This window comes from Marinobacter aromaticivorans (genome assembly GCF_002806975.1).
Lineage (GTDB): Bacteria > Pseudomonadota > Gammaproteobacteria > Pseudomonadales > Oleiphilaceae > Marinobacter > Marinobacter aromaticivorans.
In genome coordinates, this window is record NZ_NIHD01000006.1 from 1 (window position 1) to 230686 (window position 230686).

The 230686-nt window shown below is 54.6% G+C and carries 199 protein-coding genes, 2 tRNA genes and 1 other RNA gene (1 of these 202 cut by a window edge); 125 read left to right on the forward strand and 77 right to left on the reverse strand.

Going from position 1 to position 230686, the window contains the following annotated elements:
- Positions 1–272: 272 nt before the first annotated feature.
- The 9 genes from CDH48_RS10040 to CDH48_RS10080 all read left to right on the forward strand — a co-directional run bounded on the left by CDH48_RS10040 (position 273) and on the right by CDH48_RS10080 (position 10972).
- Positions 273–1652, forward strand: coding sequence for a phenylacetate--CoA ligase family protein (locus CDH48_RS10040; protein WP_100688611.1), 1380 nt, complete (start codon positions 273–275; stop codon positions 1650–1652).
- 138 nt (positions 1653–1790) lie between these two features.
- Positions 1791–3158: an AMP-binding protein gene (locus CDH48_RS10045; protein WP_100688612.1), complete on the forward strand. Its 1368-nt coding sequence runs from the start codon at positions 1791–1793 to the stop codon at positions 3156–3158.
- Between the two features lie 8 nt (positions 3159–3166).
- Positions 3167–4156 carry a glycosyltransferase gene (locus CDH48_RS10050; protein WP_157807817.1) on the forward strand — a complete coding sequence of 330 codons (990 nt, stop codon included), beginning with the start codon at positions 3167–3169 and terminating at the stop codon, positions 4154–4156.
- Positions 4157–4205: 49 nt separating this feature from the next.
- On the forward strand, positions 4206–5300 hold the full coding sequence (locus CDH48_RS10055) for a CapA family protein (RefSeq protein WP_100688614.1): 1095 nt from the start codon (positions 4206–4208) through the stop codon (positions 5298–5300).
- Between the two features lie 63 nt (positions 5301–5363).
- Positions 5364–6101 carry a 7-cyano-7-deazaguanine synthase gene (locus CDH48_RS10060; protein WP_100688615.1) on the forward strand — a complete coding sequence of 246 codons (738 nt, stop codon included), beginning with the start codon at positions 5364–5366 and terminating at the stop codon, positions 6099–6101.
- A gap of 49 nt (positions 6102–6150) precedes the next feature.
- A complete protein-coding gene (gene pth, locus CDH48_RS10065; protein ID WP_100688616.1) occupies positions 6151–8004 on the forward strand; it encodes an aminoacyl-tRNA hydrolase in 1854 nt (617 codons plus the stop codon).
- 1 nt (position 8005) lies between these two features.
- Positions 8006–8938, forward strand: coding sequence for a glycosyltransferase family 2 protein (locus tag CDH48_RS10070; protein ID WP_100688617.1), 933 nt, complete (start codon positions 8006–8008; stop codon positions 8936–8938).
- Entirely contained in the window at positions 8928–10046 is a 1119-nt protein-coding gene (locus CDH48_RS10075) for a glycosyltransferase family 4 protein (protein ID WP_100688618.1), read from the forward strand. Before CDH48_RS10070 ends, CDH48_RS10075 begins: the two co-directional genes overlap by 11 nt.
- A 47-nt stretch (positions 10047–10093) precedes the next feature.
- On the forward strand, positions 10094–10972 hold the full coding sequence (locus tag CDH48_RS10080; RefSeq protein WP_100688619.1) for a ParB N-terminal domain-containing protein: 879 nt from the start codon (positions 10094–10096) through the stop codon (positions 10970–10972).
- Positions 10973–10988: 16 nt separating this feature from the next.
- On the opposite strand, the gene CDH48_RS19095 is transcribed toward CDH48_RS10080, so the two are convergent.
- The 6 genes from CDH48_RS19095 to CDH48_RS10115 all read right to left on the reverse strand — a co-directional run bounded on the left by CDH48_RS19095 (position 10989) and on the right by CDH48_RS10115 (position 18629).
- A complete protein-coding gene (locus CDH48_RS19095) occupies positions 10989–12167 on the reverse strand; it encodes a hypothetical protein (RefSeq protein ID WP_157807818.1) in 1179 nt (392 codons plus the stop codon).
- 162 nt (positions 12168–12329) lie between these two features.
- Positions 12330–13631: a glycosyltransferase gene (locus CDH48_RS10095; RefSeq protein WP_188437734.1), complete on the reverse strand. Its 1302-nt coding sequence runs from the start codon at positions 13629–13631 to the stop codon at positions 12330–12332.
- A gap of 8 nt (positions 13632–13639) precedes the next feature.
- A complete protein-coding gene (locus CDH48_RS10100) occupies positions 13640–14527 on the reverse strand; it encodes a polysaccharide pyruvyl transferase family protein (RefSeq protein WP_100688623.1) in 888 nt (295 codons plus the stop codon).
- Positions 14528–14565: 38 nt separating this feature from the next.
- Positions 14566–16383: an ABC transporter ATP-binding protein gene (locus tag CDH48_RS10105; protein ID WP_100688624.1), complete on the reverse strand. Its 1818-nt coding sequence runs from the start codon at positions 16381–16383 to the stop codon at positions 14566–14568.
- A gap of 70 nt (positions 16384–16453) precedes the next feature.
- The gene (locus tag CDH48_RS10110; RefSeq protein WP_188437736.1) at positions 16454–17560 is read right to left on the reverse strand and encodes a glycosyltransferase family 4 protein; all 1107 of its coding nucleotides are present in this window, start codon (positions 17558–17560) and stop codon (positions 16454–16456) included.
- A 46-nt stretch (positions 17561–17606) separates the two neighbouring features.
- Positions 17607–18629, reverse strand: coding sequence for a polysaccharide deacetylase family protein (locus CDH48_RS10115; protein ID WP_100688818.1), 1023 nt, complete (start codon positions 18627–18629; stop codon positions 17607–17609).
- A gap of 193 nt (positions 18630–18822) precedes the next feature.
- Between CDH48_RS10115 and CDH48_RS10120 the strand changes: the two genes are divergently transcribed.
- Positions 18823–19968, forward strand: a complete 1146-nt coding sequence (locus CDH48_RS10120; protein ID WP_100688626.1) for a glycosyltransferase family 2 protein — start codon at positions 18823–18825, stop codon at positions 19966–19968.
- Between the two features lie 59 nt (positions 19969–20027).
- A complete protein-coding gene (locus CDH48_RS10125; RefSeq protein WP_188437738.1) occupies positions 20028–21167 on the forward strand; it encodes a DegT/DnrJ/EryC1/StrS family aminotransferase in 1140 nt (379 codons plus the stop codon).
- Positions 21168–21179: 12 nt separating this feature from the next.
- Here the strand turns inward: CDH48_RS10125 and CDH48_RS10130 are convergent, their stop codons facing one another.
- Positions 21180–22601, reverse strand: a complete 1422-nt coding sequence (locus CDH48_RS10130) for an exosortase/archaeosortase family protein (RefSeq protein ID WP_100688628.1) — start codon at positions 22599–22601, stop codon at positions 21180–21182.
- Between the two features lie 446 nt (positions 22602–23047).
- Here CDH48_RS10130 and CDH48_RS10140 point away from each other — a divergent pair, with 446 nt between their 5' ends.
- On the forward strand, positions 23048–23857 hold the full coding sequence (locus tag CDH48_RS10140; protein ID WP_100688819.1) for a THxN family PEP-CTERM protein: 810 nt from the start codon (positions 23048–23050) through the stop codon (positions 23855–23857).
- Between the two features lie 100 nt (positions 23858–23957).
- Here the strand turns inward: CDH48_RS10140 and CDH48_RS10145 are convergent, their stop codons facing one another.
- The 5 genes from CDH48_RS10145 to prsK form a co-directional block, all read right to left on the reverse strand.
- Positions 23958–24761 (reverse strand): PEP-CTERM/exosortase system-associated acyltransferase, encoded by an 804-nt coding sequence (locus CDH48_RS10145; protein ID WP_100688630.1) that lies wholly within the window; start codon positions 24759–24761, stop codon positions 23958–23960.
- 72 nt (positions 24762–24833) lie between these two features.
- A complete protein-coding gene (locus CDH48_RS10150; protein ID WP_100688820.1) occupies positions 24834–26459 on the reverse strand; it encodes an FAD-binding oxidoreductase in 1626 nt (541 codons plus the stop codon).
- 334 nt (positions 26460–26793) lie between these two features.
- The gene (locus CDH48_RS10155; RefSeq protein ID WP_227521040.1) at positions 26794–29430 is read right to left on the reverse strand and encodes a tetratricopeptide repeat protein; all 2637 of its coding nucleotides are present in this window, start codon (positions 29428–29430) and stop codon (positions 26794–26796) included.
- Between the two features lie 51 nt (positions 29431–29481).
- Positions 29482–30855, reverse strand: coding sequence for a PEP-CTERM-box response regulator transcription factor (gene prsR / locus CDH48_RS10160; protein WP_100688822.1), 1374 nt, complete (start codon positions 30853–30855; stop codon positions 29482–29484).
- A 102-nt stretch (positions 30856–30957) separates the two neighbouring features.
- On the reverse strand, positions 30958–32997 hold the full coding sequence (prsK, locus tag CDH48_RS10165) for an XrtA/PEP-CTERM system histidine kinase PrsK (protein ID WP_100688631.1): 2040 nt from the start codon (positions 32995–32997) through the stop codon (positions 30958–30960).
- 300 nt (positions 32998–33297) lie between these two features.
- Here prsK and CDH48_RS19410 point away from each other — a divergent pair, with 300 nt between their 5' ends.
- A complete protein-coding gene (locus tag CDH48_RS19410) occupies positions 33298–34014 on the forward strand; it encodes a PEP-CTERM sorting domain-containing protein (RefSeq protein WP_227521041.1) in 717 nt (238 codons plus the stop codon).
- Between the two features lie 150 nt (positions 34015–34164).
- Here CDH48_RS19410 and CDH48_RS10175 read toward each other — a convergent pair whose 3' ends face one another.
- Positions 34165–35085, reverse strand: coding sequence for a D-hexose-6-phosphate mutarotase (locus CDH48_RS10175; protein WP_100688632.1), 921 nt, complete (start codon positions 35083–35085; stop codon positions 34165–34167).
- A 193-nt stretch (positions 35086–35278) separates the two neighbouring features.
- On the opposite strand from CDH48_RS10175, the gene ffs reads away from it, so the two are divergent.
- The 17 genes from ffs to CDH48_RS10260 all read left to right on the forward strand — a co-directional run bounded on the left by ffs (position 35279) and on the right by CDH48_RS10260 (position 51790).
- An RNA gene (gene ffs, locus CDH48_RS10180) (signal recognition particle sRNA small type) lies at positions 35279–35375 on the forward strand.
- A gap of 117 nt (positions 35376–35492) precedes the next feature.
- A complete protein-coding gene (gene dnaX, locus CDH48_RS10185; RefSeq protein ID WP_100688633.1) occupies positions 35493–37181 on the forward strand; it encodes a DNA polymerase III subunit gamma/tau in 1689 nt (562 codons plus the stop codon).
- Positions 37182–37184: 3 nt separating this feature from the next.
- Positions 37185–37508: a YbaB/EbfC family nucleoid-associated protein gene (locus CDH48_RS10190; protein ID WP_100688634.1), complete on the forward strand. Its 324-nt coding sequence runs from the start codon at positions 37185–37187 to the stop codon at positions 37506–37508.
- Positions 37509–37550: 42 nt separating this feature from the next.
- Positions 37551–38153: a recombination mediator RecR gene (gene recR, locus CDH48_RS10195; protein WP_100688635.1), complete on the forward strand. Its 603-nt coding sequence runs from the start codon at positions 37551–37553 to the stop codon at positions 38151–38153.
- A gap of 43 nt (positions 38154–38196) precedes the next feature.
- Positions 38197–39360, forward strand: coding sequence for a ribonuclease D (gene rnd / locus CDH48_RS10200; RefSeq protein ID WP_100688636.1), 1164 nt, complete (start codon positions 38197–38199; stop codon positions 39358–39360).
- Entirely contained in the window at positions 39357–39650 is a 294-nt protein-coding gene (locus CDH48_RS10205) for a YcgL domain-containing protein (protein WP_100688637.1), read from the forward strand. Before rnd ends, CDH48_RS10205 begins: the two co-directional genes overlap by 4 nt.
- Positions 39647–40093 carry a YcgN family cysteine cluster protein gene (locus tag CDH48_RS10210; protein WP_100688638.1) on the forward strand — a complete coding sequence of 149 codons (447 nt, stop codon included), beginning with the start codon at positions 39647–39649 and terminating at the stop codon, positions 40091–40093. Before CDH48_RS10205 ends, CDH48_RS10210 begins: the two co-directional genes overlap by 4 nt.
- On the forward strand, positions 40093–40437 hold the full coding sequence (locus CDH48_RS10215; protein ID WP_100688639.1) for a hypothetical protein: 345 nt from the start codon (positions 40093–40095) through the stop codon (positions 40435–40437). Before CDH48_RS10210 ends, CDH48_RS10215 begins: the two co-directional genes overlap by 1 nt.
- A 53-nt stretch (positions 40438–40490) precedes the next feature.
- Positions 40491–42533, forward strand: a complete 2043-nt coding sequence (locus CDH48_RS10220; RefSeq protein ID WP_227521042.1) for a VWA domain-containing protein — start codon at positions 40491–40493, stop codon at positions 42531–42533.
- Positions 42530–43372, forward strand: a complete 843-nt coding sequence (locus CDH48_RS10225; RefSeq protein WP_100688641.1) for an AAA family ATPase — start codon at positions 42530–42532, stop codon at positions 43370–43372. Before CDH48_RS10220 ends, CDH48_RS10225 begins: the two co-directional genes overlap by 4 nt.
- A gap of 22 nt (positions 43373–43394) precedes the next feature.
- Positions 43395–44573: a vWA domain-containing protein gene (locus CDH48_RS10230; protein WP_100688642.1), complete on the forward strand. Its 1179-nt coding sequence runs from the start codon at positions 43395–43397 to the stop codon at positions 44571–44573.
- 345 nt (positions 44574–44918) lie between these two features.
- A complete protein-coding gene (locus tag CDH48_RS10235) occupies positions 44919–45491 on the forward strand; it encodes a hypothetical protein (RefSeq protein WP_227521043.1) in 573 nt (190 codons plus the stop codon).
- 6 nt (positions 45492–45497) lie between these two features.
- The gene (locus tag CDH48_RS10240) at positions 45498–46979 is read left to right on the forward strand and encodes a hypothetical protein (protein WP_100688643.1); all 1482 of its coding nucleotides are present in this window, start codon (positions 45498–45500) and stop codon (positions 46977–46979) included.
- The gene (locus CDH48_RS10245; protein WP_100688644.1) at positions 46976–49831 is read left to right on the forward strand and encodes a tetratricopeptide repeat protein; all 2856 of its coding nucleotides are present in this window, start codon (positions 46976–46978) and stop codon (positions 49829–49831) included. The genes CDH48_RS10240 and CDH48_RS10245 overlap by 4 nt, the downstream gene beginning before the upstream one ends.
- The gene (locus CDH48_RS10250) at positions 49821–50330 is read left to right on the forward strand and encodes a tetratricopeptide repeat protein (RefSeq protein ID WP_100688645.1); all 510 of its coding nucleotides are present in this window, start codon (positions 49821–49823) and stop codon (positions 50328–50330) included. The genes CDH48_RS10245 and CDH48_RS10250 overlap by 11 nt, the downstream gene beginning before the upstream one ends.
- Entirely contained in the window at positions 50331–50729 is a 399-nt protein-coding gene (locus CDH48_RS10255) for a hypothetical protein (protein WP_100688646.1), read from the forward strand.
- Positions 50726–51790, forward strand: a complete 1065-nt coding sequence (locus CDH48_RS10260) for an AgmX/PglI C-terminal domain-containing protein (RefSeq protein WP_227521044.1) — start codon at positions 50726–50728, stop codon at positions 51788–51790. Before CDH48_RS10255 ends, CDH48_RS10260 begins: the two co-directional genes overlap by 4 nt.
- Before the next feature lie 14 nt (positions 51791–51804).
- Here CDH48_RS10260 and CDH48_RS10265 read toward each other — a convergent pair whose 3' ends face one another.
- The gene (locus tag CDH48_RS10265; protein WP_100688647.1) at positions 51805–52290 is read right to left on the reverse strand and encodes a MaoC/PaaZ C-terminal domain-containing protein; all 486 of its coding nucleotides are present in this window, start codon (positions 52288–52290) and stop codon (positions 51805–51807) included.
- 185 nt (positions 52291–52475) lie between these two features.
- Here CDH48_RS10265 and CDH48_RS10270 point away from each other — a divergent pair, with 185 nt between their 5' ends.
- The 8 genes from CDH48_RS10270 (at position 52476) to dinG (ending at position 66350) form a co-directional block, all read left to right on the forward strand.
- Positions 52476–54155, forward strand: coding sequence for an AMP-binding protein (locus tag CDH48_RS10270; RefSeq protein ID WP_100688648.1), 1680 nt, complete (start codon positions 52476–52478; stop codon positions 54153–54155).
- A gap of 42 nt (positions 54156–54197) precedes the next feature.
- On the forward strand, positions 54198–58061 hold the full coding sequence (hrpA, locus tag CDH48_RS10275; RefSeq protein WP_100688649.1) for an ATP-dependent RNA helicase HrpA: 3864 nt from the start codon (positions 54198–54200) through the stop codon (positions 58059–58061).
- Between the two features lie 110 nt (positions 58062–58171).
- A complete protein-coding gene (locus tag CDH48_RS10280; protein WP_100688650.1) occupies positions 58172–59293 on the forward strand; it encodes a beta-ketoacyl-ACP synthase III in 1122 nt (373 codons plus the stop codon).
- Positions 59294–59421: 128 nt separating this feature from the next.
- Positions 59422–60144, forward strand: a complete 723-nt coding sequence (locus tag CDH48_RS10285; protein WP_379923745.1) for an MlaA family lipoprotein — start codon at positions 59422–59424, stop codon at positions 60142–60144.
- Positions 60145–60173: 29 nt separating this feature from the next.
- Positions 60174–61664: a DUF3336 domain-containing protein gene (locus CDH48_RS10290; RefSeq protein WP_100688652.1), complete on the forward strand. Its 1491-nt coding sequence runs from the start codon at positions 60174–60176 to the stop codon at positions 61662–61664.
- Between the two features lie 100 nt (positions 61665–61764).
- On the forward strand, positions 61765–63462 hold the full coding sequence (locus CDH48_RS10295; RefSeq protein ID WP_100688653.1) for an ExeA family protein: 1698 nt from the start codon (positions 61765–61767) through the stop codon (positions 63460–63462).
- Between the two features lie 3 nt (positions 63463–63465).
- Positions 63466–64221 carry a general secretion pathway protein GspB gene (locus tag CDH48_RS10300; RefSeq protein ID WP_100688654.1) on the forward strand — a complete coding sequence of 252 codons (756 nt, stop codon included), beginning with the start codon at positions 63466–63468 and terminating at the stop codon, positions 64219–64221.
- Positions 64221–66350 (forward strand): ATP-dependent DNA helicase DinG, encoded by a 2130-nt coding sequence (gene dinG, locus CDH48_RS10305; protein ID WP_100688655.1) that lies wholly within the window; start codon positions 64221–64223, stop codon positions 66348–66350. The genes CDH48_RS10300 and dinG overlap by 1 nt, the downstream gene beginning before the upstream one ends.
- Positions 66351–66606: 256 nt before the next feature.
- On the opposite strand, the gene CDH48_RS10310 is transcribed toward dinG, so the two are convergent.
- Complete coding sequence (locus tag CDH48_RS10310) at positions 66607–69372, reverse strand: LuxR C-terminal-related transcriptional regulator (protein WP_100688656.1); 2766 nt, start codon at positions 69370–69372, stop codon at positions 66607–66609.
- A 248-nt stretch (positions 69373–69620) separates the two neighbouring features.
- On the opposite strand from CDH48_RS10310, the gene cysB reads away from it, so the two are divergent.
- On the forward strand, positions 69621–70598 hold the full coding sequence (gene cysB / locus CDH48_RS10315; RefSeq protein WP_100688657.1) for an HTH-type transcriptional regulator CysB: 978 nt from the start codon (positions 69621–69623) through the stop codon (positions 70596–70598).
- Between the two features lie 29 nt (positions 70599–70627).
- Here the strand turns inward: cysB and CDH48_RS10320 are convergent, their stop codons facing one another.
- Complete coding sequence (locus CDH48_RS10320; protein ID WP_100688658.1) at positions 70628–71350, reverse strand: phosphoadenylyl-sulfate reductase; 723 nt, start codon at positions 71348–71350, stop codon at positions 70628–70630.
- A gap of 340 nt (positions 71351–71690) precedes the next feature.
- On the opposite strand from CDH48_RS10320, the gene CDH48_RS10325 reads away from it, so the two are divergent.
- On the forward strand, positions 71691–72335 hold the full coding sequence (locus CDH48_RS10325; RefSeq protein WP_100688659.1) for an OmpA family protein: 645 nt from the start codon (positions 71691–71693) through the stop codon (positions 72333–72335).
- A gap of 148 nt (positions 72336–72483) precedes the next feature.
- Positions 72484–73098 (forward strand): bifunctional phosphoserine phosphatase/homoserine phosphotransferase ThrH, encoded by a 615-nt coding sequence (thrH, locus tag CDH48_RS10330; protein ID WP_100688660.1) that lies wholly within the window; start codon positions 72484–72486, stop codon positions 73096–73098.
- A 51-nt stretch (positions 73099–73149) separates the two neighbouring features.
- Here the strand turns inward: thrH and pabB are convergent, their stop codons facing one another.
- Positions 73150–74586 (reverse strand): aminodeoxychorismate synthase component I, encoded by a 1437-nt coding sequence (gene pabB, locus CDH48_RS10335; RefSeq protein WP_100688661.1) that lies wholly within the window; start codon positions 74584–74586, stop codon positions 73150–73152.
- 180 nt (positions 74587–74766) lie between these two features.
- Between pabB and CDH48_RS10340 the strand changes: the two genes are divergently transcribed.
- Entirely contained in the window at positions 74767–75339 is a 573-nt protein-coding gene (locus CDH48_RS10340; RefSeq protein WP_100688662.1) for a hypothetical protein, read from the forward strand.
- A gap of 190 nt (positions 75340–75529) precedes the next feature.
- Positions 75530–76486 (forward strand): DUF6160 family protein, encoded by a 957-nt coding sequence (locus CDH48_RS10345; RefSeq protein ID WP_100688663.1) that lies wholly within the window; start codon positions 75530–75532, stop codon positions 76484–76486.
- Between the two features lie 142 nt (positions 76487–76628).
- Here CDH48_RS10345 and CDH48_RS10350 read toward each other — a convergent pair whose 3' ends face one another.
- Positions 76629–77306, reverse strand: coding sequence for a hypothetical protein (locus tag CDH48_RS10350; protein ID WP_227521046.1), 678 nt, complete (start codon positions 77304–77306; stop codon positions 76629–76631).
- 186 nt (positions 77307–77492) lie between these two features.
- Between CDH48_RS10350 and CDH48_RS10355 the strand changes: the two genes are divergently transcribed.
- The 10 genes from CDH48_RS10355 (at position 77493) to CDH48_RS10400 (ending at position 88692) form a co-directional block, all read left to right on the forward strand.
- On the forward strand, positions 77493–78530 hold the full coding sequence (locus CDH48_RS10355; protein WP_100688664.1) for a DUF58 domain-containing protein: 1038 nt from the start codon (positions 77493–77495) through the stop codon (positions 78528–78530).
- Positions 78527–80644, forward strand: a complete 2118-nt coding sequence (locus CDH48_RS10360) for a transglutaminase TgpA family protein (RefSeq protein ID WP_100688665.1) — start codon at positions 78527–78529, stop codon at positions 80642–80644. The genes CDH48_RS10355 and CDH48_RS10360 overlap by 4 nt, the downstream gene beginning before the upstream one ends.
- Positions 80637–81668, forward strand: coding sequence for a hypothetical protein (locus CDH48_RS10365; protein ID WP_100688666.1), 1032 nt, complete (start codon positions 80637–80639; stop codon positions 81666–81668). Before CDH48_RS10360 ends, CDH48_RS10365 begins: the two co-directional genes overlap by 8 nt.
- A 112-nt stretch (positions 81669–81780) precedes the next feature.
- Positions 81781–82131, forward strand: coding sequence for a PilZ domain-containing protein (locus CDH48_RS10370; protein ID WP_100688667.1), 351 nt, complete (start codon positions 81781–81783; stop codon positions 82129–82131).
- A gap of 14 nt (positions 82132–82145) precedes the next feature.
- Positions 82146–83138, forward strand: a complete 993-nt coding sequence (locus CDH48_RS10375; protein ID WP_100688668.1) for an alpha/beta fold hydrolase — start codon at positions 82146–82148, stop codon at positions 83136–83138.
- A gap of 43 nt (positions 83139–83181) precedes the next feature.
- Positions 83182–84045, forward strand: coding sequence for a DUF4892 domain-containing protein (locus CDH48_RS10380; protein ID WP_100688669.1), 864 nt, complete (start codon positions 83182–83184; stop codon positions 84043–84045).
- A 4-nt stretch (positions 84046–84049) separates the two neighbouring features.
- Positions 84050–85213 (forward strand): patatin-like phospholipase family protein, encoded by a 1164-nt coding sequence (locus CDH48_RS10385; protein ID WP_100688670.1) that lies wholly within the window; start codon positions 84050–84052, stop codon positions 85211–85213.
- 105 nt (positions 85214–85318) lie between these two features.
- The gene (gene prmB, locus CDH48_RS10390) at positions 85319–86221 is read left to right on the forward strand and encodes a 50S ribosomal protein L3 N(5)-glutamine methyltransferase (RefSeq protein WP_100688671.1); all 903 of its coding nucleotides are present in this window, start codon (positions 85319–85321) and stop codon (positions 86219–86221) included.
- A gap of 37 nt (positions 86222–86258) precedes the next feature.
- Entirely contained in the window at positions 86259–87353 is a 1095-nt protein-coding gene (gene aroC, locus CDH48_RS10395; RefSeq protein ID WP_100688672.1) for a chorismate synthase, read from the forward strand.
- Between the two features lie 175 nt (positions 87354–87528).
- A complete protein-coding gene (locus tag CDH48_RS10400; RefSeq protein ID WP_100688673.1) occupies positions 87529–88692 on the forward strand; it encodes an MFS transporter in 1164 nt (387 codons plus the stop codon).
- Here the strand turns inward: CDH48_RS10400 and CDH48_RS10405 are convergent.
- Positions 88665–89567 (reverse strand): LysR family transcriptional regulator, encoded by a 903-nt coding sequence (locus CDH48_RS10405; protein WP_100688674.1) that lies wholly within the window; start codon positions 89565–89567, stop codon positions 88665–88667. The genes CDH48_RS10400 and CDH48_RS10405 overlap by 28 nt on opposite strands.
- A gap of 153 nt (positions 89568–89720) precedes the next feature.
- On the opposite strand from CDH48_RS10405, the gene leuC reads away from it, so the two are divergent.
- The 20 genes from leuC to cobA all read left to right on the forward strand — a co-directional run bounded on the left by leuC (position 89721) and on the right by cobA (position 114790).
- Complete coding sequence (gene leuC / locus CDH48_RS10410) at positions 89721–91157, forward strand: 3-isopropylmalate dehydratase large subunit (RefSeq protein ID WP_100688675.1); 1437 nt, start codon at positions 89721–89723, stop codon at positions 91155–91157.
- Between the two features lie 3 nt (positions 91158–91160).
- Positions 91161–91808 carry a 3-isopropylmalate dehydratase small subunit gene (leuD, locus tag CDH48_RS10415; RefSeq protein WP_100688676.1) on the forward strand — a complete coding sequence of 216 codons (648 nt, stop codon included), beginning with the start codon at positions 91161–91163 and terminating at the stop codon, positions 91806–91808.
- Positions 91809–91899: 91 nt separating this feature from the next.
- Complete coding sequence (gene leuB / locus CDH48_RS10420) at positions 91900–92973, forward strand: 3-isopropylmalate dehydrogenase (protein ID WP_100688677.1); 1074 nt, start codon at positions 91900–91902, stop codon at positions 92971–92973.
- A 126-nt stretch (positions 92974–93099) separates the two neighbouring features.
- Entirely contained in the window at positions 93100–94215 is a 1116-nt protein-coding gene (gene asd / locus CDH48_RS10425; protein WP_100688678.1) for an aspartate-semialdehyde dehydrogenase, read from the forward strand.
- Between the two features lie 311 nt (positions 94216–94526).
- On the forward strand, positions 94527–97706 hold the full coding sequence (locus CDH48_RS10430) for a FimV/HubP family polar landmark protein (protein ID WP_100688679.1): 3180 nt from the start codon (positions 94527–94529) through the stop codon (positions 97704–97706).
- Positions 97707–97811: 105 nt separating this feature from the next.
- On the forward strand, positions 97812–98723 hold the full coding sequence (truA, locus tag CDH48_RS10435) for a tRNA pseudouridine(38-40) synthase TruA (protein ID WP_100688680.1): 912 nt from the start codon (positions 97812–97814) through the stop codon (positions 98721–98723).
- Positions 98720–99349: a phosphoribosylanthranilate isomerase gene (locus CDH48_RS10440; RefSeq protein WP_100688681.1), complete on the forward strand. Its 630-nt coding sequence runs from the start codon at positions 98720–98722 to the stop codon at positions 99347–99349. The genes truA and CDH48_RS10440 overlap by 4 nt, the downstream gene beginning before the upstream one ends.
- Entirely contained in the window at positions 99342–100550 is a 1209-nt protein-coding gene (gene trpB, locus CDH48_RS10445; protein ID WP_379923747.1) for a tryptophan synthase subunit beta, read from the forward strand. Before CDH48_RS10440 ends, trpB begins: the two co-directional genes overlap by 8 nt.
- A gap of 19 nt (positions 100551–100569) precedes the next feature.
- Complete coding sequence (gene trpA, locus CDH48_RS10450) at positions 100570–101382, forward strand: tryptophan synthase subunit alpha (protein WP_100688683.1); 813 nt, start codon at positions 100570–100572, stop codon at positions 101380–101382.
- Between the two features lie 45 nt (positions 101383–101427).
- Positions 101428–102354: an acetyl-CoA carboxylase, carboxyltransferase subunit beta gene (gene accD, locus CDH48_RS10455; RefSeq protein ID WP_100688684.1), complete on the forward strand. Its 927-nt coding sequence runs from the start codon at positions 101428–101430 to the stop codon at positions 102352–102354.
- Positions 102335–103639, forward strand: coding sequence for a bifunctional tetrahydrofolate synthase/dihydrofolate synthase (gene folC / locus CDH48_RS10460; protein WP_100688685.1), 1305 nt, complete (start codon positions 102335–102337; stop codon positions 103637–103639). Before accD ends, folC begins: the two co-directional genes overlap by 20 nt.
- Before the next feature lie 111 nt (positions 103640–103750).
- Complete coding sequence (locus CDH48_RS10465) at positions 103751–104443, forward strand: SPOR domain-containing protein (RefSeq protein ID WP_100688826.1); 693 nt, start codon at positions 103751–103753, stop codon at positions 104441–104443.
- Positions 104444–104534: 91 nt separating this feature from the next.
- On the forward strand, positions 104535–105071 hold the full coding sequence (locus CDH48_RS10470; RefSeq protein ID WP_100688686.1) for a CvpA family protein: 537 nt from the start codon (positions 104535–104537) through the stop codon (positions 105069–105071).
- A gap of 34 nt (positions 105072–105105) precedes the next feature.
- Positions 105106–106632 (forward strand): amidophosphoribosyltransferase, encoded by a 1527-nt coding sequence (gene purF / locus CDH48_RS10475; RefSeq protein ID WP_100688687.1) that lies wholly within the window; start codon positions 105106–105108, stop codon positions 106630–106632.
- 26 nt (positions 106633–106658) lie between these two features.
- On the forward strand, positions 106659–107894 hold the full coding sequence (locus CDH48_RS10480; RefSeq protein ID WP_100688688.1) for an O-succinylhomoserine sulfhydrylase: 1236 nt from the start codon (positions 106659–106661) through the stop codon (positions 107892–107894).
- A gap of 13 nt (positions 107895–107907) precedes the next feature.
- Complete coding sequence (locus CDH48_RS10485; RefSeq protein ID WP_100688689.1) at positions 107908–110511, forward strand: DNA translocase FtsK; 2604 nt, start codon at positions 107908–107910, stop codon at positions 110509–110511.
- A gap of 12 nt (positions 110512–110523) precedes the next feature.
- Positions 110524–111195, forward strand: a complete 672-nt coding sequence (lolA, locus tag CDH48_RS10490; protein WP_100688690.1) for an outer membrane lipoprotein chaperone LolA — start codon at positions 110524–110526, stop codon at positions 111193–111195.
- 6 nt (positions 111196–111201) lie between these two features.
- Positions 111202–112539, forward strand: coding sequence for a replication-associated recombination protein A (locus CDH48_RS10495; RefSeq protein ID WP_100688691.1), 1338 nt, complete (start codon positions 111202–111204; stop codon positions 112537–112539).
- Positions 112540–112649: 110 nt separating this feature from the next.
- On the forward strand, positions 112650–113924 hold the full coding sequence (gene serS / locus CDH48_RS10500) for a serine--tRNA ligase (RefSeq protein WP_100688692.1): 1275 nt from the start codon (positions 112650–112652) through the stop codon (positions 113922–113924).
- A gap of 8 nt (positions 113925–113932) precedes the next feature.
- Positions 113933–114790 (forward strand): uroporphyrinogen-III C-methyltransferase, encoded by an 858-nt coding sequence (gene cobA / locus CDH48_RS10505; protein ID WP_100688693.1) that lies wholly within the window; start codon positions 113933–113935, stop codon positions 114788–114790.
- Here cobA and CDH48_RS10510 read toward each other — a convergent pair whose 3' ends face one another.
- Positions 114791–115870 (reverse strand): 3-deoxy-7-phosphoheptulonate synthase, encoded by a 1080-nt coding sequence (locus tag CDH48_RS10510; protein ID WP_100688694.1) that lies wholly within the window; start codon positions 115868–115870, stop codon positions 114791–114793.
- 130 nt (positions 115871–116000) lie between these two features.
- On the opposite strand from CDH48_RS10510, the gene CDH48_RS10515 reads away from it, so the two are divergent.
- Complete coding sequence (locus CDH48_RS10515) at positions 116001–117824, forward strand: DUF1631 family protein (RefSeq protein ID WP_100688695.1); 1824 nt, start codon at positions 116001–116003, stop codon at positions 117822–117824.
- A 30-nt stretch (positions 117825–117854) separates the two neighbouring features.
- Complete coding sequence (locus CDH48_RS10520) at positions 117855–118268, forward strand: PilZ domain-containing protein (RefSeq protein ID WP_100688696.1); 414 nt, start codon at positions 117855–117857, stop codon at positions 118266–118268.
- 118 nt (positions 118269–118386) lie between these two features.
- On the opposite strand, the gene CDH48_RS10525 is transcribed toward CDH48_RS10520, so the two are convergent.
- From CDH48_RS10525 to gloB, 7 genes are all read right to left on the reverse strand, one after another.
- A complete protein-coding gene (locus CDH48_RS10525) occupies positions 118387–119187 on the reverse strand; it encodes an enoyl-ACP reductase FabI (RefSeq protein WP_100688697.1) in 801 nt (266 codons plus the stop codon).
- A 66-nt stretch (positions 119188–119253) separates the two neighbouring features.
- Entirely contained in the window at positions 119254–120870 is a 1617-nt protein-coding gene (locus CDH48_RS10530; protein ID WP_100688698.1) for an ABC transporter ATP-binding protein, read from the reverse strand.
- A gap of 12 nt (positions 120871–120882) precedes the next feature.
- Positions 120883–121908, reverse strand: a complete 1026-nt coding sequence (locus tag CDH48_RS10535) for an ABC transporter permease (RefSeq protein ID WP_100688699.1) — start codon at positions 121906–121908, stop codon at positions 120883–120885.
- Between the two features lies 1 nt (position 121909).
- Positions 121910–122995, reverse strand: coding sequence for a microcin C ABC transporter permease YejB (locus CDH48_RS10540; RefSeq protein WP_100688700.1), 1086 nt, complete (start codon positions 122993–122995; stop codon positions 121910–121912).
- 15 nt (positions 122996–123010) lie between these two features.
- A complete protein-coding gene (locus CDH48_RS10545; protein ID WP_100688701.1) occupies positions 123011–124855 on the reverse strand; it encodes an extracellular solute-binding protein in 1845 nt (614 codons plus the stop codon).
- Between the two features lie 122 nt (positions 124856–124977).
- Positions 124978–126699: a lytic transglycosylase gene (locus CDH48_RS10550; RefSeq protein ID WP_100688702.1), complete on the reverse strand. Its 1722-nt coding sequence runs from the start codon at positions 126697–126699 to the stop codon at positions 124978–124980.
- A gap of 153 nt (positions 126700–126852) precedes the next feature.
- Positions 126853–127647, reverse strand: a complete 795-nt coding sequence (gene gloB, locus CDH48_RS10555) for a hydroxyacylglutathione hydrolase (protein ID WP_100688703.1) — start codon at positions 127645–127647, stop codon at positions 126853–126855.
- A 123-nt stretch (positions 127648–127770) separates the two neighbouring features.
- On the opposite strand from gloB, the gene CDH48_RS10560 reads away from it, so the two are divergent.
- From CDH48_RS10560 to CDH48_RS10575, 4 genes are all read left to right on the forward strand, one after another.
- Complete coding sequence (locus CDH48_RS10560) at positions 127771–128562, forward strand: class I SAM-dependent methyltransferase (protein WP_100688704.1); 792 nt, start codon at positions 127771–127773, stop codon at positions 128560–128562.
- Positions 128563–128608: 46 nt separating this feature from the next.
- Positions 128609–129052 carry a ribonuclease HI gene (gene rnhA / locus CDH48_RS10565; protein WP_100688705.1) on the forward strand — a complete coding sequence of 148 codons (444 nt, stop codon included), beginning with the start codon at positions 128609–128611 and terminating at the stop codon, positions 129050–129052.
- Between the two features lie 32 nt (positions 129053–129084).
- Positions 129085–129795: a DNA polymerase III subunit epsilon gene (gene dnaQ, locus CDH48_RS10570; RefSeq protein ID WP_100688827.1), complete on the forward strand. Its 711-nt coding sequence runs from the start codon at positions 129085–129087 to the stop codon at positions 129793–129795.
- Positions 129796–130010: 215 nt separating this feature from the next.
- A complete protein-coding gene (locus CDH48_RS10575) occupies positions 130011–131717 on the forward strand; it encodes a chemotaxis protein (RefSeq protein ID WP_100688706.1) in 1707 nt (568 codons plus the stop codon).
- A 109-nt stretch (positions 131718–131826) separates the two neighbouring features.
- Here the strand turns inward: CDH48_RS10575 and CDH48_RS10580 are convergent, their stop codons facing one another.
- A complete protein-coding gene (locus CDH48_RS10580; RefSeq protein ID WP_100688707.1) occupies positions 131827–132141 on the reverse strand; it encodes an SCP2 sterol-binding domain-containing protein in 315 nt (104 codons plus the stop codon).
- Positions 132142–132368: 227 nt separating this feature from the next.
- Between CDH48_RS10580 and sohB the strand changes: the two genes are divergently transcribed.
- Positions 132369–133433 (forward strand): protease SohB, encoded by a 1065-nt coding sequence (gene sohB, locus CDH48_RS10585; protein ID WP_100688708.1) that lies wholly within the window; start codon positions 132369–132371, stop codon positions 133431–133433.
- 25 nt (positions 133434–133458) lie between these two features.
- Positions 133459–134454, forward strand: a complete 996-nt coding sequence (locus CDH48_RS10590; protein WP_100688709.1) for a YhdH/YhfP family quinone oxidoreductase — start codon at positions 133459–133461, stop codon at positions 134452–134454.
- A gap of 144 nt (positions 134455–134598) precedes the next feature.
- Here the strand turns inward: CDH48_RS10590 and CDH48_RS10595 are convergent, their stop codons facing one another.
- From CDH48_RS10595 to metH, 4 genes are all read right to left on the reverse strand, one after another.
- Positions 134599–135105, reverse strand: a complete 507-nt coding sequence (locus tag CDH48_RS10595; protein WP_100688710.1) for a DUF934 domain-containing protein — start codon at positions 135103–135105, stop codon at positions 134599–134601.
- Positions 135098–136750, reverse strand: coding sequence for a nitrite/sulfite reductase (locus tag CDH48_RS10600; protein ID WP_100688711.1), 1653 nt, complete (start codon positions 136748–136750; stop codon positions 135098–135100). Before CDH48_RS10600 ends, CDH48_RS10595 begins: the two co-directional genes overlap by 8 nt.
- Before the next feature lie 408 nt (positions 136751–137158).
- The gene (locus CDH48_RS10605; protein WP_100688712.1) at positions 137159–137395 is read right to left on the reverse strand and encodes a DUF2970 domain-containing protein; all 237 of its coding nucleotides are present in this window, start codon (positions 137393–137395) and stop codon (positions 137159–137161) included.
- 32 nt (positions 137396–137427) lie between these two features.
- Positions 137428–141126, reverse strand: coding sequence for a methionine synthase (metH, locus tag CDH48_RS10610; protein ID WP_100688713.1), 3699 nt, complete (start codon positions 141124–141126; stop codon positions 137428–137430).
- 263 nt (positions 141127–141389) lie between these two features.
- On the opposite strand from metH, the gene nfuA reads away from it, so the two are divergent.
- The 3 genes from nfuA to CDH48_RS10625 all read left to right on the forward strand — a co-directional run bounded on the left by nfuA (position 141390) and on the right by CDH48_RS10625 (position 143882).
- Positions 141390–141977, forward strand: a complete 588-nt coding sequence (nfuA, locus tag CDH48_RS10615) for a Fe-S biogenesis protein NfuA (RefSeq protein WP_100688714.1) — start codon at positions 141390–141392, stop codon at positions 141975–141977.
- A 199-nt stretch (positions 141978–142176) separates the two neighbouring features.
- Positions 142177–143376, forward strand: coding sequence for a hypothetical protein (locus CDH48_RS10620; RefSeq protein ID WP_188437742.1), 1200 nt, complete (start codon positions 142177–142179; stop codon positions 143374–143376).
- A gap of 86 nt (positions 143377–143462) precedes the next feature.
- On the forward strand, positions 143463–143882 hold the full coding sequence (locus tag CDH48_RS10625; RefSeq protein ID WP_227521049.1) for a hypothetical protein: 420 nt from the start codon (positions 143463–143465) through the stop codon (positions 143880–143882).
- Between the two features lie 44 nt (positions 143883–143926).
- Here CDH48_RS10625 and CDH48_RS10630 read toward each other — a convergent pair whose 3' ends face one another.
- From CDH48_RS10630 to CDH48_RS10650, 5 genes are all read right to left on the reverse strand, one after another.
- Positions 143927–144253, reverse strand: a complete 327-nt coding sequence (locus tag CDH48_RS10630) for a TusE/DsrC/DsvC family sulfur relay protein (protein ID WP_100688715.1) — start codon at positions 144251–144253, stop codon at positions 143927–143929.
- A 3-nt stretch (positions 144254–144256) separates the two neighbouring features.
- Complete coding sequence (tusB, locus tag CDH48_RS10635; RefSeq protein ID WP_100688716.1) at positions 144257–144538, reverse strand: sulfurtransferase complex subunit TusB; 282 nt, start codon at positions 144536–144538, stop codon at positions 144257–144259.
- A 53-nt stretch (positions 144539–144591) separates the two neighbouring features.
- Positions 144592–144939 carry a DsrE family protein gene (locus CDH48_RS10640; RefSeq protein WP_100688717.1) on the reverse strand — a complete coding sequence of 116 codons (348 nt, stop codon included), beginning with the start codon at positions 144937–144939 and terminating at the stop codon, positions 144592–144594.
- 2 nt (positions 144940–144941) lie between these two features.
- Positions 144942–145358, reverse strand: a complete 417-nt coding sequence (gene tusD / locus CDH48_RS10645) for a sulfurtransferase complex subunit TusD (protein ID WP_100688718.1) — start codon at positions 145356–145358, stop codon at positions 144942–144944.
- Positions 145359–145461: 103 nt separating this feature from the next.
- Positions 145462–146181 carry a Bax inhibitor-1/YccA family protein gene (locus tag CDH48_RS10650; protein WP_100688719.1) on the reverse strand — a complete coding sequence of 240 codons (720 nt, stop codon included), beginning with the start codon at positions 146179–146181 and terminating at the stop codon, positions 145462–145464.
- Between the two features lie 290 nt (positions 146182–146471).
- Between CDH48_RS10650 and CDH48_RS10660 the strand changes: the two genes are divergently transcribed.
- Together CDH48_RS10660 and CDH48_RS10665 are read left to right on the forward strand one after the other, a co-directional pair.
- A tRNA-Ser gene (locus CDH48_RS10660) sits at positions 146472–146562 on the forward strand.
- 196 nt (positions 146563–146758) lie between these two features.
- Positions 146759–146974 (forward strand): hypothetical protein, encoded by a 216-nt coding sequence (locus CDH48_RS10665; protein WP_100688721.1) that lies wholly within the window; start codon positions 146759–146761, stop codon positions 146972–146974.
- A 16-nt stretch (positions 146975–146990) separates the two neighbouring features.
- Here CDH48_RS10665 and hemH read toward each other — a convergent pair whose 3' ends face one another.
- Complete coding sequence (gene hemH, locus CDH48_RS10670; RefSeq protein ID WP_100688722.1) at positions 146991–148100, reverse strand: ferrochelatase; 1110 nt, start codon at positions 148098–148100, stop codon at positions 146991–146993.
- Between the two features lie 40 nt (positions 148101–148140).
- The gene (locus CDH48_RS10675; protein WP_100688723.1) at positions 148141–148569 is read right to left on the reverse strand and encodes a TIGR01244 family sulfur transferase; all 429 of its coding nucleotides are present in this window, start codon (positions 148567–148569) and stop codon (positions 148141–148143) included.
- Positions 148570–148938: 369 nt separating this feature from the next.
- On the opposite strand from CDH48_RS10675, the gene CDH48_RS10680 reads away from it, so the two are divergent.
- A complete protein-coding gene (locus CDH48_RS10680) occupies positions 148939–149355 on the forward strand; it encodes a phasin family protein (protein ID WP_100688724.1) in 417 nt (138 codons plus the stop codon).
- A 4-nt stretch (positions 149356–149359) separates the two neighbouring features.
- Here the strand turns inward: CDH48_RS10680 and CDH48_RS10685 are convergent, their stop codons facing one another.
- From CDH48_RS10685 to CDH48_RS10730, 10 genes are all read right to left on the reverse strand, one after another.
- A complete protein-coding gene (locus CDH48_RS10685) occupies positions 149360–149989 on the reverse strand; it encodes a TetR/AcrR family transcriptional regulator (RefSeq protein WP_100688725.1) in 630 nt (209 codons plus the stop codon).
- Between the two features lie 18 nt (positions 149990–150007).
- Complete coding sequence (gene xthA / locus CDH48_RS10690) at positions 150008–150820, reverse strand: exodeoxyribonuclease III (protein WP_100688726.1); 813 nt, start codon at positions 150818–150820, stop codon at positions 150008–150010.
- Between the two features lie 80 nt (positions 150821–150900).
- Positions 150901–151653 (reverse strand): hypothetical protein, encoded by a 753-nt coding sequence (locus CDH48_RS10695; protein WP_100688727.1) that lies wholly within the window; start codon positions 151651–151653, stop codon positions 150901–150903.
- The gene (locus tag CDH48_RS10700; protein WP_100688728.1) at positions 151653–152171 is read right to left on the reverse strand and encodes a DUF2878 domain-containing protein; all 519 of its coding nucleotides are present in this window, start codon (positions 152169–152171) and stop codon (positions 151653–151655) included. The genes CDH48_RS10695 and CDH48_RS10700 overlap by 1 nt, the downstream gene beginning before the upstream one ends.
- Positions 152168–153442, reverse strand: coding sequence for an SAM-dependent methyltransferase (locus CDH48_RS10705; protein WP_100688729.1), 1275 nt, complete (start codon positions 153440–153442; stop codon positions 152168–152170). The genes CDH48_RS10700 and CDH48_RS10705 overlap by 4 nt, the downstream gene beginning before the upstream one ends.
- Entirely contained in the window at positions 153430–154314 is an 885-nt protein-coding gene (locus CDH48_RS10710) for a DUF1365 domain-containing protein (RefSeq protein ID WP_100688730.1), read from the reverse strand. Before CDH48_RS10710 ends, CDH48_RS10705 begins: the two co-directional genes overlap by 13 nt.
- Before the next feature lie 2 nt (positions 154315–154316).
- Positions 154317–155582 carry an NAD(P)/FAD-dependent oxidoreductase gene (locus tag CDH48_RS10715; RefSeq protein WP_100688731.1) on the reverse strand — a complete coding sequence of 422 codons (1266 nt, stop codon included), beginning with the start codon at positions 155580–155582 and terminating at the stop codon, positions 154317–154319.
- 2 nt (positions 155583–155584) lie between these two features.
- A complete protein-coding gene (locus tag CDH48_RS10720; protein ID WP_100688732.1) occupies positions 155585–156379 on the reverse strand; it encodes an SDR family NAD(P)-dependent oxidoreductase in 795 nt (264 codons plus the stop codon).
- Positions 156376–156843 carry a nuclear transport factor 2 family protein gene (locus tag CDH48_RS10725; protein ID WP_100688733.1) on the reverse strand — a complete coding sequence of 156 codons (468 nt, stop codon included), beginning with the start codon at positions 156841–156843 and terminating at the stop codon, positions 156376–156378. The genes CDH48_RS10720 and CDH48_RS10725 overlap by 4 nt, the downstream gene beginning before the upstream one ends.
- The gene (locus CDH48_RS10730) at positions 156840–157796 is read right to left on the reverse strand and encodes an acyl-CoA desaturase (protein WP_100688829.1); all 957 of its coding nucleotides are present in this window, start codon (positions 157794–157796) and stop codon (positions 156840–156842) included. The genes CDH48_RS10725 and CDH48_RS10730 overlap by 4 nt, the downstream gene beginning before the upstream one ends.
- 119 nt (positions 157797–157915) lie before the next feature.
- Between CDH48_RS10730 and CDH48_RS10735 the strand changes: the two genes are divergently transcribed.
- Positions 157916–158953, forward strand: a complete 1038-nt coding sequence (locus tag CDH48_RS10735) for an NAD(P)/FAD-dependent oxidoreductase (RefSeq protein ID WP_100688734.1) — start codon at positions 157916–157918, stop codon at positions 158951–158953.
- Here CDH48_RS10735 and CDH48_RS10740 read toward each other — a convergent pair.
- On the reverse strand, positions 158950–160434 hold the full coding sequence (locus tag CDH48_RS10740; RefSeq protein WP_100688735.1) for an HD domain-containing protein: 1485 nt from the start codon (positions 160432–160434) through the stop codon (positions 158950–158952). The two genes, CDH48_RS10735 and CDH48_RS10740, sit on opposite strands and share 4 nt — an antisense overlap.
- 113 nt (positions 160435–160547) lie before the next feature.
- On the opposite strand from CDH48_RS10740, the gene CDH48_RS10745 reads away from it, so the two are divergent.
- The 6 genes from CDH48_RS10745 to CDH48_RS10770 all read left to right on the forward strand — a co-directional run bounded on the left by CDH48_RS10745 (position 160548) and on the right by CDH48_RS10770 (position 165177).
- Positions 160548–161768: a PP2C family protein-serine/threonine phosphatase gene (locus CDH48_RS10745; protein WP_100688736.1), complete on the forward strand. Its 1221-nt coding sequence runs from the start codon at positions 160548–160550 to the stop codon at positions 161766–161768.
- A 14-nt stretch (positions 161769–161782) separates the two neighbouring features.
- A complete protein-coding gene (locus CDH48_RS10750) occupies positions 161783–162274 on the forward strand; it encodes an STAS domain-containing protein (RefSeq protein WP_100688830.1) in 492 nt (163 codons plus the stop codon).
- Positions 162275–162362: 88 nt separating this feature from the next.
- The gene (locus CDH48_RS10755; RefSeq protein WP_100688737.1) at positions 162363–163430 is read left to right on the forward strand and encodes an NAD(P)H-dependent glycerol-3-phosphate dehydrogenase; all 1068 of its coding nucleotides are present in this window, start codon (positions 162363–162365) and stop codon (positions 163428–163430) included.
- A gap of 29 nt (positions 163431–163459) precedes the next feature.
- Positions 163460–163909 (forward strand): phosphohistidine phosphatase SixA, encoded by a 450-nt coding sequence (sixA, locus tag CDH48_RS10760; RefSeq protein ID WP_100688831.1) that lies wholly within the window; start codon positions 163460–163462, stop codon positions 163907–163909.
- 39 nt (positions 163910–163948) lie between these two features.
- Positions 163949–164515: a DUF1285 domain-containing protein gene (locus tag CDH48_RS10765; RefSeq protein ID WP_100688738.1), complete on the forward strand. Its 567-nt coding sequence runs from the start codon at positions 163949–163951 to the stop codon at positions 164513–164515.
- A 200-nt stretch (positions 164516–164715) separates the two neighbouring features.
- Positions 164716–165177: an FKBP-type peptidyl-prolyl cis-trans isomerase gene (locus CDH48_RS10770; RefSeq protein WP_100688739.1), complete on the forward strand. Its 462-nt coding sequence runs from the start codon at positions 164716–164718 to the stop codon at positions 165175–165177.
- A 189-nt stretch (positions 165178–165366) separates the two neighbouring features.
- Here CDH48_RS10770 and CDH48_RS10775 read toward each other — a convergent pair whose 3' ends face one another.
- Positions 165367–167019, reverse strand: coding sequence for an electron transfer flavoprotein-ubiquinone oxidoreductase (locus CDH48_RS10775; protein ID WP_100688832.1), 1653 nt, complete (start codon positions 167017–167019; stop codon positions 165367–165369).
- 529 nt (positions 167020–167548) lie between these two features.
- Here CDH48_RS10775 and CDH48_RS10780 point away from each other — a divergent pair.
- The 3 genes from CDH48_RS10780 to CDH48_RS10790 all read left to right on the forward strand — a co-directional run bounded on the left by CDH48_RS10780 (position 167549) and on the right by CDH48_RS10790 (position 170190).
- Positions 167549–168298 (forward strand): electron transfer flavoprotein subunit beta/FixA family protein, encoded by a 750-nt coding sequence (locus tag CDH48_RS10780; protein WP_100688740.1) that lies wholly within the window; start codon positions 167549–167551, stop codon positions 168296–168298.
- Complete coding sequence (locus tag CDH48_RS10785) at positions 168299–169240, forward strand: electron transfer flavoprotein subunit alpha/FixB family protein (protein ID WP_100688741.1); 942 nt, start codon at positions 168299–168301, stop codon at positions 169238–169240.
- Positions 169241–169347: 107 nt separating this feature from the next.
- A complete protein-coding gene (locus CDH48_RS10790) occupies positions 169348–170190 on the forward strand; it encodes a putative RNA methyltransferase (RefSeq protein WP_100688742.1) in 843 nt (280 codons plus the stop codon).
- A 13-nt stretch (positions 170191–170203) separates the two neighbouring features.
- Here CDH48_RS10790 and CDH48_RS10795 read toward each other — a convergent pair whose 3' ends face one another.
- Together CDH48_RS10795 and CDH48_RS10800 are read right to left on the reverse strand one after the other, a co-directional pair.
- Positions 170204–170587, reverse strand: a complete 384-nt coding sequence (locus tag CDH48_RS10795) for a hypothetical protein (protein ID WP_227521050.1) — start codon at positions 170585–170587, stop codon at positions 170204–170206.
- Between the two features lie 108 nt (positions 170588–170695).
- Complete coding sequence (locus CDH48_RS10800) at positions 170696–171037, reverse strand: hypothetical protein (RefSeq protein ID WP_100688743.1); 342 nt, start codon at positions 171035–171037, stop codon at positions 170696–170698.
- Positions 171038–171234: 197 nt separating this feature from the next.
- On the opposite strand from CDH48_RS10800, the gene CDH48_RS10805 reads away from it, so the two are divergent.
- Positions 171235–172476 (forward strand): saccharopine dehydrogenase family protein, encoded by a 1242-nt coding sequence (locus tag CDH48_RS10805; protein WP_100688744.1) that lies wholly within the window; start codon positions 171235–171237, stop codon positions 172474–172476.
- A gap of 10 nt (positions 172477–172486) precedes the next feature.
- On the opposite strand, the gene cydC is transcribed toward CDH48_RS10805, so the two are convergent.
- The 4 genes from cydC to CDH48_RS10825 are packed head-to-tail and all read right to left on the reverse strand — an operon-like array spanning position 172487 to position 178243.
- Positions 172487–174103, reverse strand: coding sequence for a thiol reductant ABC exporter subunit CydC (gene cydC, locus CDH48_RS10810; RefSeq protein ID WP_100688745.1), 1617 nt, complete (start codon positions 174101–174103; stop codon positions 172487–172489).
- A complete protein-coding gene (gene cydD / locus CDH48_RS10815; RefSeq protein ID WP_100688746.1) occupies positions 174096–175811 on the reverse strand; it encodes a thiol reductant ABC exporter subunit CydD in 1716 nt (571 codons plus the stop codon). The genes cydC and cydD overlap by 8 nt, the downstream gene beginning before the upstream one ends.
- Positions 175812–176813, reverse strand: a complete 1002-nt coding sequence (cydB, locus tag CDH48_RS10820; RefSeq protein WP_100688747.1) for a cytochrome d ubiquinol oxidase subunit II — start codon at positions 176811–176813, stop codon at positions 175812–175814.
- Between the two features lie 2 nt (positions 176814–176815).
- Positions 176816–178243 (reverse strand): cytochrome ubiquinol oxidase subunit I, encoded by a 1428-nt coding sequence (locus CDH48_RS10825; RefSeq protein ID WP_100688748.1) that lies wholly within the window; start codon positions 178241–178243, stop codon positions 176816–176818.
- Between the two features lie 183 nt (positions 178244–178426).
- Here CDH48_RS10825 and CDH48_RS10830 point away from each other — a divergent pair, with 183 nt between their 5' ends.
- The 4 genes from CDH48_RS10830 (at position 178427) to CDH48_RS10845 (ending at position 181060) form a co-directional block, all read left to right on the forward strand.
- Positions 178427–179050: a class I SAM-dependent methyltransferase gene (locus CDH48_RS10830; RefSeq protein ID WP_100688749.1), complete on the forward strand. Its 624-nt coding sequence runs from the start codon at positions 178427–178429 to the stop codon at positions 179048–179050.
- Between the two features lie 152 nt (positions 179051–179202).
- Complete coding sequence (locus CDH48_RS10835) at positions 179203–179853, forward strand: c-type cytochrome (protein ID WP_100688750.1); 651 nt, start codon at positions 179203–179205, stop codon at positions 179851–179853.
- A 13-nt stretch (positions 179854–179866) separates the two neighbouring features.
- Entirely contained in the window at positions 179867–180880 is a 1014-nt protein-coding gene (locus CDH48_RS10840) for a c-type cytochrome (RefSeq protein ID WP_100688751.1), read from the forward strand.
- A gap of 93 nt (positions 180881–180973) precedes the next feature.
- Positions 180974–181060: transfer RNA gene (locus CDH48_RS10845), tRNA-Leu, on the forward strand.
- Between the two features lie 19 nt (positions 181061–181079).
- Here the strand turns inward: CDH48_RS10845 and CDH48_RS19195 are convergent.
- Positions 181080–181223, reverse strand: a complete 144-nt coding sequence (locus CDH48_RS19195; protein WP_188437744.1) for a hypothetical protein — start codon at positions 181221–181223, stop codon at positions 181080–181082.
- Between the two features lie 173 nt (positions 181224–181396).
- Between CDH48_RS19195 and CDH48_RS10850 the strand changes: the two genes are divergently transcribed.
- Positions 181397–182179 (forward strand): enoyl-CoA hydratase, encoded by a 783-nt coding sequence (locus tag CDH48_RS10850; protein ID WP_100688752.1) that lies wholly within the window; start codon positions 181397–181399, stop codon positions 182177–182179.
- Here CDH48_RS10850 and CDH48_RS10855 read toward each other — a convergent pair.
- From CDH48_RS10855 to CDH48_RS10865, 3 genes are read right to left on the reverse strand one after another with little or no spacing between them, the layout of a single operon-like run.
- On the reverse strand, positions 182176–182676 hold the full coding sequence (locus CDH48_RS10855; protein WP_227521058.1) for a DUF192 domain-containing protein: 501 nt from the start codon (positions 182674–182676) through the stop codon (positions 182176–182178). The two genes, CDH48_RS10850 and CDH48_RS10855, sit on opposite strands and share 4 nt — an antisense overlap.
- Positions 182676–183437 (reverse strand): ABC transporter permease, encoded by a 762-nt coding sequence (locus tag CDH48_RS10860; RefSeq protein ID WP_100688753.1) that lies wholly within the window; start codon positions 183435–183437, stop codon positions 182676–182678. Before CDH48_RS10860 ends, CDH48_RS10855 begins: the two co-directional genes overlap by 1 nt.
- A 25-nt stretch (positions 183438–183462) precedes the next feature.
- Positions 183463–184383: an ABC transporter ATP-binding protein gene (locus tag CDH48_RS10865; protein ID WP_100688754.1), complete on the reverse strand. Its 921-nt coding sequence runs from the start codon at positions 184381–184383 to the stop codon at positions 183463–183465.
- Between the two features lie 147 nt (positions 184384–184530).
- Here CDH48_RS10865 and CDH48_RS10870 point away from each other — a divergent pair, with 147 nt between their 5' ends.
- The 4 genes from CDH48_RS10870 (at position 184531) to CDH48_RS10885 (ending at position 188303) form a co-directional block, all read left to right on the forward strand.
- On the forward strand, positions 184531–185004 hold the full coding sequence (locus tag CDH48_RS10870; RefSeq protein WP_100688755.1) for a hypothetical protein: 474 nt from the start codon (positions 184531–184533) through the stop codon (positions 185002–185004).
- Between the two features lie 27 nt (positions 185005–185031).
- Entirely contained in the window at positions 185032–185361 is a 330-nt protein-coding gene (locus CDH48_RS10875) for a hypothetical protein (RefSeq protein WP_227521051.1), read from the forward strand.
- A gap of 67 nt (positions 185362–185428) precedes the next feature.
- Entirely contained in the window at positions 185429–186859 is a 1431-nt protein-coding gene (gene cls, locus CDH48_RS10880) for a cardiolipin synthase (RefSeq protein WP_100688756.1), read from the forward strand.
- A gap of 34 nt (positions 186860–186893) precedes the next feature.
- Positions 186894–188303: a MipA/OmpV family protein gene (locus CDH48_RS10885; RefSeq protein WP_157807819.1), complete on the forward strand. Its 1410-nt coding sequence runs from the start codon at positions 186894–186896 to the stop codon at positions 188301–188303.
- Between the two features lie 30 nt (positions 188304–188333).
- Here CDH48_RS10885 and CDH48_RS10890 read toward each other — a convergent pair whose 3' ends face one another.
- From CDH48_RS10890 to CDH48_RS10900, 3 genes are read right to left on the reverse strand one after another with little or no spacing between them, the layout of a single operon-like run.
- The gene (locus tag CDH48_RS10890) at positions 188334–189800 is read right to left on the reverse strand and encodes a PhnE/PtxC family ABC transporter permease (RefSeq protein ID WP_100688758.1); all 1467 of its coding nucleotides are present in this window, start codon (positions 189798–189800) and stop codon (positions 188334–188336) included.
- A 16-nt stretch (positions 189801–189816) separates the two neighbouring features.
- Positions 189817–190467: an ATP-binding cassette domain-containing protein gene (locus tag CDH48_RS10895; protein WP_100688759.1), complete on the reverse strand. Its 651-nt coding sequence runs from the start codon at positions 190465–190467 to the stop codon at positions 189817–189819.
- The gene (locus tag CDH48_RS10900; protein WP_188437746.1) at positions 190467–191342 is read right to left on the reverse strand and encodes a putative selenate ABC transporter substrate-binding protein; all 876 of its coding nucleotides are present in this window, start codon (positions 191340–191342) and stop codon (positions 190467–190469) included. Before CDH48_RS10900 ends, CDH48_RS10895 begins: the two co-directional genes overlap by 1 nt.
- Before the next feature lie 154 nt (positions 191343–191496).
- On the opposite strand from CDH48_RS10900, the gene senB reads away from it, so the two are divergent.
- Positions 191497–192507 (forward strand): selenoneine biosynthesis selenosugar synthase SenB, encoded by a 1011-nt coding sequence (senB, locus tag CDH48_RS10905; RefSeq protein WP_100688760.1) that lies wholly within the window; start codon positions 191497–191499, stop codon positions 192505–192507.
- A 2-nt stretch (positions 192508–192509) separates the two neighbouring features.
- On the opposite strand, the gene selD is transcribed toward senB, so the two are convergent.
- The 5 genes from selD to CDH48_RS10930 all read right to left on the reverse strand — a co-directional run bounded on the left by selD (position 192510) and on the right by CDH48_RS10930 (position 198575).
- A complete protein-coding gene (selD, locus tag CDH48_RS10910; protein WP_100688761.1) occupies positions 192510–194786 on the reverse strand; it encodes a selenide, water dikinase SelD in 2277 nt (758 codons plus the stop codon).
- Positions 194786–195403 carry a helix-hairpin-helix domain-containing protein gene (locus CDH48_RS10915; RefSeq protein ID WP_100688762.1) on the reverse strand — a complete coding sequence of 206 codons (618 nt, stop codon included), beginning with the start codon at positions 195401–195403 and terminating at the stop codon, positions 194786–194788. Before CDH48_RS10915 ends, selD begins: the two co-directional genes overlap by 1 nt.
- Before the next feature lie 41 nt (positions 195404–195444).
- Entirely contained in the window at positions 195445–195843 is a 399-nt protein-coding gene (locus CDH48_RS10920; RefSeq protein ID WP_100688763.1) for a hypothetical protein, read from the reverse strand.
- A 116-nt stretch (positions 195844–195959) separates the two neighbouring features.
- Positions 195960–197480, reverse strand: a complete 1521-nt coding sequence (locus CDH48_RS10925; protein WP_100688764.1) for a bifunctional GNAT family N-acetyltransferase/carbon-nitrogen hydrolase family protein — start codon at positions 197478–197480, stop codon at positions 195960–195962.
- A 141-nt stretch (positions 197481–197621) separates the two neighbouring features.
- Entirely contained in the window at positions 197622–198575 is a 954-nt protein-coding gene (locus CDH48_RS10930) for a hypothetical protein (protein ID WP_227521052.1), read from the reverse strand.
- A gap of 277 nt (positions 198576–198852) precedes the next feature.
- Between CDH48_RS10930 and CDH48_RS10935 the strand changes: the two genes are divergently transcribed.
- A complete protein-coding gene (locus tag CDH48_RS10935) occupies positions 198853–199407 on the forward strand; it encodes a DUF4442 domain-containing protein (protein WP_100688765.1) in 555 nt (184 codons plus the stop codon).
- Between the two features lie 27 nt (positions 199408–199434).
- Here the strand turns inward: CDH48_RS10935 and recQ are convergent, their stop codons facing one another.
- Positions 199435–201297 carry a DNA helicase RecQ gene (recQ, locus tag CDH48_RS10940; protein WP_100688766.1) on the reverse strand — a complete coding sequence of 621 codons (1863 nt, stop codon included), beginning with the start codon at positions 201295–201297 and terminating at the stop codon, positions 199435–199437.
- A 223-nt stretch (positions 201298–201520) separates the two neighbouring features.
- Here recQ and CDH48_RS10945 point away from each other — a divergent pair, with 223 nt between their 5' ends.
- Together CDH48_RS10945 and CDH48_RS10950 are read left to right on the forward strand one after the other, a co-directional pair.
- A complete protein-coding gene (locus CDH48_RS10945; protein WP_100688767.1) occupies positions 201521–202726 on the forward strand; it encodes a 1-acyl-sn-glycerol-3-phosphate acyltransferase in 1206 nt (401 codons plus the stop codon).
- 34 nt (positions 202727–202760) lie between these two features.
- Positions 202761–203420, forward strand: coding sequence for an alpha/beta hydrolase (locus CDH48_RS10950; protein ID WP_100688768.1), 660 nt, complete (start codon positions 202761–202763; stop codon positions 203418–203420).
- A 20-nt stretch (positions 203421–203440) separates the two neighbouring features.
- On the opposite strand, the gene glgP (CDH48_RS10955) is transcribed toward CDH48_RS10950, so the two are convergent.
- Genes glgP (CDH48_RS10955) through glgB form a run of 3 tightly spaced genes read right to left on the reverse strand, consistent with a single transcriptional unit; the run spans position 203441 to position 209409 of the window.
- Positions 203441–206002, reverse strand: a complete 2562-nt coding sequence (glgP, locus tag CDH48_RS10955) for an alpha-glucan family phosphorylase (protein ID WP_227521053.1) — start codon at positions 206000–206002, stop codon at positions 203441–203443.
- Between the two features lie 36 nt (positions 206003–206038).
- The gene (gene glgA, locus CDH48_RS10960; RefSeq protein ID WP_100688770.1) at positions 206039–207499 is read right to left on the reverse strand and encodes a glycogen synthase GlgA; all 1461 of its coding nucleotides are present in this window, start codon (positions 207497–207499) and stop codon (positions 206039–206041) included.
- Positions 207496–209409: a 1,4-alpha-glucan branching protein GlgB gene (gene glgB, locus CDH48_RS10965; protein WP_100688771.1), complete on the reverse strand. Its 1914-nt coding sequence runs from the start codon at positions 209407–209409 to the stop codon at positions 207496–207498. The genes glgA and glgB overlap by 4 nt, the downstream gene beginning before the upstream one ends.
- 195 nt (positions 209410–209604) lie before the next feature.
- Here glgB and glgC point away from each other — a divergent pair, with 195 nt between their 5' ends.
- The 5 genes from glgC to glgP (CDH48_RS10990) all read left to right on the forward strand — a co-directional run bounded on the left by glgC (position 209605) and on the right by glgP (CDH48_RS10990) (position 217125).
- A complete protein-coding gene (gene glgC, locus CDH48_RS10970; protein WP_100688772.1) occupies positions 209605–210870 on the forward strand; it encodes a glucose-1-phosphate adenylyltransferase in 1266 nt (421 codons plus the stop codon).
- The gene (locus tag CDH48_RS10975) at positions 210860–212602 is read left to right on the forward strand and encodes a glycoside hydrolase family 57 protein (protein WP_100688773.1); all 1743 of its coding nucleotides are present in this window, start codon (positions 210860–210862) and stop codon (positions 212600–212602) included. The genes glgC and CDH48_RS10975 overlap by 11 nt, the downstream gene beginning before the upstream one ends.
- Positions 212599–214089: a 4-alpha-glucanotransferase gene (malQ, locus tag CDH48_RS10980; RefSeq protein ID WP_100688774.1), complete on the forward strand. Its 1491-nt coding sequence runs from the start codon at positions 212599–212601 to the stop codon at positions 214087–214089. Before CDH48_RS10975 ends, malQ begins: the two co-directional genes overlap by 4 nt.
- A 103-nt stretch (positions 214090–214192) precedes the next feature.
- Complete coding sequence (locus CDH48_RS10985) at positions 214193–214549, forward strand: PilZ domain-containing protein (protein ID WP_100688775.1); 357 nt, start codon at positions 214193–214195, stop codon at positions 214547–214549.
- Positions 214550–214584: 35 nt separating this feature from the next.
- Positions 214585–217125, forward strand: coding sequence for an alpha-glucan family phosphorylase (gene glgP, locus CDH48_RS10990; protein WP_100688776.1), 2541 nt, complete (start codon positions 214585–214587; stop codon positions 217123–217125).
- Here the strand turns inward: glgP (CDH48_RS10990) and CDH48_RS10995 are convergent.
- Positions 217122–218534, reverse strand: coding sequence for a TrkH family potassium uptake protein (locus CDH48_RS10995; protein WP_100688838.1), 1413 nt, complete (start codon positions 218532–218534; stop codon positions 217122–217124). The genes glgP (CDH48_RS10990) and CDH48_RS10995 overlap by 4 nt on opposite strands.
- 246 nt (positions 218535–218780) lie before the next feature.
- On the opposite strand from CDH48_RS10995, the gene CDH48_RS11000 reads away from it, so the two are divergent.
- Together CDH48_RS11000 and CDH48_RS11005 are read left to right on the forward strand one after the other, a co-directional pair.
- Entirely contained in the window at positions 218781–219356 is a 576-nt protein-coding gene (locus CDH48_RS11000) for an acyl carrier protein phosphodiesterase (protein WP_100688777.1), read from the forward strand.
- Complete coding sequence (locus tag CDH48_RS11005) at positions 219353–219970, forward strand: ATP-dependent zinc protease family protein (RefSeq protein ID WP_100688778.1); 618 nt, start codon at positions 219353–219355, stop codon at positions 219968–219970. The genes CDH48_RS11000 and CDH48_RS11005 overlap by 4 nt, the downstream gene beginning before the upstream one ends.
- Positions 219971–219976: 6 nt before the next feature.
- Here the strand turns inward: CDH48_RS11005 and CDH48_RS11010 are convergent, their stop codons facing one another.
- Complete coding sequence (locus CDH48_RS11010) at positions 219977–221353, reverse strand: aminotransferase-like domain-containing protein (RefSeq protein WP_198515491.1); 1377 nt, start codon at positions 221351–221353, stop codon at positions 219977–219979.
- 199 nt (positions 221354–221552) lie between these two features.
- On the opposite strand from CDH48_RS11010, the gene dctP reads away from it, so the two are divergent.
- From dctP to CDH48_RS11030, 4 genes are all read left to right on the forward strand, one after another.
- Positions 221553–222596, forward strand: coding sequence for a TRAP transporter substrate-binding protein DctP (gene dctP / locus CDH48_RS11015; protein WP_100688840.1), 1044 nt, complete (start codon positions 221553–221555; stop codon positions 222594–222596).
- Between the two features lie 112 nt (positions 222597–222708).
- Positions 222709–223185 (forward strand): TRAP transporter small permease subunit, encoded by a 477-nt coding sequence (locus tag CDH48_RS11020; RefSeq protein WP_198515492.1) that lies wholly within the window; start codon positions 222709–222711, stop codon positions 223183–223185.
- Entirely contained in the window at positions 223182–224504 is a 1323-nt protein-coding gene (locus CDH48_RS11025; protein WP_100688780.1) for a TRAP transporter large permease, read from the forward strand. The genes CDH48_RS11020 and CDH48_RS11025 overlap by 4 nt, the downstream gene beginning before the upstream one ends.
- A gap of 25 nt (positions 224505–224529) precedes the next feature.
- Complete coding sequence (locus CDH48_RS11030) at positions 224530–225801, forward strand: hydroxymethylglutaryl-CoA reductase, degradative (RefSeq protein ID WP_100688781.1); 1272 nt, start codon at positions 224530–224532, stop codon at positions 225799–225801.
- A 157-nt stretch (positions 225802–225958) separates the two neighbouring features.
- Here the strand turns inward: CDH48_RS11030 and CDH48_RS11035 are convergent, their stop codons facing one another.
- Positions 225959–226273, reverse strand: a complete 315-nt coding sequence (locus CDH48_RS11035) for a high-potential iron-sulfur protein (RefSeq protein WP_100688782.1) — start codon at positions 226271–226273, stop codon at positions 225959–225961.
- Between the two features lie 108 nt (positions 226274–226381).
- Positions 226382–227188 carry an alpha/beta fold hydrolase gene (locus CDH48_RS11040; protein WP_100688783.1) on the reverse strand — a complete coding sequence of 269 codons (807 nt, stop codon included), beginning with the start codon at positions 227186–227188 and terminating at the stop codon, positions 226382–226384.
- A 135-nt stretch (positions 227189–227323) separates the two neighbouring features.
- On the opposite strand from CDH48_RS11040, the gene CDH48_RS11045 reads away from it, so the two are divergent.
- From CDH48_RS11045 to CDH48_RS11055, 3 genes are all read left to right on the forward strand, one after another.
- Positions 227324–227953 carry a LysE family translocator gene (locus CDH48_RS11045; protein ID WP_100688784.1) on the forward strand — a complete coding sequence of 210 codons (630 nt, stop codon included), beginning with the start codon at positions 227324–227326 and terminating at the stop codon, positions 227951–227953.
- A 168-nt stretch (positions 227954–228121) separates the two neighbouring features.
- Entirely contained in the window at positions 228122–229576 is a 1455-nt protein-coding gene (locus CDH48_RS11050) for a malate:quinone oxidoreductase (protein ID WP_100688785.1), read from the forward strand.
- A gap of 37 nt (positions 229577–229613) precedes the next feature.
- Positions 229614–230686: the 5' portion of an isocitrate/isopropylmalate family dehydrogenase gene (locus CDH48_RS11055; protein ID WP_100688786.1), read on the forward strand. Its footprint extends 664 nt past the window's final position; only the first 1073 of its 1737 coding nucleotides appear in the window; the start codon lies at positions 229614–229616; the stop codon falls past the right edge of the window.

Here is a 230686-nt window from a genome sequence, read left to right on the forward strand (position 1 = left end):
CGGCGATAACTTTGCCAGCACTGCGACTTTACGTTCATCGGAATAACGAGGCACTATCAACACCTGAACCGCCCAACTGGTTAAAAATTAAGTAGTGCCAACTATCCTGCCAGAGGGGGTCACAACTCTTCTATTAATAGATATACTGTTCCGAAGGCGTGCCCTCTGAACCTGTGGAATCCTGCCAGCTTGGGCGTGGAGAACCGGGTCCGCGTTTTGCACGCAAATAGTTGTAACTGGACAATAAACTCCTCTGAACGGAAGCTCTAAGAATGGCTGGAATCCTGTCGATCTATCACTCACTGCCGCCGTTATTTCAAGACGTAGTGTTAAGTGTGTACGGACTTCAACTCCGCCATTTGAGATACGGAAGATCCTTCCGGGAGGAGCTTGAATGGTTAGAAGATGGCAAACCTGATCCTATGGCCGACCAAATGAGAAGATTGGGAGCTTTAATTAGTGCAGCGCTACAAACCTCACACTACAGAAAATTGCTTAACGACAAGTCTATACCTGTGTCGGAAATCAACCTAAATAACTTGTCAAGCGTGTTCCCGGTACTAGAAAAAGGCACGATAAAAAATAGACCGTCTGCCTTTCATAATCATAGCCTCAGTAAAACTAATACCGTTACTTTAAACACTAGTGGTACCTCGGGTACCCCGCTGAATGTACTCGCCACTAAGCAATCGGTAAGGCAAAACTACGCTTTTTTCAATTTATTCTTGCATTCAATTGGAGTTGATGAGTTCAATCGCAGCGCGACTTTTGCGGGCCGACTCATCGTGCCGGAGTCGACCAAAAAGCCACCCTATTGGCGTAAGAACTACGCAATGAATACACTTTTGTGCTCTTCTTACCATCTCAATGCAGGTACAATACCAATCTATATAAAAGCTCTCGAACGCTGGCAGCCTGTCTATATAGATAGCTATCCTTCAGCGATTTATGAAATCGCCTCATTTATCAATACCAATAAGACAAAACATGGCATCCAGCTGAAAGCGGTGGTTACCTCCTCTGAAACCTTAGGAGAGCATCAGAGAGAGGCTATCGAAGAAGCATTTCAGTGTCCCGTTTATGATCAGTATGGTTGTGCGGAAATGGCCGTAATGGCTTATCAACAGAAAGACGGGCGATATTTTATACCTCCACTATATTCGATTGCGGAGGTTTTGGATGATAATGACAAGCCTGTAAAACCCGGTGAATCTGGCCACCTCGTTTGCACTGGCCTGCTGAACCAGGCAATGCCACTTATACAGTACCGGATAGGCGATATAGTAAAGACTTCAAAAGAACAAATCGAAGGTTATCCCTTTATTACGTTCCTCGACTCTATAGAGGGCAGGAATGATGATGTAATTATCTCTAATTCCGGTTTTCGTGTAGGACGGCTAGACCCTGTTTTCAAAGGAGTAAAAGGGGTTTCCGAAACTCAAATTGTTCAAAAGTCCTTAACCTTGCTTGTGGTCAATATCGTCGTTTCAGATGAATACACGAAAGATACAGAAGATCAGATACGACGAGCCCTTCAGGCACGCCTCGGCGCAGCAATGGAGATCAAATTTGAATATTTTGAGCACATTCCAAAAGAAAAAAATGGAAAATTTAAGGCAGTAAGGTCAGAGCTAGGGCGCCATTTTCCATAAAGCTGCCGTATGTCTGAGCGCCGTTTTCAGCCAATAGACCGTAAATTAAGTTTACGAAATTGAGCGTAAAGACATCTGCGCATTACGTAATTGGACGTTCCTAGCCAGGTACAAAACTTATTTAAAGAAGTATCGAGTATGACCGAACTGTTTTCAGTTTACAGGAAATTGCCGCCAAAACTCCAAGATCTGGCGTTAAGCACATACGGTCTGCTATTGCGCCGGCTTCGATATGGAAAAGTCTTCCATCAAACCCTCGCAAGCCTGGAAGCTGGAAAGCTCAATCCTTTGCTGGATCAAAGTGAACGCTTGTCCGAGATGGTAGCGGTCGCACTGCAGCAGACGGAGCACTATGGAAAGTTGCGTGGCAGTCAGTCCTTAACCGAATCAGAAATAGGTGTGAGCAATTTTACGGGCTTTTTTCCCGTGCTAGAAAAATCTACGGTAAAAAGAAGCCTGTCCGCTTTTCATAGTAAAGGTTTCGGTAAAAACAGTACAACAACCTTAAGCACAAGTGGGACAACTGGTAACCCTCTGAATGTGCTCGCAAGCAAACAGGCCATACGTCAGAATTACGCGTTTTTCAATTTATTTTTGCGGTCAATCGGAGTTGATGAGTTCCAGCGCAGCGCAACCTTTGCGGGCCGGCTCATTGTGCCGGCGGGGAACAAGGCTCCGCCATATTGGCGCAAGAACTACGCGATGAATACACTGCTCTGTTCTTCTTACCATTTGAGCACGGAAACCATACCTTTTTACATCAAAGCGCTTGAGGAGTGGCAGCCTGTTTTTATAGATAGCTATCCTTCAGCGATTTATGAAATCGCCTCATTCATCAATGCAAAAAACATAGAGCATGGCATCCGGTTAAAAGCGGTAGTTACCTCCTCGGAAACCTTGGGAGACCATCAACGAACGGCGATCGAAAAGGCTTTCAAGTGCCCGGTGTTTGATCAGTATGGTTGTGCAGAAATGGCCGTGATGGCGTATCAGCAAAAAGACGGGCGATACTTCATACCGCCTCAGTATTCCATCGTGGAGGTTCTCGATGATAACGACAGGCCGGTTAAACCCGGTGAATCCGGCCATCTCGTCTGTACCGGATTGTTGAATAAGGCGATGCCACTTATACGGTATCGGATAGGTGATATCGTTAAAACTTCAGAAGCGCAACTGGAGGGTTATCCTTATATTTTATTTTTGGATTCGATAGAAGGACGAAACGACGACGTTGTTATCACCAGTAATGGCTCTCGAGTGGGTAGGCTTGGGCCGGTCTTTAAGGGCGTTCAAGGTATTTGCGAAGCTCAAATTGTTCAAAAAACGCGGACCTTGCTACAGGTTAATTTAGTGATTTCAAGTGACTATTCTGAAACGACAGAAAACCAGTTACGAAAGGCGCTTGAGGAACATGTGGGAGCATCGATGCAAATCAGTTTTAAATATCCCGATAAAATAATTCGGGAAAAGAATGGTAAATTCAAATTCGTAAAATCTGAACTATGAGCAGATCTATGCAGGACGCACAATTGCCGTACGTTTCAATTGTTATCCCCGTATTCAATGAAGAGCGCTATTTGCCTTCGTGCCTTATGTCGCTAATGGCGTTGAGGTATCCTAAGGATCGTTATGAAATCTTATTGGTTGATAATGGCTCTACGGACCGAACCCTTGAAATAGCTCGAACGTTCAACGAGGTTTCGATCCATGTGAATGAAGATGTGAAAGTAGGTGCGGTGCGGAATTATGGAGTACAGCAAGCAAAAGGCAGTGTCATCGTTTTTCTGGACTCTGACTGCGTTGTGAATCCCGAGTGGTTGACGGATGGTATTCGTAAGCTGACTGAAAACTCTGGCAGCGTAATAGGGGGCCAATATTTGTTGCGTGACGATCCCTCGTGGCTGGAAAAATATTGGATATTGGTATCTCCAAACCAGTCGGTAAGGGAAACCTCACTGTTGGGAGGCTGCATCTTCATTCCAAAAGAGGTTTTCCTAAATATTGGAGGGTTCGATGAGTCCTTGAACGCTGGCGAAGACAGCGACCTGACGGCACGGTTAAAAAGAGAGCACGTTAGTGTTGTAATTGACCCGTCTCTCAGCGTTATTCATCTTGGTAACCCCTCGCGTGTACCCTCTTTTATTGCAAGGCAGTTGTGGCATTCATCTGACTACATTAATGGATTACCACATACATTACGGGATAAGACCTTCCTGTTAACCCTGGCATTCATGGCGGGGGTGCTGTGCTTACTGGGGTCGATAATGTTTATGCCTGCAGCCAAACCAATGCTGGTAGTTTCTGCTATTCTCGTATTCGCTTGCCCCGCTGTTTTAAGTGCCAAGCGGATCATGAGGACGGGAGCCAGATATAAAAAACTTTTCGACTACGTCTCGATATACCTTGTTGACTGTTTATATTTGATTGGCCGGTCGTTGGGTGTCTTGTCTGGTATAAAAAATCTCCTCAGCTTTCGTCCAGGCGTGAAAGTTGGTCGCAGATGATAATAGAAATAATCAGTTTTTAACAGGTTATGAAGGACACGTGGGACTGATGGACCAGATTACGAAGCAAGAATTGAGAATCTCCGCAGTAGGCGACATCTCCATGGGCGACCACCCTGTTTGTGCAGGGCATGGTATGCGTGCGGCGTTCGAGCGCAAAAAGGATGATATTCTCAAGCAGGTTAAACCCTATCTGGAAACAGGCGATATTACCCTCGGTAACCTTGAAACCGTGGTATCCGACGCCGGCTTGAACCCGCGCTGGCTCCCGTCGTATGAGATGCGCGGTGATCCGGCCTCCCTGAAATACCTGAAAAATTCAGGAATTGACCTTCTGGGTGTTGCGAATAATCATGCTATGCAGCATGGCCTTGTTGCATTTCAGGATAGCCTGGTTCATTTGCAACGTTATGGATTTGGTGTCATCGGAGTCGACCAGAAACCAGGTCAGACAAAGCCCTACGTTTTCCAAAAGAGCGGTGTGGCGCACACTTTTTTTGCATTGTCTATGAGACCTGAGAAATGGCATGACGGTACCGTTCCATACAGCCTTCGTGATAACCACGAAAAAGTTCTGGCAGAAGTTACGGAACTGAAGAAGAATTGTGAGGGGTTCCTCGTGTGCTCGATCCACTGGGGGCTTGAGTTGCTTGATTATCCTGGTCCCGATGAAATCAGGCTGGGAAGGGCATTGATCGATGCGGGCGTGGATGTGGTGGTGGGTCATCATTCTCACCTTTTGTGGCCGATCGAACGGTATAAAAATGGCTTGATCTTTTATAGCCTCGGAAATTTTGTTTTTGACCTGTGGGCCAGGGATACAAAGCTGAGCGTGATTGCCGACATCTGCTTAAGAGAAGGCGAAGCCCCGGATTATTCGCTCATTCCTGTCGTAATAGGTGAAGACTTTACGGTAGCACCTGCAGATGCCACCGCAAGTCGTGAAATTCTCGCCCGGTTATCCGAAAATAGTCAGCCGGTAAATATGACGGCTGAAGAGTACGAACAGAATCACCAGGCTGCGGTAAAAATTGCGAAGCCGATTAAATATAAATATTTTTTACGGAATTTTTACAGGTATTCACCAGGCTTCTTTTTCCAGTCGTTGTTCAGGACGCTGCTGCGGCGTCTTTCAGGTGATTAGACTTTCGTTCCTGTAAGCCGAGCCTATTTCTGAATCAAGAATTATCACGGGTCATGGATTGATATGAGACACACGCCGGCAACAGTTCATCTTTTATGGACGGGTGGTTGGGATTCAACCTACAGGCTTCTATACCTTTTGAGGGAAGGCAAACAGGTTCAGCCACATTACATCATTGATCCACACAGGCCATCCTCGCGCCATGAGCTTCGGGCGATGGAGGCGATAAGCGAGTGCATTAACAAGGAAACCGAGAAGTTATCCGGAACCTTGCTACCCACGGAGATTTCAGAAAAAGCGGCGTCTGTGCGAAGCAATGAGATCGAGGAAGCCTACAATGCCATCATTAAAAAAATGTATATAGGCGACCAATACATGTGGTTAGCAGATTATTGCGAGACACGGGGCATTGAAGGAATGGAGCTAGGGGTAGAGAACATACCAGGGAACAATGTTACGAAAGCAGTTAATTTAGTTGAGTATCCCTATAGCAAAATATTCGGAAAGTTTCGCTTCCCTATACTCTCCACCAATAAGCTGGAAATGAAAGAGTGGTCCGAAGCTACCGGAACCTTGTCTATCATGGAATTGACCTGGTTCTGCCATAAGCCGACGGCAGGCGCGGAGCCATGTGGCAGATGCGGACCCTGCGAGGCGGCTATAAAGGAGGGCATGGGGTACAGGTTTCCTTTGACGTCACGGATTAGATATCAACTCAGAATTGTTCCAAGGCTTCGATCTTTCGCCAAGAAATTTCCAGGCTTTTATTACCTCTTGTACAGCCTGAAACACAGCAAATAACTCGCGATTTCAATACAATCCTGGCGTGTTTCAAAGGAGTGAGCGGTCAATGATCCGTCGTATTCGAGATGTGGCGAAAAACTATCTCTATAGGTGCCTACGTTACTGTGCACATCTCCTCCGGTTCTGGCTGGCGTTTATTTATAGCAAAAGACTAAAAAAAGTGAGCTTCGTGGGCATCACCGGTAGTGCCGGCAAAACCACGACCAAGGATATTTCCGCAAGCGTTCTTCGTACTTTGGGTGAGTGTTACAGCACTCCGAGCTCTGCGAATTATTCTGATGCCATTGCCAAGCTTTTGCTCAAGGTCAGCCCTCGCAACCGGTTCTGCGTTCTTGAGGTGTCGGGCGGTAATCCTGGCGAGCTGGACAGGCCACTCAGGTTGTTTACCCCAAACATAGCCGTACTGACGTTGGTTGCTCGCGATCATTTCAAAGCATTCAAGAGTTTAGAGGCTATTGCCGAAGAAAAAGGAAAGCTTGTCTCTGCTTTGCCTGCTGATGGAGTTGCGGTATTGAATATTGATGATCCGCTCGTCCGGGCCATCGGTGAAAGCTGTAATCGGAAGGTTATCTGGGTAGGGGAAGGCGACGGTGCGACCATAAGGCTCCGTTCAGCGAGATCTACATGGCCGGAGCCTCTTGTTCTTGAGATCGAATATGAAGGAGAACCCTACGAGGTAAGAACAGATTTTCACGGCAAGCATCTCGCTTTGTCGATACTTTCTGCTTTGGGCGTAGGGCTCGCTGCAGGCATACCGCTTACGACTGCCATATCTGCGGTCTCTGATGTGAGGCCTGCACAGGGGAGGATGCAGATCGTTTCGAATGATAATGGCGTAACTTTCTTGCGAGATGACTGGAAGGCACCCCATTGGTCGCTTTCAGCACCCCTTGAATTCATGAGCGAAGCCAAAGCGCAACGAAAAATTATTATTATCGGAACACTTTCCGACTATTCATTATCTGCATCCAAGCTGTATCCCAAGGTTGCCAGGCAGGCACTGAAAGTTGGTGATGTTGTTATCTTCGTCGGTCCCCACGCGCCGAGGGCGGCGAAAGCCAAGCGGGATACCAGCATTGATAACCTCCATACCTTTAGCGAAATTCGCGAGGCCTCGGCATTTTTGAACGCACTGCTCAAGGCGGGAGACCTTGTCCTGCTGAAAGGCTCCAATAAAGCGGATCACCTTGTAAGGCTCCTGTACAATACGCAAAAGCCAGTCAGTTGCTGGGCCACCCGGTGTGGAATCCAGAATTTTTGTGGAGACTGTCCCAGATTATACAGGCCGGTCTCGTTAAACACCGATGGAGCCCAGCCGCTGGAAGGTAAACTCTTTCGTGCAGGTACCGTACCTTTAATCGGAAGCGATTCAGGGCGAAAGGTGATCGTAGGCTTGGGTAATCCTGGCGCGAGCTTTGAAAACACGCCGCATAACGCCGGCTATCGGGTACTGGATCGGATGGCGGAGAGAGCGAAAGGCCGATGGGTCAGCTCGCCTGAAGGAATGGTGTGCGAGATTGAGGTCGGGGAAAACGCCGTGAGCCTGTTCAAACCCGGCACAAAAATCAATAACAGTGGCCCGCCAACGCGGCAGTATCTTGAGCGTATGGGATCTGGAATAAACAACTGCCTGATTGTTCATGATGAAATGGATTTAACGCTCGGCCAGGTTAAACTGAAACACGGCGGTGGCAACGCCGGACATAAAGGCCTACAGTCCCTGATTGCTTCGCTTGGTTCCCATGAGATTAAACGGTTAAGAATAGGAGTGAGGGGCCCGGGCAACGAGAAAACCGCGAAAAACTCAGTACTTCAGCCTTTTTCCCGATCTGATGAGAGTGCTCTGGAGTCCGGCGTAGATCTGGCAGTAGATACCTTGCTTCAATTTAAATGGAATTAATATGGCTTTTTTCTCCGTAGTGATACCCTCTTACAACCGGTCTGGCATGACAGTTGACGCCGTGAATTCAGTCCTTGGTCAGACTTTTCGGGATTATGAGATTATTGTCGTTGATGATGGCTCGACAGATGACACCGAAGAGGTGTTGACTGAGTTTGGTGACCTGATTACATACCACAAGCAAGTCAATTCCGGCGTAGCTGCTGCGCGAAATAAAGGAATTGCACTCTCAACTGGTCGGTATATCTGTTATCTGGATAGCGATGACATCTGGCACCCTGAGAAGCTTGCCATTTATAAAGCTGCGATAGACACTCATCCCGACTTGGCTTTCCTGTTCTCTGACTTTCACAAGCACGACATTAGGCTTCCGGAACCCTACACCCTGTCAAACTCCGATATGTTTCCCTATATTTACGATTTGGCGAAGAACCTGGAGGGAAAACTCTTTACCATCGAAGGGGAGGATCTGTTAAGGCTTCTGTTTAAGGGCTATCCGCTTTACCCCTCGACCTTCGCTATACGTCGCGACGTACACGATCACTTTCGGTGGGACCCAGGTATACTAAAATCTGAGGATTTTAATTTTGTCCTGAAAGTTTCAAGAAAATACGGTTTTTCCTATCTTAGTCAGAGCTTGACGACGGTACGTGTCCATGATTCAAACAAATCCGCTGATTTTCTCACAAAAAACCATGTGAATTTGTTTAGTATGAAGTTATACAGAGATCTGTATGTGAAAAAGGATCTCCGCTCCCTGTGTAACTTTTATATTTCTCAAAAACAGTTTGGAATGGGTAAAAGTTACTTGAGGAATGGGCTTATGAAACAGGGGCTTTCAAATCTGGTTCAGTCATTACTTTATAAAGAAAACCTGAAACGGTTGACCAAGCGCATTTTCAAAAAGCCTTCGGAGGAAGGACGTGGTTCGTAAACCAGGTGTATTGGCTGTAGGGAATTTTGATTCCAATACCGGTTATGCATGGAAGTTGATGGAGCGACTTTGGTGTGATCTGTCGGTTTTTTACGGGGCAAAAGACTACCAGACCTATGTTGTGTTTCCATCTGTTTCTGAAGTTCCGGGATGCTTGACTGAGCATAATTGCATAGTCGAACAGGAGGATTTTACGTCCCGATCATTACGCTCGATCATTCGCCAGGCAAGCTACATCAAAAAAAATTCTATTAAAGCCGTCTACCTGACCGATCAGGAAACAAAATCGTTTCGGTTTTTTATCTTCAGATTGTGTGGTGTCCGTGAAATTATCGTCCATGACCACACGCCTGGTGTGCGGACGCGCCCGGGTTATATCAAGAAGCTGCTTAAAGTCATTGCTAACAGGTTGCCCTTGTTTTCTTGCACTGCCTGCTTTGCGGTGAGCCCCTACGTGAAGCAACGCTTAATCGAGATTAATGGTGTGCCGCCTTCCAAGGTGTATTGCGTCACCAACGGAATCGAGATTTCGAACCTGAAGTCGAGTGCCCGGGAAGAGGGCGAAATTGTCAGAATCGTGACGGTTGCCAGGGCCTCTTATTATAAAGGTATTGATTTTGCGCTTCGGGTTATCCGGTCGCTGGTTTATGAGCACGGGTGTCGCAATATTCGGTATGAATTGTTTGGAGATGGGCCGGATCTTGAGGTTTTTAAAAATCTGGCAGCGGAACTTGAAGTTGAGCCTTTCATAGAGTTTCATGGTGCGGTGAACAACGTAGCCGAAAGGTTGGAGACATGCGATATTGCGTTCCACCCCTCTAAGGGGGAGGCGATGTCGCTGGCGATATTGGAATATATGCGGGCTGGACTTCCGGTGGTTGCGTCGGATAACCCATCGGTAAGTTCTACCCTGGAGCATGGCCAGGATTCGGTCATTTATCAGGAAGGTGACGTGGAAAGTTCTGCTAAGGCACTGCTCGGGCTGATTAAGTCTTCTGAGTACCGAAACAGGCTCGGTAAATGCGGTCAGGGAAGAGTGAAAAAGGAGTTCTCAACCGATGCAATGTTGCTTCGGTTTCGTCAAGCTATATCGAGTGTGGCTGATTAGATTCAACAAGCCGCCAAAGCCGAGTTGCCCCCATCCAAGGATTCTTGATGATCAGGAAATTTATCAAACGCCTTGTAAAGCCACTGTTTCAGTTTTTTGGCTTGGAGGTCACTAGCGCCGAATCCAAGCCAAAACCTCCCCCAATATACGATGACCTGGAAAAGGTTCTGACACTCAACAGAGTTGGAATTCGGGCATCATATGAGTGTCCGATTGATCAGTGCGTTATTCTGAGCGGATTTTCTTTTGCGGAAACCGGCTGGCACCCGTTTGTGGAAGCTTACCGTGACATAAACGCTCGCTCAGGTAAACCTCGATATCCAGGTTCTTTTCTCGAAAAGTACTACAGCACCTGGACACCTGAGAACTCCGCGGATGCTGTGGCAGGGTTCGCAAACGCGCCTGCAGCGCTGAAATCAATTGCGCCTTTTACACTCCACGCCCCTTGGATGGATGCGCGCCCCCTTGACCGCCAAGCGCTTATGGAGAGAATCATCGTTGATGAAAATACAGCTGCCGGGTGCCCGGAACTTGATGCTAGAGAGGGGTACGGGCTGCATGGACCTGTCTCTGAAAAAAAGGGTGAGATTGAGTTCCAGCGCCTTGTAAAGATATATGAAAGCATTAAAGCCTTTGGCTACGACAGGACCCAAGGTGAGGGGGATGTTACGGTTATTGGAATTGAATACAATGAAGAGTTTCGTTTTTGTGTGATGCATGGCCAACATCGCGCGGCTGCAGTGGCTGCCTTAGGGTTGAAAACAGTGCCAGTGAGTATCACGAAGGTGGTCCACTACACTGAAATTAGTCATTGGCCTCAGGTCTACCGTGGTTATTGGTCCCAGATTCAGGCTCAAAAGTTTATTGAACATTTGTTCACATTTGATTCAAGGATATGGGCTAGAGAAAAAGGCTTAATCCTATGAAAGCCGGGGCTCGCTCTCATTTATGTGCCAAATGCTTCAGCTTTCGCCAAACACGCTTCGAGGATCTGGTGATTGGCTCTATACGAAAGGTATGCTTGACACGCGAATATACGGGAAACGGATAATTGCGGTCCTTGGCATATTGCACTATCTCCTTAAGGAGAGGATCGTGACTTCCGAGCAATGTTGTAAAATAATCAATCCTTTTGCCCTTATAAGCATCAAGATCAAAACAAGAAGAATAATGTTCGAGATGGCCGCCAATTTCCAGCGTGGCGAGCGTTCTTAGACATTTCCAGCAGGTCGAGCAGTTTGTAAACCCACTAGCATTGTTAACATTAACGCAGATATCGAGCATCCTATGCGATTCAGGAGCTTCAACCACACGTAATGTTTTCTCAACTCGGGAGTACTCACTGCCAACAGAAAATGCATCAAGTGTATCAGTGGAAAGAAGTGGCAAAGTGATAGCATCGCTGTAACCCAGGCTATAAGTCGGTCCAATAAAAATTTCTGAATAGCCGTAGGCAGAAGCATACATGTAACGACCTATTCCTTCCTGTAACAAGAGGGCAACTGACACATTACGTAACGTGTGTGTTTGTTTATAGCCTAGTTGTTTGCTATAAAATGAATCCACATTCGAATTTATCATCAAAAATGGGAGCCCTAGCAAATTTGCCGCCGGTACAAGACGCTTATAACGTTCTTTAAATAAGCGTTCGCCACCACTTCCGTGGGAGCCAACATTGTTGAAAAGAAGATGTGTGATTCTAAATTGGTCTGTAATATCTGAGTGATGGTGGTCCGCAAGAATACAAAAAGAATCGATGCCGCCTGAAAATCCAGTTGCAACGCCTGGCGGTCTGTTGCGTTGGTCAGGGCACACCTCCTCCGGATAAATATTTACGCGCTGAAGTGACGGGATAATTCGTTGTAGCACGTTTTGTATTGGGCCTGAAAGGTTGTATATTAGTCTTTCGGAAACCACGCCGCTAATATAAATGTCTTCGCCGCTTGCCATGGCTGGCATAAGCAATGCGATCAAGGGCGCGTCAGATTTATTTGACAGGAGGTCAGCGCATGCCTCATGTAAACTGTACCAAAGGGTCTCATTTCCACTACTGGATTCCACTAAAACTCGATATTTTATTTGGTTTCCTTCTTGATATATGTCCGGCTTACCTATTCTCATGATTGCTATTCACCTAATAGATATTCTATATATAGATCACTGAGGTTTGCGATATGGGTTCTAGGCTTTATTGGTTGCGGTCTGTAGCAATTGAGCGCCTATTTAAAGTAAAACTTTATTTTAATTTACATTATAAAGATCAAAATATTTTAGGATTTATTATTAGCTTATAATCTTTAAGAGTGACTGGTTCTCTGACTCAAGGATTAATTCTTCATATATTTTAATCAAGTGTTTGTTCGTTATTTTTATGTTGTAATTTTCCGATATGAAAGCTCTAGCATTATATGAAAATTTGGCATAGACGGTAGAGTTTATAAGATCATATACGTAATTAATGCCTGACTCAGGATTCGAGCTAGATAGGTTAAATCCGGTAACGCCATGGACAATAGTATCAGCTGTCCCACCAAATCCGAGGCTTATTACCGGTAACCCACAAGCCTGAGCTTCAGCAGATACAATTCCTTGGGTTTCCATTCGCCCGGACGAATCTTTATAGGAGGTCATTAAAAAAATATGATGTTGTGGTAAAATTCTACAGATCTCTTCCTGGGTTAAGCTCCCCAGAAAATGAACATACCTATCTACATGAAGATTTTGGGCTAAGGTTTTTAGGTTGTCAATTTCCGGCCCGCTGCCAATAATTGTATAAGACGCATTGACACCTTTGGACCGCAATAAGTTTAAAAGCTCTATTCCAAATTTCTGATTTTTTAACTTTATTAGACGGCCAATAGTGATAAACTTAACATTACCTTTGCCGATATCTGGTCTTGAGGGCAATGGTTTGAATTTGTTTAGATCAACGCCGAGTGGAAGCTTAATTATTTTAAAATTTGGGCAGCCTAGGTCCACTAATTGCTGCTTCAGATAGTTACCATTAACTAAAAATAAGTCGCCATGCTTAAAAAGTCTGGAATAGAACTTTCTGACCTGAGTTAATTGGGAAGGTTCCGTATGCGCGTCATAACCGTGGAAACTTGTCACAATAGGGCATCTTACAACACCATTTAATTTTGCGTTAACAGCCTTGATGCCATTAGGTCCAAATTGTGCATGTATTAAATCTGGCTTATCAAGACTCAATAACGAGCTATAAGAAAAGAAGTTTCTGAAGTTAAGAGCATGAACTCCGAACCGGAACGGATTCAAAGATTTTGCAAGTGAGATAACTGCAGATTCTTGCTTGGCCAAAACAAAGGCTTGGACAATTCTTTTAAAAATACTGTCGGGTGCATGTTGTCGGACGTAAGTTGCCGAAAGCATTTTACTTATTTTTTCGTCATTCTCCAGTAATGGTCTATCGTTGTTATTTATATAATCGGCGTGAATGCTTACTCTAAAACCATTATCGATTGCATTCGAAATTTGACTTATTATAAATGTTTCTGAAATCGTAGGAAAACCATTGCATAAAAAACAAACTAGCTTAGAGTTTGATCTGCTTTCTGATGATTTCAAGTCGTTGTTCATGCGTTAAATTTTTTTTGAGATTTTATTTCAGTTCTAACGTTAAATGGGCACACTTCTAAAAGAGGCTTTACCAAGCCTTTGTGCTCCGGATTTTCAGCTGCAGTGACTAAGGCAATAAGATCCTGTAATGTGAACTTTTCATTGACAGTGTTTGCCTCAACTTTGTTTTGATACCTAAATGCTGAAAAATAATCCTGAAACTTAGTCCCATCACCCATCAGCGGTTCGCCGAATTCGATCCATGCGGAAGGAATGCCGTAAGCATGTGAAACAATCAATCCGTGCAGCGAACTAGAAACTGTCATTTCACATTCATTAATATTGTCAACCACTTTTTCAAGCGGTTGAGTAACGTCGATTATTACCGCACCGTCAATTATTCCGAACAGTTCTTTTGCTAACCGAAAGTTGATAAAATGGGGGATAATACCCATAGCGTATTTTTTCTTCTCGGTTTTACTCGGCGAATAAAACAAAGGCAGAAGTATTGCTGGATCACCATAAACCTCTGGACAATCGAAGCCCAGCTCATGAAACCTTTTTCTTGTGTGAGGTCCCCGGACAGCCAAAGTTTTCTTTGGTTTCTCAAAATTATCCTTTGCACTTATGATACCTGATCCCCACACAATAGCAGTATTCTGACTCTTCAGGTGGCGAAGGATACTGCCTGCTCCAAATACTGTGGTTGTAAATAAGCCTCTTCCTGGAGGGCAATATAATGGTTCATTGCCAGTCATTTTTTTATATAGGTATGGAGTAACCCAATCCCCAAAGTTTTTTGGCTCGTAGTGACTCCAATAGACATTGCGATTATTGGTCATTCCGGAACGTTGTTTGATGCGGGTGGCGAGCCTGACAACCTTGTCATAATAAAGAGGTATCAAAACAGTATTCCTTATAGATTTAATAAAGGATAACAAAATCACAGGTGGCCAGCTCTATCATCTAAATTACTTTTCATCATTGATCGAAATTTCTCATTGTTTTTTATGAGATTATTATAGGTTTCCACAGCGTTAATTCTTCCTTTTTCCATCAAAATTATTTTGTCAGACATCTGGATAGAGGCTGGTCTGTGTGAAATTATCAGTATAATTAAGTTTTCTTTTAGAGAGTTCAAAGTGCTCATAAGTTTGTATTCAGATTCCATATCCAGGGCGCTGGTGGGTTCATCTAATACAAGCAGATCTGTTTGCTTGTACAGCGCCCTGGCGATGCCAATCCGTTGCCGTTGGCCGCCACTCAGTAGTTTCCCATCCTGTCCTAAGTTAGAGTAGATACCATTTGGTAGATTGTCTACAAACTCATCAGCGTTAGCTAATGTAAGAGCCTGCCTTACGCGATCCATGTCAATGTCAGCTTCTGGCACACCGAAAGCTACATTGTTTACGACGTTGTCATCTAGTATGAATATGGTTTGCGCTACATAACCGACTTTCTTTCGGAAAGACGCTAAATCCGAGCTTGTTAGAACTTCATCATTAACAATGAGCTTTCCCGAATTGAGTTTAAGTAGCCCCAATATTAGATCCGCTAATGTGGATTTGCCCGAGCCCGAGTGTCCAACCAGTGAAAAGATTTCTCCTCTGTTCAAAGTCAGTGAGACGTTATGGACTGCAGGCGCGCTATCGGGGTTGTATAGAAAATTAGCCTCGGATAGCTGAACTCGATTAATCCGCATTGGTCTGATGATATCCTCAGCCACTAATGTATCTGTAGAAGTCACGTTCAGTCTGTTCTTAATCACTCTCGCGACAGAGCCATGGCCGCTCAGGCTTGAAAGGGATTTATAGATTTGTTGCATTGTTGGTAGAAGTTTATAGCCTGCCAGGGCGTAGATGCTCAAAATAGGGACAACCGAACGTATATCATCCTGTGTCGTAAGTAATACCAGCGCCAGAACAAGGATAGCGCCAAAAGAAATCGATTCAATTACAAATTTAGGCAGGTCACCAGATAGAGCAATGAAGGCTTGGGATTTAAGACCCCTGACGTTGATTTTATTGAACTGATTAATATATCGGTTCTCGAGAGAGTCCAGCTTCACGTCTTTGATGCCGATAAAAGACTCGGACAGAATTCCCTGAACCTTGTCGTTTCGCTCTGAGATGACTGCGCCGTGATGGGCCAGCTTTCGACGTAACATAATATAGGTAATTAAATAGGAGCCCCCAATAATTCCTCCGGCGATGACAGCCAGCAGCGGATCCAGTATCAGCAACCCGATTAAAATAAGGGCCACCACGAACAGTTGGCTTGTCAGGAGCAGGAAAGGCTGAAACAGCATATAAACGAAGCGAGGAACCTGTGCTGATACAGTCGCTATTTTTTTAGTATAGTTTTCAGTTTTATGAAATAAATAGTCTTTAAAAAGATAATTTTTGTATATTTTTTGTTGCAGGCTGCTGCCAAGCGATACTGAAAAGCGAATACTCAGCCACATAGTCATCGCAGCTATCGTGTTGGATACCAAGATTAATACGAGTGATCCGAGGGCAGCTGCAACTATAAATTGGAGGTCGGTTTCGAAACCGAATTGCTGATATACGCGCGAAAGAATTGTATTTGTGTGGATTACTTCCGGGTTAGACAGAATAGATATAAAAGGTCCGATGCTCGCTATCCCCACGACCTGAAAGAATGCGGAAAAAAGGAAAACAATTTGTAGAGCAATATATTTTTTCCGGGTGCGTGCATCCAGGACAGAAAGAATAGTTTTGATAACATTGAGTATATACATGAATAAACTTTGATAAACCTGTTTGCGACAGCCCGGTCACCCGGGCGAGCCGATGCTTATGTGTTTTGGGTTAGAAGTTGTTTTTTTGTGAGATGGCTCGGTAAAGCCCCTCGTACTTCTGCACATTCTCACGTTTACTGAACTCCTTTCTGACGTGCGTCAGCCCGTTGGCCGCAAGTTGTCTGGCTGTCTGCGGCTGTTTTATAAGTTGTGCAAGCTTATCTGCATAACCCTTTCCGCTGTGGTTATCCACTAATGCTCCGCAGTTCCCGTTGTCCAACACTTCCGGTATACCGCCTGCGTTGTGCGCGACCACCGGTACCTTTCGCAGCAGGGCTTCCAGCAGCGTCATGGGTAAGCCTTCGTGGTCAGAGGGCATTAATAAAAAGTGCATTGCTGCCCATTCGGGTTCCATGTCCCGGATAAACCCCCGGAAGTGAATGAAATCTGCTACGCCTTCGTCTTTAGCGTATTGCCTCATCACTTCAAGAAGCGGGCCATCCCCGCAGACATTACCTTCAACATCCAGGTTATGGTCGGCTATGAGGCTGGCAATAGTATCAATAAACAGGTCGATGCGCTTTACCGGAACGCAGCGGCCGACCAGGGCGATCCTGCAACGGGCATCGGATTCTTCTTGGTCATCAGGTTGCCCCGGGGCAGTGGCTAGAATTTCATCGGTATCTATGAAGTTCCGGATAACGACTGTTTTGCTTGGATACCGGGGCTCCAACAGGGCTTTTAAATGCCGGGACACAGTAACTACGGCATCATGACAAAATGCAGTCAGTGCACGATCCAGAAGGTGTGTCAGCTTTTTTCGGGGGGCACGCCAGGTTGACTGGGATTCGGGGCTACCATGTACCGTTAAAACAGAGCGTTTAACGCCGCTCAGGTATTTCGATACAGTACCCAGCACATTCTCCTTGAAGCCATGAGTATGGAGTATGTCGGTGGGGTGTTGCCGCAAGTGTTTGCAGATGGTTTTAATCTGGCCCAAAGGTGATAAAGCTCTCTCATCCGCGAGAGTAACGTCTATACCCAATTCCGTGAGCTTGTCGAAAAGGACACCCCGGTTGAACACGACCGCTGTTGGCTTGATAACACCGTTTGTCTGAAGACCAGAGATTAATTGAAATGCCTGTGCTTCGGCACCGGCCCATAAATCTCCAGACACGATATGAGTCACCACAAGCTTTTGGTGTGAGCCGCTCGCTGCCACCTTACGGTCTCCCAAGTGTTGCGAGAAAGCTCAGCGGGGTACTGCCATTGCCATCATGGAAGTTGAACCGGCGCAGGCCAAACGGGTTTGGCGGGGTTCTGTTCCAGCCGCGTTCAGTCGTGCAGGCGGCGGTGAAGTGCTGCTGTACGAGCTGTTCACCTTTGCCGGTAATGTCGCCGTTCGGGTAGCAGAAGATTCTGACCGGCTGAAGCCCAAGTTTTTCCAGATCCTCATGGCTGCCAACAATCTCGTTTTCAAGAGTTGTCTGGTTCCCAAGGTGGTTTAAACGATAATGATGCCGGGTGTGGGCCCCATAGGTGATCAGGCCACTGGCCAACATCGTATCCAGCTCTTGTTTATTGAGCAGGGGTCTGGCACTCGGGGTCGTTTGGCCCAGCGCCGGGAGTGTATTTCGGGTTTGCTCAAGGTGTGTCTCGATGGTGTGGTCGTCCAGTGCTTTCAGGCGGTTTATTACCGAGTCTGCCTGCAGGATTGTGTAAGGCGATGAAGGATCATCACTTGCCTCGAGGTAAGGGCGCAGCCATTGCAATGCCTCATGACCCAGATGGTGGAAATGGTTGATCAGTAAATCCAGCACCTGTTCGGGCCAGAACAGCCATGAGGTATTGATGCGCTGGGACACCAGAAATATGGTGGCAGGAATGCTGTGCTTTTTAAGCACTGGAAACGCGTGTTCGTAGTTGTCTTGCCAGCCATCGTCAAAGGTGACGGCTACCGCTAATCGGGGCAAGCCTTTGTTTTTACGTTGGGCATCCAGCCAGGTATCCAGTGAAACAAACTCGGCCCCGAGCCGTTTGAGCAAGCTCAAATGCATGTCCAGAGCTTCCGGGGTTGCTATCATACCGGGCTGTTCCGTGTGTCGAAGCAGGGACTGCCCGGGCAGAATGCGATGATAGGTCAGAATTATCAGTGACGGCGATTTTTTGAGCTTGATCCTGAGCAATGCGACGGCAGCGAAAAGGCTGTAGCGAGCCTGTTTTAAAATCGGTTTCACCAACTGCACGGTCACCAATCCTCCTTGATGTAAAATACGCGCGGCCAATGAACCACTGCGTTCGCCGCAAATTGTGCCACTTAAAGGCACATGCTGTCATTATATCTGGTTGTAACCTTTGCCAGATTGGAACCGATCATTTACACAATGCTGGTGTGCTATTATTACGCCTCAAATTTGCTCAGATGCAGGGATGATACGGATGTTGGAAGCGGTGTTCTGGATTGCGGTACTAGGGTCTGTGTACAGTTATTTTATCTATCCGCTGGCACTTATGGCGCTGCCAGCCAGAAGAGCACTGCCGGCACCTGCTGATAACCTTGCGGCTACGCAAGCTGCCTCACCCTCAGTTTCTCTCATCATTACCGCACACAATGAAGCCGGGCGCATCCGGCAAAAATTGGAAAATACACTGGAGTTGGTCTATCCGAACCTGGAAATAATCGTGGCGTCTGACTGCTCGTCCGATGGAACCGATGATATTGTCCGCGAGTATGAGAGCCAGGGTGTTTTGTTATCCAGAACCAATGAGCGCCTGGGTAAAGAGAATGCCCAGAAGGATGCCATCGCCATGGCAACCGGTGACATTATCGTGTTCTCGGATGTGGCCACCAGTATTCCACCGGATGCCATTCATGCGCTTGTTCGGTATTTTGATAACCCCGCGGTAGGTGCGGTTTCAAGCGAAGATGTATTTGTAAGCCGGGATGGTAGTGTTGTGGGCGAGGGGGCCTATGTGAAATATGAGATGTGGCTGCGCAAGCTGGAGTCGCTTCGGGGCGGCCTGGTCGGCCTCAGCGGATCATTTTTTGCGGTGCGGCAGGTGTTGTGTCACCGCTGGGATATTCATGCCCCCAGCGATTTCAATACCGCGCTGAATTGCGCCCTTGATGGTTACGTAGCGGTTTCAGCCCCGGATGTTCTGGGCCATTACCAGGATGTTGCAGATCCTTCTAAAGAGTATCAGCGCAAACTGCGGACCGTTATCCGTGGCTGGACCGCCCTGGCCAGGCATCCGGAAGTGCTCAACCCCGCCCGGTTCGGCTTGTTTGCCTGGCAGGTATTCAGCCATAAACTGATGCGTTGGGCCGTGCCCTGGTTTTTGCTCATACTGTTTGTGGTTTCAGTCATGCTGGCAGGCAGTGGTTGGATATACAGCCTGGCGCTGTTGCTGCAGCTTGCTTTTTACGGTGTGGTTCTGGCTGCACACTTCTCGCCCCGCTTGCGTGCGAAAAGCTATATCCGGATTCCGTATTTCTTCGTGCAGGTGAATTACGCCATTGCCCATGCCACCCTGCAGTTTCTGGGAGGGCGCCGGATGACTGTCTGGTCGCCGTCCCAGCGATAGAGGGAAATAGCTTGGGCTTTTCGAAATTGCGACCAGTGGGCAGCCGGGTGCCTTTGCCAGTGGCAAACTTCCACGGTTTTTCTGCACCCTGGGCCGGGTTTTATGATTCAGTATTTGTGAACAGCGGCACCGCTGCACTTTCCCTGGCGGTACAGTTATCAATCATCAGCAGGCGAACTCCGCAAACACCCGAAGTGATTCTGCCCGCATACGGCTGCCCGGACCTGGTTGCCGCTGTGGTGGCTCAGGGGGCACGACCGGTTTTGGTTGATCTGGCACAGGGGCGGCCCTGGATGGATCTGGAGGCTGTGGAAAACGCGGTTAACGATAATACGGTGGGTATCATTGCCGTGGGTTTTCTGGGCATACCGGAACGCTTGTTTGCCCTGAGGCAGATCGCTGATAAAAACGATCTGGCGTTGATTGAGGATTCCGCCCAGGTGTTTCCGCCTTTTTCGTGCGGGAACGGCCTGGCAGACTATTTGATATTGAGTTTTGGCCGGGGCAAGCCCATAAATCTGATGGGTGGCGGTGCGCTTTTGATCCGCAAGGATCATTCTGAGCAACTTGCCCGGAATAGTGTAAACGTTCTGGGTGCTCTTGCTGAGACCCGGGTATCAGCGGGCTTAGTCTGGCGGCTGCGGCGCTGGTTATTCAACCTTCTGCTAACAAGGCCTTTGTACGGTATAATGGAGCACATGCCGTTTTTGGGTATTGGGCAGACCTTATTTCATCCGCTCTCCTCGATTGCGCGCCAGGCGCCTGTTGAGGGGTTGTTGGAAGCGGGAATTGAAGATTTTAACAGCCGGAAGGGAAACGGCGCTGCCTGGTCAGAAGCGCTGTTGGGGCTCACTGGTAAAGGTTGGAGCCGGTTAGCACCGGAATGTTTCGATGAGGCAGGAGGTGAGGGCCCGGTTGTCTCTTCACCTGCATTACTGCGTTATCCACTGCTCGCACCTTCCAGACAGATTCGGGACAAAGCGCTTCTTGAGCTTAATCGTGCCGGTATCGGGGCCAGCGTTTTCTACGGCCAGGCGCTCCCGGCGATAAACGGGGTTAGGGAACTTGTGGCTGTTAGCGCGACGGCATTCCCTTGTGCCTGTGACTTTGCGGAGCGTCTTATTACCCTCCCTGCCCACGAGGACGTTCGTACCGCAGACATTAACTCTGTCGCTGGCATTCTGTTAGCGCAGCACTAAAGGCCAACCCCTTCACCTGACAAGTTGAATGGATGCCATGGCCTGCTGAACTTTTTCCTTGGCCGGGCCGCAGCTTCTGAGATTGCATTTCATCTGAACGACAACGAGTGCAAATTGCTTCTCCCGTGCCAGCAGCGCTGGTACCTGGAGTAATTTTGCTTCTTTGTAATTCCAGCTGCGCTGGGAACCGATCTGAAACCATTGGCCGATTATTATTTGCTCGCGGGTCATTATATTTCGATAGTGGAGTAAGCCTTGCTGGAGCGTTTCCTGTAACTGCCATAGTGACGTGTCGAACATCGGGGGCAGGTAGGGCACGAGTTTGTCCTCGGAATTGTTTTTCTGGCTTTGTGCCAGCAGCATCCACAGATTTCCTGCACGCCACGCCTGTTGGCTCAGCGTCTCTGGCAGATCCAGTGCTATTGGCATGTCCCCGGTTTTTGCAGGTTTCGCCCCGGATAGCTCCAGTGCCCAGGGCGAGACTGGCAGGCCTGGCCTTTGCATTATCGTGAGAGCGATTGGGCCGAGTGCAATTGCGATGATGATTGCAATGACACCGGTTTTATTGAATACAGAAGCCTCCGGGCTATGGTTTGCGGCCGACTTTCGTTTGCGAACCGGCGAGAAGAGCAGCGCAGGTATAATAAACATGGCGAAAACGATCCAGCCCATGGTTTCGTGGTCTGAGATCATGTCACTCTGCATGTCGGTTTCATAGGCAACCACAACCAGAATGGTTATACGAACCCAGTTTGCGATAAGCCCTATAGTGCCGGCTACCAGCAAGGTTACCAGCCAGCCGCGCCAGCGGTAATCGTTGAGGATGGATGTCATCATCGCCAACATAATGGCTATTGCAAAATAGCGGTAGCCGGAACAGCCATCGGCAATGATAAGGCGACCATAAGGCAGGGTAATGCTGTTGCCTTCAATCAAGGCGGTCATACCGAACCAGCCCACCCAGTTTCCGACAACAAAACTTGCGAGATCCACAAGAGCCGGAATACTCACCGCCCAGAAGGGTAACGAAAGGGATAAAAGCAGGGCGTAGGGTAGGAACGTGAGTGTTCGGGCAAGCCCCAGCAGCGTCCAGGAGGTGGTGATGAGCCCTGCGGCCAGCATGAAGTAGGCAAGGGTGTCTATGCGAACCAGTTCCACCAGGGCCCAGAGCAGTGTTGTGGCGATTAACAGTACCGCGCCGGCAAGGCGATAGGGCTTGAGTTGTGTGCGACTCTCGTCGTGAACGGGCGGGTGAATCAGCAACAGGCCAAAAAAAATAACAGCCGTCGCAAGCCCGTGCGCTACAGCCTGGTCGAATTCAAGCCATGCTCCGGCAAGCCTGATCCAGGTGGGGTAGAAAACCAGCACCGCGATCACACTGACAACCAGATAGGGTCTGGATTGCGGCAGGTTGTCTGATATCTTCCTTAACATTGCGAGTCCACCGTACCGACTATAAAAAAAGACAGGATACTGTGTATGTTATCTACATAAAACTCAAATTCGAAGAAAAAGCCAGGCCTGCTTTCCTGGTGTCAGAATATTTTACGCACCTCGAGGTCAGTCTGTTTTTTGAGTGCTTTTTTAATCCAGAAATAGCCATTAAGCCGCCTGTTTTTATTGTTTTTTGCTCAGGTGGACCATTTAAATACTCCCCTGAAAAAGACATGGCGCCTCACGCGATGCATTTGCGCTGCCCTCGTGTCGAAACTATTTACACTGATCTCTCCATATTAATCAATTTTTAATTTAAAAATCAATTAAGTAACTGAAAAATAACAATTTATAATACGTGGTATGGAATGTGCTCATCTCTCACTACCGTTGGTTGAGTGTTTCGAATTCCAACTACCAGCGCCCATTACCAAGGAGTGATAATGATGAACAGTACTCTCAAAAGAACGCTTCTATCCTCTCTTGTGCTGCCCTTTGCGATCGGCGCACAGTCCGTTAGCGCGGATTTGATTACCGAGTGGGGTTATCAGGTTGACAGCACATTCGCCAACTGGACTGCCGGCGGCGGCTCCCTTGGTGATATTACACCGTCTGATGGAGACCGCACCCTGTCATGGGGGGACTCTCCACAGTCGTCTATTTCGATCAGTGACGTATTTGCTGAAAATGGTCTCATCACCGGCGGGGATTTCGTTGAGGGTGGAACGTTCACGCATGTTAACAAGGTGATCAGTGCCAGTTACAAGACACTGTCAAGTTTCGACCTGACTTCCGTGCTGACGCTTACCCCGTATACGCCCTCCGGTGACCCACTGCCTGCGTCAACCACTACTTTCGCGAGTTTCTTCAAAGAAACGCTGAATAATGGAAACTGTGTCGACGCATCAACCTCTAACTGCGACGACATATTCACCATTGGCGACGTCACCGGCTCCACATTAAATGAATTTGGTAACTTCCAGTTCAATTCGTCATTTGACTTAGACGGCTATACCTACACAGTGTTCCTTGAGCTGGATGGTTTGGCTACCTTGGACGATGACGCCTGTGCAGCAGCCGGCGCTCCAAATGGATGTGTGGGCCTTTTGACAGAAGAGGGTAAGACTAACTCCTTCGATACCCGATTCAGGATTACCGCGACCGAGATGGTACCTGAGCCAGGCACCCTGGCGCTGCTGGGCATGGGTCTCGCGGGTCTTGGTCTGTCACGCAGGAAAAAAGCAGCAAAGGCATAATGTTTGAACAGCTGTAACGTTTAAACGCTAGTGCTATAAAAAAAGCCCCCGCCAAAAAAAGAAGCGGGGGCTTTTGTTAGTGGGTGAAAATAGCCGGAAGTCACGCCACCTGCATTTCGTTTAATTTATAGTCGCTGTTCGGTTTCGCCGGCAAGTATCGCCCGGAGTCGGTAATAAGCGACCAGACATCCGGACGACGTTTCCGTATTCCTTCAATCAGTGACGCTGCTTCGGTGAAGGCCGGGCGGCGACGACCGTGATATTCCATCACGGGCCCTACATGATCAAATTCCACTCCATATCGTTTTAACAGGCGCAACTGCGCGGGCTCCATGACTGCCATCCAGTGGGTTATGCCATGTATGACAGACATCTGGAGGATACCTGCAAAAAGCCCGAGGCTGATATAAGGCATGGCCCGCCGGCCACTTTCTGAATCGGTGTAGTAGGCGGGCTCACTAATGCCGGAGACCGCTTTGTACTCATTGAGGCGCCGTCGAAATTCCCGGCTGACCGCCATCCGGGATATTTCGGCTACCTTGTCGCGGCGTGCGCTCGCAAACGCGCGTTGTGCCTGCTGATCCATCCGGTGTATGCAGGGGCCTTCCATGGGAAACATGGCCTGTTCCGGGTTATCACCCGCCATAACGAGACGAACGGTGGCGACGCTGTCTCCTGTTATCCGGTGCCGTATCAGAGCGTGCGCGGATCGCGGGTCGTATGTATCGTGCTCACGTTTATCGGCAAAGCAATTGGGGTCCTCGAACGGTCGGTCGATGCAGTAAACCTGGTAGCGAACTTTGAATACTTCGTTAATTGCTTCTGGAGATGTTGCCAACTGGACGTTGAATACCGTGTTGAAAATGCTACTAACGTCTTCGTGCGTTTGTAGGACTGCTTGCATTTTTTGGTCCTCAGTCTTTCCCTTTCAGGGAGCTGTTATCTATTGTGCCGGGGGTATCGAGGGTACAGCTCATCAGGCCTCGGAATGCTTGATCCTGGGCACGTATCGCCCGGGCGCCAGGATGGAATTTGGGTCGATTGCAGCTTTCAGTTGGCTGGCCAGCCTTGAACATCTGGCTTCACTGGAAGTCAGGGTGTCCATTGCGTCTATGTTGAGGCGGTAGGGCAGGAAGCCTTCCTTTTGCCCTGCATCAAACAGTGCGCGATAACATTGGTTAGCCCTTGCTGTCGCTTCCGCGCTACTGCGGTCAAAGAGCAGGGGAACGGTAGAATCGAAGCAGCGATCGTTTACTGTTGTCAGTGTAATGAGCGGATTGACGCCGTACTGGGGGCAAATTTCTTCAATCATATTGATATAGCGGCGAACGTCCTTGCCCCGTATCGGAACCAGCGGCGCGAACCATATGAGCCCACAGCCATCCCGTGCGGGGTTTTTGAACTGCCCGGGTGGTGGCAGGGCTCCTGAGCGCCAATATGCCAGCGCCAGCGCGACATCGTTGGGCGTGCCGTGCATGATTTCCAGTGCGCCGGAGAGCGTGTCCGCCATGCCCTTGACCCGTGTCGCCAGCCCGCCGGGAAGAACGCGGGCAATCTTCCGGGCCATATCTACTTTACGCCGGTTGATAAAAACGAGACGGTCTGTTGCCGGGCCGAGAATCCGCCTTAGCGTGCGTCGCGCTGCTCGGGCTACCTCCTTTGAGGCATAAATCGCTCCGACCCCGCTCCACGCTGCAACACCATGGCTGGCGGCAAGACGTTCAACTTCATGGGCTGGCAGAACACCGTCAACGGCCCTGTCGGCAGGGAAGGGTGACATCATGGAGAGCATACGCTGGCTGTTGAGCAGATTAATTGCCACAACCGAACCGCCGAGTGCCTGCAACGCCGCCCTGACAGCAGGTACCAGGGTTTCGAGCATGGCGTCGTCTTTTGTGGAAAAGAAAAATGCAGTCACGGTGTCGGGAACTGGTGCCAGGGCGATGGTGATCTTTACAACCACGCCAAAATTACCTTGGCTGAACAAGCCGTCGAGGTAAGGGCCCACACCCCATTTGAAAAGTCCATCGATTTCTGCGCCACCAAGTTCGCTGAGCGGGGTCCGGTAAAGGGTGCCGTCTGGCAAGATCGCTTCTATCTTTGTCACCGCCGCAAAATGGTCAGTAACCGGCGTGATGCCGTAACCCCGTTCAAGTGCATTACCAAGAATGCTGCAGGTGGGGCCGGCGCCGGTTACGGGAACAAGGTAATCACCATCATGCTGATCGAGAAACTCTCTCAGGGCGCCTTGGGTAACTCCAGGTTCGACCGTGATAACGCCCATTTCGGGATCAAAATCGGTAATCCGGTCAAGCCGGCCAAGATCCAGGATAACGCAGTCATTTTCAACAGGGTTGGCACTGCCATAACCCCAATTATTGCCTGTACTCACGGGGTAGACGGCAATCTGCCACTGTTGCGCCACCTGAAGAACCTCTGCAACCTGCTGCTGGTTCGCTGGGCGGAGCACGGCAGGAATAGAGCGTTTTGTACCGATTGTCGAGGCGGCAAAATCTGCTGCAGCACTAGCGGCTAAGACTCCGGACTCACCCAGGATAGCGACCCATTCGGCGATTGCGGACTCGATAGAGGTGCTTTTCACTGGCGCTTCCACGGTTTATCGATGCCTTTTATTAAGGCTTTATGAACGTTTTGTGATGAGCTGTTCATCATTTGAGCGAAATTATAGTGGAGATGGGTTTGACAAAATATGTCGTTTTGTTCGCGTTACTATGAGTGGTTTACCCTGAATAATTCTGGAGAAACATGCAGTTAGGATAGATTTTGGGAAATACAGAGGGGGGTAATTTTGTTAAATAATGTTAATTGGGGTCGGTTCTACTGCCTGAAACCGTCAGATGTGCCCACAAAAAAGGCCTGAAAGGTATGCCCCTCAGGCCTTTGTTTCGTAGCCACTCTCGCGTTAATGTGACCGTTTACATCGCCTTTCTGACTGCCTCGAGATGTTCAGCTATTTCGTTATTATCCGGTGCAAGAGCCAGGGCCTTTTCTATGGCTGTTTTGGCTTCTGCGTGCATCCCGCTCAGATGGAGAACCCATCCGTAGGTGTCCAGAACGGCGGGGTTGTTGGGTGCCAGTTCGCTCGCCTGTTCCGCGAGTTTCAGCGCGCGGTCGGAGTTCTTCTCGCGCAGCACCCAGGCCAGATTGTTCAATGCGGCAATATTATTCGGCTGCCTTGCGAGAACTTGCTCGTAATGCTCTGCTGCAGCGGTTTCCTGGTTGTCGGCCATTAGCCAGTCGGCTCTCGCCAGGTGCGCTGCGAGGTTTTGCGGGGCTTCGTTAAGCCAGCGTTCTGTCAGGCCTCCCACTGAGCCAGGTGCTTCCGCTTTTGCCAACTGGATTAGTGTGGGCACCAGTTGTATGTTGTCAGTGGCCTGCCATTTTTCAGAAAGAAAGTCGTAAGCTGCTTTCGGACCTTTTTGTTGGTTTAGCAGCTTCGCCCGGGTAAGCACGGTTGCTGTGGCTTCCCCATGATTTTTTTCCACAGCGTCAAGGGCTGACAGAGCCTCGTCTATCTTGCCTTCTGCCTGCGCAATTCCCACTGGCAAGAGTGCAAACCCAAGGTTTTCGGGTTCAAGAGTAATGGCTTCGGCTGCTATGGCGCGGGCAGAAGACCAGTTTTTGTTGTCCACCGCGGCTTTCGCTTCAGCCAGCAGTAATTGGCCATAGGCACGTTTAACGGTTGCAGAGTCGGTGTCTGTCCATCGGGAAAGCGTCTCTCTGGCCTCGACAAGTTCGCCCTGCGTTATCGCGACCAATGCGATGAGCGTGTCGGTATTCATTTTCAGTTCCGGGTGCTCTTCGGAAACACTCGCCAGCCAGTTTCGGGCCTCAGCTACGGTATGGTCTTGCATGTAAATCTGGCCGGCTTGCTGCAGCGGACGTATCGAATCCGGGTTAAGTGTGGCTGCATCTACCAGCAGGTTAACGGCCTCTTCCCGTTGGCCCGATTGCGCATAGAGGGCGGCCAGTGCAACCTTGGGCGCCTGAAGCTCAGGGCTTTCCTTAACCAGTTTTTCCAGGCGCGTTCTGGCTGCGTCGGGGTTTCCCAGCTGAGTATCTGCAAGGCTTGCCAACAAAATCGCCCGAGGCTGGTCGCCGTAGCCGTTAAGCAGGGAGTCGCGTATCTCGCCGGCTTCCTGTTTTTCACCCTGCTGGATAAGCACGTTCAGATAGGTGCTGGTGGTGGCCCAGTCCGCAGGGTTGGTAGTGAAGGCCATGCGCAGTTGCCCGAGCGCCTGATCGGGTTTGTTGTTTTGCAGGTAGTGTCTTGCGAGTGCAAGCCTGAATCGCACGCGTTCAGGTTCATTGCTGATGGCTTTGCTGAGACTGGCAACGCCGTCACTCTCGCGCCCGGGAAGGCTGAGTGCCAGAATGCCGTGCATGGCGAGGAGTTCGTTGTCGTTGGGGCGGGCTTTTATGGCCCGGTCCAGGGTTTTCAGGGCGGCCTCCCGGTCTCCGGTATCTATCTGGACCATTGTGGCGGCCCTGATAAACTGGGTCGGCGTTGTTTCCGGGTCCAGGTTTTCGGTGAGCAACTGAGCCCCTTCCTCCAGCTCGCCGGTACCGGCAGAAACTGCTCCCAGAAGCATGGCCATCTGTTCGTTTTCCGGGTCCAGCTTGAGGGCGTCACGCAGGATCGTTTTCGCTTCTTCAAAATTGCCGTCTTTAATAGCGGCAATAGCGGCCTGGCCTTGTTCCCGTGCGTCGCTGTTCTGGTTTTCTGCCAGAATCCGATTGTATATCTGGGCGTCGGTCATCTGCCCTTTCTCAGTGAGAACCTTAGAAAGCGTGCTTAGCACATTGCGACGTATGGGCAGGAATATATCGGATGTCGGGATCAAGCCTACAGCATCTGTTAAGGTGTTCGAGGCCTGGTCCAGTTGGTTCAGCCGGTAGTGGGCCAGGCCTTTCAAGTAGAGAACTTCCGGGGCTGGTTGGTTTTTTGCAAGCCATTCATCGGCAGTTTCTGTGGCCTGTGCATTTCTTCCGAGATTGATCTGCGCCAGGAGAATACCTTCTACTGCTCTGATATTTTCAGGGTTACTGGTTAGCAACTCGTTATAAAGCGCTAGGGCTTCGGATGCTTCTCCGGATTTGCGCAGGGCTTCCGCACGGATCAGCGCGGCTTCCAGTTGGTCTTCTGGCGAATCCGGAGACTGCAATGCAAGGGTTTCAGTTGCGGAAAGGTGCTTGCCTTGTTCAACATAAGCGCGGGCGAGGGTGAGGCCTACTGCTTCCGGCTGCTCTTGCATCCAGGGCTCAAGCAGTTCAGCGGCTTCTTTCGCGGCGCCTACCTGAAGGTACAGGTCTGCCAGACGCACGATGTGTTCTACGTTGTCTGGATCTTTCTGGATGGCATTTTTGATTTCCAGCAGGGCAGAGCGAAACTGCCCCTGTTCGGAGTATGTTTCGGCCCGGGAAAGATGAGACAGCGCCTCGGACGAATCCGGGTTGTTGTTGCAGCCCGTGAACAAGGGGAACACAAGCAACAGGCTGCTTGCCAGTACGAGCCCGGGAAGTGACTTCAATGTGGTTTTTCTTGTCATCATGTAAATCTGCTCCTTGAGCCGTTCGCTGCAGCCGCGTGCCCGGAAGTCACGTCAGACTTCCGGATTTTCTGACGATGTGTCGATTCTGTATTTGTCGGTGAGATTATAAAGAGTGGGGCGTGTAACACCCAGAAGCCGGGAGGCTTGCGTCATATTGAAATCACTGGCCTGCAACGCCTGAACGATGGCTTTGCGTTCGGCCTGTTCGCGAACCTGGCGAAGATTCAGGTGGTTTTCTCCCGGCTGCTCACTGCCCGGCAGTTCCAGATCCTCTCTGGTAATCCGCTTGCCGTCGGCCATGATGGTGGCTCGCTTCACCTTGTTGATCATTTCCCGCACGTTACCGGGCCATGCGTAGCTGCTGATGGCGTTGACGGCGTCCTCGGAGAAGGTGAGGTTCTGCCGGTCCATGTCCTTGCCCAGGGATTTCAACAGAGACCGGGCTATAACCAGCGCGTCTCCTTCCCGTTCTCTCAGGGCTGGGACATCAAGGGTGATTTCGCTTATCCGGTAGTAAAGATCCTCCCGGAAATCGCCGGTTTCAATCAGTTTCTGTACGTTGCGGTGTGTGGCGCATACAACACGCACGTCCACCGGTATTGGCTTTATCGAGCCCACCCGGTCGACGACACGTTCCTGCAGAAATCTCAGTAGCTTCGCCTGAAGCGACATTGGCATATCGCCGATCTCGTCGAGGAACAGGGTGCCGCCGTTAGCGCTTTCAATCTTGCCTTTTTTGGCTTGCGTGGCGCCGGTAAAGGAACCTTTTTCGAAGCCGAACAGCTCGCTTTCCAGAAGGTTCTCGGGAATGGCCGCGCAGTTGATGGCGGCAAATACGTTGCTGGCTCTGGGGCTGAGGTTGTGTAGTGCGCGCGCAAGAAGTTCTTTGCCGGTACCGGTTTCACCCGTAATCAGGGTTGTTACATCCGTGGGTGCAATTTTTTCCAGTGTGCGGCATACGGCTATCATTTGAGGGCTTCCTGCGATAATGCCCTTGATTTTAGTGCCGTTGCCTTGCTGTGCCAGATCGCGGTTTTCTCTCTCCAGTTCTGCAAGCCGGAAAGCTCTGTTAACCACGAAATTCAGGATGTCCGCATCAAGGGGCTTCTGATAAAAATCAGATGCACCCATGCCAATTGCAAGAACTGCGTTCTCTTTATCTTCCCGACCGGTGACTACAATCACCTTGGTCAAAGGTGCAAGCCGAAGGATGTCTTCCAGGAGTGCGAAACCTTCCGTTGCACCACCTGGATCCGGTGGGAGGCCCAGATCGAGTGTAACTACATCGGGCTCTTCGCGTCTGAGTGCCGCAAGAGCAGTTTCTCTGTCTGAGGCGACAAACACTTCCAGATCTTCGCTGAAACACCAGCGCATCTGGCTTTGCAGCCCCGGATCATCCTCTACGATTAGCAGTCGTCTAGTCACAACAGCAACAAGTCCTTTGTTTGAGTGTTCCACTACCCCTGATTCTTAACTGAACATTGACACTTTGCAATGGTCGATTGAATTGTTACGGATAATTGTCGGTTAATTGACGAACCCTTGCCTATTGACAGTCTCAGAAACAGAGCGCTTTTCTTCATTCATCAGCGGAATCCGAATGGAAAAGCAGGAGCCTATGCCCATGCCTGTCAGGCCTTTTGTGCTTTCGAACGGTTTGAACAGCTGGTTGCTGATAAAATCCTCGTTCATGCCGCTTCCGGTATCCTGGATAAAGAGCACGACATTTCCTTTGGCAATTTTGAGAGATAGAGTGATTTCTCCGTTGGGGGGCGTTGCATCCTGTGCGTTCTGGATCAGGTGGCCCAGAACACTTCGCAATTGTTCTGAATCAGCTTTAACCATGATTGGCGGCGGATTGCCTTCCAGCCTGGGTAATGGAAGCTGTCGGCTATAATGCCCCAGCAGGCTGGATACAAGGCGGGTCAGGTCCAGTACTTTAGAGTCATTATCGGTTTCTTCCGCTGGTTTGCGAATGTGTTCCACAAGATTGGTCATCTTGCTGACGGCATGCTCTGTGGTTTTGATCATGTCTTCGATAAAAGCGGGGTTGTTCCGGTGTTTCTGGGCGTTGTTCACCAGCAATGACAACTGGGCGATCACGGTTTTCAGATCGTGCACCATGAATGCGGAGGCTTTGCTTACGGCCTCGAACTGCATTGCTCTTGATAGCCGGTTTTGTGCATCCGCTTGCGCGAGCAGGTTACAGGTTTGGCGAGCCACTACTTTGATCAGATCGAAGTTCTCCCAGTTCAGGTCCACCCGGGCGTAGGGGCGGCCTATCATTGCGATACCGTATAATTGGTTGCCCAGATACAGCGGAATGACAAGCCAGGCGTCCGGCGTTTCGGTGATGGCATCCGGGATCTCCAGCAGGTTGTAACTCACCGGGTCTGCCCGGTATTCATCCAGATTCAGGATCCATTCTTTATCCGAAAAAAAACGCACCAGGTCAGAGTCTTCATCAATGACGGTGTGTCTGGGGATAGCGAGGTTGGCGGAATCCTTGAGGGTGTAGGGCCCCTGTTCGCTCTTCAGCCAGATGGCGCCGGCGTTGCTTTCAACCAGGCCTGCAAGAATCCGGATTACCCGTCGGGAAAGAGGTGGCTCATCGCTCAGATCTGACAGCTCTGTGGTCATTTTCAGCCATTCATCTCGATAATCGTACTTGTAATCGAAAAAGTTCTGGCTGATAAGAACCATCAGCCTGGCCCGCAAGCGCCGGGAAAGCACGAGTGTTGTCAGGAACACCAGGGCTACGACTGACAATAATACCTGCAGAGCCTCGCCCCAGTTGCCCCCGAGAATACGAACGTAGTAACCGCTAACTGCAAGAAGAAGCAGGTAAATGCCGGCCAGAACCAGTGTGCCGGCATGAAAGACCGCGGACCGGGAGAGCTGAAAGTCAATGGGTTGTTTGCGGGTGTTGACGACGTTTATGGCAAACAACGGCACCAGTGCTGCGTTTACGAAACCCCTAACGTTCCAGAAGGAATCGGCGATCGCACCAAAGAGCAGCGCATCGGCGTACATGAAAAAATCAAACGCGAATATGGTGGCTGTGCCGATGCAAAGGTATTTTATGCTGGAGCGACCGAATGCGGGGGCGTTACGCCAGATCTGCTCAACCAGGGAGAGGCCCAGAAGTGACAGTGCAATCTGACCTATAAGCTTGGTTTTGCCATTCACCAGTGACAGGCCAAAGAAAAATTCCAGGCTGCCAAGGGTTAGCAAGGCAACAAGCAGGACGACCGTTGCGATTCCAAGGAACTTCTTGATTTGCCCGCTCAGGCGTCCATGCCGGAATGTGTCCCGCAGCATGGCGAACAGAAGGAGAATCCATGCAGTATTACGGAGCAACTCCAGCAGATAACGGGTAAAAAATCCGGGTTGGCCCCAGAGGCTCTGGCTAACGAGGACAGCCGCCCACAGAGTGGTGACGAGTGCCGCCAGGAACAGCGTCCGGTCTATGTCACGCCTTAAATAGCGAGTGCCCACAAGCAACGCAAGTATTGCGAATACTACGGCGGCCGCGCCATGACTTATCACGCTCAGATCTGGAAGCATGTAATCTGCCTATTCCCTGGATAGATGTAGTTTGAGGTTGACGGCCCCTCTGTGCAACCCTGCCGGGCGCCACAACATCAGACCCTCCCGGGCCACCTGTATTTTGGTGGGATCTCATATGTCGATATTTCTTACAGTTGTGCTCGAGGTTGTCGGTTCTTTGATCGCGCTAGAGAGCGTATCTAGCTGAAAAATAGTAATTTCGTTCGGCATGGTTCGACTATTGCTACACATGGGTACGTAAGACGGACGAAATAACTCCATGACAATGGCGCGAAAACTAAATAAAAGGAACTGGTTATGAATACACCACTAAAGCTTTCTGGTGTTGTTTTACTCACGGGCGCCTTGTACGCCGGCAATGCGGCGGCGCTGCCCACGATTGATCTGGATTACCAGAATGCTACCTATGGTTTCAACTCCGGGACACTGGTGAACACCTCGCCCAGTAAAACCTATAACAACATTAATGCAGGAATGTTCAATTTCACGACCAGCAACCCGACCGGCACGTCACCGATTGCCTGGACCGGCGCGCTGGCAGCGTTTTGTATTGATCTCGATGTATTTCTGGATGAAAGCAACAGAACCTACGAACTGAAAACAGCATCAAGTTACTTTGGCGATGCAAACCTCGTGTCTTCCATCAGCAAGCTTTACACAGGGTATGAAGGTAGTGTGAACGACAAGACTTCGTCGGCTGCGTTCCAGTTGGCCTTGTGGGAAGTAATCTACGAGAAGGGCGGCTCCTATGGAATGACTAACGGTAACTTCACGGCAACCGGTCCTTTCAACGGTTCACGCGCCGCTGCAGATACCATGCTTGCGGGCTTGGCCGGTCAGTCCGAGGGTTATGATATGTACGTTCTGGATGCGGTAACGATTAATGGGGAGAAGGATTCCCAGGATCTACTGCTTTTTAAGCCCAAGCCTCCGGTATCTGTGCCCGAGCCCGGCACTCTGGCGCTTCTGGGGTTAGGTCTGGCGGGGCTTGCAGTACGTCGTAAAAAAGCCTGACACAGTATAGCGGGCCGAGAAAGCCACCCGATGCGGTGGCTTTTTCGTTGGCAGGCGGCGCCGTTACAAAGGCATTTTGTTGTCCCGGTAAAACCGGAATATTTCTTTCAGCGTCGGAATTATTCTGCAGCGGCCGTTCTGCAGCCGTTGTCAGCCACGCCCGATCAGAACACCCAGGGTGTGGCTTTGTCCCTCATTAAGCACGTAATAATCGCTTGCTGCATTGGCAGTTTCGACACACAGCATTGCCCGCCAGGCCGAATCCGGGAAGTCGCTCAGTTTTGCAGCCTTGTCGGGGCCCGGGTTCCAGACAACCGTGGAGTCACTGCCTACCGCTGTAAGCTTGCGGGTGATGCCGGGTGTAACAACAATCAGGGGTTCTCCGGATTCGTAAATCCGGTCTATTTCTCCTTCGAAATAAACAGGGCCACTCTGGGTACAGTACTCCCAGTTTTTCAGGGTATCTATGTAGTGTGTGTAGCCAAGACCCAGGACTCGCGAGCGTTCGATGTCGGCTGTTGGCAAGTAGGTGTGTAGAGCCTGGCTGAAGGCCAGGGGCTCATTACCCAGGTTGGTGGTGGTAAGTGCCAGCCGGCATCCGCGCACGGAAAAATTGAACGTAAGAAGCGCAAGGGCGCGACCGTTCCACACGTCGGCGAAGTCGTCGTTGGCATCCAGAGACAGGCAGATTTCCACCTCATGGGCACTCTCGCTCACATCCTCCAGTTTCCAGAGTGCTGTGCGTGCAAATCCGTGGGCATCCGGTGTTTTAATCCGTTTACGGACTTCTGGCGCGTTGCGGGCCGGGTCGCCAAACCAGGGCCAGCAGATGGGAATGCCGCCGCGTATGGCCCGGCCAGGTTCAAACCGCGCAGAGGGGCTCAGCCAGAGCCAGTCCGGCTCATTCCTGGGAATAAACCGGGTAAGGTGAGCACCCTGCAGGAACAGTCTGGCTTCGAACAGCGGGTGATGTACTTCCAGCGCCTCCAGTTGCCCGATAGTTGTCCAGCGAGTAAAAGACCACTGCCCGGGCGAGAGAAATAACGGCGGTTTGTTGCTGCTTTCAGACATAATCAGGTTCTGGGCTCAGGTGAATCCGCTTTCATTGTTAGAGTAAATTAAAAGTGCACCGGGGGCGACATCTGCTCCGGAATAATGTGTTTTGGTGCGCGTGCGCGGATTTGCCGTTGTAGTCCGCAAACCCTTTTGCTACTATTCGCGCCGCTTTCAGGGATTATATACTGAAACGTCGTTATGGTGGCTCCATTGGTGCCTCCGCAACATGAAACCGCGAACCCGGTCAGGCCCGGAAGGGAGCAGCCGCAGTGGTGGAATTGTGTGCCGGAGTGTCGCTGGTGGGGCCACCCCCAGTTCTTGCTTAGTCCCCCGTCACGTCTTGTCAACTTTTCTGTTTCCGCTTCTTACAACACCCTGTCCATGCTAAAGTTGCAGGCGTTTTTCTCAGCATTTGGCGGATCATGAGCTACCAGGTACTTGCCCGTAAATGGCGCCCTCGCACCTTTGAAGATATGGTGGGGCAGGAACACGTTCTCCAGGCGTTGATTCACGCACTGGAAAACCAGCGCCTGCACCATGCCTACCTGTTTACCGGCACCCGGGGCGTGGGTAAAACCACCATCGGGCGGCTGCTGGCCCGTTGCCTTAACTGCGAAACCGGCGTTACGCCACGCCCCTGTGGTACCTGCTCCAGTTGCCTGGAAATCCAGGAGGGCCGGTTTGTTGACCTGATTGAAATTGATGCCGCATCCCGCACCGGTGTGGATGACATGCGGGAGCTTACGGACAACGTGCAGTACGCGCCCAGCCGTGGGCGCTACAAGGTGTACCTCATCGACGAGGTGCACATGCTTACCAACCAGTCGTTTAATGCGTTTCTCAAGACCCTCGAGGAACCGCCCGAACATGTGAAGTTCCTGCTGGCAACCACCGATCCCCAGAAGCTGCCGGTAACCGTTCTCTCACGCTGTCTGCAGTTCAACCTGAAGCGCATGACACCGGAACACATTGCCGGCCACCTCACGAACGTTCTGACCGCCGAGCAGATACCCTTTGAAGAACCCGCGCTCTGGCTGCTGGCCCGCGCCGCCGATGGCAGTATGCGTGATGCCCTCAGCCTTACGGATCAGGCCATTGCGTTTGGTAACCAGAAGCTGGCGGCCAGTGATGTCAGCAGCATGCTGGGTACCATTGATCAGCGGGATATCGAGCGCATTGTGAATACACTGGTAGACCGTGATGGCCCGGGCTTGCTGGCGGAAATCAGCCGCATCTCGGATTTCGCGCCGGATTACAGCATTATACTCGCGGATCTGTTGTCACTGTTCCACCGTGTGACCATGGAACAGGTGGTACCGGGAAGCGCCGATAACGCCCTTGGCGATGCTGCGCAGGTGCAGTCCCTGGCCCGCAAACTCAGTGCAGAGGATGCCCAGTTGTTCTATCAGGCGGCCCTTATGGGCCGCAAAGATCTCGCTATTACCCCTGATGCCCGCATGGGCTTTGAGATGACGCTGCTCCGTATGCTGGCGTTTCGCCCTGGCTCGGGTCGTCGCGCACCGCCGCCGGCGGCAAGCACCAGATGCGCCGCGGAAGGAGAATCCAGGGACGAGCCTGAGCCGGAACCCGCGCCCGGGCCTGAACCCGAACTGGTTGCGACTGAACCTGAGCCTGCCCCCCCGGAAACCCCGGAAACTCCCGGAACCCCGGAAACCCGGGATGCCCCGGATGTCTCCGATGCCCCGACTCCAATTGCAGAGGGGGAATTTGTCTGGGAGCGGGATTTTCGCAATCTTGACATTGTGGGCATGCCGGGCAATCTGGCCAGCCACGGCGCCATGTCCCGGGATGGTGATACGGTTACTCTGTTAATCGATGAAGGTCACGCCCGGTTGCTGAACGCCCGGCATGAAGAAAAAATACTGGCCGCCTTGAGAAATCACTTCGGCGACGCCATTCAGATAAAGATAGAGCAGGGTAACCCTGGCCCCAATACGCCCGCTGCCTATGAGGAGCGTTTACGCAAAGCCCGGCAGAGTGCAGCGGTAGAATCCATTCACAATGACCCGCTGGTGAAAACCATTGTGGAACGGTTTGAGGCCAGGGTAGTCGAAGACAGTATACGGCCGACAGAGACAGGCAGGAGTTAAAGTATGATGAATAATATGGGCGACCTGATGAAAAAAGCCCAGAAAATGCAGGAAGAAATGCAGAAAGCCCAGGAAGAAGCAGCAAAAGCCGAGATTACCGGTGAAGCGGGTGCCGGCCTGGTGAAAGTTACCATGAACGGCCGCCATGATGTGCGCAGGGTAGAGATTGATCCTTCACTGATGTCTGAAGAGAAGGATGTTCTGGAAGATCTGCTGGCTGCAGCCATTAATGATGCGGTGCGCCGTGTGGAAGCCAACCAGAAAGATGCCATGTCTGGCATGATGTCCGGCATGGGTATGCCACCCGGCTTCAAGATGCCGTTTTAACCCACTTTCACGATTTCCTGAACTGCAGTCCGAGGATGTTAAATGGCCTTCAGCCCTCTGGTTGATGAACTTGTTGAATCGCTCCGCTGTTTGCCCGGAGTCGGTCAGAAAACGGCCCAGCGGATGGCGTTTCATTTGCTTGAGCGCGCCCGGTCCGGAGGAGTCCGGCTTTCTGATGCTTTGAGCAATGCCATGGAGGGGGTTCGCCGCTGCGAGAGTTGCCAGAATTTTTCAGATACCGAAGTATGCGGGATTTGTGACAACCCGGCCCGGAGCAACGGCACTCTGTGCGTGGTGGAAAGCCCTTCAGACCTGCTGGCCATCGAGCAGGCGGGGGATTACAAAGGCAGTTATTTCGTGTTGATGGGGCATCTGTCGCCCATCGACGGCGTGGGCCCGGAGGAAATCGGTATTGAACGGCTTCTGCGCCGGGTAGGCGAAGACGGCGTTACCGAGCTGATTCTTGCAACCAATCCTACCGTTGAAGGTGAGGCAACCGCCCACTACATTTCCGACCGGCTTGACGGGTCAGGCATTCTCATCACACGGCTTGCTCACGGTATACCCGTTGGTGGCGAGCTTGGCTACGTTGACGGTTTTACCCTCACCCACGCGTTTCGCGGCAGAAAACCTCTGCTGGATTGATTGCGTATCAGCGCCTTGACGGCGTTTTTAACCGGCTGTTTCTATGACACTTTCCATATCCGCTATTCGCGTTCCTCCGGCGCCTGACACCATTGACTGGATTACAACAGCACAAGCGCTTGATGCATGGCTGGACAGCGCGCCGGGCCACCCACTGGTGCTGGATACGGAATTCGAGAGAGTAAATACCTTCTACCCCATCCCCGGGCTGGTTCAGCTGGGTCTTGGCGACCACTTTTGCCTTGTTGATCCGGACGTTGCAGAGCATTCCTCCCGCTTTCGTGAAGTCATCGCAGACCCTGCTGTAACCAAATTGCTCTATGCCATGAGCGAGGATCTTGAGCTGTTTCGGGACTGGCTGGGGATCAACCCCAAGGGCGTTGTGGACCTGCAGATTGGCGCAGCTATGGCGGGCGCCGGCTTTTCCCTGGGGTATGCACGATTCGTTGAAACCCTGTTTGGTGAAACCCTGGATAAATCCGTCACCCGCTCCGACTGGATTTCCCGGCCTTTGAGTGAAGCCCAGCAACGCTATGCTGTGGAGGACATACGTTTTCTGGCGCCCATGTATGAATGGATTTCTGCACGTCTTCAGGAACGGGGCCTTGAGTCTGCACTCGTGGAGGAGTCTGCACGCTTTGCAGATGAACTTGCAGGGCAGGACGACCCGGATAATCATTATCTGCGCCTGCGCGGCGGCTGGGCGTTGAGCCCGCAGCAGCAGGCCGTGCTCCGGGAACTGGTTGTTTGGCGGGAACAGGAAAGCCGCAGGCGTGACCGCCCCCGGGGCAGGGTTCTGGCGGACGCTCTGCTTATTGCCATTGCAGAACGGCTGCCCGGGACGATCAGTGAACTGTCCAATATCCAGGGTGTTCCTGCAGCCGTGGTCCGCCGCTATGGAGAGGCCCTGTTGGAACTTGTCGAACACGGGCGTAACCTTGATACTTCTAACCTTGGTACATCGGGTGTTCAGCTCATCGCGCCACCGCTTACCCGGGATCAGCAAGTGGTTCTCAAAAACCTCAAGCGCATTCTCAGGAAAGTAGCGGAGGCTGTTGATATTCCAATGGAACTGCTTGCACCTCGAAAACGGCTTGAGAAGGTTGTGCAGGACAGAACCTTTGCTGGTAGCCCGTTTTTCCAGGGCTGGCGTGCAAGAATTTTTGCTCCGGTTGTGAACGATATTGAGGAATGCCTGAAGTCATGAAAGACCGCGAGTTTGTATCTGTTTTCCGAAGCAGCAAGAAAAGCGACACCTATATTTACGTGCGTCGCGGGCAGAAATGGGACGATCTGCCGGAAAGCCTCAGAGGTATTTTCGGTAACCCGGTACATGCCATGGATCTGGTAATGACGCCGGACCGCAAACTTGCGCGAACCACCGGTGAGCAGGTTCTGACGGCCATCGCCGACAAAGACTTCTTTTTGCAGATGCCGGAAGAGCCCGATGCTTACGTGGTCGATTTCCGGAAAAAACCGGGGATGAAAAGCTCGTGATTGCGCAAATCCCGTTCTGGCAGCGCAAGCGTCTGAGCGAGATGACCCCTTCGGAATGGGAATCCCTGTGCGACGGTTGTGGCAAATGCTGCCTGAACAAGCTTGAGGACGAAGACACCGGAGAGGTATATCACACGGACCTGGTATGCCGTTATATGGACGAAGAGACCTGTCAATGCACGGTTTACGCTGATCGCCTGAGCAAGGTGCCTGGCTGCACGGTGCTGACACCGGGCACTGTGAACGATTACCATTGGCTGCCTTATACCTGTGCTTACCGCACGCTCGCCGAGAACCGACCCCTTGCAGACTGGCACCCACTGCGTAGTGGCGACCCGGATTCAGTGCATGAGGCAGGCGTTTCCATACGCCACAAAGTAATCTCGGAGGCCGGGGTGCCGGAAGATGACTGGGAAGAACACATCATTCACTGGATTCTGTAATGATCGATACTGACGCACAAACTGCTTACGGCATCTTCTGGGCCGCTTACGCTATCGCTTTTGTCGTGTTTTTTTACATGATGAAAAAGCTCTTCCGGTTTTTACCGGTGTATGGCTTTCGTACTCTGCTGCTGGCGGCGCTGGTTGCACTGCTGCTGACGCCTGTTGAGTCGCCCGAGCAGGCGGGTTGGTGGATACCGGCCTGGCTCTTTGGCGGTTACGAACTCATCCTCGGCGATGCAGACGCTGCCGGCAGGGCTCTGTTTAATCTGGCCATTGGTGGCCTCGTTATGCTGCTTGTCTGGATTCTGGATCTGGTTCGCTATCGCCTGTCCCGACGCTGATACCAACAACCTGTTTTCCGAGACCAACAATGCCAGGAATTTTCACGCTGATTATGTTTGCTGCCCTGTGGCTGCCCGGAATGCTTTCGGCCCAGGAAGCTGAAACACTGATTCTGCCGGAACAGCCGGATGTCCGGATTATTGTAGATATCTCCGGCTCCATGAAGGAAACCGATCCGAATGACCTGCGGCAACCGGCCGTCAGGCTTCTTGCCCGGGTTTTACCGGAAGGCAGCACCGCAGGCGTGTGGACGTTTGGCCAGTACGTAAACATGCTCGTACCCCACGGGGAGGTAACCGAACCATGGCGCAAAACGGCGGTTGATGGTTCCCGGCAGATAAACTCAGTGGCGTTGCGCACCAATCTCGGTAAAGCCATTGAAGTGGCGAGTGATGATTATGTCACGGGTGGTTCACTTGAGAACACACACTTTATTCTGCTGACCGACGGTAAAGTCGATATCTCGGACAACCCGGAGGTGAACCGGGCGGAAGAAAAACGCATTCTCAGCGAGGTGTTGCAAAGCCTGGTCGGCAGGGGCGCCACTTTTCATCCGGTAGCGCTTTCTGACCAGGCTGACGCCGGATTTCTGAAAACCCTTGCGGAACAATCCGGGGGCAGCTTCCGGATTGCCGATACCGCAGACTCTCTCAACCTGGCGTTTCTGGACGCATTGAACACTGCCGCGCCCCAGGAACAGATACCGATTGAGGGCAATGCGTTCACCGTTGACGGCGGCGTAAAGGAATTCACCGCTCTCATTTTCCGCGAAAAAAATAGCGGGTCTGGTGAAGCGGCTGCCCTGGAGCTGATCCGGCCCGATGGAGAAACACTGTCGCAATCCGCGCAGCCAGACAATGTTCGCTGGGCAAGCGAAGCCGCCTATGATCTGGTCACCATTACCGAACCCCTTGCAGGGGAATGGCGTGTTAAAGGTGAGTTGGGTGAGGGCAGCCGGGTTACGGTTGTCAGTGATCTGCGAATGGTAGTAAGTCCTGTACCGGCAACCTTTACCGCAGAAGCTCCTGTTGATGTTCGGGTCGCTTTTTTTGAAGAAGCGGAAAAGGTGACCAATCCCGAATTCCTCAACGTATTACGGGTCAGGCTTATCCTGACTTCGGAAGACGGGCGCAGTGGCAGCAAGCTGCTTTCAGGCGATCAGCCGCCTGCTGATGGTGAGTACACGGATACCATCAGCAAGCTCCCGGCTGAGGGGCTTTACCGGTTGGATATAGTTGCCGATGGCAAAACCTTTGCCCGGAAGTTCAGCGCAACCACCGAGTTCAGGATGCCCGAGGGCATGGTTGCACCCAGCGTAGAGCCACCCATTGATATTAATCTGGCTGAGAACGCAGAGCCACAGCAAACGGCTTCTGAACCACAAACGGCGGTTGAACCGGAAAACCTCCCTGAAACCAGGCCTGAGGAGGTATCTGCAAAGCCTTTAGCCGATGAGGAACCTGTAGTCAAAGAAAAGCCTTTAGCCAGAGAAAAGCCTTTAGCCAGAGAAAAGCCGTCAGGTGACAGCGAAGCTCCTGCCGGGCCCGAGCCTGAACAGGCTGTGGAAGAGTCCGCCGGCCTGCCTTTTCCGCTCTGGATGATCGGAACAGGTGCGGGAGCCATTGTGATTCTGGCGCTCTTCGCCTTTTTGCTGATGCGAAAACGCAGCAAAAAAGAGCCGGAGAACAATAGTGCTGGAGAGGAATCGGAAACTCTGGAGGAACTGCAGCAGGAAATGGCAGATATTGAGGCAGAAATGCCGGTGCTGATGCCTGAAGATCCGGAGCCAGAGCAAGAACCTGAACCGGTGCTGCAGGCAGAGCCGGAACAGGTACAGGTACAGGAAGAGCCAGAGGAAGAGGAGATACCGGTTGCCGACTCGATTGTTGAACCGGAGGAAACCATTCCGGAGCTGACAGAGCCTGCGGAAGAAACCGATGAAGAAGAGTTCGGTCTGGACGATTTCGACCTGTCCGAATTCGATGATTTACCCGATTTTGATTTGCCCGATGACGAGGATCCCTTCGATAAACGGGAGCCGGATACCAGGCCGGACAACGAACGGAAAAGTAACCAACAGGAACGAGACACATGAAGTTTACCGGTACCGATCAATACGTAGCCACCGATGACCTGCAAATGGCCGTAAATGCGGCCATTACGCTGCAACGCCCACTGCTGATCAAAGGCGAGCCCGGCACCGGCAAAACCTTGCTGGCGGAAGAAATGGCGAGTGCCCTGGGTATGCGGCTGATTCAGTGGCACATCAAATCCACCACCAAGGCTCAGCAGGGCCTTTATGAATATGATGCGGTTTCCCGTTTGCGTGATTCCCAGCTGGGTGATGAGAAGGTCAAGGACATCAGTAATTACATTGTTAAAGGCAAGCTCTGGGAAGCATTTGACGCCGACGAACAGGTTGTGCTGCTGATCGATGAAATCGACAAGGCCGACATTGAATTCCCCAACGATCTGCTGTTGGAGCTGGATCGCATGGAATTCTTTGTCTATGAAACCCAGCAGTTCGTTAAGGCCAAAAAACGTCCGATTGTTGTTATTACCAGTAACAATGAAAAAGAACTCCCGGATGCCTTCTTGCGCCGTTGCTTCTTCCATTACATCAGCTTCCCGGACCACAGCACGATGCAGAGCATTGTGGACGTGCATTTCCCGGGTATTCAGCAGCAGGTGGTTCGGGATGCTCTGGAAGTGTTCTTTGATGTGCGCAAGGTGCCGGGGCTGAAGAAAAAGCCTTCAACCTCTGAGCTGATAGACTGGCTGAAACTGCTGATGGCGGACGAACTCTCCGCAAAAATGCTGCAGGAAAAAGACCACAGCTCGGCCCTGCCGCCCCTGTATGGCGCTCTGGTGAAAAACGAGCAGGATGTGCACCTGCTGCAGAAGCTGGCGTTTATGGCCCGCCGTCGCGGCTGAAATTCGGCAAGAGTGCGGTTTTATGTTGATTGATTTTTTTCTCGAAGTGCGGCGGGCCAAAGTGCCTGCCAGCCTGCGCGAATTCCTCGATCTGCTGGAAGCGCTGCAACAGCGGCTGGCGTTTGCAGATATGGAGGAGTTCTATTACCTGGCCCGGTTGTGTCTGGTAAAGGACGAGCGCCATTTCGACAAATTTGACCGGGCGTTCAAGGCCTATTTCGAAGGCATTGAACACCTGGACGAGTTGCTGGAAGCGCTGATTCCCGACGACTGGCTCAGGGCCGAATTCGAGAAGCATCTGACTGAAGAAGAAAAGGCCAGGATAGAATCTCTTGGAGGCCTTGAAGAGCTGATTGAAACCTTCAGGAAGCGCATGGAAGAGCAGCAGGAACGCCATGCCGGCGGCAACAAATGGATTGGTACCGGTGGCACCTCACCCTTCGGGGCAGATGGTTACAACCCGGAAGGTTTTCGTATCGGCCAGAAGAAAGGCCGGCACGGGCGGGCGGTAAAAGTCTGGGAGAAGCGGGAATTCAGGGATCTGGATGACAGCGTCACCCTGGGTATCCGCAACATCAAGGTGGCACTGCGCCGTTTGCGCAAGTTTGCACGCCAGGGCGCCGCAGACAAGCTGGACCTGGACGACACTATTCGCTCAACCGCCCGTAACGCCGGCTATCTGGACCTGAAAATGGTTCCGGAGCGCCACAATGCCGTCAAGGTGTTGATCTTCTTTGACGTGGGGGGCTCCATGGATCCCCATGTACGCGTGTGTGAAGAGCTGTTTTCGGCTGCACGCCTTGAATTCAAGCACATGGAGTACTTCTACTTTCATAATTTTATTTATGAGAGTGTGTGGAAAAACAACATCCGGCGCATGAATGAAACCACCGATACCTGGGATATCCTCCACAAGTACTCTCCGGACTACAAAGTGATCTTCGTGGGCGATGCCACCATGGCGCCTTACGAGATTTCGCACCCGGGGGGTTCCATTGAGCACTGGAACGAAGAAGCCGGCGCCACCTGGTTTCAGCGTATCACCGAGCATTTCCGCAAGGTTGTCTGGATAAACCCGCTACCGGAAAATTACTGGGGCAAAGGCGGCTCTCTGGGCATGACCCGTCAACTTGTGAACGATCACATGTACCCCTTAACGGTAGAAGGCCTGGAATCGGCCATGAAGTATCTGAGCAAATAAAAAAAGCCGATGCGGTTGAGACATCGGCAAAGCTCGGCGTATCAAGCGGGGAGGGGTCTGACGCATCCCCGCCTGCGTTTATTTGCAAATAGAGGGCCAGAAACAGAAATGCCAGCGAACTGAATGATTTGCCGGTATGTCTGCTCCTTGCGTGGATTCCGAGACTCTATCCCGGACTGCCGGAATCCTGTTCCCGTCAAAATAATCGACACTTTTATCGGTCATCTCTTCAACCCGGACGCGATTTCGGGTTTCCGATTTGGTGACCTGTATACCGTTCTTGCCAGTTACCAAGTGTTACTCTTTCTGCCAGATTGTTACAGAGAAGGCAGGAGCAGGACGCTTATGTTGGGCCCCGAAAAAACAAAAAAGAGCCACGGCAGAGAACGAAAACAACTCTCCCGGGGGCTTTGGGCAGGCGCTGGTGCCTGGCTGGCCGTGGCGATTCTGATCATGTCCATACCCGCTGCGGCATCGCCTCTTGATGAGGAGATTACTGCCCTGCAGGCCGAGGTCTTCGCCCATGCAAACGCAGTCCTTGCACTTGAACAAAAGGTCCTTCATCCGGTTGATACGCGCCTGGCAGTTTTCCTGACACTGGCCAGCCGGGGCGGGATTGAGCTGGATTCGGTAGAACTGTTTGTTGATGGCAAACCGGTTGCCTCCCACCTGTACAACCCACGTGAAAGCGGCGCATTGGAGCAGGGTGGGGTGCAGCAGTTGTTCACTGGCAATCTGGCCAATGGCACCCATGAGCTGAAAACCGTGATTACAGGCCGTGCAGCCAATGATCGGTTTGTGCGCCGGGAATCCACCCACCGTTTCCAGAAACGGCCCGGCGTTTTGCGCCTACAGATGGCCCTTGAAGCCAGGGCGCCCGACTACGAACCCCGCGTTGCCTTTGTTGAGTGGAAGTAACCGGTGATGGGGCAGTTGCTACTGAATCGTGCTGCGCTTGCCGTTATCTCCCTGGTGGCGTCGGCTCTGATGGCAACCATTACATACGCAGACGCACCGGCGCCGAACGCACTCAGGGCCGGCCTTGAACAGTTTGCTCTCGCGGCTTCGGGCTGGAATACCAGTGGTACCGGCGTTCTCGGGCAACGGCGTAAGCCGCGGCAGCAGGCACTGTATGAAGAAGCCGAGTCTGCCCGCACGGGCGGGGATTTCGAGCAGGCGGGCAAGGTGCTCGCCGGCATGGATGAGGGTTACTGGTCGGCGCTTGGTTACCTTAATCTTTCCAGTGCTTATGCGCGCAATGATCTGAACCCCTCCCGGGCGCTGGTTGCTCTCAGGGTGGCCCTGGCCATGGCGGAGAAAGATCCCCACAGCCGGCGCAAGACAGCCCTGCGCAGCCGCATTCTCCTGCGAGCCGGGTACCTCGCCTATACAAACTCGGAATATGAGAAAGCCATAGGGTTTCTGGAAAGAATACCACTGGATAGCCATAAAACCCCGCAGGCACTTTACTTTCATGGCCTCGCCTTGTCGCAACAAGGTAACCACCGTGCGGCGATGCAGAGCTGGCACCGGGCAAAAAAATACCCTCTTGCCTACCCTGGCGTCGCAGAGTCCTGGCTGGGCATGGGGCGCGGTTACGATCTTTCCGGCTATCTGGGGCAGGCCGGTGAGGCCTACCTTGCCGCGAACGGTGCCTACGAGAGTGAACGGGTTACTCTGCGCAAGCTCGCAAGCCAGGTTGAAGACCAGGGAGCCTACACGGCGCTGGTGCTGAATTCACAGGGCCTTGGTAACCGCAGCGCTGACTGGTTTCTGGCGGATAGCCGTACCCTTTCCCAGCCCCGTACCGCCTATCTGCTCCAGTTTATGGAACAGCCAGCCGGGCAGAAAGCTGTAGACCGGGTGGCCGATTTGTCGCAGATGGCGGTTACACTCGAGCGTAATATTGCAGACCTTGATGTTTTTATTGCCGCGATATCCGGCCAGCTTGAATTGCCTGCAGTCGTTCAACCGGCCACCGAAGCAGAAACGCTGAAGGCGGGCATCGCGGTGCTGGAAGCCCGCCTGTCCGGCCTTCGCGAGCGTGCAAGCGGGAAAGCCATGACTCCGGATCAGCGCCTGCAGCTCAATGCGATGAAAACCACCCTGTCGGATCTGCAACAGCAACTTGATCGATTTCCGGCCAGAGTGACTGACCGCAACGGGCGGCTTGAGCAGTTGCTGGCCCGGGCTCGCCAGTTGCGGCAGAAATCACAGGTACATCTTGAATCTGTTGCTGCGCTTCAGATTCAGGCGGAAGATGCGCTCGATAGCCTGGCTCTGGAGTTTTTGGCCGGCCAGGACCGGAGAATGGTATTCGCGCTCGATAAAACCGAACAGCAGATTGCGCATCTGTACGAGTATCTGGCTTTGCAGGGGCTGGATTCCGGGGAGCACGGAAAATGAATCCTGTGCGTATTCTCCCTTTGACTCTCTGTTTATTTGCCGGTTTATCCCATGGCCAGGAATCGTTTCGTGTGGAGCTGGGCAAGGATGGCGAAACCATCGCCGACATGCGCCCGGTATTTCTTGAGTTTGAATCCAGGCCCCTTCCGGCCATTTCGCCAGCTGAGGTGGCAAGGCGTTATCAACACTTGTTCAGCACTACCGACGAACCCGCTGTGCGTGTGGATGCGTTAAACCGCCTGACCAACATTCGCGATCGTTCCGGCGAAGACATAGGTTTCACTCCGGCGCAGGAAGCGGCCGTTTACCGGCAGGCCATTGAAAGTTATGAATCCATCCTTCAGAGCGGAGCTTTCGGAGGGCGGCTGGATGAGCTTCTGTATCAGATGGCAAAAGCCCATGCGTTCACGGGTCAGAACCAGGCTTCTGTAAAGCGCCTGGAGCAACTGGTGGGGTTATATCCGGATTCACCACTGGTTCCTGAGGCGAGATTCCGGATTGCGGAATCGGCGTTTGCAGCCGGTAACTATGTTGAAGCTGAAGCCGGCTACAGGGCGCTGGTTGATGGCAGTGCCAGCGCCGGAGAACTCGAAAACAAGGCACGTTACATGCTGGGTTGGTCGCTGTTCAAGCAGGGGCCGCACGCGTGGGAGCGAGCCGGGCGCCGGTTTGTGGCGGTGCTTGATGCGGCATTGCCTGCCGGTGACAGCCTTGATGCTGTTGCTGAATCCAGCGTTGACAGCATCGACGATACGCTCCGGGTTCTGGCTCTGATCGCCAGCCGCAGGAAAGGGGCAGAAACCCTGCTCGAGTGGCTGGAGCCAGAACCCATGCGCTCCTGGACACCTCTGGTGTTTGACCGCCTTGCCGATCTTTACGCAGTTCAGGGTGACACCGAGGCCAGTGTCGCTACCAATCGGGCATTTGTGGCATGGTTTCCATCTCATCCACTGCGGGCCGGTTTTATGGCGCAGGTTGTGGATGTGTGGAAGCGGGCAGGTAATCCTGTAAAAGCCCGGGCGGCCATGGCCGATTATGTGGCCCTGTTTGACAATGCAAACGATTACGCGGGCCTGAAATCTGATTATCGCCAGAAATGGGCGAAATTCAGCCGCTTTCTTGCAGACTACCATTACGCAGAAGGCGCCGCTGACGGGGGTAGTTCCCATAGTCATTACCGGGCCGCAGCTGAATATTATGAAGGCCTCGCCAGGCGCAGCGCCGGCGCAGACAGCAACGATGGTGTAAACGGCAGCGCAGGCGAATTGTTCCGCCTTGCCGGTGACGCCTGGTTGCAGGCGAAGGGTTATGTATCTGCACTTGCAAACTTCCGGTTGGCCGCCTACGAGGTTCCGGGTTACGGGCAGGGCGCAGATTCCGGGTGGGCGGCGGTTGCATTGCTCAGAAGCGGTGTGAAGGGTGAGTTGGCTGCATCCGGTTTCGCGCCCGGCCTCGAAGAGCTCTCAGCGGAAGCCGACAGATTTACCGCACAATATGGTTCTGATGCCCGGGCGCCGGGGTTACTCGCTGACCTCGCGTCCCGCTGGCTTGAAACCGGCCGTAATGACGACCTGGCCCGGAAGTATGCCGCACTGGCGGTTACTCACGAACTGGCAACACCGGAAACACGCTATGCAGGCTGGGTTGTAACGGCTCGGGTGCGCCAGAATACAGCGGAATACGGCCTTGCAGAAAGGGCCTGGCGTGAGGCTCTGAGGCTGGCATCCGGTGACTCTGCGAGCAGGGCAATGGGCCAGGATGCACCGGGCCTGCGCCAGCAGCTGGCCACGACGATCTACCGTCAGGGTGAGCAGGCCGCGGCCGAAGGCAATGTGAATGTAGCTGTCGCGCACTTCCAGCGAATTGAAACTGCACTGCCAGGCTCGGAAATCGCCATCAAAGGCCGTTTTGATGCAGCGAATACCTTGCTCAGAGCTTCACACTGGCAGCCGGCGATCAATGAACTTAACCGTTTTCGTGTCGATTACCCCGGCCATGCTCTGGCTGCGGATATCAGTGAAAAACTGGTCCTGGCCTACACCTCATCAGATCAGCCTGCACGGGCAGCGGGTGAACTGCTGAATATGGCGGGCCGGCACAGCCAGGAGGCGTCTTCTCTCCTGGCGGATGCATGGGTGTACCGTCTTCAGGCTGCAGAGCTTTTTCACGTTGCCGGCCACACCAGGCAGCGCAACGCACTCTATAACGATTACCTGGCTCGCAAGCCTGCGGCGCGGGACGCCGATGAACATATAACACTTCAGACCATGCGCCAGCGGTTGATTGAAACCCAAAGCGGGCCCATGCAGCGACGGGCCGAGTTGGTGACAGCAGAGCTGGAAAGCCATTGGCATTCGGAGCAAACACTGCGGTGGTCTGCGCAAGCCGCCCTGACTCTGGGTGCTGGTGCGGCTGCAGAATTTGCCGGCATTGAACTGGGCGAGCCATTGGAAACCTCCCTGGAGCGCAAACAGGTCGCCATGAATAAAGCGCAGGCTTTTTTCCGCAATGCAGAGTCTTTGGGCGGCAGCGCCGTACTGCCGGAAACCCTGTTCCGTCGCGCCGAGCTGCACCGGATTATGGCCCGAGACCTCATGGCCTCTGCGGCCCCGGAAGAATTGAACGAACTGGAACAGATGCAATACCGAATGTTGCTCGAGGAGGAAGCCTACCCGTTTGAAGAGCGTGCAATAGCTTTGCATTCCCAAAACCATGAGCGTATTTCCGCCGGGGGGTTCAACGCCTGGATAGAGAAAAGCCTGGAGGTCCTGGCTGAGTTATACCCGGGCCGGTACCGCCGCCCGGTGCGCTGGATGAGTGTGGTTGTTGAGGAGGAGAGCGATGATGCCTGAACGGAATCCGGTTTCGTCCCTGCCGGCTGCTTGTTTTATTCCCGGGTTGATGGCCGCGAGCCTGTTCCTGTTCGGGTGCGCGGCGAAACCGGCCGGGTCGCCGGGGGATTCGCTGCAACAGACGCCGGCCCCGGAACAGGCGCTTGTGTATTCCCGGCAGGGTGCTGCAGCATACGAGCAAGGCAACACAGCCGCCGCGATCGAAGCCTGGGAAAAAGCAGTTGAGCTGAACCCGGGCGATGCAGCCGTGTGTAACAACCTTGCGCTTTTGCTCAAGCAGCGCAAGCGCTTCAATACGGCTGCCTCCGTGCTCCAGGCCTGCCTTCAGAGTTCACGGGAGGTGCCTGAACTGCACTACAATTTTGCAGTGATTTCCGAACTGTATCTGTTGGATCTCCAGCAGGCTCTTGATCACTATCAACGCTATCAGTCGCTTTCGCCCGGCGAGGATAAACAGGTATCAGGGTGGATTGCCGATCTGGAAAGGAGGCTGGAGTAAATGATCAGAATGGCTTCCGGGCCTGATAACCGGGTGGCTTCTCTTTTTCTGGCGGGCATGATCGCATTCTTTGTACCGGTCCTCAGCCCGGCTGCAGAGCCAGAATCGGGTACACAGGAAAAGCCAGCTGCCGTGCAGGAAAAGAAAGCGCAAAGCGGCAGCATGACGCGCCTGAGCATAGAGGGCATTTCGGCCAGTGCAGGCGAAGATGAACCGCGGGTGCTTACAATCCTGCCATGGCAAGCGCCGACATTACCACGCCGGCCAAGGGCAGAGCTTGAGAGTAAGGCTCCCGATCTGGTTCAGCCCCTGGACCCCCGGGTTATTGAAGCCCATCGCGCGTTTCGCCAGAGACTGGATCATACCCCTGCTGATGCAGGGCCGGGAGGGCGGCGATGACAATGATGAACGCCATGCCTGCCAGTACAGTTTTTAGCCTGCCGGAGGATGTCGGTCAAACCGCTTTGTCGTCATTGTCCTGGAGCCGGGAAGAGGGTGAACGTCTGCGCCTGGCCATTATCACGGTTGTGGCCCTTGTGTTTTTTGTGCCACTGGCGCTTGTGATACCGGCCCTTGAGGTCCCTTCGGTTGAGCGGGAAAAGGCAGAGCGCATTCCGCCCCAGCTTGCCAGGCTGCTGGTCAATCCGCCAGCCATCGAGAAACCGGCACCGTTGCCTGTGAAAGAAGTTGCGGCGCCCCCTGTTGAAGAGCCTGCGCCTGCCGATCCAAAGCTTCCTGAACCGGAGCCCGCAAAAGCCGAGCCGGTAAAGCCTCAGCCAAAACCCGCTCCGAAGCCCATGGTGGAAAAGCCGGAGATCGCTGCGAAACCTGCAACCCAGACCGTAGAACAGGCGAGGGCGAAAGCGTCCCGTTCGGGATTACTTTCCATGAAAGACCGCCTTGCGTCCATGCGCCAGCCTCCGTCGGAATCTGCTCCGGCCATTCAGGCTAACACAGGCTCAACGGACGGCACTGCAGGGGGCATAAGGGCCAAGGCGGCCGGTGAATCCGTGAAGAAAGCCCTGGCAGGAAGTGGTGGCGTTCGGAATGTGCAAACAGCTCGCCCTGACGTGGAGGTTGCCGGGCATCAGGTATCCAAAGTGCAAAAACCATCACAGCCAGAAGCCCCGGTAGCCAGCGCCCCTGCGCAAAAACAGGTGGCTTCTGCGGGGGAGCGGGCAATGAGCAACATCCGCAAGGTGTTTGATGCCGGTAAAACCGCGCTCTATTCCCTCTATCAGCGGGAGCTGCGGCAGGACCCAACCCTGAAAGGGAAGGTTCTGCTGGAACTGGTTATCGAACCCGATGGGTCGGTCTCTGCCTGCAAGGTGGTCAGCTCCGATCTGAACAAGCCAGCCCTGGAGCAGAAAATCGCAATGCGGGTGCGGCTTTTCAACTTTGGTGCCGACAATGTGGAGACCCGGAAGGTGAGATTCCCCATCGACTTCCTTCCGGGGTAGATTGCCCGTGGTTTTCAGTAATCAATGGTGATCTTCGGAAGTGCTGGCTTGTACAGCCGAACTTTCTCGGTTGGTGCTATAACCTTGGCTTCTCCTGTCAGAACCTTTTGGTTGTTCTGGTTGGTTACGGCGCACTGGAGCACTACCCGGTTTTTGGGGCCCTTGCGCACGACTGTAAGGCTTACAGTCAGGGTGTCGTCGAGCTTTACCGGGCGTTTGAACGAAAGACTCTGGTCCAGATAAACGGTGCCAGGGCCCGGCATTACCGTAGCCAGCGCGGCTGAGATAAGTGATGCGCTCCACATGCCGTGGGCAATCCGCTCTCCGAACATGGAACTGGCTGCAAATTCCGCATCCAGATGGACCGGGTTAACGTCGCCTGAAACGGCGGCAAACAGAACCAGCTCGTCTTCAGAGAGGGTTCGTGTAAGCGTGGCGGTGTCACCTTCGTTCAGTTCCTCATAGGTAATATTTTCAAGTGTATCAAGGGTATCGCTCATCAAGTACTTCCTGCTCAGACATATGGTTTCAGGTGTTGCCGGTTGAGCCCCGAAACTACCTCATCGTTAACAAAACTGCTATTCTCTCCCCACTTTTTTGAGGCTGATACTTTTGTCGGGTTGATTTTGTGACCGTCAGGCATCTGTAGATTTTTATAAAGAAAAGCGCCAGACAGGAGATGGTGATGGATTTTGAGAAGTTCTATCAGGACAAATACCCCGCCAGCGTTCCCCGTGAAGTGGATCTGAGCAAATACAGCAGCATGGTGGACGTATTTGAGCAGGCGGTAAAAAAGTACGCAGACCGTCCCGCCTTCAGCGCTGTTGGTGTAACGCTCACCTATCGTGAACTGGACACTCAAACCCGCAACTTTGCAGCCTGGTTGCAGAACAAGACCGATCTCAAGCCTGGCGACCGTATCGCCGTGCAAATGCCCAACCTGTGCCAGTATCCGGTTGTGGTTTTTGGTGCCATGCGCGCCGGCCTGATTGTTGTGAACACCAATCCGCTGTATACCACGCGGGAAATGGAACATCAGTTTAATGATTCCGGCGCCAAGGCGCTGGTTGTGCTGGCCAACATGGCAGAAAACGCCGAGAAAGTTCTGCCCAATACCGGCATTGAACACGTTATTGTTACTGAAATCGCCGACATGCATTCGCCCATCAAGCGCACGCTGATGAACGCAGTGGTCAAGCACGTTAAAAAGATGGTGCCGCCTTTCAGTCTTCCCCAGGCCCACAAACTGCCCGCCGTTCTCAGCGCCGGTGCACGTGAGAAATTTACGCCGGTTGAGTGCAAGCAGGATGACATTGCCGTATTACAGTACACGGGTGGAACAACCGGTGTAGCCAAGGGCGCCATGCTTACCCATGGCAACCTGGTTGCCAACCTGCTGCAGGTGCGCCCGATGATGGAAAACACGGTTGTGGAAGGGCAGGAAATCGTTGTTGCGCCTCTGCCCCTGTATCACATTTATTCGTTCACCCTGAACTGCGGCATTATGCTTGAGGCCGGCGGTCATAACATTCTCATCCCTAACCCGCGGGATATCCCAGGGTTTGTGAAAGAGCTGAAAAATCACAAGTTCACCGCGTTCCTGGGCCTGAATACACTATTTGTGGCACTGTGCAACAACGAGGAGTTTCAGGATCTTGATTTCAGCCACCTCAAGCTTACGTCGTCTGGCGGTATGGCGTTGACCAGTGATACTGCAAAAATGTGGGAGCGGATAACAGGCTGCCCCATCTCGGAAGGTTACGGTATGACCGAAACCTCTCCGGTGGTGACTTTCAACCCCCGCAGTGCGATTCAGCTGGGCACTATTGGCCTGCCCGTGCCGTCTACCAAGGTGAAAACCATTGACGATGATGGCAATGAAACGCCGTTGGGTGAGCCTGGTGAGCTGTGTGTGAAAGGCCCTCAGGTTATGCGGGGTTACTGGCAGCGCCCGGAGGATACCCAGAAATCCTTCACTGAGGATGGCTACATAAAAACCGGTGATATCTCGGTGATCCAGGAAGACGGCTACATCCGCATTGTTGACCGCAAGAAGGACATGATTATCGTGTCCGGGTTTAATGTGTATCCCAACGAAATCGAGGATGTTGTCAGCAGCCACCCGAAAGTGGTGGAATGCGCAGCCGTAGGCGTGCCGGACGCCAAGAGTGGTGAGGCTGTGAAAGTGTATCTTGTGGCCACCAAAGAGGGTGTTACGGAAAATGAACTCAGGGAGTTCTGCCGTGAACGCCTGACTGCCTATAAGGTGCCGCGCTACTTCGAATTCCGCGATGAGCTTCCGAAAACCAACGTGGGTAAGATACTGCGCCGTGAGCTGCGCGACGAACCGGGCAACAAGTCTTAAAAGGTGAGTTTGCAACCTGACGCACAAGCCGCTGTGAAGGCGATGATGGAGCAGCTGGATGCCTGTAACCAGCAGGAAGCTGCCCGCATCGTCAAACTGGTGGCAAGAACCAAAGGGAAGCCCGGGCAGAAAGATCTGGAAAAAATGGCTGGCTGGCTTGAGCGCGGGCTTGCGAAGGTGCAACAGCGCCAGGCTCTGCACAAGCCTGCGAGCTTCCCCGCAGGCTTGCCGGTTTCCGAGCGTGTGGATGACATCCGCGAAGCCATCGAAAACCATCAGGTTGTGATCATTGCCGGCGAAACCGGCTCCGGTAAAACCACCCAGATACCCAAAATCTGCATGAACAGTGGCCGCGGCATTCGCGGCCTTATCGGCCACACCCAGCCAAGACGCATCGCCGCCCGCAGTGTTGCTGCCCGCATTGCCGAGGAAATAGGCGAGCAGACCGGGCAGCAGATCGGTTATCAGGTGCGTTTTACCGATAACACCTCCGAACAATCCCGGGTCAAAGTCATGACCGACGGGATTCTGCTGGCGGAAATCCAGCACGACCGTTTTCTTGATCGTTATGACACGCTGATTATCGACGAAGCCCACGAACGCAGCCTGAATATCGATTTTCTGCTGGGCTATCTGAAACAACTGCTTCCCAAGCGCCCCGATCTCAAAGTCATCATCACGTCGGCCACCATTGAAGTGGATCGCTTCAGTGAATTCTTTGACAAGGCGCCGGTACTGGAAGTCAGTGGCCGTACCTTTCCCGTAGACGTCCGCTACCGCCCTTTAACCGGGGATGAAGATGATCGCGACCAGGGCTGGAATGAGGGCGTTCTGTCGGCACTGGATGAAATTGAGCAACACGAGCGCAGCGAAAAACAGCCCCCCGGGGATGTGCTGGTGTTTCTGCCGGGGGAGCGGGAAATCCGCAACCTGAGCAAGGTGCTGCGCCATGCAGAACTCCGGCATACGGAAGTTCTTCCCCTGTATTCACGTCTGAGCAACCAGGAACAGAACCGGGTTTTCCAGAGTCACCGTGGTCGGCGCATAGTGCTTTCCACCAACGTGGCCGAAACCTCGCTGACGGTACCGGGCATTCGCTACGTTATCGATACAGGCGTGGCCCGCATCAGCCGTTACAGTGTGCGCTCAAAAATTCAGCGCCTGCCCATTGAGCCGATATCCCAGGCCAGCGCCAACCAGCGGGCAGGGCGTTGCGGCCGGGTTGCGCCAGGGATCTGTTTTCGCCTCTACGATGAAACCGATTTTCTGAATCGCCCGGAATACACAGACCCGGAAATCCTGCGCACCAATCTTGCTTCCGTTATTCTGCAAATGGCCACCTCCGGGCTCGGGGAAATCCGGCACTTTCCGTTTCTGGAAGCGCCGGACAAGCGGCTGATCAACGACGGCTACAAACTGCTGGAAGAGCTCGGCGCCGTTGATGACAAGCGCCGGGTTACCCGGCTTGGGCGCACCATGGCCAGGCTGCCACTGGATCCGCGCCTGGCGCGCATGCTGGTAACGGCGGCAGACCAGGGCAGCCTGGCAGAAACGCTGGTAATCATTGCCGGGCTGAGTATTCAGGACCCGAGGGAGCGACCACAGGACAAACAGCAGGCTGCAGATCAGGCCCATGCGCCGTTTAACGACAAGGAATCCGACTTTGTCACTCTGCTGAATATCTGGAACTTTTACGAAGAACAGCGCCAGGAACTGTCCCAGAATCAGCTTAAAAAAGTGTGCCAGAAAAGCTTTCTGAGCTGGATGCGTATGCGCGAATGGCGTGATATCCATCGCCAGCTCACGCTGATCTGCCGTGATCAGAAACTGGCATTCAACAAAGAAGCCGCCAGCTATGACGCCATGCACAAGGCTATATTGGCCGGGCTTCTCGGGCAGGTGGCGGTCAAGATAGAAAAAAAGGAATACCTGGCCACCCGAAACCGCAAGGTCATGATTTTCCCCGGCTCAAAAGTAGGCAAAACCGGCCCGAAATGGATTGTGGCCACGGAAATTGTCGAAACCAGCCGGGTGTTCGCCCGCATGGTGGCCGCCATCCAGCCTGAGTGGATCGAGCCTTTAGCCGGGCATGTTGTAAAACACCACTATTTTGAGCCGCACTGGGAGCAGAAAAGAGCCCAGGTGATGGGGTATGAAAAAATCACCCTGTACGGTCTCGATATCGTACCCAAACGGCGTATAGCGTTCAGCCGGATTGACCCCGAAGAGTGTCGGAACCTGTTTATACGCCATGCGCTGGTAGAGGGTGACTATCGCTCCAAAGCGCCTTTTATCGCCCGCAACCGCGAGATGCTGGCGAGCGTCGAAAGCCTGGAGAAAAAAACCCGCCGCCGTGATCTTCTGGTGGATGATGAAGTGCTGGTGAGTTTCTACGATGAGCGGTTGCCGGCGCAGGTTGTCAGTGGGCGACATTTCGAACACTGGTGGAAGAGCCTTTCGGCCGAAGAACTGCGCAAGCTGGAACTGACAGAAGCCGATGTACTGCAAAGGCCGGTAGATGCCCAGGCAGCGGAGCTCTATCCGGATTTTCTGGAATGGGAGGGGGTGCGCTACCCGCTCAGTTACGAATTTGAGCCCACCAGCGAGCGTGATGGCGTAACGCTGCAGGTGCCGCTTATGGCGCTCCGGCAGATTCCCTCCCGACGTCTGGAATGGCTGGTGCCTGGCCTGCTCCGGGAAAAATGCATTGCGCTGGTAAAAGGCCTGCCAAAAGCCCTGCGGCGCAATTTCGTGCCCGTGCCGGACTTTGTAGATGCGGCCATCGCCAATCTGCAGCCATCCAACGAGCCGCTGGCGCTTCAGCTGGGTGAGCAGCTACGCAGGATGACCGGTGTGCGCATAGACCCGGAAGCCTGGCCCCGGGATGAGTTGCCCCGCCATCTCAGAATGAACCTGAGGGTTCTGGGGGACGGCGGCAAGGTGGTTGCAGAGAGCCGCGATACCGGCGAACTGCAAAGCCAGCTCGAGGGGCGAGCCGAGGCCGCCCTTGCTTCTGCGACACAACAGAGCCGTGAAGAGAAACCCGTTGCCGAATACAGCCAATGGGAATTTGGCGAGTTACCGAAGCAGGTGCAGACGGAAAAGGGCGGCATGCAGATTACGGTGTACCCGGCTCTGGAAGATCTGGGAAGAAAGGTGAAAGAGATCCGCTGCCTGGACCGCCTGACCGCAGAGGACACAACCCGAAAAGGTATTGCCCGCCTTATCCTGAATCGGTTTGGCAATACTCTGGATGATCTGGAACGTAAACTGCCCAGGTTCAAACAGTCTGCCCTGTTGTTTGCGCCGGTGGGCCAGGCCAGGGTGTTGCTGGATGACCTGCTCCTGGCCACCGCGATAGAGCACTTTTTGCAGGATGAACTGCCGGCCAGCCGTGATGGGTTCGATGCGTTGTTTGAGCGCCATCGGGGGGACTTCATACCAGCGCTGGAGCAGGCCGATGAACGGCTTTATCAGGCAATGACCGGTTACCAGAAAGTGGCCCGGCAACTGAAGGGCAAAATCAACCTGGCGCTTGCAAACAGTATGGCTGACTTGAAGTTCCAGATGCAGAACCTTGTTTACCCGGGCTTTCTTGTTGAAACCCCGCCCCAATGGCTGGCGGAGTTTGGCCGGTATTTTGAAGCCGCGCTGGTCAGGCTTGAGAAAATGCCACGGGAAATGGGGCGGGAACGAGAGTTTTTGCACACCATGGAACCGCTCTGGGCGCGCTATGCGAAGAAACGGGATGAACAGCAAAAGCAGGGCGTCCGGGACCCTGAACTGGTGCTGTACAGGTGGATGCTGGAAGAGTTCCGGGTTTCATTTTTTGCCCAGCAGTTGGGCACTGTGATGACTGTCTCCACCAAGCGCCTGGATAAACAGTGGGAGCAGACCCGGGTCTGACCGCTTTACCCCGCGTTTGCGGGGCGGGCAAAATCCAGGGACTGTGTTAGTATTTCCGGAAATGCGATTTTCCTGTCTTTCTATCTTCATTTTCATGACGTGGGGTTAGCGTGATTAAAGCCGTCATTAGCGGAACCGGCCTGTACACACCGCCGGCGACTATCGATAACGAGGAACTGGTCGAAGCCTTTAACCAGTTTGTCGAGATGTACAATTCGGAACATGCAGACGCCATCGAGCGTGGTGAAATGGAAGCCTTGCTGCCTTCGTCCTCAGCGTTTATCGAGAAGGCCTCGGGCATAAAACGCCGGCATGTTATCGATAAGTCCGGCATTGTTGACCCGGAGCGCATGGCCCCCTACATACCTGAGCGCAGTAACGATGAGCCTTCTGTTCAGTGCGATATGGCAGTGACGGCCTGTAAAGAAGCTCTGGAACAGGCTGGCAAAACGGCAAGCGATGTGGATGCCGTTATCGTGGCCTGCTCCAACATGCAGCGGCCCTATCCGGCCATCTCGATTGAAGTTCAGACCGCGTTGGGTATTGAGGGCTTTGCCTATGACATGAACGTGGCCTGCAGTTCTGCCACCTTCGGCCTGCAAGCGGCGGTCAATTCGGTGGAGAATGGCGCAGCGCGGGCGGTGCTGGTGGTGAGCCCGGAAATCTGTTCCGGGCACCTGAACTTCCGTGACCGCGACAGTCATTTTATTTTCGGAGATGCCTGCACCGCCATACTGGTAGAACGTGAGGAAGATACGAAGCCCGGGCAGGGGTTCGAGATCCTTGGTACGCGCCTGAAAACCACTTTCTCCAACAACATACGCAACAATTTCGGGTTTCTGAACCGGGCGGACGAGTCCGGCATTGGCAAACCGGATAAACTGTTTATCCAGCAGGGTCGTAAAGTATTCAAAGAGGTGTCGCCAATGGTTGCGGAAACCATTCTGGGCCATCTCCAGAGCTTGTCCCTTGCGCCGGAAGATCTGCGCAGAATGTGGTTGCACCAGGCTAACCTGAACATGAACCAGCTCATTGCCCGCAGGGTGCTGGGCCGGGATGCGAACGAAGATGAAGCTCCGGTGATTCTTGATGAATACGCCAATACCAGCTCAGCCGGCTCCATCATTGCGTTCCACAAACATAAAGATGACCTGGAATCCGGCGATATGGGCGTGATTTGCTCTTTCGGTGCAGGTTATTCCATTGGCAGTGTTGTGGTGCGCCGTCGCTGACAGCTTTGCGGCGGCACCTCAGGGCGGCTGTGAAGCGAGAATCAACAACCCAAGAGTTGAGCATGATTAAATTTCCATGCAGCGGCTGGCTAAAGGCCATGCCGCTGGTTGTGCTGTTGGCTGTTTCCATGTCAGCAGGCCCGGCCATTGCTCAGAATGTTCAGGAGCCTGTTCCTGAAGGCGCAGCGCCGGTCGACCCCAGGGATCCCTTCGAGAACTGGAACCGCAAGGTTTACACATTCAACGATACGGTTGATCGCTGGGCCCTGCGGCCTGTGGCAAAAACCTATCGCACGTTTATGCCGGACATTGTCGACCGCGCCATCACCAATTTTTTCAACAATCTGACCGAGATCCGCAATTTCACAAACAGCATTCTGCAGCTCAAAGGTGAGTCTGCTGTTGTTGCCGCCGGTCGTTTTACCTATAACACGGTGTTTGGCCTTGGCGGCCTGATTGATGTTGCCACCGCATTTGATCTGCCGGAAAGACCGGAAGATTTCGGGCAGACCCTGGGCTATTGGGGGGCCGGCTCCGGACCTTATCTGATGCTGCCGTTCCTGGGTCCATCCAGCCCCAGGCATCTCAGCGGGCTGGGTACCGACGCTTTTGTACTGCCATCTTTGTGGGACAACGTACATAGCCCGGAAACCTATTATGCCCGAGGTCTGCAGATTGTAGACAAACGAGCGGACCTGATTCCTGCCGAGGGTTTTATTTCCGGTGATACCTATATCTTTGTGCGAAACGCATTCCTGCAGCGCCGGGAGTTCCTGATCAACGATGGCAAGGTGACCAGCGACCCCTTTGCCAGCGATGACGACGAAGATCTGATGCTGGACGACTTCTGACCCTGGTCGGCGGTTGAAGGAGGCACAAAGTGCTAAAAGATCCAAAGATCAACAAGTTCCGCAAAATGCTGGCCGAGGCCCCGAACTACGAGGTGTGGAAAGCGGCGGCTCTGGAGCTTGATTTTCTTGAGGGCAATGCCGAGTGGAAAGAGGATTTCGCCTCTGAACATTACCACTATGAACTGTTGTACGACCGCCTCAGCAACATCAAACAGTACCGTCAGCAGAACGATTTTGAGCGCCTGAAGCGGGCGTTGCGCGAGGGGCTTCATCACGACCTTGGCAACATGGGGAATCCGGTGCTGTACACCCAGTCCTGGGTGGGCACCAAGCATCTTATCGAGGAATACATCGCCCAGGTTTGTGAGGCTTTGAATTTCCTGTGCGACCATCCGGTGCCAGGCTTCCCGGTAGTCGACAAACTCCAGTTTTTCCGTGACACCCTGACCAGTTACGGCCGGCCGACACTGCTTTTGAGCGGGGGTGCCAGCCTTGGCATGTTTCACTTTGGTGTAATCAAGGCGCTCTGGGAGAGGGGGCTGTTGCCCCAGGTTGTTACAGGCTCAAGCATTGGCGCCATTATTGCCGGCATGCTGGGTGTGCACACAGATGCGGAAATCCCTGAAATGCTGGTGCCGGAAAATCACAACCTGAAGGCCTGGAAGTACCGCGGGATTCTGAGTGCCATGCGCGGCGAAGGGTTGATGGATCAGGAGCAACTGAGAACCTGTCTGAGAACCAATATTGGCGAATACACCTTCGAGGAGGCTTATCAGCGTACCGGTCGTTCCATCAATATGAGTGTATCGCCGGTGCAGGCGCACCAGAAGGCGCGGCTGCTGTCCGGCTACACTTCTCCGTACCTGATGGTATGGAGCGGAGCCCTGGCCAGTGCCGCCGTGCCGGGTATTTTCCCGCCGGTTACACTGATGAAAAAGGACATCAACGGCAATGCGCTGCCCTACATGCCCAGGCTCAAATTCGTTGACGGTTCTGTGGTCAGCGACTTGCCCATCGAGAGATTGATGCACCTGTACGACGTGAATTTCACCATCGTCAGCCAGACAAACCCGCACGTGGTGCCGTTTCTCAGTGAGCGCGGCAGCGATGAAAAACTGTCCCTGGCCCGGCTGCCTTTGTATCTGCTGAAATCAGAGATGCAGTTTCACGGCAGGGGTATATTCGATTACCTGCGTAAACGGGCCCGGCCTGAGTTGCTGCGGCAGATATCAGGGCAGATGTATGCCATCATGGCCCAACGATATTCCGGGGACGTAACCATTGCGCCCACCTATACCTTCAGGGATTACACCCGAATGCTTGCAGACCCCAACCCGGAGTTTGTGCGTGAAATGATTCTGGCTGGCGAGCGCGCAACCTGGCCAAAAATCTCCATGATTCGCTCCCATGCCCGCATATCCAAAACCCTGGAACGCTGTGTACATCGCCTGAAGCAGCAGAATCGTCGCAGCGTTGTTGATCTTCGGGTGATAAACAATGCCGATTCCGGGAGTTCCTGAGATGACAGGCCACTGAACCGGGCGGTATGATGGCCTGCTAACGAGCCTGGCCCGGTGAATGGCCGATCAGCCCGGTGCCTGAGTATTTGACTGGACGCCCATGTATTACGATTTCTTCGGCTTCACAGAACCGCCGTTCTCCATTGCGCCTGATCCCCGCTACCTGTACCTGAGCGAACGTCACAAAGAGGCGCTTGCACACCTTATGTACGGCGTGCAGGGGCAGGGCGGTTTTATTGTGATTACCGGTGAAGTCGGTACCGGTAAAACCACCGTTAGCCGGTGCTTTATCGAAAATGCTCCGGCCCACGTGGACATTGCCCTGATTCTGAATCCGCGGCTTTCGGCACGGGAACTGCTCTCTGCCATTTGCGATGAGCTGGAAATTGCTCATCCCGCTGGTGCCAGCATCAAACAGATGGTTGACCTGATCAACCGGGACTTGCTTAGAGCCCACGCGGCAGGGCGGCACAAGGTGCTGATGATTGACGAGGCCCAGAATCTCTCTGCCGATGTGCTTGAGCAGTTGCGCCTGCTCACCAATCTTGAAACAGCCGAAAAGAAACTGCTGCAGATTGTGTTGCTGGGCCAGCCCGAGTTGCAGCAAATGCTTGCGCTGCCCAAGCTGCGCCAGCTGAATCAACGGGTAACCGCCCGCTACCACCTGGATGCGATAAGCCGTGATGAATTGCCGGCGTATCTGAGCTACCGGCTGGGTGTTGCCGGTATGCGCGGGAACGTATTTACAGCAGCCGCTGTGCGCAAACTTTACCGGCTGAGTAATGGAATACCGCGCCTGATAAATCTGATCAGTGATCGGGCACTGCTTGGCGCTTACGCTGAAGGTGAGCACGAGGTAACAGCGGCTCACATCCGGCAGGCGGCAAGGGAAGTTGGAGGTTCGAATAACCGGAGCCCGGGGGCTGCAGGTGGCGGGGGCAAACCGGCCCTGGCACCTTATCTGATTGTTGCCGCCTCGTTATTGCTTGCGGTTATCAGCAGCTTCTGGGTTTACCAGCAATGGTCGGCGCAATCTGCAGCGGCCGAAGAAAGCGAAATACCGGCAACACTTAATGGAGTTGTTCAACGGGACGACCCGAGTGAAGATGAGCCCCGGGTAGTAGTGGCGGAGGCGCCTGTTAGCGCTGAGCCGGACCCGCAGGCCTCGCCCTTCAGTTTTTCAGAGCATTCTCTGGATCTTGCAACGGCGTTCCGCGAACTGTTTGAGGTTTGGGGCCTGGATTACGAGCCGCAGGCATCTCCCATTGCCTGTGACTTTGCCCGGGCGTCGGGGCTTGGCTGCCTTGAGCGACAGGGCAGCCGCCAAAGCCTTCTGTTTCTCGACCGGCCCGCCATACTGGCGTTGCAGGACGACAGGGGGAATCAGGGTTATGTTGTGCTGCGGCATCTTCAGGGCGACGTCGCAGAGATTGCCCTGCCCGGAGGGGCGGTACAGGTGTCTTTCAACAGCCTGGAGCGTTTCTGGTTCGGGGAGTACCGGGTGCTGTGGCAGCGGCCAGGCTATGCTGACGCCAGCCGGAATGACAATAATACTGCAGGGGAAGAGCTCTGGATTGGGGCCCGTATGATGGAGCTTGCAGACACTTTCGGCGAGTCCGCTTCAGACAGCGCACGCATCAAGCGCATGTCGGCGGAGCAGCAAGTACGTTGGTATCAGGATGTTCGGGGTCTTACGGTAGACGGTATTGCAGGTGGCATGACCATTATCCGGATCAATAACGACCTCAATGCAGAGGTTCCGAGGCTTGCCGGCAAGCAGGAAGGGGGGCGGGAATAGCGTATGTCCTACATTCTTGATGCACTCAGAAAATCGGAAACCGAGCGCCGTCAGGGCAAGGTTCCGGACCTTGGCCAGCAGGTGCAGCTGATACACCGCCCGAAAAAGCGACGGCTGTCACCGGTTGTTTGGGTGGCGTTGGCGTTGTTGGTGAACGCGGGCGTTCTGGCCGTTGTGTTCTGGCCGAACAGTGCGTTGCAGTTGCGCATGGCACCGGATGCCCAAAAGACCGCGACTGAACCTGCGCCGACCTCTGTACCTGCATCTAAACCGATACTGAACGCACCCGAAGACGTGCAAGCAGAGTCACAAACGCCCGGAACCGAGCCTGTCCTCGCAAACCCTGTGGACAACCCTGAAAAAAACGGGGTTGTAACTCAGCAACTGGAACCGGAGGGACGGCCGGCTGACCCGGTAACAGAAGCCGTCCGTGAGCGGCCTGTGGTTATAACGCCGTCGGCCCGCCGCGAACGCCCGGTGCCGGAAGCGCCGCAGGAGGCGTACAGAACCCGGGTGCCGCATCTTGTAGAGTTGCCCCTGTCATTCCAGAAGAGTATCCCGGACCTGATGTTCAACAGCCATATCTATTCAACGGACCCTTACGCCAGCCGGGTTATGATCAACGGCCATTATCTGCGCCCGGGTGAATCCTTTGAAGGAATTACCGTGGAAGAAGTCACCGAGGATGGCGTTGTGCTAAGCAAGCAGGGTAAAACCTTCCGTGTGGGCATTGTCCGCGACTGGGTGAGCCCGCGCTGATGGCACTGACGGACGAGATTAAACAGCAGATACAGCAAAGCTACCGGGATGTTCTGGCGGGTAAGGACATTCGTGCCCGCTATGGCCAGCGCCTGATGATTGCCGAAATTGCCCGTTACATGGGTGATATTACCGAGAACGACGGCCAGCGCACATCGGAGCCGGCGGCCTGTGTTGTCGAGGCTGGTACCGGCACCGGCAAAACCCTGGCCTATCTGATTGCGGCCATCCCCGTGGCCCGCGCTCTGGGCAAAACCCTGGTGATTTCCACTGCAACGGTGGCGCTGCAGGACCAGATTGTACTGAAAGACCTGCCGGATCTGAAAAAGCACAGCAAGATGGACTTCACCTGGACGCTGGCCAAGGGGCGCGGCCGCTACCTGTGCATGTCCCGGCTGGAATCACGGCTGCACGATGAGGGCAATGGCGACAGTGATACCATGCCGCTTTTCCTGTTGGACAGCCCCGGCGCCGAAGAGCCCGGCACCCGGGCCTTCTTCGAAGAAATGCTGGCAAGCTACGGTTCCCGCAAGTGGGACGGGGACAGAGACCACTGGCCCGAACAGATACCGGACGAGGTATGGCGGCAAGTGACAACCGACCACCGCCAGTGCACCAATCGGCATTGCAGCTACTTCGACAGCTGTGCCTTCTTTGATGCCCGCAAGGATCTCGACGAAGTGGATATTGTGGTGGCCAACCACGACCTTGTGCTTGCGGACCTGGCGCTGGGCGGCGGAGCCATTCTGCCGGAACCGGAGAATGCGCTGTTTATTTTTGATGAAGCCCATCACCTGCCAGACAAAGCCCTGAATCACTTCGCCGCCTCTGTGCCGCTTAATTCCACACGGCAGTGGCTGAAACAGTTATCCCAGGCTCTCACGAAGATGCAGCCCTGTCTTGCGCCCGGCACCCAGGCCGCCAAAACCCTCGACCGCATTAGCAGTGCGTCTCGCGATGTGGACCTGGTGCTGGGGCGTGTTTATGAGGAGGCCGAACAGAATACCGGGTGGGACTTCAATGAGGAGCGCCGCTCAGCCCAGTGGCGCTATCCGGAAGGCGAGTTGCCGGAGGGTTTGGCAGAACTGGCCGCTGAAAGCCGCATTGCCACCGCGAATCTGGTGCGGCATCTGGGGGCTATGGCGGACGAGTTGCAGGGTGCCTTCGACGAGCGCAAACAGCATGAAATCGACCGGGACACGGCAGAAGCCTGGTACCCTGTGATTGGTGCTTTCCACAGCCGGTCTGAAGACCAGTTGCGGCTGTGGACCGCCTGGACCGAGCAGGTGGGTAAACCGCCCGCGGCACGCTGGAGCGTGCGCCAACGCTGGGATCATGCAGAAGATATCACGCTGTACAGCTCACCGGTGCTGGCAGACAACCTGCTTTACTCCAGGCTCTGGTCCCGTGCCTATGGCGCGGTTCTTACCAGTGCCACATTAACGGCACTGGGGCGGTTTGATCGCCTGCAGGCGAGAGCCGGATTGCCGGAAGCCAGCCGCATGCTGGTTGTGCCCAGCTCCTTCCGTTACGCCGAGATGGCAACGGTGGAAGTGCCGGCCATGGCCTGCATGCCAACCGATGAAGGTTTTGCAGAAGAGTTGATCAAGCGCCTGCCCGGCTTGTGGGCTGGCGAGAAGGCGACGCTGGTTCTGTTCACCTCCCGGCGCCAGATGCATCAGGTGCGCGATGCCCTTGCGCCGGATTATCCGGACCTCATCATTACCCAGGATGATATGTCCCGGGGCGAAGTCCTGCGCCAGCACCGCAACCGCGTTGATGCAGGCAAAGCCAGTGTTTTGTTCGGTGTGGCCAGTTTTGCCGAAGGGATAGATTTACCCGGTGAGTATCTGCACCACGTGGTGATCACCCGGTTGCCCTTTTCCGTGCCGGACGACCCCATCGAAGCTGGTCTGGCCGAATGGATCAGCCAGCGCGGCGGTAACCCGTTTATGGAAATTACCGTTCCGGATGCGTCGATCAAGCTGGTACAGGCGGTTGGCCGCTTGCTACGGACAGAAGAAGATACGGGGCGGGTCAGTATTCTGGACCGGCGCATTGTTGCGCGGCGCTACGGCCAGCTACTGCTGGATGCGCTGCCACCGTTTCGACGCATCATTGAAAGGTAGAAGGATTTAGCGTTAAAAAAAAGAGCCAGCCCGGGGGGCTGGCTTATAGTGAAGGGGTCCTTGGAGAACCCGTGCGTTGAGACAACGCGATACAAGAAGTCTGAAGGCCTGAAGTTTCAGAATTCTGAGTGAGGCTCGCCTCACCGTTGAAACAATAATAAGGGAGCAGGGGGCGTAGCCGAATCGTCCAAAGGGCGTAGGCCGGGTAAAAACTATGGGTAAAACGTGACGGTAGTCACAAAATTGGCGCCGGATTTCACTGCCTCAGGATGCCCAGTTCCCGCGCACGGGCAAGGGCTTCTGTTCTGCGGCCTACATCCAGCTTGCCATACAGGTTCCGAATGTGGGCTTTCACGGTCGCCGGAGCGACACCCATGTGTGTTGCAATGTCCTTGTTGGCGTAGCCAGCATTAATCAGTTCCAGGACTTCCTTCTCCCGCTGGCTCAGCGGCTCCGCAAGTTCTTGTGAGGGATCCCCGGTGGGTGTTGGCCTGGCGTCCGGTTTTAAACCGGGTGCAGAATCCTTCTCGGCCTGATCAGCTGCAGCGGCAGGCTTCAGGTTCGCAAGCATGTCGGTCAGAGTTCGCTGCCAGCTACCGCTGCTTTTCAGTGCGGGGGAGGCAAGCAAAAGCCTGTGCAGCTGCGGACTCTCTTCCGCAAAGAGCCGCAGGAAACCGGCCTCGGCAGCAATAGCAACTGAGCGTGCGAGTTGCTCCTGGCAGTCTTTATCCCGGCCCTGCACTGCAAGTGCTTCGGCACATACAAGCAGGGCTTCTACCCTGTGCCGGTTATGCTCGTTATGCTCGGCAGCCGGTATCAAGGCTTCAAGAATCTCCAGCGCCTGTTCAGGTTTGTTCTCCGAAACCAGCAGCCGGGCATAGCTGATGCTGTTCTGTTCCCGGTTCAGCGGGTTGGTAACCGCGTGCCTGTTCGGTGATTCCAGAACCTGACGGGCCTGAGCCGGCTGGCCAATCGCCAGAAAACACCGGGCAAGCAGTGCCGAACTGGCTGGCGGCTCAAAAACAATATGTTCCCGGCGCTTACGCCCGACCAGTTCCGCATCCTCGAGATACTCTATGGCTTCCCGGATACGTCCTTCACTGAAGGCAAGATGCCCGCGCACATGCTGAATGATTACATGCTGACCCGGTTCTGCGCCCTTGTTTACGTGCTCAAGTAAGGGCTCCAGGTGAGCAGCGGCGTCTTGCAACTGGTCACGTTCCCGATAGATTTCCGTCAATGCAGCACTGAGCCAGCATGAAATCAACCGGGGCTGGGTGGGGTCGGAGTAGTGCTGATCCACCCAGCGGCGCACGTCGGTACAGGTATCCAGTGCCAGGTCCATATCGCCACGGTTGTACTGAATCCAGGCCAGAAGACCACCGCTGGAGAGCACAGTGCTTGGTTTGCGTTCAACCTGGCCGTAATGGACCGCCGATTTAAGTGCTTTTTCAGCACCGCTCAGGTCACCCTTGCCGTAATCGTCCAGGCCGAGGCCGTAGTAGGTCACTGATTTCAAGGGAATCCGGGTGTGGTCGATATCGGCAAGAACCTGGCGCGTAAGATCACTGGCATTTTTATCATCACTTCGTGACCGGGCCAGATAGGAGCGGATCAGCGATATTTCGCTTTGCAGGCCAAGCGCACCTTCTGCGTCCGGGGCAGAATCTGCAACACGGCGGTCGAGCAAATCCTCAACATTAGCCAGCAAGGGTTCAAGGTTGTCGAGCCGGTTGGCGAAAAAACGGCCCCAGATGCCTAGCATCTGCAACTGGGCGTTGTCCCTGATTTCGGCTTCGGGCAGTGCATCGAGCCAGTCCAGAACCGGCAGGTGATACCCTCCGTGAATCAGGTTATTGCCATGGGTGGCCAGAACCGCGGCCAGCCATGGCCAGTCCTCTTTCTGAACAATCTGGGCAATGGCTTCCTGCACCTGCCCGTTATCAAGGAGCCAGTTCAGGGTGCGTTGCCAGAGCATGTGGGCGCGTTCAGGGTCTGTATGCTGAATTCGTTGCAGCAGGGCATCGCGGAACAGATCATGGTAGCGGAACCACTCGTTCTGGTTATCCAGGGGTATCAGGAACAGGTTCTGGGAGAGCAGGGTTTCCAGCATTTTCTGACTGTCACCGGCCTTGCGAATGCTGTTGCACAGGGAAGCGCATAACCTCGGGCAGCAGGCGGTGTCCAGCAGGAAGGCGACGATATCCTCTGGTTGTTTGTCCAGCACCTCGCTGAGCACATAATCGCTGATGTATCGCTCATCTATGTTCAGTGGGGCCCGGAGGGCGTGCGAACCGGAGCCATTCTGGTCCCGGCCCGAAGCGGTCTTGCTTCTTGAAAGCGCAGAGAGCTGCATGGCAGCGACCCAGCCTTCGGTGCGGCGGCGAATAGCCTTTACATCCGGCTCGGAGATTTCAAGACCCATGGTGATGTGGAAAAACTCGCGACACTCGTCTTCGGAAAACGCCAGAAGTGCCGGGTGTATCTCCTGTACCCAGCGGCGTACCCGCCAGCGGGGCAATGGCAGGGGCGGTTCTGTGCGGGAAATCAGGGTAATGGTAACGCCAGAGGGAAGGTAATCAACAAAATAACCGACCTGGCGCTGAATCGAGTCGCGGGCAATAAACTGGAAGTCGTCCAGTACCAGATTCCAGGAGCTGCCATCCGAGGCAAGTGTGTTTAAAAGTGCTGTAATCGCACTGCTGAGGCTGTCATCGGAGTTGCTTGCGAGGCTCTTTTGGCAGGCCTCAACGCCGGTCAGGCCTGCGTGCTCGAAGGCACTGACAACATACTGCCAGAAACGCCGTGGCTCATCGTCGTGTTCATCCAGCGACAACCAGGCAATCGGACCTGTTGTGCGTGTGCACCACTGGCTCACCAGCGTTGTTTTGCCAAATCCTGCGGGCGCAACGACCAGGTTCAGGCGTTTCGGATGACCCGGTGCCAGCAATGAGCTGAGCCGTTCTCGCTGAACAGCGCGAGGGTCAGATGCAGGCCTTAGGAACTTGGTGGTTAACAGCATTGCCGTCCTGTGTGCCGGGTGAATAGTGATAAGGAATTGTGTGCTTTGTCTCAGTCAAGTCAAGGGCTGGAGAAACAAACCCGGGCGTCATAGGCTGCGTGGGCGTAATTTTGGTCTAAACTGAGTCAGAGAACTCATCTATACTAAAAAAGAATGAAAAACCGGTTCGTTATGCGTATTCTTGAGCCTTGGTTAAACATTCCTATTCAACCCGCTGCAGGCCCGAAACTCAGGGAGCGACAGAGCCAATGAAATTACAACAGTTGCGATATATATGGGAAGTTGCACACCACGATCTCAATGTGTCGGCAACCGCCCAGAGTCTTTTTACGTCTCAGCCCGGTATTTCCAAACAGATCCGGTTGCTTGAGGACGAGCTGGGGCTGGAGATATTTGCCCGCAGCGGCAAGCATCTGACGCGTATTACTCCCGGGGGAGAAATCATTGTACGCGAAGCCGGCGAGATCTTGCGCCGTGCGGAAGGTATAAAAAAAATCGCCCAGGAATTCAGTAACCAGCGTAAAGGCGAGCTGAGTATTGCCACCACTCATACCCAGGCCCGTTACGCGCTGCCGCCTGTGATCAGTGGTTTTATTGAATCCTTCCCGGATGTGTCCCTGCACATGCACCAGGGTACCCCCATGCAGATCTCGGAAATGGCCGCGAACGGCGCCGTTGATTTTGCCATTGCAACCGAAGCCATGGAATTGTTCAACGACCTCATCATGATGCCCTGCTATCGCTGGAACCGCACCGTAATCGTGCCCAGGGACCATCCGCTGACTCAACTCCCTGAACTGACTCTGGAAGCATTGGCGGAGCATCCGCTGGTGACTTACGTATTCGGCTTTACCGGGCGCTCAAGACTGGACGAGGCGTTCCAGTCCAAGGGCCTGACGCCGCGGGTGGTGTTCACCGCTGCAGATGCCGACGTGATAAAAACCTACGTGCGCCTTGGCCTGGGTGTCGGCATCATCGCCAGCATGGCCTTTGATCCCGGGAACGATACGGATCTGGTGGCCCTGGATGCCCAAAAGCTGTTCAGCCCCAGCGTAACCCGAATCGGTTTCCGCAAGGGGACCTTTCTGCGCGGCTATATGTACGACTTCATCCAGCGCTTCGCGCCGCATCTCACCAAGGAAGCGGTTGACAAGGCTGTTGCCCATCAGAGCAGCCGTAGCGAAATAGAGGCATTGTTCAAGGACGTGGAACTGCCTACATACTGACAGAGGGCGAGGCGTGCCTGAGGGTAGCGTTACTGGCGGGCAATCAGATTCCCGGCGTGCAGGCCACATTCTTTTTGGGTGGCCTCCTCCCACCACCATCGGCCTTCGCGCTCATGCTGCCCCGGTAAGACGGCGCGGGTACAGGGCTGGCAGCCAATGCTGATGAATCCTTTTTCATGCAGCGTGTTATAGGGTGCTTCCGACATCCGAATGTAATCCCACACGTCTTTTGAGGACCAGTTGGCCAGAGGGTTGAACTTCACCAGGTTTTTGCCCGGGCCAGAGAAGGTTGCGTCTTCCTGCACAACCGGCACCTCGTTGCGGGTGCCCGGGCTCTGGTCCTTGCGCTGGCCGGTAATCCAGGCATCCACATCAGCCAGTTTGCGCCTGAGCGGATTTACCTTGCGAACGCCACAGCATTCACTGTGGCCGTCCTCGTAGAAGCTGAACAGCCCCTTTCGGTTTACCAGATCCTGAACCTCGCCGGTATCAGGGAAGAGTACCTCAATCCCAATGCCATAGTGCTTGCGCACCCGTTCGATAAATTCATAGGTTTCGGGGTGCAGCCGACCCGTGTCCAGAGTAAACACTTTCAGGTTGTCCGTCAGTTTGTGGGCCATTTCGATAAGCACCACATCCTCGGCACCACTGAAAGATATCGCAATGTTGTCGTAGCGCTTAAAGGCTGCCTTCAGAATCTCTCTCGGGCTCGCGCTACCCAGTTCGTTGTGTAGCTCACGGATATTGCTCATAAATTGTCAGTACCTGGTACGGGTTCAGGTGAAGGTTAGCATTAATACACTAATTCCATGAAGGAATGACAATCTATATGGTTATGCTTTGAAAGATCGTAATTGCAAGCGTGGCCTGATCCGCCCCTGCCGCACAGGCTTCGGGAAACAGGGTACCGATAACCAGTTTCAAGAGCATGGGGAAACTGTGTGGTCTGTTTTTTTAGACTACACTTCCTGACATATCAAGCGACTGGTCGACCTGGGTGCGAGATGTCTCCGGCAGGCTCAAGCTGACCGCCGTCGGGTGCCGTAAGATTTCTGACCTGTTTTTTCCTGTCGGTGTAACGGAGTAACCGCCATGAGAAGTATTTTTACCCTGCTTGGATTCGTGCTTGTCGCGATTGCGCTTTACGTTTTCTGGGCCAATCTGAGCGCTCGCATCGTCGCGATTGAGTCTGATACTGGCAGTTACATCTACACCGACCCGGACATTCCCGAAGTCTCCGAACCACCGGTTGGAGAGCCGGCGCCCGAGGGCGCGTATGACCGGTTGTCTTCGCTGGAAACACTACTGCAGAAAAACGCCAGTGCAATAAAAGTACTGTCTGACCGCATGGACCGTCTTGAAACGGCCATCTGTCGCGGGGAAGACTGTGGCCGCAGAATGCTGACCCGGGAAGCCGTGTTTTTCGGGCTGAATGAAAGCACACTCACCCAGCAGGCAAAGGAACGGATTGACCGCCTGCTTGAAAATGTGGGTGAGGGCGCTCTCATCTCTCTCCGGGGGCAGGCGGACGCAATTGGCGAGGAAACCTACAACCATCTGCTTTCACTGCGCCGGGCTGCTGCTGTCAAGCGCTATATTGACAAAAACTCTGATGCGGCAGGGCTGGATAACAACCTGTTGATCACAATCAGCGGGACAGGCGAAGCTCTGGCGAACGGTGGCAGCGAAGCCGAGGACCCGACCCGCAGGGTGGTGGAGATACTGGTGTTTGAGTGAGAAGCAGTCTTTGGAGACAGGCCGTGGACCCTGCCTTTGTGTGATGCATTTTGCCCCGGTTTTTCTTATGATACCGCGTCAACTGAAGGGGAGCAGGCCTTGCTCTTATTCAGCATTCTCATTTGGAACATTGAATCAGGAGATCACTGTGGAACTGGCATGCCTTGACCTTGAGGGTGTATTGATCCCGGAAATATGGATTGCGTTTGCAGAAAAGACCGGCATTGAAGAGCTCAAGGCGACAACCCGTGATATTCCGGATTACGATGTTCTGATGAAGCAGCGCCTGAAACTGCTGGACCAGCACGGATACGGCCTGCCACAGATTCAGGAAGTGATCAGCGAGCTGGACCCGCTGCCGGGTGCGCGGGAGTTTCTGGACTGGTTGCGCGAGCGGTTTCAGGTGGTGATTCTTTCCGACACCTTCTACGAATTCGCCATGCCGCTGATGAAAAAACTGGGTTACCCCACGCTGCTCTGCCACAAACTGGAAGTGGCAGAGAACGGCCAGATAACCAACTACCTGCTGCGCCAGCGCGACCCCAAGCGCCAGTCCGTGCGTGCTTTTCAACTGTTGAACTATCGCGTAATCGCAACGGGTGACTCCTACAACGACACCACCATGCTGGGGCAGGCGGAAGCCGGCATTCTGTTCCACGCACCGCAGAATGTGATCGACGAGTTCCCGCAGTACCCGGCTGTGCAGGAGTTTGAGGAACTGAAACAGGAGTTTCTGAAGGCGAGCGCTGTACACTCTGCCTGATCCCGCTAATCGTCGAAGGTGCCTCATCAGCATGCAATCGAATCAGGGCGGCTAGCATTCGCCCTGATTCAGCTTTTCCAGGAAATCCATCAGCGGCTTCACTTTGGTAAGCGTCTCCTGGTATTCGCTCTCGGGGTCCGAGTCCGCAACAATGCCACCGCCACCCCAGCAGCGAATGGTTCCGTGCTCTTCACCGGCCGCATCAGTCTGCTCGTTCTCGCACAGCATGGTTCGGATGGCAATGTTGCTGTCCAGTGTGCCGTCCAGCCCATAATAAAAGATGGATCCGCAATAGGGCCCGCGCCAGTGGGGTTCAAGCTCCCGGATGATTTCCATGGCACGGATTTTCGGGGCGCCGGTTATGGAGCCGCCCGGGAAGGCATCGAACAGGGCTTTAAGAGGTGACACGCCCTCGGCTAGTTCGGCGCGGATGTGGCTGACCAGGTGGTGTACGTTGGGGTAAGACTCCAGGGCAAACAGGCTGTCTACCGTTACAGACCCGGCTGTTGCGTGAAGGCTCAGATCGTTGCGAAGTAAGTCCACAATCATCAGGTTTTCGGCGCGGTCTTTTTCGGATGCTTCCAGTTCAGCAGCATAGGCTGTGTCCTCAGCAGACGTTTTGCCTCTTGGTCGCGTGCCTTTAATGGGGCTGGTTTTAACTGAGCGCCCGCGAATTTCCAGAAAACGCTCAGGAGAAATTGACAGCATGGCACCAGTTCCGGTTTTCAGGAAAGCGCTGTAAGGGGTGGGGTTGGCTTCGGCCAATGATTTAAAAGCTTGCCAGGGGTTTCCCTCGTAACTGCCCCGAAACTCCTGGGAAAGATTTACCTGGTAGCAGTCGCCTGCATCGATGTAATCCTTGACCGTTCCTACGCCAGCAACGAATTCGCTTGCAGACTGGCGTGGGGCAAACAGCTTCACCATTTTCCAGGGTTCGGCTGTGCTTGCGAACTTTGCCGACATTCGGGATTTTTGGTCTTGCGAGGTATCCCTTGGCTCTCTGGAAAGCCATTGCCGAATCGCACCCTGAATCTGATTTGGGCATTCGGGATGAACCCAAAGGTGGTAAGTATCCGTTGCCCGGTTGTGGCTGGCGGCCCACAGGTAAAAGCCGGCGAAGAGCAGCGGGGTTGCAGGTGCAGGGCACAGGGGAGAAAGGCGGGGTTCTTTCTGATACCCGAATTCGTAACTCAGGAAACCGACCCACCCGCCGGTTAAAAAAGACAGCGACTCCTGTAAAGGGACTTCGTAGCGCTGAACCAGGCTCTCCATCTCTGCGGACAGCTTGTTCGTGTTCAGAACGCCACCAGGGTTCCTGCTACCAACACGTTTTATTGCAATCGCGCAGGCCGTAAAACCACTGAATGACCCACGACCGTTACCGGCCCCGACACTCCCCAAGTAGGCAAAGTCCAACTCATTGGCTGCTTGTGCCAGCAATTGTTCATAGTCTTCGCGGCTAATCAAGGTGGAAGTAGGAAGTGGCAAATTAACTCCGGTTAATTGGAAGAATGATACTCAGGCCACAAAACGGGCATTGTTTGCATGATGCGGGCCCTGATCTAATCAAAGTGGTGAACACGTCCCTGGTAGCAGACTAGGGGTGAGGGTTCTGTATTATCAACAAAGATTTATGCATTAAGCGAGAAACATAAACAGAGGTGGTTCATGGCTCAGTGGTCCAGAGTTATCAAGATATCTATTGTATTATTTCTATCCATAGTTACCAGCGCATACGCTCAGCAGCCAACGAATTACGAAGACCATGTGCTGTCAGATGGAAAGTTGGACCCTGAAGAGCTAGCTGTCGTAGTAAAGATCGCACGAGCTGACCTCAAGCATCTGACGGAAAAAGCACTGGAATATGTTGAGCGAGACTTACGTGCTTCAGGCATCTTCTCTCCGAAAGCATGGATGCTTCTTAAAGATGGCACGATTAAGCCCCTGAAAATTGAGCAAGACGCAGAAGCAAGCGCGCCGACCAAGATAAAGTTGGTTCTTTATCGGGCGGGTTTGCGATCTGTTGCACGTCATGGACAAATCCACGCGGCAGTTATTGTCTACCCAGGCTCGTTTGACAAGGATGGTGATAAAAAACCTGTCGTTGTAATTGAACATGAGCACAGGTTAGGTGTGTCGGGGCTGAAGCTGGTTCCCATCAAAATGGAAGATGGGGTTCCGCAATTTGCCGCTCATATATCACAAAAAAAGCCCTTTGAATTCTTCTACGACGGCGGGTAAAGCCCAGATATCTATAAAGCACCCCGCTAAAATGCTCTTTTGCTGGCTGGTGTGACAAATTGTTACGAAGTGTGAATGCACTCACGGAATAAGAGTGTAAAACAATCTTAAATGAGTTTGTGGAGTGGCGAACTCCACATCCAAACTAAAAACTCAGATAACAAAAAATGAGTTGATTAAGGAGATAACAATGAAAGGCCTGAAAAAAATTGCTCTGGCAACAGCTATCGCAGCTGCACCTTTTGCAGCCAACGCAGAACTGCAAGCACTGAACGACACCGCAATGGGCGACGTCACCGGTCAGGCCGGTGTCACCATTGAGCTTGAAACTCGTGTATCCATCGGTGAGTTCACTTATACCGACGAAGGTACATTCGCGGTAAGCGATATTGAGATTGGCGGTGCTGCAACTAGTCAGTCCACGTCGGCTGCCGGCTATGTCTCCAGTGGCGCAACAGCTACTGATGGCAGACTGCTTGATAACCTGAAGATTGATATTGATATCGCCGACGACGGCGATGCGATTATTCACGTAGGCAGTTTACAAGAAGATGCCAATGGCGACCCAGTGCCAATTGACTGGGGTATGACGGCTGGCTCTATGGAGCTGCGTGGTAACGGCGGCCAGAACACGGTTCTCGTGTCGAATCTTGATGCCTGGGGTCTGCTTGGCGCACTCGACATTCGAGTTGATACTGATGATGTTGGCGGCCAAGCTGGAACGGGTACGTTGAATCTTGATGCGGCATTTACTGTTCAAGAAATGAGCTTTGATGCAGATTTTATCGCACTCGGAGTCAAAGAAATGAGCATCAATAGCTCTGAGGCTGGCGGTGAGGTTCTTGGTCAAGCCGGACTGGTTGCTATTTTTGCTGAAGATCCTACAAATCCAACACCGGAAGAGCTGAGAAAAGTGGGTCTGGCCCAAAAAGGCTTTGCGATCGTTGGCATTAGTGTATATAAGGGCAACGGCCTCGCTGCTAGTACCTCGTCACACGCTAAGACCGGTGTTTTACGTGTAGATGTTGATGATGTATTAATGGATATCAATGTTGGACAAACCATTATTGGTGGCACAAACATTGGTACCATCGGTATCGATAACCTGCACGTTAGCGAAACCAAGCTGGCTGTATACGGTCACTAATCTGACCTGAACGCCAATGGTAACGAAGCGCCCCGCTCTGCGGGGCGTTTTCGTTATTGGAAAGGCAATAAAAAACGGCAGCTTAAAAAAATAGCTGCCGTTTTGTTATACGCCTGAGCGATTGAAGCAGAAAAAAACGTGCCTACTGATCAGGCACCTGAATAGAAAGATCAAACCCACCCCCCGGTCTGGGCGTCAGTGTGATCGGCCCTTCGTTAATACCCTGCGGTAGCTGAATCCGGTCTATGCCCGGCGGATTGCCGATGGAAAAGTTCACGTTTTGCCCGTCAAAACCAATGCCAAGTTGATCGTTAAGAAAGGTCTGGGTAAAAGGCTCGTCCGGGATCTGCATTTGCTGGCCGAAAATCAGTGGCGGTATGTTCGGTGTGAACTCTGCTGGTGGCTGGGCTCTGGCCAGTTCTTCCTGGGGCAGAAGCAAGGCGCGGCGCAGGAATTCTTCTTCGGCATTTGCCAGGGCATCGGATCTGCCTTCCTCGGTCAGCCGCTGCGAGGCTTCCCGGTAGGCTTCTTCTTCGGCTTCCGTAATAACGGGCTCACCGGGTGAAATCGTCAGGGCACGGATTATCCGCTTGCGATCGGCTTCGGTTTTCCGGTTCTCTTTCGGGACTACAATAACCGCCGAATCCTTAACATAGGTTTCGACCATTTCGTCGGAGCTCATTACCTGAACACCAGCAATAGCGGGCAGCGCGGCTGAGCCGGCGAGTGCCAAGGCAATGCCAGCAGCGAGCCGGGCAGGGTGTTTACGCAAAAATGCCGCGCCAGCGTTACTTGCGGCGGGCCGGTGTTGGTGGTTCATAATCTGGCCTCTTGCTGCGATAAGCTCAGGTACGAGGCGTGTCTGAGGCTACAGCAATCAGTACGCTTCTCTCTTATTATGAGTATTCGGGTTGTCGGGAAGCATTTCAAGCGCGATGGTATGAGTTTGTGACCAGATCTTTGGATACGTTGAACTTTCAGGGGATAACATGGCCTCAGGGGCACAATGAACAGATTATTTCGTAGCCGCTGGCAGCGCTGGATAAATCGCCGGATTCCACGGTCGGATGTCCAGTTACTCACCCAGAGAAACCTCTTCATTCTGCCGACCGCCGCGGGTGTGGTGTTTGGCATGCTGTTGCTGATCATGCTCATCACCGGTATCAATTACCAGAACAGCCTTATCTACCTGGTAACGTTTCTGCTGGGGGCTGTCTTTGTGGGGGCCATGCACCAGACTCACCGCAATCTTTCCGGCCTGGAGTTGACACTGGTTCAGGCCGGTGAGGGTTTTGCAGGGGATGACATCGTGTTCCGGTTGCGGGCGACCGCCGGCAAAGACGATGCCATAGCCCTGACCTTGTCTGCCAACGACCTTTCTGTGGCTGTGGGTTACGTGCCTTCCGGCCAGTCGGTTGACGTAGCTCTGCCCGTGCCTTCGGCGTACCGGGGGTATTTACGCCCCGAGAGTATCCGTATTGAAACCCGCTTTCCCTTTGGGCTGCTGAAAGCCTGGTCGTGGATGAGGCCCATGGCAGCGGGTGTGGTATATCCGCGGCCCATTGCGGCGCCCGAGGTGCTCAGCACCCTGGCTGATGGTGAGCAAACGGCCAGTTCCCGCTCTCCCGAAGGCAATGATCACGCCGAGTTGAGGCCCTGGCGTGAAGGGGATTTGAGCCAGCGTGTGATGTGGAAGCGGTTCGCCCGCAGTGGCCAGATGGTGGTGGCGGACTGGGAAGCCGATAAAGGCAGCCCGCACTGGCTTGATTTCAATGCCTTTCCGGGGGCGGATCATGAATTACGGCTCAGCTACCTGTCCTGGCTTGTGCTTGAACGGGGCCGGGCCGGCGCGAGGTTCGGGCTGAATCTGCCGGGGCAGGTGATTGAACCCGATAGCGGTGCGGCTCATGTAACCCGCTGCCATCGGGCGCTGGCAGTCTGGGGCGAGGAGAAGCCGAGAGATGCGTTTGCAGAGCCCCACGGTACGCGCACTGGCATGGATACAAGCCGGTCCGGGAACGCCATGGCAGGAGAGCGGTCATGAGCCTATTGAATCGCGGAAACAAGCCGGTTGAAACACGGGTTGACAGCCTTCCGTCCCGCGCCTTGCTCTGGTTGATGGCCAGTTTTGCCCTGTTACTGACGCCCCAGATTGACCGGTTGCCGGTATGGTTGATTATTGCCTGTATTGCGTTGGCAGGCTGGCGATGGCTGGCTCAACTGGGCCGCGTACGCCTGCCGGGCCGCTGGCTGCGTGGCGGGATCATGCTGGCTCTTGTTGCTGTGTATCTGATTGGGGTGCAGGGGAGCTTCACCGTGGATACCGCAGCTTCGTTCTTTGTGTTGACGGTTGGCTTGAAATGGCTGGAAACCCGCACCTCCCGTGATTTCTATGTTCTTTTCTATATTCTGGTGTACCTGGCCACGGTGAATTTCCTGTTCCACCAGGAAATTCACTGGGCGTTGGTGAACATTGGCGCCATTGCGCTGTTGCTGATCGGATTGCAGGTGCTTAATGCCCCGGAGTTGCCGGGAGGTGTGAAGGCTGGCTGGCGCCGCTTGGGTGTCATGCTCCTGAAGGTTTTGCCAATAGTAGTGCTTCTGTTCGTGTTTTTCCCCCGGATGGCGCCTTTGTGGAGTGTGCCACTGGTATCTGGCCAGGCTCGCACCGGGATCAGCGACACAATGCGGCCGGGGGACATATCCAGCCTGGCCCAAAGCAGTGAGCGGGCCTTTCGGGTGACCTTCGGCGGTGCCATGCCACAATATCGTGACAGATACTGGCGTGGATTGATCCTGGATACTCTGGATAATGGCACCTGGCGCCAGAGCGGCTATGAGCCCTATCGCCGCCCCGGACGGGTTAACGTGGATGGCGGCGTGGGTGATCTCAAGCCCAATGAGTACGATGTACTGATGGAGCCAACGGACCAGCGCTGGGCCTTCGCTCTTGCGGATTCGGTGGCGGTGTCGGATAACGTGGTTCAGGAAGCAGATAACCTGTTCCGTTTCCGCCGCCCGGCTGACAGCCCGATTCGCTACAGGCTGGCGCTCCAGAATACCGGAGAAACTGCAACGGAAACCCTGGAGCAGCGGGAAGCGCATCGTTACCTTCAGCTCCCGGCTGAGGGTAACCCCCGGGCCCGGATTCTGGCCGGGGAACTGAAGGGCTCAACCGGTGACCTGGGGGTGATTCGTGCACTGCTTAACCGTTTCCGGGAACAGCCTTATTACTACACTCTGCGACCGCCTCAAATGCCGGATAATGGTATCGACAGCCTGCTGTTTGATCAAAAACGCGGGTTCTGTGCCCACTACGCGGGCGCCACCACCTTTGTGTTGCGCGCTGCAGGTATTCCGGCACGGGTTGTTGTGGGTTATCAGGGTGGTGAGAGTGGTGCCGGTGGTGATTACCTGATTGTTCGCCAGTATGATGCCCACGCCTGGGTTGAGGCCTGGGTGGAAGGGCAGGGCTGGATTCGTATTGACCCCACAGCCGCGATCGCGCCGGATCGCATTGAATCGGGTTTGCGGGATGCCGTAGCGGAAGAGGGCTCTTTCCTGGAGAATAACTGGGCTTCGGCACAGCGTTACGGTGATGTTGCCCTTATCCAGTGGGCCAGCTTGCAGCTCGACCGTATCAACTACCAATGGCAGCGCTGGGTGGTGGGTTACCAGGGCCAGAGCCAGATGGATCTTATGTCACGCTTGCCCGGCGGCTTTGGTATGCGTGAACTCGGCTACCTGACTGCAGGTATTGTAGGCGCAGGCCTTCTGATCGCCGGTCTTGTCTCTGCCCTGCAAATGCGCCGTGGCACAAGCCGGGACCGGTACAGGCGAGTGCTGGATGCCTGGTATCAGTTGTGCGCCCGGGCAGGTGTGCCGGTAAGGCACGGAGAAACCCCTTCAACACTGGCTTCCCGGCTGGCGGCTGCGGAGCCGGCAGTTGCCGACTCGGCCAGGCTTTTTGCCCGAATGGTGAACAGCCATTACTATAAGCACCAAGCAACAGGGGGCGGAAAAAGCGATGACAAAGGTGAGGCAACCCGCCTGCGCAGATTGTTGGTTACCATGAGGCGGCAGCTTCGCCGCAGCGGCAAAAACCGACCCGCAGCCTTTCGGGCCACTAAACCGGATTCAGGAAAACAGATTGACTGATATTGCCCTTGAAATGCCATGGCTTCAGAAGCCGTGGCAGGTTATCCAGAACCAGCTTGCGGATGGGCGGCTTCCCCATGCCCTGATGGTTAACGGTGAGTGTGGTGTGGGCAAACGTGCCTGGGCAGACGCGGTTGCGGGCTTGTTGTTGTGTGCGGCGCCTTTGGATATGCAATCCGGCCAGCCCCGTGCCTGTGGCCAATGCCGCCAGTGTGAGTTGCTTGCGGCGTCCAGTCATCCGGATGTACGGGTTTTCTCCCCGGAGAAGTCCCGGATGATCAGAGTCGATCAGATCCGGTCGCTGTCTGCATTTGCTGTGTCGTCGCCGCAGGTAGCGGCCCGCAAAATTGCCATTATCGACCGTGCCGACCAGCTCAATATCAATGCGGCCAACGCTCTGCTGAAAACCCTGGAAGAGCCTGTGCCGGATTTTGTACTGCTGCTTCTGCAGGAAAGCGGCCGGCCAGTTTTGCCGACAATCCGCTCCAGGTGCCAGATGTTGTCCATTCCGGTGCCTTCGCTGGAACAGTCAGAAAAGTGGCTTGCCGGCAGGATTTCCAGTCTTGACAGTGACCGGCAGCCCGCGCCGGAGCTTCTGGCAAAGTCGCTAATGCTGGCGGGTAATGCGCCGCGCCTTGCGCTTGAATACGCTACCGGTGAGTTCCCCGCCCTGAGGGACGAAGCATTCGAGAAGTTCCGTCTGTTCATGAAAGGCCAGGTTGCGGTGGGGGAAGCCGCGAGGGCGTTCAAGGCTTTGGGGCTGGAAGACACGCTCTGGTTATTTGAAGGCTGGGCGGCAGACCTGGCACGGCTTTGTGCCGGGGGCCAGGCAAATGATCACGAAGCCGGGGAAATGCTCAGTTTTCTGGCCGGTATTAATCCTGCCTGGCGCGCCCACGACCTGCTGGACAAGGTCCGCGAAGCCCGCGCAGCCGGGGCATACAACGTAAACCCGGAGTTGGAGGCGAGCCGCCTGCTCATCGCCTGGCAGGAGCTGATGCCAGCAAAGCGTCGCGCATCCTGATTGCGCTTTTGCAGGGAACAACTGCTATGATTTGGAGATATCAGGGTTTTTTTACCCACTCCCACATAGCTGGATCACATAACTGGATTATAAAACAGGAAAGGTGTCGTATATGGGGCCCGGATTTGGTGCACGCAGTGGCATTCTGACCCTGACGATCAAGGACAAGGCGGTTTTGTATGCCGCTTACATGCCTTACATTCGTCAGGGTGGATTGTTCATACCAACCCAGAAACAGTATCAGCTTGGCGATGAGGTTTTTCTGCTGCTGAACCTGATGGACGAGCCGGAGAAAATTCCTGTCGCGGGCAAGGTTATCTGGATTACGCCCAAGGGCGCCCAGGGCAACCGCGCCGCCGGGATTGGCGTGCAGTTCAACGGTGATGACGAGAGCGCCAGAACAAAGATCGAATCCTATCTTGCGGGTTCTCTGAGCTCTGATCGCCCGACGCACACAATGTGAGGCGGGCTTGTGGAATGAATGATCTTGCCGCCTTGTCAGGCGCCAGCACTGAAACCGCTGAAGAAACCTTTGATCTTGCCCGATCGGGCGCTCGCGAGACGGTGTGGCCATTGCGGCACATTACTCTTGCGGGCCTGAGCTGGCCTGCCGCGGTTTCCGCGCCGGCTTCTAACCCGCCTATTATAATGCTTCATGGCTGGCTCGATAACAGCCTGACCTTCTCCCGGATAGCACCAGAGCTCACCCGGGTGTCATCGCTGTTCTCGGTTGATCTTGCAGGCCACGGCCATTCCGGGCACCGGCCCCCGGGCCAGAGTTATCAGCTCATGGATTACGTGGTCGATATCGCAGAGCTGATTGAAACGCATTTTTATCGTGGCAAGCAGGTTGGAAAATCGGGGCAACACGTAGATCAGAACAAGGCCGTTCAGAAAATGGACATTGTAGGACATTCGCTGGGTGGCATTGTCGGCGCGCTCTACGCAGCGGCGTTTCCGGAGCGGGTGCGAAAACTGGTGATGATTGACAGCCTCGGAGCCCTCAGCCGCCCGGCCAGTGAAACGGTTCCACAGCTTCGCAAGTCCATAAAAAAACGAATCGCAGGCTCCGGGCGCCCCGCCGTCTATCCCGATATTGTTACGGCGGCAAAAGTTCGCGAAGGAGGGCTCAGCCCGCTTAGCCATGAAGCCGCTCTGACGCTGGTCCCCCGCAACCTGAAACCCGAGGGAGGTGGCTACAGCTGGCGGACGGATGCCCGGTTACGACACCCCTCGCCCCTGATGATGACCGAAGAACAGGTGGTGGCTTCTTTGCAGTCTGTTCAGGCGTCGACCTTGTTTGTGCGCGCGAAGGATGGCCTGCTGGCACGGAGGCAGGGGCTGGACAAGCGAGCGGATGCAGTGCCGCATATTCAAACAGTTGACGTGCCCGGTGGGCACCATTGCCATCTTGATGGGGACACCCGCCCAGTGGCGGATGTTGTCAGACATTTCCTTGAGAATGAGTAAAATATTGCCAAAATCCTTGCTAGTCCGCTTACTCCTCAGCTTTATGCTGTTGATTTCTTCCGGGATTGCCAGTGCGGCGCTTCCCGAAGCCGTGCCGCAGGCTTTTCCCGAGTCCACGCTGGAGGCAAAAGTGTCGATCGAATCCTCCGGGCACCTGGTGCTGTTCAGCCCGGTTCGGGAGGTTAACAATGAGATTCGTTCTGAATCCATGGCTCGCCTGCCGGTGTCCGGCGAAGGTCGCCTCTACCAGATCGCCCGGGATGCGAACCGTCGGGAAGCACGTGAGCATTACCTCGGGCTGCTTCGCGACCGGGGCGCACAGATTCTGTTCGAGTGCTCGGGGATTCGCTGCGGGAGAAGCAATGTCTGGGCAAACCAGATATTCAATCAGGCGGTGCTCTATGGCCGCGATGCAACCCAGGATTACCTGGTTGCCGGGGTAGTGGCGGATGATGGCAGCCGCTGGTTGACTTCGGTGTATACCGTTACCCGGGGCAACCTGCGAGAGTATGTGTGGATAGAACATCTGAAAGTGGCGGCCGGTGCTGCCGTTCCTGGGCTTGGCAGTGTGAATGAGAGGGTCGTGGGGCCTGTTATTGTGCCCTGGCAGGGTGGCATTACCTACCGGTTTGACTGGCAAGCCACGGATCGCCGGCGGGTAAGCGAGCTCGCGCGGGAAGAAGGAGCCAGAGTCATCCTTGTGGGTTATTCTGTGCTGGAGGCCAATGAGTCATTCAGTGCCTCCATGGAACGTGCCCGCAATGCTGCAGAGTCCCTGTCGGAAGTGCTGGCCAAAACCGGTGTGTCCAGGCAGCAGCAGGAGCTTGTAATTGCGGGGCCGTCTGTGGTCATTAGTGACCCGGCACGGCAGGGTAACCGGGTTGAAGTGATGGTTGTAAGGAGGTAGCTCCATGCCAGACGACAATGCAACAAAGGTTCTCGACAGCTCCGATCTCTCGGCCACCGGCGCCAAAACCTCGGATGAAGCGAAGGGCTCCCGGGCCAGGCGCCAGACAGTGGCGCTTACGCTGGGTAGCGGCGGTGCCCGTGGTTATGCACACATCGGTGCCATTGAGGTGTTGGCCGAGCGTGGTTACAACATTGTAGCCATTTCCGGCTGCTCCATGGGCGCGCTTGTGGGCGGCATGTACGCCGCCGGGAAAATGCAGGACTACAAGGACTGGGTTACCGGCCTGGGGCAGTTTGATGTACTCAAACTGCTGGACCTGACCTTCAAATCGGTTGGTGCTATCCGGGGTGAAAAAATCTTTTCTGTGGTTCGGGAAATGCTGGGGGATACCCGCATCGAGAACCTGCCGCTGCATTATACGGCGGTGGCGACAGACCTGCTGGCCCATAAGGAAATCTGGTTTCAGGAAGGCCCGCTGGACCGCGCTATCCGGGCCTCCGTTGCCATTCCAAGCGTTGTAACACCGTTGGTTCTTGGTGGCCGGGTGCTTGTAGACGGTGCTTTGCTGAATCCGCTTCCCATTATTCCGACAATTTCAGCCCATGCGGATATTGTTGTGGCCGTTAACCTCAGTGGTGAGGATGACCGGCGCCAGCGGATACCGGATGCAGCCTTCTACGGTAACCGGGATGAAGGCAATAATACGGAAGAATGGGTGGATGCTGTTCGTGATGCGGCTTCTCGATGGTTCGACTGGGACGCCATCAAGTCGCTGGGTGGCAGAAAACCCGGCAATGGTGACAGCCCGGAAGAAAAAATCTCGAAAGAAGCCGAGAAAAAAGAACAGAAAAAAGAGCAGAAGAGAGAACAGAACAACAACGACCAGAAATTGCAGGAAGATCACGAAACAATTGACTGGGACAAGCTCGGGATTGGCAAGTTCGACGTGATGAACCTGACCATTGAAACCATGCAGAGTGCTCTGGTGCAGTACAAGATTGCCGGCTACCCGCCGGATCTGTTGGTTAATATTCCGAAGAATGCCTGTCGCACTTACGATTATCACAAGGCGCCCGAGTTGATCCAGTTGGGGCGTGAGCGTATGGCTACCGCACTGGACCGTTTCGAGAAAAACCGCAGCAGTTCCGGGCCCCTGGCAGTCTGAACAGGGGCAGACAGGGTCAATCCTCTGTCTGCAGCAGATGCCGAAAATCGTATTGAAACAGCGTATAATCCCGCGCTGAATCCGACCTTACAGGGAACAGCGTTTGTGACCAGCCCGATTGAAGACCTTCACACCGTTCGCGATTACCTGCGCTATGCCTCGTCGCAGTTTGCTGCCTCAACCGTGTTTTTTGGCCATGGCACGGACAATGTATGGGACGAGGCCGTGCAGTTGGTACTGCGCAGCCTTCATCTGCCCCTTGAAAACAATACACTGTTTCTGGATGCCAGGCTGACCCGGGAAGAGCGCGAACTGGTTCATACACGCATCAGGCGCCGTATCGATGAGCGCATCCCTCTGGCGTACCTTCTGGGTGAAGCCTGGTTCATGGGGATGCCATTCCATGTGGATGAACGCGTGCTGGTGCCCCGTTCACCCATTGGCGAGCTGATAGAAAACGGTTTTCAGCCGTGGCTTGGGGATAAACCGGTAGCGCGGATTCTGGATCTTTGTACCGGCAGTGGCTGCATCGGGATAGGGGCAGCGTCGGTATTCGAGAGCGCGAGTGTTGATCTGGCCGATATTTCACTGGATGCGCTGGCGGTGGCCGAGTCCAACATAGAGCTTCACGAACTGCAGGGGCGGGCGCGCACTGTGCAGTCGGATGTGTTTACGGATATCCGTGGCCAGTACGATATTATTGTCAGTAATCCGCCTTACGTTGATGCGGAAGATCTGGCTGATATGCCCGAAGAGTTTCATCATGAACCTGAGCTGGGGCTGGCGGCGGGCGATGATGGCCTTGATATTGCCCACAGGATTATTGCCGGCGCTCTGGAGCACCTTACGCCCGGTGGTCTGCTGGTGGTGGAAGTGGGGAATAGCCGGGCGGCGCTGGATGCGGCTTATCCGGATCTCCCTCTTACCTGGGTGGAGTTCAGTAACGGTGGTGATGGTGTGTTTGTGATTAGCGAGCAGGACCTTCGCCAGTGGCAGGAACGGAACTGAACCATTTTCTTATAATACCTTAACAAGATACTGAATTATGTCAGGAAATTCTTTCGGAAAACTGTTTACGGTGACCACTTTTGGCGAGAGCCACGGCGCTGCACTGGGCTGCATTATTGATGGTTGCCCTCCCGGGCTGGAGCTTTCGGAAGCGGATATGCAGGCGGACCTGGATCGTCGCAAACCGGGTACGTCGCGGCATACGACCCAACGCCGCGAAGCCGATGAGGTTCGTATTCTGTCTGGTGTTTTTAAGGGCAAAACGACCGGTACGCCGATTGGTCTGATGATTGAAAATACGGATCAGCGGTCCAGGGACTATTCGAAAATATCGGAACAGTTCCGTCCCGCCCACGCCGATTACACCTATATGCACAAGTACGGGATTCGGGATTACCGTGGTGGTGGCCGTTCTTCTGCCCGTGAAACCGCCATGCGGGTGGCCGCCGGTGCTGTGGCCCGAAAGTTTCTGCAGGAGCGTCTGGGAATTCGTATTCGCGGTTATCTTTCAGAACTTGGCCCTGTTCGTGCCGAGAAGCTCGACTGGGACCAGGTGCATCAGAATCCGTTTTTCTGCCCGGATGCCGACAAAGTGCCGGAGATGGAAGCCTACATGGATGCCCTGCGCAAGGAGGGGGATTCCATCGGCGCCCGTATCAATGTGGTTGCAGAAGGTGTTCCGCCCGGGCTGGGTGAGCCGGTGTTTGATCGCCTGGATGCGGATCTGGCCCATGCGTTGATGAGTATCAATGCGGTGAAGGGCGTGGAGATTGGTGCAGGTTTTGGCTGTATCACGCAGAAAGGTACCGAACACCGGGATGAAATGACGCCGGAAGGGTTTTTGTCCAATGAGGCTGGTGGTGTGTTGGGCGGTATTTCCTCGGGGCAGCCGATTCTGGCGAGTATTGCGTTGAAGCCTACGTCGAGCTTGCGTTTGCCGGGGCGCAGTATCGATGTAAATGGTAATCCGGTGGAGGTTATTACCACGGGCCGGCACGATCCCTGTGTGGGGATCCGGGCGACGCCGATTGCGGAGGCGATGATGGCGATTGTTCTGATGGACCATTATCTGCGGCACCGTGGTCAGAATGGGGATGTTTCTGTTTCTACGCCTGTGATTGTGCAGCTATAAGTTCCGTTCTTCGGTGAAGCGATCCAGTCAGGCGAGGCTGTTCAAAAAACGCCCGTAAATACCTCCCTGTAGGGCTTCGTCGCGCCATCCCTGGCGCTCCAGATTTTTGAACAGCCTCGCCTGACTGGATCACCGTAGTTCGGCGTTTTATCAATATGGTCTGGGAGATACCGAGATTTATTGGCGCCTTTCCAACCTCTACTTCTGGTTTTTCGCCCTTCTGGGCGGGCTTTTGCCCTATTGGTCGTTGTACTTGCAGGGGCAGGGCTTTTCCTATCTGCAAATTGCCACGCTCATGGCAACCATTCAGCTCACCAAGATTGCCGCGCCCAGTGTCTGGGGTCATTTGGGGGATAAAACCGGCCAGCGAGTCCGGCTGGTTCGGTTAGGAGCAATAACCGGTTCTGTGTTTTTTGCCGGGGTGTTTCTTGAGCCGGGGTTTTACGGGCTGCTGCTGGTTATGCTGGCGTTTACTTTTTTCTGGAACGCGATCCTTCCGTTATATGAGGTCATCACCCTGCGCTCGCTTGGAAAGCATCGCGACAAATACGGAAAGGTCCGGTTGTGGGGTTCGGTTGGTTTTATTGCTGCAGTGGCAGGGATTGGGGCGATTCTGGAGTGGGTGGCCGTTGGGTGGTTGCCATGGCTGCTTCTGCCGGTGTTTGCAGGGATTGCAGTATCAGCGTTTCTTGTACCTGCCGAGCGGGGTGAGCGTAAACCCCCGGCACCCAAAGGCAGCTTGAAGGCTATTGTAACGCACCCTGCCGTGGTGGCGTTTTTTCTGATGAATTTTCTGTTGCAGGTTTCCCACGGCGCCTACTACACGTTCTTCAGTATTCATCTGGAACAGCATGGTTACGGAAGCTTTGCTATTGGGCTGTTGTGGTCCCTTGGTGTGATTTCCGAAATCGGCCTGTTTCTGATTATGCACCGCTTGACCCGCAAGTTTACGGTGCGGCAGATTGCCATTGGCGCTTTGGGGTTAACGATGGTGCGGTGGGCGCTGATTGCGGAGCTTACTGATGTCCTGCCCATTCTGTTGTTTGCACAACTGTTGCACGCTGCCTCTTACGCTGCGCTGCATGCGGTTTCGGTCCAGTATGTTCAGGGCTTTTTCGGCCAGCACCATCATGGGCAGGGGCAGGCTTTGTACAGTGGCCTGACGTTCGGTGCAGGGGGTGCGGTGGGGGCCTGGCTGTCGGGCTTTCTGGTGGATGGCTTCAGCACGTCAGCGGCATTCTGGGGCGGCGCCGTGGCAATGGCAATCGCTATCATTATTACAGCACGGGGGCTTCAGGCTCCGCCGGTTTCTCATTCCGAACCCTCTTCTTCATCCTGAACGATAGCCAGAAGCGCCCTGGCGGCATTGCCTGGCTGTCTGCCGGTCAGGCCGATACCCCCGAGAACGCGGGTGACCGGCTGGCCCGCATTGGGGCCTTTCGTTACCACGCCTTCCAGTACTTTCAGGCTTTCGTCCACCATCCGCAGTGGCAGCACACTCCAGCCAAGGCCAACGCTGGTCATCATTTTCAGGGTTTCGAGGTAATTGGTGGGCATTTGTGGGTGCAGCGGCAGGTTTTCCTCCAGAAACAGACGGCTGATCACCCTGTAGGTTGATGTTGTTGTGTCGGGGAGCAAGGCGGGATGCCCGGCCAGATCGGCCAGTCGCGGACTGTCCAGTTCGGCCAGGGGGTGGTCTTTGCCCACTACAAAGGCCATGGGGTCTGGCCACTGTGCGAACACGTGAAAGCTGGCAGGCATGCTGTCGCTCAGCGTGACAAAAGCCAGTTCGGCATTGCGTTTTCGCATTTGTTCGTAGGCTGCATCGGATTCCATGAACTGCAGGTTGATGGCCACGTGTGGGTGCTCGCGTTTGAACCGTCGCAGCCATTTTGGCAGATGATGAAGGCCTATATGGTGGCTGGCGATGATGAGGAGTTCACCTTCTATGAGGCTGGAGTCCGGCGAGAGGGCAATACGGGCGTTGTGGATTTCGTCGAGAATTTTGCGCGCATGGGGCAGAAGGCGGCTGCCGGATTCAGTGAGGCGCAGCTGGCGCTGGCTTCGGTCCACCAGCGTTGTACCCAGCTGGTTTTCCAGTGTGGCCAGGCGCTTGCTGATGGCCGGCTGTGTGATATGCAGTAACTCGGCAGCTTCCGAAAACGAGCCCTGGTCGACGATGGTAAGAAAGGCCTTGAGTGCGTTTGAATCCACGGTTTTTTATTCCTGCGATGCTTTATCTGAAAAGGCTATCCCATAACACACTGGAATGCCATGAATGAAAAACATGAATTGCAGTTATCTTTTGCCCGGCGGTATGATGGGGGATGGCATTCAAACTGCACCTCCGGAAAATGAGAGAGAATCATGGCGGGTAAGACCTTATACGACAAATTGTGGGACGATCACCTGGTCAAACAGAGAGATGACGGTTCTGCACTGATTTACATTGATCGCCACTTGTTGCACGAAGTGACGTCGCCCCAGGCGTTCGAGGGGCTGCGACTGGCCGGGCGCAAGCCATGGCGTATTGATGCCAACCTGGCAACGCCGGACCACAACGTTCCAACCACGGATCGCGACAAGGGTATCGACGGTATTGTTGACCCGGTTTCCCGCACTCAGGTGGAAACGCTGGGCAAAAACTGTGATGAGTTCGGGATTCTTGAATTCAAAATCAAGGACAAGCGCCAGGGTATCGTACATGTGATCGGGCCGGAGCAGGGCGCAACCCTGCCAGGCATGACCATTGTTTGCGGCGACTCCCATACCTCTACCCACGGGGCGTTCGGCTGCCTTGCCCATGGCATTGGCACATCGGAAGTGGAGCATGTGCTGGCAACCCAGTGCCTGGTGCAGCAGAAAATGAAAAACATGCTGGTGAAGGTAAACGGCCAGCTTGGCGAAGGTGTGACCGGAAAAGACGTGGTCCTGGCTATTATTGGCAAAATCGGTACCGCCGGCGGCACAGGTTATGCCATCGAATTCGGCGGGGAGGCCATTCAGAACCTGAGTATGGAAGGCCGCATGACCATCTGTAATATGGCCATCGAGGCCGGTGCCCGGGTGGGCATGGTTGCTGTGGACGGCACCACCATCGACTACGTGAAAGGCCGCCCGTTCGCACCCAAGGGCGAAACCTGGGATGCTGCCGTTAAATACTGGCGAACCCTGCACAGTGATCTTGATGCACAGTTTGACAAGGTGGTTGAATTTGACGGCTCAGAGATCCTGCCACAGGTAAGCTGGGGCACGTCGCCGGAAATGGTGGCGGATATTACCGGTGCTGTGCCGGATCCTGCCAAAGAAGAAGATCCCATCAAGCGCGAAGGCATTGAGCGGGCACTGAAGTACATGGGCCTGAAGCCGAACCAGGCAATCACGGACATCAAACTGGACAGGGTGTTTATCGGTTCCTGTACCAACAGTCGTATTGAAGATTTGCGGGAGGCAGCCGCTGTGGTCAAGGGGCGCAAAGTGGCCGATAGCCTCAAGCAGGCCATGGTTGTCCCGGGTTCCGGTCTGGTGAAAGAGCAGGCTGAAGCCGAAGGGCTGGACCGGATTTTTGTTGAAGCAGGTCTTGAATGGCGTGACCCCGGTTGCTCCATGTGCCTGGCCATGAACGCCGATAAACTGGGGCAGGGCGAGCACTGTGCCTCTACCTCCAACCGCAACTTTGAAGGCCGGCAGGGCTTTGGTGGGCGCACGCACCTGGTGAGCCCGGCCATGGCCGCTGCCGCGGCGGTAGCTGGCCATTTCGTTGATGTTCGTGAACTGCTTAACCCTGCCACAGGAGAGAACTGAACCATGCGCGCATTTACGCAACACCAGGGCCTGGTGGCCCCCATGGACCGTTCCAATGTGGATACGGACATGATTATTCCCAAACAGTTTCTGAAATCCATCAAGCGCACGGGCTTTGGCCCGAACCTGTTTGATGAACTGCGTTACCTGGACGAAGGCAAACCGGATCAGGACAGCTCGCAAAGGCCGCTGAACCCGGATTTTGTGCTTAATCAGCCCCGCTATCAGGGTGCCAGTATTCTGTTGGCGCGGAGTAACTTTGGTTGTGGCTCCAGCCGTGAGCACGCTCCTTGGGCACTTGATGATTACGGATTCCGGGTAATTATTGCACCGAGCTTTGCGGATATTTTTTACAATAACTGCTTTAAGAACGGTCTGCTACCCATTGTTCTTGAAGAAAAAATAGTAGATCAGTTGTTCCGGGAGGCTGAAGCCGAAGAAGGTTATCAGCTGTCGGTGGATCTGGACGCAAAAACCGTAACCACACCATCCGGTGAGTCTTTCAGTTTCGATGTGGATGACTTCCGCCGGCACTGCCTGCTCAATGGTCTCGATGATATCGGGGTGACCCTGGAGGATGCCGAGCTGATCAAGGCTTATGAAGATCAGCGTCGTCAGACAGCGCCCTGGCTGTTTGGTGCAGGCCAGTAATTACACATCAGGCCGGGTTGGCGGCGAGTCACCCGGTATTGCTTAACTCGCCGGGTCATGCGCCCGGTAACAGGAAAACTGGAAACATCTCATGTCCCGAACTGTTCTTCTTCTGCCGGGCGACGGCATAGGCCCGGAAATTGTTGCAGAGGCTGAAAGGATTCTGCACGCCGTTAACGAAAAGTTTGATCTGCAGCTCAGGTTCGAGTCCGGCCTGGTGGGCGGTGCAGCCCTGGACGATGCAGACACCCCGTTACCCGAGGATACTCTCTCGAAGGCCACGAAAGCGGATGCAATCCTGCTGGGGGCAGTTGGTGGCCCCAAATGGGATGGCCTGCCTATGGCAAAACGCCCGGAAAAGGGCCTGCTGGGCCTGCGATCGAAGCTGGAGCTGTTTGCAAACCTGCGCCCAGCGGTTCTGTACCCGCAACTGGCTTCGGCATCCTCCCTCAAGCCGGAGGTGGTTTCCGGCCTGGATATCATGATCGTGCGTGAGCTTACCGGCGGTATCTATTTCGGCCAGCCGCGGGGTGTTCGCGAACTGGAAAATGGGGAGCGTCAGGGTTACAACACTTACGCCTACACAGAATCCGAAATCCGGCGCATTGGCAGGGTTGCCTTTGAGGCCGCACAACAGCGCGGTAAAAAACTCTGCTCCGTCGATAAGGCAAACGTACTGGAAGTGACCGTGTTGTGGCGGGAAATCATGAATGATCTCAAGCGTGAGTACCCCGACGTTGAGCTATCCCACATGTACGTCGACAACGCTGCCATGCAACTGGTTCGTGCGCCCAAACAGTTTGATGTGATTGTGACTGGCAACATGTTTGGTGATATTCTTTCAGATGAAGCCGCCATGCTTACTGGCTCAATTGGCATGTTGCCGTCGGCTTCGCTGAACTCTGAAAAGCAGGGTATGTACGAGCCTTGCCACGGGTCAGCACCGGATATCGCTGGTAAGGGTATCGCCAACCCGCTGGCAACGATCATCAGCGCTGCCATGATGCTGCGGTACAGCCTTGAGGAAGAAAAAGCGGCTGCCGCCATTGAAGCGGCTGTAAACAAGGTACTGGACCAGGGGTTGCGCACGGCTGATATCATGTCGGAAGGTGGTACCCGTGTTTCCACCCGTGAGATGGGCGACGCGGTACTGGCTGCCCTGTAAACAGAGGCATTACATTGACAATTTCCCCCGACAGCAACGCGATGCGGTTGCTGCGGGCCCATTCATCCTGTCCCTGCCAGCGATAAAGGTTGAGGGCGGGCATAAAACGAGGTTCAAAGGTCGCACATGAAGCGAGTTGGACTTGTAGGTTGGCGCGGTATGGTGGGCTCTGTCCTCATGCAGCGCATGCGCGAAGAAAACGATTTTGCAGATATCGATCCGGTATTCTTTTCCACCTCCCAGACTGGCCAGCCAGCTCCGGACGTGGGAAAAGAAGGCGTGCCACTGCTGCAGGATGCGTTCGATATCGAAACCCTTAAAACCCTGGATGTGGTGCTGACCTGTCAGGGTGGCGATTACACCAATGCGGTTTACCAGAAACTGCGTGATGCGGGCTGGGAAGGCTACTGGATTGATGCGGCTTCTGCGCTGCGCATGGCCGACCATTCCGTTATTGTTCTGGACCCGGTGAACCGCAACGTAATTGACGCTGCGCTCGATAGCGGAGTCAAGGATTACATTGGTGGTAACTGCACGGTCAGCCTGATGATGCTTGCCCTGGGCGGGCTGCTGGAGCAGGACCTGATTGAGTGGGTAACTCCCATGACCTACCAGGCTGCGTCCGGTTCCGGCGCGCAGAATATGCGTGAACTGCTTAACCAGATGGGCGAGCTCAGCCGTAGTGTCAGTGAAGAACTGGCAAGCCCGTCTTCGGCAATTCTGGACATCGACCGCAAGGTGACGGAAACCATGCGTTCCGACGGCTTTCCCACCGAGCATTTCCAGGTACCCCTGGCAGGCAGTCTTATTCCGTTTATCGACAAGCAGCTTGATAACGGCATGAGCAAGGAAGAGTGGAAAGCGGGTGTTGAAACCAACAAGATCCTGGGGCGCTCAGGGAACCCGATTCCCATTGACGGGATCTGTGTGCGGATTGGTGCCATGCGCTCCCACAGTCAGGCGCTGACCATCAAACTGAAGAAAGATCTGCCTGTTGCCGAGATTGAATCCATTCTGGCGAAAGCGAACGACTGGGTAAAAGTTATTCCCAACGATCGCGATGCCACAATCGAAGAGCTGACACCAGCCAAGGTAACCGGCACCTTGAGTGTGCCCATTGGGCGAATCCGCAAATTGGCCATGGGGCCGGAATATATTTCGGCATTTACCGTGGGTGACCAGCTTCTGTGGGGAGCCGCTGAACCCCTGCGCCGCATGTTACGGATTCTGCAGGAGCGTTAAGAAATGTTACACAGAGGCAATTAATGCCAACTGTGTCCGGTTTCGGGAAGCCGGTTCGGGGGCGGAGGCTGATTTCAGGCTCCGCCCCTGTTATTTTCAGGAGTACTAAGGAGTTCCGTGCAACTGATAAATAAATGGTGCAAGGATTGCATCTGATTGATTGATAAAACGGGTTTTATCAACAATACTTGCCGGACTGAAAATTGATAGCGTGACATATTAAATCAGAATTATTCGGGCGCAATTCTCCTGCCTCACAAGATTCTGTTTTAAAAACAGTCAAGAATAACGGGGACTGGAAAGGAAAAAGCATGAAGGTACGCAAGCTTGCGGTTGCACTGGCTCTGGCGGGAGGTCTGGGATCCGGCGTCGCTCAAGCCCTCGGGCTGGGTGAGATTGAACTTCAGTCCTATCTGAATGAGCCGATGGAAGCGGAAATCGTTCTGCCGCAAAGCCGGGGCGTTGATCCCGGTGATGTGTTTGTGAATGTAGCGCCGCCGAAAGCTTACGAGAGGCTTGGGCTGCAGCGGGACCGGTTTGTTGGCAAACTTCGTTTCGACGTAACTACGAGCCCGGATGGCAGCCTGGTGGTGAATGTGTCCTCCCGTGAGCCACTGCGAGAGCCGTACCTCAATTTCCTGCTGGAACTGACCTGGCCTAACGGCCGGTTGATGCGTGAATACGCGGTTCTGGTGGATCCCCCGGTCTATGCTGAAGAATCAGGTATTACAGAGCAGGTGCGTGCACCTTCCAGTGCGCCGGCCGCTCAGTCCCGGCCAGCCACTGCTGACCGCAGCGCCGAGTCGATGCGACGCCAGGCCAGGGTGGAGCAGTCCCGGAGCAGTGGTTACCGCTCAGACACTTTTGGCCCTACAGGCGCGTCTGACACGCTCTGGACGATTGCATCTGCCGTTCGCCCGGATGACAGCCTGTCCATGCAACAGGTCATGCTGGCCCTTCAGGATCTGAATCCGGACGCCTTTATTGGTAACAACATCAACCGCCTTAAGCGTGGGGAAATACTGCGTGTTCCAACCGTAGAACAGATTCGCAGCCGCAGTCGGGCCGAGGCAACCCGGGTGGTTGCCCTGCAGAATGAGGAGTTCCAGCAGCCCAGGCGCACTGTTGACGCCACGCCTGCCCGGCAGCCGGAGGCCGGAGACACAGGCGGAGCCCGCGCAGGTGGTGACGAGCTCAGGCTTCTGGTTGCAGACAATGAAGGTGGCCGCAGCGAAACGGAAAGTGGCTCTGCCGGCGGTGACAGCCAGTTGGCCGGTGGCGTTGATGCCGGTACGGCGGTCATCATGGAAGAACTGGAAAGTGCTCGCCGGGAGAATGACGAGCTCAACAGCCGGGTTGATGACCTTCAGGATCAGGTAAAAACCCTGCAGCGTTTGCTTGAACTGAAAAACACCCAGCTTGCCGAGATGCAGCAGGGTGTCGCAGCGGGCGATGCAGCGCCGCAAGCAACACCGCCGGCGGAGGAAGGCACTGCGCCGGATGATACCGCAGCAACTGCCACTCCGGCAGGCGAAGAAGTTGCAGCAACTGAAGACGGTAGCATTGAGGCTGAATCTGCGCCTGAAGATGGCGGCGCCATGGCAGAATCGGCGGGTGAGACGCCTGCAGATGCAGATTTGGCCGCTGTAGGAACCAATCAGGAGGATATGCCCGGGGCAGGCACTGCTGAGGCTGAGGCTGATGCTCAAGCCGCGGAAGAAGCGGCAGAACCCGAGGGCGTGCAGGAAAGTCCGGGCGAGACCGCTGCGACCGATATGGAAGCAGCCACGGATGATACGGCTACCGCCCAGGAAGATACCGCACAGCCGCCGGTAATCACTGAGGCACCGGACGCCAGGGTGCAACCGAAACCCGAACCCGCAGCGGAGAAGGGCTTCCCCGGCAACCTGATTGATGCCATCACCGGCAACATAATCTATCAGATCGCACTTGGTGGCGGCTTGGTCGTTCTTCTGCTCCTGCTTCTGCTTCTTGCCCGGCGCAACGCCAACCGCGAGAAAGCCTTCTATGAGCAGTTGAACAACGAACCGGATGCGCCTGATGATACCTTCGACCTGAGTCTCGAAGACGATGAGCCGGCACACAGCGGCGTTGTCAATGGTGACGCTCTGGAAGAGGCGAAAGCCTACCTGGCCTACGGTCGTTACGAAGAGGCGGCCCAGGTTCTGGAAACAGCTATTTCCCGGGAGCCAAGCCGCACGGATCTGCGCCTGAAACTTCTAGGTGTTTACGCAGATAACCAGGACCGCGACTCGTTCGAGAAGCAGTATGGCGAAATACAGACCCTGGGTGATGACGAAGCCATTGCCGAGGCTACCGATCTTCGTGGGCGCCTGGAAGAGGCGGAGTCGATGCCGAGCATTGACGATCTCGAATCGCAACTGCGCTCAACGTCCTTTGGCGAAGAGTCTGGAACGTCTGTGTCTGATGAAACCCTGGCTGACCAGTATGACGCCGAGCGTGAAGAGCAGGTTGAGAATGAATTTGGTGATTTTGACTCGGACCTGAGCGACTTTGAACTTGATACCCTGGAAGAGGCAGAAGCCGCTGCGGACACCAGGGCCTCAGATGAGGAAGAAGAAAAAGACAAAAAGACCGCTGACGACATGATCGAATACGATCTGTCGGGCATCGAGATGCCGGAGGCTGATGACGCTGACTCAACAGAGACTGCGTCCGGGGAGGAAGATTTTTCCTCCCTTGAAATCGATCTGGATGAGCCAGAGGAGCCACTGGAAGAGCCATTAACCGGGGCTGCTGATGAATCGTCAGAACCGGAAGCAGAAACCGAAGGCGGAGAATTCGATTCGCTCGATGAGTCCTTCCTGGACGAGCTGGATGCCGAGCTGGACAAGGTAGCCGGCGAGGAAGATGAGCTTGGGGGAGCCGAAATGGAAGAATCCACGCTCGATGATCTTGAGCTGGATGTGTCCGATGAGGATCTCGCTTTGATGGAGGAGTTCTCGGATTCAGCCGACTCTGCAAATGCCAGCTCGGAGGATGATGAGCTTTCTCTGGACGATGAGCTTGAGCTTGAAGATACGCTGCGCGAAAGTGAGCTCATGGGTGAGAGCGACACGGCAAGCCCGGAACAGGAGATTGCCGGAGAGGAAGAGCTGGCAAATCTGGACGATCTTGATGAACTCGACCTCGACTCGCTGGATGGTTTGATCGAAGAGCCGGAAGCCAATCTGCAGGATGACGAACTGCCGGTAGCCTCCGACGAGGTCCAGGAAGATGGACCTGCGAAATCATCGCTGGATGATATCGGTGAAAACGAGCTTGGCGATGATGACGACTTCGATTTCCTGGCGGGAACCGATGAAGCAGCAACCAAGCTGGATCTGGCGCGGGCCTATATCGAGATGGGAGATAATGATGGTGCCCGTGATATTCTTGAAGAAGTAGCCCTTGAGGGCGACGATGAGCAGAAAGTGGAAGCTCAGGAGTTGCTTAAAAATATGTCCTGATCCGCTATAATCGGATAACAGAGGCAACAGGCGCCGGTCGCCGGGATTTGTCCCGGTATTCAGCCGGCGCTTTGTTTTTACAGCAACACTTTTCCGGATTTACATTTGTTTCTTCACCCCCAGGAACTTACAACAGACAATGCCATCGGTGGCGGCCGGGTTGCTTTGGCTTTCGAATACGATGGCCGCCATTTTCATGGCTGGCAACTTCAGAAGTCCGGAGTGCGCTCGGTGGAGGCGGAGCTTGCCAGAGCCGTGGCGCAAGTGGCTGATCATTCAGTGGATCTGGTCTGCGCAGGGCGCACGGATGCCGGGGTCCATGCAAGCTACCAGATAGCGCATTTTGAAACTTCCTCCGTTCGTAACCTGCGCTCATGGGTTATGGGCATTAATACCGCCTTGCCATTCGATATTGCCGTGCATTGGGCAGGTAATTGCGTTGATGACTTTCATGCACGTTTTTCCGCCATTTACCGGCGTTATCGCTATGTTATCTACAACAGCCCGGTCAGGCCCGGGATTCAGCGGGGCCAGGTAAGCTGGACGTTTCGCCCGCTTGATGCACAATGCATGCATAATGCGGCTCAGGCACTTGTTGGTGAGCACGATTTTTCCTCATTCCGTGCTGCCGGTTGCCAGTCCCGGACACCTGTGCGTTTTCTGGAGCGGATCAAGGTAACCCGTAAGGGCCAGTTCGTCGTAATTGATGTGCAGGCCAACGCTTTTCTGCACCACATGGTTCGGAATATAGCCGGGGCGCTGATGGCCGTAGGTACTGGAAAGCAGCCGTCATCATGGATTCATGACATACTGCTGGCGAAAGATCGCACCCTTGCCGGAGTCACCGCACCGCCCCATGGCTTGTATCTGGTCGATGTCGGATATCCTGAAGCCTGCGGTCTGCCAGCCGCGGAATGCGGCCCCGGGTTTCTGAGGCCCTGGTTCAGCCAGGCCGAGAACAGGCCGGTTGCCCCTACACATATTCATCCGAAACAGAAGCCGGTACAGGTATCATGAATACACGTGTGAAAATCTGCGGCCTGACTCGTGTTGAAGATGTGGAGGCTGCCGTTGCCAACGGTGCGGACGCCCTGGGGCTGGTCTTTTACGAGCCCAGCCCGCGATCTGTCACTATCGGGCAGGCTGAAGTGCTTGCCCGGCACGTGCCGGCATTTGTTTCCGTTGTCGGGCTGTTTGTGAATCCTTCCGACACCTATGTCAGAGAGGTTCTCAACCGTATTCCGCTGGACCTGCTGCAGTTCCACGGGGACGAAACACCCGACTTCTGCGCCGGGTTTGGCCGGCGCTGGATAAAGGCTGTCAGGGTGCAGAGCGCCGGGCAAATTGAGCAGGCCTTCAGGGATTACCATCTGGCATCCGGGCTTTTGGTCGATGCCTGGGATCCCGACCGTTACGGAGGCACCGGGCACTCATTCAACTGGGACCTGATTCCCTCGGTTCGCACGCTACCGCTGATATTGGCCGGTGGGTTGTCATCTGATAACGTGTCCGACGCTGTAGAGAAGGTGAAGCCCTGGGCTGTAGATGTCAGCGGCGGTGTTGAAAAGGCTAAAGGCATCAAAGACATCAAAAAAATTTCCGACTTTATTTGTGAGGTTCACCGTGTCTGTAAAACTGACTGAAGAAATGCTGACGGCGTTGCCGGATGCGCGGGGGCATTTCGGTGCCTTTGGCGGACGGTTTGTTTCCGAAACGCTGATGGATTCCCTGATGACTCTGGAGCGGGAATACCTTCGCCTCAGGAAAGATCCGGAATTTCAGGCTACGTTTGACAAGGATCTCGCAAATTATGTGGGCCGGCCCAGCCCGCTGTATTTTGCCGAGCGACTGACCCGGGAAACCGGCGGTGCCCAGATCTGGCTGAAGCGGGAAGATCTCAACCACACGGGGGCGCACAAGGTTAATAACACCGTTGGCCAGGCGCTGTTGGCCAGTTTTCTCGGGAAAAAGCGGATCATAGCCGAAACCGGTGCGGGGCAGCACGGTGTGGCCACTGCCACAGTCTGTGCCCGCCTCGGGCTGGAATGCCACGTTTTCATGGGTGCAGAAGATGTTCAGCGCCAATCACTCAACGTGTATCGCATGAAACTTCTTGGCGCCCAGGTACATGCGGTGGAAAGCGGAAGCCGAACCCTCAAAGATGCAATGAATGAGGCCATGCGTGATTGGGTCACAAATGTGGATGATACCTTTTACATCATCGGTACCGTCGCTGGCCCGCATCCATACCCGTTGCTGGTGCGGGATTTCCAGTCAGTGATCGGTCGTGAAACCCGTCGCCAGTCACTGGAAAAAACCGGAAAGCTGCCCGATGCGCTGGTGGCCTGCGTGGGCGGAGGCTCCAACGCGATCGGCATGTTTTACCCGTTCCTTACTGACGAATCCGTGCAGCTTTATGGCGTGGAAGCCGGTGGGCTGGGTATTGATACCGGGCAGCACGCAGCACCCTTGTGCGCAGGGCGCCCGGGTGTATTGCATGGCAACCGCACCTACCTGATGGAAGACGAGAACGGTCAGATTGCCGGAACCCACTCGGTAAGTGCCGGTCTGGATTATCCGGGCGTAGGGCCGGAACACAGCTGGCTAAAAGACATCGGGCGGGCCAACTATGTGTCGGTAACCGATGATGAAGCCCTGGAAGCGTTTCGCATGCTGACGCTCGTTGAGGGTATTATGCCGGCACTTGAAACCGCCCATGCAGTTGCCTATGCAGTCAAACTGGCGGCTACCATGGACAAGGACCAGATGGTGGTAATCAATATTTCCGGTCGCGGCGACAAAGACATTCATACCGTTGCGCAGTTGGATGGTATCGAACTCTGAATAATCGACAGGAGCAGGCATGAGCCGAATTGAAGGGGTTCTGCGAACCCTCAAAGGACAAGGCCGGAAGGCGCTGATTCCCTTTATTACAGCCGGTGACCCTCACCCGGATGAGACCGTAGGCCTGATGCACACCATGGTGGATGCCGGGGTGGATATAATCGAGCTGGGTGTGCCGTTTTCTGATCCCATGGCAGATGGCCCGGTGATTCAGCTGGCCTGTGAGCGTGCCCTCAAGCATGGCACGTCCCTGCGCCGCGTACTGGCGATGGTAAGCGAATTCAGAAAAACCAATGACACCACTCCGGTGGTGTTGATGGGCTACCTCAATCCCATCGAAGCCATGGGGTACGAAGCCTTTGCCGATGCCGCCGCAGAAGCCGGTGTGGACGGTATTCTCACGGTCGATCTGCCGCCGGAAGAAGCAGGCGACGTTGCGCCGCTGTTCGCACAGCGCGGGCTGGACCCGATTTTCTTGCTTGCGCCAACGACAACCGATGATCGGATTCGCGCGATTGCCGATCACTCTTCCGGATATGTGTACTATGTTTCATTTAAGGGTGTGACCGGAGCTGCCAGAATAAATGTGGATGAAGTAGCTGCAAAAGTGGCTCGCATTCACGAATTGACGGCCCTGCCGGTTGGTGTCGGCTTTGGCATTCGCGATGCGGAAACAGCCGCTGCCGTGGGGCGGGTATCCGATGGTGTAATTGTTGGCAGTGTTCTGGTCGATACAATAGCCAGAAATCAGGCAGATATCGAAGAGCTTAAACGGGCACTGACGGATCTGCTCAACCCGATGCGTGAAGCACTGGATAGCCTGGCTTCCTGACCCGGAAGGCGAGGGCAGACCGGAATCAAAGGACAGGAAAAAACCATGAGTAACTGGCTGGACAAGATAATGCCGGGCAAAATCCGCTCGGAATCCACTCGCAGAACAGGCGTTCCTGAAGGGCTATGGAAAAAATGCCCGAAATGCGGCGCCTTTCTGTATAAGCCGGAGCTGGAGAAAAACCTGGATGTTTGCCCGAAGTGCAATCATCACCTGAGGGTCGCCGCCCGCCGCCGCCTCGACATTTTTCTTGATGAAGATGGCCGGGAAGAAATTGGCGAAAACCTGGAACCCTGGGATAGACTCAAGTTCAAGGATACCAAACGCTACAAGGAGCGGTTGAGTCAGGCCCAGAAGGCCACAGGTGAGAAAGATGCTCTTGTTGCCATGAAGGGCAGAACCCTGGGTGTGCCTCTGGTGGCCTGTTCTTTTGAATTTGGCTTTATGGGTGGGTCCATGGGCCAGGTCGTTGGCGAAAAGTTTGTACAGGCTGCAAACGTTGCGCTGGCAGAACGTATCCCTCTGGTCTGTTTTTCCGCCAGTGGTGGTGCGCGCATGCAGGAAGCCATTCTCTCTTTGATGCAGATGTCCAAAACCGCCGCTGTGCTTGAGCGCATGAAGCAGGAAGGCCTTCCCTATATTTCCGTGATGACCGATCCGGTGTTCGGGGGCGTGTCCGCCAGCCTGGCAATGCTGGGCGACCTTAACATCGCAGAGCCCAATGCGCTCATCGGCTTTGCCGGGCCGCGGGTTATCGAGCAGACAGTTCGTGAAAAACTGCCGGAGGGTTTCCAGCGCAGTGAGTTCTTGCTGGAACACGGTGCTATTGACATGATTCTGCACCGCCACCAGATGCGTGAGCGCATTGCCCATGTACTGGCCAAGTTCACCGGTCAGGAACGACCGGGTACTGATGAACCCATAGAATTCGAGCTCACGGAAAAGCCAGACATTGACACTCCCGCCGAGTAACCCCCAATCCCGGCCCCCGAAAGCACCGGGGGCAGGTGCCACACTTGACCAGTGGTTGTCCTGGCTTGAACTGATCCACCCTGTTGAAATCGATCTCGGTCTTGACCGGGTTCTGATGGTTTTGCGCCGCCTGTTCCGGAGCCGGCCGGCAGCACGGGTGATAACGGTTGCCGGCACCAATGGCAAGGGCAGTGCAGTCGCAGCGCTTGAGTCGTTGTTGCAGGCATCAGGCCGACGCACCGGCGCCTACACTTCGCCACACCTGCAAAAATACAATGAACGTATCCGCATTGATGGCAAGGATATTGATGACGCGGCTCTGATCTCGGCATTTGAAAAGGTCGAAGCCGCTCGCGGTTCGGTCACGCTTACCTATTTTGAGTTCGGTACCCTCGCGGCGTTTGTGGCGCTTGGGGAATCCGGGGTGCAGGACTGGATTCTGGAAGTAGGTCTTGGCGGGCGGCTTGATGCTGTAAACGCGGTGGATGCCGATCTGGCGATTATAACGTCTGTGGATATTGATCATGTGGCGTTTCTTGGCCACAACCGGGAAGTCATCGGTTTTGAAAAAGCCGGTATTCTTCGCCCCGGGATTCCGGCCATTATTGCAGATACAGATCCGCCCCGCTCCGTGCTCCAGCAGGCAGCGGCCCAGAAAGTAAAACTCAAAAGAGCAGGGCAGGACTATATCGTCAGGGAGTTTGTCTCTGAGGGTGGCGAATTGTCTGCCTCCCTGCAGGTTGATGGCCAGGTTATCAGGCTCCCGGCGGGACCGCTGCCACTCCAGAGTGTGGCTGCTGCTGTGATGGCGATGCGCATTCTTGAGCCGGGTACGGAGCAGGTTCTGCTCGAACATGCGCTGGCACAGATAAGCCTGCCGGGGCGGTTCGAGCGCCTTGAACGTGAACCGGAAGTATTTGTGGATGTGGGGCACAACCCACACGCAGCCAGGTGGCTGTGCGCGCGGCTGGCGGCTTGTAAGACACCCGGGCGGAGAGTTCTTGCGGTCTACGCAGCACTTGCCGACAAAGACGTTAAGGGTGTGGCTGCAGCCATGGCACCGATTGTTGATAGCTGGTATCTGGCCGGGCTGGATGTGCCGAGGGGGTTGCGTTCGCTGGAGCTGAAAACTGCTCTTGCGCCCTGTGCATTGTCGCAGGTTAGCGCTCATGACTCTGTGCACCAGGCGATTTTGTCGGCAAAAAGCGATGCTGAACGAAATGATATTATTATCATTTTCGGCTCATTTTATACCGTTGCGGAAGCCCGGTCGCTGCTAGGGTAGGCAGTCAATGCCTGCGTCTTAAACTTTGTCCATAGCGCCGTGCAGGGCTTTGAGTTATAGCAGGTGGGCGGTTAGTATGTTTCAGGAAAAATCAACGGGGAGTTGTGCAACGTGGATGGACTGAAGCAAAGAATAATTGGAGCGCTGGTTCTGATTTCGCTGGCCGTTATCTTTGTTCCCATGGTGTTCGATGAGCCTCACTCGGAGCGTACCTCTACCTCCATCAACATCCCCGAAGAGCCGCCTTTTCCGGAAGTTGACGCCCCGGAGCCGGATATAGCACCGCCGCCCCCTTACCGGCAGGATAGCGAGGCAGCCGAAAGCCCGGGCTCCGGCAGCCCCGGTTTCCGCATTCTTGAAGAGGGTGAGCCGGCCGTTCGCCCGGTACCGGATAATCGCCCTAACAACGCACCCGATGTGGCACAACCCGAAACTCCGAAGCAGGAGCCTGCAACGCCATCTCCAGAGGTTTCCACCGCAGCAGCATCACCACCAGCCAGCTCTGAAAGCCCGGAATCCCGCGGCGACGCAGAGCAAACCAGTGCGGAATTCACGCGCTCTCTGGAGGGTGCCTGGGTTGTGCAGTTGGGCAGCTTTGGCAACAGCGACAATGCTCGCCGCCTCAGAGACAAGGTTCGTGAAAAAGGTTACAGCTCCCATCTTCAGGAAGTGGTCCGCGGAGACACTACCCTGACACGGGTTTTCAGCGGGCCTTTTGCCGACAAGTCCAAAGCGGAAGCCGCGAAACGCGCGCTGGATGAGGCGTTCAGCCTGAACAGCCTGGTGACTTCCGGCGACAAATAACGCTTTTAACCCGCTTTATATCATTCAGGCGGTTTGGCGCGCCCGGGTTTCCTGATAGAATTCGCGCTTCCTTTTCTCCATCGGGATTTTCATGGAAGCGCTGATCTGGATTGACTGGGTCATCATTGCCCTCATTACAGTTTCCACTCTCATCAGCCTGAAACGGGGCTTCGTCAAAGAAGCGCTGTCTCTGGTAACCTGGGTGGGTGCGTTCATACTCGCCCGAACCTTTCATCCGCAAATGCAGGCGTTGCTGGAGAACACGGTCGAAACGCCGCTGGTGCGTCTGATAGCAGCCTTTGCCATTCTCTTTTTCGGTACACTTATTGTTGGCGCCATCATCAATAACATGATCGGTCATCTGGTCCGGGCTACCGGGCTTTCGGCCACCGACCGGGTGCTGGGTATGGGCTTTGGTCTTCTGCGTGGCATTGTTGTTGTTATTGTCGCCATTGCATTTATCCGTTATACCCCGTTGGCGCAGGATACCTGGTGGAGAACGTCCGTCATGATTGACCGGCTTTCAGTGGTTGAAGACTGGTCGCGGCGCACGTTCGGTGATGAGTTTGCCCGTTTTCTCGCACCGGAACCCCAAAAGGCCGTGGAACCCACGTCCGCATCCCGCTAACATTCAGAATTAACACCCGGAGATTACCTTATCCATGTGTGGCATTGTCGGCATTGTCAGTACTTCCAACGTTAATCAGTCGCTCTATGATGCGCTGACTGTACTTCAACACCGGGGCCAGGATGCGGCGGGCATTGTCACTTTTCAGGATGATCGCTTCTATCTGCGCAAAGACAATGGCCTGGTACGTGACGTTTTCCATACCCGCCATATGCGCCGGCTTGTAGGTAACGTGGGGATTGGCCATGTGCGTTATCCTACAGCGGGAAGTTCCAGTTCAGCCGAGGCCCAGCCTTTTTACGTAAACAGCCCCTATGGCATTACCCTGGCCCACAATGGCAATCTGACCAACGCCGATGAACTGAGCCGGGATCTGTTCCGCACAGATCTGCGCCATATCAACACCAACTCGGATTCCGAGGTTCTGCTGAATGTATTTGCCCATGAACTGCAGAAACTGGGCAAGCTTGACCCGACGAAGGAAGATGTATTCTCGGCGGTAAGAGCCGTTCATCAACGCTGCCGTGGTGCCTACGCTGTCATTGCCATGATAACCGGCTACGGCATTGTCGGTTTCCGCGATCCGAACGGGATTCGCCCCGCCTGTTACGGTGAAAGAACCGCTGAGGATGGCCGCAAGGAGTACATGATTGCATCCGAGAGCGTGGCGCTCAGTGCTGCCGGTTACACACTTGTACGGGACATTGCCCCGGGCGAGGCGGTATACATTGAAACCGATGGCACGCTTTACACCCAGCAATGCGCGTCAGAGCCGCACCTGTTTCCCTGTATTTTCGAACACGTTTATTTTGCGCGGCCCGATTCCATTATTGATGGTGTCTCCGTATACAAGGCACGGCTGCGCATGGGTGAAACCCTGGCAGACAAGGTACTGCGTGAGCGCCCGGATCACGATATTGACGTGGTTATGCCGATTCCCGATACAAGCCGCACCTCTGCCATGCAAATGGCCCACCGGCTGGGCCTGAAATTCCGGGAAGGTTTTATCAAGAACCGTTACATCGGCCGCACCTTTATCATGCCCGGGCAGAAGATGCGCAAAAAATCGGTGCGCCAGAAGCTCAACCCCATTGATCTGGAGTTCAAGGGGAAGAACGTAATGCTGGTTGACGATTCCATTGTCCGTGGCACAACCTGCAAGGAAATTGTGCAGATGGCCAGGGATGCCGGAGCCAGGAAGGTCTACTTTGCCTCGGCGGCGCCCCCGGTCCGCTACCCTAATGTTTACGGCATTGATATGCCATCGGCCAGCGAATTGATTGCGCACGACAGAACTGTTGAGGAAGTCCGTGAGCTGATCGGCGCAGACTGGCTGCTGTATCAGGACCTGGACGACCTGGTGACCTGTGTCAGCGATGTAAATGACGATATCGAAGGTTGGGAGTGTTCTGTGTTTACCGGCGAGTACGTGACCGGTGATATTGACGCCACCTACCTTGACCGTCTGGATGAAGCCCGTAACGATATGAAACGTTCGGGAAATATGGACGCGTCGTCCTGCGACAATGCCATCATTGATCTCCATAACGACGAAGACTGATTGCCGGGCCTTATCAGGAGCTGCTCATGACTTTTCACCGCGAAGAAACTGTCCGGATTCCCGAATCGGATCTTGAGGGTATGTCTCTGGATACTCTGGCGGTGAGAGCAGGGCAGCTGCGGACCGGCCAGCTGGAACACAGCGATGCGATTTTCCCGACCTCAAGCTTCGTTTACGGCTCTGCGGCCCAGGCGGCGGCACGATTCGGTGGTGAGGAATCGGGCAACATCTACTCACGCTTCACCAATCCGACGGTGCAGGCGTTCGAGGGCCGTATTGCGGCAATGGAAGGCGGGGAGCGGGCTGTTGCTACGGCATCCGGTATGGCGGCGATTCTCAGTACCTGCATCGCTTTGCTGAAAGGCGGCGACCATGTGGTGTGTTCCCGAGGGGTGTTTGGAACAACCAACGTGCTGTTCCAGAAATACATGGCAAAATTTGGCGTTGAAACCACTTTTGTGAGCCTGACCGACACCCGGGAGTGGGCTTCCGCGGTGCGCCCGGAAACACGCATGCTGTTTATTGAAACACCGTCCAATCCGCTCTGTGAAGTTGCGGACATGGCGGCGCTTGCATCCCTGGCTCACAACAACAACGCCTTGTTCGTGGTGGACAACTGTTTCTGCACACCCGTGCTACAGCGCCCCCTGGAGCATGGAGCGGATATCGTTATCCACTCGGCCACCAAGTACCTGGACGGCCAGGGGCGCTGCGTGGGTGGTGTGGTTGTTGGTCCCGAAAAACTCATGGAAGAGGTTTACGGCTTTCTGAGATCTGCCGGGCCCACCATGAGCCCTTTTAACGCCTGGGTGTTCCATAAGGGCCTGGAAACCTTACCAATCCGTATGCGCGCCCACTGCGACAATGCGTTAGAGTTGGCGACATGGCTGGAGCAGCAACCGGAGGTGGAGCGTGTGTATTACGCTGGCCTTGAGAGCCACCCTCAGCATGCTCTTGCAAAGAGCCAGCAGAAAGGGTTTGGTGGTGTGCTGTCATTCTGTCTGAAAGGCGGTCGGGAGGAAGCGTGGAAATTTATTGATGCCACGCGGATGATCTCGATTACAGCGAATCTGGGCGACGTGAAAACGACAATTACTCATCCGGCAACCACAACTCACGGGCGCTTGTCTCCGGAAGACAAGTCCAGGGCGGGTATTACCGAAAACCTTATACGTCTTTCGGTAGGTATTGAGGCAATTGAAGACCTGAAAACGGACTTGTACAGAGGCCTTCAGGTGCTTCAGAACGCAAGCAACACTTAACGTTTGAGCATTCATGGCTGAATCTGCAAAGGCGAAAAAATCACCACAGGAACTGACAGATAAGCAACTGCGTTTTCGCCGCCTTGCAGCTCAGGGCGCGCGCGAAGGTGCTGTGATAGGGCTCATTGCCCTGTGCATTTATCTCGGCATGGCTCTTGTAACCTTCAATCCTGCCGACCCGGGTTGGGCCAGCATTGGCCATGACACCAAAGTTCTGAATGCTGCCGGTCGCTCCGGCGCCTGGCTCGCCAGCCTGTTGATGGATTTCTTTGGCCACGTAGCCTACCTGTTTCCAATGATGGTGGCGGGTTACGCTATCATGCTGTTTCGCCGCCGAAACGATTCGCTGGACTTGCACTGGCCGCTGTTTCTGATGCGGTTTGGCGGGTTTCTGCTTATTCTGCTCTCCGCAACCAGCCTGCTTTCGCTTTACTCGGTATTTGGCCTCGGCGCGTCATCGGGGGGAGTCCTGGGTACTGCCGTTTCCGATGCAATGGTGCGGTTTTTTAACCTTCCGGCCACTACGCTATTACTGATCGCTATCTTTCTGTTTGCCCTGACGGTTACCGTCGGTCTCTCCTGGTTCTGGTTGATGGACCAGCTCGGTAGCGTGACTCTTCGCCTCGCGCAGTCGCTGAAATCCCTTGTGCTGCCCGGCAACCGGGAAAAAGCGCCAGGGCCGGCTTCAGCACAGGGTTCTGCTCCGCCTAAACCGCAACTGACTGCTTCGCACAGTGCCGTGCACAGCAGTTCCGGACCGGAGCCATCAAAGCACCGCTGGTGGCACGCAATTCCCGGGCTTGGGCCGCGCAAACCCAAGGCAGCGAAACCGGGTAAGGCGGGCAGGGCGGAAAAGGAACGCAGGGAGCCGGCATTAGAGAGTTTTTCCGCGAACCCCGAGCCGGAACCAGCCAGGCTGGAGAGCTTCAGTTCCCGGGACGAAGCCCCCTTTGCAACCGCAACCGATAAGCCTTCGCCGGCATCAGATAAGGCAAAAGCGCCCTCTGCAGGTGGTCGTTCCCTGAAAATATCTCCGTTCAAGAAGGATGAACAGCCGGCAAAATCGAAGAGTGGAACGAACTCTCAACCTTCCCTGCTGGAGGATATCGAAAGCCCGATTCCACCCATTTCGCTGCTGGATCCGCCAGAGGAACACAAGGAAAGCGGGTACTCTGAAGAAGCCCTGGAACACATGTCACGCCTGCTGGAGGAAAAACTGGCAGATTTCGGCGTGTCTGTTGAAGTGGTGGAAGTCAACCCCGGCCCGGTCATCACCCGCTTTGAGATCAAGCCGGCGGCCGGTGTAAAAGTCAGCAAAATATCCAATCTGGCGAAAGACCTGGCCCGCTCACTGGCGGTACTCAGTGTACGGGTTGTGGAAGTTATACCGGGCAAATCCGTAGTGGGTATCGAGATACCGAACGAAAAGCGCGAAATTGTCCGCCTCAGCGAAGTCCTCGGAGCAAGGGTTTTCAGTGAATCCAGCTCCGCTCTGACCATGGCGTTGGGTAATGACATCGGGGGCAACCCCATGGTTGCCAACCTTGCCAAAATGCCCCACCTGTTGGTTGCAGGCACCACTGGCTCCGGTAAGTCGGTAGGGGTCAATGCCATGCTGCTGAGCATGTTGCTGAAAGCCGGCCCGGAAGAAGTGCGCTTCATCATGGTTGACCCCAAGATGCTCGAGCTCAGCATCTATGATGGCATTCCGCACCTGTTGGCGCCGGTTGTCACCGATATGAAAGAGGCCGCAAATGCACTGCGCTGGTGCGTAGCGGAAATGGAACGGCGGTACCGGTTACTGGCGAGCCTGGGCGTTCGCAACCTTGCCGGCTACAACCGCAAAGTAAAAGATGCAGCGGCTGCAGGCGAGCCGCTTCTGGACCCGCTCTGGAAGCCGGATGAATATCTGGCCGATGACGAACAGGAACGCCCGGAACTGGAGACACTGCCGTTCATTGTGGTGGTTATTGATGAATTCGCCGACATGATGATGATTGTCGGCAAGAAAGTGGAAGAACTGATTGCACGAATTGCCCAGAAGGCGAGGGCCGCGGGCATTCACCTGATCCTGGCAACCCAGAGACCCTCCGTAGATGTTATTACCGGCCTGATCAAGGCCAACATCCCCACGCGCATGTCGTTCCAGGTGTCGTCCAAGATCGATTCCCGCACCGTGCTTGATCAGGGTGGGGCCGAACAGTTGCTGGGCCACGGCGACATGCTTTACCTGCCGCCCGGATCCGGTTTGCCGGTGCGCGTGCATGGTGCCTTTGTGGATGATGACGAGGTTCATCGCGTGGTGAGCGCGTGGAAAGCCCGGGGTGAGCCTGTGTATGTGGATGATGTTCTCAATGGTGCGGAAGGCGAGAGCCTGCCCGGGGTGCCAACGCTGACCGAAGGTGGTGACAGTGAGGGCGATGCGCTGTTTGATGAAGCCGTGGCCTTTGTTACCGAGGGCCGTCGGGTATCGATTTCTTCGGTACAGAGAAAGTTCAAAATAGGGTACAACCGGGCAGCCAACCTTGTTGAGGCCATGGAAGCCTCGGGCGTGGTCAGTTCCGCAGGTCATAACGGTGCCCGGGAAGTTCTGGCACCGCCGCCACCAAGAGATTAGGAGTTACAGACTATGCAGAAACTATTTGTGAAGCCCCTGTCGGCTTTGATGGCCTTGCCGCTGACCGCGTTGTTCACCTTGTTGGCGTTCAGCGGTTCGGTCACGGCGGCCAGTGAGGAAGACTCCGCCGCGGAGTTGGCTTCTCTTTTGAAGAGTTACGAAAGCTACCAGGCCGATTTTATCCAGATTGTAGTGAATGAAAACGGCAGCAGGGTGCAGGAAACCCGCGGTTCACTCAAGGCCAAAAGGCCGGGGCTGTTTTACTGGGAAACCCGGGAGCCCATGTCGCAGTTTATTGTCAGCAACGGGGAAAGTGTTGAGGTTTATGACCCGGATCTGGAGCAGGTAACAGTGCACAAACTGGACGACCGGGTTCAGACCACACCGGCGCTGTTGCTGAGCGGGGAAGTGGATAACCTGGAAGAAACCTATCGCGTGTCCGGTCGCGCCACCAGTGATGAAACCCGGGAGTTCATACTCGAGCCCAGAAGTGAAGACTCCCTGTTTATATCCCTGAAACTGACTTTTTACGGGAACGAACTGCAGGAGATGCGCATGGAAGATTCCCTGTCACAACTCAGTGTGCTCAGCTTTGACCACATTCGCCTGAACGAAGCCATTGAGGACAGCGCTTTCGTCCTGGAGTACCCGGAAGACGTCGACATAATCCGGGACGAAGGCTGAGCTGAAATGCAGACCAGCCTGTTCACAGAGCAGGTCGGCTTTCGACCTCTGGCGGCGCGTATGCGCCCCGAAAGCCTCGACGATTATGTGGGGCAGGAGCATCTTGTCGGCCCCGGAAAACCCCTCAGGCGAGCGGTAGAGCAGGGGCAGCTGCACTCGATGATTCTCTGGGGACCGCCCGGTGTTGGCAAGACCACATTCGCCCGGTTGCTGGCGAACGTGGGCGACCTCAGTTTCGAGACGGTTTCGGCTGTTCTCAGCGGTGTAAAAGACATTCGCGCGGTGGTGGAGCGCGCCCGCAATCGCAAGCAATCCCATGGTCAGGATACGCTGCTGTTTGTGGATGAGGTGCACCGATTCAACAAGAGCCAGCAGGATGCCTTTCTTCCACACATTGAAGACGGCACCTTTATTTTTGTAGGTGCAACCACCGAAAACCCGTCGTTCGAGCTGAACAGCGCTCTGCTCTCGCGCACCCGGGTTTACGTACTCAAAAACCTTGAGGATGCGGATATTCTCAAGCTGTTGACCCGGGCTTTGGGTGCCGCAGATGGTTTCAATGGTGAGCTTGCAGTGGCTGACGAGGTCCTGCGCCTGATCGCGTCGGCATCGGGTGGCGATGCCAGAAGGGCACTGAATATACTGGAGATTTCTGCCGACCTGGCGGAGCCGGACGAACAGGGCAAAAACCGCGTGACGGCGTCCCATCTTGAGCAGGTGATGCAGACCAGTTTGCGCCGTTTCGACAAGGGCGGAGACGTTTTCTACGATCAGATATCGGCGCTGCACAAGTCTGTAAGAGGCTCCGACCCCGATGGCTCGCTGTACTGGCTGTGCCGGATGCTTGATGGTGGCTGCGACCCTTTGTACGTTGCCCGGCGCCTTGTGCGCATTGCCAGTGAGGATATTGGCAATGCTGATCCTCGTGCCCTGCAGCTGAGCATGGAGGCCTGGGGTGCTCTGGAGCGCCTGGGAAGCCCTGAAGGCGAGCTGGCATTGGCACAGGCGGTGACTTATCTTGCCCTGGCCCCGAAAAGTGACGCCGTGTACAAGGCGTTTAACCAGTGCATGGCTGATATAAGAAAGGATCCGGATTACGAGGTTCCCGTGCATTTGCGCAATGCACCCACCAAGCTTTTGAAGAGCATGGGGCATGGCGACTCTTACCGTTATGCGCACCACGAGCCGGATGCTTTTGCCGCCGGGGAGTCCTACCTGCCGGAAGATATTCACCAGCGCAGATACTATGAGCCGGTAAACCGTGGCCTCGAGATCAGGCTTTTGGAAAAGCGCCAGAGGCTGGACGCCCTCAATGAACAAAGCCCCGTAAAACGCTATACCTGAATCCCGTGCAATGGCGCTGATGCGGGTGTCAGCGCTGGCCAGCAGCGTCACCACAGGTATAATGGCCAGCTATTCTACCTACATCGCAAACCGGAAAATCCAGGATACCCATGCTCGATCCCAAACTCGTCCGTAACCAGACTGAAGAGATTGCTCGCCGGCTGGCCATCAAGCATTTTGCTTTTGATATCGCCGCGTTCGAAAAACTCGAGGAGCGCCGCCGGGCCCTGCAGGTGAGCACGGAAACCCTGCAGAGTGAGCAGAACAAAAAGTCGAAATCCATCGGCAAGGCCAAGGCTGCCGGCGAAGACATCCAGCCATTACTGGATGAGGTTGAGAGCCTGAAAGCCAGAAAGTCCCAGGCTGAGGACGAACTGCGGGATCTTCAGCAGGAGCTTAACGGCTTTCTGGCGGGCATACCCAATCTTCCGGATGACAGTGTACCGGCTGGCGACAGCGAAGAAGACAACGTTGAAATCCGTACCTGGGGTACACCAAAAACCTTTGATTTCGAGCCCAAGGACCATGTTGCCCTGGGCGAGGCCCTGGGTGGCCTGGATTTTGAAACCGCTACGCAACTTGCCCATTCAAGGTTTGCCGTTATGCGCGGGCAAGTGGCGCGCTTGCACCGCGCTCTTGCCCAGTTCATGCTGAACCTGCATACCGGCGAGCATGGTTATACCGAAACCTATGTGCCTTATTTGGTCAACGCCGATGCTCTTTATGGTACCGGTCAGTTACCGAAATTCGAGGAAGACCTGTTCAGAATGCAGGGAGATCCCGGCCTGTACCTGATACCCACCGCCGAAGTACCGGTGACCAATCTGGTATCGGACACGATTCTGGATGCCACCGAACTGCCCCTGAAAATGGTTTGTCATACCCCCTGTTTTCGCAGTGAGGCCGGCTCTTACGGCCGCGACACCCGGGGCATGATCCGCCAGCATCAGTTTGACAAGGTTGAGCTGGTTCAGGTGGTTCGCCCGGAGGATTCCGATGCGGCACTGGAAGCGCTGACCGGCCATGCGGAGAAAGTTCTTCAGTTGCTTGAGCTCCCGTACCGGCTGGTTGCCCTGTGTGGTGGCGATATGGGCTTTTCTGCCGCGAAAACCTACGATATTGAAGTCTGGTTGCCGGGGCAGGGAAAGTATCGTGAAATCTCATCCTGCTCCAACACCCGGGATTTCCAGGCCCGTCGTATGGGTGCCCGCTGGCGCAACCCGGAAACCGGCAAGCCGGAGCCGGTGCATACATTGAACGGTTCCGGGCTTGCAGTGGGCCGTGCCTTGATAGCTGTTATGGAAAACTGTCAGCAGGCCGATGGCAGTATTCTTGTACCGCGAGTACTCCAGCCCTACATGGGTGGTATCGAGCGCATTCAATGACAATGACAATGACAGATAAACCCGGGAGCCTCGTCGGAGCTGAGGTAAGCGCCATGCCGGGGCCGGTGCGCCACAGAACCAATCCGGTTACCTCAAACCCGAACAGTTCTGCGGGTGAGGTCGCCCTTGTAGGCGCTGGCCCGGGCGATCCGGAATTGCTCACGCTGAAAGCCTGGCGGCTGATTACCTCGGCAGAAGTGGTGCTTTACGATCGCCTTGTATCACCGGAAATCCTTGCGCTCATTCCGGAAACAGCCCGGATGATTCACGTAGGTAAGCAGCGTGCCAACCACACTTTGCCACAGGAACAGATCAACCAGAGGTTGGTAGATCTTGCGAGGGAAGGTTACCGGGTTGTCCGGCTCAAGGGTGGGGATCCGTTTATCTTTGGCCGTGGTGGCGAAGAAATCGAGACACTGGCGGGCGCCGGCATCCGGTTCCAGGTTGTTCCCGGTATCACTGCAGCATCCGGTTGCTCTGCTTACGCAGGCATCCCGCTGACCCATCGCGATTACGCTCAATCCGTGCGGTTTATAACCGGTCACCTGAAAAACAACAGCTGCGATTTGCCCTGGAAGGACTTTGTCCAGACCAGCCAGACTCTGGTGTTTTATATGGGGCTGGTTGGCTTGCCGATCATCTGCGACCAGCTCGTATTGCATGGCATGGCCCCGGATATGCCGGTTGCACTTGTTTCAAAAGGAACCACCCGGGATCAGCAGGTGGTTACCGGAACCCTCGAAACCATCGTTCAGCGGGTAAATGAAGAGCAGGTGCAGGCGCCAACCCTGGTTATTGTTGGCCATGTCGTGGCTCTGAGAGACAGGCTGGACTGGGTAGGCGGCCTCCCGGTTCTTCCCGCCTGATCAGCCTGCCTTGTTGCGTTTTGGCAGCACATCCCTGAGCTTGTCACGCATGTCGCGAATGGCTTTTTCGGTGGTTTCCCAGTCAATGCAGGCATCGGTTATCGAGACGCCGTATTGCAGGTCTGCCAGATTTTCCGGAATTGACTGGTTGCCCCAGTTGATGTTGCTTTCAATCATCAGGCTCTGAATCGAGGTGTTGCCCTCAAGGATCTGATGGCTCACATCCTGCATCACCAGTGGCTGAATGGCAGGGTCCTTGCTGGAATTGGCGTGGCTGCAATCTACCATAATGGATTTGCGCAGGCCGGCTTTTTCGAGTGCCTGTTCACAGAGGGTCACGCTGACCGAATCGTAGTTTGGCTTGCCGCCACCGCCGCGTAGCACCACATGCCCGTACTGGTTGCCTTTGGTACGGATAATTGCCACCTGGCCCTGTTGATCTATTCCCAGGAAGCTATGGGGGTAGGACACGGATTTCATCGCATTCACCGCCACATCCAGACTGCCATCCGTGCCGTTTTTGAAACCGATCGCCATGGAGAGGCCACTACTCATCTCGCGGTGAGTCTGGGATTCCGTAGTGCGGGCACCGATGGCTGACCAAGAGATGGAGTCTTGCAGATACTGGGGTGAAATCGGATCCAGGGCCTCGGTTGCAACCGGCAGCCCGATCTCATTGATGTCGAGCAGCAGGCGGCGGCCCAGATGCAGACCATACTCAATATCAAAGGTGTCGTTCAGGTGCGGATCGTTGATCAGGCCTTTCCAGCCCACGGTTGTCCGTGGCTTTTCAAAATACACGCGCATGACAATCAGCAGGGTGTCACTGACTTCATCCGCCAGTTTCTTAAGGCGGGCGGCGTAATCCCGTGCTGCTTCAACATCGTGAATTGAGCAGGGGCCTACCACCAGAAACAGGCGATGGTCTTTGCCGTCAATAATGTCGTAAATTGCCTGGCGGCCAGTGGTAACGGTTTGAGCAGCCTTGCCTGTAAGCGGCATATCCTGTTTGAGCTTTTCAGGGGTAATCAGTGTTTCCTGGCTCGCCACATTCAGATCTTCAAGTTTATTGCCGGACATTGTGTGCTGGTTCCCTGATTCCAATCGTTTCAATAAGAGGCGCCGGACCCGGTTGTGGCCAACCCCGGCGAGTTGGTTATACTGCGTTATTTACTGGGCCTTTTCAACGCTTCTTGAGCACGGGGAATGGATGTCACAACACAGGCCGAAGTCGCATCAGAAGGCCTCGCGGAAAGCGGCTGCCGAAAAAATTGATAACGTACTTACCGGTATACGCGTTCCCGATCTTCCGTACCCCGCCGCCAGATTGGCGCCGGAAGCTGTCAGCGACTGGAAGCCCCTGCTTTATTCCTGCTGGACAGAACAGCGGGACGAGCGGGTAACCCACGTTCTCCGGTCCGTACACCTGGACTGGTCGGTACGGCAGGTCAATGCGGCCTACATAGCCGATCGCATTATGGATGTGTATCTGAAAACCAGCGGTTTGCATACCACACTGGCACGCCGTATTGCCCGGTTGAGGTTTTACCTGGCCTGGAGAATGGATGTTGATGGCCATCGGGCATTCAGTGAAACCTTGCTGGGCTGGCTCGACAGCTTTCAGGAATGGCGGGGTTGGAGTGATTCCGGGGGCCGCTCCGCGAAAGCTCTGCTTGACCAGCTGGATGCGGTGGTGGTTGCTGTTTCGGCCAGCTTCGCCTCGGGCACCACCGAGGCAGTGGATACCTTTTGTACGCAGTGGCAACAGGAAGCTGCCAGGCGCAATGCGCAAACCGGAAAACTCCGCCAACGTTTGCTGGAAACCGAACAGGGGGCTGCACGCCAGAGGCGTGCAGATCAAACCGCCCGGGCTCTGGTTGGCCGCGCTCTTCAGGGGAGAAAATTACCGCAGCCGGTTATCCGGTTTATTTTTGATTACTGGCAAGGCCTTCTGAAGCAGGCGGTATGGGATTCCGGTGTGAACGGTGAAACCTGTCGCCACGGCAACAAGCTTCTGGAATGGCTGGTATGGATAGGGGATCCGTCACTGTCCGACGAAAACAGAAATCGGCTGTACCATGTGGGCGAGCAGCTTGGTGACCGGATTATGGATGTCTGGAACCGTGTTTTTGACCAGCCTCTTTCCGGCAGTGCACTTGCCGGTATTGAAACAGTTATGGTGTCACGATTGCGTGGAGAGGCGCCTGAACTGGTGGATGCCTTGCCCGGCACAGAAACCTTTCCCTGGTCCCCTGAATGGCTGGGCTTTGAACCACCAGCCCCTGACCAGTTCAAGCCTTATGAAGGGCGCTGGTTTGTTGAAGGTGCGGGGCAGGACGAACAGCGCCGTTATTTTTTTACCCTGCTTGAAGAATCCGCTGAAATTCTCTGGACAAACGGTGCCGGCGTGAAACTCGGTTTGCAGCCATGGCGTGCTTTCAGCATGGCACAGGAATCCGGGATTATGCGACCGTTGCCCGCCCAGACACCCTTTGGCGAGGTGTTTGAGGAAACCGTTGAAGTGCTCTCAGCGGCATGGGAAAAGCAGCGGCTGGAACGCCAGAAGGCGGCGGAAGCGGCTAAAGCCCGGGCAGAGTGGCTGCGAAAGGAAAAGGAGGCTGCCGAGCGCAGGCGCCAGGAACAGGAGGCTGCCCGGCGGGCCGCCATCGAACTCCAGCGGCAGGAAGCAGAAAATCAGCGACTGGCCGATGAAAAAGCTGAACAGGAGCGTTTGTATAATGAAAAAATGCGGCTGGCACAACAACAGGTAGAGAGGATCAACCTTGGTGGCTGGATTGCCGTGGAAGCCGAATCACCGGAAAGCGAACCTGCCCGGTTGAAACTGGCGGTTCGTACCAACGCTTCCCGGAAGCTCATATTTGTTGATCGTCTCGGGCTTAATCGCCGCGAGTTTCCGGAGGACGAACTGGTGCTTGGCCTCGTTGAGGGGCGGATTCGTATCCTGGGTGGCGCCACGGAGTTTGATGAGACCCTGAGCCGGGTCGTTGGCCGGATTCGAATCGGGCGCAACTGACAATAAAATCAAACGAAGCCGGGGATTGTGATGAAAGATACTGACTACACGTTTGGAACACAGCAAGAATCGGCTGCGGCGCTGGAGAAGCGCAGGCAATACCGGCTAACGGCGCGGGCCCGAATCACCTTGGAGCTTGAGGCAAATGACCCCGGCTTTGCACAACAGCCAGGCTCATCCGGGCGTGAGTTAGTGTGTGGCATTCGGGATATATCCGCCAGTGGGTTGTGCGTCATATCAGAAGAATGTTTGCCTGAAGGGGCTTTGTTTCCGGCATCCGTTTCACTCGGGAGCCATCTGGAACCCTTTTTGCTGACCGTGGAAATTGTGTGGTGCCAGCAGAATGAGGCGGGTTATCTGGTTGGTGTGAGAATTATTGAATCCGATCAGACCGCTTATGTGGAGTGGACGGAAGCCGTTGCGAGTGCCCTGGACGCATCATAAAAGGAAGCGTCATAAAACTGCAGCGCCGCCCCAAGAGCTGGCGTTGCCGGGACGACTGGAAAGCAGCAGGACAGCAGAAAGCCGGCATAATGCATAATGCCGGCTTTCCCTGCAAGGCTTAATCTTCAGGTGCTTCCTCTTCCAGTTCACCCATGCCGGTAATGTTGAAACCGCCATCCACGTACATGATTTCGCCGGTAATGCCGCTGGCCATATCGGACGTGAGAAATGCAGCAGCATTGCCTACTTCATCGATGGTTACGTTGCGACGCAGCGGGGCGCGCCTGGCGTTTTCCGCCAGCATCTTGCGGAAGCTCTTGATGCCGGAGGCGGCAAGTGTACGGATCGGCCCTGCAGAAATACCGTTCACCCGGATTCCGTCGCGGCCCAGGCTTGCGGCCATGTAGCGTACGTTTGCTTCCAGTGAGGCCTTTGCGAGGCCCATTACGTTGTAGTTTTGCAGAACCTTCTCGGCGCCAAGGTAGGTCAGGGTGAGCAGGGAGCTGCCTTCGTGCAGCATGGAGCGTGCACCCTTGGCCAGCGCGACAAAGCTGTAGGAGCTGATGTCGTGGGCGATTCTGAAGCCTTCACGGGTAGTGACATCAACATAGTTACCGTCCAGCTCATGGCCGGGTGCAAAGCCAACAGCGTGAACGATGATGTCGATGTTGTCCCAGTGCTTGTTCAACTCTTTGAATACGTTCTCGATTTCTTCATCGCTGCCAACATCGCACGGGAAAATAAGGTTGCTGCCCCAGCCTTCGGCAAATTTCTCTACCCGAGGCTTCAGCTTTTCGTTCTGATAGGTAAAGGCGAGTTCTGCGCCTTCGCGGGCAAAGGCGTCGGCAATGCCGTATGCAATAGACAATTTGCTGGCTACGCCAACAATCAGCGCTTTTTTGCCACTGAGTATACCCATGGGTCGTTCTCCCTGTGTTCCTGATTTTGGTGCATTATCCCCGAAGTGTCCCTGCAGGGGTAACGCTCAAATAGTCGTAGTAATTCCGGCATCTTTCTGTTGATAGAAAAACGCCGCCTGAAGCAACTCCTGTGTGTATTGTTTCGCAGGCGCCCGGAAGATTTCACCGGCTTCACCGTATTCCACGATCGCGCCGCGTCTAAGCACAAGCAGCCGGTGACTGAGCGCACGGACAACAGCCAGATCATGGCTGATAAAGATATAGCTTAGACCATAGCGCGCCTGAATATCCCTGAGCAGATCGATCACCTGCTTCTGCACCGTACGATCCAGAGCCGAAGTGGGCTCATCCAGAATTATAAGGTCCGGCTGCAGAACCAGCGCCCGCGCGATGGCAATGCGCTGCCGCTGGCCGCCGGAAAATTCATGGGGATAACGGTGCCTGGCATCCGGATCGAGCCCAACATCCCGGAGCGCACCAATCACTTTGGTGTCGTGGGTTTCGCGGTTATCAGGGTCATGTATCTCAAGGCCCTCCCGGACAATTTCGGCAATGGACATGCGCGGGCTCAGGCTGCCAAAAGGGTCCTGGAAAACAATCTGTATCCGCCTGCGCCAGGGCCTGAAGTCACGCTGATCCAACCCGGACAGCTCCTGGCCATCGATCTGTATGCTGCCGGTGCCGGTCGTAAGCTTGAGAAGCGCGTGGCCGATGGTGGTTTTTCCGCTACCGCTTTCCCCCACGATACCGAGCGTCTGGCCGCGATCCAGACTGAAGCTGACCTGCTTCACCGCATGAAAATGCTCTTTTACCTTGCCGAACAGCCCTTTGCGGGTGGGGAAACGGACATCAAGATTGTTGACGTTCAGCAATGGTTTACCGCTTTCGGGACCCGGCACCGGGGCCGCCGGAGGTTCGGCGCTCAGCAGTTTGCGGGTGTACGGATGGCTGGGGGATGCAAACAGGGCGTCGGTTTTGTCCTGTTCAACCAGTTTGCCACGCTCCATGACCGCAACCCGGCTGGCGTAGCGGCGTACAATGGTGAGGTCGTGGGTAATCAGTAAAATGGCCATGCCCAGCTTTTGCTGCAATTCCTGCAGCAGTTCCAGAACCTGTTTCTGGACGGTTACATCCAGTGCCGTGGTTGGCTCGTCGGCGATTAACAGGTCCGGTTCGTTTGCCAGGGCCATGGCAATCATCACCCGCTGCTTCTGGCCACCGGAGAGTTGATGCGGGTAGGCGCCAAGCCGGCTTTCCGGGTTTTCAATGCCCACCAGTTTTAGCAGCTCCAGGCAGCGCTTGCGGGCCTGGGGGCCGCGCATGCCCTTGTGCAGCTCCAGGGTTTCACTGATCTGCTTTTCCACAGTGTGCAGCGGGTTCAGGGACGTCATGGGTTCCTGGAAGATCATGCTGATCTCCTGGCCGCGAACCTGCCGCAGCCGTTTCTCCGGTGCCTGCAGCAGGTTTTCACCGCGATAGTGAATCTCGCCACTGGGGTAACTGGCCTGGCGCTCATCCAGCAGGCGCAAGATGGCCAGAGCAGTGACGGATTTGCCGGAACCACTCTCACCAACCAGTGCCAGTGTCTCACCCTCCTGCAGGCTCAGGGAAAGTGAGTCCACAGCGTTGGGGCCCTGATTAAAGCGGATGGAGAGATCGGTTATCTGCAGCAACTCACTCATATCGGCTCGTTCTCATCCGCTCTTTCGTGGGTCGAAGGCGTCCCGCACGGCTTCGCCTGTAAACACCAGCAGGGTCAGCATCAGTGACAGGGAAACAAATGCCGAGATACCCAGCCAGGGGGCGTGCAGGTTCGCCTTGCCCTGGGCGATCAGCTCGCCCAGGGAGGGTGAACCTGAGGGCAGGCCGAAACCAAGGAAATCCAGCGAGGTAAGTCCGGTGATTGCGCCTGTAAGGATAAAGGGCAGAAACGTAAGTGTGGCTACCATGGCATTGGGCAGAATATGACGGAACATGATTTTCCGGTTATCCAGCCCCAGCGCCCTGGCGGCCTTTACGTATTCGAAATTGCGCGCCCGCAGGAACTCTGCGCGCACCACGTCCACCAGCCCCATCCAGCTGAACAGCAACATGATGCCCAGAAGCCACCAGAAGTTCGGTTGTACGATGCCGGAGAGAATAATCAGGAGATATAGAACCGGCAATCCTGACCAGATTTCGATAAACCGCTGCCCGATAAGATCAATCTTGCCACCATAGAAACCCTGTATGGCACCGACTGCAACGCCAACAATGCAACTGGCAATGGTGAGGGTTAGCCCGAACAGCACCGAAATACGGAAACCGTAAATCACGCGTGCGGCGACATCCCGGCCCTGGTCGTCGGTACCGAGCCAGTTTTCCGAACTGGGCGGTGCAGGCGAGGGCACATCCAGATCATAGTTGATGGTGTCGTAACTGAAACGGATAGGCGGCCAGAGCATCCAGCCGTTGGCGCGGATTTCGTCCGCTATGAAGGGATCCCGGTAATCCGCTTCGGTAGGCAGAAAGCCGCCGAAGGTTTCTTCAGGCACGCTCTGAACTACCGGGAAATACAGGGTGTCCTGATAGGAAATAACAAGCGGTTTGTCGTTGGCGATCAGTTCCGCCACAAGGGTCAGGCCGAAAATCACCAGGAACACCCATAACGACCAATAACCCCGGCGATTATTGCGAAAATTCCGCAGGCGGCGTTGCTGAATCGGGGTAAGCGCCTTCACCTTACGCACCCTCCCGGCTTTCAAAGTCGATACGCGGATCCACCAGCACGTAGGTGATGTCGGAAATCAGCTTCAGAACTAGCCCCATCAGGGTAAAAATGAACAGTGTGCCGAAAATAACGGGGTAATCCCGGTTCAGCGCCGCTTCAAAACCCAGCAGCCCGAGGCCATCCAGTGAGAAAATTACCTCGATAAGCAGAGACCCCGTAAAGAACAGGGAAACCAGAACCCCGGGCAGGCTGGCAATCACAATCAGCATGGCATTGCGGAATACATGGCCATAGAGAACCTGCTTTTCGTCCAGCCCTTTGGCGCGGGCGGTCACCACGTAGTGTTTGCCGATCTCATCCAGGAAGGAATTCTTGGTAAGCAGGGTAAGCGTGGCAAAGCCCCCGATCACGTTAGCGGTCACCGGCAGTGCCAGGTGCCAGAAATAGTCTGCGATTTTCTGATACCAGTTGAGCTGATCGAAATTGGAGGAGGTGAGCCCACGCAGCGGAAACCAGTCGAAGTAGCTGCCCCCGGCGAACAGAACAATCAGCAGAATAGCAAACAGAAAGCCCGGAATGGCGTAGCCGACCACAATGGCGGAACTGCTCCAGACGTCAAAACGGGAGCCGTCGGAAACCGCTTTGCGAATACCCAGAGGAATGGAGATCAGGTAGATAATCAGCGTAGACCAGAGCCCGAGGGAGATGGAGACGGGCATTTTGTCCAGAATCAGGTCGGTAACACTCTTCTCCCGGAAGAAAGAATCGCCGAAGTTGAACGTGGCGTAGTCTTTAAGCATTTTGAAAAAACGCTCGTGTGCCGGTTTATCAAAGCCATACATCACTTCAATTTCACGGAGCATTTCGTCGGGAATGCCCCGGGAACCGCGCCGGTCGCCGGAGGCGGCGGACACTTCTGCCCCTGTGTCACCGCCAGATGCGCGAGCCAGGGCGCTGCTGCCGTGGCCTTCCATTTCCGCAATCAGTTGCTCAACCGGCCCGCCCGGGGCGGCCTGAACGATCACGAAGTTGAGCAGCATGATGCCGATCAGTGTGGGGATAATCAGCGCCAGGCGCCGGAGTATGTAAATGCCCATTTAGCGGCTGTTTCCTCAGGGCTCGGCCCACCAGTTGTCGAGGTCAGTACCGTTTTTGGGTGTGGTGTCCGGGTGTTTCAGATGGTTCCAGTAGGCAACGCGGTCTTTGGCCAGGTGCCAGTGCGGTACCACGTAATGCCCGTGAAGCAGCACCCTGTCCAGGGCACGTGTGCGCTGCACCAGTTCTTCCCGATCTGGCGCCTGGATAACAAGGCTCACCAGTTCATCCACAACGGGGTCACTCACGCCGGCATAGTTGCGTGAACCATTGACATCGACGGTGGAGGAATGCCAGTACTCCCGCTGCTCGTTGCCGGGGGAATCCGACTGTCCGATACCCTGGGTGATCATGTCGTAGTCGAATTCACGCACCCGCTGTATGTACTGATTGCTGTCCACAAGGCGCACGGATACGTCGATACCGAGGCGCCCGAGGTTGTTTTTGAACGGCAGTACAACTCGCTCAAAGGTTTTCTGAAACAGCAGAATCTCGAATTCCAGAGGCTTGCCTGTTGCCGCGTGTACCATTTTCCCGTTGCGGATTTCGTAACCTGCCGAGCGCAGCAGTTCCATCGCTGTGCGCAGGTTTTGTCTGAGACCTTGTTTGCCTTCAGTGGAGGGTACTTCGAAGGGTTTAGTGAATATGTCTTCGTCCAGCTGTTCCCGGTATTGTTCCAGGATCTCCAGTTCACGACCGGAGGGCAAGCCGGAGGAGGCCAGTTCACTGTTCTCGAAGTAACTGTCGGTGCGTGTATACTGGCCGTAGAACAGGTTTTTGTTCGTCCATTCGAAATCAAAGGCGTAAGTCAGTGCCTCCCGCACTCTCGGGTCGCTGAAAACCTCTTTTCGCGTATTGAATACGAAGCCCTGCATGCCCGTGGGGCGGTGGTGTTCAATGGCCTCTGTAATAATCAGGCCGTTATCGAACTTGTCGCCAGTGTAGGCGGTGGCCCAGTTTTTCGCGGAGGATTCTACCCTGAAGTCAAAGTTGCCGGCCTTGAACGCCTCCAGTGCAACCGTGTCGTCGGTGTAGTAATCGTAGCGAATGCGATCAAAATTGAACCGGCCTTTGCGTACGGCAAGATCCTTTGCCCAGTAGTCATCGAGGCGCTCATAGACAACAGAGCGGCCCGCCTCAAAGCTTCCGATCCGGTAGGCACCACTGCCTACCGGCGGAGTCAGACCATTCTTGCCGAACTCGCGGTCTTTCCAGTAATGGGCAGGCAGAATAGGCATCTGCCCCAGAATCAGCGGCAGTTCACGATTGCTGCTTTGGTGAAAATCAAACCGGATCCGGTGCGGATTCTCGATCGTTACGCTGCTGACACCTGCATAGTAATTCCGGTAAAACGGATGGCCCTTGGTGGTAAGGGTTTCAAAGGAAAACTTCACGTCTTCTGCAGTGATAGGTTCGCCATCCTGAAAGCGGGCTGCCGGCCTCAGGTTGAACACAACGTAACTGCGGTCCTCCGGTGTCTCGAGGGACTCCGCTATCAGCCCATACATAGAGAACGGCTCATCCGCGGAAGCTTCAAGCAGTGTGTCGTAGAGGTAATTGCCGATGCCGGCTGCTGCGACACCCCGGATATCGAAAGGGTTGAAAGAATCAAAACCGTTAGCCACCACCGCCATTTTAAGAGTGCCACCTTTCGGGGCCTCCGGGTTGACGTAGCCGAAGTGGCTGAACCCCCTGGGATACTTGGGCTCGCCGTGCATAGCTATACCACGAACCGGTTGCGCAGCCCGTCCATCCGAGCCTGTTGTGGCTGGCTCCTTGGCATGCAGGGAAACAGGGGAGGCCAGAAAGGCCAGAAGTGAAAACAGTGCTGTCAGGCGTGGGGCGGTAAAGAATCTTGTCATGGGTCTCGCACGTTCTGGAGTTTCAGGCCGGCTGACCGGGCATCCTGCCCGGCGCTCATATCCGTAAAGTTTTTATGATTCTTGTAGTTACTGAAAGTTCCGGTTCCGCGACTGATTGAATATTAGGGGCTGTTCCGGATGTCGACGTAGAGTACCAGACTTTGCCCCGGTTGCAGATAACGGGAGGTATTCAGATTGTTCCAGCTCGCGATGTCCCGCACATTTACCGAAAAACGGTTGGCTATGAGCGCCAGAGAATCGCCTTTGCGCACCCGGTACCCCACTTTCCGCACCATGGCTTTGCCACGGGTGCCGTCGGCCGATGCGAGGGTGGGTTGTGCGGTGTTGGACCAGATCACCAGTTCCTTGCCGGGGATAAGCGGGTCACCGGGCGCCATGCCATTCCAGCCCGCGACCTCTCGCACAGACACCCGATGCTCGCGGGCGATGTCCCAGAAGGTGTCGCCACGTCGCACCGTGTAGCGTAGTTTGTTGCCGTCCCGCTTTCTGGATTGTTTGCGCTCAAGTCGCTTGGCGGCGCTCAACGCATAGGCATCGGACGTTTTGGAGGCAGAGGGAATCATCAGCCGTTGACCGATGCGGATGAGATCGCTGTTGAGGTTATTGACCTGCTGCAGTACCGCGGGTGTGGTAGAAAACCTGCGGGAAATTGTGTTCAGGCTGTCGCCGGACTTGACCACGTAATTGCGCCATGAGACGCGTTTGCTGGCCGGAATATTGGCCAGAGCGGTGCGGAACGCCTCCGCATTCTGGTGCGGCACCAGCAGGCGGTGCGGGCCGTCGGGTGACGTCGCCCAGCGATTATAGGAAGGATTGAGCAGATATATCTCTTCTATATCAACGCCGGAAAGCTCAGCCGCCTGGGCCAGATCCAGTTGCCCGCCGGTTTCAACAATATCGAAGTAGGGCTCGTCTTTCAGGGTGGGAAGTTCAATGCCATAGGCTTCAGGGTTATCAAATATTTTCGCCAGAGCAATCAGCTTGGGTACGTAATGCCGGGTTTCCCGCGGCAACTGCAGTGACCAGAAGTCCTGTGGCTTATTGCTTTCGCGGTTACGGCGCAGAGCGCTGGAAACGGTGCCGCCACCACTGTTATAGGCGGCGAGCGCCAGGGTGTAATCGCCTCCAAAACGGTTGGCGAGACGGTCCAGATAGGTGAGGGCTGCATCTGTGGCGGCAATGACATCCCTCCGGTCATCGTGCCACCAGCTTTGGGTGAGGCCGAAATACTTGCCGGTCGACGGAATGAACTGCCACAGGCCGGCAGCCCGTCCGTGGGAGTATGCAAAAGGATCAAACGCACTTTCAACAATGGGTAGTAACGCAAATTCCGTGGGCAGGCCACGCTTTTCTGTTTCGTTAATGATGTGGTACAGATAACGGGTGCCGCGCTCGACCACCCTGTTGATATAGCCCGGGTGCCGGGCATACCAGTCCAGCTGGGCCCTGACTCTCTTGTTATCCACGTTGTGATCAAGCGCGAAGCCCGCCCGCAGGCGATCCCACATGTCGGCCTGCACATCGGCCTGTTCCGTGCGGGTGCCTGCTGTTTTCTTTTCAGGGTTATCAAGTTTTTCCCGGGCTTCCCGCGCTGTGGCTTTGAGTTCAGGAGCCATGGCGTCGTCCAGGGGCTCGTCACGTACTGCATCGCTGTCCTGCCCTGACTCCACGGATGCCTTCAGTCCCTCGTCGCCGGCGGCAAGGGTGACCTGTTCGGAATCGAGGGGGCTTTGGGGCGCTTTGTCTGTTGACAGATCAAGGGCACTGCAGCCACCTGCCAAGGCACCAATGACAAACAGCATGGGCAATCGTTTGGCCATAATAGTCGTTCCCCGGCTCTGGCTAATAACGGGCTCATGTCTGAAAACCCGGCATATTTAATAAGTTACGCGCAAAAGTTTAAGCGATTCTATGGGAGCCCGTTTCCGGTGGTCAAGAAACCTCTCGTTACGACGATGAGAGGAATTGTTACCCGGTCAGAAATTGTCCTTGCCGTGGCGTATGGCTGCAAAGATTGCACTGTCGGAGTCTCCCGGCAGGCCCTGCTCGGTACAATACTGCTTCGCGACCGCTACCACGGCAGGATCGTCCCATCGTAAAAACGGATTAAGCTGTTTTTCATCTTCCAGAATCGATGGCACGGTCGGCTTGCCTGCGGCTCGTTTTTCCTTGCACTGACGCTCGAAAGCTTCAAGCTTGGTGTCGTCGGGCAACCAGCTCCGGGCGAAGCGCAGGTTAGCCAGGGTATATTCGTGTGCACAATATACAGCGGTAGCGCCCGGGAGCTCCCTGATGGATTTCAGGGATTGCAGCATCTGGCCCGGAGTGCCCTCAAACAAACGGCCACAGCCACATACAAACAGAGTGTCGCCGCAAAACAGAACCGGGCGCCCGTCGATTCTGGTGTCGGTGAAATAGGCAATGTGATCAAGGGTATGGCCGGGTACACTCATCACTTGAAAAGTAACACCTTCCCAGACCACTTCGTCTCCGGGATGCACCCTGTTGGTACTGCCTTTGAAAGGAGACTCCGCGGGCCCGGTTACGCGGCAGTCGGGATTCTCCTGTACCAGGGTTTTGATACCGCCGACATGATCGGGGTGATGATGGGTAACAAGAATGGTGTCCAGCGTGAGCCCGTGCCGGGAGAGATGCTCCTGTACCGGCCGGGCTTCACCCGGGTCTACAATCAGGGCCTTACGGGTGTCAGGATCTGCAAGACACCAGATGTAATTATCGCTGAACGCCGGGATGGCAGAGATGGTGAGCATCATATGTCCCCGTATGTGCTTGGCAAGTGTGGCTGATATGATAGAGCATTATGTCCGCGGTCCCAACAACCCCGGAATCAGCAAGGTTTTTCGGGTTCATTATAATGCGGGAGTACAGGCAGTGTGAGAAATAGCCGGAACATTGATTACCCAGCCCGGAACGAGAGCTTTGAGGGCTGGTTCCAGACGCCCCTGGGGAGGGCTTTGCTGGCAGATCAGCGCAATTTTCTTGATGAGCGCCTTGCGAGCCTGACCGGGGCAAGGCAGCTGCAGGTAAGCGTCAGCCACCGGCTTCCTCTTGCCAATGGTACAGATTTTTCCCAGAGAATAATGACCACCCCCCGATGCTTTGCGGATATACCAGACGGTGTTGTTGTGTGTGACTCAGACGAATTGCCGTTTCCCGGTTATTCCATGGATCTGGTTGTGCTGCACCATACCGCCGACTTTTCGCCGTATCCCCACCAGGTTCTCAGGGAAGCCGCCCGGGTTCTGAAGGGGGAAGGAACCATCGCTCTCATAGGGTTCAATCCTGTCAGTACCTGGGGGCTGCGCAGGTTTTTGTCACGGTCGCACGCAGGCGCCTGGGGCGGGCGCTTTCTTCTGCGCGGGCGTATGGAGGACTGGCTCCATTTGCTGGACTTCCAGGTTGAGGAATCTGTGACCCGCTTTTTCCGTTTGCCTTTGCAACGCAGTGGCCGCAATACATCCGGTCAGCTTGGCGACCGCCTGTCCGGTTATGGGTTCCTGCCAGTTGGTGCCTATTACTGTATCCTTGCCAAAAAACGGGTTTGCGCCCGGATCCCGCGGGCCAATGGTTGGCGCAAAAGCAAGGTTATGGGCCTGCCGGGAACCACTACAGTTGGCGCATCCAGGAACTGCCCTTCACACAGCCGGAACCATCCCTGTGCCTGAATGGCCTTTGACGGGCCAGGATGCCGGCATGAATACAGGAGTCTGAATGACCCGAAAGGTGATTTTATATACCGACGGAGCCTGTAAAGGTAACCCGGGGCGCGGTGGCTGGGGCGTAGTGCTCCGATACGGCGATGCTGTCAAAACAATGTATGGCGGGGAGCATCACACCACGAATAATCGCATGGAGTTGATGGCGGCAATCCAGGGGCTGAAGGCTCTCAAGCGGGACTGTGAGGTTGATCTGTACACGGACTCCCAGTACGTGCGTAAAGGTATTACGGAATGGATGTCTGGCTGGAAACGCAATGGTTGGAAAACATCCGCGAAAAAGCCGGTAAAAAATGATGACCTGTGGCGAGAGCTTGATGCGGAAACCAGAAAACACAAAGTTAACTGGCACTGGGTAAAGGGCCATGCCGGCATTCCCGATAACGAACTGGCAGACGAGCTGGCAAACAAGGGGGTTGAAGAGCAGACAGGTAACTGAAACGACCCCTGAACTGAATTGGTGTGGAATTTATGAGACAGATTGTACTGGATACGGAAACAACGGGTATTGATCCGGCAGAAGGGCATCGGATTATTGAAATCGGTTGCGTAGAGATGGTGGAGCGGCAGCTTACCGGCCGAAACTATCACGTTTACATTAACCCCGAACGGGAAGTGGAAGCGGAAGCCATAACCATCCACGGGATAACCAACGAATTCCTTGCGGACAAACCGAAGTTCGCGGAGATTGCCGATGAGTTTTTCGAGTTCATAAAAGGCGCCGAGCTGGTTATCCATAACGCAGCATTTGACGTGGGTTTTATGGATTCCGAGTTCGCCCGGCTCAAACCTGTTCGTAAAACCGCGGACCACTGCGGTGTCGTCGATTCCCTTGCGATAGCGCGGGCAAAGCACCCGGGGCAGAAAAATAATCTGGACGCCTTGTGCAAGCGCTACGGTGTCGATAACAGCAACCGGGAGCTGCACGGCGCCTTGCTGGATGCTGAAATCCTGGCAGATGTGTACCTGCTGCTTACGGGGGGGCAGACAGCCCTGTCGCTGGATGCGGGGTCGGAAAACGGCGGCGTCAACGGAGGCATCCGCAGGCTGGGGCCAGACAGGCCAGAGCTGCCTGTTATCCGGGCTACCGATGCGGAAAAAGAGGCCCATGAGGCATTCATGTCAGCGCTGGAAAAGAAAGCGGGTGGAACCGTTTGGAGCAATCTTGAAGGGGCAGAATGAGAACTGTGTCTGCCTGTACTAATTGTTACATTCCAGCTTTGTTGAGGTACTTGAGTTTTATGTTATAAGTAATGATAAGTTCGCCAGTTTTTCGGTCGCGCGCTTTGGTCGGGAGGGGTTGATCCGGCTCATAATAAAAAGGTCTGGCGGGATCCGTGGCAGGCCATAGTTCACTTGACGGTGCGGTAGTCTCCGCAGATTAACAGGAAGCGTTTATGGTTCAATCGTCTCTGGCGACGAAATCGCAGTCGTTTGATCTGGTCAAAAGTGAAATAGAGCAGACCATCAAGCAGGCAGAATCCAGTCTCGAACGCTTTCAGGAAAACCGCGAAAGCGGGGAGGATCTGCAGAACTGTCTGGATTTCCTGAATCAACTCCGCGGCATTTTCATTCTGGTGGAACTCCGCGGTGGCACGCTGCTATGCCAGGAAGCGGTGGCCATGGCCAACGATGTTCCGGTCGGCGCAAACGACGACAAGAACATTCTGCTTACCACGCTGAATAACGCACTGTTTATCCTTCGCCGTTATGTTGAATATTATCATCAGCAGCGTGCCGATCACCCCGAACTGTTGTTGCCCGTCATTAACGAACTGCGGGAGGCCCGGCGCGAGAAGCCGTACCCGGAGTCCTGTTTTTTTGAGGCCGATGTAAAAGAGCACCCGGATTTTTGTGAAGGCCTGTCATTCCAGCCTTTTGAAGGCAATGAGGCGGAGTACGAAATCTTTGCCCGGCGCATGCGCCTGACGTTGCAGGTAGCCTTACTGGGTATTCTGCGCGATCGTAATCCGGTGGTTAGCCAGAAGCTTACAGGGCGTGCGGCAAGGGGTTTTGTGCGGTTGTGCCAGGGCGCACCCATGGGGCAGATGTGGTGTCTCGTTGCGATCGTTGCAGACACAATGCTTGATCGTGCCATGCCTTTCACCAAGGCCCGAAAGCGCATGTTCATGCGAATCGAAAAGTACGCACGGGAAATGGTGTACGTCGGCAAGGTCGCAACCGCCAAAGATGCTCCCGATTCGCTCATTCGTGATCTTGTATATCTCCTGTACCGCAGTGGCTCCGGGAATCCCGAGGTGACTCGCGTGCTTTCTGCCTTCAATCTGACGCCTGCCGAATTTCCGGATTCCATTCTTGAGGCTCACGCACGGCGTTTGTATGGCCCGGGCACAGATGTGCTCAAATCCCTTTCCGAGGCCCTGCAGGATGAGCTCAACCAGTTGAAGGACAAGCTCGACATCATCGAGCGCGGCATAGAGCCGGATCTGGCAGAGCTTTCCTCAATTTCAGATGCTCTGGAGCGCCTTGCCAATACACTGGTTATGCTGGACCTCAACCGTCTGGCAACGATTGCCCGCGAAGAAGCCAGAAAGCTTCGCGCATGGGAGGCTGAATCCCGGTTGCCGGGTGAAGAGGAGTTGTTCCGGCTCGCCGATTCGGTACTGGGTATTGAAGATGCGGTTATGCAGATTGTCACGCGGGGTATAACGGCGGAAACCGACTCCCTAGGCGGCAGTGAGCGCGGCCATGAGGAATCCATCTACCTTCAGGAAGCGACTTATGTAGTGGCGGATGAAGCCCGCAGCGCGCTGACCCTCGCAAAACGTGCCATAACGGCTTTTGTGGAATCCGATTACGATAAACTGCACCTCGCCAACCTGCCTGCGACTTTGCACAGCATCTGGGGTGGTCTCCGGATGGTGAACGATCCCGCTGCCGCCCGCGTACTCGAGCGGGTTGCTGCCTCTATACAGGAGCGCCTGCTTGATACCCGTGAAGCGCCCGAAGCCCAGGTGCTGGAAGCGCTGGCGGACGCTCTGACGTCACTCGAATACTATATTGAAAGTATCGGCAAGCATGAGGAGAGCAATCCTGATCTGCTCCGGCTGGCTGAGACATCACTGGATGATGTAGGTCTGTAATCCTGTTTGCTTTAAATATGCCTGTTGATAATGCTTCAGGTCACAAAAAACCCGCGCTCGGCGCGGGTTTTTTGTGAACTCGGTATTTGCGGTCGCAACAGGGGGGCTATCAGCCCATGTTGAACAGCTCACCGAGCTTGGTTGCCAGCATCATGTCGCCTTCGGCGCGCAACTGCCCGGCCATGAATGCCTGCATGCCGTCTGTTTCACCGGAGACAATGCCTTGCAGGGTTTCGGTGTTCATAATCAGTGTTACGGAAGGGTCTTCGTGCGGGCCTTCATGTACCTTGCAGGTTCCGTCCTTGATCACTATGTGACGGGTCTTGTCATCCTCGATATCAAACTGGAATACCAGATCCAGGCCCTGAGCTGCGTCTGCGTTGAAATTCTGTTCGAGTTTTTCAAAGATTTGGTCTACAGACATTGTTTTACCCTTTTTGGTGGATGTCTTGTCATGGTGACGGCTTTAAGTGCCTGGCTTTGCGAGCCTTTACGGCAGCCGGGTAGAGCCGACTTCGCCACTCGACTTTATGGTGAGTTTTAATCACTGTCAAGCTCGATCGAACGCTTGTTTTAATTTTTTTGCTCCGCTTATCACCAAAGATTCGGTAAGTTACACTTCGTGCTTGCTTAACTGGCTGGAGAAGCGATTTGGAGTTTCTGACGGAATACGGTTTGTTCTTAGCGAAAGTCGTCACCTTTGTTGTTGCGGCAGTGGCGGTGATATCCATGATTGTCTCCGCTACGCAGAAAGAACGGGGTGATCACGAAGACGAAGGAGAGCTCAAGGTTCTCAAACTGAATGAAAAATATCGCAAACTGCGAGACACCATTCAGGCCCGGCTGATGTCGGATCAGGAGCGAAAAGCCTGGAACAAGAACAAGAAGAAAAAGGAAAAAGCCGGGAAAAAAGCCGATAAAGCGAAGAAAACAGGGGCAGACAACTCGGAAGATGCTCCGGCAAGGGTTTACGTGCTGGATTTCGACGGCGACATCAAGGCCAGTGACACAGATCCGCTTCGTCGCGCTATTTCCGCGGTACTGAGCGTAGCCGAACCGGGCAAGGATGAGGTGGTCATCCGGCTGGAAAGTGCTGGCGGGCTTGTGCATGCCTATGGTCTGGCCGCCGCGCAGCTCGATCGCATTCGTAGCAAGGGCATCCACCTGACCGCCTGTGTGGATAAAGTGGCTGCAAGCGGCGGTTACATGATGGCTTGTGTGGCAGACCGCATCGTTGCATCACCCTTTGCTATCCTTGGATCAATTGGCGTAGTGGCGCAATTACCCAATTTCCATCGCCTGCTCAAGAAAAACAATGTGGACTTTGAGGTGCTTACAGCGGGTGAACACAAGCGCACCCTGACCATATTTGGTGAAAACACTGAAAAGGGCCGCCAGAAATTCCTCGAAGATCTGGAAGATACCCACGTTCTGTTCAAAGACTACGTTAGTGAGCGCCGCCCTGATCTGGACATCTCAGCCGTGGCGACTGGAGATATCTGGTTCGGCAAACGGGCACTCGAGGTAAAGCTGATTGATGAGATCAAAACGTCAGACGAATATCTCATTGAAGCCTGCGACAGGGCAGACGTAGTCTCTGTATCGTTCCAGCGCAAACGAACCTTGCCCGAGAAACTCGGGCTGGCAACCAGCGCAGCACTTGAGCACACGGTATGGAAAGTTCTGAGTGCTTTCCGCAACCAGAAAATCCAATAGCTGACACCACACGGGGAAGATCATCATGAGCGATACCCAATTCAAAGCCTGGCGTGTAGAAGAACAGGATGGCGACTATAAAGGTACAGAACAGACGCTTGATATAAAGGATCTTCCAGAGGGCGAAGTGCTGATCAGGGTCAGCCATTCATCCCTGAACTACAAAGACGCGCTTTCAGCCTCCGGTAACAAGGGGGTCACCCGTTCTTTTCCCCACACTCCGGGAATCGACGCTGCCGGTGAGGTGATTGAGTCTGCGACGGGAACCCCCGCAGTTGGCAGCCAGGTGATCGTGACCGGCTACGATCTGGGCATGAACACCGACGGGGGATTTGGCGAATACATCCGCGTGCCGTCTGCCTGGTGCGTGCCCATGCCCAGAGGCTGGGATGCTGAAACAGCCATGACCTACGGCACAGCCGGCCTTACAGCGGGCCTGTGTGTGCAAAAGCTGCTGACCATGGGGGCGAGGCCAGAGCAGGGCAAGGTTGCCGTCTCGGGTGCCTCCGGTTCGGTAGGAAGCGTTGCCGTGGAGTTGCTGTCAAAGCTCGGCTTCGATGTGGTCGCCATCAGCGGTAAAGCCGATCATGCGGACAGCCTCAGGGAACTGGGTGCCAGGGAGGTGGTCGGCCGCGATGCACTGGCTGAAGAAAAGAAACCCATGCTCAAGCCGGTCTTCGCCAACGCGGTGGACACAGTGGGTGGTTCACCCCTCGCTGAATTGTTAAAACAGATCAAGCCCGGCGGCTCTGTCTCCTGCTGCGGCCTGGTTGCGGGCCCGCAGCTGCAGACTACGGTTCTTCCGTTCATCCTGCGGGGTGTAAACCTGCTGGGTGTGGATTCCGTTGAAATCCCGCTGGACGAGAAAGAAGCTGTATGGAAAAAGTTTGCGGGTGACTGGAAATGCGACAAGGCAGAAGCGTCTGTCAGACGGATTGGCAGAGCTGATCTCGGTGATGCCTTGCAGGCCTTTCTGAAGGGGCAGTCAGCAGGGAAAATTATTCTGGAGCATAGTCGATAAGCCTCTGAACCTGGGGCTGCCGGAAGCGGGCGGGTGGTCAAAACTGTGCGGAGCCATGGATGGCGGAGCCAAGCGTACATGGACGTATTCACAGCGTGTTTTGACCACCCGCCCGCTTCCGGCAGCTTGCTCCGGGCTAAAGAGCTAAGACGCCCTGCGCCTGAATAAAGGCAAATCCGTATCCGTGGCAGCCTGGTACCCCTGGCTGAAAAAGTTCAGAGCTCCCGCGGCCTTGCGAATATCCTTGTCGGGCCGCAGCTCGTAGGTGTCAAAGCCGCAACGCTTCATGAACTGCAGCTGATCCAGCAGGACATCACCAATCGCGCGCAACTCATTATCATAGCCAAACCGCTCCCGCAACAACCGGGCAATGCTGTAACCGCGGCCATCACTGAATTTCGGAAAATTAACCGCAATCACTGGCAATTCATTCACATGCCCGGCCAGAATTTCCGGTTCATCGTGGCTATCAAACCATACACCGATATGGGCTTTGCCCACAAAGTGCTCACGACCGGCCAGCCACAAATCAGCCGGAATCAATGCACGCCGATTTTCAGGAATATCCAATGATTCCCCCGCGTCGGGGCGAGGAACCACAACCCACTGATTCTGGTGTACCGTGCCATCCCGGAAAATGATATCAGGCATAAACCCGCTCCTTGAAAGGGTCGATTCCAACACGGCGATAAGTGTCCAGAAAGGTTTCCTCCGCCGTGCGTTTGTTTACATACACATCAATTATTTTGGCAATCACATCCGGCATCTCATCCCTGGCGAACGACGGCCCCAGTATTTTCCCAATACTGGCATCGTGTTGTGAGGAGCCTCCGAGGCTGATCTGGTAGAATTCCTGGCCTTTTTTATCAACGCCCAGTACACCAATGCTGCCAACGTGGTGATGACCACAAGCATTCATGCAGCCGGAGATATTCAGGTTGATTTCGCCAAGGTCGTACAGGAAATCCAGATTGTCGAAGCGGCGCTGGATCGCCTCCGCAACCGGAATGGATTTTGCGTTAGCCAGCGCGCAAAAATCGCCGCCGGGGCAGCAGATAATATCCGTCAGGGTGTTCAGGTTCGCGGTACCAAAGCCCATGGGGCCAAGCAGTTGCCATAATTCGAGCAAACGATCCTGGCGCACATCCGCCAGTACCACGTTCTGCTGATGGGTTACCCGCACTTCGCCAAAACTGAACTCATCCGCCAGGTCTGCAATTTGCTCAAGCTGTTTGTCGGTTACGTCTCCCGGCGGGGTTCCGGTTTTCTTCATGGTCAGTGACACAATTGCGTAACCGGGCTTTTTATGGGTATCCACGTTGTGTTGGAGCCACTGATCAAACGCACGATTTTCAAATCGCTGCTGAGCAAGCAGGTCGCTCGCGTTATCAAGCTCCCCATAGGCGGGCTCCGTGAAGTAGGCCTGGATGCGCTGGATGGCTTCCGGTGTCAGGCGGGTGGGGGAATCCCTGATGTGAGCCCACTCGGCTTCGACTTTCTCGGCAAAACCCTGCGGGGTCAGGGCTTTTACCAGGATCTTTATGCGGGCTTTGAATTTATTGTCCCGGCGACCGTAACGGTTATACACCCTGAGAATGGCTTCAAGGTAGGTAAGCAGATCGAGTTCCGGCAAAAACTCCCGGATAACCGGTGCCACCATGGGTGTTCGCCCAAGCCCTCCGCCAACATGTACGCGAAAGCCCAGGTCACCGGCATCATTGCGCACAATCTGCAGGCCTATGTCGTGTAACCGTATGGCAGCACGATCGGTTTGCTCGGAGGCATTGACCGCGACTTTGAATTTCCTTGGCAAAAAAGCGAATTCCGGATGAAAAGTCGACCACTGGCGAATGATTTCGCAGTAGGGCCGGGGGTCGGTGATCTCGTCCGACTGCACTCCGGCAAACTGGTCGGTTGTGGTGTTCCTTATGCAGTTACCGCTGGTCTGGTTGGCGTGCATTTCCACCTCAGCCAGTTCAGCCAGAATGTCCGGCACGTCTTCCAGGGCAGGCCAGTTCAGCTGCACATTCTGGCGGGTTGTAAAGTGAGCGTAGCCTTTGTCGTAATCGCGGGTAATTCGGGCCAGACGCCGTAGTTGTACAGAGCGCAGCATGCCGTAAGGCACACAGATGCGCAGCATGGGTGCCAGCCGCTGCACGTATAGACCGTTCTGAAGGCGCAGGGGCAGAAATTCATCTTCGGCCAGCTCTCCTGCAAGGGCCCGCTGGGTCTGATCCCGGAATTGTGCAACCCGCTCGGCCACCATTTGCCGATCGTGTTCATCGTATACGTACATAAAGGAAAGTCCTGGATAATAACGTGGTTACGGCATGCCCCGGACGGCCCGGCATACAGGCCACTGGGTGTGCCCGAAAACCGGGGCCTTATATCTGAAACGAAGGATAACAGTGGTTTTTTATTCTAGAAATGATTATTTCAAGATATGTTTATCGATTCAGGCGATAAGGCGGCCCCTTCGGGCTGGACGAATGTCAATTTGCTGCTTTACTGGTAGGAGCGGGTCTGATCGTGGCTCGCTTTACTTATGAAAGGCGTACCGAGCCGAGTTGAAACAAGAAGCACAATGGAGCAGGTAATGAAAAAGATGATGCAGTCAGACAGCCGGGCAGACGCCATAGCTGCGGTGGTAATCATTTCGCTGGTTGTCATGTTTGCAGTGGTTTGGGTTTCCGGCCAGTAGTTCTTACTGGCCGGATAAAACCGCCTGCACAATCAGAACGAGAGTGCCAATAAAAACACCTGTAAAGAGCAGGGCACCGATGATATACGGCAGCGGGCTGTGGCTTCCGAAGTCTTCTTGCTGGCGTTTGTTGGATTGGACGCCCAAGGCGCCCGCAGCCACACTTTGCATGACTTTCAGAACGCCCGGGCCCCGGGGTTTGTTGTTTTTGCTCTTCTCTGCCTCTGGCGTGCTTGCCATAAAACCTTCCTGATTGCGTGTAAGTACGGCCTCTACTCCGCCGGGTCGTAGGCGAGGCTGGGTGCCAGCCACCTTTCCGCTTCGGCTTTGGAAAGACCTTTACGCTCAGCATAGTCCTCAACCTGGTCTACGCCAATTTTGCCCACTGCAAAAAACTTCGATTCAGGGTGGGAAAAATACCAGCCAGAAACCGCCGCCGTCGGGAACATCGCAAAATGCTCGGTAATTTCGATGCCTGTCTGGGCGGTGGCGTCCAGCAGTTTGAACAATGTCGCTTTCTCGGTATGGTCGGGGCAGGCCGGGTAGCCGGGTGCCGGGCGGATACCGTGATAGCGTTCCTTGATCAGTTCTTCATTGGATAGCTGTTCGTCGCTGTTGTAGCCCCAGAATTCCTTGCGTACCCGCTCATGCATGCGCTCTGCAAAGGCTTCGGCCAGGCGATCGGCCAGGGCTTTTACCATGATTGCGTTGTAATCGTCGTTGGCGTTTTTGTATTCCATCGACATTTCTTCTGCACCTATGCCGGTGGTTACTGCAAAGCCACCAACATAGTCGCAGTGTTCCGAGCCTTCTTCGGTTACAAAATCGGAAAGCGCCATCATGGGTTTGTTCGGTGCTTTGTCGTCTTGCTGACGCAAGTGATGCAGGACAGTCAGTTCTTCGCTACAGGTTTCATCCGTGTACACAACAATGTCATCGCCGCGGCGGTGCGCAGGCCAGAAACCTATTACGCCTTTCGCACTTATGCGCTTTTCATCAATCATTTTGCGAAGAATAACCTGCGCATCGTCAAACAGGTGGCGAGCAGCTTCACCCCGTTTGGGGTCATCAAACACCTGCGGGTACTTGCCGGCTATGTCCCAGGAAATAAAGAACGGGGTCCAGTCGATGTAGGGCTCCAGTTCGCTCAGATCATAGTCTTCAAATACCCGTGTACCCGTGAATGCAGGTTTCGGTGGTACATAGTTGTCAAAATTGATCTGCGGGGCCCGGGCCCGGGCTTCAGCCAGGCTAACCAGTTTGGTGCGATCCCCCCGTTGTTTGCGGCGCTCGCGGATAGTGTCGTACTCCTTGCGGGCGTTATCTACCAGTTCCGGCTTTGCGGTTTTGCTGAGTAGCTGCGAGGCCACGTTAACGCACCGGGAGGCATCCGAAACGTAAAGCGCAATGTCATTCTTATAGTGGGGCTCTATTTTTACCGCAGTGTGGGCTTTGGAGGTGGTTGCACCGCCAATCATTAACGGCAGGTGGAAGTCCAGGCGCTGCATCTCGCGGGCCACGTGCACCATTTCATCCAGTGACGGCGTAATCAGGCCGCTCAGGCCGATGATATCAACATTGTGCTCTTTGGCTGCGGCAAGGATTTTGTCACAGGGCACCATGACGCCCAGGTCAATGACCTCGTAGTTATTGCATTGCAGAACCACGCCCACAATGTTCTTGCCGATATCGTGTACATCGCCCTTCACCGTAGCCATCAGGATTTTACCCTTGGCTTGCTGGTCTTCGGACTTTTCGGCCTCGATATACGGGATAAGGTGGGCAACGGCCTGCTTCATTACCCTTGCGCTTTTCACTACCTGGGGCAGGAACATCTTGCCGTCGCCAAACAGGTCGCCGACCACGTTCATGCCATCCATCAGCGGGCCTTCGATAACGTGGATCGGGCGCTCGGCCTGCTGGCGGCATTCCTCGGTATCTTCAATGATAAAGTTGGTGATGCCCTTGACCAGGGAGTGTTCCAGCCGCTTGACGACCGGCCATTCGCGCCAGGCGAGATCTTCTTCCTGGGTTTTGCCACCTTTGCCTTTGTAGCGCTCGGCAATTTCCAGCAGGCGATCGGTGGAGTCTTCGCGGCGGTTCAGTACCACGTCCTCAACCAGTTCCTTCAGTTCCGGGTCAATCTCATCGTAAATCACCAGTTGGCCCGGGTTTACAATGCCCATATTCATGCCGGCTTTGATGGCGTGGTACAGGAACACCGAATGGATGGCCTCACGCACCACATCGTTGCCGCGGAAGGAGAAAGACACGTTGCTAACGCCGCCGGAGACTGACGCGTGGGGCAGATTCTCGCGTATCCAGCGGGTGGCGTTTATAAAGTCCACAGCGTAGTTGTTGTGTTCTTCAATGCCGGTGGCAATGGCGAAGATGTTCGGGTCAAAAATAATGTCCGCCGGGTTGAAGCCAATGCCGGTCAAAACTTCGTAAGAGCGTTTGCAGATCTCGGTCTTGCGTTCGTAGGTATCCGCCTGCCCCTGTTCATCAAACGCCATAACCACAACGGCAGCGCCATAGCGCATGCAGTCCCGTGCCCGCTTGATGAACTCTTCCTCGCCTTCTTTCAGGCTGATTGAGTTCACCACTGCCTTGCCTTGAATGCAGCGCAGGCCTGCCTCGATCACGTCCCATTTGGACGAATCGATCATGAGGGGCACGCGGGAAATGTCCGGCTCGGAGGCAACCAGATTCAAGAAGGTGACCATCACCTCTTTGGAATCGAGCATGCCTTCGTCCATGTTGATATCGATAATCTGGGCGCCGTTTTCAACCTGATCGCGGGCTACGCTCAGTGCTTCCTCGTACTGCTCCTCTTTGATCAGGCGCAAAAACCGCTTGGAACCGGTCACGTTGGTGCGCTCACCCACGTTGATAAACAGGGTATTCTCATCACCGGTAAAGGGCTCAAGGCCGGACAGTCTCAGGGCTTTCGGGCGATCGGGAATCTTGCGGGGCGGGTATTTGGATACAGCCCTGGCCACCGCCTCGATGTGATCGGGGCGGGAACCACAGCAGCCCCCGATAATGTTGAGAAAACCGTCACGGGCAAAACCTTCGATGATTTCGGCCATTTCCTCGGGCGTCTGATCGTATTCCCCGAATTCGTTTGGCAGGCCGGCGTTCGGATGGGCGCTCACGTAAGTTTCGGCCTTGCCAGCGAGTTCTTCGACATAGGGGCGTAGCGCATCGGCACCCAGGGCACAGTTCAGGCCCACAGAGAGGGGCCGGGAGTGGGCCACTGAGTTCCAGAAGGCTTCGGTTGTCTGGCCAGACAGGGTACGACCGGAAGCATCCGTGATGGTGCCGGAGATCATAATCGGCAGTTCGATGCCGCTGTCTTCAAAATACTGCTGGGTAGCGTAAATGGCAGCCTTTGCATTCAGGGTGTCGAAGATGGTTTCGATCAGGATGATGTCGCAACCGCCTTCCACCAGGCCTGCCACTGATTCGTAATAGTTGTCTGCCAACGTCTGGAAGTCGACGTTCCGGAAGCCGGGGTTGTTCACATCCGGTGACAGGGAAGCCGTGCGCGAGGTAGGCCCCACGGCACCGGCTACAAACCGCGGCTTGGCAGGATTCTTGGCAGTAAATTCGTCGGCGACTTGCCGGGCAATTTTTGCCGCTGCCACGTTCAGCTCTTTGGCTATTTCTTCAAGCCCGTAATCGGCCTGGGACAGCCGGGTAGAGTTAAAGGTGTTGGTTTCAATAATATCTGCGCCAGCATCCAGATAATCTGCATGAATATTGCGCAGAAGCGCAGGTTGCGTCAGGTTGAGCAGATCGTTGTTACCCTGAACCTCCCGATCGTAGTCTGCAAACCGGTCACCACGGAACGCCTGCTCATCGAGTTTCTGGTTCTGGATCATGGTTCCCATGGCGCCATCAAGAATCACAATTCGTTCTTGCAGGGCTTTGTGAAGTTGTTCCAGACGAGTGCTGCGATCTGTCATAGTCAGTATTCCGGATGTCGTTATTAACGGCGTATTTGTCCCAGTGGCGCGGGATCATAGCAAAATGCGGTGGCCAGTCGTAGTTCCGTTCACAGTTATTCTTCACTTGCGTCAAGTTTCAAACTGCCCGGCATAAAACCCGTGAAGAGAACCCGAGGTAGGGGAAACTCACTACCTGTTTAAAGACCGACCAATTTACTTGGTCTTTCATGTTGCCGCGAACTCCCTTAAAATGAAACCAAACTTACCAACGGGTTGAAAACATGGCATTGGTTACTGTGACAGATCCCGCACGGGATTATCTTGCGCAACTTATCGAAAAGCAGGATGTGGAAGGCATGGGCGTGCGAATTTTCGTAACCCAGCCGGGAACGAAAAATGCCGAGACGTGCCTGGCGTACTGCCCTCCCAACGAGATTGTTCCTACGGATGAGCAGATAGATCTCGAAAAATTCACGCTCTATCTGGACCACAATTCCGTACCCTTCCTGGAAGAAGCGTACGTGGATTACTCGAAAGACCAGATGGGGGGCCAGCTCACCATCAAGGCTCCGAATGCCAAGGTTCCCAACGTTGATGAAAACGCGCCTCTGCCGGACCGCGTAAATTATGTGCTGGCATCGGAAATCAATCCTAACCTGGCGGCGCATGGTGGTGACGTGTCACTGGTTGAGATTGTTGACGAATCTGTTGCCGTGTTGCGCTTTGGTGGTGGCTGCCAGGGCTGTTCAGCTGTCAGCCTCACGTTGAAACAGGGTGTAGAAAAGACCCTCAAGGACAGAGTGCCGGAAATAACGAGTGTCCGGGATGTGACGGATCATACGCAGACCGAGAACGCCTATTATCAGTAACAACCGTTTGTGCAGGTTGGTATCACCGGTATTGATGCTGTCCTGCCTGCACCTGAATGGTGGCGGTTCGGCCAATGCGACAGAACCCCGGCTGTCGCATGATCTGGTGCACAAACAAGGCGGCAGTGACTGGCGTGTCCGCCTGACCATGACATAATCTGCGGTATTTCTGCCCGCACTTGTACAACCGGGGTTCCACTTGTTTGACGCTGCACTTCTGTCCGTGCCCATCATGGCTGCCGTGGTCGGCTGGTTTACCAACTGGCTCGCCATTCAGATGTCTTTTTATCCGGTGCAGTTTATTGGTGTTGGTGCCATCGGCTGGCAGGGCGTTATTCCCCGCAAATCGGAAAAAATGGCCCATATTTGTATCGACCGGACCCTTCAGCAGTTCGGCGATCTGAACGCGGTCTACCAAAAGCTGGAACCCCAGCGCATTATCGAGCAGGTGATTTCCCAGGTAACGCCAAGACTGGATGAGTATATCGATGAGGTGATGTACGACATACAGCCAGTGCTTTGGGACAATCTGCCGCTTTTTTTGCGCAGACGGATTTACCAGTGGGCGCGGGAACAGTTGCCGGCGCGGATTGAAGACCTTGTTGACGACTTTGGCGATGATCTTGATGAGCTGGTCGACCTGAAAGCTCTGCTAAGCCGGGAGCTGAAACATCATCCCGACCTGATGAACCGGATATTCAAACAGGCAGGTGCCGTCGAGCTCAGATCCGTGATTAATCGCGGAGCGGTCATTGGGGGCATTCTCGGGTGTTTTCTTGCACCTGTCTGGTCAATCTACCCGGCCCCCTGGCTCTTGCCCCTTGGCGGCTTCGTAATTGGCTTTATTACCAACTGGCTCGCCATCAACCTGATCTTTGCCCCTCTGAAACCCCGTCGTTTCCTGTTCTGGAAGATTCAGGGACTGTTTTTGCAGCGTCAGCCGGAAATCAGCGATATCTGGGCAAAACTTGTGGCAGAAGAGCTGATCACGGTTGAGAAGGTGGCAGACGCCATGATTAATGGCAGCCGGGGCGACCGCACGCGCGCCATCATACAGAAACACCTCAGGCCTTTGCTGGATAATTCTTTGCTGATGAAGCTCAGTGCTCAGGTGGCGGTCGGTATGAGCGGCTACACTGAGCTGAAGAAAGCCATGAACCAGCAGGCGCTGATGGCAACCCGGGATGTGTTCAGCGACCCGGCCTTCAACAGGGAGCGCGCGCCGGTTGTTGCGCAAGTTCTGTCCGGCCAGATGAAGGCACTGCAGCCGGCGGAATTTCAGGACATACTTCGCCCTGCCTTTCGTGAGGAGGAGGTTCAGCTTATGTTTGTTGGCGGCCTGTTCGGCGCGTTGGCAGGCGCTGTGCAGTTTTTTGCACTGACTTACCTGCCACTGTAACCGGAAGAGGCGCGCCGGTTAGTGGATGCGAGCGCGCATCACGGTTGAACATTTTGCACGGTTAAAACTATCGATAGGAGGGCGCCATGCCTACCTGGGCAATGTTTGTCACGCAGTTTCTGGTTACCACCGCCGCCGTTTTTCTGGTTCTCTGGGGCTTCTGGGCGCTTGTGATACGGCCTTACCTGGATCGCAAGGTAGCGGAGCTTATTGCTGTGTCAGAAGAGATAGAACCGCGGGTAGCGCTTGGCGTGAAAGCCGGTATCGCTGACACGATACGTGAACTGCCGGAAAGTGCGTGGGACGGCACCGTAAAAGAGTCCACACGCCAGTTTCTCAAATTTGGTTCCGGGTTGTTCGAGCATGGCCTGAGCAGTCTGCTTGGTGATGCTGCGGATCTGGAGCGCAAAAAGTACCGGAAACAGGCGCCCGACATGCCTGCAGATGAGGGCTCGCCAGAAAACCGGAGTAAGGGACCGGGAAGCGACACACCACCAGGCCGCTAATGGCCTTCGTTGCAGGCGTCAGTTTCTGGCAGTGTGGCTGCAATCTATAAACAGTTGGTTGGCCTGGGGAGACCGGCTATTCGGCAGGCGGTTTTTGCCGGCGTGCCAGGGAACAGCTGCATAAGATAAATGCTATTGCCTCTGTCTTCTCCCAGGGCCTCTTTCACCGATTTTACAAACAGGCGGTTCGACGGCGGCGATATCTCATGTTCTTTATAAAAAGAACGCAGAAAGTAAATGATTTCCCAGTGGTTTTCAGTCAGCGAAATGCCATCATCCTGTGCAATAATCTTGGCTGCGTCGGGCGTCCAGTCGTTCGGGTTCTCCAGAAAACCCTCATTATTTCTGGCAGGCATTACCAGGTTTGTCATGGGTCACCAGTTGATCAGTTTTTGAGCATGGGTGGTGAGGTCAACCATGCCGGCATAATCTACAAGGGAAGCGCCCTGAATACCTGACTCGAGGCCGCGGGCTGCAAGGTCCGGAGCCAACGCAAACACGGGAACGCCGGGATCGATACTGTTCACGGCAAGGGCCAGAACCGCATTTTCAGTAAGAAGCAGTGCATCGCCGGATTGGAGTACACTCATGCAGGCCAGCGAGCGTGGATGCTCCGGCGCTTTATTCAGAATGTGTAAGGTGTTGATAGGTGCCATAACAGTTTCCGGCCCGGCAGGCCTTATTGATATTGATAGGGTGTGGGTGAGAATCATCCGGCAAAGGCAGTGTGGGTATATTTTGGCAGCAGTTCAGAACTGCTTGCAATTGCAACTCCGGCTATCATGTTTTCCACTGTGAGCCCATAGCGGGCGCAGGCAGCCGCGTCGGCGTAGATTGCCTCAACTCCAAAAACCGGCGCTGCCGAAAGGTTCTTTTCCAGCGATTTCTGTTCAACCCCCCCAGGTTGCTGGGACATCCGCAGCCAGTTCACCCCCGAGCCTGTAAACAACAGGGTTACGCTCTGGTCAAATGCAGCCAGTGAAAAGGCCATATCGAGAGCTTCGCGACCGGCCCAGGTTCCGTATGGGGGCTGGTCAATAACCATCAATGTACTCACGTTCAGGCTCCTGCATGAAAGTAGATAACCCTGGATGATGCCATAGTGGCTTCAACCCATTCACCAAGCCCCGCGATCATGAAGGGCTCCAGGAGGTTGCAGGCGGGAAGCTCATAGCGCTTCTGTTCCGCGTCATTTACCAGCCCCCGGCGCAATGCAGACGCAATGCAGGCGACACCGGGAACCGCATTATCCTTCAGGAAGGCCGCCCATTGTGCCGGCCAATGGGGTTCGTCCGAAGGAGGTGCACAGAGTGCGGAGGCGAGATGAACCCCATCACCATAAAGGAATACCCGGTCCAGTGTATGACCTTTTGCCAGTGCCGCCCGCGCAAACGACAAAGCCGTTTGTGGAGCCTGGGAGGAATAGGGTGCCCCGGTGATCACCAGTGTGAAATTGTGCAAAGAATCAGCGGCCATGGTTGGAGATCTTTTCCAAAGGTGGTTAGTTTACCACAGCAAAAACCCCGGCAAAGGCCGGGGTTTCAGACTGCTCACGGTCAGGCGCTTGCTGCGCCGCGGTTTAATCCTGGCCGGAGAAGGCACCAATCAGGTGCAGCAGGCTCACGAACAGGTTGTAGATGTTCAGGTACAGGCCAGTGGTTGCCATGATGTAGTTGGTTTCACCACCGTTCACGATACGGCTTGTGTCATACAGAATGAAACCGGACATCAGGAACACGATGGCCGCGCTGATCGCCAGACTGAATGCTGTGACCTCGACACCGAACATGGACGCCACAATGGAGCCCAGAGCGGCAACCAGAACAACAACCAGGCCCGCTACCAGCATGCCCCGCATGAAGCTGAAGTCCTTTTTGGTGGTCAGAACATAGCCGGACAGGGCAAAGAACACGAGTGCAGTTCCGCCAAGGGCCTGCATGATGATCTGCCCGCCATTGGCCATCTGCAGGTAGTAGAGCAGAATGGGGCCGAGGGACATACCGAGCAGGCCGGTGAACGCAAATACCACTGCAATACCGGCTGAGCTGTTAGCTGTACGTGGCAGCACCAGCCAGATCAGCGCCAAGGCGCCGAGGCTGCATACAAGGCTGGCACCCTGGCTCAGACCAATGGACATGGATACGCCTGCCATTATCGCACTGAACATCAACGTCATTGCGAGCAGGGTGTAAGTGTTGCGCAAAACCTTGGTGGCTGCCCCACTTATGGGTGCGGTAGCCGAGCCACGGGCAATCATGCCGTTGCGGTTCTGCTGAACATTGTACTGTCTGTTTTGCATTCTGATCTCCGGTTTATCCAGCTTGTTTGGTTGTTGGCGTCAGGCACAGAGCCTGATGAGCGCCAATCACCTGGAATTACACTCCATAATAATGTCGAAATCTGAACTTTCAATCATTTACGACATGAAACTGCTTCCCGGATTCCATTACATGCAGTTAATATTGAAATATGCCTGGAGTTTTATGCAGGGCGTTGACAGCACAGGCAATTCCGGTATCATGCACATCGCTGTCGCTAGGCAGCGGTGAAATCAGTAACGGGTTCAGTATTATAATCCGGAACTGAAACGGTGGGCTGGCTGAGTGGCTTAAAGCAGCGGTCTTGAAAACCGCCGACGGTTTGTAGCCGTCCCGGGGTTCGAATCCCTGGCCCACCGCCATTTTTCTCGCCAAATCAGTAGATTACGCCTTTCTCTTGATAATACCTCGCCAACGAAGCTGCCGCTGATTGTTCATTGCGGGCTTTCGAGCCAGACTTTCTTTCAGGTGTCAGGGTTTAAAACCGGCCAGATCTACCCAATCATTGTGTAATAACGTGAGATTGTGCATTTGCGCACTGTGAATCTGGAGGCAATCATGTCAGATGGTAAGGGCAATACGGCTGATACCCACGCCGTTGAGCGCCGTGACCGAAAATTCGCTGTTTCCACCAATCGCGGCAAGGCAAGCCACAAGGTGCGCTATGTCGAAGCGGGTGGAGCGGGCGTGGACATCGATGAGTGCACCTTTTGCGAGGCTATGCCCGATCTTTCTGATAACAAATCGGACAAGAACGCCAAAGAAAACGATTAGATGATTGAAAATGATGTTAAAGGTTACGACCGGGGTAGACCGCGCTTTTTTGTTCGTCAGCCAGTTTCTGACGGTCGGCCAGAGTTTCAGGCCGGTTGTCTGGTAACCGCCAGCCCTTCAGGTTTTCGTCTATCAATTGCACCAGAGCTTCTATGTGCCCGGGCGTTGCGTTCAGGGCCGTGATGTAGCTGAAACCTTCACCGCCGGCTTCCATAAAATACTCACGATTTTCTTCATCAATCTCTTCCACGGTTTCCAGGCAGTCAGAGGAAAAACCCGGGCAGAAGACATCAACGCTCTTCACGCCTTTGCCTGGCAGTGCTTGGAGTGTTTCATCGGTATAGGGTTTGAGCCATTCTTCCTTGCCGAAGCGGGATTGGAAGGTAGTGATGTAGTCATCCTTTGCAAGCCCGAGGCGCTCCGCCAGGAGCCGTGAAGTCTTGTGGCATTCGCAGTGATACGGATCCCCCTTGGTCAGGTACTTCAGAGGCACACCGTGGTACGACAGAACGAGCTTTTGATTGCGGCCATGGTCAGCCCAGTGGTTCTCTATGTGCCTGGCCATTGCTTCGATGTAGGGCGGGTAGTCGGGGTAATGGGAAATAAAACGCAGGTCGGGCAGCCAGCGGCGCTTTGAGAAGTCCCTGGCAACTGCATCGAAGGTCGATGCCGACGTTGAAGCTGAATACTGCGGATAGAGCGGTAATACTACCAGTTTTCTTACGCCCTGGTGCTGCATTTCGTCAAGCACCCGTGATATGGACGGATTGCCGTAACGCATGGCAAAACCCACCACCACATCTTGCCCGTATTTCTTTTTAAGGGCCTCCTGTATACCTTCAGCCTGCTTTGCGGTGTGGATCAGCAAGGGTGAGCCTTCCGGTTGCCAGATGCCTGCATAGGCTGCTGCGCTGCGCTTGGGGCGGATGCGCAGAATAATGCCATGCAATATCAGCCACCACAGGGGGCGGGGCAGTTCAACGACTCTCGGGTCGGAGAGAAATTCCGCAAGGTAACGTCGCAAAGCGGAAGGAGTTGGAGCGTCTGGCGTACCCAGGTTGGTGACTAACACACCAATGCGTTCCGGCTGATTGTGCCGGAAGTTCTCTGAACCTTTGTATTGCATGTGAGGGTGGATCCTGCGAGTTGGTCGTTCGAAACCGAGCTTACCGGTTGCGGGATTGCTGTTCCATTCTCGGGGCGAGGCCACTGATGTCGTATCCGGCATTGCGGGCTTTACTGAATACTTCCCGGGCCGGTGTGGTGCGGGCCGCATTTAATGCCCAGAGTACGGTGCAACGGGTACCGCTTCGGCAAAAGGCCAATACGGGTTTTTCGGAATCCCGGATCATTTCCCCGAAACGGTCCACGTCTTCGTCAGTCACATTTCCCGATTGCACGGGCATGTAAATCCAGGTCAGTCCGTTTTCCAGAGCCGCAGCCTCAATGTCGGCCATCGCCGGCTGACCGAACTCTTCCTTATCCGGGCGGTTGGCAACCAGAGTCCTGAACCCCAGTCGCGCCGCTTCCGCTACATCTTCGTAAGTAATCTGGGGTGCGACGGAAATGGTGTCATCGATTTTTCGGATATCCATCGGGTTTTGTCTCCGGGGGTCGGTAAAAACAACGCCATCATCTCATAGAAGCGTATCGGCGCGAGGGATACTATCAAAAGAAGGGAGCAAAAAAAGCCCGGCGAGAATGCCGGGCAGAGGCGTGCGAGTAGTATCCATGAAAGACTTCCAGACAAACCGGCGTCAGCAGGGACTCCGGTATAGGGAAGTATTGATCATATTCTGAACACTTCAAGCCGGCGTTGGCTCTGTTTCAAAACATTTTTTCATATAGAAAGCGCCTTTATACCGGCGCCTTTCACTGCAAGGCTTTCAGGCCGACTGAAATTGGCCGTCAGGTGTAATATAATAACCTGTTGAGAGCACTTATCCCTTCCCAGAGGTTGTTACATGTCTGATCAGAACGAAAAGAGGCCCGAAAACGATCCGCAACTGGCAGCCAAAATAAAGGATTCTGCCCGTCAGATCTGGCTTGCCGGTCTTGGAGCCTACACCAAGGCGGAAGAGGACACCGGTCGTTTTTTCGAACGCCTGGTCCAGGAAGGTGAGCAGCTTGAGAACAAAACCCGTGGTGTAGTAGAGAAGCAGATCCGTTCAGTAGAAGATCGGGTCGAGGGCGTGCGTGAGCGGGCGACGGGTACCTGGGACAGGCTTGAGCACCTGTTCGACGAGCGGGTGTCGGGTGCTTTGCGTCGTCTTGGAATTCACCGCAGGGAAGATTTCGAAGCGTTGGAGCGTAGAATTGAAGCGCTGGAGGCGGAATTGTCAGTGCTCAGGGAGAACAACCGCAGCGACGAAGAGGAATAACGGCTCAGAGGTAATCGCGGCTGATCAGTTTTGCCTGCTCACGCACATCTGGCACGAAATAGGGCACCATAAGGTGCATCATCTGGTAAACACCGCGGCCGGGGTCGACGGATTCCCGGTCATCAAGGTGCGAAAGCGTATCGAACGAGCTCCAGTAACAGGCGGTCAGGGTCAGCTGCTCGCACAGGGAATCCAGCTCTTCCGGTTCAATAGCCATCATCTCCTGTCGCCGCAGACTCTCGCAGATATTCCGGAAAGCCGCTGTTTTCTTTTTCAGAAGCCGGTTGAAGCGAACCTGTAATCGTTCATAGCGTGACAGCACGTTAACCAGATCCTGATAAAGAAATCGGTAACGCGCAACAGCTTCAAATAACAGGTGCAAAAAGAAGCTTTGCTGATCCAGGCTGATATCCACGTCTTCCGGAACTGCAAGCAGATCCAGCATTTCTGCCTCAAAGGCTGCAAACAGCTCCTCCACAATGTCACTCTTGCTTTTGAAGTGGTAATACAGGTTGCCCGGGCTTATATCCAGCTCGTCCGAAATGAGCAAGGTGGTCACATTAGGTTCGCCCAGGCTATTGAACAGGGACAGGCTGGCAATGAGGATGCGATCGCGGGTTTTAATTTTTGTCATATCGCGGGCCGCCGGTTCTCAGAGTTCAAAGGTTGCCCACACCGGGCAGTGATCGGATGGACGCTCCATAGCGCGGAATTTGTAAGAAACTCCGGCTTCGCGGGCTTTGGGCAGCAGACCGTCGCTAGCCAGGATCAGGTCGATACGCAGGCCACGCTTGGGCTCCCGCTCAAAACCCTTGCTGCGATAGTCAAACCAGCTGAATGTCTGGGCCTCGTCAGGGTGAAGGTGCCGGAATACATCTGTGAAACCCCGGTTTTCAACCTGGGCCAGCCACTCCCGCTCCTCAGGAAGGAAGGAACACTTTCCGGTGCGTAACCAGCGCTTGGCGTTGTCCGGGCCTATCCCCACATCCTTATCGGTTGGGGAAATGTTCATGTCGCCCATAATGATCACCTGCCCGTCCCGTTGGTTCAGTTCGTCGAGCCAGACCATGAGATCTGCATAAAACTTTTCTTTTGCAGGAAATTTCACCGGGTGGTTGCGGTTCTCGCCCTGGGGAAAATAACCGTTGATAACGGTGAGCTTTTGACCGTTTACGGTAAAGTGACCAGCAATCATGCGGCGCTGGGCTTCCGCATCATCTCCCGGATAGCCTTTTACAATCCCGTCCGGCTCCATGCGGGAAAGCAGTGCCACGCCATAATGCGTCTTCTGGCCGTGAAAGTGTACGTGGTAGCCCAGTTCCCGAATGGCCTCTGCAGGGAACTCTTCATCTCTTACCTTGGTTTCCTGCAGGCCGATGAAATCGGGATTACAACCCTCAACCAGTGCTTCGAGCTGGTGCATGCGGGTACGTATACTATTGACGTTAAAAGACACGAACATCATTGCTGAAAAGTCTCCGGCTTAAGTTGCCGCAGGAGTTTAACACATTGAAAGCGGCGTACTGCTTTCCCGAAGAAAGGTGTTCAGGGGGTCAGATCACATTCGGGGTAATTGCTTACGGCGTACCGGATGGTTGCGGTATGGTTCTGGCTCACATTTTCACGCACGTTGGTCAGGCCGGAATAGACGGTAAGCGCACCTTGCCGGTTGTAGCCAAGAATGATGGGGTCTACGAGCAAGCCGAGCACAAGGTTGTCTGGCCGGATTTGCACAAGATGCTCCGCGTTTAACGAAGAGGGTTGAGCAGGTTCGAGAATGAACGCGTAATCCGTACCCCGGGTGGGCGCAAGAAAACGGAATCTGATGGACTCACCACCGGTCACCCTGTTCCAATTACGCCGCACCAGGTTGTCAAACCCTGCATCCACTACCAGGTTGTCGGAAACGTCAATCCGGCTGCGCTCAATATCACCTGACGGTGGCTGCCAGACAACCGATGCGGAGCCGGCATCCGGATAGGTTACGTCAAGGGTTTCGCCGAAATCCGGTTGCCGGTAATCAACGACCGGGCGAATAGCCGACGTGCTGTAATCGAGCCTTTTTTGGGCGAAAGACGTTGTACCGTCTCCCGACCGACGGACATAAACCACACGGTGCTCAAGCGGTTCGAACACGCCGTTGGTGCATGAGCCTTCTACAGTATGCTGCTCCTCATAGAGCTCTTTTCCATTGCTGCTTTCAGCCACTCCGCTGAACTGAAACACCCCGGCAAGGGCGGGCAGGGCGAAAGCACCCAGGGCAACGCCAACCAGCACAGGACACCGGCATTGATGCATCAGGCAAGCTCCGGATAAAGTGATTTACGGACAAACAGCAATAACGGGAAGATAACCAGCCAACCGATAGCCAGGGCAATCAGTGAGGGAGCAAGCTGAGGTAATTCAACAATGCCGATTTTGCTCGCAGACCAGTAGGCGAATGGACCGGCAACCGGCGCAAACACAAAGGCCAGCCAGACTTTCCGGCTCATCCAGTTCAGTGAGTGGCTGAGCGTTGTCATGAAGATGGCCCAGATAGCCACAAGCCAGGGAGGCGTAATCAGAACTGCACCGGTGCCATCGTCCAGTACCCCGAGCCGGAACCAGAGCCCGTCCAATAAAGCACCCGCAACCGTACCCAGCCCTATGAACTGGAGTTCCGTAAACCGGTTCTGGCTTACCAGGGCGAAGTGGATTGCCAGAAAGACCAGAACCAGCAGCGGACCCAGCAGATGAGGGTAGGCTACACAGGCAAACCATCCGATCTGGAATAGTATAAAATTCAGTACATTACGGGTTGTTTCGGACGTAATCATACACTCAGTATGTTCTGTCGCTTATTGCCGGGCTTGGCGAAAACCAATTGCGACACACCGATAGCCCGCTCACTGAAACCTGCTTCGCAATAGGCAAAATAGAAGTGCCAGAGCTTGCGAAACGCCTGGTCGTACCCCATGGATTCGAGTTTTTCCCGGTTCGCCATAAAACGATCACACCAGTCGCGAAGTGTACGGGCGTAGTGAAAACCGGTGTCTTCAGCGTGGGTCAGTACAAGATTCGTCTGGTTGCACACAGATTCCAGCATCGCGCCGAAGGAGGGAATAAAACTGCCAGGGAAGATAAAGCGCTGAATGAAATCCACGTTTTTCAGGGCGCGCTGGTAGCGCTGTTCCGGCATGTTGATGGCCTGAACCAGGGCCAGGCCGTCGGGTTTTAGCAAGGTATTGATCTGGCTGAAGTAACTGTCCAGAAACTGTGGCCCAACCGCCTCGATCATCTCGATGGAGACCAGTTTGTCGAACTGGCCGGCCAGATCGCGATAATCATCAAACAGCAGGGTAATCCTGTTCTCCAGGCCTTCACGGCGCACACGTTCCTGTGCGAGCTCAAGCTGCTCCCTGGAGATGGTGGTTGTGGTTACGTGGCAGCCATAGTGTTTTGCAGCGTGTATCGCAAAACCACCCCAGCCGGTTCCGATTTCGATAACCCGGTCGCCCGGCTTCAGATCCAGTTTCCGACAAATGGTATCGAGTTTGAAAACCGCCGCTTCCTCCAGGGTTGCTTCATCACTCGGATAGATGGCGGATGAATACATCATGGTGGGGTCGAGAAACGTCTCGAACAGGTCATTACCCAGATCGTAGTGGGCGCTGATGTTCTTCCGCGAACCGTCTCTGGTATTCCGGTTCAGCCAGTGCAGTGCTTTAAGCGCAGGCCTGGTTACCCAACTGAACCGGTCTTCGAACTGGTTCATGCGCTCCACATTGCGGGTAAAGAATCGCAACAGGGCAACCAGATCCGGGGACGACCAGTCGCCGGCAACAAAGGCCTCCGCCGCGCCGACGCTGCCCCCGGTGAGCAAATCCCGCCAGGTGCTCGGGTGATGAACAACAAGCTCGGCAACCTTATGACTACTGTTCCCGTCACCAAATACCAGATCGCTCATGCCATGTTCGCGAATGGTCAGAGTTCCTTCGCCGAGTTGTTTCAACTGCTGGATAACCAGGCCTCGTGCGATCCGGCTTGTTAAGGACGCGCTCTGTTGTGGCTTGACAATACCGTTGGCCGATGTATTCAGGTTCTCCATGAGCTTACTTTTCCTCGAGTCTTGTTTGGGTCGTCTGCACTGGTTACATCCGCGCCCTTATCTCCGGCTCCCAGACCATGGGCCGGGTCGTTTTCAGAAAGCTTGTCAGGATGGGTGTAGAACGGAGCTCCCTTGAGCTTCAACTTCAGTGCGTGCCAGTAAATGCCAGCCGCCACCTTCAGTGCTTCTGCCGGGAACTGGCGCAGGCTTCTATGGAGTGTTTTACGCGTGAGAGGGGTTCTCTGGACTACCAGTGTGGCATCAAAATGTTTTTTCCCTTCCTCCAGCACGTTCATATGGATTCGCAACTCCGGACCCCGGAAGCTGAATGTCCACTCGTAGTGCTGCGCCATGGCATTGAAGGGGGAAACATGAAAACGCTTTCGGAAGCTGAACTGCTCCGTGCGCCAGCCTGCTGAATTGGCCTTTCTGTTGGTGGTTTCCAGACAGTAGACGTGACGTTCATGCCAGGGCGTGTTGGTAATCTGGGCAACAATGACGGCAGGTACGTCACCCGCCGCGCCACTCTCACCAGCGCGGTAACAAAAGTAAAAACTGACAGGGTTAAATACGTAGCCCGCATATCGGGGGTGGGTTATCAGCTCAACGGTGCCGTCCGGGTACCAGCCTGTGGCGGATTTAACCTGCTCGCGCACGGCACGGGACAGGTCACCCGCCTCTGGCCGAAAGTAGTCCTTGCGCTTCAGGGACAACCAGTTGAAACGTTCCAGGGAAAAAAACGGGCTTATGCTGGTAACCTGATGCCACTCGTCTGTATCCAGCGCCAGCATCCCCGTGTGGTATTCAAACTCGTGTTTGACGGGATAAAGCCGACGATGCCGGATGCTACCCTGTAACCATTGAGTATCCATGTTCAGAACTCCACACCGAGGTCGCGGGTTACCCTGAGAGCGCTGCGTACGCCATCTTCATGGAACCCGTTGAACCAGTAGGCTCCGCAATAATGCGTGCGGTTCCTGTTGCCAATCTCTGAATAACGCTCCTGGGCTTCCACCGCGTCAAGTGTGAACACGGGGTGGGAATAATTAAAGCGCTTGATTACCTTGTCCGGGGCGATGTCCTGGCTGCGATTCAGGGTTACACAAAAGGTCTCCGGCGCATTCAGGAAGTTCTGCAGAATGTTCATGTTGTAAGTAACCGAAACCGGCTCGGTGCTGTGCCCGGGAATAAAATAGTTCCAGGCGGCCCAGGCTCTGCGGTTTTCCGGCAGCAGGCTGCTGTCGGTATGCAATACAACGTCGTTTTTCTGATAAGGAATGGCACCGAGAATAGCGCGCTCCCTGTCGCTCGGGTCCGTCAGCATGGCCAGTGCCTGATCGCTGTGGCAACCGAAGATTACCTGATCAAACTCATGGGTCTGGCCCTGTGCAATAACCGTTACACCCGTTGCATTGCGGGTAACTGCCTCAACGGGAGTGTTGAGGTTCGTGCGCTCGCCCAGGCGCTCCATCATGGCCTTAACATACTGGGCGGAACCGCCGGAAATGACCCGCCACGTAGGGCGGTCATCAACTGACAGCATGCCGTGGTTATTGAAAAACTGCAGAAAAAAACGGATTGGAAACTGTTCCAGCACGATTTCCGGCGCCGACCATATAGCAGCCCCCATCGGAACAATGTAGTAGTTCCTGAAATACCGGGAATAGCCGTTGCGGTTCAGGTATTCACCAAGGGTCTCCGTGCTCCGGATTATACCGGCCGCCATGTCCGCCCGGGTTTCCTTGTTGAACCTCAGGATCTCCCGGACCATATTCAGAAAACGCAGGTTGAACAGGTTCCTGCGCTGGGCGAAAAGGGTATTCAGGCTGGTGCCGTTGTACTGCAGACCGGTGGTCTTGCAGTCCACGCTGAAGCTCATGTCACTGACTTCCGAAGGCACACCTAACCGCTCCATCAGGCGCATGAAGTTGGGGTATGTCCAGTCGTTGAATACAATAAATCCGGTGTTTACTGGCCAGGTTCGCCCGCCAGACTCCACGTATTCGGTATTGGTGTGCCCGCCTGCGTAGTTGCCGGCCTCGAAGAGTTGTACATCGTATTTTTCAGCGAGAAGCCATGCTGCGGTGAGGCCGGATACTCCGGCGCCAATCACAGCAATACGCTGACGATCATTGGTCATTCTCAGGATTCCTGTTCACTGGGGCGTTTACGGGCCATGGAGGCAGCCATGTGATCTATAACGGGCTGGGGCAGGGCGCCGAGGCACTTCAGTACCCATGTAAAGCGTTTCGGAAAGGCAATGTCGTTATGCCCCCTGGCCAGCCCGCTAATGATGCGTTCAGCGGCGTTTTCGGCGGTTACCAGAAACGGCATGGGGAAGTCATTGCGATCAGTAAGCGGCGTTTTCACAAAGCCGGGGGAAACCAGCACCACATCAATGCCTTCGGCAGCCAGATCCGCCCGTAAGCTGTGTGCAAAATAGGCCAGAGCCGCTTTTGAGGCGCCGTAGCCCTCGGCGCGGGCAAAGGGAAACCACCAGGCAGAGGAGCCCACAATCACAAGTGTCGCAGGCAGGCCGCTGGCACGGGTGCGCCGCAATGCTGGCAGGGCTATCTCGACGCAGCGGGCGGTACCGATTACGTTGGTTTTGATGTTATTTTCTATGACATCACTGGTGTAATCGGCAATCTCCAGGTACTCACATGTGCCAGCATTCAGAATAGCCATATTGAGGCTGCCGTACGCTTCCAGAGCAGGCGCAATGGACAGCAGATCCTCCTTACAGGTCGTGTCTGCTACCGCCGGCTTGATACGTTCCGGCGCCAGCTGCGCCAACCGTTCAAGGGGTTCAGGCCTGCGCCCGGTAATCAGCAGCCTGTGCCCACCACGAACCAGAGCGCGGGTGACGGATTCGCCAATGCCTGAGCCGGCGCCGGTAATCCAGACATTGGATACGGTGTCGAGGCGCCTGCTCATCCTGCGTAACCCTTTACCCAGCGGATAACGCCACCAATCACCGGCAGGTTCTCGTAAAGCAGTTGGCCGGCATCGAAATAATCCCTGTGATAACAGATCTTGCCGGCTTCAATCTCAAGATGACTTATGCCTGCTACCTGTATTTCCCGGCCACCCCGAATGCGCTTGTGCCGCAGGTGCATCAACCATGGAATGGTTGCAAACCGCCCCTGAACTACCGAATCGTCAAACTCAAAACGGCAGGAAATAACGTTAGCGTAAGCGCCCGCAAAATAGTGATTCAACGCATCAATGCCCTCCACAGAACCCAGCGGGTCAATAAATCTTATGTCGCCACTGTAAACTGTCGGCAACTTGCCCAGATTGCCTTTATCCAACTGGTTAAACAGTACCCGGAATTCTTCCAGTACTGCTGGCACCGGGGAATCCCGATGGCCTACTTCAATCGCCGGAGCAGAGTTCATGATTGCTCCCTCCTTTTCTGATCGCGTTCACGGGTTTCCTGCTGGATATGCATGGGAATGGGGTTCATGTCCCAGATTATGCCCAGTTTCGACAACACCCAAAGGCCATACCAGGTCATATCGATTTCGTACCAGCGAAACCCCTGGCGCACAGACTGGGGCCAGCGGTGGTGGTTGTTATGCCAGCCCTCGCCAAGGGTCAGGAGGGCGAGCCAGAAATTGTTGCGGCTGTCGTCGGAGGTCTCGAAGCGACGCTTACCCCATACATGGGAGAGTGAATTGATGGACACGGTGGCGTGAAACAGCGCTACGGTGGATATGAAGAAGCCCCAAACCAGCATCTGTAAACCATTGGTGCCAAGGCCCGGCGCCCATTTTGCCAGCGCTTCACCGAGGCCGAATATGAGAAGGGCTGCCGCTGCCGGTACCAGAGCATCAAAGCGATTGATAAGCCTGAGTTCCGGAAATTTCAGCCAGTCGCGGATTCGCCGCTCGTCGGTGACAAAGCCGGCATCACAGGTAAACCAGCCCATGTGGGACCACCAGAAACCACCCTGGTGGGGCGAGTGCAAATCCTGTTCGCGGTCGGAGTGCTGGTGATGGTGCCGATGATGGGCAGCCCACCATAAGGGCCCGCGCTGGGCAGCACTGGCGCCAAGAATGGCGAACACAAACTGGGCCGGACGGCTGGTTTTGAATGTCTTGTGCGCAAAATACCGATGATAGAATCCGGTGATGGCAAACATCCGCACGACGAAAAATAACACCGCAAACCCGGCTGCAAATGCGCTGACTCCTGTGAAGAAGGCCAGGAAACAGGCCAGGTGCAGCGCCAGAAACGGAATAACCCGCACAATATTGAAGGAACGGGAGGAAACATCAATGTGATCCGAACCTGCCTCGGAATCGAACCACCTGAGGATGTTAATAAATACGGTTTGCACTCGGGTCATACCCTGATTGCCCTTTTTTCTCTGAATTGAACCTGAACAGCGCGGTAACTGGAATTTCCGGGCCCTGCCGCTTGATGGTTTGTACGCTTTGACCACAGCATCTGGATGCACCACAAATCATGTTTAATGAGTCGATTAAGTCACCGGTTATACGCCGCATTGCAATTGTTGGTTCAGGTCTTGCTGGCCTGACTGCAGCTATTTTGCTCAAACAGCAAGGGCATGATGTAACGGTATTTGAAAAAAGCCGCGGACCTGGTGGAAGGCTGGCCGCAAAGCGGATTAAAGGAGGCTCTGTGGACATAGGCGCCCAGTACTTCACCTCACGCAACCCGGATTTTCTTCCCTTCCTGACCGAGTTTGCCGGGCCGGAGAGCTTCGCCGTCTGGGAGGGCCAATTCGGCTTTCAGGATAAAGAAACCCGGTGGCACGCATTTCCCGAGGAGTTGCGTTACGTCGGCACGCCCAGAATGACCGCGGTTTCCCGAGCGCTGTCTGCACATGTGAAGGTGGTTGCGGAAACCCGTATTGAACGCATGACACAAACCGGAAATCGCTGGATTCTCAAAGACACCAGCGGTGTGCAAACAGGAGAGTTTGATCAGGTTATTATCACGGCGCCACCCGCCCAGGCCAGAGAACTCCTTGCCCAAAGCCATCTGCCCCAACTGGCAACCCGGCTTGATGATGCCGTAAACCGTGTATTGCCTTGCTGGGCTGTTGCGGCCCACTTTGAAGCGAATCCCTGGCCACGCCATGAGGGGATGCGGTGTGACCATCCTGTGCTTTTCTGGGTAGCCAACAATTCCAGCAAGCCCGGCCGGGAGCCCTCAGGACCGGGCGGGAAAGGCGTCTGGTGGGTGCTTCATGCGACCCCGGAGTGGACACAGAACCATGCTGACGCTTCGCCTGCGCAGGTGGAAAAGGAGCTTGTTGCTGCTTTCAGGGACCTGACCGGTACCGGGGTAGGCGTTACCGATACGGTGGACCATCGCTGGCTGTATGCGCGCTGCGAGGGTGGTGACAATCCAGGTTACCTGTGGTTTCCGAAGCAGAGCATCGGCCTTGCCGGCGACTGGCTCAGTGGGGGCCGGGTTGAAGGCGCCTTTGACAGCGCCTGCAGCCTGGTAGCCGCGTGCAGTGAAGATAACGGTTAGTTGGTGATTCCCGGTGCAAGGTCCCGGGCGTTTTCCGGGCGGGTATAAAAGTGGGTAATGGTTCCGTCGCTGAATTTGCTGAAAAAGGCACTGACATCGGTAATCTTTTTCAGTGAGCGCTTGCGGTTGACCGGATCCCTGAGCAGCACTTTGATTCCGTTGAAATTGTCCTGGATGTTGGAGAAGCGGGCGTGCATGGAGCAGGTAACCACATGGGCGGGGTTCAGTTCCATGGCCTCCGCCAGCCAGGCGCTATGGCTGGCAATGGCACTGGCGGACAAATCTTCCCGTGTATCCAGATGGTTCAGTTTTATCCGATTAACGATGCAGAAGGAAAAACTTTCCGGGCGTTGGCGGGCAACTTTCCGGAAGGCTTCCCAGAAAAAGTTATCGGTGAGTTCCGCAAAGTAACGCATGTTGCTCAGGCAGGTGTCTATCCAGGCAAAATTCTCCGGGTCTTCCAGAACTTCGTTGATCGCCTCGCGCAGCAGCCAGTCAAACCCCAGCGCTGTTTTGTGGGCGTAAACCTTGCGGTACATCTGGTAGCGGCTGTATACGAAATCTTCCAGTGCTCCCAGGCCTTTCTGGGTGATTGCCAGCCCCAGCCAGGGCTCGGATTTATCCCAGCCAAAGCGCAGGTTGCTGAGAAGGTGGTCCAGGTTGAACCCCCCGATGGTGACCGATGAGTGAAAGCCATCCCTGAGCATGTAGTCGGCCCGGTCAGCATCAATTTCCCCTGAAACAATTGACGACAGCAGGTCCAGAACCAGCCGTGGGATGTTTTCGCTGATCACTGATCCTGCTTCCGCATCACCGCCTGCAATAAAACCCCAGAAGGTGCGGGCATGGAGGCAGAAGGCTTCGCTCGGTGTTACGGTGGTGGTCTCCATAATGCCGATAACATCCTGTTTGTGCAGCCCGGCGCTCTCCAGATCCACGGCAGACAAAACTTCGTGGGCAACACGAACCGAATAGTGTTCATGCTCAAGTTCTTCGGGTTCTTCCGTGTGGTAGGCAGAATAATCAATGCCTTCCCATAAATCGGCAAAGCGCCCCGGTCGCCTCATGAGATCGCCAATGCGCTGCGCCTTGGTGAATTGGTGGGAGAAGCTGGAGTGTCCGCTGTCATGAAGCAAGCAGCCGAGACGTATGATTTTTGCCAGGTAATCGATGGCGTCCAGCTGGCTCAGGCTCAGGTCGGTATTGTCGCTGAGCTGGCGTTCACGCAGGTAGGCGTCAATCATGGAGCGGAACATGCGCGTGCCTACGTACATCACACCGATGCTGTGCAGGAAACGGGAATGCGTTGCACCCGGAAAAACCAGGCTGAGAATGTCGTTCTGGCAGATGTTGCGCAGGCGCTGAAAAAGCGGGTGGTCAATCACCTGCACTTCATGGCGGTATAACGGAATTGCGCCGTGAACCGGGTCCATGATCAGCTTGTCATAAGCCCCCAAGAGGTCGTTTACCGCTCTTCTCATTCGCAGGAATCTCCGGATTTCGCCATACTGGCCTTGTTATATCGCAAGGGCGTGCCAAAATAGGTTTTGAAACGCCATTTTTCGTTTATCGCTGGTAGTTTAGGGCAGCAGCCATGACCTCGCGCACCGGGCGCCTACTGATTAGAATTCTGATAATCGATGCCGACGAGACGGCTCGCTTGGAACTTGCGCGCTACCTTGAAACCAGAGGGTTTTACGTTTCTGGTTGTCGCGATCTTGCCGCCGCAAATGCAGCCATTGACGATAACATGCCCGACGTTATCTTTGCAGATCTTCCTCCCGCGCAGATAGAGAGCCTTGCAGATCGTCTTGAAGATATGGAGTCCCTTACGCCCATTGTTGCCTGTTCGGCCACCGAATGCAGCAAGCACGTTGTTGATGCGTTGCGGGCAGGCGCCGCCGATTTCGTACTCAAGCCATTTGGCAAGGACAAAAAAGCACTGGGTGATGTGATTCGCAAACTGCTTGACCGGGTTCGGGTGGGCCGCCTTAATCAGCTGTACAGGCAAGAGCTGGAAGACGCCAACCGCGATCTTCGGGACGGGATTGCCGAGTTGCGGGCAGACCAGAGTGCAGGGCGTAAAGTACAGTTACGCATGTTGCCCGAGAATGAGCGGTTCACGGGTGGGCTGTACGTGGATCACCTGATTAAGCCGTCTTTGTATCTGAGCGGGGACTTTCTGGATTATTTTGCGCTGACGGACGACAAAACGCTGGTGTACATTGCCGATGTGTCTGGTCATGGTGCCAGCTCGGCGTTCGTAACCGTGTTACTGAAAAACCTCAGTAATCGCTTGCAGCGTAACCTCCGGCGCGGCTCCAGTGACGATATTCTTTATCCGGAACGGTTCCTTGAGCGAATCAACTCGGAACTGCTCGATACCGGCCTTGGCAAACACGTTACAATTTTTGTTGGTATCATCTCTCTCAGTGAGCGTAAATTACAATACGCGGTAGGTGCGCACTTCCCGATGCCCGTGCTTTCGTTTGAGGGCGGAGAAACGGCGTTTCTGGAGGGTAGCGGCCTTCCGGTCGGGCTGTTTGAATCACCGCAGTGGGAAGTATACGAGGTGCCGCTGGACAAACCTTTTCATCTGATTCTGTTTTCGGACGGCATTCTTGAAGTCATCGACAAAAAGAGTCTTGATGAAAAGGAACAGAGACTACTTGAACTCGTATCTGGAGGTCGTCACACTGTCGCATCTCTGAGCGAGGCTCTCAATCTCGACGAGATCACAGAGTTACCGGACGATATCGGTATTGTGACGGTTACCGACACAGGTTCAGTGTCAGAAAACACGTCGTTGAAATAGTGGCAGTGTCAAACATGGCTGGTTATAAAATCCTGCAGGCTGAGAAACAGGGCATATATGTCCTGAAGTTTATTGGAGAAATCCGGCTGAATCTTTGTTGCACGCTGGACAATCTGGTTGACTCCATCACCCTGGATCCGCACTTCAAAACCGTGGTGATTGATCTCACGGAAACGGAAATCATTGATAGCACCACCCTTGGCCTGCTTGCCAAGATTGCCATGGCAGCGCAAAAGCAAAGCCATTTTTTGCCTACACTGATTTCCACCAACCCGGATATTACCCGTATCATTACCTCCATGGGATTCGACAAGATCTTTATCATTGTTCGTGAGCCTGCCTCACGAATTGAGGAGCTTGAAGAAATACCTGTTTTGAAGGCCAGCGAGCAGGACGTTCGTGACAAGGTACTGGATGCCCATAAAGTGCTCATGGGGCTGAACAAACAAAACCGCGAAGAGTTCAAGAATCTGGTGCGTGCACTGGAATGCGAAGAGCACGACTGATACGCCGCATTGGCTTTTCCAGGTCCGCAGGTTCAGACCGGATTCGATAAAAAGACGGAACAACGGTTTCAAATAAAACGGAAGAACTATGCCTGAAACAACTGTGCCCCTTGCGAACGGGGCCAACGAACCGGGGCACGACGTTGCAGTTCTGGGGGGAGGCAGCTTCGGCACTGCCATGGCAAAAGTGCTTGGCGAAAAGGGCCATCGGGTTCATTTCTGGATGCGCGATCAGGCCCAGGCGGACGAGATTCGCGCAACCGGTATTAACAGTCGCTATATGCCCGGTGTGGAGATCAGGGGTGATATACAGCCCACGACGAATCTTGCAGATGCCGTCAACAACGCGGAAATTGTGTTTGTTGCCATTCCCAGCAAGGCCTTTCGTCCCGTTATCCGCGAAAACAGCGACAAGTTCCGGGAAGGGCAAATTGTTGTCAGTTTGACCAAGGGCATCGAAGCCCACGGCTTCAAACTCATGAGCGAGATCCTTCTGGAGGAAATTCCCCGTTGTCGTACGGGTGTCCTGAGCGGGCCGAACCTGGCCAGCGAAATCGCAAACCGCGACCTCACGGCGACGGTGATCGCAGCGAAGGATCCTGATGTCCGGCGAACGGTTCAGGACTTGCTTGGCTGTGAGTACTTCCGTGTTTATGCGAACGTGGATGTGTACGGCGTAGAGCTGGCGGGCGCCCTCAAGAATATCTATGCCATAGTGGCGGGCCTGGCCTCTGCATTGAATATGGGCGAAAACGCCAAGGCCATGCTTATCACCCGGGGCCTTGCAGAAATGAGCCGTTTCGCTGTCAGCCTTGGCGCCAACCCGATGACGTTTATGGGGCTGGCCGGTGTGGGCGATTTGATTGTTACCTGCACTTCCTCCAAAAGCCGCAACTTTCGGGTAGGTTATGCCGTGGGCCAGGGCAAGAAACTGGATGACGCAGTGGCGGAACTGGGCCAGGTTGCCGAGGGCATTTACACGCTCAAGCTGGTGAAAGAAAAGGCCGAGTCTATTGGCATATACATGCCCCTTGTGCGCGGCCTTTATGAAATCCTTTACGGGGGTGCGTCTATCAGTGCGGTTATCAATAGCCTGATGATGTCAGTTCAGAACTCGGATGTGGAGTTTATTCTACCCCGGACAATTGCAGAATAACTGGACCATTCACTGGGGGGAGGTTGGCCGTGCAACTGCTTATCATGCGTCATGGTGAGGCTGGCTGGCACGCTCTGGATCAGGAGCGCACACTGACTGACGCTGGCCGGCACCAGGTTGCTGAATGTGCAGCCCAGATTGCAGCATCACCCTGGCGCCCGCGCCAGATCTGGAGCAGCCCCTATGTGCGAGCCAGGCAGACGGCAGCCATTGTTTCAGAGATCCTGAATTGTCCAATTGAAGAAAAGTCCTTTATTACGCCGGAAGACGACCCCGGAGTCTGTCTTGAGGCTTTGCTTGAAAACACATGCTCACCTTTGATGCTGGTATCCCACATGCCTCTGGTGGGCAGCCTCTCCACCTTGCTGGTTGACGGGCACCGTCGCGGCATTCCCTTTATGACTTCCCAGGCCGTTGTGCTCGACATGCCCGTGGTCGGCCCCGGCTGTGCGGACTTGAAAGCCCAGTTTTTGCCCTGATTGTCTTGATAAACAGACTTCTTTACGGAGCCCAGAGACATGAGTCAGAACCCGGAAAACCTTGTGGAGCAGGTGCAGGAAACCTCAAAGAATCTCAGCCGGCCTCCAATCGATAAATGGCATCCGGAGCTTTCCGGCGACATGGATCTTCGCATAAACCGTGAGGGACAATGGATTCATAAAGGCGAGCCTCTGGGCCGGGAAGCCATTGTCAGACTCTTCTCTACAATTCTTCGCCGGGAGGAAGACGGTGAGTATTACCTGGTAACGCCGGTGGAGAAGTGGCGCATCCAGGTGGACGACACGCCCTTGCTTGCCCACTCCTTTCAACTGGAGGGCAGTGGTGAGGGGCAAGTCATCAAATTCACAACCAATGTGGGTGAGACCATCGAAGTAGGGGACGAGCACCCACTCTCCGTTGGAAGTTACGAAGATACCGGGCAGCCCAGGCCTGTGATTCGGGTACGGCACGGCCTCGACGCACGGCTTGTAACCGCAGCTTATTACGATCTGGCGGAGCATGTGGTTGAGCAGACGGTTGATGGAAAAACGGTTTTGGGCGTATTCAGCGCGGGAAATTTTTACAAAATCGGGCCAGGCGGTTGAAAAGCATTGCCTAGCCCCCAGACATTACGGTAGAAAACGCACCAGTTGAATTGTTAAACTGTGTTTTCATGCTTGTTACGAGCCTGGCTCTCTAACGAGGCCTGGTGGTCGTCAGTCCCTCTGTGCAGTTTGGCTGTTCATGATTACTTTCGATTACCTTTAATCAAACATACAGTCATTGCGACACCCAAGGAGATCACATGGCCCAACCTCGTGTTGTCACCATCCATTACACGCTCACCAACAACCAGGGAGAAGAACTGGATTCTTCCCGCGGAGAAGGTCGTGAGCCACTGTCCTATCTGGAAGGTGCCCAGAACATCATTGGTGGACTGGAAAGTGCACTAAGCGAAAAGAACCCAGGCGATCAGGTAAAGGTTTCTGTAGAACCTGCCGAAGGCTATGGCGAAGTGAACGAAGAGCTGGTTCAGCCGGTTCCCCGTACCGCCTTTGAAGGCGTTGACACGATCGAGCCGGGGATGCAGTTCCAGGCGCAGACCCCGGGCGGCCCTCAGGTTGTGCGTGTTGTGGAAGTTAACGAAGAAACCGTCACCATTGACGCAAACCATCCGTTGGCTGGCGAAACCCTGCACTTCGACGTGGAAATTATCGAAGCGCGCGACGCCACTGATGAAGAACAGGAACACGGCCACGCTCACTAAATCGAGAGCGATGGACCAGCTTTCGGAAAGGCTCCTGCGGGAGCCTTTTTCTATGGTGAAAAGAATAACAAAGCTGTACCCGGCGTTAAACAGGCACAAAAAAATGGAGATGCAGCGTTAACCGCACCTCCATTTTTTCGCGCATCGATATAACCGGTGCGCATTGCTCAGCGCTGGCCAGTATCGCGCTTACATGTTTGGATAGTTGGGGCCACCGCCACCTTCGGGGGTTACCCAGGTAATATTCTGGGAGGGATCCTTGATATCACAGGTTTTGCAGTGAACGCAGTTCTGGGCGTTGATCTGAAACTTCTTGCCGCTACCATCTTCTGCTTCCACAACTTCGTAAACGCCTGCAGGGCAGTAACGTTGAGCAGGCTCATCGTATTTGGGCAGGTTTACTTTGATGGGAATATCGGGATCCGTCAGCTTGAGATGGATCGGCTGGTCTTCCGCGTGGTTGGTGTTGGAAATGAATACCGACGTCAGGCGGTCGAAGGTCAGCTTGTTATCAGGCTTCGGATAGGTGATTTTCTTGCATTCAGCCGCTGGCTTCAGCGTTGCATAATCCGGAGTCAGATCGCGGAAGGTAAAGGGCAGGCTGCGACCCAGTATGTTCTGTTCCAAGAAGGCGATAGCACCGCCAATGAAGTTACCGAACTTGTGCATTGCCGGCCCGAAGTTACGCTCGTCATAAAGCTCTTTATATAACCAGCTTTCTTTGAACCGATCGCCAAAGCTGGTGATCTCTTCACCCGTCTGGCCATTCTTCAAGGCTTCAAATACAGCCTCTGCGCCCAGCAAGCCTGACTTCATTGCCGTATGGGAGCCTTTGATCTTGGAGCCGTTCAGGGTGCCGGCATCACAACCGAGCAGCAGACCACCAGGGAAGCTCATCTTGGGCAGGGCGTTGAAACCACCTTTGGTAATAGCACGAGCACCGTAAGACACGCGTTTTCCACCTTCGAGGTACTTTTTTATCTCCGGGTGCAGCTTCAGGCGCTGAAATTCTCCGAACGGGCTCATGTGAGGATTGCTGTAGGAGAGGTCTGAAATAAGTCCTACATAAGCCTGACCATTCTCAAGGTGGTACAGGAAGGAGCCTCCTGTTGAACCACTCTCGTTAAGGGGCCAGCCGGTGGTGTGGATTACAAGACCCGGTTCGTGCTTCTCCGGGTCGATATCCCACAATTCCTTGATACCGATACCGTAGTGCTGGGGGTCTTTACCTTCATCAAGCTTGAAATCATTGATCAGGCGCTTGCCCAGGTGACCACGACAGCCTTCTGTAAACAGTGTGTACTTGGCACGCAATTCCATGCCCGGCATGTAGCCTTCTTTTTCAGAACCGTCGCGGGCAACACCCATGTCACCGGTAAGAATGCCTTTTACCTGACCGTCTTCCACAATGGTCTCGGCAGCAGCAAAGCCCGGATATACTTCTACACCCAGTGCTTCGGCCTGCTCGGCGAGCCAGCGGCAAAGATTGCCGAGGCTGATAATGTAATTGCCGTGGTTGTGCATGTTCCTGGGCACAAAGGCATTGGGAATTTTAGTCGCTTTTTCCTGGTTTCTGAGCAGGAAAATATCATCACGGGTGACGGGAGTATTCAGCGGGGCGCCTTTCTCTTTCCAGTCCGGGAAAAGTTCGTTAAGTGCAGTGGGCTCGAATACGGTACCGGCCAGAATGTGAGCGCCGATCTCGGAACCTTTTTCCACTACGCATACCGTTAGTTCTTCGCCGGCCTCCTGTGCCAGCTGCATAACCCGGCAAGCAGCCGACAGTCCGGCAGGGCCGCCGCCGACGATAAGAACATCAAATTCCATCGATTCGCGTTCCACGTTGGTCTCCTCAAACATCTACAGTGGATATTATATGCCCGCAGGCTTTAATTACTTGAGCGTTATCATACCGGTTTATGCATTCCGACACGACTGCCTGCAGCCGGATACTCCCGTTTTTTACGGCCAAAGGATAACGTATTTGACGAATCAAACAAACGTTTGTTTGAAAGTTGAGCGGAGCTTTGGCATGGTAGATTTGTACTGTAATTCAGTGCGCTGGGCCTGTTATTCGCTGAATCAATGCGGCGTGCAGCCGTTGTATCATTGGCTGATTGGCTCAGGAAACACCCATGGCGCGTCCAACTGGACTATTGACCCGCATTATCTTTGCCGTCAGTATTAGCACGCCGTGACGGATGGCCCCAGTGCGAGGCCGCTGTTTGTAACGTTCGGTCTGAATACCCATAATTCCGGTATCTCTCCGAGTCGAAGCAATCGGGAATGCTCTGTAACCCGCCCGAGAAGGGCCTGTCCTGGAGTTTTCTGATTGAGAGTCATTAACCCATTGTAGAAGAACGAGGAATCTATGAAGGTTCTGGTCGCTGTAAAACGAGTAATCGACTACAACGTAAAGGTACGCGTCAAGCCGGATAACACTGGTGTTGATCTCGCCAACGTCAAAATGGCAATGAACCCGTTCTGCGAAATCGCTGTTGAAGAAGCGGTTCGCCTGAAAGAGAAGGGTGTTGCAAACGAAATCGTAGTGGTTTCCATCGGGCCAAAAGCCAGCCAGGAGCAAATCCGTACCGCTCTGGCACTGGGCGCGGACCGTGGCATCCATATTGAAACCGATGAAGAGGTCCAGTCTCTTGAAGCGGCCAAACTGTTGAAGGCCGTTGTTGAGAAAGAAGAGCCGAAACTGGTCATTCTCGGTAAACAGTCCATCGATTCCGATAACAACCAGACAGGCCAGATGCTGGCCGCGCTGACTGGCATGGGCCAGGGCACCTTCGCTTCCGAGGTGGTTGTTGATGGCGAAAAAGTCAATGTTACCCGTGAGGTAGACGGTGGTCTTATGACCCTTTCCCTGAATCTGCCGGCGGTCGTGACCACAGACCTGCGTCTGAACGAGCCGCGCTATGCGTCTTTGCCCAACATCATGAAGGCCAAGAAGAAGCCGCTCGATACCATGAGCCCGGCGGATCTGGGTGTTGAAATTGCACCGCGCCTGACCACTTTGAAAGTTGAAGCACCGGCCGGACGCCAGGCGGGTGTGAAAGTGGCCGACGTTGCCGAGCTGGTCGATAAACTGAAGAACGAAGCGAAGGTGATCTGAATGAGCATCCTTGTAATTGCTGAACACGACAACAGCAGCCTGAAGCAGGCGACCCTGAGTGTTGTAGCGGCTGCCAAAGCCATCGGTGGTGATATTGATGTACTGGTTGCCGGTGAAAACTGTGGCGCCGTGGCAGAAGCCGCCGCCAAGGCTGACAGTGTTGCCAAGGTACTGGTAGCCGACAACGCCGCCTATGGCCATTTCCTGGGCGAGAACCTGGCTGAGCTGGTTGCCGAACTGGGTAAAGGCTACAGCCACATTCTGGCCGCTGCCGGCACCACGGGTAAGGATTTCATGCCCCGTGTTGCGGCGCTGCTGGACGTTGCCCAGGTTTCCGACATCATTCGCGTTGAATCCGAAGACACCTTCGTTCGCCCGATCTACGCCGGTAATGCCATTGCGACGGTGAAAGCCGCCGACAGCATCAAGGTTGTTACCGTGCGCCCGACCGGTTTTGATCCGGTAGCTGCGGAAGGTGGTTCTGCCTCTGTTGAGCAGGTAGACGTTGTAAAAGATGCAGGCCTGTCTTCCTTTGTCAGTGAGCAGAAAGCCGAATCCGATCGCCCTGATCTTGCCAGTGCCGATATTGTTATTTCCGGTGGCCGTGGTATGCAGAATGGCGACAACTTCAAGATGCTGGAGCAGGTTGCTGATCTGCTGGGCGCCGGCATAGGCGCTTCCCGCGCTGCGGTTGATGCCGGTTTTGTACCCAACGACATGCAGGTTGGCCAGACAGGCAAGATTGTTGCACCGCAGCTGTACATTGCAGTGGGTATCTCCGGTGCCATTCAGCATCTGGCGGGTATGTCCGATTCCAAAGTGATCGTTGCGATCAACAAGGATGAAGAAGCGCCCATCTTCCAGGTTGCCGATTACGGCCTGGTGGCGGACCTGTTTGAAGCAGTACCGCAACTTGAGGAAGAGCTGAAGAAGGTTCTGTAACTTTCTGTCAGGCAACAAAAAAGGCACCTTCGAGTGTCTTTTTTGTTGCGCCATTATAAACTGTCACACTGTTCCAGCAATCCGCCTTCGGGTTCGGGTATCTCTATATGACCATCACCCCGTTTGCAGAGCTTGCCTGCCCGCTAGACGGTTCTGCATTGCATAACAAGGGTACCAGCTGGCAGTGCAGCAGCGGCCACAGTTTTGACATAGCCCGCCAGGGTTATGTTCATCTGTTGCCTGTCCAGCACAAGCGCTCAAAGCACCCAGGTGACAACAAAGACATGGTTTCCGCGCGCCGGAGATTTCTCAACGCCGGGTTTTATCAGCCCATCGCCGATGCCCTGGTCAGTGCGGTTTTTCCTGAAAATGTCAGCGAGACCTGCATTAGTTGCCTGGATGCCGGGTGCGGGGAGGGGTATTACCTGCGTTATCTCGCCAATAATGCACCCTCAACCGTGCATCTGACCCTGATGGGCCTGGATATATCCAAATGGGCTGTGGTGTCTGCGGCAAAACAGGACAAAATCCCGGCCTGGGTTGTCGGCAGTAATGCCAATTTGCCTGTATTGCCGGGTACACTGGATCGCATAATGTGCCTGTTCGGCTTTCCGGTGTATCCCGAGTTCGCACGGGTACTTCGTTCCGGAGGTGAAATCGTTCAGGTGGATGCAGGCCCGGATCATCTCAGAGAACTGAGGGAGATAATTTATCCTGAACTGAAAGAACCCCCGCCATCGATAGCTGCTGCGCCCGAGGGTTTCACAAGCATGGGCACATCCCTTGTTCGCTACAGCCTGAGTATTCCCGACAAAAGCGCTATTGCCGACATGCTGGCCATGACTCCACACATGTACCGGGCAGGGGCAGAAGGTCTCGCCCGGGCGGCAGAGCTTGAATCACTCGCCGTGACGGTCCAGGCTGTTATAAGGCGACTCAGAAAGGACTGATAGCCACTGCGGCTTACGGATCCTTGTCCGGTTGTTTTGCGCCGTTACCTTTTTGCAGGATGACCCGTTTTTCTGCTTTTGTGATGAACAGGGAGTCCGCAAGAATGTGCACGGCTTTACTGGTTGTGCGCACCGCGTGGTAAACTTTTTTGCTGGCGTTATCATGAGTTTTCCGCGCTTTATGGGCGTTTTTCCGGAACTCGTCATCCTTTGAAAAGCGGTCAACCAGGCTGAAAGTGGTATTGCTGATGGCTCTGTGCATTTTTTCCACCGCACTGGCGCTACCGGATACCGTATCTTCCAGAAGCTTCGCCCGGTTGCGAACCTCGTAAAGCTCCATGCGGCGTTTCTGAACAGTGCTGTTGGCCAGGATACGATAGGCATTCAGCTTACGCATGAGGTGTCTGGAGCGCTGTAGCTGCCTGGACCCATAGCAAAGGGCAGCCGATGCAATGATCAGCATAAGCAATGTGGAGGCCGTCTGAATAGTCACAGTGCGATACCCCTAGCGATACTCAATAGCCAGCTCCACATCAATGCCACGCTCTTCCATTTCTTCTTCAAGTTCTTTCATTACCTCCTGATAAACCATTTTGCGCACCATCATGGGGAGTTTGTCAGCCAGAAGGCGGGCAGAACGGGATTCACGCTTTGCCACGGAAATCGGGTTGAGTACTTTCAGCGTAAGGATCAGCTCGGGCTGTTTCTCCAGATTGAATAAAGGATCGCTGTGGCTGCTCTCGTTTACCATGCGGGTAACAATTTTGCGCTGCTCAATAACTTGCCAGCAAAGCACACCACTGAAAAAGGCGAGAAGTAAGCTGAGTATCAGGAGGAAAGTGACCAATTCGTGTCTCCGGGCATTCGTCTGATCGATATGCAACAGTGTGCCCTATACACAGGATTGTGCGATTGGCCGTAACGACGTTACACCGGCGGTCAGTATGAAGTTAGAACGCAGCCTCAAAACTGGTAAGATCCGTGTATTACGATTCCCGGTAAACATTCGGCAAACTCCCGGTAATACCCATAAAAGGACAGTCAATGACCAAATCAACAGACACCACCTACGACCTGGTTGTGTTCGGCGCCACCAGTTTTGTTGGCCAGATACTTACTCAATATCTGTTTGCTTCGTATGGCGTTTCCGGCGAGGTCAAGTGGGCCGTTGCCGGGCGTTCGGAATCCAGGCTCAATACGCTCAAGTCCCGGTTGGGAGCGGGCGCCGGGGATTTGCCGGTTATTCTTGCAGATGCCACCGACGATCAGTCTCTCAAGACCCTGTGTGAACAAACCCGCGTGGTTATCTCTACGGTGGGGCCTTACGCTCTGTACGGCGAACCCCTGGTGAAGGCTTGTGTCGAGACAGGCACCGATTATTGCGACCTGACCGGCGAGGTACAGTGGATCCGTCGCATGCTTGAACGCTATGAAGACCAGGCAAAGGCGTCCGGCGCACGAATTGTGCATTGCTGCGGGTTTGATTCCATCCCCTCGGATATGGGCGTGTGGTTCCTGCAACAGCAGGCAGAAAAAACTTTCGGCGAGCCCTGCCAGGATGTACGCATGCGGGTTAAAGTAGCGAAAGGCGGTCTTTCAGGCGGCACGGTTGCTTCCATGATCAACATAGCCAAGGAAGCCGCTGCCGATCCCAAGCTGCGCAAGGAACTGGCCAACCCTTTCTCCATCTCCCCACCGGAGCATCGCTCAAAGGTTCGCCAGCCCAGCCTGAAAGGTGCCCAGTTCGATAAAACATTCAACGTGTGGCTGGCACCGTTTGTGATGGCGGCAATCAATACCCGCGTAATACACCGTTCCAACGCCCTGCAAGATGCCCGTTACGGTATGGAATTCACTTACGATGAAGCCATGATGACGGGTACCGGCGCCAAGGGCCGCCTTACGGCTTATGGTATTACAGCGGCGCTGGCAGGCTTTCTGACCGCTTCTGCCATCAAGCCCACCCGCTGGCTGGTAGAAAAGTTTGTACCCCAGCCTGGTGAGGGCCCCAGCCCGGAAGATCAGAAAGCCGGATTTTACGACCTGCGCTTTGTGGGGCGAACCCGGGACGGTAAAACCATGATCACCAAAGTGACCGGCGATGCGGACCCGGGCTATGGCTCTACCAGTAAAATGCTGGGGGAAGCCGGCATGTGCCTGGCATTCGATGTTCCCGCCGATCAGCCGGGCGGTTTCTGGACGCCGGCATCGCTACTCAACGGCAAGCTGCTGGAGCGCCTCACCAGCAAAGCCGGCCTGACCTTCGAGGTGGTTGAAACCCGCTAAACGTGCGGGTTCAAACCCCCAACTGAATCACACGGTCGGTGCCCGGAAGGGCATCCGGCCCGTGTGCCAGGCTAATCACCGTTTTGCCTTCGAGCCAGGGATCCATTTGCCGGGTTATTTTTTCTCGTGTGGCTGTATCCACCCCGGTAAACGGCTCATCCAGTATCAGCAAAGAGGCAGGGCTCATTAGTACCCTGGCAAGGGCGACACGGCGCGCCTCGCCACCGGAAAGCCGGCTTCCGGAACTCCCCAGCCATGTATCAAGCTGATCCTCTTCTGTGCGAAACCGTTCCGCCAGATCCACCAACTCCAGTACGCGCCAGAGCCGTGCATCGCTTGCATCCGGGTCGCCCAGCAGCAGGTTTGCCCGCAAGGTATCTTCAAATAACACGGTTTTCTGTGTCAGATATGCACACGGAAGGCTTGCGCAGGCACCGTTTGATGGAATCAGAAGCCCGGAAAAAACATCCGCAAGGGAGGATTTTCCGCTCCCGGAATGCCCGAGAATACCTAGACGTTCGCCTGTTTTTACCTGCAGATCAAAGTGTGTAAAAAGCGGCGCATGCTCCGGATACTTGATCTTCATATCTTTCGCGATCAGAGCGGTGTCTGCGGGCAGGGAAATGTCCCCTGACGCCACCGGCCACTCTGCATTCCTGCAATCACGGTTCAGGCGTGCAGCCGACGCCTGTGTGGCTCCCAGCTTTCCGAAGGCCTCGGGCAGCATGCTGTAGACTTCCGCAAGGCCGAGCAACGCGATGGGCAACAGAACCAGTACAGGCCCGGAAATTGCACCAGAGCGGAACAACTCAAAGCCGGCCCAGAGCGCAAAAACCGCAGACAGGTTGATCAGCAAATTGGAACCGGCCAGATGCCAGCCAGTGCGGGAGTCAGCCTTTACCTGCTCGGACACGGCCTGGTGTGCCTGGCGCATAAGCCATGCGCCATGCTTGCCGGTGCGACCTGCTGCCGTGAGCTCAGCAAAGCCTTCCAGATGCTCAACAACGGCCATTCGGAGAGCTTCCTGCTGATCACTCTGGCGTGAGGCAATTTTTACCGTTCGCACATAAACCGCGAGGGTCGCAAGCACAAAAGCCACGCCGAGCATCAAAACAACGCCGGTGGCAATACGGATATCAAATAATACCGCTGCCAGAGCAAACAGAACCAGCGTAACGAACGCTGCCAGGCTTGCTGGCGCAATCAGGCGCAAGTACAGGGTGTCCAGCGCATCAACATCACTGGTCAGCCTGGATAACCACTGGGCTCCGGTCAGCTCGCGCCTCTGGCCCCGACCGGCGGCGGCAAGCCTGTGAAACAGGTCTACGCGAATATCCGTAAGCAATCTCAGTACCGTATCGTGGTTATACAACCGCTCCACATAGCGGGAAACCGTACGGGATACGGCAAAAAACCGGATACCTCCACCGGGCACATACAGGTTGATGGTGGCGGGCACGCTGGCTGCCAGAAGAATGCCCACCAGCGCGGTTTCAGTAATAAACCAGCCGGAGAGCGCCAGCAAACCAAGCCCGGAGAGCAGGGCAGCCAGCATCAGCAAGGCGCCAATGAAAAGCCTGCCGGAACGCCCGAAGATGAGTTTCAGCCAGGGTTTCAGCTCAGACATCCCTAACCTCCCCGCCAGAAACCAGCAGTACCCGATTGGCGAGTGCCAGAAGCGCTTGGTGATGGGTGGAAAAAATCAGTGTCTTGCCAGCCAGGGCAAGTTTGTGGAGCGCCTCCAGCACGTGGATTTCACTGTCGCTGTCGAGGCCGGCTGTTGGCTCATCCAGGAGAATCACGTCGTAATCCGCCACAAAAATCCGGGCCAGGCTCAGGCGCCGGGCCTGGCCGCCGGATAATCCCTGGCCGTCTTCGGACAGCTTGCTGAAAATGCCGTCTTCCCGGCTGTCCAGCAAAGCGCCAAGGCCAACGTTTCGCAGCGCTGCTTCGATAGCCACGTCAGACGCATCGGGGCTGGTGAGCCGAAGATTGTCCGCCCAGGTGCCATGCACGAGGAATCCGCTCTGGCCAAGCCAGCCAAAGGCAAAGCTGCCTGCCGGCCTGCCAAACAGGTGAATATCACCGCTGTCAGGAGCCAGAAACCCCGCAAGAAGATTCAGGAGTGTGGATTTTCCGCCTCCAGAAGGCCCGGTCAGCGCAATTACGTCCCCTTTGCCAATAGCCAGTGATACGCTGTTCAGAACCTTGTGATCCGGGCGAAAAGCCAGGGATACAGAGGTCAGTTCAATCGCGTCGAGGCAGGCAGCGGGTTTGAAGGTTAAAGGCTCCACCTCCGCATCTTCGGCCCCGGTGTTTGCAGGAGCAGCCTCCTGGCCCGCACTGCCTAAACGGGCCAGGATTTCAGCACCGGCACCCAGTGCCGCAGCCCGATCGTGGTAATGCTGGGACAGTGTTCGCAAAGGCTGAAAAAACTCCGGCGCAAGTAGCAGAATCAAAAGCCCGGAGAAAAGTGTTAAATCCGGGGATGGCCCGTAGGCTATATAGCCCAGAAGACCAAAACCGATGTAGATAGCAATAACGGCGATGGCAACTGACGCGAAGAACTCCAGAACCGCCGATGAGAGAAACGCAACCCGCAGGGTTTTCAGGGTAATTCTGCGGTAGTGATCAGAGCGCTGCTGAATCACCTCGGTAGCGCTTGCGGTTTGCCCGAACAGTTGCAGGGTGGTCAAACCTCGCACCTTGTCCAGGAACTGACCCGATAACCGGCTGATGGTCTCGAAATGCTGCTGGTTAAGCTTTTCCGCGCCCATACCCACAAGTGCCATGAAAAGCGGGATCAGAGGGGCTGACAGCAACAGAAAGATCCCGGCCAGCCAGTCGAGGTAAAACACAAGCGCCAGAATCAGTACAGGAACCACCAGTGAGAGTGCCATCTGCGGAAGAAAGCGGGCGAAGTAACCGTGCAGGGCATCAACGTGATCAATCCACTCCCGGGCCAGGCTGCCCGCAGAAATTTGCCCCAGTGCCAAGGGGCCAAGGTTACGCCAGTGCTGATGAATTTGCCGCCGGGCAGTGCGGCGCACCTGTTCGCTGCAGCGGGCCGCAAGTTGTGTCTGTACACCCTGGGCCACAGCCCGGGCGACAATAGCCAGAACAAGGCCGGTAAACAACGGCGCCAGCTCAGAAGCTGGCGCTTTTTCAATAATACCCAGGTGAACAATTCGTGCCAGAAAGACCATCTGTATAATGGTCGCGACGCCGGCCAGGGTACCCGCGGCAACCGTACCCTGAATCCAGTGCCGGTTGTCACGTGTAAGCCCTGAAAGCCAGCGCCTGACTGCGCGCTGGTCAAGAGCTGGCCTGGTCACTTAGTGGTAACCCTCCCCGGCACGCACCTTGCCCCGGAATACCCAGTAGGTCCAGGCGGTGTACGCCAGCACAATAGGAATAACAATCAACAAGCCTATCAGAAGGAACAGCTGTGAGTCGTACGCCGAGGCAGCGTCCCACAGGGTGTAGTTGGGCGGCACCAAGTATGGCCAGCGGCTGACAATCAGGCCCAGATAGGCGGTTATAAACAGCCCCATGGTAGCCACAAAGGGCATGCCCTCAAACCGGTTGCGCACAGTCCGGAAGATCTGGAACGCACACAATAACGTCAGTGCCGGCAAAACCCAGATAATACTCAGGTTGCTGAACCAGCGTTCACGGACCATATCATCAATAAACGGCGTCCATACGCTGATGATGCCGAATACCACAAGAACCGCGGCCAACAGGGGCAGGGTGATTTTATAGGCCCACTCCTGTAACCGGCCTTCGGTTTTCATAATGAGCCAGGTTGAGCCAAGCAGTGCATACCCTGCAAGCAAACCGAGACCAGTGAGCACGGTGAACGGAGTAAGCCAATCCAGAGCACCGCCTGTGAAAACGCCATTGGCCGTTTCATAACCCTCTATGTAAGTACCTACGACCACCCCCTGGGCGAATGCAGCCACCGTGGAACCTCCGGCAAATGCCCAGTTCCAGAGATAGCGGGAGCCGCGCGCCTTGAAGCGGAACTCGAAGGCAATACCACGGAAAATAAGGCCAGCCAGCATGAGGAACACACCAATATACAGGGCCGGCAGCAAAATGCTGTAAACCAGCGGGAATGCCCCCAACAGCCCGGCGCCGCCAAGTACCAGCCAGGTTTCGTTGCCGTCCCATACCGGCGCTACCGAGTTCATCATGATGTCGCGATCCTGTTCCGAGGGAGCGAAGGGGAAGAGTATTCCCACACCCAGATCGAAGCCGTCCATCAACACATACATGATGACGCCAAAACCGATGATAAATGCCCAGACCAATGCTAGATCAAGCAGTTCCATAATCAGTGCCCTCCCTGTTTGGTCGGCTGTTCATTGGAATCATGGAGTTCAAACGACGTGTGCGCTGCAGACATGGGCCGTTTCGGGCGTTCAGACTGAATGTCTGGCTCGTGCTGAGCGCTTTCCATGCCCTCATACAGTACCCGCATGAGGTAATACACGCCCGCAGAGAACACTAGCGAGTAAACCACCACGTAACCAATGAGCGTAAACAGTGCCATTCCGCCGGTGAGGGATGGGGTAACCGACTCGGCCTGGGTCATCATTCCGTATACCAGCCATGGTGCACGGCCAAATTCCGTTACGAACCAGCCCGTGAGCACTGCAATAAACGGGGCAACGCTCATGAAGCGCAAGGTCTGCAGAAACCAGCCAGTGCGCCAGTAGCGGTCGCCGGAGCGCAGAACGAGGCCTGTAATAGCGACCAGAATCATCAATAGCCCCAGCCCGACCATAATGCGGAACGACCAGAATACAATGCCAACGGGAGGTTGCTCTTCTACCGCAACTTCCTTGAGACCGGGAATCTCTCCATCCCACTGGTGAGTCAGGATCAGGCTGGCCAGCCCTGGTACACCGATTTCAAAAAGATTGGTCTGGTTTTCCTGGTCGGGAATGGCAAAGAGCAGTAGCGGCACGTTGCGGGAGGTTTCCCAGTTCCCCTCCATTGCGGCAACCTTTGTTGGCTGGTGCTCCAGCGTGTTGAGCCCGTGGAAATCACCAACTACCAACTGGGTAGGCGCGAGAATAAGCAGCAGCCAGAGACACATGGACAGGGCCTTGCGGTTGGCTTCCACTTCACGGCCTTTGAGCAGGTACCAGGCACTGACACCGGCCACTACAAAGCCGCCAGTAAGGAACGAGGCAATCACTTTATGGGCAAAACGGAACTGGAATGACGGGTTGAAGATGGCCTCGGTCCAGGATGTTACATAGAAAATGCCATCCCGCAACTCGGTGCCGGCAGGGGTCTGCATCCAGCTGTTGGCAGAGAGGATCCAGAATGACGATATGAAGGTACCGGTGGCGACCATGATTGCGGCAAACAGATGAACACCGGGCGGTACCCGGTCTCGCCCGAACAGCAGAACACCAAGAAAGGCCGCTTCAAGGAAGAAGGCCGTAATAACTTCGTAACTCAGCATGGGCCCGAGGAAGTTGGCAGAGGCCTGGGAAAAGTTACTCCAGTTGGTACCGAACTGAAACGACATCACAATGCCGGATACCACGCCCATCCCGAAAACAACTGCAAACACGGTGGTCCAGAACGAAGACAGCTTCATCCATACCGGATTTTTAGTTTTGAACGCAAGTCCTTCCAGTACGGCAATGTAGGAGGCAAGGCCGATGGTGAACACCGGAAAAATGGCGTGAAATGACACGACAAACGCGAACTGGATTCGCGATAGGATTAGGGGATCAAGTTCCATTGGAACCCTCCGGTACGTTAACTTAATAACAAACGAGCACAGCATACCCGCCCAGCCGCTGCCAAAGCATTAGTTGTTATATTGTTATTACCGGCAGATGGGGCTCATGCTACCGGATAAGGTAGCGAAACTGATAGGGCGTATTGTCGCACCCATTGATTTATAACAATTATGGTGAAAAGCATGAGCTTTTACGAAGAACGCATCCTGCCACACATCATAGACCGTGCCTGCTCCATGGGCCAGGTTATGAAGTTGCGAAGCCAACTGGTGCCGCGCGCCAGAGGCCGCGTGCTCGAAGTGGGCATGGGCTCGGGTATCAACCTTGAGTTCTACAACCCGGAAAATGTCAAGGTGATCTACGGACTGGAGCCTTCGGAAGGCATGCGCCGCAAAGCGCTGCCAAACCTGAAACGCTCGCCCATTCACGTAGAATGGCTGGGCTTGCCGGGGGAAAAAATCCCCCTGGACGACAACAGTGTGGATACCGTTCTCCTCACCTTCACACTCTGCACCATTCCGGACTGGAACACAGCGCTGGAGCAGATGAAACGGGTACTGAAACCCGGAGGCAAACTGCTTTTTCTGGAACACGGGGAATCGCCTCACGAGAGGACCCGTAAATGGCAGCATCGTGTGACTCCCGGATGGAAAAAACTCGCTGGCGGCTGCCACCTGAATCGCCATATCGCCGACCTGATCCGCCATGTGGGTTTTGAGCTGGAGGAACTGGAAAACCTCTACATTCCAAACGCACCGAAAATTGCCGGCTATATTTACAAAGGAGTCGCACGCAAGCCAAGTTAAGCACGGCAGGAATCCCGCTTGTGCCCGTCGAGTGTGTTGCCTGGAGTTGCGTCCGAAAAACCCTGAAAAATTTATGGGCATTCCACCTGCACATCTCACAGGGTAGACTCGTTCAGTATGGAAGCAACAACATACATAAACGGAGAAAGGGTATGAGGTTGAAAAGTCAATTCATAACGGCCCTGACAATACTGCTTATAAGCATTACTTCTGCCCACGGAATTGAAGGAGATGCCAAAGCCGGGGAACAAACCGCCTCCCTCTGTGTCGCCTGTCACCAGGCAGATGGCTCAGGAATGAACATCCCGGGAGGAGAATCATGGCCAAGGTTAGCGGGGCTTGATGCCCGTTATCTCTACAAACAACTGGTGGACGTTCAGGCAGGAACGCGGACAAGCCCGACCATGATGCCCTTTGTCAATATGCTGGATGAACAGCAGATGAAAAATGTCTCCCTGTATTACAGCCAGTTGGAACCGACTCAAGCGGCTGGCGGCGAGGATGCTACCGACAGGCAGTTAGCGCTGGGGGAAAAGCTCGCCACCGAAGGCGACTGGGATCGCTACATTGTTCCATGCAGCAGCTGTCATGGCCCGGGCAACCTGGGAGCTGGCGAACATTTCCCGGCTATTGCCGGCCAACATGCCGGTTACATTGCTGCCCAGTTGCGCGCCTGGCAAAGCGGCAAACGGGATAACGATCCACAGCATCTGATGTTGGCGATTGCCGAACGCATGAATGATGAAGACATCAACGCGGTTGCAAAATGGCTCTCGCTCCAGCCTGCCAAACCAGCCAGATAAGGGAGATGACCTGATGGACAGCTTGCTCAAAAAGCGCACACTTTCATTGGCGGTTTTAGCCGGTATTTTCAGCCTGGGGCTTCATGCGGAAACAACCGGGAAGAGAGTTCCCACCAATATTCCGCAACCCGAAAAAGGCCAGTATGTTCATGTGCCGCCAACCATGGACGATCTCGAAAAAAGTAGCATGCACCCTGAGCTGAAGCGTGTAATCAGGCGCGGGCGGGACCTGTTCGTTAATACCCAGCAGTTACGCGGCAAGAATGTTTTTAACGATATGAACTGCAACAGTTGCCACATGGGGGAGGGGCGTTTGCCTTTTTCTGCACCCGTTTGGCCAGCGGCAGTCGTTTTGCCGAATTATCGCCCCAAGAACGACCATGTAAACAACCTGGAGGAACGCATCGCGGGTTGTTTCTCGTATTCGATGAACGGAACACCGCCAGAGTATGGCAGTGACAATATGGTCGCTCTTGCCACTTACCACCAATGGTTGGCGAAAGGCGTGCCCGTGTATCAAAGTGGTAAAACCATGTACGGCCGTGGTTACCCGAAACTGCCGGAACCCGCCGAAGGCATGAGTTATGAGCGCGGCAAGCAGGTTTACCAGGAAAACTGCAGTATCTGCCACGCTGAGGACGGCAGCGGTCTGCGCCAGAATGGCGAGGTCGTTTTCCCCCCGGTGTGGGGCGACGCATCCTACAACTGGGGCGCCGGAATTACCCGCAATTTCACCCTGTCTTCTTTCGTGAAGCACAACATGCCCTTGGGCCAGCCTAACAGCCTGACTGACCAACAGTCCTGGGACGTTGCGTACTACATCAACAGCCACGAACGACCGCAGGACCCCCGCTATACCGGCGATGTGAAAGAAACGCGGAAAAAATACCTCGAGACTTTCCACAAACACACCAATTATGGCCTGGAAGTGAATGGCAAATTGCTGGGGGACCACGAAAACCTTGGCGGTGAAAAGGACTTCCTGAAGCCAGACGTGCTCAGGGCGCGAACCTACACCGCGGACTAACCGAAAACGCCGCAGGTGAGGAGCCTGCGGCGTTTTGAATTGCGTTATCGCCCATAGCCTTATACAATTCCGCCCCTCAAAACCTCCCCGAAGGCTCCGGTGGTGGAATTGGTAGACACAAGAGACTTAAAATCTCTCGACCTTCGGGTCGTGCCGGTTCGATTCCGGCCCGGAGCACCATTAAAGATTTATTCCGAAATCAAGGCTCATCCTGCTCCGGTAACGGCTGAATACTGTTTATATCGCCAGTCGGCGTTGCCGGCTCATCGATCATGATCACGTAAATTCCCCCCGCGATAATGGCAATCGCAACAATCGCTTTGATCAGATTGGAGTTAAGCATTGGTTTCTCCCACTTCCGGGTTAGCGGCCTATATAAATAAACCTATGGGCACCGCATGGTAATAACAACCTGTTGGCCTTAATTCTACAAAGGTCGCTTCGACAGCGTGAACGGCATGTCCGATACTGATTACTCCCCGATCGCCCTGATTCTGAAACCGGAGGTACTAATTCATGAGTAATCTGCTGGCACGCGATACCGATACTCACGGTATCACCACCCTCACGCTGAATCAGCCTGAACGACGCAACAGCCTCTCCATGGCAATGCTGGATGCACTCTCCGAAGCGCTTACGGATATTGCAGCGGATGACGTAACGCGCGTGGTTGTTATTGCGGCTGCCGGGACGGTATTTTGCGCCGGCCATGATCTTCGGGAAATCCGGGATCAGCTTGATAGCCATGAATTTCAACTGGCCTTGTTCAACCGCTGCAGTGAAGTCATGCAGCAGGTGGTGAATCTGCCCAAACCGGTGATTGCCAGAGTGGCAGGCGTGGCAACGGCTGCGGGCTGCCAGTTGGTGGCCAGTTGTGATCTTGCCGTGGCGGCAGATTCTGCAAGGTTTGCAACGCCGGGCGTAAATATCGGGCTTTTCTGTTCAACGCCCATGGTCGCGCTTTCCCGCAACCTGTCCCGCAAGCATGCCATGGAGATGCTGCTTACCGGTGAGATGATCAGCGCCGTTCGTGCCGAACAGTTGGGGCTGGTCAACCGGATTGTTGATGAGTCTCTGCTCGATGAAACGGTGCATGCCATGGCCCGGACAATCGCGGAAAAATCCGGGCATACGCTGAAGATAGGCAAGGGTGCTTTTTACAAACAGCTGGAAATGCCACTTGCCGAGGCCTACGACTATACCGCGAAGGTTATGGCAGAGAACCTGCGGGCAGACGATGCACGGGAGGGTATCTGTGCATTTCTGGATAAACGCAAGCCGGAGTGGAAAGATCGTTAACGGCGGCTGCAACCCTGTGGAGCGAGTTGCAGGCGGTCTCCTGTGCCAATTTGGTTCGCCTCGAAAAATCCGGCATTCATCTCTACAGCAGACATGAATGCCACCCCGGCAGGGTAGCTGGGGCAATTCGAGCCATTGGATGAGGCGCAGGGTTCCATCTGCCGGATATTGCCGATCACGCCCTGCCTATCCAGATACGCAATATCCAGCGGGATGAGGGTCTGGTACATCCAGAAGCCGTGGTCCGGGCTCTGCGGGTTCTGATACTGGAACAGCATGCCTGAGGCCGGGGCAAGAGATGTCCGCCCCATCAGGCCTTTGCGGCGCTCATGGGGCGCTTTTGCAACCTCCAGGCTAACCTCGACGGTGCCCGAACCGGTGATGAAGCAGGCTGCAACAACCGGCAAGGGGTCTGAAGGTTCAACAGCGTCAGAACCGGCAGAGCACCCTGCCATCATCAAGGCCGCAATACAAAGCGGAACGCCGCGAATATTCATCACGAACGCAGCCGGTAACCGGTTTTGAATATCCACCAGATTCCCGCCATACACGCCAGCAGGAATACAAAAGTCATGCCCACGCTGATGCCCACATGCACATCGGAGACGCCATAAAATGCCCAGCGAAACCCGCTGATCAGGTACACCACCGGGTTGAACAGGCTGATGGTCTGCCAGATATCCGGGAGCATATCGATGGAGTAAAAAGTACCACCGAGAAACGTGAGCGGAGTGACAATCATCATGGGAACTATCTGGAGCTTCTCGAAGCCGTCCGCCCAGATACCGATAATAAAGCCGAAAAGGCTGAAGGTAATCGCGGTAAGCACAAGAAACGAGAGCATCCAGAACGGGTGCAGAACGCTGTAATCCACGAACAGCCGTGCGGTTGCAAGAATGATCAACCCGAGTATGACGGATTTGGTGGCAGCCGCCCCCACATAACCCAGAACCACTTCAACGTAAGACACGGGCGCCGATAACACCTCATAAATCGTGCCTGAAAACTTGGGCATGTAGATGCCGAACGAAGCGTTGGAGATGCTTTGCATCAACAGCGAAAGCATCACCAGCCCGGGAATGATGTATGCGCCGTATTCAATATTATCGATATTGCCCATGCGCGAGCCAATGGCTGAGCCGAACACCACAAAATACAGGCAGGTAGAGATCACCGGGGAGAGCACACTTTGCATCAGGGTGCGCCCCATGCGGGACATTTCAAAATTGTAGATGGCTTTAACACCGTAAAAATTCATTCCTTTCTCCAGTTAGCCAGCGGGCTCAGTCATGCACCAGGCCGACAAAAATCTCTTCCAGGGAACTTTCCCGGGTGCGCAGGTCTCGGTAATCAATGCCGATATCTCCGAGTGTTCGCAGCAGCCGCGCAACGCCGGCCTGTTCCTGCTGGGAATCGAAGGTATAGATCAGTTCGTAGCCATCTTCGGAGAGCTCAACCGGTTCAAGGGTGAGTTCGCCGGGAATCCTGTCCAGTTTGTTTTGTAACTGCAGGCGGAGTTCTTTCTTGCCCAGTTTGCTCATCAACTGGCTTTTTTCTTCAACCAGAATGATCTCACCCTGTCGAATAACCCCGATCCGGTCTGCCATTTCCTCGGCTTCTTCGATGTAGTGGGTGGTCAGGATGATGGTTACGCCATCTTCCCGGAGCTTACGCACCATCTCCCACATGTCCCGGCGCAGTTCTACGTCTACGCCCGCTGTCGGTTCGTCCAGAAACAGTATCCGTGGCTCGTGAGACAACGCCTTGGCAATCATCAGCCGGCGTTTCATGCCGCCGGAGAGGGTCATAATACGATTGTTGCGCTTGTCCCACAGGGACAATTCCCTCAGTACTTTTTCAATGTGTGCGGGGTTGGGCGCCTTGCCAAACAGGCCGCGACTGAACGAAACCGCCTTCCAGACGGTTTCAAACGAATCCGTATTGAGTTCCTGCGGCACAAGCCCGATGGTTTCACGGGCCTTGCGGTATTCCTTGATGATGTCATAGCCGCCGGCTTTGACTTCACCGGAGGACAAGTTGGTAATCCCGCAAATGATGCTGATCATGGTGGTTTTGCCCGCCCCGTTGGGGCCGAGCAGGGCAAAAATCTCGCCCCGGTTGATTTCCAGATTGATGTTTTTCAGGGCCTGGAAACCACCTTCGTAAACCTTGTTGAGGTTCTTAACGGAAATATCCGGCTGCACGGGCGTATCCTGTTGCTAAAAGTGGGTCAGGTATTGAAGCGCGGCATTTTCTCATGTCTGGCGCCGGTTTAGAAATCTTTGCCTTGAGGCAGTTAATGTCCATAATGCCTCCTCGGTTTTTAACACGGGTTTCGACTGGGTGTCGGTATGTTACGAGCGGCAGCGGTTGCAGGTTTCATTCTGGTACTGATTTCTGCAGCGGTGGTTGGTTCTCTTTGGCTGCAGGGTGCTTATAACGAAGCGCCAGTTGCGGATCAGCCAGAATGCGATCTGCTGGCCGGGCCCTGCGATTGGCAAACGGAGGCCGGGCATTGGCAAGCCGACCTTAAAATCCTGGGCGACCAGGGGCAGGGCGCGGAGTATCAGCTATCCATACGTGCACCGCTGGCACCGGAGCGTTTCCTGGCGGTGTTGCGCGGTGAATCCATGTATATGGGGGAATACCCGGTGCCACTGCGGCAGATAGAACCGGGCCGGTATTCGGCAAAATTCACCGCCCCCCTCTGTACCACCGGTTCCAGGATGGTCTGGCGTATCGATTTGCAAAAAGGCCAGCAACCGATGTTCAAGACCCCTCCGCTCAGGTTGGTATTCCAGGCCCAGGATCACCGGGACGGGTAGCTGACAAAACCACTGAAAAGTGTAAACATGAAAAATGTCGTCAAAATCAGAGAAAATGTGATGGATTACGGGGAAAGTGTACAGATAGTGCTACTGCGGAAGATTCGCAAGGCTGAGCAGGAGCTGAGGCAGTTGAAACTGGACTACTGCCGCTTTGTGTTCGGGCTCACCCACAGGAGCAAGGTTGTTTCTGAAGGAAACCGATATCTCGTTCTTTCCGTTGATGTGGATTCGATGGCATCGACAGAAGAGGGTGGATTTACCCGGCCGGTAGTGGAAGGCGTGCCCGCAGACAAACCGGATCAGGCGGAACCCGTTCGGCTGGGAACGGGTTGGGTGCTGGACCAACCCTCGTAGGTCAGCTTGTGATAAATGTGATAGAGATCGCAGAGGTTAATGAGCCAGTGTTGCCCAAGGGAGCCTGATGACCGTTATTCTGGTGTTACACACAACCCTGGTTCTTGTCTTTACCATCCGGATCCTGCTCCGCGACGACCTTTCGCCTCCAGGGCGCCTGGCCTGGTTTGTTGTTCTCAATCTTTTGCCTTACTTCGGCAGCGCCATTTATTTTCTGTTCGGTGAAACAGATATCGGCAACCGTGCAAGCAGGCGGCACAAAGAAGTATTCGAGGAAATACGGGCAAAAGCCTCCTGGTTTATGGGGGATGCAGCCAACATTGAAAAGCTGATCGAACCGGTTTACCAGCCTGCCTTTCGTTACGCGGCCTCGATTAATGGCTTCTATCCGTCGAGCGGTAATTCGTCAGAATTGATGGGTGACGGCGAAGAAACCATCACCAGGATGGTTTCGGATATTGATGCCGCCAAAGATCATGTGCACGTACTTTATTACATCTGGCTGGATGACAACACCGGCCATACACTCGCAGAAGCGCTGATCCGCGCAGCCAAACGAGGGGTTACCTGCCGGGCCATGGCGGATGGTCTGGGGTCGCGCGCGATGATTAATTCTGCCCTTTGGCAACGTATGAAGGAGGCTGGCGTACATCTCGCTGTTGCGTTATCACTCAAGCACCCCATACGAACCATGCTGACCAGCCGGCTCGATCTGCGGAACCATCGGAAGATTACCGTGATTGATTCCCGTATCACTTATTGTGGCAGCCGGAATTCAGCGGATCCGGAGTTCCGGATTAAAGCCAAGTACGCTCCCTGGGTGGATATCATGCTCCGGTTTACCGGGCCAGTGGTGGTTCAGAACCAGTTGCTGTTTGCCAGTGACTGGATGCAGGCTACCAATGAATCACTGGATGGCATTCCGCTATCCTCGGGAAGGGGCCAAGGCGGCTTTCCGGCACAGGCCATGGGGGTTGGCCCCACAGAGCGCCATGGAGCCACTCCGCACCTTTTTGCCAACCTGTTTGCCTGCGCCCAAAGCGAACTGACGCTATCTACACCCTATTTTGTTCCCGATGCCACAGTTCTGGATGCCCTGTGCGCGGCAGCTTACCGGGGGGTCAGGGTTGAGCTTGTCTTCCCGAAAGTAAATGACAGCTGGGTTGTAGCAGCGGCCAGTCGCAGCTATTACCACCGGCTGCTTGATGCAGGTTGTATCATATACGAGTTCAAGGGTGGTCTCCTCCATGCCAAAACCCTGACCATCGATGGCAAGATCAGCCTGATCGGCTCATCGAATCTGGATTTGCGCAGTTTTGACCTGAACTACGAGAACAACATTCTCCTGCAGGATGAGGCTACAACACTGGCTATCGCGGAACGCCAGCGGAGTTATATCAGCCGCTCTGAAGTGGTTGCATTGCAGGAGGTGCTTGCCTGGCATTACCACGAAAGAATCTGGCACAACGTTATTGCAACCATCGGCCCGATTTTGTAGCGCAATGGCGTCGGCGACACACTGGAAACACAAAATGCGAACAGGGTTAATCGGGCCATGCGTGCTTCTGGGTTTATGCGTGATGGCAGGTGATGGGTATGCCGGCCTTCCGGATATCCGAACCGCCATTGGTGATGTACCCGAGGGCACCGTGGGCCTTGGGGCAGCGTTGCGCAGGGGAACCAACCCTTACAGGGGAGTGGACAATATTTCAGGCCTGTTAAACGATAACAAGGCAGATCTCATACCGCTCTACCTTTATGAAGGCAAGTGGCTGTTCGCGCACGGCACTTCGGCGGGCGTCCATCTTGTAAAATATGACTGGTTAAAGCTGGATCTATTGGCGAGATACCGTTTCAATCGCCTGGAATCGGACGCCAAGCCCTATTTTAATGGCTTGCAAGACCGGGAACAGACGGTTGATATGGGCTTTTCTGGCACGGTGTACGGCGGTTGGGGCTCACTTTCCACCACCTGGGCCAACGACATTCTGGGAATTCACAATGGTTTTGAGTGGGATTTTACCTATTCATACGCCTGGAAGCCCGGGCGCTGGTCGTTTTCACCGTTTATCAGCTACGTGTATCAGGACAGCGACCTGACAGACTATTATTACAGCGTCGATGCCAGCGAGGTGCTGGCGGACAGGCCTTCCTATGAGCCAGGCTCTGCCGTTTTCTGGCGCGCCGGTATTAACACCTCCTATCAGGCAACCGCCCACCTGCTGCTGTTTTCCAACATAGCTTCCCAACATGTAGATAGCGAAATCTTTAATAGCCCGCTGGTGGATGAGTCACAACTGACTTCCGCTACCTTCGGTTTTGCCTATTTATTTGGTAACGCCCGTGATGATTTAACCAGAGGCCCAGGACCGAATAGTCCAGGCCAGTGGTCATGGCGACTGAACTCAGGATATCAGGCAGAGGGCCCTTTCACCCGAACGCTTACAGGCAGGCTGAAACGCAGTGAAGATGTGCACGCATACATGGGCGGTCTGACCCTGGGGAAGCTGATTTCTGATGGCAGATACATTGACTATTGGGGGCGGATTTCCCTGAACCGGCGCTTCGAGAACGGCAATCAAAGTGATTTCGGCGAATACAACGCCTATGTGATGGCGATGACGGCGGCTCACTCGCCCTGGACCTCGGAAGAATGGCTCCGCTTCGGGATCGGCTTCGGGTTTTCCTATGCGTCGCAGGTGCCATTTGTGGAACAGGTCAAACAGGCAAAACGGGAGCGCAACACCTCGCGTTTCCTGAATTACCTTGAGGGCCAGTTTGATGTGCCACTTCGGCTGATGTCCGATAACAGGGCGGTCAGGAACTGTTACGTGGGTATATCGTTACTGCACAGGTCGGGGATATTTGCGAAATCGGACATTCTGGGTAGCGTATCCGGTGGTTCCGATATGGTAACCGGGCATCTGGAGTGCAAGAGGTAAAGGAGCAAATGCCGGCCCGGGCAACGCGACTCAGCAGGTCGGCATGGTTTGCAGGGCGAGTTTACGGCGGATATACCGACCGAGCGCATCAACGCCGATATTGAGCAGGGCAGTTACCAGTATGAGCACCATCGCACGGTCGAACCGGATATTCTGAATGGCGCTGTCCACATAGAACCCCAGTGTGTAGATACCCAGAATGCCCAGAATCGCCGTTTCCCGCATGATGATTTCCCAGCGGTAAAACAAAAATGCCAGAAAAGAACGGTACACCCGGGGCACCAGCTCCCAACTGTAACGGCTGAACCCGGTAACGGCATCCGGGCGAAGTTTGATGGAATTGGTTTGCCTGCCAATCAGGTGGCCGATGATGCCACCATTGTGCAGGGCCAGAGCCACCACCGCAGGCAGCATGGACGGGCCCCAGAGCTGCAGAAGAATATAAGCCAGGATGTACTCCGGCGTAGACCGTGCGATCACCAGTGCAACATGGCCGGCATTGCGCCGCAGCGGCCCGCCAAAGTGGTTGGAAATCAGCGGGAATGCCAGCAGTGACAGAATACCCGTGGCCACAAGCGCAATCTGGGTCAGCACAATGGTGTTCCAGATGCCCGGCAGGGCCTCGTTCACCACCAGGTCAGTCAGCCAGGGCATCAGGCCTGTCAGGCCCTCACCGTAGCGCAGGGGCGCGGGCACTATATCCTCAGTGAAAAAGCGCTGCACATTGCCCCAGACAATCGGCAAGCCATCCCCCAGAAAAAACGGCGCGCCCAACAGATATAGCGGCAGAAGCTTTGGCCGCACCCATAGGGGCATGGTGGCAATCAACACGTAGAACAGAATAAGCATGGCGCCTGCATCGGAATACAGGCCCTGAGAGAACGACGCCTCAAGATAGAAACCGAGAGTAGGTAAGCCCACAAAGCCAAGAATGGCACTGGAACGCAAGCCGCATTCAAGGCGGTACGCGGTGTAGGTGCGCATTTTCACCCAGCAGTCGGGAATACGGCTATAGAGAAACGCCGTAATGTTCCCGGTCCCGGGAGGCAATGCGCGCCCCGGCTCCGGATCGGCCTCCTCCAGGATTTCCGAGTAGACTTTGGCAAAAATGCCCGCGTACGGAATGGCGATGGCCAATACCCCGGTCAGCGGGTGAAAACCAAAAAACTGCAGAAAAATGAGTGCCCAGAACAACTCGTGAATCGCACGGACAAAGGCGCAGAAAATCCGCACAGGCAGGGATCGGTAGACCAGTGCCAGCAGAAAGCCGGCAATACCGCCGAGCGCCACTCCAACGAAAGCAAAGGCCACTGTCCGCAACAGCGCAGTCAGCAGGCCTTCGCTGCTGAAAAAGTTGGGGGTTACAACGCCCAGGAAGAAGTTGCCCAGATCCCGCCAGGGATTGGATGCGGTGATGGCAATATCGGCAAACAGTAACCCGACCAAAGCAATGGCAAGAAATATAAAGCTGGTGCGAACCGTTGGGGAAGAGAACATGAAACGGCCGGTTTACCTAGTAAAGAAACATGATGTCTGAAGCCACAAGATTCGCGCTGGGTTGGTCAAGCGCAATCTGGCCATCCTGTATACCAACAATTCTGGTGCAATAATTCAGCGCCAGTTCCACATCATGCAGCGCAATAACGCTGGTTGAAAAGCGATCCCTGAGGAGTGTCATTACCGAGTTTGCCATAGGGCCATCGAGGGCAGAAACCGGCTCATCAGCCAATAATACTGAGGCGTTACGATACAGCGCCCTGGCGATCGCTACCCGCTGGCGCTGACCACCGGAAAGTGACGCTGCCGGTGTCCAGAGCTTTTCTGTCATCCCGAGGGATTTAAGGAGTGCGTTCACTTCGGCCCGATCCCTGGCGAAAGGTCGGGCCAAGGTTATCGTATTGTACCAGGTGGCGTGTTTATCCAGCTGCCCCATAAAAACGTTATGGAACACCGACAGAGCATTGACTATGCCCAGATCCTGGGGGATGAGTGAGGAATCCCGGTTAACCCGTTCGTGGATCAGGCGAATCAGTGTTGATTTACCGGCGCCACTTTTACCCACCAGCGCAACTTTGTCCCCGGGATGCACCGTCAGAGACAGAGGGCCAATGACCCGCTTGCCATTGAATGAAGCCGTCAGGCCAGAAAGATCGAAGCCTGACATCAATCGAGGATTCCGATCTCTTGGGCGGTCTTACGAATCGGCTCATAGTCGTCGTTGGAGACCGGAATGAAGCCCGAACGCGGGAAACTTTCCAGAAGTTCCGGGTTGTCGAGGTTCAGCAGGGCCTCGGTAACGCGCTGTTTGAAACCATCACCAAAACGCTCGTTCACATCACCCCGTATGGTCCACTGATAGTCCGGGTAAGCAGGTGTTTTCCAGATGACCTGAACGGCGTCGGTATCAATATTTCCGTTACTCAGTTCTTTTTCCCAGACCTGGAAGTTCAAAGCGCCCGTATCGTAAGTGCCAGCTTCAACCAAACGAAGGGTGCGTGTGTGGTTGCCGCTGAAACCAACCCGCGCAAAGAAATCCTCGGGCTTTGTGTCAAAGGTGTCCCGTATGTAGAACTCCGGCATGAGGCGACCAGAGGTTGATCCCTTGGAGCCAAACGTAAAGGTTTTGCCCTCGAGCTGCGCTTTCAGGCCGGACAATTCGTCCGCCGGCTCAATACCTGTATTGGTATTGGCAATAAAATAGGTCTGGAAAGCTTCATCCTCAACACCCTGGGCAATGGCCTCGGAACCCGGCACCAGCCTGCGCGCCTGTACGCCGGAGAGCCCACCAAACCACGCCAGTTGCACCTGATTGTTACGAAAGGCGGAAACCGCTGCGGCATAGGACTTCACCGGAATGTAGCGTACATCAACATTCAGTTGCTCTGAAAGGTAATCGGCTACGCCACGAAAACGTTCGACCAGTTTTGTTTCGTCCTCATCGGGTATGGCAGTAAACACAAAGGTTTGTGCCGAAGCGGCAGTGGCGATAAAACACAAAAAACTGGACAGCATCAATTTCCGTATAATATTCAGGGCCATGTGAATTCCTTGATCAGTTGTCTGGTTGTAAGTACGAAATAGTCGCGCTGGCGATAGTTGCCAGAAGGAGGATACTCTGATTCAACCCGACCATGAACAGATATACGGATTGCGGGTTTAAACAGGTCAAATGTCTCTTATACCGAAGAACGCTATGGAAATCCTAATAATAACGCCTGCAGCCCCGGGCTCAAAGGCTGGTAACAGGGCAACGGCTGAGCGCTGGCAAGGGCTGCTTGAGCAGGCAGGGCACCGGGTATCGGTTATGACGGAGTACCAGGGTGAACCTTGTGATCTTTTTCTGGCTCTCCATGCGTGGCGCAGCCATGGCGCAATACGGGCTTTTCAGAGCGCCTGGCCGGCAAAGCCACTGATCGTCGCCTTGACGGGAACGGACATATACCGCCATCAATATGAGTACCCCGAGCAGACCCTGTACTCCATGCAAGCGGCAGATGCGCTGATCGGTCTTCATGCAAAGGTTGGTGAGGACATCCCCGGGCGCTTTCAGGAAAAACTGGTGACACTTTTCCAGTCTGCTGAAAAACCTGAAGAACCCGGCACCAATACAGGAGCCGGAGGTAAAGGCAGCGTAAACTCCGGCCCGAACACTTTTGAAGTATGCGTCATTGGCCATCTGAGGGACGAGAAAGACTCGCTGCGAGCCGCTCAGGCCGCAAGACTGCTGCCGCCCGATTCCCGCATTCGGGTGTCCTGCGCCGGCAAGCCACACGATGCGCACTGGAAAAACCTGGCAAACCAGGAAATGCGGGAAAACCCGAGGTTCCGTTGGCTCGGCGAATTAGAGAAAGCCGGGGTCAACAGGCTGATGGCAGAGAGCCAGGTGCTGGTTATGAGCTCCATAATGGAGGGTGGAGCGAATGCTGTGTCGGAGGCCTGCCGGGCTGGCTTGCCTGTGATTGCGTCGGATATCCCCGGCAATGTCGGGTTGCTTGGCGAGGATTACGCCGGCTACTACCCGGTTGGCGATACCCGGGCACTTGCCAGGGTACTCGAGCGGGCGGAGAAGGATGCCGGGTTTCTTGAACAGTTGCGCGAGCAGGTCGGACGACTCGCCGCCCGGTTTACGCCGGAGAATGAACTGAAAGCCCTGGAGCAGGCGCTCTCACTTGCGCTGACGCGCTGCTCCGGGAGAAATGCCTGAGTTCACTCTTTGAGTGTGATCGGCTCAATCGGCCCGCTTTCATCCTGCGGCGTTACCCGCCCGATAATGGCGGTGTACGGGTAACCCAGGGCCTTGAGTGCCCGAACGCATTCTTCCGCCTTGTCGGCTGAAACACTTGCCAGCAACCCTCCGGCGGTTTGCGGATCAAAAATCAGAGGATAGCGAGGATGTTTTACCCACCTTTCCTGATCCCGGATACCACGGCGCAAGCGTATATTGGCCGGCTGCAACGAACTGAGAATACCTGCCGCCGAGGTTTCTTCCGCTCCCGGAAGAACGGGAATTGCAGAGAGATCCAGCTCGGCATCGACGCCGGAAGGTCGCGTCATTTCCACCAGATGCCCTAATAACCCGAAGCCGGTCACATCCGTACAGGCTTTGGAACCGAAGCTTCGCAGGCAGTCTGCAGCTTTCTTGTTGGACTGCACCATTGAAGCCAGGGCAGAATCTATCCAGCGGCCTTTGGCAGCCAGCCGGGCATGGGCTGCGAACAGGGTTCCGGTACCTATGGGTTTGGTCAGAATAAGAGCATCACCCGCTCGCAGGCCGCCTTTACTCATCACGTCGTCAGGGTCAATCAGGCCGTTGACCGCGAAACCCAGTGCCAATTCCCGGCCCTCGCCCGTGTGCCCGCCAACCAGGGCACAACCGGCCTCGTTCAACACCTCTACAGCGCCGGACATCATCTGGTAAACCACATCTTCCACTTTGGACTCTATGCCGTAAGGCACGGTGGCAACTGCCGTTGCACTTTGTGCTTCAGCACCCATGGCAAAGACATCACCCAGGCTGTGATTGGCAGCTACGCGGCCAAAGGTATAGGGGTCATCAATGAACGCCCGGAAAAAATCAACGGTATGCACCACGGCTTTTCCGGGTGGAACCCGCAAGACTGCCGCATCATCCGGCGCATGCAGGCCGATGAGAATGTCATCCCGCTCTATGGGCCTGAGCTCGCTCAGCGCCCGTGACAGCACGGTACTGCCCACCTTGGCGCCGCAACCACCACAGCGCATGGCAACGGCAGAAATGGCCTGGGAAGCCTCTTCGGCGTTTTGCGCAGCGCCTGTGTCGGGCAGAGTGGTTGCCTCTTCCATGGGTGGCAGATCGGTAAACTTTGCCATGAAGCGGCGGTCTATCCAGTCTTTCCAGCGCCACACCAGGGCACCATCAAACTGCACGTCACCGCGCGAGGCGACCGCGTATTTGTCACCGGTACTGATCAGGGCCAGCCATTTCTTCTGGGGATGGAAATCCCGGGGCGCTTTACCCAACGCCAGGCGCTTCAGATTATCGGCCAGAGGCGGCCCCTGGCGCACTGCAAAAACACCGGCTTTTTCCCTTGGGTGATTAACCACATTGGCAATATCACCCGCGGCAAAAATGTTGTCGTCGTTTTCAACCTGGAGTGTGTCACGCACCCGCAGGAACAAACCATCATCCAGCGCCAGGCCGGTTTCCGCCAACCAGGCGGGCCCGCCGGCCCGGGTTACCCAGAGCACTTCGTCTGTTTGCAGTGTGTCACCAGTGGCCGTGCGCAAGAGCCCTTCGCTGACTTTTTCTACCGGCGACCCCAGATGCAGCTTTATGCCGCGATCCGAGAGGGTTTTACGGAACACTGACCGCACTTTGGCATTGTGTGTGGGGAGAATCTCGTTCGCCGCATCAAACAGATGAAAATGCAGTTGATCGGAATTCCGCCCCCTCTGTTCAAGCTCGTTTTTCAGGCGATACTGCATTGCCAGAGTCAGTTCCACACCACCTGCGCCGGCGCCGACCACACCTACCGTGAGTGGGCCGTCATGGTTTTCAATGCGGGAGAGCAGGGCGAGCCAGCGATTGTTGAAACCCGTTATCGGCTTTACCGGTACAGCGAACTCCGAGGCGCCTTCAACTTCGTTCACTCTGGGTGAGGAACCAATATTGATGGACAGTATGTCGTAGGGCACATCCGGGCGGCCTTTGCAGGTCACGCGCTTGGTGTTGCGATCAATACCTGTGGCCTCGGCCCGGTAAAAACGGGCGCCGGCAAACTCCGCAAGACGGCTGAGGTCGATGTGAACATCGTCGTAGCTGTAATGTCCTGCCACGTAGCCTGGCAGCATTCCGGAATAGGGTGTGTGGGTATCGCGGCAGATGAGGGTCAGGCGCACGCCGGGCACCGGTTTCATTGCAAACCGTTTGAGTACTCCGACGTGGCTGTGCCCACCGCCAATCAGGACTATGTCCCGTAAAACAGGCTGGTCGGGCGTTCGCATCAGTTGATTTTCTTGGCTTCTGCTGAGAGTTGGTCAAACCCCTTGATGTTTGAGAAGGCATTCAGCTTTTCCTGGTCTGCCTCCGACGGATTGGCTATCTGGTCGATGGAAGTGATGCCTGCATCTTTCATTTTCCTGGCAGTGGCTGGCCCTATGCCTTTAACCAGGGTGAGATCGCTTCTATCGACAGGTTTCTTTTCCCGGGCAGCAGCTGCCTTCTTCCTGGCCGGTGCTTTGTCAGAAGCGGCTTTTTTTGCAGCGGGCTTCCTGGCAGGCGCTGCAGGCTTTTTCTTCAGTTCTTTTTTACTCTCTTTTTCAGCCTTGCGAATGTCCTCTTTCGAGGCCACACCCAAACGTTCGAGTATGCTGGACTGAAGTTCGTGGAATTCTTCCAGGCGACGCTCGAATTCATCATAAAAGCGCTTGGTTTCGCGCTCCCGAAGTTCATCGATTTCTTTCAGAAGCTTGCGAAGCGGATCCTGAACCTGGTGCTGCAGGGTTTCGAACTGCTTCATTGCGTCACTGATCAGACCTTCAATCTGACTCGACGTTTTCTCAAATTCCTTGTTGACCTTCTTTACGATCTTATCAACGCTCGATTTGGCTTTCTTTGCCATTGGGTTGTCTCCTTGCAGACAGGTAGAACGGATAAAAGTAATCAGGCCATTTGCCGCAATCCCGGCATGGAACCTGAGGAGCGTCGTGATTTCAACGACTGCTTTTTGGAAAGCACCTCTCTGATACGACGCAGTTTCTCTTCAATGGCCTTGTCGCTATCAGAGTTCAAATCAGAAAAATCAATTGAGTAGAAGAAGTTGCTACAGTGTTTTCTGCGCTCTGTGATAAGCCCCGGTACCTTCTCCGCACGAATTTCGTCGAACGGCATATCCATGATCAGGTCAAGTACAATGGTATCGCCGGGATTGAACAGTTTGTCAGTCTTCATTACGCATCCGTAGGCGTCCAGTTCAAAAAGCGCGGCTTCTACCTGTTCCCTGCGGAACAGGCCATGCCGGAATCTGAAACGGGCAACAAGATCGGGCAACGCTTCCTTCATGAATACTGAGTCTCTTCTGGAGCTGGCTTGATATTGATTAAACAATAGATACTGACCGCAGGTTATGCAATATCGTCAATACACTACGATAGCCCTTTGACGCTGTACTTCAACACTTAACGGGTGATAATTTCATACATGTCAATTCTGCGGTCTTTAAGGTTGGTTACCGACCCCTCGTTGCGCACCAATGTAAGCTTTTCGAGGTCCATGTCCGAGAACATGATCATCTCGGTATTGGGCGTTGTCTCTGCCATCACTGCATCGTGGGGAAACGCGAAATCGGATGGCGAGAATACTGACGACTGGGCATATTGCACGTCGAGGTTTTCCACCTTTGGCAGGTTCCCGACACTGCCGGTGATCACCACATAACACTCGTTTTCAATGGCCCGGGCCTGGGCACAATGACGAACCCGCAAATAGCCGTTTTTGGTGTCGGTCCAGAAGGGCACACAGATGATGTCGACTTCATTGATCGCGGCAATACGACCCAGCTCCGGGAATTCGATGTCATAACAGATGAGAATCGCAACCCGCCCGGAATCCGTATCAAAGACTTCAAACTTGTTTCCGCCCTCAACCACCCAGTCCCTGCGCTCGTGGGGCGTAATGTGAATCTTGCGTTGCTCGTCCACCCGGCCATCGCGGTGACACAGGTAAGACACATTGTAAACCCGGTCATTCTCAAGCAGCGGCATGGAGCCGGTGATGATATTGATGTTATAGCTCACCGCCATATCAGACATTCTGTCCCGGAACTGCTGGGTAAAACCGGCAAGAAAGCGGATAGCGCGAGTCTGATCCACCTGATCGGTCAGCCCCATCAGAGGCGCGTTGAAAAACTCCGGGAAGAGCGCAAAATCGCTCTTGTAATCAGATAATGCGTCCACGAAGTACTCAACCTGTTCCAGCACTTCTTCAACCGAACCAAACTCACGCATCTGCCATTGCACCGCGCCCATGCGGACCTGGGTTTTCTTTTCGTTCAGTACCGAAGAGGGTGGGGTATACAGAATGTTCCGCCATTCCAGCAGGGTTGCATACCCCAGGGATTTCTCATCCTCCGGCAGGTACTTGTGCATCAACCGGGTAACCCGGAAATCATTGGACAGCTGGAAGCTCAGAATCGGATCGTAAATATCCTTGCGATCAACCCGGTCAATGTATTCCGCAGGCGAATACTGATCCGAATATTTCCAGTAGCCGGGAATACGGCCTCCGGCGAGAATCGCACGCAGATTCAGAGAACGGCAGAGTTCCTTACGGGCTTCGTAAAGACGCCGGCCCAGCCGGTAGCCCCGGTATTCTGGATGAATAAACACATCGAGCCCATACAGGGAATCACCGTTCGGGTTATGCCAGATCTGCTCATTGCGAAGAATCAGATCGTCATAGGTGTGAGGGTTACTGAACCGCTCGTATTTAACAGAAACCGTAAGGGCAACGGCAACCAGCTGATTATTGTCCTCGATGCAGATCTGCCCGTCCGGGAACTGCTCAACCAGGGCCTTGATGGTATCTCTTGGCCAGGCTCCCCCTATGTCGTCATACACGCGATCCATCAGTACCTGAAGCTGCTCATAATCATCAAGCGTCAGGTTGCGGAGATTCAAATGGAGTTCTTCATGGGCCATTCAGTGAGGCTCCTGTATGGCGGTATTTTGGGTTTCTCGACCAAGTTTATCAGAAGGTATGAAAGAGTTGGCACAGGTAGCGGGAAAGCCACGAAAGAAAAGCCGGGTATACGCAATGTAGCGGCTCCGCTGGAGCCTCACTCACTGGCTCAGCAATTCAAGCCGCCGGCGCAGATTTTGCAAGGTCTGGCGCCCCAGGTTATCCGACTCTCCACTCAGGAACGGATTGTCCAGAGCAATAACGGTGCGCTTGTCGAGGTTCAGGTCCTCTGCTGCCGTACCGTAAAACTGCTCGAGGAAAGCCCCGAAACTTCCGTCCCGGATGGCCCGTTCCATTCCAAGCTGTAACCTGTGCGCGGTTAAATGATCTTCCGGCCCCACAAACAGGTACGAAGGCATGGGGTAGGCCAGCACAATGCCGGGTTCCACAACCAGTTCCGGGTCATTTTCGATACGAAGATCATTGGCAACTTCACTGACACCCCGGGCAAAACAGTCGAAGCGCTCGTTTTTCAGCATTCCAAACAGAATTTCATAGCGCGAATGGGTAATTACGGGGATGTTATTTTCTCTGAGAATGTCGGTGTCAGGCCAGTGCACACCCTGGCCGATGCGGATATCTCTGTCCCGAAGATCCGCGAGCGAGTTGATGCCCTCAAACAATGCAAGATTATGCGGCATAACCACACAAACGCGAAAACCCAGCAACCCTCCATCTACCGGAACCGGAATTGCTGTAAGACGTTCTTCCCTCTCTGTGGATGTTGCCAGGTTGGCAATGTCCAGCAAACCATACTCGCCGCGAGCCAGCTCCCGGAGAGCCCGGCCCTGGCTCAATTCACTGCTGCGGAGCAGGCGGAACTCCCCATACTCGGCGGTTTTTGCCAGCGCAAGATTAACCAGCGCATAGATGGCCGGGTTGTCGTAGCTACGGTACCAGAGTACATAGTCCCGGTGCGCCGGGTTTACCGGGGCGGACACGAAGGCAGACGCTTCCGGTGCCGAAGGTGGCCCAACGGTATCGCCCGGTGTGCCGGCGTAAACAGGGCAAACCATTAACAGGCTGCCAGCGAGCCCCGGCAGCAGTGCAGTCATTGCATGCCTGCAGGCATGTTTAAATCCGTGTATGAGAGCTGCGAACATGTTGCAACTTCCGAATCCTTTTGACTGGCTTGTCCGAATCAGTTCCTGCGGGCAGAAAACTGGCCAAATGGGTGCTGCATATGAAGTGAACCGCCTCTACTTTAGACCAGAAAACGGCCAGAGAAAGGAGAATCTTTCAAAATAATGTAAAAGAGTGTTGCGATGTGTATGGGGCGCTGCAATCATCCGCTTCAACCTGTAATGTACCCCCAGGCTCAGGAGCTGAATTATGGCGTTAATCGACAGTATTATTGGTGTAACAGGGCAGTGGATCTCCAACACAAATCCCGCGGCCACGCTGGCGCAACCGGTTGAATGGCTGAAGAAAACCGGAGGTTATGCGGCGGTTAATCGCATCATAGGGCTGTCGATCCCGTTTGCACCGCGCAACCGGTTCAGTGTGGAAGAGGTGCGCCCCGGATACGTGCGGGCGCGCATCCAGCTCAAGGGCAATAAAAACCACTTTGGCAGCCTGTACGCTGGCGCTTATTTTCTTGTGGCGGAAATTCCTGGCGGGGTACTGACGCTGTTTGATCTTGGGCCGGCGTACACGCCAATCCTGAAAGAAATGACGCTGCAGTTTCTGCAGCCTGCGAATACGGATGTCACCGTGGAGTTTTCCCTTTCTCCCGAAAACGTGACAGCCATTCGTGCAGATGCCGATGCCACGGGTCGGGCAAAGTTTACGCTTGAGGGTGAGTTGCGGGATATGCACGGTAACCATGTTGCGACCTCCATTGCGCACTACCGGGTTCGCAAAAAAGGGTTCCAGACGGCAGCGTAAATCTGGCCGGTGAGCCGCGCTCAGGCCTCAGTCCAGCCCCGCAAGGGTGGCGAGGAAGATCTCGCCGTATTTCTCCAGCTTTGCAGCGCCCACACCACTGACTCCCGCCAGCTCATCAAGGGTTTTGGGTTTGCGCTCAAGCATGTCAAACAGGGTGGTATCGTGGAAGATCACGTAAGGCGGCACACCTTGCTGATCAGCGAGCTCTTTCCGGCAGGCTCGAAGTGCCTCCCAGCCGGCATGATCGGTAATCTGGTCTTTGATCGCGCTGCCGGTTCGTCGGCCAGAAGAACGCCCCGCTGACTTTTTGACCACCGGGTCTTTGCGCAACTTTACCGTTTGTTGCCCTTTCAGTAGTGGTCTGCATTGCTCTGTAAGCTGAAGCGCGCCATACCCCTCGGGGTCTGCACGCAGGTAGCCGTTAGCCACCAGTTGCCGGAACACCGACTTCCACTCGTTAACTGAGAGTTCAGTGCCTATGCCGTAGGTTGAGACTTGGTGGTGTCCGAATTGCAGCACCCGTTCGTTCTCCGAGCCCCTCAAAACGTCAATCAGATAGGTAACACCGAACCTTTGGCCGGTGCGGAATACGCAGGACAATGCCTTCTGCACAGCCACCGTTCCATCCCAGGTTTCGGGGGGAACAAGGCAGGTATCACAGTTGCCGCAGGGGTTATCCAGTTTGTCGCCGAAATAATTGAGCAGAACCTGCCGGCGGCACCTGGTGACTTCACAAAGGCCCAGCATGGCATCCAGCTTTTGCCGCTCGATGCGTTTAAAGTGATCGTTACCCTGAGAGGCTTCCAGCATTTGCCGCAGTTTGATGACATCCTGAAGGCCATAAACCATCCAGGCTGTTGACGGTTTGCCATCGCGCCCGGCACGCCCGGTCTCCTGGTAATAGGCTTCCAGACTTTTTGGCAGATCAAGATGCGCAACGAAGCGCACATCAGGTTTATCGATACCCATGCCAAAGGCAATGGTGGCTACAATAATCACGCCATCTTCCCGCAGGAATCGCTCCTGATGGTTAGCCCGATCAGCCGCAGGAAGCCCGGCATGATAGGGCAAAGCCGTATAACCGTTTTGCATCAGCATCTTTGCGGTGGCATCGACTTTATTACGGGACAGGCAGTAAACAATACCGCAATCACCTTCATGTTCTGCTTTTATAAAATCCAGCAACTGTTTGTTTGCATTGGTTTTTGGCGCTATCCGATACTGGATGTTCGGGCGATCAAAACTGCTGATGAAATGCCGGGCTTCAGTGAGGGAGAGCCGTTCAGCAATTTCTTTACGGGTGCGTTCATCGGCGGTCGCGGTTAAGGCAATCCGGGGAACCTCCGGGAATTCGCTGGCCAATACCGCAAGCTGCAGATAATCGGAACGGAAGTCGTGCCCCCACTGGGACACGCAATGCGCTTCGTCGATGGCAAACAAAGAAATGGACGCACCATGCAACAGCTCAAGGGTGCGCGGCTGTATCAGCCGCTCCGGAGCACAATAAAGCAGATCCAGCTCGCCTGTGCTCAACGCATACTCAGTTGCCCGGGCCTGTTCAAAATCCATGGTGGAATTCAGGAACGCCGCCCGCACGCCCAGCTCGCGCAGCGCCGCAACCTGATCCTGCATCAATGCGATCAACGGGGAAATAACAATGGCGGTGCCAGAACGGACGAGCGCCGGAACCTGATAGCACAGGGATTTGCCTCCACCCGTTGGCATGAGTACCAGGGCATCTCCACCGCGGACCACTTCATGGATGACCTCGCCCTGCAGTGGCCGGAAGGATTCGTAACCAAACACTTCATGCAAAACCGCCTCAGGGCTTCTGCCCGAGGTTGTGGGCCGCTCTGCCAAAAGCTGATCGAAGTCCTGATCGGGGTGCATAAAATAATCGGCTCATCGTTAGGCTGGGGTGAAAACTGTCGGAATAAATGGCCGAACAAAGCACTGTTTCGGCGCGGTGAAGGATCATACCAGATTTTGTGTGCCTAATGGTTTGCAGGTGTGCTTTAGGGAGGCAAGGGCAGGGAAGAAACGTTACAATACCGCGGTTTAAAACTACCGTTTTACGGCTCACCATAATTTTTCAGACAAGAACAGGGCATGCATGCAGGAATTTGACGCCATCCGTCCATACTCGGACGAAGAAACTGGCCCGGCGATTCAACGACTGGTTAATGACAAGGAATTTCTGGACATGGTCGGCCGCTTCAAGTCGCCGGCACTGGCGCACTGGGCCCCGGCTTTTCTGCGCTTCTTTACCCGCCGCTGGTTAGTAAGCCGCTTTGGCCATTTTACCCGGGTGGACGATCTGCAGGCGGGATTGTCCGGCTATATTGGTGACCTTATAGAGAACACCACCACCCGTGTAACGACAAGCGGCGTGGAGAATTTGAGTAAGCAGGGGGCTTACCTGTTCATATCCAACCACCGGGACATTGTGTTTGACCCTATGCTGGTCAATTACCTGCTGTTCCGGAACGGCCTGCGAACTACCCGTATAGCCATTGGCGACAACCTGCTGGCCAACCGTGTGTTTGCGGAAATGATGCGGCTCAACAAGAGCTTTATCGTACGCCGTGACATGACCAGCCCGCGGGAAATGCGGGATGCCTACATTACGCTCTCCGGCTTTATCAACCACAGCATCGCGAACAACGAAAACATCTGGATAGCCCAGCGCGAGGGGCGCGCCAAAGACGGCCTGGATTTCACCGACCCCGCTATCATCAAGATGTTTTACATGAGCTGTAAAAAAAGCGGACTGAGTTTTGCCGAGGCAATGAACAAGCTGCGCATTGTTCCGGTTTCCATCTCCTACGAATACGATCCCTGCGACAAGGACAAGGCCCGCGAACTGGAGACCAAAGCTCGCGCAGGCAGCTACAAAAAAGCAGAAGGTGAAGATACCGAACAAATCATGAAAGGCCTGACCGAGTTCAAAGGCCATGTGCATGTTCACTTTGGCACCCCTATTGTTGATGCGCCGGAAAACCCCAAACAGCTTGCCGCACTGATTGACCGTGAGGTGCATGCCAATTACCGCCTGCACGCCTCCAATCTGGTGGCCTATGAGATGCGTGGCCCCGACACCACAGGTTCTGAGGCGTCTGCAGACGCTCGCACATCTTTTACAGAATCCGTTGCGACCACCGATAAGTTTTCTGCGGAGGACATGCGCGTTGCCCGAGCTGAAATGGAAAAAAGGCTGGAGGCTTGTGATCCGGCAACTCGCCCCTATCTACTGGACATGTATGCCAATCCGGTTCAGACCGCACTGGATGCAATCGCCATACAAAACACTCCGGGTTAACCCGGGCAATCCCTTTTATACAACGAGGTAATGCGTGCAGGACCTGCAATATATTGAACTGGAAACCCGGGCAAACCCTACAGCTGCTGTTATCTGGCTGCATGGCCTCGGTGCCAGTGGCCACGATTTCGAACCTGTAGTGCCGGAACTTGGTTTGCCCGATGACGCTGCCGTTCGTTTTATTTTCCCGCACGCTCCCAATATACCGGTTACCATCAACGGCGGCGTCACCATGCCTGCCTGGTACGATATCAAAGCCATGGATATCGACCGCATCGTGGATACTGGCCAGCTGATGGATTCGGCGCGGGCCGTAGGCAAGCTGGTTGAACGGGAAATTGAGCGGGGTATCCCCTCAGAGAATATTATTATTGCCGGCTTTTCCCAGGGTGGGGCGGTTGCCTATGAGCTTGGCCTGAGCTATCGAAAGACGCTGGCGGGTATCCTGGCACTTTCTACCTATTTTGCCACTGCAAAAACGGTGCAGCCCTCGGAAGCCAACGCGGGCATTCCGATCAATGTGTACCACGGAACCTTTGACCCCATGGTTCCGGAAGCGCTTGGGGTTCGTAGCGTGGAAACACTCAGGTCAATGGGCTACGAACCGCACTACATGACCTTCCCCATGGAACACAGCGTGTGCCTTGAGGAAATTCAGGACATCGGGCGCTTCATTCGCAAGCACGTGCTCTGATTCGCTACCAGCCGCCGTGCTCAGACCCAGAGCATGGCGCCCATTTCCAACGGGTGGGTCAGAGCTTCGTGGTAGGGATACATCCTTAACCGCAGGGTTTGCAGCCCCGGGTAGGATGGGCGAAGCTGGGTGGCGAATACGGTTTTGCCGTCTTCATCGTCCTCCTTTTCCAGCAAAAAACAGTTAGGCGCCAAGCCATTGTGCGTCCCGGTGCATTCCGGTGTTACCAGGCACTCCACCCGAACATCGGCTGCAGTCAAACCATTAAGTGTGGCCTCAACTCTTAATTCGACGGTCTCATCGTAGGCGCACTGGCTCTCCACACAGCCCTGTACATTCAGTGTAACTTCCGGCCATGCTTCGCGTACCCGCGCTTTCCACTCTGCAAGTTCAGCAGCGAGCTTTCCGTTGTCGGCCATCAACTGCCGGCCCTGACGAGTGGCTGGTTGGTAGTAGTTGCTGACGTAATCCATCACCATGCGTTCGCTGTTAAATCTTGGGGTGATGGTTTTCATGGAAGCCTTGGAGCGCTTTACCCAGCCGGCAGAATAACCTTGCGAGGCCCGAGCGTAATACAGCGGAACCACCTCATATTCCAGCAGGTCCAGAAGGTCGCGAGCCTCTTCCACATTGCGGAATTCCGGGTCCAGATCGATATTGCGGGGCGTTATCGCCCAACCGTTCTCGCCGTTATAACCTTCACCCCACCAGCCGTCGAGAACACTGAGGTTCAGCGCGCCATTAAGGGCCGCTTTCTCACCGGATGTACCGCTGGCTTCCTTCGGGTATTCCGGAGTGTTCAGCCACACGTCCACACCACTGAGCAAGCGGCGAGCCATAGCCTGGTCGTAATCCTCCAGCAATATCAAATGCCCCATCAGAGAAGGTTGCATGGACAGGTCGTGCACTACTTTTATAAGTTGCTGTCCGGGGCTGTCCTTGGGGTGAGCTTTACCGGCAAAGATCAATACCACCGGGCGGTCGGGATCGGTCAGAATTTTCTCCAGGCGCTCGAGGTCTGAAAAAATAAGCGTTGCACGCTTATATGTGGCAAAGCGACGGGCAAAACCAATAACCAGCGGATCTTTATCCGTTGTGGTCAGTTGCCTGGCCATTCGCTCTGTTACTGAACGCCCGGTGCCGTTTCGGCTGTGCTGGCGCTTTAGGCGGCGCACCACAAAGTCACTCATTTGTTCTTTGAGAGCCTTGTGCACACTCCAGTAATGGTAATCGGGGATTTGCTCAATGAATTCCCAGAATTCCGGATTTCTCAGTTCACTTTTCCAGTTGGGCGCCTGAATATCGAACAGGCTGGACCACTCCGGTGCAAGGAACGTTGGTACATGCACACCGTTGGTGATGTAGCCAAGCGGGTTTTCATCAGGTGGGATCTGGGGCCAGATATCACCTTCCATTTTCGCGGCAACGCTGCCATGAATACGGCTGACGCCATTGTGGAAGCGGGAGCCGCGCAGGCCCAGGCTTGTCATGTTGAAAGCATCCTGGCCGGGCTTGATGCCCATTGCAAAGACCTTGTCGAAATCAAGACCGGACTCTTCCAGCCAGGCGCCCAGTGCATGCTCAACAAGTTCGCGCGGGAACACATCATGGCCTGCAGCTACCGGTGTATGCGTGGTAAACAGAGTGGACCCGGCCACCGCTTCCAGAGCCCCTTCAAAACTCAGGCCCTCATCCATCACCCGACGGCAGCGTTCGAGTATCTGAAAGGCTGCGTGCCCCTCGTTGATGTGCCAGGCCGTAGGGTGGAGGTCAAGGGCCTGCAACACCCGGGCTCCGCCGATACCCAGCAGCATTTCCTGGAAAATCCGTGTGGATTCATCCCCGCCGTAGAGCCGGTGCGTCAGGTTACGGTCCTCGGCATTGTTTTCGTCGGTGTCCGAATCAAGAAGGTAGAGACGAATATGCCCGACCCGCGCCTCCCATACTCGCGCAACGATGTTGCGACCGGGGAAGGGAACGGATACCCGGAGCACCTTGCCGTCCTTCTCTGCCAGCCTGATTGGCAGTTCATCACTGGAGTGGGACTGATACCTGGCAATCTGCTGGCCCTGGGCACCGATACTCTGAATAAAGTAACCTTGGCAATACAGCAGGCCAATGGCAACAAAGGGCAAGCCCAGGTCGCTGGCAGCTTTACAATGATCACCGGCGAGGATTCCGAGGCCGCCGGAATAGATCGGAAAACTCTCGTGAAAGCCAAACTCTGCACAAAAGTAGGCCACAAGTGAGGTTTCAGGGTTGAGTTTCTCGGTAACTTCCGGGCCTGGCTCTGCCGCCAGATACGCATCGTAACTGCTCAGCACGCGACGATATTCAGCAAGAAAGGCGCGGCTTTCGATTGTTTCGTTAATCCGTTCCTGAGCAACCCGCCGGAGAAACAGCTTCGGGTTGTGCTCAACTTTTTGCCAAAGGGTAAGGTCAATCCGGGCAAAAAGGCCACGGACACCGGGATCCCAGCTGTAAAAAAGATCATTTGCCAGTTCATCCAGGCGTTCCAGAACTTCCGGAATTCTGGGCCGGGCTTCCAGGCGGAATTCAGTGGCCTTATGCATATTGGTCATTACCTCGTGTGCAGTTGTCGACCTTGAGGTGGCTTGTTAATTCGCCCCGGTTGCTCTCTCAGCCATTATGCCGAGATACAGATCACCATAGCTTTGTGCTCTGTGTTTCCATGAATAATCACCAGACATGCCATTGTGCTGCAGCCGGCGCCAGGATTTCGGTTTTTTCCGGCAATCCAGGGCCCGTTCAATAGCCCCGAGAAAAGATGCCGCCGTGGCCTCCTTGAAACAAAAGCCGTTTGCCTTGCCTGGCCCCTCATCGGCGTAATCGAAGACCGTATCCCGCAGGCCGCCAACGGCGTGAACCACCGGCAATGTGCCATAGCGCAAACTGTACATCTGGTTCAGACCACAGGGCTCGAAACGTGATGGCATCATGAACAGATCACATCCGGCAGTAATGCGATGTGACAAAACTTCGTCATAGGCCAGAGTCAGGGACACCTGTTCTGGCCATTGCAGAGCCAGCGTCTTTAAAGGCTCTTCATAGCGGCGGTCTCCGGAACCAAGAAGCGCGAACTGACAGCCCCGCTCCAGCAACGGGGGCATAACGGCCACCAACCAGTCCAGCCCTTTCTGCTCCACCATGCGCCCGATAAATCCCAGCAAGGGGGCTTTTACTGGTTTCAGGCCTAGCTGCTGTTGCAGGTTCGCTTTGCAATAGGCTTTGTTTTTCAGTTGCCCGATGCTGTAGTGGCATTCCAGGCAGTCATCATCCTCGGGGTTCCACAACCGTGTATCAATGCCGTTAAGAATGCCGCATAGCTTGTCCTGGCGGTGCCTCAACAGTCCATCCAGCCCACAGCCGTATGCCGGTGTCTGGATTTCCCGGGCGTAACCGGGGCTTACCGTAGTTATCCGGTCGCCGAACACCAGGCCACCTTTGATAAAGGACATCTCGCCGTGGAATTCCAGCTCATGCATGTTCCAGAGAGAATCTGCCAGGCCGAGGGCGCGGAAGATTTCCTGCGGGAACAGCCCCTGATAGGCGAGGTTGTGAATGGTAAATACCGTGCCTGGCCGGTTCTGCTGATGCTCCAGAAATACCGGAATCAGACCGGTTTGCCAATCATTACAATGCACGATATCCGGCACCCAGGAAATATCTGCCTGGCCCAGTGCCATCAATGCTGCAACCCGGCAAAACAGCTCGAAACGCTGGGCGTTGTCCCACCAGTCTTCACCTTTGCTGTTCTGATACGGGTTCCCAGCTCGATCAAACAGAGCAGGGCAGTCCACCAGCCATAAGGTTACAGAAGTGCCCGGCAGCCGGGTTTGCAGAAGATTGACAATATGATGCCCAATCTGAAGCCGGGCTTTGCACAGAGCGCTTTCATTACGTGCCGCCTCCATGGCGGCGGGATACCCGGGCAGAATAATGTGCACATCGTATCCGAGGCGACAGAGGGCTTCGGGCAGGCTTGCGGATACATCGGCCAGGCCTCCGGTTTTGACCAGCGGAAACACCTCACTGGTTGCATACAGTATCCGGATCATGCCCCTGGCTCCCGTGCTCCTGCCATTCCCGTTTCGTTGAGTATAATAGCGCCCAGGGGTGGCAAGGTGAGCTCAATCGACCAGTCGCGATTCATCCAGGGTTGGCCACTGGCCTGAATCGGGTATGGGTTGCCGAGATTGGAGCCACCGTAGTATTCGGAATCGGAGTTGAATATCTCTCGCCAGACACCTCCTGATGGCACGCCAATTCTGTAGTGGTGCCGGGGAATGGGCGTAAAGTTGACCACCACAACCAGGACCTGCCCCTGGGACTGGCGTAGAAAACTGATTACCGACTGGGGCGAATCGTGGCAGTCGATCCATTCAAAGCCCTCAGGCCTGTGGCTTTGACCATGGAGGGATGTTTCCTGGCGGTAAAGGCCATTGAGGTCCTGGACCAGGCGCTTGATACCCTGGTGCTCCGGGTACTGCAGTAATGCCCAGTCCAGTTCCCGTGCCTCACTCCACTCACGGCGTTGACCAAATTCCCCCCCCATGAAGAGGAGTTTTGCGCCGGGATAGGTGTAGAGATAACTGAACAGCAGCCTTAAAGAGGCTCTCTGCTGCCACTCGTCACCGGGCATTTTATTGATCAGGCTGCTTTTACCGTGCACCACTTCATCGTGGGAAAGCGGCAACAGGAAGTTTTCCGAAAAGGCATAGATCAAGCCGAAGGTGAGCTTGTCGTGGTGATACTGGCGGTAAACCGGGTCCTGCTGAAGGTAATCCAGCGTGTCGTGCATCCAGCCCATGTTCCATTTGAGATTGAAACCGAGCCCGCCAATTTCCGGCGGCCGGGTTACGCCGGGCCAGGATGTGGATTCTTCAGCACAGATCAGGGTCCCCGGGTATCGGCTCTGGCAAACCTGATTCAGTTCGCGCAGAAAATCGATAGCTTCGAGGTTTTCGTGGCCGCCATAAGCATTGGGGACCCATTCACCCTCTTTGCGGGAATAATTGAGATAGAGCATTGACGCCACAGCATCCACGCGCAATCCATCCATGTGGAAAGCATCAAGCCAATACAGGGCGCTGCCGATAAGAAAATTCCGCACTTCATGGCGACCGTAATTGTAAATCAGTGTGCCCCAATCCTGGTGCTGACCTTTGCGTGGGTCTTCATGTTCGTAAAGCGCCGAGCCATCAAAACGGGCGAGGGCGTGGCTGTCAGTAGGAAAATGGCCTGGCACCCAATCCAGAATGACGCCAATGTTGTGGCGGTGGCAAAGATCGATCAGGTAGCGCAGGTCGTCGGGCGATCCGAACCGGCTGGTAGGGGCAAAGTAGCCGGTGGTCTGGTAGCCCCAGGATTCATCAAGAGGATGTTCGGTTACCGGCAATAACTCGATGTGCGTGAACTGCATTTCCAGTACATAGGGCACCAGTTGCTCGGCCAGCTCGCGGTAGTTCAACCAGCGCCCTGAACCATGATGGCGCCAGGAAGCCGCATGAACCTCGTAAATCGATATGGGCGACTGCTGCCAGTTCCAGTTTCCCCTGCGTGAGAGCCAGTCTTCATCACTCCACCGGAAATTCCCACGCTCTGTCACGACCGAGGCAGTTGACGGACGCTGTTCAAATAGCTGGCCATAGGGGTCGCTTTTCAGCAAATGTTGGCCCGATGCCGTGGTAATACAGAATTTGTAGAGCGCACCTGGTTGCAGTTCCGGAACAAACAGTGACCAGACCCCCGTTCCTTCATGGGGAATCATGTTGTTGCTTCCGATTTGCCATTGATTGAAGTCACCCACCACACTCACGCCCCTGGCGTGAGGTGCCCAGACAGCAAATCCGACGCCGTTAATATCGCCCAGCTTGCAAGGTTGGGCTCCCAACACGTTGTATATGTGCCAATGACGGCCTTCGCCAAAAAGCTGAAGATCAAAGTTGCTGACGGTGGGGCTTTGCATAAATCACACAGACTCCCTGAGAGACAGGTTCAGTTGGGCAATATTCGCCCCGTTTAAATAACCCGTTCGAATTTGACACTGCGATTTCGTGATAGTGATCTAATATTGTTAGGGTAGTCGAAGTTGGCGCGGAATTCTTTGATTACGCAGCACAAAAACATACAAGAAACCTCTGGGTTTTCAGGGAGAACAGCTATGCACACGGCCAAACGTTATGTCAGCCGGCTGACCCGGAACACTCTCGCACTGGTTCTTGCCGGAGGACGGGGCTCCAGGCTCCATGACCTTACCAAATGGCGCGCAAAGCCGGCCGTTCCCTTTGGTGGAAAATTCCGGATCATCGATTTTCCACTGTCGAACTGCATTAACTCGGGCATCAGCCAAGTGGGCGTGATTACACAGTATAAGTCCCATTCGCTGATGCGTCATATCCAGCGCGGCTGGGGCTTTCTTCGTGGCGAGATGGAAGAGTTTGTAGAGCTGCTTCCAGCACAGCAGCGGATCGAAACCTCATGGTACGAGGGTACGGCCGACGCTGTATTGCAGAATCTCGACATCATTCGCAGCCATCGGCCCGAATACATCCTGATTCTTGCCGGTGATCATGTTTACAAGATGGACTATGGCACCATGCTTGCCGCGCACGTTGAGAGCGGGGCTGACATCACCGTTGGCTGTATTGAAGTGCCCATTGCAGAGGCCAGCGCATTCGGGGTTATGTCTGTTGATGACGAACTGCGCATCACAGAGTTTGTCGAAAAACCCGACCACCCCCAGCCCATGCCTGGTAAACCGGGCACAGCGCTTGCGTCCATGGGTATTTATGTATTCAGTGCTCAGGCTTTGTTTGATGAACTGATTAAGGATCATGAGCTGGCAGACGGCTCATCCCACGATTTTGGCAAGGATATCATCCCGTCGGTCATCAGGCGTCTTCGGGTTATGGCCTTTCCATTTCGTGACCCGATACAGGATAAGCCGGCCTATTGGCGCGATGTTGGAACTATTGATGCGTTGTGGCGAGCAAATCTTGAACTGATCGGTGTGAGCCCCGAACTCAACCTCTATGATTCAAATTGGCCAATCTGGACCTATCAGGAGCAGTTACCCCCCGCCAAATTCGTTTTCGATGATGACAATCGCCGTGGTACAGCCGTGGATTCGATGGTGGCGGGTGGCTGTATTGTGGCCGGCTCCCTGGTACGACATTCCCTTCTTTTTTCGAAGGTTATCGTGCACTCTTACAGTAACATATCAGATACTGTTATCTTCCCGGATGTGGAGATTGGTCGCCACTGCGAGATCCGCAACGCGGTGCTTGACCGGGGCTGCAGTATCCCGGATAACACTCGAATCGGTTTTGATGAAGCAGAAGATCGGCGCCGGTTCCACGTTTCACCAACCGGCATAGTTCTGGTTACCCCGGAAATGCTTGGACAGGATTATCCCCATGGACTCTGAACTCAAGACACCCGTGGTTCTGTGCTGGCATATGCACCAGCCAAGCTATCAGGACTCGTGCACCGGGGAATTCCTGTTCCCCTGGGTGTATCTCCATGGCATCAAGGATTACAGCGACATGGTCGCCCACCTTGAACGCCAGCCAGGCGCGCGAGTTGTCGTAAACTTTGCACCGACACTGCTGGAGCAGATTGAGACCTACATCCTGCAAATCGAGCAGTGGCGGCATGGTCAGGGAAAAATCGGCGACCCAGTGCTGGCAGCACTGGTTTCGCAAACGCTGCCGGAGGCAGGAACACCCGGTTTTCTGGATCTTATGGAAAAATGCCTTAAAGCCAACCCTGAGCGCATCATCCAGCGCTTTCCCGCGTATGCCAGGCTGGCGGAACTGGCGAAGCTGTACCGCACAACAACCAATCTGCAACCCTATATTGACAACGACTTCCTGGCAGACCTACTGGTCTGGTATCACCTGGGATGGATGGGCGAAACCATCCGCCGTGAAAACCAGCTGATTCAAAGCCTGCAAGAGAAGGGCCAGAAATTTACAATGGAAGACCGGAAGGCCCTGCTGAATGAGATCTTCGGGATACTCTCAAGCATTGGCCCCAGATACCGCAAACTCGGACGTGACGGGCAAATAGAACTTTCAGTGAGCCCTTACAGCCATGCCATGATTCCATTGCTCCTTGATCCGGAATCGGCGCGAGAGGCTTTGCCTGAGATCACGCTGCCGGTCCACGCCAGTTACCCTGGTGCCGAGCAGCAGGTTGACTGGCAACTCCACCATGCAAAAACTGTTTTCGGGCGCTTTTTTGACGTGGAACCGGTTGGTTGCTGGGCATCGGAGGGCGGCTTGAGCCAGGCCACCCTCGGTTTTCTCCACCGCCACGGTTTTCGCTGGACCGGCAGCGGGGATTCCGTGCTTCGCAACAGCCTGGGGCATGCTGCTGTCGATTCCGGCGACGGAGACGATATGAATGGAGAGGGCAGTCTTCATCAGCCTTATACTTTCGGAGAGTCCGACACCACTGTTTTTTTCCGGGATGATGCGCTTTCCGATCTGATCGGCTTCACCTATTCGGACTGGCACGCCGAGGATGCTGTTGCGGATCTTGTTGGTCACATGGAAAACATCGCCGGATCCGGCAAGCCAGGAACAGTGATCTCAATCATAATGGACGGCGAAAATGCGTGGGAATACTACCCCGAGAACGGGTTTCATTTTTTAGACGAACTTTACCGGGTGCTGACAAACCATCCCCGGTTTGAGCTCACTACCTATAAGGACCTGGTCAATCAACCATTGGCCGAGCCGGTGAAGTTGCCGCACCTGGTTGCGGGAAGCTGGATTTACGGCACCTTCTCTACCTGGATCGGCGACCCGGACAAAAACCGGGCCTGGGATTTATTGTGCGAGGCAAAAATCCACTTTGACCGGGCGATAGACAGCAATACACTCAGTCCCGACCAAGCAGAAGCCGCCAGGCGGCAGTTGGCCCTCTGCGAGGGGTCCGACTGGTTCTGGTGGTTCGGAGATTATAATCCGGCACCGATTGTCCGTGATTTTGAACACCTTTACCGACGTCACCTTGTCAATCTGTATAACCTGATCGGATACCCAGTGCCCGATTCGGTCTTTCAGCCACTGAGCCAGGAGATTGCCGCCAATAAAGTAGCCGCTGAAAGAAGTACCATGCGACGAGGGCATGACAAGGACGCAACACCATGACCCCGGCGATGGGGGGCGATCTGTTTCTCCAGCGGCGAGCCGGCGTTCTGTTGCACCCCACGTGCCTGCAGGGCCGCTGGGGCGTGCTGGGCGCCAGTGCCCGCCATTTTATTGATTTTCTTTCCCGCAGTGGTATGCAGGTTTGGCAGACCCTGCCGACCGGCCCGACCCACGACGATCTTTCGCCTTATCAGTCCCTCAGTGCCCATGCCGGAAACACGAACTTCATCGATCTGGCGGAACTGCTCCCTGCCGACCTGGTTACTTCCGATGAGCTTTCCGGCGTGAGCGGCTCGCAAGCCCGCCGGCATATTTTCGACCTTGCGAGCCAGCGTTTTTTCGATGGTGAACTCACAGGCCAAATTGAACTGACCCATTGCGAATACGATCGGTTCTGCAAAGCAAACGACTATTGGCTAAATGATTTTTGCCTGTTCTGTGCCATCAGGGAATCCCATCCGGGAACCGACTGGCTTGAGTGGCCACCGGAACTCAGGGAAAGAGACCCGCATGCACTGCGGGATTTTGCAGATCACCATCATGCGCCCCTGCGCCGAATCCGGTTTGAACAGTATTTGTTTCACCATCAATGGCAAAAACTACGCGAGTATGCGCGTGCGCGAAACGTGCTGCTGTTTGGAGACATTCCTATTTTTGTTGCCCATAACAGTGCCGATGTCTGGGCGAATCGTGATCTGTTCAAGCTCGACAATGAGGGGCGATCAACCGTGGTGGCGGGTGTGCCACCGGATTACTTCTGCTCTGAAGGCCAGCACTGGGGCAACCCGCTCTATGATTGGGACGCCATGGCGAGAGACGGTTACCAGTGGTGGCTTGAAAGACTGGGCAGCCAGAAACAACAGTTTGATCTGGTCAGGATTGATCATTTCCGGGGGTTGCAGGCCTACTGGGAAATTCCTGCCGACCGGCCCGAACCCCGGAACGGCTATTGGGTGCCAGGTCCTGCAGATGCATTTCTTGAAGCCTGTTTCAGGCGATTTCCCGGGTTACCCCTGGTTGCAGAGAATCTCGGCGTCATCAGTGACGACGTGGAACAACTCAGGCAACGGTTCAACCTTCCCGGCATGACGGTCATACAGTTTGGGTTTGATGGCAGCCCCAACAACCCGCATCTTCTGAAAAACCATCAACCCCGGAATCTGGTCTACACCGGCACCCATGATAACGATACAACTCTGGGGTGGTACCTGAGCCTGGATGAACACATGCGACATTATGTCGCTCAATGCCTGGAACACTATGGCGACGATATGCCCTGGCCAGTTATCCGGGCAGCCTTTGACTCAGTAAGCACGCTGGCCATTATCCCGATGCAGGACCTGTTGGCACTGGGGACTGAGGCCCGGTTCAATACGCCTGGCACACTCACCAATAACTGGGTGTGGCAGTTGGACCAAATGCTGTTATCGGCAGAACTGGCGACCAGAATACGGGATCTGCTCTCATTCTATCGCCGATTAATTTGACTCCCTGTTCACATTTTGACCACAATCAAAACGTAACACCCGGCAGTTGTGGATACTAAAAGAACAATTCACGATCTTCTTCTGTGTCAAGGGGAGGCTAGACATGGAACACCGGCTCAGCAAGCGTATACCGGGTGAACTGAAACTCCTGATTTACAGGCGGGGAATGCCTGTTGCAACAGGGCGCATCAAAGACGCCTCGAAACAGGGGTTGTTCATCAATACGGATTATAACGACATTCAGTTAAACCAGATGCTGGAGGTTGAATTCCGGTTTCCGGGAAACCCGGACAAGCAACTTTGTCGTATCAAAGCACATGTTGTTCGCATGGCGGATGAAGGTTTGGGCGTGGATTTTGGTGAAACCAACCGTGATGCCCTCACAATCTCAAAGCTTGTGCGCTGGCTCAGCGAGCAACGAATAGCCAGCCACTATTTCCCCTCCCTCAGGCGGGCATAGTGGCATTCATTTAAACCTCATACAGGATTCGGCTCGTGACCCTGGCTGCCTATACACCGCGATCTTTGCCAGAGTCACTGGCCGGTCTCATTTCACTTGCACTTGATCTTCGCTGGAGCTGGCACCACGGCGGTGATGTGCTCTGGCGCGCCCTCGATGCGGAAACCTGGGACAGTACACACAATGCATGGCTGGTACTCAACAGCGTTTCTGCCGAACGTATGGCAGAACTTGCCGAGGACCCGGGCTTTCTGAGGCATTACCAGGAGCAGGTCCGGGCTCACGATGCCTTTATTCATGCTGAAACCTGGTATTCAAAGTCTTGCCCCGGAAGCCTCAAAAGCGGTGTTGCCTATTTCTGCATGGAATACGGCCTCAGTGAATGTTTGCCGTTATACAGCGGGGGGCTCGGGGTATTGGCAGGCGATTTTCTGAAAGCTTCCAGTGACCTGGGCGTGCCAGTTATTGCTGTTGGCCTGCTTTACCAGCAGGGTTACTTTCGCCAGGCCATAAACACCGAGGGTGATCAGCTCGAATTTTACCCCTACAACGACCCAACCATGCTGCCGGTTTCACCACTTGCGGGTGAGGATGGACAGTGGTTGCGGATAACAGTGCCCTTTCCCGGGCGGGACATTCGGTTGCGGGCCTGGAAAGCACAGGTCGGACGCTGCCAGTTACTATTGCTCGACAGTAACGACCCACGCAACGAACCCGGAGACCGTGGAATCACCAGCGAACTGTATAATGGCGATCCGGAGAAGCGCTTACAACAGGAAATGGTTCTCGGCATCGGAGGCTGGCGCCTGCTCCGACAGCTCAACATTGAACCGACAATCTGCCACCTGAACGAGGGCCATTGTGCATTCGCACTCATTGAGCGTGCGTTAAGCTGGCAAATTGATCATCAGACTGATTTTGAAACCGCACGCACTGCCAACCGGCCAACGAACCTGTTTACTACACACACATCCGTGGCTGCAGGGTTCGATGTGTTTACCGATTCCCTGATAAAGCTGTATGTGGAGCCCTGGCTCAGGGGTAGCCAGTTAACACCTGAGCGACTGTTACAGCTGGGAAAGCAGAATGGTTCCAGCGCTGAAGCAACCGGTAACGGGCCTCTGAATATGGCGTGGCTTGCCCTGAACATGAGTGGACGGGTAAACGGCGTCAGCCGAATCCATCAGGAGGTTACAAAAGCTATTCTTCAACCGTTTTTCCCGCGCTGGCCGGCGGATGACATACCGGCAGGGTACGTGACCAACGGGATTCATACCCCGAGCTGGGATTCGCCGGAATCCGACGCTATCTGGACCCGGGCCTGCGGTAAAGATCGTTGGCGGCGCCCGCTGCTGCATACCTGCCCAATGGCAGACATTCCGGATGCGGATCTCTGGGCTATGCGTCTGGCGCAACGCACCCGGCTTATCCACTATCTTCGGAAACGGTTGGCCAGCCAGCATTGCCGGCAGGATACGGTCCACGGCGCCGTTAAAGATCAAGCCGCAGCTTGCGGGTTGCTGCTGGATAACGAAACCCTGACCCTGGGTTTTGCCCGACGCTTTACTGACTATAAACGCCCGGATCTGCTTCTGAAACATGAGGAACGGCTGGTCAGGATGCTCGATAACCGGGACCGCCCGTTACAAATCGTGCTTGCAGGCAAGGCCCACCCCTACGATGAGCGTGGCAAGCAACTGATCAAACGCTGGAAGCAGTTTTCACGTCGGCCTGAAGCACAGGGCAAGGTTATTTTTGTAGAAGACTACGACCTCGGCATTGCCACCCAGCTAGTGCAGGGTGTTGACGTTTGGCTGAATTGCCCGAGACACCCCTGGGAGGCCTGCGGCACCAGTGGAATGAAAGTGCTGGTAAACGGAGGCCTGAACCTCTCGCAACATGATGGCTGGTGGGCTGAAGCCTGGAGCAGCGACGTGGGTTGGGCCATCCGCCCCGGTGCATCCTTTGACGAACTCGAGAACTCCGACAGGTACGATGAAGATGACGCTCTTGAGCTCTATGAGATTCTGGAGCATGAGGTTATCCCGGAGTTTTACCAGGCAGATCAGGATGGGTTACCCCGCGCATGGCTGAAACGTATTCGCGCAAGCATGGACCAATTAACAGCGGCATATTCCGCTAACCGGATGGTGCGGGAATACATCGATGCGTTCTATCTGCCTATGGTGGCTCTGGGCCAGCAACGCACCCCGGAAGTTGCAGCCGGGCTCGTTCGGGAATACTGGGAGATCGACCAGCACTGGCCCAAACTCCGGTTCAGAGCGGTAAACATGGATGAATCGGAAGGCATGCAAACCTACACCGTCGATGTGTACCTGGATGGTGTCGCCGAACACCGGATTGGGGTCGAACTGGTGGCTGAGGAATCGGAATACGGCCCAAGAACCGTTACAGAAATGGCGATGAAGTACGCGCTCAGTGGATCCAGTCATGGGTTTGTCTACCAATGTGCGGTGCCTGCCAGGCCGGAAGGGCACTACACGCCTCGTCTCCGCCTGAAAGACCAACGCCTCAGCCTGCCCATGGAGAACCCGTCAATCGCCTGGCTGAACTAGCTGCGCCAGAAAGCTGGCGAGAACACGATCACTACACTCAGGATTTCCAGGCGCCCCATCAGCATGCCCACCGCCAGGATCCATTTGGCAGCATCAGGCAATGGGCCAAAATTACCTGCAGGGCCAATAATATCCCCGAGACCTGGCCCGACGTTGGTCAAGGCGGTAAGAGCACCGGTCAAAGAGGTCACGAAATCCAGCTGCATGGCGGCAAGAGCCACGGTGATCAGCAACATGCACAGAAGGAAGATAAAGGTATAGGCGATCATCGAAGCAATGATATCGTCACTGACGGCCCGGCCGTTATAATTGCGGGTAAGTACCGCGCGGGGGTGCAGCAACCGGATCATCTGTTCCCGCAGTATGATCAGGGAGAGCTGGAACCGGAAAATCTTCATGCCCCCGGAGGTCGAACCGGAGCAGCCCCCGATAAACATCAGAAAGAAAAACAACACGAAGGCCAGGGGACCCCAGGCTGAGTAATCCTCCGAGGCGTAACCGGTTGTGGTCACAACAGACGTGACGTTGAACAGGGTGGCGATGTAATTGTGGAATGGATCAAACGGAACCGGAGAGACGGCCCAGCGGTAAAGCGTTAAAAGCGCTGGCACAACAAGCAAAATGGTCAGAAACAGCCTGACCTGCTGATCCCTGAATAACACCCCGCGCTGGCCATGGAGTTCCCTTACAAAGAGGAAGAAGGGCAGGCTGCCGATCATCATGAAAAACGACGCTTCCACAAGGATCAGGTTGTTGAACTTACCCATGCTCAGATCCGATGTGGAAAAACCTCCGGTGGCTATGCTGGTCAGACCATGGTTGAACGCATCGAACAGCGTCATGCCCGACAACCAGTATGTGATTACAGCGATAGTTGAAAAGGCAAGGTAAACAAACAAAAGGCCGCGGCTGAGGGTCTTCATTCTTGGAAGGGCCTTGTCTGTCCACTCGGAAGACTCAGTTGCGAACAGCCGCATACCACCAACGCGAAGAAATGGCAGCACGGCCACGAACATGCCGATTATTCCGATGCCACCTATCCACTGCAGAATTGAACGCCAGAGAAGCAGGTCTCTGTCCATGGTATCGAGACCACTGAATACCGTTGCTCCTGTGGTGGTAATACCCGAGGCCCCTTCGAAGAAGGCATCCGCGGCAGAAATGCCATCGTCACTGAGATAAAAAGGAAGGGAGGAGAGCAGGGCGATAATAAACCAGGACGACACAGTAAGGACAAACATGTACCGTGGTTTCAGGTCCCGCGGTTGGCGATATGTGGAAGCTATACCCAGCATGCCAATGCCAAATACAATGGAGGCAGACTCCACAAATGATGCTGCATTCGGCGCTTCCGAGCCGAGCAGTAAAAATACCGGTAGCGTCATGAATATGCTCAACAGCACAAACATGAGGCTGACAATGAAAACAACAGGATAGAGGTTTCTCAATGGATGCCCGAACCAGCTGAACCGAGAGAGGCGTCAGAATACCTGCGGGGGAAGTCATCCGCAAGGTAACAGACGGCCTGCAGCTTTATTAACCCGGTATTAAAACATCGTCAGCAACCCGCTATTCAGGCCTTTGGATATGGAAAAACCGTGCGGTTTAATGCAGTCTCCTTTTAACAACCAGTCAATCAACCCGGGAACGTAGCGTTGAACCATCTTGCCCACCTGTTTCTTGCTCCCGACTCGCCTGAAGCGCGGGTAGGTAGCATTCTTGGTGATTTTACGCGGAGCATAGATGTGGCTGCGCTCCCGGACCCCGTGAGACTTGGAGTGCGTCATCACCTGGCGGTGGACAGCTACACAGACAAACACCCGAACGTTCTGGCCAGCAAACGTTTGTTTTCCGGTGCGCGCCGCCGGTTTGCGGGTGTGGCGCTGGATATCCTGTATGACCATTTTCTTTTGCGCCACTGGTACGAGTTCACTGATGCCGACCAGGACATGTTTATTAATTCGGTTTACGCAGAGCTGATGGATAACGAAAACCTGATGTCACCGGACATGAGCAGAACAACGCGGCACATGGTGTCCCACGACTGGTTTGGATCCTATCGGGACCTGGATAACGTTGGTTATGCCCTGGACAGGGTAGCCGCACGTATACGCTTCCGGAATTCCTTTGCTGGCATTATTGACGAAATACGACCAATCCACTCAGAACTGGAAGAGCATTTCTTATCGTTTTTTCCGGATTTACAAAAGTTTGCAGGAGAAATTGAATGAAGTTTCTGATCCCGCTGTCTCTCATCGCTGCACTGGTTTTGCCTGCAGGGGCAAGTGCAGAAACAGAACCCCAAACAGACGCTCCGGTTCCCGAAACACTGGGCTTCGTGGAATGGGTTGTGATGAACGACACAGGTCTGAGGCTGAAAGCGCGGCTGGATACCGGCGCGAAAACCTCTTCATTGCATGCCGTGAACGTCGAAGAGTTTGAAAAGGACGATCAGAAATGGGTCAGATTCCAGATTCCGCTGGCAGATCACAAGGATCATCCTGCGGAAGGTGACATTGACCACGAAGAAGTCATTCTTGAACTTGAAAGACCGGTCGAGCGCACTGTGCTGATAAAGCGCAAAGGCGCGCCATCCCAGAGGCGGTACGTAGTTATGATGGATTTCTGCATTGCAGGAAGCAGCCATACAACCCAGTTCTCACTGACGGATCGCGGCAACTTTTCCTACCCGGTACTACTCGGTCGCCGGTTCATGAGCGATGACAACATACTGATCGACTCCGCCGACAGCTTTATTGCCAGCAAGGAATGCGAATACATGAGCCTGGAAGAACTGGTTGAGCAGCATCAGGCAAAAATAATCAAGGCTGATGAAACAACCTGATTCAGGTTAAAAAACCAACGCCTCTTTCATAAAGCTCAGGAATTTATGGTTATTGGCGTGGGCAATATTGACCCGCAGGGCCTCATTTCCAACATTACTGGTCAGTTCAAACAGGCGGCTCGGGGCAAGGAATATGCCTTGCCGTGCTGCCTGAACGGTCAGGTTCATGGAATCAACACCCTCCGGTAATGGACACCAGATGTAATAGCCCCCGGTGGGGCTTTCCACTCGATCCAGCCCTATGCCGTGCAGGGCAGACACTGCGTCCATACTGGCATTTGCAACCCTGTCTCTGAGACGTTTCAGATGCCGGCGATAACGCCCGCGAACAATCATTTCATGTACCAGACGCTCGGTAATACCGGAACTGCTCACTACCGTCAGCATTTTGATGTCCGTCAGCGATGCGATAAGCTCCGGACTTGCCGCAACATAGCCACAGCGCAGGCTTGCCGACAGGGTTTTCGAGAAGGTACCCACGTAGATAACACGGTTCAGGGCATCCAGTGACGCCAGGTGTGGTGTCGCTTTGGGTAAGATATCAGCGAACGGATCATCTTCGATGATCACCAAGTCGTACTTTTCCGCCAACGTCAGCAGCCGGTGCATCTTTTGCAGCGACATGGAGGTTCCGGTTGGGTTATGGGCCATCGGCTGAACGAAAAACAGTTTGGGCCTGTGGCTACGAATTTTCTCTTCCAGCATATCCAGATCCGGCCCGTCCGATTGTCGGTTCACACCCACCACTTTCGCTTTCTGGAGCTTGAGCTTACTGAACATGGGGTAGTAGCCAGGGGTTTCGACAAGAACCGCGTCGCCTGCCTGCACAAAATGCCGAACAATCAGATCCAGAGCGTGATTCGCACCAAAGGTCATTAATACCTGATCCGGACTGGTACTGATTGATCGCTCGTTTAATGCGCGGGCTACATCTTCCCGTATTACCTCAAGGCCTTGCGGTCGGCCATATTCAAAATCATCAGAATAGTCAGTCGCGCTGGAGGTTCGCTTAAGGTATCTGCCAATCTCCGAACTTTCCATCCAGGTCGCGGGTAACCGCCCGTCGCCGGCACGTACCTCGTAGTGCTGATTCAGCTGCTCCCGCAACAACGACACCACATCCACCGCCTCAATCACATGCTCGGAACGGGAGATAGAAGGGGCAGGGCTCGCTGACTGCACATAAAACCCGGAGCCGCGGCGAGGGTGAATGTAGCCGGTTGCCACCAACCGGTCGTAGGCGTCGGTAACGGTGTTTTTGGAAACTCCATGGCCTTCTGCCGCTACCCGTATGGAAGGCAAACGGGCACCTGGAAGTAATCGGCCTGACTCAATTTGCTCAATCAGGCTGTTTGCAATTTGTTGTGCGCGAGAAATGCTCACGTTTATATCAACCTCAAAAGTGTACCAGCTATTGGGCTGGTACAGTCCGTGGTACACACCAGCTAACTGTCCCTTGTTGATTCTAATTGCCTGGCCTAGCTTGTACAGGGAGTACTAACAAAATAATGCGGTGGAGTTTTTGACGGACAACGTCGAAGAGCACATAAAAACAATGATGGAGAAAGAGATGAAACTGCACATGAAACCTAAGGCTAGTGGTTGCATCCGGCGTACCATAAGCGGCTTTATAGCTGCGGCGGCGCTCGTTTCAGGGGTGACGGTTGCTGCGGAGCAGCCTACTGTCAACTGGCGCATGCAAGCCCTTTGGGATGCAGGCACCACACCCTACGAATATGAGAAAAAGTTTGTAGAGCGGGTTTCCCAGCTCACAGACGGCAAGTTTACCATCCGGCTGTTCGGCGGCGGACAGTTGGTACCCTCTGCTCAGGCATTTGAAGCGGTTCGTGGTGGTGCCTTCGAGATGATGAAGACCTTCGATGGATACAAGGCGGGCGCTATCCCGACATTTGCTTTCACAAGTACCATTCCTTTTGGTTTCCCGGAATCGGATCAGTATGAAGCCTGGTTCTACGAGAAAGGCGGACTTGAATTTGCACGGGAAGCCTATGCCCAGGCTGGTCTCTTCTACATTGCGCCAACCGTTTATGGTCAGGAGCCGATTCACTCGAAGTTCCCAATAAACAAGCCTGAGGATGTAAAAGGCAAGAAAGGGCGCTTTGTCGGACTTGCCAGCACGGTTATGAGCAAATTCGGTGTTTCCGTTACGCCACTGCCGACGGCTGAGGTATACCAGGCGCTGGAAAAGGGCGTGATCGATTTTGCCGACCGGGGTGACCTGACTGCCAACCTGGAAGCAGGCCTGGGAGAAGTTGCCAAGTACGTCATTGTGCCTGGTTTCCACCAGCCGACGACCGCGACCAGCTATGTGGCAAACCAGAAAGCCTACGACAAGCTCCCAGACTCCTACAAAGCGGCTCTTGAAGTGTCTGCACGGGAAATCTCGGGTTCACTGCGACAGCACATTATCGCGCAGGATGCGATAGCGCTGAAAAAGTTCCAGGAGCAGGGCGTAGAGGTTATCCACCTTGATCCGGCTGTCATAGCCCGAGCCCGGCCAACCGCCATGGAGGCGTGGCAGGAAGCTGCAGGCGATGATGAACTCGCCAACAAGGTACTGCAAAGCCAGATCGACTTCATGAAGGAGCTTGGCCTTATTGAGTAAGGCTCCCGACAGGTGTTCTTTGATCAGCCCGGGCCTGCCGGGCTGATGCTCTCCCATTTGAGGCTTCCTTGTGATGTGTATTCTTGACGGTTACTGCCGAACAATTACGCGAGTGAACCGATGGCTGGCCATTGCCGCATCGTCGCTGGTTTTCATAATGGTCGCCGTGATTTCCTATGAGGTTGTGGCCCGTTATTTTTTCAATGCGCCTACGGTCTGGGCCCTGGAGCTTTCAACGCTACTGCTTGGCCCATACTTTCTTCTTGCGGGGCCGTATTTTCTGCACACCGCCGGTCATGTGAACGTCGACATTCTCTACAGCAAATTCTCGCCACGCTTAGCGGCGATCGCCGATACGGGCATTTACGCCGTGATCGTGCTGATCAGTTGCATACTTGTCTATCAAAGTATTCCGATAGCTCAAAACTCCATCGATTCCGGGGAAACCTCGTTTTCTTCCTGGAACCCGGCTGTCTGGCCCGTAAAAACGCTGATTCCGGTGGCATTCAGCCTGCTGTTGCTTCAGTCCATCGCGGAGCTGGTTCATGCAATTCAGCGTATCAGCGGTCGGGAAGAGGCAGGGGTATGAGCTCCACACTTGTTTTCTCCGCCATGTTTTTGTCGCTCCTGCTCCTGTTGTTGAGCGGGATGCCCCTGGCCTTTGTGCTGATCTCACTTGCCGTGTTGTTCACCATTTTATTATGGGGCCTGGACGCGCTGGTGCTGACAGTTTTGCAGACCTACGACGTCATGACATCTGATGTGTTGCTGGCAATCCCTCTTTATGTGTTGATGGCCAGTATTCTTCAGCGTTCGGGAATTATCGAGGCCCTGTACAAGGCGATGGAACACTGGTTCCGGCGCCTGCCCGGTGGCCTTGCGGTCGGGACCATCGCAATTTGCACCGTGATGGCCGCCATGACCGGCATCGTTGGGGCTGCGGTAGCTGCCATGGGGATTCTTGCACTTCCGTCCATGCTGCGTCGTGGCTACGACGAGAAGCTGGCACTGGGTGTCATCTGTGCCGGTGGCACTCTGGGTATTCTGATTCCTCCCTCCATCATTACCATCGTTTACGCTGCTACGGCCCAAATCTCCGTAGGTAAAATGTTTGCAGCCGGAATTGTGCCGGGCATGGTGTTGTCCGGTCTTTACGTGAGCTATGTAGTGATCCGGACCATGCTCAGACCCAGCCTCGCGCCGGCTCCGGACAATATCACAGTAAGCTGGCTCGAGATGTTCCGGTCACTGAAGTCTCTGTTCCTGCCGACTCTGATCGTGTTCAGTGTTCTGGGCAGCATCTACGCGGGAATCGCCACACCGACGGAAGCCGCAGCGGTTGGCGTAGTGGGTGCCATGTTGTCGGCAATGCTGCAGGGCCAGTTCACCATGGCAAATCTCAGTGATGCCGCCATGGACACGCTCCGCGTAACAACAATGATTATGTGGATTACCATCGGCGCCAAGATTTTTGTCTCGATCTTCACCGGAACCGGTGGCGCCGATTCACTGCTGATGTTTATCGAAAACCTGGAACTTAACCGCTGGCTGGTGGTGCTTTCGATGATGGGCATTCTCGTTCTTCTGGGCCTGTTCCTGGATGAGATCGGCATCATTCTGCTGTGTGTGCCGGTGTTTATGCCAATCATCGCTGCATTTGGCTTTGATCCGGTGTGGTTTGGCGTGCTGTTCCTGATCACCGCACAGATGGCGTACATAACGCCACCATTCGGCTACACCCTTTTCTACATCAAAGGCGTACTGCCGCCAGGTATAGGAATGGAGACCGTGTATCGCGCAATCCTGCCGTTTCTCGTGCTGCAGATAATGGCGCTGATTTTGTTCATGTTGTTCCCGGACCTGGTGACCTGGCTGCCCGATCGGCTGGCCCAGCGCCTGGTTTCCTGACTCTTTGATCGCGGAGATTGATTCCATGTCTACCTCAAGTTCACGTATTTCCGGATTTCACAACCTCACCATGACCGAGCGCCTGGAGAAAGTGATCGAAGTGGCCGGTCTGAACCCCGATGTTTCCGACCATATGGGCAACACCGGTAACCTGGCTGCCGAGGTTGCAGATTCAATGATTGAGAATGCAATCGGCACCATGAACATCCCCATTGGCGTTGCAACTAACATGATTGTGGATAAGCAGGACACGTTGATTCCAATGGCCACGGAAGAGTCATCGGTGGTCGCCGCAGTCTGTAACGCGGCGCGCCAGTGCCGGGATTCCGGAGGCTTTATCACCTCAATGTCGGGCTCGCTGATGATCGCCCAGGTGCAGCTGGTGGATGTGCCCAACCCGGAGTTTGCGCGCCTGCAGATTCTTGAGCACAAAGCCGAAATCAAACAGATTTGCGACGAAACCGATCCGGTCCTGCTTAAGTATGGCGGAGGGTTTCGTGATGTAGAGGTTCGTGTTTTGGAAGGCAGCCACACCGGCGCGATGGTGATCACCCATCTCATTGTTGATACCCGCGATGCCATGGGCGCCAATGCTGTGAACTCCATGGCAGAAGCCGTAGCACCACTGATTGCAAAATGGACCGGTGGGCGGACTTACCTGCGCATTCTCTCGAACCTCGCAGATCGCAGGCTGGCACGAGCCCGTGCGACCTGGACACTCGATGCTATCGGCGGCGAGTCGGTACGTGACGGCATGCTTGCCGCCTACGAGTTTGCAGACATCGACCCGTATCGTGCAGCAACACACAACAAAGGTATTATGAACGGCGTAAGTGCTGTGGTTCTGGCCACGGGTAACGACACACGGGCGGTTGAAGCCGGCGCTCACGCATACGCGGCGCAAACCGGTCGCTACCGATCATTGACCCATTGGGAAGCAGACCAGGATGGCAACCTGACAGGCATGATCGAAATGCCGATGCCGGTGGGGCTGATAGGAGGCGCCACAAAATCCCACCCCACTGCACGCATTGCACTGGATATTATGGCGGTGAAAAGCGCTGATCAGTTGGCCCGCACCATCGCTGCTGTTGGCCTGGCACAGAATTTTTCTGCCCTGAAAGCCCTGGCGACCACCGGAATCCAGAAAGGCCACATGGCCTTGCATGCCAAGAACATCGCAGTGATGGCAGGTGCGATTGGCGCTGAAGTCGAAACGGTGGCAAAAGATCTGGTTAAATTGGGAAAGGTGAGGGTGGATATTGCTGAAGACCTGCTGAACAAGCTTCGCGGCTAGCCGGGCCTTCCTGAAAAAGCATGGCTAATGTCGGGAAAGGTACTAAAGTAACGCTTTCTGGTACTAAATTTTCAGGGAATCCGGGACAGAGCGTTCAACTATCGGATCTGATAACCGCCTGTCCCGGGGTTCTGCTGCGGGTTATGAATGTCAGCAATCAGGCCTTCTCAGCCCAGGACGAACACCACCCCTCCGGCTCAACACTGTTTTGCGGGAACAGGGCGCAGCCATTATTGGCCTCGTTGAAGAACCTGCAAGTCGAACACTTTTCGCCCGCTTCATACGCAGGGTGGTCACTGGCTTCCCCGGCGTTGCGAACGTAATTCAGTGCTTTTGCCTGAGCGTTTGACGGGTCAAGCGGCGGGAGATCCTGTGCGAAAACCCGCTGGGACAAAACACTCGCCCCGAAGGGCAATGCAGCAATACCAAGTAAACTGTGACGCATGAATTTACGACGACTTTGATCGGTCATGATCTTCTCCTTATTTATCTGTAAAACAATTAAGTCAGATGATCATTAATTAGTCTCTCTCTGCATTATAGCCATGCGAATTAATGGTATGTCGGAATGTATCGGAGTTCAAACAGCTGTATAACGTGTAATAAATTCTCTGATCACCCCGGTCACCACCTCCGGCTTTTCCCTGTGCGGAACATGCCCGCATTCTCTCAGCAACTCCATCACACACGGACCGGCTGGCAGCGACGTATAACGTTCCGGGTGGGCTTCCGAGCCATATTCGTCGTCCTCCCCATGAATTGCCAGAACAGGGCAGGTTACGCGTGCGAGTGTTTCGTTCATGGTCCAGTGCTGAAAGTCCTCCGAAAGCCAGGTATCCGTCCAGGCACGCAAAACCCAGTCCGCCTTTGCCCCGTGATATTTTTTTAGCCGATCGAGCTGGCCTTCCTCTGCGAAAACCTGCCCTGCATTGCGTATACCCTGAACCGTACGATCTTCAACAAACGCCTGAGCCGCTTCAGTAATGAGCGCAACGCAGTCATCGGGAAAGGTTGCGGCACACACAGCCGCCATGGCTCCGCCAACACTGTGCCCGAGGGCAATAAAATCTTCTATGCCAAGTTCATTGCGTATCGCAGTGAATGGTCCGGTTGCTTCGTTAATGATGAAATCCGCTTCCAGAACGTCCGTGCGGGGGTACGAGCGCCCAAAACCGGGCCGGTCATAGGCGATGATCTGGCGGTCGACCGAAAGCGCCAGCTGCTCCGGGAAATCACGCCAAAGCTCAACGCTGCCAAGCGAATCATGGAAAAGAACGATCGGTGAAGTTGTTGCAGCATCGGAAGCTGTAACAGGCTCCCAGATCTTTACATAGAGCTCACCGGCAGAGGTCGTGACGTAGCGTTCGTGTGCAGATATTGAAGGCATTGGTTTTGAGTCCTGTCAGAGCGTGTGCGGATCAGGGAGCAAGATAGTCCAGGACTGGCTGGGATGGAAGGTTTGGATGAATTACTATGGGCTCTCCTGAACAACCAGCCCTGATTTATTTATGAGTGCATTGGCGTGTCTTTTTTGAACCCGTCGCTGTTATCAGCGTTTATTCCGACGTTTTTTATCGTCTCGATCACACCCGGCATGTGTATGACTCTGGCACTGTCGCTGGGTATCACGATCGGAGTGCGAAGAGCAATGTGGATGATGGCCGGGGAACTGGCCGGCGTCGCAATCGTTGCAGCAGCCTCGGCCATAGGTGTTGCAACATTTATGCTGCGATATCCGGCGGCATTTGACGTGTTCAAGTATGCCGGCGGCGCTTATCTGATCTGGCTGGGTGTTCAGATGTGGCGCTCCCGGGGGAAAATGGCCATGCCCGAAGACAATACACCGCCCAACACTGCGTCGCGCTGGCAGCTGGCCGCGCAGGGATTTATTACGGCAATTGCCAACCCCAAAGGCTGGGCATTTTTCGTTGTGCTGCTGCCGCCGTTTATTGATAGCTCTCTGCCAATGGCGCCACAACTGAGTGCACTGGTTATTATTATTCTCACGCTGGAGTTTATCTGCCTGCAGATTTACGCCCACGGTGGTAAAACCCTGAGCCGTGCATTGAGAAAAGGGGGCAGTGTGCGCCTTGCAAACCGTATATCAGGTAGTTTGATGATGCTGGTAGGCGTTTGGCTCGCGCTGGGCTAGGCTAGAGTCTCTGGCCTGGCGAGTTACCAGACAGGAAATTAAATCCTGTTGGTAAGATTCTGATACACAAGCCTGATTTGCATCAGGCTTGGGCCTCTTCCATTATGGTTTGAGAGTAACGGAGCTCCAGGAAGATCGACACTGGCAGGACACTGGCGGATAGACGTTATGAACATAGTTATCATCGGCGCAGGGATTATGGGAACAACTTTTGCCACTCTGGCAAAAGAGCTGGCTCCGCATCTGGACATTACCATTCTGGAAAGGCTCGACAGCGCAGGGGCGGGCAACTCATGGGCATTCAACAACGCAGGCACGGGACACGAAGCCAACTGCGAACTCAACTACACGCCGGTGGATGGAGAAGTCATTTCCGTTGAGAAAGCCTTGAAAATCCACGCTCAGTTCAACGTCGCCAAGCAGTTTTGGGCTTACCTGGTAGAAAAGGGCGCCATCAAAGAACCTGAGACCTTTATTAACCAGACCAGGCACTGCACTCTCGTTTCCGAATCTGCCATCGAAGAACTGAAATTGCGGTTCGAGGAAATGTCCGCCCATCACTTTTTCGAACACATGCGCTACTCCGACGATTTTGATGAAATCAAAAGCTGGATTCCCTTCACAATGGATGGGCGCCCTCGCCATGAAAAAATGGCGGCTACCATTATTGAAACAGGCACCGACGTAAACTTTGGTGCCCTGACGGAGCAAATGGCGGCACATGCGGTGCAAAGCCTGGGTGTAAGGATTGAATACGGCACTCACGTCAAGCGCGCGCATCGGAGCCCAACCGGGAGGTGGATTATCAGTGCCGACAGCAGGGAAGGGCCGGTGCAGTATAAGGCAGATGTGCTCTTTGTAGGCGCAGGTGGGGGCGCATTTCCGCTGTTGAAAAGAAGTCACTTGCCTTTTCGGAGCCGATACACCGGCTTTCCGGTAGGTGGTCGGTTTTTAAAGGCGCCAATCAGCGAAGAGCAGGCCCGCTTGTACAGGGCGAAAACCTATGGCAAAGCCAAAGTAGGCGCGCCGCCCATGTCGGTTCCGCATCTGGATTTGCGGGCAGTGGACGGTAAGTACTATTTGCTGTTTGGCCCTTTTGCTTCCTTCAAACCCCTTCTCGAGAAAGGTCGGGGATTTTTTGATTACCTTGGCTCAATTCGTCTGCATGACATTCCCGGCTTGCTGAATGTAGCAATACGGCATTCCCACCTGGTCAGGTATCTCATTTCAGAGACCTTTAAAGGCGAAAAGAGCATGTTTGAGGAACTTGAGAACTTTGCGCCGGGCTTGAGCAAACGGTTCGACTGGAAACCGATTGAAGCTGGCCAGCGTGTGCAAATCATCAAAGACAGGGACTTGCAGATGGGCACAGAAATTCTTGTATCCAAAGATAAGACGTATGGGACATTACTTGGGGCATCGCCGGGGGCGTCGGTTTCGCCCGAGGTGATGTTGCGGTGTCTGGAGCGACTGTTACCGTCTATCTTTTCCAGGGAAGAAGCCCGCATAAAGAAGAGTCAGATTTTTCCCGAGGATAATCTGGATACTCTGATTGGTAATCCGGACCGCTATCGGGAAATTCGCGATGCAGTTAACAAACAGCTGGGCATAATCCGGCAATGAGATCGACTTAAGCCGTCAATACTGGGGAGACTACTCAATGGATAACAGGATCAATGTAACTTCGCCTCTGGTCATCCTCCACGGTGATGAAATGGCCCAGGTTGCCTTCGAACAGATTCTTGATAAATTCGTCACCGCACGCCTGAACATTCAGCTTGAGGAAATCGATCTCTCTGCGGAACACCGTTTACTGACCAACGGCCAGGCGGTAATTGATGCTATCGACGCTCTCCAGCGCCAAGGCGTGGGCGTGAAAAACGCCGGGATGACTGTCAACCGCCAGCAACTGGATGAGCTGCTACGAAAGCATCCTGATGTGGACTCCGGCAACCTTGACCCACTGGCGATCAAATCCCCCAACGGCGCCATCCGTAAAGGCATCAGCGGCAACATAACCCGTGAAGATATCCAGTTCCGTAACCTCAAGATCAGCCGGCCTGACTGGATTGGCCGCGATATCGAAGTGGATACCATGGAATTCGGTGGTATCAAAAACAGCTTCAACCAGCTCTCCCAGGCTTCCGGCGTGGTCAAGCTGATGTTTGTTGGCAGTAGCGGCGACCCGGTGGAACTGCATCGCCGCGATATCCGCAAGGGAGATCCCTGGCTACTGGCCACCAACGATATGGAGGACGTCAGAGCCTGGGCACACCGTTTTTTCCAGCGTGCTGTCGATGAGAAACGGGATGTTTATCTGGGCCTGAAAGATACTGTGATTCCCGGTTACGACGGTGCCATGCGCGCGGCAATTGAAGAGATCTATCACAGCGATTACTGCCAGAAGATGAAGGACCTGGGCCTGAACTATTATTACGAACTCATAGACGCCCAGGCTGCACGCATCGTCTCGAATCCGCCGGAGCGCGCACTTTGGGGTGTGCCCGACAATACCACCGGGCGCAAGCTGTTCAAACTGGTAAACCAACTCAGGAAATACGGTATTCCCAGCCGCAGCGCCCACGTTTCAATCTCCCGCATGAGCGCCGGCGGAGGCGACCAGTACGGCAGCTTCAATATGCCGGCCCAGGAAGACGGCCTTCTCAAGGTGATTGTTGACGGCGAAGAAAAACATGCCCGCCGCGTCAGACAAGGCGACCCCATTCTGCTCAT

What these genes read in the sequence shown, in the direction of transcription:
- CDH48_RS10040 (WP_100688611.1), top strand. Translation starts at nt 273, where the DNA reads ATGGCTGGAATCCTGTCGATCTATCACTCACTGCCGCCGTTATTTCAA.
- CDH48_RS10045 (WP_100688612.1), top strand. Translation starts at nt 1,791, where the DNA reads ATGACCGAACTGTTTTCAGTTTACAGGAAATTGCCGCCAAAACTCCAA.
- CDH48_RS10050 (WP_157807817.1), top strand. Translation starts at nt 3,167, where the DNA reads ATGCAGGACGCACAATTGCCGTACGTTTCAATTGTTATCCCCGTATTC.
- CDH48_RS10055 (WP_100688614.1), top strand. Translation starts at nt 4,206, where the DNA reads ATGGACCAGATTACGAAGCAAGAATTGAGAATCTCCGCAGTAGGCGAC.
- CDH48_RS10060 (WP_100688615.1), top strand. Translation starts at nt 5,364, where the DNA reads ATGAGACACACGCCGGCAACAGTTCATCTTTTATGGACGGGTGGTTGG.
- pth (WP_100688616.1), top strand. Translation starts at nt 6,151, where the DNA reads ATGATCCGTCGTATTCGAGATGTGGCGAAAAACTATCTCTATAGGTGC.
- CDH48_RS10070 (WP_100688617.1), top strand. Translation starts at nt 8,006, where the DNA reads ATGGCTTTTTTCTCCGTAGTGATACCCTCTTACAACCGGTCTGGCATG.
- CDH48_RS10080 (WP_100688619.1), top strand. Translation starts at nt 10,094, where the DNA reads ATGATCAGGAAATTTATCAAACGCCTTGTAAAGCCACTGTTTCAGTTT.
- CDH48_RS19095 (WP_157807818.1), bottom strand. Translation starts at nt 12,167, where the DNA reads ATGAGAATAGGTAAGCCGGACATATATCAAGAAGGAAACCAAATAAAA.
- CDH48_RS10105 (WP_100688624.1), bottom strand. Translation starts at nt 16,383, where the DNA reads ATGTATATACTCAATGTTATCAAAACTATTCTTTCTGTCCTGGATGCA.
- CDH48_RS10120 (WP_100688626.1), top strand. Translation starts at nt 18,823, where the DNA reads ATGTTGGAAGCGGTGTTCTGGATTGCGGTACTAGGGTCTGTGTACAGT.
- CDH48_RS10130 (WP_100688628.1), bottom strand. Translation starts at nt 22,601, where the DNA reads ATGTTAAGGAAGATATCAGACAACCTGCCGCAATCCAGACCCTATCTG.
- CDH48_RS10140 (WP_100688819.1), top strand. Translation starts at nt 23,048, where the DNA reads ATGAACAGTACTCTCAAAAGAACGCTTCTATCCTCTCTTGTGCTGCCC.
- CDH48_RS10145 (WP_100688630.1), bottom strand. Translation starts at nt 24,761, where the DNA reads ATGCAAGCAGTCCTACAAACGCACGAAGACGTTAGTAGCATTTTCAAC.
- CDH48_RS10155 (WP_227521040.1), bottom strand. Translation starts at nt 29,430, where the DNA reads ATGATGACAAGAAAAACCACATTGAAGTCACTTCCCGGGCTCGTACTG.
- prsK (WP_100688631.1), bottom strand. Translation starts at nt 32,997, where the DNA reads ATGCTTCCAGATCTGAGCGTGATAAGTCATGGCGCGGCCGCCGTAGTA.
- CDH48_RS19410 (WP_227521041.1), top strand. Translation starts at nt 33,298, where the DNA reads ATGAATACACCACTAAAGCTTTCTGGTGTTGTTTTACTCACGGGCGCC.
- CDH48_RS10175 (WP_100688632.1), bottom strand. Translation starts at nt 35,085, where the DNA reads ATGTCTGAAAGCAGCAACAAACCGCCGTTATTTCTCTCGCCCGGGCAG.
- dnaX (WP_100688633.1), top strand. Translation starts at nt 35,493, where the DNA reads ATGAGCTACCAGGTACTTGCCCGTAAATGGCGCCCTCGCACCTTTGAA.
- CDH48_RS10190 (WP_100688634.1), top strand. Translation starts at nt 37,185, where the DNA reads ATGATGAATAATATGGGCGACCTGATGAAAAAAGCCCAGAAAATGCAG.
- recR (WP_100688635.1), top strand. Translation starts at nt 37,551, where the DNA reads ATGGCCTTCAGCCCTCTGGTTGATGAACTTGTTGAATCGCTCCGCTGT.
- rnd (WP_100688636.1), top strand. Translation starts at nt 38,197, where the DNA reads ATGACACTTTCCATATCCGCTATTCGCGTTCCTCCGGCGCCTGACACC.
- CDH48_RS10205 (WP_100688637.1), top strand. Translation starts at nt 39,357, where the DNA reads ATGAAAGACCGCGAGTTTGTATCTGTTTTCCGAAGCAGCAAGAAAAGC.
- CDH48_RS10215 (WP_100688639.1), top strand. Translation starts at nt 40,093, where the DNA reads ATGATCGATACTGACGCACAAACTGCTTACGGCATCTTCTGGGCCGCT.
- CDH48_RS10220 (WP_227521042.1), top strand. Translation starts at nt 40,491, where the DNA reads ATGTTTGCTGCCCTGTGGCTGCCCGGAATGCTTTCGGCCCAGGAAGCT.
- CDH48_RS10225 (WP_100688641.1), top strand. Translation starts at nt 42,530, where the DNA reads ATGAAGTTTACCGGTACCGATCAATACGTAGCCACCGATGACCTGCAA.
- CDH48_RS10230 (WP_100688642.1), top strand. Translation starts at nt 43,395, where the DNA reads ATGTTGATTGATTTTTTTCTCGAAGTGCGGCGGGCCAAAGTGCCTGCC.
- CDH48_RS10235 (WP_227521043.1), top strand. Translation starts at nt 44,919, where the DNA reads ATGTTGGGCCCCGAAAAAACAAAAAAGAGCCACGGCAGAGAACGAAAA.
- CDH48_RS10240 (WP_100688643.1), top strand. Translation starts at nt 45,498, where the DNA reads ATGGGGCAGTTGCTACTGAATCGTGCTGCGCTTGCCGTTATCTCCCTG.
- CDH48_RS10245 (WP_100688644.1), top strand. Translation starts at nt 46,976, where the DNA reads ATGAATCCTGTGCGTATTCTCCCTTTGACTCTCTGTTTATTTGCCGGT.
- CDH48_RS10250 (WP_100688645.1), top strand. Translation starts at nt 49,821, where the DNA reads ATGATGCCTGAACGGAATCCGGTTTCGTCCCTGCCGGCTGCTTGTTTT.
- CDH48_RS10255 (WP_100688646.1), top strand. Translation starts at nt 50,331, where the DNA reads ATGATCAGAATGGCTTCCGGGCCTGATAACCGGGTGGCTTCTCTTTTT.
- CDH48_RS10260 (WP_227521044.1), top strand. Translation starts at nt 50,726, where the DNA reads ATGACAATGATGAACGCCATGCCTGCCAGTACAGTTTTTAGCCTGCCG.
- CDH48_RS10265 (WP_100688647.1), bottom strand. Translation starts at nt 52,290, where the DNA reads ATGAGCGATACCCTTGATACACTTGAAAATATTACCTATGAGGAACTG.
- CDH48_RS10270 (WP_100688648.1), top strand. Translation starts at nt 52,476, where the DNA reads ATGGATTTTGAGAAGTTCTATCAGGACAAATACCCCGCCAGCGTTCCC.
- hrpA (WP_100688649.1), top strand. Translation starts at nt 54,198, where the DNA reads ATGATGGAGCAGCTGGATGCCTGTAACCAGCAGGAAGCTGCCCGCATC.
- CDH48_RS10285 (WP_379923745.1), top strand. Translation starts at nt 59,422, where the DNA reads ATGTCAGCAGGCCCGGCCATTGCTCAGAATGTTCAGGAGCCTGTTCCT.
- CDH48_RS10295 (WP_100688653.1), top strand. Translation starts at nt 61,765, where the DNA reads ATGTATTACGATTTCTTCGGCTTCACAGAACCGCCGTTCTCCATTGCG.
- CDH48_RS10300 (WP_100688654.1), top strand. Translation starts at nt 63,466, where the DNA reads ATGTCCTACATTCTTGATGCACTCAGAAAATCGGAAACCGAGCGCCGT.
- dinG (WP_100688655.1), top strand. Translation starts at nt 64,221, where the DNA reads ATGGCACTGACGGACGAGATTAAACAGCAGATACAGCAAAGCTACCGG.
- CDH48_RS10310 (WP_100688656.1), bottom strand. Translation starts at nt 69,372, where the DNA reads ATGCTGTTAACCACCAAGTTCCTAAGGCCTGCATCTGACCCTCGCGCT.
- cysB (WP_100688657.1), top strand. Translation starts at nt 69,621, where the DNA reads ATGAAATTACAACAGTTGCGATATATATGGGAAGTTGCACACCACGAT.
- CDH48_RS10320 (WP_100688658.1), bottom strand. Translation starts at nt 71,350, where the DNA reads ATGAGCAATATCCGTGAGCTACACAACGAACTGGGTAGCGCGAGCCCG.
- CDH48_RS10325 (WP_100688659.1), top strand. Translation starts at nt 71,691, where the DNA reads ATGAGAAGTATTTTTACCCTGCTTGGATTCGTGCTTGTCGCGATTGCG.
- CDH48_RS10340 (WP_100688662.1), top strand. Translation starts at nt 74,767, where the DNA reads ATGGCTCAGTGGTCCAGAGTTATCAAGATATCTATTGTATTATTTCTA.
- CDH48_RS10345 (WP_100688663.1), top strand. Translation starts at nt 75,530, where the DNA reads ATGAAAGGCCTGAAAAAAATTGCTCTGGCAACAGCTATCGCAGCTGCA.
- CDH48_RS10350 (WP_227521046.1), bottom strand. Translation starts at nt 77,306, where the DNA reads ATGAACCACCAACACCGGCCCGCCGCAAGTAACGCTGGCGCGGCATTT.
- CDH48_RS10355 (WP_100688664.1), top strand. Translation starts at nt 77,493, where the DNA reads ATGAACAGATTATTTCGTAGCCGCTGGCAGCGCTGGATAAATCGCCGG.
- CDH48_RS10360 (WP_100688665.1), top strand. Translation starts at nt 78,527, where the DNA reads ATGAGCCTATTGAATCGCGGAAACAAGCCGGTTGAAACACGGGTTGAC.
- CDH48_RS10370 (WP_100688667.1), top strand. Translation starts at nt 81,781, where the DNA reads ATGGGGCCCGGATTTGGTGCACGCAGTGGCATTCTGACCCTGACGATC.
- CDH48_RS10375 (WP_100688668.1), top strand. Translation starts at nt 82,146, where the DNA reads ATGAATGATCTTGCCGCCTTGTCAGGCGCCAGCACTGAAACCGCTGAA.
- CDH48_RS10380 (WP_100688669.1), top strand. Translation starts at nt 83,182, where the DNA reads ATGCTGTTGATTTCTTCCGGGATTGCCAGTGCGGCGCTTCCCGAAGCC.
- CDH48_RS10385 (WP_100688670.1), top strand. Translation starts at nt 84,050, where the DNA reads ATGCCAGACGACAATGCAACAAAGGTTCTCGACAGCTCCGATCTCTCG.
- aroC (WP_100688672.1), top strand. Translation starts at nt 86,259, where the DNA reads ATGTCAGGAAATTCTTTCGGAAAACTGTTTACGGTGACCACTTTTGGC.
- leuC (WP_100688675.1), top strand. Translation starts at nt 89,721, where the DNA reads ATGGCGGGTAAGACCTTATACGACAAATTGTGGGACGATCACCTGGTC.
- leuD (WP_100688676.1), top strand. Translation starts at nt 91,161, where the DNA reads ATGCGCGCATTTACGCAACACCAGGGCCTGGTGGCCCCCATGGACCGT.
- leuB (WP_100688677.1), top strand. Translation starts at nt 91,900, where the DNA reads ATGTCCCGAACTGTTCTTCTTCTGCCGGGCGACGGCATAGGCCCGGAA.
- asd (WP_100688678.1), top strand. Translation starts at nt 93,100, where the DNA reads ATGAAGCGAGTTGGACTTGTAGGTTGGCGCGGTATGGTGGGCTCTGTC.
- CDH48_RS10430 (WP_100688679.1), top strand. Translation starts at nt 94,527, where the DNA reads ATGAAGGTACGCAAGCTTGCGGTTGCACTGGCTCTGGCGGGAGGTCTG.
- CDH48_RS10440 (WP_100688681.1), top strand. Translation starts at nt 98,720, where the DNA reads ATGAATACACGTGTGAAAATCTGCGGCCTGACTCGTGTTGAAGATGTG.
- trpA (WP_100688683.1), top strand. Translation starts at nt 100,570, where the DNA reads ATGAGCCGAATTGAAGGGGTTCTGCGAACCCTCAAAGGACAAGGCCGG.
- accD (WP_100688684.1), top strand. Translation starts at nt 101,428, where the DNA reads ATGAGTAACTGGCTGGACAAGATAATGCCGGGCAAAATCCGCTCGGAA.
- CDH48_RS10470 (WP_100688686.1), top strand. Translation starts at nt 104,535, where the DNA reads ATGGAAGCGCTGATCTGGATTGACTGGGTCATCATTGCCCTCATTACA.
- purF (WP_100688687.1), top strand. Translation starts at nt 105,106, where the DNA reads ATGTGTGGCATTGTCGGCATTGTCAGTACTTCCAACGTTAATCAGTCG.
- CDH48_RS10480 (WP_100688688.1), top strand. Translation starts at nt 106,659, where the DNA reads ATGACTTTTCACCGCGAAGAAACTGTCCGGATTCCCGAATCGGATCTT.
- CDH48_RS10485 (WP_100688689.1), top strand. Translation starts at nt 107,908, where the DNA reads ATGGCTGAATCTGCAAAGGCGAAAAAATCACCACAGGAACTGACAGAT.
- lolA (WP_100688690.1), top strand. Translation starts at nt 110,524, where the DNA reads ATGCAGAAACTATTTGTGAAGCCCCTGTCGGCTTTGATGGCCTTGCCG.
- CDH48_RS10495 (WP_100688691.1), top strand. Translation starts at nt 111,202, where the DNA reads ATGCAGACCAGCCTGTTCACAGAGCAGGTCGGCTTTCGACCTCTGGCG.
- serS (WP_100688692.1), top strand. Translation starts at nt 112,650, where the DNA reads ATGCTCGATCCCAAACTCGTCCGTAACCAGACTGAAGAGATTGCTCGC.
- cobA (WP_100688693.1), top strand. Translation starts at nt 113,933, where the DNA reads ATGACAGATAAACCCGGGAGCCTCGTCGGAGCTGAGGTAAGCGCCATG.
- CDH48_RS10510 (WP_100688694.1), bottom strand. Translation starts at nt 115,870, where the DNA reads ATGTCCGGCAATAAACTTGAAGATCTGAATGTGGCGAGCCAGGAAACA.
- CDH48_RS10515 (WP_100688695.1), top strand. Translation starts at nt 116,001, where the DNA reads ATGTCACAACACAGGCCGAAGTCGCATCAGAAGGCCTCGCGGAAAGCG.
- CDH48_RS10520 (WP_100688696.1), top strand. Translation starts at nt 117,855, where the DNA reads ATGAAAGATACTGACTACACGTTTGGAACACAGCAAGAATCGGCTGCG.
- CDH48_RS10525 (WP_100688697.1), bottom strand. Translation starts at nt 119,187, where the DNA reads ATGGGTATACTCAGTGGCAAAAAAGCGCTGATTGTTGGCGTAGCCAGC.
- CDH48_RS10530 (WP_100688698.1), bottom strand. Translation starts at nt 120,870, where the DNA reads ATGAGTGAGTTGCTGCAGATAACCGATCTCTCCATCCGCTTTAATCAG.
- CDH48_RS10540 (WP_100688700.1), bottom strand. Translation starts at nt 122,995, where the DNA reads ATGGGCATTTACATACTCCGGCGCCTGGCGCTGATTATCCCCACACTG.
- CDH48_RS10545 (WP_100688701.1), bottom strand. Translation starts at nt 124,855, where the DNA reads ATGACAAGATTCTTTACCGCCCCACGCCTGACAGCACTGTTTTCACTT.
- gloB (WP_100688703.1), bottom strand. Translation starts at nt 127,647, where the DNA reads ATGCTCACCATCTCTGCCATCCCGGCGTTCAGCGATAATTACATCTGG.
- rnhA (WP_100688705.1), top strand. Translation starts at nt 128,609, where the DNA reads ATGACCCGAAAGGTGATTTTATATACCGACGGAGCCTGTAAAGGTAAC.
- dnaQ (WP_100688827.1), top strand. Translation starts at nt 129,085, where the DNA reads ATGAGACAGATTGTACTGGATACGGAAACAACGGGTATTGATCCGGCA.
- CDH48_RS10575 (WP_100688706.1), top strand. Translation starts at nt 130,011, where the DNA reads ATGGTTCAATCGTCTCTGGCGACGAAATCGCAGTCGTTTGATCTGGTC.
- CDH48_RS10580 (WP_100688707.1), bottom strand. Translation starts at nt 132,141, where the DNA reads ATGTCTGTAGACCAAATCTTTGAAAAACTCGAACAGAATTTCAACGCA.
- CDH48_RS10590 (WP_100688709.1), top strand. Translation starts at nt 133,459, where the DNA reads ATGAGCGATACCCAATTCAAAGCCTGGCGTGTAGAAGAACAGGATGGC.
- CDH48_RS10595 (WP_100688710.1), bottom strand. Translation starts at nt 135,105, where the DNA reads ATGCCTGATATCATTTTCCGGGATGGCACGGTACACCAGAATCAGTGG.
- CDH48_RS10600 (WP_100688711.1), bottom strand. Translation starts at nt 136,750, where the DNA reads ATGTACGTATACGATGAACACGATCGGCAAATGGTGGCCGAGCGGGTT.
- CDH48_RS10605 (WP_100688712.1), bottom strand. Translation starts at nt 137,395, where the DNA reads ATGGCAAGCACGCCAGAGGCAGAGAAGAGCAAAAACAACAAACCCCGG.
- metH (WP_100688713.1), bottom strand. Translation starts at nt 141,126, where the DNA reads ATGACAGATCGCAGCACTCGTCTGGAACAACTTCACAAAGCCCTGCAA.
- nfuA (WP_100688714.1), top strand. Translation starts at nt 141,390, where the DNA reads ATGGCATTGGTTACTGTGACAGATCCCGCACGGGATTATCTTGCGCAA.
- CDH48_RS10625 (WP_227521049.1), top strand. Translation starts at nt 143,463, where the DNA reads ATGCCTACCTGGGCAATGTTTGTCACGCAGTTTCTGGTTACCACCGCC.
- CDH48_RS10630 (WP_100688715.1), bottom strand. Translation starts at nt 144,253, where the DNA reads ATGACAAACCTGGTAATGCCTGCCAGAAATAATGAGGGTTTTCTGGAG.
- tusB (WP_100688716.1), bottom strand. Translation starts at nt 144,538, where the DNA reads ATGGCACCTATCAACACCTTACACATTCTGAATAAAGCGCCGGAGCAT.
- tusD (WP_100688718.1), bottom strand. Translation starts at nt 145,358, where the DNA reads ATGGCCGCTGATTCTTTGCACAATTTCACACTGGTGATCACCGGGGCA.
- CDH48_RS10650 (WP_100688719.1), bottom strand. Translation starts at nt 146,181, where the DNA reads ATGCAAAACAGACAGTACAATGTTCAGCAGAACCGCAACGGCATGATT.
- CDH48_RS10665 (WP_100688721.1), top strand. Translation starts at nt 146,759, where the DNA reads ATGTCAGATGGTAAGGGCAATACGGCTGATACCCACGCCGTTGAGCGC.
- hemH (WP_100688722.1), bottom strand. Translation starts at nt 148,100, where the DNA reads ATGCAATACAAAGGTTCAGAGAACTTCCGGCACAATCAGCCGGAACGC.
- CDH48_RS10675 (WP_100688723.1), bottom strand. Translation starts at nt 148,569, where the DNA reads ATGGATATCCGAAAAATCGATGACACCATTTCCGTCGCACCCCAGATT.
- CDH48_RS10680 (WP_100688724.1), top strand. Translation starts at nt 148,939, where the DNA reads ATGTCTGATCAGAACGAAAAGAGGCCCGAAAACGATCCGCAACTGGCA.
- CDH48_RS10685 (WP_100688725.1), bottom strand. Translation starts at nt 149,989, where the DNA reads ATGACAAAAATTAAAACCCGCGATCGCATCCTCATTGCCAGCCTGTCC.
- xthA (WP_100688726.1), bottom strand. Translation starts at nt 150,820, where the DNA reads ATGATGTTCGTGTCTTTTAACGTCAATAGTATACGTACCCGCATGCAC.
- CDH48_RS10695 (WP_100688727.1), bottom strand. Translation starts at nt 151,653, where the DNA reads ATGCATCAATGCCGGTGTCCTGTGCTGGTTGGCGTTGCCCTGGGTGCT.
- CDH48_RS10700 (WP_100688728.1), bottom strand. Translation starts at nt 152,171, where the DNA reads ATGATTACGTCCGAAACAACCCGTAATGTACTGAATTTTATACTATTC.
- CDH48_RS10705 (WP_100688729.1), bottom strand. Translation starts at nt 153,442, where the DNA reads ATGGAGAACCTGAATACATCGGCCAACGGTATTGTCAAGCCACAACAG.
- CDH48_RS10710 (WP_100688730.1), bottom strand. Translation starts at nt 154,314, where the DNA reads ATGGATACTCAATGGTTACAGGGTAGCATCCGGCATCGTCGGCTTTAT.
- CDH48_RS10715 (WP_100688731.1), bottom strand. Translation starts at nt 155,582, where the DNA reads ATGACCAATGATCGTCAGCGTATTGCTGTGATTGGCGCCGGAGTATCC.
- CDH48_RS10720 (WP_100688732.1), bottom strand. Translation starts at nt 156,379, where the DNA reads ATGAGCAGGCGCCTCGACACCGTATCCAATGTCTGGATTACCGGCGCC.
- CDH48_RS10725 (WP_100688733.1), bottom strand. Translation starts at nt 156,843, where the DNA reads ATGAACTCTGCTCCGGCGATTGAAGTAGGCCATCGGGATTCCCCGGTG.
- CDH48_RS10730 (WP_100688829.1), bottom strand. Translation starts at nt 157,796, where the DNA reads ATGACCCGAGTGCAAACCGTATTTATTAACATCCTCAGGTGGTTCGAT.
- CDH48_RS10735 (WP_100688734.1), top strand. Translation starts at nt 157,916, where the DNA reads ATGTTTAATGAGTCGATTAAGTCACCGGTTATACGCCGCATTGCAATT.
- CDH48_RS10740 (WP_100688735.1), bottom strand. Translation starts at nt 160,434, where the DNA reads ATGAGAAGAGCGGTAAACGACCTCTTGGGGGCTTATGACAAGCTGATC.
- CDH48_RS10745 (WP_100688736.1), top strand. Translation starts at nt 160,548, where the DNA reads ATGACCTCGCGCACCGGGCGCCTACTGATTAGAATTCTGATAATCGAT.
- CDH48_RS10750 (WP_100688830.1), top strand. Translation starts at nt 161,783, where the DNA reads ATGGCTGGTTATAAAATCCTGCAGGCTGAGAAACAGGGCATATATGTC.
- CDH48_RS10755 (WP_100688737.1), top strand. Translation starts at nt 162,363, where the DNA reads ATGCCTGAAACAACTGTGCCCCTTGCGAACGGGGCCAACGAACCGGGG.
- CDH48_RS10765 (WP_100688738.1), top strand. Translation starts at nt 163,949, where the DNA reads ATGAGTCAGAACCCGGAAAACCTTGTGGAGCAGGTGCAGGAAACCTCA.
- CDH48_RS10770 (WP_100688739.1), top strand. Translation starts at nt 164,716, where the DNA reads ATGGCCCAACCTCGTGTTGTCACCATCCATTACACGCTCACCAACAAC.
- CDH48_RS10780 (WP_100688740.1), top strand. Translation starts at nt 167,549, where the DNA reads ATGAAGGTTCTGGTCGCTGTAAAACGAGTAATCGACTACAACGTAAAG.
- CDH48_RS10785 (WP_100688741.1), top strand. Translation starts at nt 168,299, where the DNA reads ATGAGCATCCTTGTAATTGCTGAACACGACAACAGCAGCCTGAAGCAG.
- CDH48_RS10790 (WP_100688742.1), top strand. Translation starts at nt 169,348, where the DNA reads ATGACCATCACCCCGTTTGCAGAGCTTGCCTGCCCGCTAGACGGTTCT.
- CDH48_RS10795 (WP_227521050.1), bottom strand. Translation starts at nt 170,587, where the DNA reads ATGCGTAAGCTGAATGCCTATCGTATCCTGGCCAACAGCACTGTTCAG.
- CDH48_RS10805 (WP_100688744.1), top strand. Translation starts at nt 171,235, where the DNA reads ATGACCAAATCAACAGACACCACCTACGACCTGGTTGTGTTCGGCGCC.
- cydC (WP_100688745.1), bottom strand. Translation starts at nt 174,103, where the DNA reads ATGTCTGAGCTGAAACCCTGGCTGAAACTCATCTTCGGGCGTTCCGGC.
- cydB (WP_100688747.1), bottom strand. Translation starts at nt 176,813, where the DNA reads ATGGAACTGCTTGATCTAGCATTGGTCTGGGCATTTATCATCGGTTTT.
- CDH48_RS10825 (WP_100688748.1), bottom strand. Translation starts at nt 178,243, where the DNA reads ATGGAACTTGATCCCCTAATCCTATCGCGAATCCAGTTCGCGTTTGTC.
- CDH48_RS10830 (WP_100688749.1), top strand. Translation starts at nt 178,427, where the DNA reads ATGAGCTTTTACGAAGAACGCATCCTGCCACACATCATAGACCGTGCC.
- CDH48_RS10835 (WP_100688750.1), top strand. Translation starts at nt 179,203, where the DNA reads ATGAGGTTGAAAAGTCAATTCATAACGGCCCTGACAATACTGCTTATA.
- CDH48_RS10840 (WP_100688751.1), top strand. Translation starts at nt 179,867, where the DNA reads ATGGACAGCTTGCTCAAAAAGCGCACACTTTCATTGGCGGTTTTAGCC.
- CDH48_RS19195 (WP_188437744.1), bottom strand. Translation starts at nt 181,223, where the DNA reads ATGCTTAACTCCAATCTGATCAAAGCGATTGTTGCGATTGCCATTATC.
- CDH48_RS10850 (WP_100688752.1), top strand. Translation starts at nt 181,397, where the DNA reads ATGAGTAATCTGCTGGCACGCGATACCGATACTCACGGTATCACCACC.
- CDH48_RS10855 (WP_227521058.1), bottom strand. Translation starts at nt 182,676, where the DNA reads ATGAATATTCGCGGCGTTCCGCTTTGTATTGCGGCCTTGATGATGGCA.
- CDH48_RS10860 (WP_100688753.1), bottom strand. Translation starts at nt 183,437, where the DNA reads ATGAATTTTTACGGTGTTAAAGCCATCTACAATTTTGAAATGTCCCGC.
- CDH48_RS10870 (WP_100688755.1), top strand. Translation starts at nt 184,531, where the DNA reads ATGTTACGAGCGGCAGCGGTTGCAGGTTTCATTCTGGTACTGATTTCT.
- CDH48_RS10875 (WP_227521051.1), top strand. Translation starts at nt 185,032, where the DNA reads ATGAAAAATGTCGTCAAAATCAGAGAAAATGTGATGGATTACGGGGAA.
- cls (WP_100688756.1), top strand. Translation starts at nt 185,429, where the DNA reads ATGACCGTTATTCTGGTGTTACACACAACCCTGGTTCTTGTCTTTACC.
- CDH48_RS10885 (WP_157807819.1), top strand. Translation starts at nt 186,894, where the DNA reads ATGCGAACAGGGTTAATCGGGCCATGCGTGCTTCTGGGTTTATGCGTG.
- CDH48_RS10890 (WP_100688758.1), bottom strand. Translation starts at nt 189,800, where the DNA reads ATGTTCTCTTCCCCAACGGTTCGCACCAGCTTTATATTTCTTGCCATT.
- CDH48_RS10895 (WP_100688759.1), bottom strand. Translation starts at nt 190,467, where the DNA reads ATGTCAGGCTTCGATCTTTCTGGCCTGACGGCTTCATTCAATGGCAAG.
- CDH48_RS10900 (WP_188437746.1), bottom strand. Translation starts at nt 191,342, where the DNA reads ATGGCCCTGAATATTATACGGAAATTGATGCTGTCCAGTTTTTTGTGT.
- senB (WP_100688760.1), top strand. Translation starts at nt 191,497, where the DNA reads ATGGAAATCCTAATAATAACGCCTGCAGCCCCGGGCTCAAAGGCTGGT.
- selD (WP_100688761.1), bottom strand. Translation starts at nt 194,786, where the DNA reads ATGCGAACGCCCGACCAGCCTGTTTTACGGGACATAGTCCTGATTGGC.
- CDH48_RS10915 (WP_100688762.1), bottom strand. Translation starts at nt 195,403, where the DNA reads ATGGCAAAGAAAGCCAAATCGAGCGTTGATAAGATCGTAAAGAAGGTC.
- CDH48_RS10920 (WP_100688763.1), bottom strand. Translation starts at nt 195,843, where the DNA reads ATGAAGGAAGCGTTGCCCGATCTTGTTGCCCGTTTCAGATTCCGGCAT.
- CDH48_RS10925 (WP_100688764.1), bottom strand. Translation starts at nt 197,480, where the DNA reads ATGGCCCATGAAGAACTCCATTTGAATCTCCGCAACCTGACGCTTGAT.
- CDH48_RS10930 (WP_227521052.1), bottom strand. Translation starts at nt 198,575, where the DNA reads ATGACTGCACTGCTGCCGGGGCTCGCTGGCAGCCTGTTAATGGTTTGC.
- CDH48_RS10935 (WP_100688765.1), top strand. Translation starts at nt 198,853, where the DNA reads ATGGCGTTAATCGACAGTATTATTGGTGTAACAGGGCAGTGGATCTCC.
- recQ (WP_100688766.1), bottom strand. Translation starts at nt 201,297, where the DNA reads ATGCACCCCGATCAGGACTTCGATCAGCTTTTGGCAGAGCGGCCCACA.
- CDH48_RS10945 (WP_100688767.1), top strand. Translation starts at nt 201,521, where the DNA reads ATGCAGGAATTTGACGCCATCCGTCCATACTCGGACGAAGAAACTGGC.
- glgP (WP_227521053.1), bottom strand. Translation starts at nt 206,002, where the DNA reads ATGACCAATATGCATAAGGCCACTGAATTCCGCCTGGAAGCCCGGCCC.
- glgA (WP_100688770.1), bottom strand. Translation starts at nt 207,499, where the DNA reads ATGATCCGGATACTGTATGCAACCAGTGAGGTGTTTCCGCTGGTCAAA.
- glgB (WP_100688771.1), bottom strand. Translation starts at nt 209,409, where the DNA reads ATGCAAAGCCCCACCGTCAGCAACTTTGATCTTCAGCTTTTTGGCGAA.
- glgC (WP_100688772.1), top strand. Translation starts at nt 209,605, where the DNA reads ATGCACACGGCCAAACGTTATGTCAGCCGGCTGACCCGGAACACTCTC.
- CDH48_RS10975 (WP_100688773.1), top strand. Translation starts at nt 210,860, where the DNA reads ATGGACTCTGAACTCAAGACACCCGTGGTTCTGTGCTGGCATATGCAC.
- malQ (WP_100688774.1), top strand. Translation starts at nt 212,599, where the DNA reads ATGACCCCGGCGATGGGGGGCGATCTGTTTCTCCAGCGGCGAGCCGGC.
- CDH48_RS10985 (WP_100688775.1), top strand. Translation starts at nt 214,193, where the DNA reads ATGGAACACCGGCTCAGCAAGCGTATACCGGGTGAACTGAAACTCCTG.
- CDH48_RS10995 (WP_100688838.1), bottom strand. Translation starts at nt 218,534, where the DNA reads ATGTTTGTGCTGTTGAGCATATTCATGACGCTACCGGTATTTTTACTG.
- CDH48_RS11005 (WP_100688778.1), top strand. Translation starts at nt 219,353, where the DNA reads ATGAAGTTTCTGATCCCGCTGTCTCTCATCGCTGCACTGGTTTTGCCT.
- dctP (WP_100688840.1), top strand. Translation starts at nt 221,553, where the DNA reads ATGAAACCTAAGGCTAGTGGTTGCATCCGGCGTACCATAAGCGGCTTT.
- CDH48_RS11025 (WP_100688780.1), top strand. Translation starts at nt 223,182, where the DNA reads ATGAGCTCCACACTTGTTTTCTCCGCCATGTTTTTGTCGCTCCTGCTC.
- CDH48_RS11030 (WP_100688781.1), top strand. Translation starts at nt 224,530, where the DNA reads ATGTCTACCTCAAGTTCACGTATTTCCGGATTTCACAACCTCACCATG.
- CDH48_RS11035 (WP_100688782.1), bottom strand. Translation starts at nt 226,273, where the DNA reads ATGACCGATCAAAGTCGTCGTAAATTCATGCGTCACAGTTTACTTGGT.
- CDH48_RS11040 (WP_100688783.1), bottom strand. Translation starts at nt 227,188, where the DNA reads ATGCCTTCAATATCTGCACACGAACGCTACGTCACGACCTCTGCCGGT.
- CDH48_RS11050 (WP_100688785.1), top strand. Translation starts at nt 228,122, where the DNA reads ATGAACATAGTTATCATCGGCGCAGGGATTATGGGAACAACTTTTGCC.